This window comes from Staphylococcus arlettae, from assembly GCF_025560845.1.
Lineage (GTDB): Bacteria > Bacillota > Bacilli > Staphylococcales > Staphylococcaceae > Staphylococcus > Staphylococcus arlettae.
This window is the reverse complement of sequence record NZ_CP094803.1, coordinates 1960826-2191511: the sequence shown is the minus strand read 5'-3', so window position 1 is coordinate 2191511 and position 230686 is coordinate 1960826. Positions and strand designations below refer to the sequence as shown.

The following is a 230686-nucleotide window of genomic DNA, read 5'->3' as shown; positions in this document are numbered from 1 at the left end:
GCAGCAATTGCATCTCAAGGATCATTTGCAGTGTTGCATTATGAAGGATTTATCAAAATTATAATTGTATTATTAGTTTCACCAGTTATCGCATTTATGGTAGGTTTTATCATTTATTCGATAGTTAAAGTTGTTTTCAAGAATGCCAATTTAACAAAAACTAACCGTAATTTTAGATTTTTCCAAATTTTCACGGCATCATTACAATCATTCTCACATGGTACGAATGATGCGCAAAAATCTATGGGTATTATTACATTGGCGCTTATTGTAGCTAACGTTCAAACAAGTGGTGTAGAACCACAGTTATGGGTAAAAGTTTCTTGTGCGGCTGCAATGGGACTTGGTACAGCAGTAGGTGGTTGGAAAATTATAAAAACTGTTGGTGGTAACATTATGAAAATTCGCCCAGCGAATGGGGCAGCGGCTGACTTGTCTTCAGCACTTACAATTTTCGTAGCATCATCATTACATTTCCCACTATCTACAACACATGTTGTGTCTTCATCTATTTTAGGTGTCGGTTCTTCAAATCGTATTAAAGGTGTGAAGTGGAATACAGCACAACGTATGATTGTTACATGGGTAATTACATTACCGATTTCTGCATTACTAGCAGCATTAGTATATTTTGTATTAAATATTGTAATTTAGTTATTATGAGCTGAGGAATTTATTCCCCAGCTTTTTTAGATAAAAATAAGGTTGGACATAAATTTCCAAATTCAAAATAAGAGGACCAATCATTGATATGGATTGGTCCTCTTAGACTGTCGATAAAGTCTCTGATTTTGTTGGCAGTTTTTTTGTGCACGCTTTTCGCGAGTACTGCCTCAGCTAGCAGTCTTTAGCTAATGCTTTTCCCACAGGAATCGAAATAAACCACTGCCAATAGTATAATATATAAATTTAAATTATATGATTTTGACCGTGCATGCTTGTCTGGGGGATGGTTCGAGCCTGTAGTCTCTCAACCATACTATTACCCCGGGCGTCAGCACGTTACAAAACCGGTACAAATTATATTTTGTTATTCAAAATAAGGCTCTTTGAAAACAAATAGTAATCAAGAATTATAAATAGAAATATTTCAAAAAACTAATAAAACGTCAATTTCTATATCTTCTCAATAGAAATTGACGTTTTATTAGTTTTTTGTCAGAGATAGTTATGTCTCAGACTTATTTAGTTATTTTATGTTGAGCTTATTCTTAATGAATATAATTGTAACTTGAAACTTGTGAAGCTGGAATTGTACGATAATCCACTGTGCCTGGTGGTGTGTTATAATTCATTTCTGAAATTAACAAACTGCCATCAGGATTAATGCGTTCAACATAAGCCACATGTCCCATAGGACCTTCATAGTTTTGCATAATTGAACCAACAGCTGCAGTGTTGTTTACAGTGTATCCGTCAGCAGATGCTGCAGATGCCCAATTATTAGCGTTCCACCAATATGTACTAATTGGTTGTCCAGTTTCGGCACGACGATTAAAGACATGCCATGTACATTGTCCCCAGTCGTATAAATTTTGATCGCTTGAAGCTTGTGAAGTATTAGTTGGTGTAGATGTGCTTCCGCCACCCCCACCAGTGCCGTCTGAACCACCTGGAATTTGTAATGTTTGATTTGGATAAATAATATAACCATTTAAATTATTAGCAGAAACAATTTCATCAACAGAAACGCCGTACTTATTCGCAATGATTGCTAACGTTTCTCCAGATTGTACAGTATGGCTTGAGCCACCAGAAGCTTCCGAAGAAGTATTTGAACTTTGGCTACTATCACTGCTGCCACTTCCACCAATTTCAATAACTTGTCCTGGAAATACCATATTATTACTAATATTATTATTTTGTTTGATTTCGTCTACAGAAGTATTGTATTGTTGAGCGATTGTCCAAAGAGACTCACCAGATTTAACAGTATGCTGCGTAGATGCTTCTGCATCATGATTTGCTAAAACTGCGGCAGTCCCTGATGCAGCTGTAACTGCAAATGCTAATTTTTTCAAAAGTACTCCTCCTTTTATGTCGTTTAATGTCGACAGTTAATTGTGTTCATGTGTAAACACAAGATTCACATTTAAATATTTCATACCCCATACTAACAAAATTATTTATTTTTTTGGTAGTTGTTATAGAGTTGTAACATAGATGAAAGAGTATTATGTGAAGGGTATAGCTTGCTGAAAGCGAATTTAAAGGGAATTAAAAGTGAATTAAAAGTGATATACATATAAAGATTTATAAAAACTGTAATATTTAGTAATATTAGATAGAAACTTGATTCAACAAAAATTAGAAAATTTATTATGAGAACAGTAGTATTTATGTTAGATTATATTAATATAATAATTAGATGGAGGTATATTGCTATGGCTGAAGCAGCAACAAAATCAACACCGCATAAGTCACAACAATCAAAGAAAACACAAGCGACAGCATACGGTAAAGTATGGTTGTTCTTTATGTATTATTGGTTGCTATTTGGTGTAGGATGTTATTTTGGTCAATTTTTACCAATGTCTTGGCGTAAACCGTTATCTATCGTCTTGCTAGTATTAGTATTATTCACTTTAGTGTCAGGGAGAGCGCGGAAGTCTGGTTTAATCATCTCTCATATATACACTTTAGCTATAGGACTACTATCATACGCTACATTCACAATTTATTTACAAAACTTAGGAGCAGAAGTGTTTTACAAGAACGTTATTTTAGCCATTGCTGCTTTTATCGTTTTTGGACTTATTGGCTTCTTTATGATTAAAGATGCGTCTAGCATGGGCAAATACTTATTTGTTACGCTGATTGCACTTGTAGTGGCTAGTCTTATTGGGATGTTTATTCAAAACCCAATCTTTCATACAATTATTACTATAGTAGGGCTATTATTATTTTTACTTTATACATTGTACGATTTTAATAGGATGAAAAGAGGACGATTTTCACCAAGAGAAATGGGCTTCAAATTGTTCCTTAATCTGTTGCATATTATCAAATATGTTTTACGCCTTGCTAACAAAGCTAGAAAATAGAGTAGACGTTGTAATTGCCAGTACTGGTAGTTACAACGTTTTTTAATAGAATAATATAATTAAACGGGCAACTGTCAATTTTTTAAGTCGGATACGTATGTCCAACTATATAAAATTAATAATTTGCGCTATAATATTAACTGGTTATTAAGTGATATGAGAAAGTGAGATGAAATTATGGGTCGTAAATGGAATAATATTAAAGAAAAGAAAGCCCAAAAAGATAAAAATACTAGTCGAATATATGCAAAATTCGGTAAAGAAATTTATGTAGCAGCGAAGTCGGGTGAACCAGATCCAGAATCTAACCAAAATTTACGTTTAACGTTAGAACGTGCTAAGACTTACTCTGTACCTAACCACATTATTGAAAAAGCCATAGAAAAAGCTAAAGGTGCTGGAGAAGAAAACTATGATCATTTGAGATATGAAGGCTTCGGACCTAATGGTTCAATGCTAATTGTCGATGCATTAACAAATAATGTTAATCGTACTGCATCAGATGTACGTGCTGCCTTCGGTAAAAACGGTGGTAACATGGGTGTTTCAGGTTCAGTAGCTTATATGTTCGAACACACAGCTGTTTTTGGATTTGAAGGACATACAGCTGATGACATTTTAGAAGGTTTGATGGAACAAGATATTGACGTACGTGATGTACAAGAAGAAGGCGACATGGTTATCGTCTATGCAGAACCAGATCAATTTGCACAAGTGCAAGATGCATTAAAGGCTTTAGGTGTAACAACTTTTACTATTGCTGAGTTTGAAATGTTACCACAAAGTGATATTGCGTTATCTTCAGATGATCAAGTTGAGTTTGAAAAATTAGTAGAAGCACTTGAAGATTTAGAAGATGTTCAGAATGTGTTTCACAATGTGGATTTGTAATAAATGAACAATATTATTAAACAATGGATTGAACAATTACAGTTGCAACCACATCCTGAAGGTGGATTTTATAAGGAAATTATTACAGGTCAGCAAGCGTCAGCAGATTCACGAAATGCTTACTCCAGTATCTATTTCTTATTAACACATGACAATATTTCACATTTTCATCGTATTGATGCTGACGAAATATGGTATCACCATGCTGGACAAACATTGTTAATTCATATGATTTATCCTAGTGGTACATACGAGTGCATACGATTAGGCAAAGATGTTGCAAAGGGAGAAGTATTACAATATGTAGTACCCAAAGGGACAATATTTGCTTCATCGTTAGCAGAAGATACAGGTTATGCATTAGTAGGTTGTATGTGTCAGCCAGGATTTGATTTTAATCATTTCGAGTTGTTTTCAACACAACAATTAAATCAATTATATCCGCACTTACAACAAATAAATGAACGTTATGCTTTATCAGTAAACGACAAAAACTAATTACTAGTGCCAACATAAGGTGAAAAGTTTGATAATATGATATACCTATCACTTTTATAATTGAAGAGTAGAAAATCAGCTACAGTAGACATATCACTATGTCATTGTAGCTGATTTTTTACGTAGCTATATTAATGTGGAAAATGAAGCGGTTGTTTATGTTGCGAACTAAAAATACACCCCGCTAGCAATATGTACATTATTAAAGTGCATACTGCTAAATGGAGTGTATTAGTAATTAATTTATGTTTTATTTATTATTTTGCAGTGTCGAAAACTTCATTTGCAACTTCAACGACAAATGCCAGTTTTTGCCATTGTTCTTCTTCAGTTAATTTGTTGCCTTCTTCTGTTGATGCAAAACCACATTGAGGACTCAAACAAATTTGGTCTTCATTAATATATTGCTTTGCTTCTTCAATACGTTGTTTAATAGTAGCTTTATCTTCAAGTTCACCAGTTTTAGAAGTGAAAATACCAAGTACTGCTGAACTATTTTCTGGGAAATAACGTAAAGGCTCGAAATCACCTGAACGATGATCGTCATATTCTAAGAAAAAGCCGCCTAGGTTTTCTTTGAATAAATAAGGAGCGATTGGTTCATAGCCACCAGAAATTGCCCATGTTGATTGATAATTACCACGGCAAATGTGCGTTGTAATTAGTAAATCATCTGGTAAGCCTTGTATAGCTTCATTCACAACAACATATGCTAATTGACGAGCACGTTCTTTTTCCTCTTCGGAACGATCACGACCACGTGTTTTTTGCGTTCCGGAAGTTAAGTTAGCCCAATACACATCATCCAATTGGATGTAGCGTGCTCCTAAGTCATAAAAATGTTGTAACGTGTCATGATATGCTTTGGATACATCTTTTGCAAAGTCATTAATATCTGGATAAAGTGTTTCGTTTAAAATATTAGGATGGAACAATTGGTTTGGACTTGGAATTGACACTTTAGCAATTGCTCTATCGTCTACTTTATCGACTAAGAATTTGAAATGATCAAAATGTGGGTGGTTAGGATTAAATGCTACCTTATCACTTATCCGTACATTGTGACTACGTGTTTCAACGCCTTCAAAAGTTAAGCCATGCTCTGGCGTATAGCCTTCAACACCTTCTAAATTTTCTAAGAAGTCAAAATGCCACCAACTTCTGCGGAATTCTCCATCTGTAATACTATGTAAGCCTAATTCAAGTTGCTTTTCGATAATACGTTCAATCTCTGCATCTTCTACTTTTTTAAGTTCATCTGCATCAATTTCATTTTGTTCAAAAGCAGCTCTGGCTTCTTTTAGCTTTTGAGGGCGTAATAAACTCCCTACATGATCTGCTCTAAATGGTCTTGTTAATTTTGCCATTTTGCTACCTCCGTTATGTTTAGAATTTTCAGAAAATATATCTAAATATAACAAATTTAGTCGGAATTGTCAAAAAAGGCTTAAAAGTAAAAAATATAGTACAATGGGAATAAATTAAACTGGAATTATTACAAATTGGATAGATGACATTAAGCCACCATTTTTATATAATAAAAAGCAAGGAGTTGGTGACAGTGAAAGTAAAATATATCGATAAACGTCACTGGCGTCGAATCGTAGAAAGAGAATATGCTGAAGTAAAAGTAAACAATAACAAATTTAAAGGCATAATTGGCTTAGTTACTATGAAAAAAGTAAAAGAGCCATTAGAAGTTACGGTAGTTGGCAAAAATATAATAGTTGCAGACGATAATTACCAATGGCTACAAATATTACCTGAAAAGAAACGCTATAGTATTACGGTTATGGTAGATGATAAAGGTAATCCATTGGAATATTATTTTGACGTCAATATTAAAAACATTACACAAAAAGGTAATGCACGCACGCTAGATTTGTGTTTGGATGTTCTAGTATTGCCAAATGGTGAATATGAATTGGTAGATGAAGATGATTTAAAGCGTGCATTAGATCAAAAGCAGATTTCTCGTAAACAATATCATGAGGCATATGTTATTGCACATCAACTTATGTTGAAAATTGATGCAGATTTTCCCAAAATGCAGGAAAAAATTATGTATTGTTACCACAAAATCAAAAATAAGCCTAAATATAATAAAGGGCATAAGCAAGGGAAGCATCATGTTAAACAGCAACATACTAAGCAAAAAGTGCAGCGTGTATCACAGCAAAAGTCTGAATCTAATCACGACTTAAAAAAATGATTCAATAATATCCAGTTCGAATATAATAAATTGCGTGTAAACTAATGCATGATAAGTAGTAATGGCGTACAATTACACCTGTAGTTAAAAGTAATTGCATATATCAATAGGGGGATAAAATGAAGATCGAAGATTATCGCTTAATAACAACGTTAGACGAAACCAAAACGTTACGCAAAGCTGCAGAAATGTTATACATTTCACAACCAGCAGTGACACAACGACTAAAAGCGATAGAAAATGCTTTTGGTGTAGATATTTTTATACGGACAAAAAAGCAACTTATTACGACAACTGAAGGATCAATGATTATCGAACATGCCAAAGACATGTTAAATAGGGAACGATTGTTTTTAGATAAAATGCAAGCGCACATTGGCGAAGTAAACGGTACAATTTCAATCGGATGTTCTTCACTCATTGGTCAAACATTATTACCGGAAGTGTTGAATTTATATACTAGACAATTTCCTAATGTTGAAATACAAGTTCAAGTAGGATCAAGTGAACAAATTAAAGCAAATCATAGAGACTATCATGTCATGATTATTCGTGGCAATAAAATTATGAATTTAAGCAATACTCATTTATTCAACGATGAACATTATTTTATTCAGCCTCAAAATCGACGTGAGGAATCTAGTAAATTACCTTTTATCGAATTTCAAGCAGACCCAATTTATATTAATCAAATTAAAGAATGGTACAGTAATCAACTCGGTGAAGATTATCATGCAATGATTACCGTCGATCAAGTAGCGACGTGTAAAGAAATGTTGATGAACGGTGTTGGTGTAACTATTTTACCTGAGATAATGATGAGACACATTGATCGAGATCAGTTTGACTTTACACGAGTGAATATTGAAGACCAACCTTTAATTAGGTCTACTTATTTGAGTTACGATTCAAGTATGGTACAACTACCTCAAGTAGAGTCATTTATACAATTAGTGATGGAATATGTAAAATAGATTTTAAATAGGATAGAGGGATTTTCATGTTTGCAGAATTGTTGCATATTAAAAATTATAAATTATTTGTCACTAATATGATGCTACTTGGTATGGGTATATCTATCACAGTACCGTTTTTAGTGCTATTTGCTACAAATGAATTAGGAATGTCAACTGTGCAATTTGGCCTTTTGTTAGCACTAGCAGCTATTAGTCAATTTACAGTTAATACAATTGTGGCGAGGTTTTCAGACACACGTAATATAAATAGAAAATTTCTAATTATCACCGCCTTATTCATGGGTGCTATTAGTTTTTCTATTTATTTTTTTGTTAAGGAAATATGGATCTTTATGGCTATGTATGCCATATTCCAAGGTTTATTTGCTCCGGCAATGCCTCAAATGTATGCTTCAGCTAGGGAATCAATCAATGCTTCCACGTCACGTGATAGAGCTAAATTTGCCAATGCAGTGTTAAGGTCGATGTTTTCTTTTGGTTTTTTATTCGGCCCATTAATAGGTACAGGATTGTTAGCGCTAAACGGATATGCTGGGTTATTTGGAGGAACGATAGCAGTTATTTTATTTACTCTAACGTTACAGCTCGTATTCTTCAAAGATATTAAGACTGCTCCTAAAGCGTCAGATGTTACCCATGTCGAAAAATCGGCACCTAATATGTTAAAAGATTTAACGTTATTTATTCCGTTTATTGCATTTATTTTATTACATATCGGGCAATGGATGTACACATTGAATATGCCTCTATTTGTTACTAATTACTTACAAGAAGATGAAAAATATGTGGGCTATTTAGCGAGTTTGTGTGCTGGCTTAGAGGTTCCATTTATGGTTATATTAGGAATGCTTTCTGCTAAAATGCAGACACGCACGTTACTGATTTTAGGTGGACTATTTGGTGGCCTGTTTTACTTTAGTATTGGCGTTTTTGATAATGTTATTATGATGCTTATAGGACAAGTATTTTTGGCTATCTTCCTAGCTATTTTACTCGGTTTAGGTATTAGCTATTTCCAAGATATTTTGCCTGACTATCCAGGATATGCATCGACATTGTTTGCTAACGCTATGGTTATTGGACAACTTTGTGGTAACTTACTTGGAGGCTGGATGAGTAATGTTGTAGGATTAGGGAATGTGTTTTTTGTATCGGCAATAGCGATTTTTCTCGGTATGTTGCTGATTGCAATAACGAAAGAACATAAATATACGGACGAAGTACTGGAGTAGATAACATGACTTTAATTTTATGGTTACTAATAATTGCGTCATTTGTATTAGCATTTATAGGATTGATTAAACCAATTATCCCATCGGTACTTGTATTGTGGGTAGGATTTTTAATTTATCAGTTTGGATTTCATAATGGCAATTTATCATGGGTATTTTATGTCTCAATGGTATTGCTAACTATATTTATTTTATTAGCAGATTTTATAATGAATCAATATTTTGTGAATAAGTTTGGTGGATCCAAATTAAGTGAGTATGCAGCATTTATTGGTGTGATTATTGGTTGTTTTGTCTTTCCACCATTTGGTATTTTAATTATTCCTTTTTTAGCAGTTCTTATTGTAGAACTTATTCAAGAACCTAACTTTAAAAAAGCGCTACGTGCAAGCTATGGTTCTATCGTGGCATTTTTAGCGAGCTCACTTGCTCAAGCGTTAATTATGTTATTGATGGTTATTTGGTTCTTTGTAGATGCTTTACTTATCAATTAAAGTAGATAAGCGCATAAAGAATTTCAAGCAAACAGTTTACTGTTGCATGTAGAGAATTAGCACATAAGTGAACAAATTAGATTACCCTTTTAGGGTGAATCTAATTTGTTCTTTTTTTATTATTATGTAAACGCTAACGACTAACAGGGCGTTACAATTATGATATTTTTGCAATGAAAAGAATATGAAAAGATGTGAGCACGCCTCTTGTATGACTTTAGTTGATTTAGTATAATCGCACTCATGTGTAAAAAAAGAAATTGGAGGGATTATAGATGAAATATCCTGTAGCGATATGGATGCTGGCGATAGGTGCTTTCGCAATTGGCATGACCGAATTTGTTATTATGGGTTTGTTACCAAATATAGCTAGAGATTTTGATGTAACAGTGAGCCAAGCGGGACAACTTATTACAGGTTATGCATTAGGCGTAGCAATTGGTGGCCCAATTCTTGTGATGTTAACTATAAAATGGAACAGAAAATATTTATTACTTGTGCTGATGGGCATTTTTATTTTAGGTAATATTGCAGCCTCATTGAGTCCGACTTATGGATTTATGATGACAAGTCGTATTATTACTTCATTAGCGCACGGTTCATTTTTTGGTATTGGCTCAATATTAGCAGCTAGTATGGTAAAACCAGCATATAAAGCTAGTGCTATGGCGTTAATGTTTATGGGACTAAGCCTTAGTAATATTTTAGGAGTACCATTTGGTACATTAATTGGTCAAAACTTTGGATGGCCGATGACGTTTATTATCATATCCATAATTGGTGCAATGGCGTTGATCGGTATTATTTTCTTTGTGCCAATGACTAAAAAACAAGAGGCAACTTCTGTTAAAACAGAATTGAAAATCTTAAAAGAAAAACGTCTGTGGTTAACGTTAGCAGTAACGTTATTTGGTTTCAGTAGTGTTTTTGCATACTTTACTTACATTTCCTCGGTTCTTATCGAAGTGTCTCATATTCAAGAAAATTTAATTTCATATTTATTAATCATTTTTGGTGTGGGCGTTACGTTAGGTAATATTGTAGGTGGTAAACTTGCTGATTGGAATTTAAATAAAGCATTAAAAATTATTTTTATTATGTTTATTTTATACTTCATTTTATTATACTTCATTCAAATGAATGGAATTTTAATGGTTGCAGGTGTGTTCTTCTTTGGATTAATAGGATTTAGTATGAGTCCTTCATTACAATACAAGAGTACATTAATTTCACAAGAAGCACCGACCTTGGCAAGTACATTAAACCAATCCGCATTTAATTTAGGAAATGCTTTAGGCGCATTTCTTGGTGGTGTGGTAGTAACGAATCTACCAATAGCATCATTGAGTTTAATAGCACCAATATTAACATTGATTGGTCTAATTTTCTTAGTTATTAGTATTCGTGTAGAGAAAAAAGAAGGGACACTTGTTTAATTGAAAACAGCCTGAGTTAAGAAAGTTATAGTCTTTTTAACGACTATGCTAATACTTAACTCAGGCTATTTTTATAGGGAAGTATTTGAGTCTTTGTTCACTCGTCGATAATCGAAATAGGCAGCTATTGGTGTGATAACGAGTGAAATAATAATAAATGTCCAATTACTAATTAATAAATATGGGCCAAATGTCATATAAGATTGTGGCAGAAAAAATACATAAAAAATTGCACAGATTAATACAATAATACCACTGTAGTTTGCTAACCAAATCCAATTTGATTTGGTAAAACATTGGATTTGTACAGTTTTAAAAACCATCCATATAAATAAAAAGATAATAATAAAACCAATAATTAATGTAATTGGAAATGAATACAAATAAAATTTTTTAGCGCCGATAAAAAACCCAATAAACCCTTTTAAAAAGCAAAACAAACCAAAAAATAAGAAGAAATGTTCAACGATATATTTGAAAATATTTTTAACTGTTTCATTTGGCAGCTTTTTTAGCTCTTTTTTAGCATGTGCTTTCGGGTCGTGATCAAAGAAATCCAATGCATGTTCACCGTTATCTTCAGCCTTCAGCAACTCTTTTAAAATGCGATTAAGCATTTTTTCAGAATCATGAGGATTAACGCTCAAATCAGCTCGAACAAAAGTGGTATAATTGTCGAAAATATCTCTGTCAGTATTATTTAAACGCAGTGCCTTAACATTATTTTCACGCATCAATTTTTCAGTAGATTTCATTTGATTTTAACTATCCTTTTTATAAAATATTATAGTAAACACATTATGACTAATATTGAACAATAAATCAATATGAAGCGTAAAGAAAGGAATGACATGAAACAACTTACTACTAAAGATAAAAGTTTGATTAATCAAATGGCCAAAATTCAAGAAAGTGAACTTGCACAAGCTGCGAAACAACCAAGTCCATCAGCTTTTAAAATTGCACTCCGAGAAGAAATGATTATACATAGATTAAAATATTCTCGAGATATGATTTTATGTATAGCACATGAAGAACAAATGGCTGCATTTATATGGGGGCATTTTGATGAAGCAACAACGAGCGTGACGATAGAAATGATATACGTTGTCGAAACATATAGACACCAAGGCATTGCCACTAAATTAAAACAACAAATTGAACAATGGGCCATCTCAATGGGGGCACTTAGCATTCAAGGAACAGTAGATATAACAAATGAAGCGATGCAAAAGCTTAACGAACATTTGGGATATCATACACAAAAAGTTATCATGACCAAATCTTTACAATCCAAACATGAAGACAAGAAAGAATAATGATAAAATAACCTTAAGACAATAAGAACGAAGGAGCAATATGATGAAAAAATGGTTAGCGCTAATACTTGCTGCTACAATTACTTTATCAGCATGTGGCAAAAGTGACGAAAAAGTATCTTTAGAAAAAGATATTGATAAACTTGAAAAAGAACAAAAAAAGCTTAAAAAACAAAAAGAAGAAGTAACTAAAGAGCGTGATAAATTGAAAAAAGAAGCTGCTGATATTGAAAAAGAAATAGATGCAAAAGCTGACAGTGATAGTGAAGATTAAACGGCTAACACAGAAATCATGAAGATATTGCATCCTAAGTGAGCGAACGTAAATATCATTTTTGTATGATACATATGCGTAATTAATAGAAAAGTTATTTAATAATGATAACAAATTGTGTTACAATATTTTCATATTATGAATACACCACGTTTAATGAAGATAATAAAGGGTATTCAAGAGCATATATTAAAATATTTATGACACAAGACAGTTAATAATAACGATTATTTGGAAATTTATACTCTAAATTTTTCAAATCTATTAATAATGAATCAAATATAATGAAAACACAATTGAAATGCTATAGAAAGAAGGGAAAATCATGCATGAACAAGATTTTGATTTGTTAGAAGGTCGTGCGATTACTTTACCTGAATTGGGTAGAGAATTAGAAAATATTACTGGACGACAAATTAAAGATTCGACTGGAGAAATTAAACGTGTAATCGCGCATTTACCTAATTTTGAGTCAGATACGGATACTTTTGTAGCGACTTATCAGTTAAATCACCAAAATGATTTTATTGATGCTACGTTTACAGCACCAAAATCAGATAGAAATCGTTTGAAAGAGATTGCAGTTAATGTAGAATTAATTAGCTATATTACAAAAGCTTAAAATAAATGAGGACAATTTCACAACATTAGTAGCGCGATATGAATAAATCATAACGCGTTACTTTTATATAAACAGGAATAATTTAGACAAGTTTCGAGGTGTGAATGATGACAGTTTATATTGAGACAGAACGATTAATTTTAAGAGACTGGCGTGAGGCAGATGTTTTACCATTTCAACAAATGAATGCCAATCAACAAGTTAGAAGATTTTTCCCTAGCCTATTGAGTTATCGACGTTCAGAACTAGATCTAAAGAAAATGGATGATATCATTAAAGAAACTGGTGTAGGGTTGTTTGCGGTTGAGTTAAAAGAAACAAATGGATGGCTAGGATTTATAGGATTAAACTATGTTCCTAAAAATAGTAAATACAAGTTTACTGAGCTACCATTTTATGAAATAGGATGGCGATTAATTCCGGAAGTTTGGGATAATGGTATTGCGACAGAGGGTGCACAAGCAGTATTAAGTTATGCCAAGGAGCGAGGATTTGAGCATATATATGCGTTGGCAGCTGAGCAAAACGAGGCTTCTATTCGAGTGATGAAAAAAATTGGTATGGAGCAATTCGATTTCTTTGAGTATCCCGACTTAAGTAATTATCATCCGTTAAAGAGACATGTGAGATATCATATTCAACTTAAAGATATAACTAAATAAAACAAGGTACATGCACACATAGCGCGCGCTTGTACCTTGTTTTGTGCGCATTGATTAATCATACGTACGTACACCAAGAGCTTGATATTGATTGAGACATGTTAATAATTCTTCTTTTGTAGCACAAAGTGGTGCCAATGATTGATATTTTTGATCGATAAAACCTTCATCAATCATGTGTTGAATTAACTGTTGTAATGGATTGAAAAAACCATTGATGTTAAAAATTGCTATTGGTTTTTGATGGATGCCTATTTGAGACCAACTATATGTTTCAAAGAACTCTTCCAATGAACCAGCACCACCTGGAGCCATAATAAAAGCATCGGCTAACTCTGACATTTTAGCCTTACGTTCATGTAAAGAATCTACTAAAATGAGTTGGCTTACTTTTTGACTAGTAATTTCTTTCTCATCTAACGATTTAGGCATAACACCAATGGCTTTACCGCCTTGATCTAAAACACCTTGTTCAATAGCACCCATAATACCTACTGAACCAGCACCAAAAATTAGTTCATAACCTTGTTTAGCCATATATTTTCCTAGGGCATAGGCTTCTTTAACATAAATATCGTCATTACCTTTACTGGCCCCACAATATACTGCAATTCTTTTCATGCATTTACCTCCTGCTAATCAAATTGAGTTAACACAGCTTGGAAGGCTGCATTAAAATCAGCTTTATCTTGCGCTGTAAACTTAGATGGCCCTTTAGTTCTACCACCACTGCGGCGATATTGAGCATGTGCATGACGCGTAGCTAATAATCTATCGATGTTGTCATAAGTAAATTGTTTTCCACTATGATGTAAGACGACGGCGACTTTATCGAGCAATAAACTAGCAAGACCATAATCTTGAGTTATAACAATAGCATCCGAGTTAGCTAACTGCACAATTTTATAATCCACTGCTTCAGGTCCATCATCAACATAAACTATTTTTACATGTTGTGGCTGGATAACTGTAGAATAATGACTAAAGCTGCGGACAATTGTAACAAAAATGCCTGTCCCCTTAGTCAATTCAATTACTGAATCGGTAACAGGACAAGCATCTCCGTCGATAATGATTTGTATCATGCGTTATTGTTTCTCGCTATCGTTGCGTTGTTTAATAACGCTTTTAGCATCGTAATTTTTATACTTTTCGAACTCTGCTAAACGATCTTTTTTGTTGTTATCCAGCGCTTTTGCTTCGGCTTTATGACGTTTATCGATATTCTTTTGCAAACGTTTATCCAATTTTGAAATATCTTTGCTGTTGTCTTTTGCTAGTTTTTCACCTTTTTTCTCTGTTTTATCATCAAGTTTTCCAGGTGTTAACCCAACTTTTTCCATATGCTTATTGGATTTTTTCATATTTTTAATACGTTCTTTCTTATTATCTTCACGTGCTTTGGCTTCTTCTTTATGACGTTTGTCTATTTGTTTTTGTAAGATCTTATCTAGCTTTTCTGCTTCTTTATAATCTGATTTAACAGCTTTAGCTTCTTGTTTTTGAATATAAGCAGGATCATGTTCTTTAGCGATTTGTCTTAACTGACGCTTTTCATCCATATTATGTTTTTTGGTAACTACGTAGTCTTTAGCGTTACCAGATTTATCAACAACAACATCTTTAAATTGAATTGATTTTGTTGCGACATTTTTTGAAGCTTTAGCTGTTGCTTCAGAAGCCTTTTTCACATCTGGGTGTGATTTAATACGCTTACGCTCTAAAATTAGCGGAACTATTATAATTGGTACTACATTGATTAGTGTTTTCACTAATTGCTTTTTGTCCATACACGTTGCCTCCATATAAATATACTAAGTTATTATTACCCTATGATACCGTAAATTAAACGACATTTGTATTGAAAGCTATCTAAAATATAAATAGAAGAAATTTAAGGTTAACTGCAAGAGGGACAGGACGAGAGTGTTGTGTAATGCATGTATATAGGAGAGGGGACATAACGTAAAATAAGGTGGTCTATTGCCAATATGAAAAGAGGCTGGGACAATATTGATTGTCCCAGCCTCTGTCACACAATTTTTAATTAAAGGTATAATTTTGTAAAATAGTTATGCACCAGTAATGTTATGACCAATACCAAAACCAAAATACAAGATAGCAATAATAATTACTAAGATGATTCTATAAATTGCAAAAGGTAATAACTTAACTTTACTAATTAAGTGTAGGAATAATTTGATTGAAATTAAACCAAAAATAAATGCTGCTAAAAATCCTAAAATATAGAATGGAATTTGATTTGCATGAATAAATTCTATATTTTTAACTAGCGATAGACCACTAGCACCAAGCATGACAGGTACAGCCATCATAAATGTAAAGTCTGAAGCTGCTTTATGGTTCATTTTCATTAGCACACCTGTAGAAATTGTAGAACCAGATCTACTAAATCCTGGCCACATAGCAATAGCTTGGGACAAACCAATAATAAATGCTTGAACATAAGTGATTTGATCTACTGTTTTCGGATTTTTGACTTTTTTACTATACATGTCTGCTACAATCATATAAATTGCACCAACGAAAAGGCCAATCATAACTGTAGGTACGCTAAATAAGTATTTTTCAATGACATCATCAAATAGAAGACCTAAGATACCAGCAGGTATCATACCTACGACAATATGAATTAAATTTAGTCGTTTAGGCTTTTGGTCAACGCCGTCCAATGGTTCGGCTTTGTATTTACCAATATGTAACATTTCAAAATAGCGCTCACGGAAAACCCAAGCCGCGGCAAAAACGGAACCAAGTTGAATGACCACTTTGAAGGTGAAAGCAGATTCAGAACCTAAAAATTCTGTGGATTTCAACCACATATCGTCAATTAAAATCATGTGACCTGTAGAAGATACAGGCGCAAACTCTGTTAAACCTTCAACAATACCTAGAATGATACCTTTAATCAATTCAAGTATTACCATAATTTACCTACTTTCATCGTACTTATTAAATTTTATATACATTTTCCTTTTTCATAATAGCATAATGAATTTTAAAAATGTATTAGAATTATGCAATTTGGGACCAAAGTATGAGCAGTATACTTTATCATGTATCAAAGTTCCGTGATAGATAAACTAAGTACAGCTCAACTTTGTATTGACGTTGTTATCATAACATGTGCTTTGTATTGTGACAAAAATATGTATAGCAGTTACTTTTTTTGTGTAAATATAAAACGAATTAATTTAAAAATCGCTAAAACCATTTATAATATATTAAAGGTGATATTTGTGAAAAGATTAACAAAATTAGCGTTAGAATATAAAATTTTTCCGATTTTGATGTTTTTAGTCAGTATTTTACTCGCATTGACTGTAGTATTTCAAAATATAACGATAGGCGTAATTTTGGATAAAGTGCTGATTCAACAACAGTTTCAATTGACATCATTATTGATAATTATCTTTTTTGTATTAATTGCTCGAGCAGTGTTTAATATGTTGAATTTAGCAATTGGAGATACGATGGCTAATCGAATTAAAAATAATTTAAGGCAACAAGTTATTGAAAAAGCGTCTAAATCGCCTATAGGCAAGCAAATAAATGTGGTTACGGAAGGCATTGATGGCATAGCTCCGTTTTTTAGTAATTTTTTTCCGCAAGTATTTAAATCAATGATGATTCCAGTTTTTATTATTGGTGCTATGTTTTATATACATCTTAACACAGCACTTATAATGTTAGTGACTGCACCTTTTATCCCATTGTTTTATATCATTTTTGGGTTGGAAACACGCGATGAATCTAAAGATAAAATGACTTACTTAAATCAATTTAGCCAACAGTTTCTAAACAAAGTTAAAGGGTTAATTACATTAAAACTCTTTAATCAAACAGCTAGAACTGAGCAAGAATTGTATGAAGAAAGTACACATTTTAGAACTTTGACAATGCGTATTTTAAAAAGTGCATTCTTATCAGGCCTTATGCTGGAGTTTATTACGATGCTAGGCATAGGTTTAGTAGCTTTAGAAGCAGGATTAGGACTTATATTATTTAATAATATCGATTTTAAAACTGCAGCAATAGCTATTATTTTAGCTCCAGAATTTTACAATGCAATTAAGGATTTAGGACAATCGTTCCACAGCGGAAAACAAAGTGAGGGCTCAAGTGATGTAGTATTCGATTTTTTAGAAGAGCCGACGATAAATCCAGTTGCAAGACCACAACAACATGACATGTCAACATCATCGATTGTTAAACTGCATGATGTAAGTTTTAAGTATGAAGGTGCGCAATCGTATGCATTACAGCATATTAATTTGGAAATAACGAAAGGTGAAAAAATCGCGTTAGTTGGTCCTAGTGGCGCTGGAAAATCAACACTTGCGCAGATTATTACTCAGCAATTACCAGTTACTAATGGTGAGCTAACTGTGGCTTCTAGACAATTGCGTTTCGGCATATTGAGCCAAACACCTTATATTTTTAATACTTCAATTAAAAATAATATAACAATGTTTAATGATGAAATCACTGAGGCACAGGTTTATAAAATGTTGAATTTAGTAGGCTTGAAAGAGAAAGTTGCTGCTTTTAAACATGGTATTGATACACATATCGGTGAAGGTGGAGAAATGCTCTCAGGTGGAGAAATGAGACGTATTGAACTATCACGAGTTTTATTGTTACAGCCTGATATTGTCTTGTTTGATGAACCAACAACAGGGTTGGACTTACAGACTGAAACAATTATACAGGATGTCATTCATCGACAATTTCAAGCAGCAACGATAATTTATATTGCCCACCGTGATAGCACAATTCAATATGCAGACAGACGTGTTTATATTGAAAATGGTAGTGTGAAATTTATAGATCAGGTCATGTCAGTAGAAAATAAAAAGGGTGGTGAACCAGAGTGAAGCCACGAATTCATTTTAAAGCAGATAAAGATTTAATAAGTGCAATAGCAGTAGGCGTGTTAGGTAGTGTCGTTGCATTAGCTATGTTCTTTTTAAGTGGATACATGGTGACACAAAGTGCTTTAGGAGCACCATTATTTGCATTAATGATATTGATTGTATCAGTGAAATTATTTGGTTTTCTAAGAGCGATTTTTAGGTATGCTGAGAGACTGTTGTCACATCGTACAACATTTACCATGTTACGAGATGTGCGCGTGCAGTTTTTTAAAGGTTTAATTCCTGTGATACCAGATGTTTATAGAAGATTTAAATCGACTGAACTTTTATCTAATATGGTGAGTAGAATTGAAGCCCTACAAAATATTTATCTACGTGTATATTATCCTCCTGTAGTGATTGGGATAACGACGATTATATCTATAATTGTTATGTTTGCATTTTCATATACACATGCATTGATTATTTTTGTGAGTATGTTTATTACGTTAGGCATCGTGCCATGGTTAAGTGCTAAACGCGCAACCAAGATTAAAGCGTATAAAAATAAAAAGCAAAATGAATTTTTAAATCACTTTTATGACTATAAGGCAGGATATGCTGAATTACAACGTTTTGAACAACAGCATAATTATAAAATGATGTTAGATAACTCGCTAACAGCATATAGTAAGGCGCAATTGAAAGAACAACGTTTTTTAACACTATACGACTTTATCTTAAATATTATTTCAATGCTTGCATTATTTTTCACATTGTATCTTGGAGTGGTGCAAGTACAAGAGCAACAATTTGATGTCGTTTATTTAACAAGTATTGTGTTAATGATGCTAACGTTGTTTGAACAAGCAGTACCTATGAGCAATGTAGCATATTATAAAGCAGATACCGATGATGCACTGTCGAAAGTCAATGAAGTAATGGCGCATCCAATAACACAAGGTACAGAACGTTTTTCATATGATGCTTCTCACCCTATAAAACTATCTGTACAAAATGTAGATTTTAAATATTGGAATCAATCCGTACCTGTATTACGTAATATTAATTTAGAAGTGGTTGAAGGTGAACATGTAGCACTCATTGGTCCTTCTGGTTCGGGGAAAAGTACAATATTACAATTGATGTTAGGCTTATATCAAGCCGAAGCAGGAGAAATTAAACTTAATAATCAACAGTTGCATAACATCACAAATGAGGACAAATATAAGCTGCTCAACGGTATGTTACAAACGCAACAAGTGTTTGATGGTACATTAAAAGAAAATCTCTTTACGTCTCAACCTGATAGTGTAATAAAAGAAACATTAGTAAAACTTGGCTTGGATCATTTTGCATTAAATACACCACTAACTTTAGTTGGTGATACTGTTTCAGGAGGAGAATTACAACGTATCGGCATCGCTAGATTATTATTAAACAACAAACCAATCTGGATATTAGATGAGCCAACAACAGCTTTAGACATTTATCATACAGAACGTGTAATGGATTTAATTCATAAATATGCGCAAACTCTAGTAATAGCAACTCATGATTTAAGACTGTTACCACAGTTTGATAAAATTGTAGTCGTAGTTGATGGAGAGATTATAGAAGCAGGTTCTTATGAAGATTTACTAGCACAACGCGGTTATTTGTATCAAATAATGACCTTAAATAAGTCAGTATAAATATATAGAGAGATCAAACAAGATTGTTTGACCTCTCTATATAAATAACTATATTTAATGATTTAATTTACATATCTTCCACTTTTAAATTTAACATGGGCAAAAATTATTTTGTTTTAACGTCAGTAAATGCAGTTATAACTTTATCAAGTAATCTGTTGAGTTCAGCAGATTCTGTTTCGTCTAATGAAGACGCAACTGCAACATCTTGACAAGCTGTATCCAATTCAGGACGAATGGACTCACTCTTTTCAGTTAAATGAATAAAGACTTCACGTTGATCAATTTCAGATCGCTCACGTTTGATTAGATCAACTTGCTCCATTCTTTTTAGTAACGGTGATACTGTGCCAGTATCTAATGCTAATTCAGTAACGACTTTCTTAACATTTACAGGTGATTCATTCCACAATATTGTTAAAACTAAAAATTGTGGATATGTTAGTTTATATTTTTTAAAGACATTATTTGAGTAGTAGCGATTTACTTGTCTTTGTGCATTGTATAAACTAAAACAAAGTTGCTCCTTTAAATTAAGTTGCTCAGACATTAAGTTCTCCTCCAGACATTCTATCCGTAATTTTTCTCTGTGTATCGGATTGGATCCGTCTATGTTGTATAGAATTCATTTGCAAACATACTTTTGTACTGTGCCATGCTAAAATAAAAAGTATAATTAAAGTTTAGAAGATATCTAATATTTTATCAAGTAAAAGGTCAATTATATGTTTAATTTAACTTTTGTGCAAACATTTGTATAAGAAATGAGTGGATAGTTTGAAAAATAATATAAATCATAAAATATCATTATCGATTGTAACAGGATTTCTCGGAAGTGGCAAAACTACATTACTTTATAATTATACAAAAAGATTATTAAATAGTAATGAGAATGTTAAAATTATTATTAATGAGTATGGCAATACTGACTTTAATAGCCGGCTTGAGCAATCTAATGTGAATATATATTCTATTTTGAACGGTTGTGTATGTTGCGATTTAAAACAGGAATTATTAGCGAAACTAAAATATTTGATAAATCAAAATGATACGCAACATATTATTATTGAAGCAACAGGTATTGCCCATCCGATTGACATTATAGCAGCATGCCAAGATCCAGACATTGTAGATTATATTAAGCAACCAATGGTTATCGGTGTTGCTGATGCACCTAGATTTATACAACGAGCACAATATACTAATGAAACAATGGAACTTATGGAGGCGCAGTTATCTGTTTGTGATGTCATATTATTGAATAAAATGGATTTGGTCACTGAAGATAAAGCACAGCTCACAACGGCATTAAGCAGTATAAATGCTACAGCAAGTGTACATTTTACAGAGTATGCCAATATCGAGGAGTTAACGTTTGAATCAGTTGGACAACACTCGAATATGCACACATCATATCATGGTCATCATCATGGCATAGAAAGATTACATTATAAGTTTACATCACCTATAGATAGGCAATTGTTTTATCAATATATTTTACGGTTACCCGATAATGTTCTAAGATTAAAGGGATACGTGAAGTTTCGTGATGAGCCTGAAGTTACTTATGAATTTCAATATGCATATGGTTTGCCTGATTTTTTTGTTATTGAGGAAGATAAACCGTTAAATGTAGTCCTTATAGGAGAACAGTTGGATAAAGTAAGGCTGAGGAACGATTTGGAAATGCTACAATTTACGTAAAATATAAAATGTGAGATAAGGATGTGTCAAACGATGGATAAAGTCGAAATTAATCAATATGTTTCTTTTTCTAAAGTTATTCAAGGTTTTTGGCGAGCGCACGATTGGCAATGGACGCCGCAAGAGCTAAATCGTTATTTACACGAATTAGTAGAACGCGGTATAACGACGATGGACCATGCGGATATTTATGGAGATTATCGTTGCGAAGGTATTTTTGGTGAAGCATTGAAGTTGTCACCTGAATTACGAGATTCAATTGAAATTGTGTCGAAATGTGGTATTGTATTGCCTTCTGAACGGTTATCGTGGACGACAGGCCATCGATATGATCACAGTAGACAACATATAAAAAAGTCTGTTGACCGTTCATTGCAAGAACTAAATGTAGATTATTTGGATTCATTATTGATACACAGACCTTCTCCATTAATGGACCCGAATGAAATCACTGACGCTTTAATGGATTTGGTAAAAGCGGGTAAAGTGAAATCTTTTGGTGTATCTAACTTTAATAAATCACAATACGATTTATTAAATCAATGTTTAGTGTGCGATAAATTGCATATAACTGTGAATCAATTAGAAGTTTCACCATATACATTAGACATTATGACAGACGGGACATTAAATTATATGCAACAAGATAATGTTAAGGTTATGGCTTGGAGTCCTTTAGCGGGTGGGAAGCTATTTGATTTAGCAGATGACAAAGCAAAACGAATTATGGCAATTATTGGACCGTTAGCTCAAAAATATCAAACATCTACTTCAAGTATCATAATGGCATGGTTAAATAAACATCCCGCAGCAATTTTACCTGTTATAGGTACACATCAAATCTCTCGAGTTGATGAAGCTTTGGCAGGTTTTGATATTACACTGTCAGATCAAGAATGGTTTGATATTTATACTGCATCATTAGGTCACGATATACCGTAAAAAAGGAGTAAGTATTATGGCTAATAATCAAGAACAGCATTGGCAAAAGCAAAAGCAATTTGAACGAAATTTTATTCATTTCCCATTTCTGGGGTTTGCAGTAGTCATATTATTATTAAATATTGTTTATCCCGATATTAATATTATGATGGCGTTTTTTGGCTTGTTTTTCATATATAATGTTGGATTGTTATTTGTTTCATTTATTCGTCATTTTAAGCGCACTATGATTTTAACACTCATATTATCAATTATGGCTGGTAGTATATTTGGTTTACTTATGTATTTATATGCAGCTACTAATAATTTATTAGGGTAGTTAAATATCATATTATTGCAGAGACATCGCTGTGCAACCTTTTATGTGAGCGACTAATGCTTTACTAAATGCTTTCGAGCACAGTATTTTTGAATTACAACAAAATTGGAGAAGTGAGGTTAATACATGGAACAGTGGATTACACAGTTCATGGAACAATTTGGCTATTTTGGAATAGCATTGCTGATATTTTTAGAGAATATTTTTCCACCAATACCATCTGAAATCATATTAACATTTGGTGGCTTTATGACGACTAAATCATCGTTAGGTTTTATAGGAGTGACAGTGGCATCTACACTGGGATCAATCATCGGTGCAATCGTTCTATACGGCATCGGTTTATGGATTGGCGAAGACAAGTTATATCGACTTGTAAATCGGTATGGCAAAATTTTACGTGTAAAATCAACGGATTTAACTAAGACATTTGATTGGTTTGAAAAATATGGATACTGGACAATCTTTTTCTGTAGATTTGTACCACTTATTCGTAGTTTAATTTCTATTCCTGCTGGTATTACCAAGATGAATTTTTCTGTGTTTGTTATTTTTAGTACACTCGGAACAATTATTTGGAATATGGTATTGATTTATTTAGGAATGAAAGTAGGTGGCAATTGGCATCAAATCGTCTATTATATGGATATTTACTCTAAAGTTATCTATGTTATTTTGCTACTCATTGTTATTTACTTTATATGGAAATGGCTAAAACGTGTTCGTAAAAATAAGCAAAAGTAATCATTTAAATTAATATATTTGAATAGATACAACTACTAATTGTCCTCTGAATGTTACGACGCCAGTGTTATAATGAAGTGAATGAAGAGCAGAGTTATACACTGGAGGAGAGCATGGCATGACAAAACAGAAAGTTTCGATTATAGGTGCAGGTAATACAGGCGCAACATTAGCATTTATTACATCACAACAAGGACTAGCGGACGTAGTACTTATTGATCGACCAAAATCAGAAGGTCCGGTACAAGGAAAAGCATTAGATATTTTGGAAAGTAGCCCTATTTTTGGTTTTGATAGTAACGTCGAGGGAGCAGTTGACTATCAAGTTACGAAAGATTCAGATGTCGTAGTTATTACAGCAGGTGTTCCAAGGAAACCGGGGATGAGCAGAGATGATCTTGTTCAAACAAATGAAGCGGTTATGCGTGAGGTGACAGAGCAAATCGTCCAGTACTCACCACAATGTAAAATTATTGTCTTAACTAATCCAGTAGATGCTATGACATACACAGTTTATAAAGCATCAGGCCTACCGAAAAGTCATGTGATAGGGCAATCAGGTATTTTAGATACTGCACGTTATCAAACGTTTATTGCTGATGCATTAAATGTTTCCGTAAAAGATGTCAAAGGATTGGTATTAGGTGGACATGGAGATGACATGGTGCCATTAGTGCGTTCGACAAATGTGAATGGTGTGCCACTAGCTGAGTTGCTGGCACAAGACAAGATCGAAGCGATTGTTGAGCGTACGCGTAAAGGCGGAGCAGAAATTGTGGGATTATTGGGCACTGGCTCAGCATATTACGCACCTGCAGCTGCAATTTATAGTATGTTAGAAGCTATTATTAAAGATCAAAAAAGATTGTTGCCTAGTATTGCTTTATTAAAAGGTGAATACGGCTATCATGATATATGTTTAGGTGTACCAACAATTTTGGGTGCACAAGGTATAGAAAAAATTGTCACTTTATCACTGTCAGCAGATGAACAAGCTCAATTAGATACGTCTGCAAAAGCAGTAACAGACGTTAAAGCAGCATTACAACAATTTTAAATATGACATAAACGAGGCTGGTGCATTGATATGCACCAGCCTCGTTTAATATTGTACTGTATATACTTGTGTTTACACTTAGTACTCAAATGTACCAGAATTTTTTATTAAATTATAACAGTCGAGATAATGTAATATCTTAGTTATGTGATAACAACAATGCATACGTATAAAGCTACATATTCAAAGAAAGTTAGAATATACATATATTTTAATCTTAATTTAACGTTAAATGGTACAGCCCATTTAGAATAACGGCGTTCATAATACCATAATTGTAAGGCAAACAAACCGATACCTAATGGAAATAACATCAAAATAATGCTGTGAAGTAATGAAAAACCAACATCATGTAGTAAATGCCCAATAATTAATTGTAGCACCACAATAACAGCGATTAAGATAATTATATTCAATGTCATTTCGCTAATCGTACTCCTTTCATAAACACAATGATAAGTAATTGCAATACCATCATGAGTACAATAAAAGCAAGTGTGCTTGGGTTTATTGCTTGTGCGACATCTTGTAACACACTTAGAGGCTCGTTAATTAAATAAACAGAATGAAATCTTAAAAAGCGCCCCATATATACACCTAGACCATTTAAAAACATCATTAATACAATAATTGTGTTATTTAACCATCGATATTGAGTGAAGTGATTGATTTCGATATAGATGAGCGTTAAACAATAAGTAGCTAAAGCAACTCCAGCTAACAAATACGTAAAATAAATCCATTCAATAATAGTTAAACCAGCGTAAAAATTAAAGCGGAATTGATTTAAATGAATTAAGTCAGTGACCATATAAAAGGTATTAGGAACCATAAAAATAAAGATTAGACTAAATATAATGAATAATGGCCATTCGAAAACTTTTTTAGGTTTAAATAAGTTCAGCAAATAGCATAATTCAAGTGGAATATAAGCTAATATTAAATTTAACGTCATAAAACTATAAACATCATTACTAAACAAAGAAATCGTCAACAGTGCAATAAAAGCAATGCGGGCAATATAGCGGGATTTCATAGTACCACCTTTCTTTTATTTGAGCTGAACTCAAATTTCTATATTATATATTTAAAGTAATTAACTAATTTATAAATACGAGATTCAATAATACTAGTTTTACGACGTGGAATCAATAAAAAAACAAAGAGGTACATTTTGAAGTATTATAATATATTAGTACTTGTGTTAATGAAAATGCATAAGTAAGGTGACCGATTTCACTACGTAGTTGGTTGTAACTGTATGGAAATCAAGTCACCTAATTAACTGAGTTATTATGCATCTAATAGATTTAATCCAATGTTATCATTATGTTTACGGTTAATATCTAAATTAGTCATCGTGATCACAATTTCAGCCGTTGCAGATACAATTGCTTTTGACAGGTGACCACTTAAAGTTTGGTATTGGTTCGTACCAAAAGTAGCATGTAAATGTGCAAAAGGTGTATCATCGATGTGAGAAATATTACCTAATAAACTAATTAGTTCTAATGGTTCGTTAAATGTTTGTTTTTCATATGTTTTCGTGTCTAAATTGTAAAAATTTAATTCGACCCCTTCGCAAGCTCCAATACCGCTAACTGTACCAAATTTACCATTTTGTTCACGTGCAACATCTGTAACGGCTGAGATGATATCTTCGCCTTGTTCTAAAATTAAAACGATTGTATTTCCATCAACTTGATATACCATATTGACCCTCCATAAAAATGATTTCATTACTATTATACATATAGATAACTATCAATTGTAATTTTATGTTTTAAAGTTTAAATTAACTATTGTATTAGTTATGTTAGATGTAATAAAATATTGTAATATTATGTAATATTGAGTTGAATTTGGATACAATAAAAAGTGAGTTGCATTTCATATGCAAAAAGGAGGGTGAATAATGAATAGACAGTTTTATGTTTTATATTTTAATATCTTTTTAGTTTTCTTAGGTATAGGTTTAGTAGTCCCTGTTTTACCTGTATATTTAAAAGATCTAGGTTTAAAAGGTAGTGACTTAGGTATTTTAGTCGCTGTATTCGCGTTAGCACAAATGATTATTTCACCTTTTGGTGGTACATTAGCAGATAAGTTAGGAAAGAAACTTATAATTTGTATTGGGTTATTCTTATTTGCAATTTCTGAGTTTTTATTTGCAGTAAGTCATACATTTGAGTTGCTTATTATTTCAAGAGTGTTAGGTGGATTTAGTGCTGGTATGGTAATGCCAGGTGTTACAGGTATGATTGCGGATATCTCACCTTCTTCAGATAAAGCGAAAAACTTTGGTTACATGTCTGCGATTATCAATTCAGGTTTTATTTTAGGTCCAGGTATTGGTGGATTTTTGGCAGAATTTTCACATCGCTTACCGTTTTATGTAGCAGGTGTGAGCGGTTTAGTAGCTTTAATACTTTCTATAGTATTTATTCACAATCCGAAAAAAGCAACCACAGATGGTTTTACAAAATATCAGCCGGAGCTGTTGTCGAAAATTAATTGGAAAGTGTTCTTAACACCGATAATTCTTACTCTAGTATTGGCATTTGGGCTTTCATCTTTTGAAACGTTATTCCCATTATATACTGCAGATAAAGCACATTATTCGCCTTTAGATATTTCAATAGCTATTACTGGTGGTGGGATATTTGGTGCAGTATTCCAAGTCTTTTTCTTCGATAAATTTATGAAATACTTTAGTGAGTTAACTTTTATCACATATGCACTCATTTATTCAGCAATTATATTAGCTGCGCTAACACTAACAAATAGTTATTGGGCAATTATGGTAGTCAGCTTTGTAGTGTTTATTGGTTTTGATATGATACGACCTGCCATAACTAATTATTTTTCAAACATTGCAGGTGATCGGCAAGGTTTCGCTGGAGGATTGAACTCCACATTTACTAGTATGGGGAACTTTATCGGTCCATTAGTTGCAGGAACTTTGTATGATATTAATTTTGAATTTCCAATTTACATGGCTGTTTTAGTTATGATTATAGGCATTATTGTAATTCGAATAGAAAAAGTATTGAGAGTTAGACGTAATAGGAAAGCTAGTTAGAAAAGTAATATTATAAAAGGAACTAACAGATAAGGGATGCATTCTTAACTGTTAGCAAATTATATAGTAAAAACACTGTAGCAAATCGCTACAGTGTTTTTTTGATGTAGATAGCTGTGCTGTGAATTATCAGAATATTGGCCATTATAACTACTATGTGACAAAGATGTTAATCATAGCCAGTGAATTTATTAATATTGTTACAGAGATTACATTTATTTTAAGTTGCATTCTATATAACTTTTTAAATATCATTTTATGCTAATATAAATATAAATAAAACATACTAAAGAAAGGAGCGTTTATGAAAAATTTAATATTAAGCATTGTAGCTGTTATGCTTGCCTGTTTTCTAGCGTTCCTTCTTTTTATAGCTACTAACCAACAAGCGTTAGTAAAAGTTCACGAAACGATTTCGAACTTTTCAACATTTGATAATGTAGCGAAAGGTAAAACATTGATAAATACAGATGAAAACCATTCTGCGAAGGCTGCAATTACAGGTGACAAAGCTGAAGAAAAACCCTATAATGCTAAAGATTATGTACCTATTGCCGAAGAAAGTTCTCATGATGCTAGTAATAAAAAAGTGGCACAAGCTAACTTGCCGTCGTTTAATGTAGCATTAAAAGCTGCTCAAGAAAAAGTGAATAATAATAATAACTCACAAAACGAATACAATGATTACGCTATCGACAACACTTGTCAGGGGGCGTATTATTATATTTTTACATTCAAAAATGCTAAGAAACCACATAGTTTTTATAGAGTAACAGTTGATAAGCATGAAAATGCTGTAATATTTGATGATGCATATAAACCAGTGCCACAAGATGAAGCTCGAAAACCAAATGTGTCAGCACAAGAATCTGAGGTCATCGCGCAAAAATATGCAACAGATCATTTTACCCAAACACCACGATTAGAAAAAGTTAAAGAAGCTAAACAAGGAATGCTATATGTTTTTGTTGATGTACAAACTAAAAAAGAGCTGAAATTAGTAATTACTAAGTCTGGAAAAATTATTACACAACCAGCGCTAAAATAGTATAAACAAAATAAAAATGTTATGATTCACATAAGTTGTGTTAACGACTTATGTGAATTTTTTTGTTTTGTTTATAAATAACTAAAGCAGGTTATCATTATTATAATAATAGATGTAAATGAGTACTTTGATGAAAAGGATGAACGTTGTGAAACAGATAAAGAAAGCAATTATACCAGCAGCAGGTCTAGGCACTCGATTTTTGCCTGCAACTAAAGCAATGCCTAAAGAAATGTTACCTATATTAGATAAACCAACAATCCAATACATAGTTGAAGAAGCGGCACGTGCCGGCATTGAAGATATTATTATTGTTACCGGTAAACATAAACGTGCAATAGAAGATCATTTTGATAATCAAAAAGAACTAGAGATGATATTAGAATCAAAAGGAAAAAATGAATTGTTAGAGAAAGTTAAATATTCAACTGAACTTGCTAATATTTTCTATGTAAGACAAAAAGAACAAAAAGGACTTGGTCATGCCATATACTCCGCACGTCAATTTATTGGTGATGAACCCTTCGCAGTCTTATTAGGTGATGATATTGTTGAATCTGATACACCAGCAATAAAACAATTGATGGATATTTATGATGCTACAGGTAATTCTGTTATTGGAGTTCAAGAAGTGCCAGAAGATGAAACACATCGTTATGGTATTGTAAAACCATGCGCGCAACAACAACGTAGATATGAAGTTGAACAATTCGTTGAAAAGCCGAAAGCTGGCTCAGCACCTTCCAATTTAGCTATAATGGGACGTTATGTCTTAACAGCTGATATCTTTAGTTATTTAGAAACTCAAGGTGAAGGTGCCGGTGGTGAAATACAATTGACGGATGCGATTGAGCGTTTAAACAAAGATACACAAGTTTATGCTTATGATTTTGAGGGTGATCGTTACGATGTTGGTGAAAAACTAGGTTTTGTCAAAACGACAATCGAATTCGCGTTAAAAGATGCATCAATGCAAGATGATTTAAAGGCATTTTTAAAAACTTTAGAGCTTGAAAATTGAAAATGTGCTACATCGTAATTCTAGAAAAGTGACATTACTTACAATGTCAGACTTAATTACAAAAGAGGCGATACAATCAACGATATAGGTTGATTGTATCGCCTCTTTTTTAGTTAATAACATTCGTAAACGGCACATATGACTGAAAACGTTCAAAATTAAAGTTAAATTTGATTGTTTTTGAATGAAAATGATAAAAAATGATTGATTTAAGAAACCGTATACATTATAATATAGCGAAGATGAGGTGAAACGATGATTACAGAAAAGCGTCATGAATTAATTTTACGTGAACTTTCTAAACGAGAGTTTTTGTCATTACAAGAATTAGTCGAAAGAATTGGTTGTAGTACATCTACAATCCGCCGAGATTTATCAAAACTCCAAGCTATTGGTAAATTAACAAGGGTTCATGGAGGAGCAAAACTGAATCAATCCGTTGTATTAGAGCCGAATTTAACAGACAAAAGACGACAAAATTTGGAAGAAAAACAAGAAATTGGCAGATTTGCTGCTACTTTCATTCAAGATAACGATTGCGTGTTTTTAGATGCTGGATCGACAACGCTCGAAATGATTCCTTACATTGAAGCGTCTGATATAACAGTGGTGACTAATGGGTTAACACATATAGAAGAATTATTAAAACATGGAATTAACACATTGACACTAGGTGGTGAGGTGAAACCTACCACTTTTGCCACAGTAGGTCCTAATGCGTTAGCGTCTTTACAACGTTACCGTTTTGACAAAGCTTTTATAGGCATGAATGGTATTGATTTAAAGTATGGGCTGACAACACCAGATGAGCAAGAAGGTTTGATCAAACGAGAAGCTATGAATTATGGCTTGAATACATTTATTGTGGCCGATACTTCGAAATTCCATAAAGTGTACTTTGCACATGTTCCAATGGTAAATGAGGCAACAATTTTAACCTCACATGCAGTTTTACAATTAGAAACATACGAAATGTTTTCACAACATTACCGAATTTTAGGAGGCACAAGATGATTTATACAGTGACATTCAATCCTTCCATTGATTACATAATGTTTGCTGATGATTTTAATCTTAATCAATTGAATCGGACATCAGCGACTTATAAATTTGCGGGAGGTAAAGGTATTAATGTATCTAGAGTATTGAAAACACTAGATGTGCAATCAACAGCTTTAGGATTTGTTGGTGGGTTTCCTGGTGCCTTTATTACAAATACCTTACATCAGCAAAACATTGCTACAGACTTTGTTGAAATTGCTGATGATACACGTATTAACGTGAAATTAAAAACAGGTACTGAGACAGAAATTAATGCGCCTGGTCCCAATATTACGCAACAACAATTTCAAGATTTACTGACTAAAATAGGACAAACTACACCGCAAGATATAGTTGTAGTAGCAGGTAGTATACCTAAAAGTGTTCCTGCAGATGCATATCAACAAATCGCTGCATTGACACGAAAAACAGGAGCACAATTAGTGGTGGACGCTGAAAAAGATTTGGTGGAGTCAGTGTTATCTTATGAACCATTATTCATTAAACCGAACAAAGATGAATTAGAAGTGATGTTTAATACTACGATTAATTCAGATGAAGAAGTAGTGAAATATGGTAAAGAAATTTTAGTGCGTGGGGCACAATCAGTAATCATTTCACTTGGTGGTGCAGGAGCTATATACATTGATAAGTCACAAAGTTTAAAAGCAACTGTACCAAACGGTAATGTTATTAATACTGTTGGCTCGGGAGACAGCACAGTAGCAGGTATGGTTGCAGGATTAAATCAAGGATTGGCTATTGAATCGGCATTCAAACAAGCAGTTTCAGCAGGTACTGCAACAGCATTTACTGAGGATTTAGCACAACAACAAGCAATATTAGATATTAAGCAACAAGTCGTCATTAGTAAGATAGATGGGAGTGAATAATTATGAGAATCACCGAGTTATTAACATTAGATACAATAGCGATGGATGTCGAAGCAACAAATAAAAATGGGGTTATCGATGAACTAGTAAACCAATTAAATCAAGCAGGTAAATTGAATGATGTCGAAGCATATAAAGAAGCTATTCATCAACGTGAAGGTCAAAGTACAACAGGAATTGGTGAAGGGATAGCTATTCCGCACGCAAAGGTTGCGGCTGTTGAGACACCAGCAATCGCTTTTGGTAAATCTAAAGCAGGTATAGACTACCAAAGTTTAGATATGCAACCGGCACATCTCTTCTTTATGATTGCAGCACCAGAAGGTGGCGCGCAAACACATTTGGATGCTTTAGCTAAATTGTCTGGTATTTTAATGGATGAACAAGTTCGAGCAGATTTATTAGCTGCTGAAACACCCGAAGAAGTACAAGCAATTATTAATAAAGCTGATGATGAAGCTGTAGAAGATGAAGAAGAGAATGATAGTGCTGCAACAACTACCGATGAGGAAGTGGCTGAAGATACTCCATATATTTTGGCAGTAACAGCTTGTCCTACAGGTATAGCACATACTTATATGGCACGCGATGCTCTGAAAAAGCAAGCGAACCAAATGGGTGTGAAAATGAAAGTAGAAACGAATGGTTCTGGAGGTATCAAGAATCATTTAACAGATGAAGATATTAACAAAGCTACTGGTATTATTGTAGCAGCCGATGTTCATGTTGAAACAGATCGTTTTGCAGGCAAAAATGTAGTTGAAGTACCTGTAGCAGATGGTATAAAACGACCAGAAGAATTGATTAATATGGCACAAGATGATTCACGCCAACCATTTGTGGCTAAAAACACTAACAGTCAACAATCAACAGAGAAATCAACTGAAAAGCAAGGCGTTGGGAAAACAATTTATAAACACTTAATGAATGGTGTTTCTAATATGTTGCCATTAGTTATTTCTGGTGGTATTTTGATGGCAATTGTATTCCTATTTGGTGCGAATTCATTTGACCCGAAAAGTGGAGATCATAACGCTTTTGCAGAACAATTATGGAATATAGGTAAAAACAGTGCTTTTGCCTTAATTATCCCTATTTTATCTGGTTATATTGCACGTAGTATTGCTGATAAACCTGGTTTTGCGGCTGGTTTAGTAGGTGGTATGCTTGCTATTTCTGGTGATTCAGGGTTTATCGGTGGTATTTTAGCAGGTTTCTTAGCAGGTTATTTAACACAAGGTGTGAAAAAATTAGTAAGTGGTTTACCACAAGCATTAGAAGGTTTGAAACCGACATTAATTTATCCATTACTTTCAGTGACAGCTACAGGATTACTAATGATTTATGTTATTAATCCACCTGCATCTGGATTGAATAACTTATTGTTAAATGGATTAAACAGTCTTTCAGGAGCGAATATTGTATTACTTGGTTTAGTTATTGGTGCAATGATGGCCATTGATATGGGTGGACCATTCAATAAAGCAGCATATGTATTTGCAACTGCTGCATTAACAGAAGGTAATACTGCTCCAATAACTGCAGCTATGATTGGTGGAATGGTACCTCCTATGGCTATCGCAACAGCTATGCTCTTATTTAGAAAGAAATTTACGAAAGAACAAAAAGCTTCTATTGCGCCTAACTATATTATGGGCTTATCTTTTATTACTGAAGGTGCAATCCCATTTGCAGCTGCAGATCCGCTACGTGTAATACCTTCAATGATGGTAGGTTCTGGTGTTGCAGGAGCCATTTCACTTGGTCTAGGATCAGCAATTCAAGCGCCTCATGGAGGTATTATTGTTATGTTAGCTACAGACTTTGGTCATGTAGTGCAATCATTAATAGCTCTAATTATAGGTGCGCTTATAGGGGCAATAATGTATGGCTTGTTGAAAGCAAAACCAACTGAAAATGAATTAAATGCTTTACAAGAGACAAATGACTAATTGGCAGACGTAAGCTATTAAACTATTTTGTTCGAAGTAGCTCTGTTATATAAATAAGTTAAGTAAGGAATTAAAGAAGTAGGGAAATCAGGTAAGTTATTCTTGATTTTTAACCTACTTCTTTTTTATGCTTTAATAAATGTATATATTATTCACGGTGAACGATTTCATGTAGAATATAAGTGATAGTGAAAAAACAATAATAAACAAATAAAGAAGGTTTGAATGTTGGAAAATTACGTTATTACAAATGGGACAATTTATACAGAGACTGGTGTTATTGAACACGGACATATTGAAGTAGCACACGGCAAAATTAAGCATGTAAGTAAAGGGGACTATCAAGGACAACTACCGACTATTGATGCCCAATTTAATCATATATTACCAGGTTTTATTGATATTCATATTCATGGTGGATATGGAGAAGACGCAATGGATGCATCTGCAAAAGGTTTAACACATTTAGCAACTTCGTTATTAGCAGAAGGCACAACAAGCTTTCTAGCTACGACTATGACTCAGTCTGATGACAACGTGACTCAGGCTTTGAAAGTTATTGCACAATATATCGATAATCAAGACGATAACAGTGCTGCAGAGATTGTAGGTATCCATTTAGAAGGGCCATTTATTTCAGAAGATAAAGTGGGAGCACAAAATCCTAAATATGTACAACGACCATCAATCGACAAAATTAAATATTTTCAACAACTAGCACAACAAAATATAAAGATTATTACTTTTGCTCCAGAAGTTGCAGGTGCAAGTGACACACTTAGTGCATTACATGATGATATTATCTTCTCTATTGGACATACGACTGCGACATTTGATGAAGTCAATGAGGCACAACAACTAGGAGCACGACATGTGACACATCTTTATAATGCAGGGACGCCGTTTGAACATCGTCAACCGGGGCTGTTTGGAGCTGCTTGGACTAATGATCAGTTGCGTACTGAACTCATTGTAGATGGTATTCATGCACACCCTGCAGCTGTGAATATTGCGCTTAGACAAAAAGGAATAGAGCGTTTTTATCTTATTACTGACGCGATGCGAGCTAAAGGAATGCCTGACGGAACTTATGATCTCGGTGGTCAAGATGTCATCGTCCGAGGTTCAGAAGCACGTTTAGCTTCAGGAGCGTTGGCAGGAAGTATTTTAAAAATGAATGAAGGACTCAAAAATTTAATGTCATTCACACAGCGTACATTAAATGAATTATGGCGTGTTACGAGTTTAAATCAAGCGCTAGCTTTAAATCTTGCACACCGTAAAGGTAGTATTCAACATGGCAAGGACGCAGATTTAGTTATTGTAAATTCTAACATCGAAGTGCTTACAACTATTAAAAAAGGTACCGTCCACGAATTTAATAAGTAACTTACAATGTTAGATTGAATATGAATAAACTTAAATTGAAAATATATTGAATTCTAAGCTCATGATTACAATTGACACTTACCTTGTGATAAAATGTAGACTATACGTCAATTTTTAGGGAGGTGTCACAATGGGAAGGATCTAAAGTTATCTAAGAATGCATTACAACTATATTTAACATACACGGCCACCTATTGTGGCACGTAAAATTTGGAGGTGAATCCCTAGAAATAGGGAATTAATTGGAAACAGTACCCATAATGAACTTAATTATATTCTTTCTACTAATCGCATTAACTACAGTCTTCGTAGGTTCGGAGTTTGCATTGGTGAAAGTAAGAGCCACTCGAATAGAACAACTTGCATCAGAAGGTAATGGTGGCGCTAAAGTTGTTAAAAAAATGATTGAAAAACTAGATTATTATTTATCAGCTTGTCAACTTGGTATCACGGTAACTTCATTAGGACTTGGTTGGTTAGGTGAACCTACTTTTGATAAATTGTTACATCCGTTATTCGAACTAATGCAATTACCGGAAGCATTGACGACGACAATTTCATTTATCGTAGCATTTATTATTGTTACTTATTTACACGTAGTATTAGGGGAGTTAGCTCCAAAAACATTAGCGATACAACACACTGAAAAAATTGCATTAATTTATGCACGCCCATTATATTATTTTGGCGTTATCATGAAACCATTAATTTGGTTAATGAATGGTTCAGCTCGTGTCATTATTCGTATGTTTGGTGTAGATCCAGATGCGAACAATGATGCTATGTCAGAAGATGAAATTAAAATCATCATTAATAATTCTTATAATGGTGGTGAAATTAACCAGACTGAATTAGCATATATGCAAAATATTTTTTCTTTTGATGAAAGACACGCTAAAGATATTATGGTTCCACGTACACAGATGGTAACTTTAAATGAACCATTTAATTTGGATGAATTGTTAGAAACATTAAAAGAACATCAATTTACACGTTATCCAATAACTGAAGATGGTGATAAAGACCACGTTAAAGGCTTTATTAATGTTAAAGAGTTATTAACCGAATACGCATCAGGAAAAGCAATAAACGCAAGTGACTTTGTACATGAACTGCCTATGATTTCAGAAACAACACGCATTAGTGATGCATTGGTTCGTATGCAAAGAGAACATGTGCATATTAGTTTGATTATTGATGAATATGGTGGAACTGCTGGTATTTTAACAATGGAAGATATCTTGGAAGAAATTGTGGGTGAAATTCGCGACGAATTTGATGATGATGAAGTTAACGATATTGTGAAGAAAAATGACGAAACTTACCAAATTAATGGCCGCGTATTACTAGATGATTTAAACGAACAGTTCGATATTGAATTTGAAGATTCGGAAGATATAGATACAATAGGCGGTTGGCTACAAGCACACAATACTAACTTGCAACAAAATGATTATGTCGATACTGAATATGATCGATGGATTATCTCAGAAATTGAAAATCATCAAATTATTTCTGTAATTTTAAAAATAGAATATAATCAAGAGCGAAAAACACCTGAGGAATTAGAAGAAGAAACCGACGATTAATAGTTAACGTTTATTAAATCACATATTTAAGTGATTTAATAAACGTTTTTTTATTTGTAATTTATAGAAGATGGTTAAAATTTTAAAAATAAGGCAATAGAGAATTATTAACACTATTAAATATAGCAACATAACCATGAGAGGAGTTATACAATGGAGAATGATGTTTATTATTTAAACAATGGTTACCCAATGCCTAAAATTGGACTAGGTGTATATAAAATTACTGACAATGAAATGGCAACAGCAATTGAAAGTGCCTTAGAAGTTGGTTATCGTGCATTTGACACTGCCTACCTGTATGACAATGAAGTGGCGTTAGGACGCGTATTAAAGCAGTCAGAAATAGCAAGAGATTCCTTATTTATTACATCGAAACTATGGAATGATTATCAAGGTTTTGAAAGTACGTTAGAACAATTTAATCAATCATTAGAACGCTTAGGTACAGATTATTTAGACTTATATTTAATTCATTGGCCATGTGCTGAAGATGATTTATTTATAGAGAGCTATAAAGCTTTAGAACAATTATATGAAGAAGGTAAGGTACTTGCCATTGGTGTTTGTAATTTTACTAAAGAACATTTGGAGAAATTAATGGATGCAACTGACATTGTGCCAGCAGTGAATCAAGTAGAAGTGCACCCGTATTTTAATCAACAACAATTACAAGATTTTTGTGATGACAACGACATTGCTGTTACTGCATGGATGCCACTAATGCGTAATAGAGGGTTATTGGATGATCCAGTTATTGTAGAGATAGCGAAACGTTATAATAAAACCCCAGCACAAGTTGTTTTGCGTTGGCATTTAGCCCACAATAGATTGATTATCCCAAAATCTAAAACACCTGAACGTATTGAAGAAAATTTCAATATTTTTGATTTTAATTTAGAAGTTACTGATATTGCGGAAATTGACGCATTAAATCGCAATGATCGCCAAGGTCATGATCCTGATTCAGTTAAAATAGGTACATTACGTTAACTTAATGTCGCATCATACATTACTTGGAAGTGTGATATAAAGGTTTTTAGTTCATTTATTTAAGAATACTTGGTAATATAAAGTTACAAATTATATTTTAACGAAAAGTATATATCCCACTACTTAAAATAGTATTTTAAGCAGATACTAATTGCTTAATTATCCCCGTTATTAGTAATTAAATTAAATAACAAGTAATTTTATAAGCACTTTATTAACTAGGCATTAAGATTGTGTAAATTTAATTGTTTGTTATGGAATCATGCGATTTATTATTGATAAAGTGGAAGAGAAGTAATTGGAATGAAGGTGTTGATGAGATGAATATTAGAGTTATAGTACCTTGTTATAATGAAGGTGAAGTTATACTAAAAACATATCAACGATTAACTGAAGTGTTATTAAATGACAGTATACGTCATGATTATAAATATGATATTTTATTTGTCGATGATGGAAGTAAAGATGCAACAATCAATTATATTCAAGATGCGGCACAAAAAGATAATCATGTAAAATTTATTTCTTTTAGTAGAAATTTTGGTAAAGAATCTGCGATGATAGCAGGTTTTCAACATAGTAAATCGTGTGATGCAGTCATTATGATTGATGCAGATTTGCAACATCCACCAGAGCTTATCCCTCAAATGGTTGACGGTTATATGGATGGTTATGATCAAGTAGTTGCTAAGCGTAACAGAGAGGGTGAAAAGGAATCACGTAAGTTACTCACGCGCTGTTATTATAAAATGATCAACTACTTTGTTGAGGATATCAAATTAGAAGATGGTATTGGCGATTTTCGTTTGTTAAGCCAACGCGCAGTTAACTCCATGGCTTCATTGGAAGAATATAACCGTTTCTCTAAAGGTTTATATGAATGGATTGGTTATAATACTAAAGTCTTCACTTATGACAATGTAGAGCGTGAAGACGGTGAATCTAAGTGGTCTTTCAGTAAGTTACTCAATTATGGAATTGATGGCTTGATTTCGTTTAATAATAAGCCATTGCGTGCCATGATTTATTTAGGGCTGTTTATTTCTTTTGTGAGTGTATTATATATTCTATTTGTCTTCGCAGGTATTGTTTTAAATGGTATCGAAACACCAGGTTATTTCTCAACGATTGCAGCCATCTTATTATTAGGAGGTATTCAATTAATATCAATTGGCATTGTTGGGGAGTATATAGGGCGCATCTATTATGAAGTTAAACAACGTCCGAAATATATTGTATTAGCGACGAATATTGAAAGTGATGAAGCTGATAAAGCTGATGTCAAACATGCTAACCAAATGCATCATGAGGAATTGAACCAAAGCATAGAAGAAAAAACACAGCGGTCGTTACTAAAAAATAGATAATTAGTTTTCAGTGAGTAGATAAGATCTAGTATTTTAACTCAACACAAAAGCAGCTAACTCATAGTAAAACTATGGGCTAGCTGCTTTATCATGTTACAAACATAAAAAGATGATGTTAGGTGTTATCATCTTCCTATTAATTTATTTTTTACGTAGTTTACCAACGACAAATGATACGATTGCTACTAAAATGATTGTACCAATCAATGCAGGGAAAATGGCAATGCCGCCTAAATGCCAACCCCAGTCACCAAGTAACCAAGAACCAAGTGCTGAACCTACGATACCTGCAATGATATTACCTAAAATACCACCGGGTATATCTTTACCTACAATGCCACCAGCTATCCAGCCGATTAAACCACCGACGATTAACATTAGTATAAATCCCATGACTAAGAGCCTCCTTCTAACAAAATTTAACAGTCTATCTATACCACAAAAATAAATCAATTAATCATTTTGTTTAGAAAAAATATTTTGCCAAAATATAAATGCAATAAATACAATGTAAATAATTAAAAATGCATACCAGTATGGTGTTAATAAAGTCATTAAGATAAAGGACATTATGAGCATAAGGTTACCAATTAAAATTGGACGTTTAATTTTATTAATAAGTTTAAAGTGCATTTGTTCTTCTGGTTGAAATGTACTGTAAAATAAAAATATTGCACCTATAAGGGCTATGGCTGGTGCTAAATAAGGAATAGACATGTAGTAAGAATCATGACTAGTGCTATATGTAAGAATAGTTGATGTACTTAAAATAATAGTAAGTACCACCGCAATAAACTTTTGTTCTTTGATTACAAACACATCTACTACGCGATTAATATAAAGTTGCAATAATGTCCATGCTAAAAATAACAAAATTGTAAAAAAGGAAATATAATCATATTCGCCTACTATAAATAAATTAATAAGACCATTAATAGTGAGTGCAATGAGAACAGAGCTATACTTTAGTTGTTTGAAATTCTGGCGATAGAGGTCAATACCAAGAATGACAACTGTCGCAATAATGTTGATGATAATAGATATTAGCATTTTGGTCTCCTTACATTTTACTTCATTGCAACATTATACCAATTAATAATGTGTTAAGCATTTAATAACATTTGATATGTTAAAATTTTGTAAATTTCAGTGGCATTGAAGAAATAGGCAATAGCAAAGTTTCTGACATTATTGGCAGTTTTTGGTGCACGCTTTCCGCGGGCCCTGCCTCAGCCTGTAGTCTTCGACAAGTGCTATTCCCGCAGGAGTCGGCCCAAAGCACTGCCAATATAATAGAAATTGCTTAGGAGAAACTAATATCTAAAGTTTATTTATTGCCAATACGCCAAGAGCTATCGGTAATGACTCCAACTTTATTGGCGGTTTTTGGTGCACGCTTTCCGCGGGCCCTGCCTCAGCCTGTAGTCTTCGGCAAGTGCTATTCCCGCAGGAGTCGGCCCAAAGCACTGCCAATATAATAGAAATTGCTTAGGAGAACTAATATCTAAAGTTTATTTATTGTCAATACGCCAAGAGCTATCGGCAAATTCTTCAACTTTGTTGGCAGTTTTTGGTGCACGTTTAACATGAGCATAAAGGTTATTGTTTTTAGATAAAGTAGTTCATTTTGTACCTTTCTTTAAAAACGATACAACTTGATGTCTTAGTCATCTGAATATATTGAATTTGTACTAAAGTATTTAAACGCCTTTTTTATTACTCCAAAGTAACGTATGAAGTTGAGGTAAGACATAGACGTTATTCATATCAGCACTGCCCATTACACGATTGACCAGTGATTCATATAAAGATAATAGTTTGGAGGTGTGATCAGCTACCTGTTCACCGTCTAAATAAGGATTTCCAACTTGTAAATAGAAGGGAATGTTAGGATATCTGTGATGAATCATTTTTGCAAAGTCGTAATCTTCATCGGTAAAAATAACGACTTTAAGACTTAATGCCTCGTCGTGACATTGTTCAATAACATTGTCTAAGATGGGTAAATTTGGTTTCATTAGTGAACTTGGTGGCTTAGGGCTAATAGTTAAATCATCAATTTGTAGCATCCAAGGTTGGAATTTGCTGCCTTGAGTTTCTAAAGCACTTTGGATGTTTTTGCTATCAAATAGGTCTACTAGGTCTTGAATACCTTTGATTAAAGCTGGATTGCCCCCTGAAATAGTTACATGATTAAATAATTCGCCGCCGATTGCATACAATTCTTCGTAGATTTCTGCTGCAGTCATCATGCGAATGTCTTCTTTTGCACTACCATCCCATGTGAAGCTAGAGTCACACCAACTGCATCGATAATCGCAGCCAGCTGTTCTGACAAACATAGTTTTACGACCAATAACACTACCTTCACCTTGAATAGTAGGTCCAAATATTTCTAACACTGGAATTTTAGCCATTGCGATGCTCCTTTGGACGAAATACTACATAACTCGTTGGAGTTTCACGGACATACACTTGTAAACATTGTGGCTGATTAGTACGTTGGTTAAGGGCATTTTGTATTAATTCATAGATTGTATGTGCTACAACTTCAGTCGAAGGGCTTTTTCCTTGAAATTCAGGTAGCTCATTGAGTAACTGATGGTCAAATTTGCCATGTACTAATTGTTTTAAATCGCTAAAATTAACGAGAAATCCGTTATGATCCAATGTATCACCTGCAATAGTCAAATTCACAAAGTAAGTATGACCATGCGTTCGCATACATTTTCCAGCATCTTCACTAGGTATATAATGAGCGGCAGAAAAGTTAAAGTCTTTATTTAATTCATACATAAAATCATGTGCTACATTCGGATAATTTTGTTGAAACATTAAAGATTCTCTCCTTTAGTCGCTAAATATTGCGTGAGGCCACGTGTTCTCAAATGACAAGCTGGACATTCGCCACAACCTTGACCAATAATACCATTATAGCAAGTAAGTGTTTGGTCTTTAATGTAATCTAAGACACCAAGTTGGTCACTGAGTTCCCAAGTTTGTTTTTTATCTAACCACATTAATGGAGTATGTAAGACGAAATTTTTGTCCATTGCTAAATTCATTGTTACATTCATTGATTTTACAAAGCTATCGCGACAATCAGGATAACCTGAAAAGTCTGTTTCGCAGACACCAGTAATGATATTTTTAATATTTAATTGATAAGCTAAAGCACCAGCGAAAGATAAGAAAAGTAAGTTTCGTGCAGGTACAAAGGTGTTAGGGACACCATCCTCAGCTGTATCGATTGCGAGCTCATGATTAGTTAAAGCGTTTGGAGTGAGTTGTGATAACAACGACATATCTAATACATGATGTTGTAAATTTTGTTCATGTGCAATACGTTTTGCAACGTCAATTTCCGTCTGATGTCGCTGACCATAATCAAATGTTACTAAAGTCACCTCATCAAAGCGTGCCTTTGCCCAAAAAAGACAAGTCGTACTATCTTGTCCGCCACTGAAAACGACTAGCGCTTTACTGTGGTCTAATATATCTTGTGTCATAATTAAGTTTGCTCTCCTTTAAAAGGTAATAGCTAGCAATATTAGAAAAATAGACATAAAAAAACGTCTATCTCTATAAAAAGACAGACGAAAGTGTGTCTAGTTTTTTATAGAGGGTATCAGCTAGAAACCTCTGTTAATTAAATTATACGGAGAATAGAATAATATATTTAAGCTGTAAAAGCAAGTCGATATTTGAGATAATTAAAGTGTCTACAAACCAAAATGTTGTTATGAAAGAGGTAAAAGTTAACATGATAGTTATGATAGATAATAAAGATTCATTTACATATAATTTAGTAGACTATTTAAATAATATGAGTCAGCAACCGATTACTGTTATCGACGTTGATGACTTAAATATAGCTCAATTACAAGCAAGTAAACCAAGTGCCATTGTTATTTCACCAGGTCCTGGTCGTCCAGAAGACTATCCAATGTTATATCAATTAATTCAAACATTTGAACAACAAATACCGATATTAGGCGTGTGTTTAGGTTTCCAATTACTTGTCTCGTATTATGGTGGAGAAATTATACCGAATGTGCGACCAGTACACGGACATGTGGCTGCACTAACGCATACTAATCAGGGCATATTTTATGGTATCCCACAACAATTTAGTGTGATGCGCTATCATTCACTCATGGTCAATAGGCAAACGTTGCCCAAATCTTTAATAATAACTGCAGAAACGAGTGACCATATTATCATGGGCGTGCAGCACCGAGAGCATCCCATCTTTGGTGTACAGTACCATCCAGAGTCCATTTTAAGTCAATATGGGCATAAACAATTACGATTATTTCTTGAAAAGATAGGTGATACAAGTGCAAGTCCATTTTAATTATCGGTATTATTTAGATGATGTTGACTATCAAACTTATAATATGACATTGACTCAATATATTGATAAAGCTGTTGCTCGACAACTTTATCAAGTAGGAGATGTCGTGGCTTTTGCAGAACAGATGCAAGCAGCTGGCTATTACGTTGCGTTGTATTTACCTTACGAAGCGGCACCTTTTTATAATGAAGATATGGCTACTTGTACAGTGCCGTCTTCTTACATCTATGCGGCAGCATATGTATTTGCTGATGCAGTTCAAGGACATCAAATTGAGTCTATACAGCAGACGGAAAATAAACATCAATTTCAATTTATATTGCCAGATGATACGTTAACAACTCATATTAAAACAGTGCAACAAGAAATTGTTAATGGTAATACGTATCAAGTAAATTATACGACACGACTAAAAGCTCCTATACAAGAGCATATTTCTACATTGTATTATCAATTACGATGTCACAATAATGGAAATTATGGAGTGCTACTAGATACAGATGAAATTAAAGTTGCCTCGGCATCACCTGAATTATTCTTTCAACAAGGTGATTTTCAAGGGCATTCGAATATGATTGTAAGTAAGCCAATGAAAGGAACGATTGCACGTGGTGTTACACCAGCAGCAGATGCAGCAAACTATGAGCGTTTACGAAACTCGGCAAAGGATCAAGCTGAAAATGTTATGATCGTTGATTTATTGCGTAATGATATCGCTCGAATTGCTCAAACAGATACGGTTAAAGTGTATAATTTATTTGCTATTGAAATGTATCATACAGTATATCAAATGACATCTATGGTTAGTGGCAAACTACGACCTGCGTTAACATTGAATAATATAATGGCGGCATTGTTTCCATGTGGCTCGATTACAGGTGCGCCGAAATTAAATACAATGAAATATATTAAGCAATTAGAACAAGTGCCTAGAAATATATACTGTGGCACTATAGGTTTATTGTTGCCAGAACAGCGTGCGATTTTTAATGTTCCAATTAGAACATTACAGTATATTGAAAATGAAGCGGTCTATGGTGTGGGTGCAGGTATTACCATTGATTCTGATCCACAAGCAGAAATACAAGAATTTAAAGATAAATCCAAAATATTGGGGAGATTGTAATGATATTATTTGAAACTATGCAATTAGGTGAAGGTCAAATAAAGCGTTTAGCCTATCACAAAGCACGTATTAAACAATCGAGTAAACAGTTTGCATACCCATTTAACGACAAGTTGTGGGATGACACGATTACATCAATCGAAAAGCAATATCCAACACAAATGAAACGCATTAAATTGACATTGGATGAAAGTGGGAAAATGGACTATCAAATATTCCCACTTACAACTAAAAATCACTTTACTGCAAAATTACAGTGTGTGTCTCAACATGTACCTAAAGCATATGTCATTAATAAAACATCACAACGCGAGCATTTACGACACAATCATGAAACGGATTTAATTTTATTATATAATGAAGAAGGTAAAATATTAGAATTTGATATTGGCAATATTGTTATAAAAGAAGATGATCAATGGTATACACCGTCTTATAATGATGACTTCTTGCGTGGGACAATGCGTCAATATTTATTAGAACAGGAAAAAGTGAAAGTTAAAGATTACGATATAGCGTCATTTAAATATAAAGTACAACATGATTTAATTGAAGTAATGTTAATAAATAGTTTACGCGAGGTTGCTGATGTTGAAATTTATCTATAGAATAGGTGAAGTATTGAAGCAACGCGTTTTATAAAGACGCATAGTTATTTTATTAGTTCTTGACGCGTAATTAAGAATACAATGAAAATATAAAGACGTGAATTAGTATAGACTGGAGCTAACAAATGTTAATAATATGGTTAGTACTTATTATAGTGACAACGCTGCTAGTTAAATGGTTACTCACTACAAAACATGAACAGTATACTTGGGGCCTTTCATTTAGTATTCTCGTATTACTTTGTATTTTAGAAATGGTGTTTGTCTATTTTTTTATAGGTACAGTTGTAGATAAAATAATCCAAGGTTTAGAAGTATTTTATAATTAGAAACAAATTATGAGGTGAAGTTATGAAGATTTATAGTCAAGGGGATCAAGCAATTGTCGTTTCTATTGAAAAAGAAGTATCTCAAGATTTAACGGAGGACTTGTTAGCATTAAAAGATTATTTTGTTGCCCACGATTATCCATTTATTACGGAAATTGTACCAACAGAATCCGACATTATGATTTGTTATGATGCACGAGATATGATTAAACATCATAATATTAATTCTCCATTTAAATATATGAAAGATTTAATAGAATCTATCCAATTAGAAATTCGACATGTACCTTCATCTGAAAATGTGACTGAAATTCCAGTTGTTTATGGTGGTGCATATGGTCCCGATTTAGATGCTTTATTAAACTTCTATGATATGGATTTATCTTCATTTATAAAGTTACATACACAAAATAACTATTTTGTGTCGATGATGGGTTATTCACCAGGCTTTCCGTATTTAACTGGAATGGACAAACGCTTATTCGTTAACCATACAGGAAAGGAAAAGACATTTATTCCTGCAGGTGCAGTAATCATTGAAGGTAAAAAAACAGGTATTAATACTACAGATACATATGGTGATTGGTTAGTTATTGGTTATACACCTATAAAATTATTTGATCCACAACAAGAAGATTTCACAAAACTTAAACTCGGTGATAATGTTCAGTTTAAAGCTTATCAACCACATGAGTTAGATTTAGGGGGCTTTAATCCATGTCAATCATAATTGAAAATGCAGGTTTGTTTTCAAGCTTTCAAGACTTTGGACGTCAAGGGTACGAGCATTTAGGTGTTATTAGAGGTGGAGCTTTAGACCCTCTATCTCATGAAATTGCTAATCGTCTTGTGGCAAATGATAAGAATGAAGCAACGCTTGAAATGACTAATAAAATGGCGAGCATTAGGTTCACGGAACCAACGTTAATAGCATTAAGCGGTGGCACGTTTAAAGCAGCAACAGCAAATTTAACTATTTTGCCGAACAAATTATACTTAATGGAAAAAGGTGATGTTTTAACTTTCATTGAAACTAACCGTACTTCAAGAGTGTATTTAGCAGTCGGTGGTGGTTTCGAATTGGACGATTGGTTAGGTTCTACTTCTACGGATTTTAAATCACACATTGGCGGCTTTGAAGGTAGACAATTACAAACAGGTGATGAAATTAATATGAAGCGTGAGTACACTGAACGCCATCACAAACTGTTTGAAAATTTAGAAGAAACGCATCAAACGAATTGGGGCATAGATGGTTACGCACTATCATTTAATTATATGTCAGATGTTTTTCACGTAATAAAAAATAAAGGTACAGATGATTTTGACACTATGGTGTTAGAACGTTTTACTACAGGTGAATATAAAGTTACGAGTAAATCAAATCGTGTAGGAATGGTTGTAGAAGGACAATCTGTGAAAGCTTATTATGATGACATGCCTCCGCATCAATCTGTACAAAAAGGGACAATTCAAGTAAAACGTGATGGCACCCCAATCGTGCTGTTAAATGATCATTACACGTTAGGTAGTTATCCGCAAATTGGAACGATTGCTACGTATCACTTAACGAAGTTAGGGCAAAAACATCAAGGTGAAAAACTGAAGTTCCAATTTATCGATGTGGAAACAGCAGAAATGAATTTAGTAAAATATAGCAATTGGTTAAATCAACTGTTTCATGGTATTGAGTATAGAATGCAATTAGAAATGCTTAAATAGTAAATACGTAAGTTGTGGGCAGACTTTAATAAGTACTTGGCTTATTTGGACTTAAACACTACTTATTAAAATTAATGCGAGAATAATGAAAACACGAAGACATTGTTATAATGTTGCTTCGTGTTTTTATTTGTTAATAAGACTATAGTCCGATTAATTAATAGTAAAACCTACGTATAATTAAATAGCGACTTCAATTTTCGCAATAAAAGCCGAATAAATAATGTTAAAACAAACGGAAACGTTATGCTTTCACTTGAAATTTTGCTGGAATTGCTTTATATTTATTAATTGAACTATATACGTTTTGTTACAAAAAGATTACAAAGCACTCTTGATTGTAAATTGTTTATATAAACTACAAAGAAGATTTTAAATCTAATTTACAGTTGATGTTTAAACTATAAAATTTAAATATTGTGTTAAAATAGTTCACAATAAAATCATGATAATGACATTAATGACAAAATAAAAATGACATATGAGTTATGTTCTTAAATCGACTTTAGAAAATTAATTCAGAAAATATGACAAACTCATGAAGTAACTTCAGCCAAACGCACTATGCGTTGTCTGCGTTATATATTTAATGCAAACAATACATATATTAAATAAAAGTATTTTATTAACTTTTAGGGAATGGAAGATACGATGTCCATCCTATTAAAAAAATTAACGGGGGAAACAATCATGAGTATACACAAGAAAAAATTGACGCTATTTGCGTTTTTTATACTAACAGTGATTACGGTTACGTTAAAAACGTATTTTTCGTATTATGTTGATTTTTCTTTAGGTGTAAAAGGGTTAGTACAAAATTTAATCCTTTTAATGAATCCATACAGTTTAATAGCATTAGTATTGAGTTTATTTTTATTCTTTAAAGGTAAAAAAGCATTTTGGTTTATCTTTATTGGTGGCTTTTTACTTAGTTTCTTATTATATGCGAATGTTGTTTATTTCAGATTCTTTTCTGACTTTTTAACATTCAGTACATTAAATCAAGTAGGTAATGTAGATTCTATGGGTGGTGCCGTAACGGCTTCATTTAAATGGTACGATTTTATTTACTTTGTTGACACAATAATCTATTTGTTTGTTTTAATATTTAAACAAAAATGGTTAGATAAACGTGTGTTTAGTAAGAAATTTGTACCAGTCGTGATGGCAGCATCAATTGCATTATTCTTCTTGAACTTAGCGTTTGCTGAGTCTGATCGTCCGGAGTTATTAACTCGTACATTTGACCATAAATATTTAGTGAAATATTTAGGACCGTATAACTTCACAGTTTACGATGGTGTAAAAACAATTCAAAATAAACAACAAAAAGCTTTAGCAAATGAAGATGATTTAACTAAAGTGTTGAATTACACTAAACAAAAACGCGTAGAACCTAATAAAGAATATTATGGTGCTGCGAAGAAAAAGAATGTTATTAAAATTCATTTAGAAAGTTTCCAGACTTTCCTAATAAATAAAAAAGTTAATGGTGAAGAAGTGACACCATTCTTAAATAAGTTATCTACTGGTAATCAAGACTTTAGATATTATCCAAACTTCTTCCATCAAACAGGACAAGGTAAAACATCGGATTCAGAATTTACGATGGATAACAGTTTGTATGGTTTACCACAAGGTTCTGCCTTTTCATTAAAAGGTGACAATACATTCCAATCGTTACCAGCGATTATGGATCAGAAACAAGGTTACACATCTAATGTTATGCATGGTGACTACAAAACGTTCTGGAACCGAGATCAAATTTATAAACACTTTGGTATAGACAAGTTCTACGATGCGACTTATTATGATATGTCACAAGAGAACTTAGAAAATCTTGGGTTAAAAGATAAAGAATTCTTTAAGGAATCAGCAAATTATTTAGCCAAAGAAAAACAACCATTCTATAGTCACTTGATCACATTAACAAATCATTATCCATTTACGTTAGCTCCAGAGGATCAAACGATAGAATCACCACAAACAGGTGACTCTACAGTAGATGGTTATGTACAAACAGCGCGTTATTTAGATGAGTCTTTAGAAGCCTTTATTACAGATCTTAAGAAAAAAGGTCTCTATGACGATTCAGTAATTATGATTTATGGTGACCACTACGGTATATCAGAAAACCATAATAAAGCTATGGAAAAATTATTAGGTGAAGAGATTACGCCGGCTAAATTCACAGACCTTAACCGTACAGGATTCTGGCTTAAAATACCAGGTAAAGAAGGTACTGTAGATGAAACATACGCTGGACAAGCGGATGTTATGCCGACAATGTTACATTTATTAGGTATTGATACGAAAAATTATCTAATGATGGGTACAGATTTATTATCTAAAGAGCATAATGATATAGTGCCATTTAGAAATGGTGACTTTATCACAGAAGATTATAAATATGTAAATGGAAAAATTTACTCCAATAAAGATAATGAATTAATCACCGAGAAACCTAAAGACTTTGAAAAACATAAACAACAAGCTGAAAAAGACTTAGAAATGAGTGACAGCGTGTTAAATGGTGACTTATTCAGATTCTATGATAATCCTGATTTTGATAAGATAAAACCATCCGAATATAGTTATGAACCAGGCCCTAAAGGGCAAGAAAAACATTAATCATGTAAAAAGCTAAGGTGATGAATATTCGCCTTAGCTTTTTTGTGAATATAGTAATTTTAATAAAAAACTGAGTGTAGCAATCATTTACTTGCTACGCTCAGTTTTTACTGCCATTATTCAATTAATAGCTGTTCATCATAGCTATTAGTGGAAAGGATGATACGCTTATGACTTTTTAAATGTCAGTTATTACTATAGGCAAATTTAACCTAAAGCCACATCTAAAATCATCATAATGGTAAATCCTAACATAAGGCTAAGTGTGGCTAAATCTGTATTTTGGCCAGATTGAGAGTCGGGTATCAATTCTTCTACTACAACGAATATCATTGCACCAGCAGCAAACGCTAATGCATAAGGTAACATTGGTGTAATGATTAATACCGTAGCGGCTCCAATAGTGGCAAAAATAGGTTCTACAATAGCAGAAGCCTGACCATAATTGAAAGCTTTCCAACGTGAGGCACCAGCGGCACGTATAGGCATAGATAATGCTGCGCCTTCAGGGATATTTTGAATTCCGATACCGATGGCTAAACCTAGTGCACCTAAGAATGTCGCTTCACCATTTCCTGAGACAATACCACCAAAAGCAACCCCAATAGACAAACCTTCGGGGATATTATGCAATGTAATAGCCAATACAAGAAGAGTATTTTTGTTAAGTTTGTCTGTTTTAGGACCTTCTTGGTATTGCTGGGCATCTACTGCATTTTGGTGTATGTGCGGAATGATAATATCTAAAGCTCGAATAAAAAAACCGCCTAATAAAAAGCCTATTGCAACCGGTAACCATGATAAATTTGAATCCTCATTATAAGAGATAGCAGGTTGCAATAATGACCAAAAACTAGCTGCTATCATGATACCAGCAGCAAAACCTTGCATAGAATTCAGTATTTTCTCGTTAACGTTTTTGAACACGAAAACGGATGAAGCTCCTAAAGCTGTTAAGAGCCAGGTAATAATACCTGCAATAAGTGCTTGCAGATATGGAGGTAAATCTTGAAAAAATTCAACCATAAGCTAATCTCCTTTGTATCATTTGAACTCAAAAAGGTGTATAATATATGGAACTGAAAATAAGTTTAACAGAGATACTCAGAATTTTCGATATTTAAAGGATGTTGAGCATGGAAGCATATAAAATTGAACATTTACATAAATCGTATGCGGACAAAACTATTTTTGACGATTTACATTTATCTATTTCGGAAGGTGAAAAAATAGGTCTAGTTGGTATAAACGGTACAGGCAAAAGTACGTTACTTAAAGTCATTGCTAATTTAGATGAAGACTATGAGGCTGACATTAATCATCCTAATGCATATCGCATTCGTTATTCATCACAAAAGCAAGAATTTGATGATGATATGACTGTGTTTGAAGCAGTGTTGTCTTCGGAAACAGAAACATTAAAAACAATCCGAACGTATGAAAATGCAATTGCACAATACACTGAACAACAAACAGAAGCTAATTTTCAAATGATGATGCGTGCGCAAGAAGCAATGGACACGCAAGGCGCTTGGGATTATAGTGCAGAAATTAAAACTATTCTATCTAAGTTGGGTATTGTCGAGACGTCGAAAAATGTTAGCGAATTATCTGGTGGACAGCAAAAACGTGTTGGCTTGGCTAAAACTTTAATTGAGCAACCAGATTTATTATTATTAGATGAACCAACTAACCATCTAGATTTTGAATCTATCAATTGGTTAATTAACTTTGTGAAACAGTATCCACACACTGTCTTATTCGTAACTCATGATCGTTACTTTTTAAACGAAGTATCAACACGTATCATCGAACTGAACCAAGGCAAGTTAACTACGTATCCAGGTAACTATGAAAGTTACATTACAATGCGAGCAGAAAATGAAGTAATCGCTCAAAAACAACTACAAAAGCAACAGGCTTTGTATAAACAAGAACTTGCTTGGATGAGAGCAGGTGTGAAAGCACGTACAACGAAACAACAAGCACGTATCAACCGTTTTAATTCGTTGGAACAAGATGTGCAAAATCAACAACAGCAAGATAAAGGATCGCTAAACTTAGCTTATTCTCGCTTAGGTAAGCAAGTATTTGAATTAGACGAAGTGACAAAACAAATTAATAATAAAGTACTATTCGACAGTATTACTGAAGTTATTCAAAATGGTCAACAAATAGGTGTTGTAGGGCCGAATGGTGCAGGTAAAACAACGCTATTAAATATTTTAAGTGGTGAAGATGATAACTTTACTGGTGAGTTAAAAATAGGTCAAACTGTTAAAGTGGCATACTTTAAACAAACAGATGAACGCTTAGACAGAGATATACGTATGATTGATTATTTGAGAGAAGAAAGTGAGACTGCCAAAGAAAAAGATGGCACAACAGTTTCAGTAACACAATTATTGGAGCGGTTTTTATTTCCTAGTGCAACACACGGTAAAAAGTTATTCAAATTATCTGGGGGAGAACAAAAGCGACTTTATTTATTGAAATTGTTAGTACATCAACCTAATGTTTTATTACTAGATGAACCTACCAATGATTTAGATACTGAAACATTAACTATTTTAGAAGATTACATCGATTCATTTGGTGGAACAGTTATTACGGTAAGCCATGATCGCTACTTTTTAAACAAAGTTGCCCAAGAATATTGGTATATTCACGATGGTAAATTAGAACGTATTATAGGCTCTTTTGAAGATTATGAAGCAGTGAAACGAGAACAAGACAAAGCACAAGCAGCAACAGAAAAAGCTAATAATAAAACTCAGCAACAGAATGTAAAAAAGAAGAAAAAAGGGCTATCTTATAAAGAAAAACAAGAATTTGAAACAATACTAGCTAGAATTGATCAAACTGAGGACAGATTGACAACGATTGAGCAAGAAATGATAGAGGCAAGTTCTGATTATGCCAAAATCAAAGAATTAAATGAAGAGCAACAACAACTAGAAAATCAATATGAGAATGATATTGCACGATGGAGTGAACTAGAAGAATTAAATGAACAATGAGGGATTTTAAAACATGGAAACAACTTTATCACATTATTTTGGTTATGAGACTTTCCGTCCTGGCCAAAAGGAAATCATTAGTAAAATCATAGATCATCGCAATGTGTTGGGCGTTTTACCTACAGGTGGAGGTAAATCAATTTGTTATCAAGTTCCAGGTTTGATGCTTGGTGGGACAACAATTGTTATTAGTCCACTCATTTCTTTAATGAAAGACCAAGTAGATCAACTGAATGCTGCTGGGATTAATGCAGCTTATTTAAATAGTAGTATGACTCAAAAACAACAAAAAGCTGTAGAACAAGAGCTATTACGTGGTGAAGTACAATTTCTATATGTAGCACCTGAGCGTTTTGATAATGGGTATTTCGTCAACTTATTACAACAATTGACTATCCCTTTAGTTGCTTTTGATGAAGCACACTGTATTTCAAAATGGGGACACGATTTTAGACCAAGTTACCAAGAAGTTATTCATAAAGTCTTTGCGTTACCTCAAGATTTTGCGATTGTAGCTTTGACTGCTACTGCAACTACAGAAGTGCAAAAAGATATTATGCAACGTTTGAATATTAATAAAAATGATGAGATTAAAACAAGCACTAAACGTCGTAATTTGGTGTTTAAAGTTAATCCAACGTATCAACGGCAAAAATTTGTCCTAGATTATGTTAAAGAACACTCAGATGTTGCAGGGATCATTTATTGTTCGACACGTAAACAAGTGGAAGAGCTTCATGAAGCTTTTCAAGATCAAAATATTCAAAGTACGATTTATCATGCGGGTCTATCAAATAAAGAAAGAGAACAAGCACAAAATGACTTTGTATATGATCGTGTTCGTGTAGTCGTAGCTACAAATGCCTTTGGTATGGGAATTGATAAATCGAACGTGCGATATGTAATTCATTACAATATGCCAGGAGATCTAGAATCCTATTATCAAGAAGCAGGACGTGCAGGTCGTGATGGATTAAATAGTGATTGTATTCTCCTCTTCAGTGAACGAGATATTGGCTTACATCAATATTTTATTTCAGTGTCTAAAGCAGACGATGATTATAAAGATAAAATGGGTGAAAAGCTGACAAAAATGATTCAATACACAAAAACTAAAAAATGTTTAGAGGCCACACTCGTACATTATTTTGAACCTAATGAAAAACTAGAAGAATGTCAGCAATGTAGTAATTGTGTACATGAAAATAAAACTTACGATATGACAGATGAAGCTAAAATGATAATTAGTTGTATTGCCAGAATGAAACAACAAGAAAGTTACAGCGTGATTATTCAAGTATTAAGGGGCGAGACATCGGACTATATTAAATATTGTGATTATGATCAGTTATCAACTCATGGATTAATGAAAGATTATACAACATCAGACTTAAGTCATTTAATTGATGAACTTCGTTTTAAAGGCTATTTAAATGAGCATGATGAAATATTAACGTGCGATGCATCAGTGAAAAAATTATTAAATGCGAATGCAGCAGTCTTTACAACACCATTTAAACGTAAGTCTAAAGAGAAAGTTAGTATTAACACGGTAGAAGGTGTTGATAAAGCTTTATTTGATGAATTAAAATCAGTGCGACAACAACTAAGTGAACAATTAGAAATAGCGCCTGTAAGTATTTTTTCAGATTATACATTGGAAGAATTTGCCAAACGTAAACCTGAATCAAAACAAGATATGATTGCTATTGACGGTGTCGGAAGTTATAAATTAAAACATTATTGTCCTAAGTTTTTAGAAACAATTCAATCTTATAAAGCACAAATTTAGTGCATATATACCGTTAGTTGAAGTACTAAAGGTACAAACAGAAGTTTACAGCAAAACAAGCAGTACATGATCGTCTGCCCATGTGGTTTTGTGATGTAAACTTCTTTTTTTGAAAGAAACTAATAACTTTGACTTGTGTAAATAATTATATTTAAGATGTAAATGAATAGGGAATAGAGCAAACAATGAGGTATAACTACTATATTTCGAAATGAAAATGAAGGTGACAGTTATGATAGAATTTAAAAACGTAACAAAGCGTTATGGTGAGAAAACAGCAGTTGATGATGTGTCGTTTAACATTGAACAAGGGGAGTTCTTTGTGTTGATCGGCCCTTCAGGTTGTGGGAAGACTACCACTTTGAAAATGATTAATAGATTAATATCATTGACGAATGGTTATATATATTTTAATAGTAAACCGATTAGTGATTATCCAATATATGAAATGCGTTGGGATATTGGCTATGTTTTACAACAGATCGCTTTATTCCCACATATGACAATAAAAGAAAATATTGCTCAAGTGCCACAAATGAAAAAATGGTCAGAACAAGACATAGAACAGCGTGTGGATACATTACTTGATATGGTTGGTTTAACGCCAGAGCAATTTAAATACCGAAAGCCTGATGAGTTATCGGGTGGGCAAAGGCAACGTGTAGGTGTTATTAGAGCATTAGCAGCAGATCCACCCGTTATCTTAATGGATGAACCATTTAGTGCATTAGATCCTATTAGTCGTGAAAAACTGCAAGATGATTTAATCGAATTACAACGTAAAATTAAGAAGACAATTGTCTTTGTTACACATGACATTCAAGAGGCAATCAAATTAGGGGATCGTATTTGTTTATTAAATGAAGGACGAGTCGAGCAAATTGATACACCTGAAAACTTTATGAAACATCCCAAAAATGATTTTGTGAAACAATTCTTAGGTCAACATATACAGACATCACCTACAATAGCATCTATATTACCTTATTTAAGTGAAGCGGAAGTGTCACCAGCTACAAACGCTCCAACGTTAAAGAGTACGGCTAAAATAGAAGAAGCGTTTCAGTTATTAGCACAATATGACATGATAACCATTATTGAGGCAGAGTCTAAGAAGAATTACCAATTGCATCGTAAAGATATGTTTACTTACTTAAATAAGCAAAATAAAGGGGGAGTGTTACAATGAATGCTTTAATTGAGACATTCTCGGAACGTAAAGGCGAACTATTGACGACGATTGTTGAACATATACAGTTATCCTTTATTGCTTTGTTGATAGCAGCTTTAATAGGGGTACCATTAGGTATACTATTAACTAAAACGACTAAATTTGCAGAAGTGGTAATGAATATCGCAGCGATTTTACAAACGATACCGTCTTTAGCGTTGTTAGGATTAATGATCCCATTATTTGGTATCGGCAAAGTACCTGCTGTAATTGCGCTTGTTGTATATGCATTGTTACCTATTTTAAGAAATACATATACAGGGATAAATGAAGTAGATTCATCTCTCGTTGAAGCAGCAAAAGGGATTGGTATGAAACCGGGTAGAAGGTTAGCAAAGGTTGAATTGCCAATAGCAATGCCCGTGATTATGGCTGGTATTCGTACTGCTATGGTTTTAATTATCGGCACAGCGACCCTTGCCGCACTAATCGGCGCAGGTGGACTGGGTGATTTGATTTTACTAGGTATCGACCGCAATAATTCAGCATTGATTCTTATTGGTGCTATTCCAGCTGCATTATTAGCCATAATTTTTGATATTGTACTACGGTTTATGCAACATTTATCTTATAAAAAATTAGTGATGTCATTAGCTATTATCTCTGTTATTTTAATACTAGTAATTATTGCACCGTTACTTGCTAATAAGGGTGATAAGGTAACAATAGCAGGTAAATTAGGCTCAGAGCCATCTATAATTACAAATATGTACAAAATTTTAATTGAAGATAATACGGATGATACTGTCGAAATTAAAGATGGTATGGGCAAAACATCATTTTTATTTAATGCTTTAAAATCTGATGATATTGATGGATATTTAGAATTTACAGGTACAGTATTAGGTGAACTGACGAAAGAAGATTTACAATCTAAAGAAGAAAGTAAAGTTTATCAACAAGCAAAAACGAGTTTAGAGGACAAGTTTGATATGACGATGTTAAAGCCAATGTCATATAATAATACTTATGCGTTAGCAGTAAAACGTGATTTTGCTGAAAAGCATAACTTAAAATCAATTGCTGATCTTCAAAAAGTAGAAGACCAATTAAAACCTGGTTTTACGTTGGAATTTAATGACCGAAAAGATGGTTATCCAGCTGTTAAAAAAGCTTATGGTTTAAATTTAAATAATATTAAAACAATGGAACCTAAGTTAAGATATCAAGCCGTTGAAAACAATGATATTAATTTAATTGATGCGTATTCAACTGATGCTGAATTAAAACAATATGATATGGTTGTTTTAAAAGATACGAAAAAAGTATTCCCACCATATCAAGGTGCGCCAATGTTTAAAGAATCTTATTTGAAAGACCACCCAGAAATCAAAGACCCATTAAATAAACTAGCTGGTAAAATTACAGACGAAGAAATGCAAGAGATGAACTATCAAGTTACCGTTAAAAAGCAAGATCCTTATGAAGTGGCTAAAAACTATTTAGAAAAACATAACTTGGTTGACTAAAATTACAAGATTCAAATATTTTGCTGAGATTAGCTATATAAATTCTACTAGCAATGTTGCATGTAGAACGCTAGTCTCAGCATTTTTTAATTAATGAGAGTAGATTGCTTTTCAACAGATTAAAGCGTTATAATAGTGGATAAGTTTTGAAATTTTTGTAGTTAATATGAAGGAGGACCGATGCAACGATGAAAAAGCAAATCGAACAATTATCAGCGTATCAACCAGGTTTATCACCACGTGCATTGAAGGAAGAATATGGTATTGAAGGAGAATTGTATAAATTAGCATCTAATGAAAATTTATATGGTCCATCACCCAAAGCCAAAGAAGCAATTCAAGCCAATGTGGACGAATTATGTTATTATCCAGAAACTGGTTCTCCATTACTTAAAGAAGAAATCAGCAAAGCATTAGACGTAGCACCATCACGAATTTTATTTGGAGCAGGTTTGGATGAAGTTATTTTAATGATTTCACGAGCAGTATTAACACCAGGTGATAAAATTGTGACGAGTGAGATGACTTTTGGCCAATATTATCATAATGCTATTGTAGAATCGGCAAATGTAGTACAAGTACCATTACAAAATGGACACTTTGATTTAGACGGTATATTAGCACAAATTGATAATGAGACAAAATTAGTGTGGCTTTGTAATCCAAATAACCCTACAGGTACATACTTTACACATGAGGAATTAACACACTTTTTACAAAATGTACCAAGTCACGTTCCAGTTATTTTAGATGAAGCTTACGTTGAATTTGTTACGGCCAATGACTTTCCAGATGCCTTAGCGTTACAAAAAGAATTTGCTAATGCCTTTATTTTACGTACATTTTCTAAAGCATATGGACTCGCAGGTTTACGTGTAGGCTATGTTATTGCTTCAGAGGAAGCGATAGAACAATGGAATATTATTCGACCACCATTTAATGTAGGACGTTTATCAGAATATGCAGCTTTAGCAGCTTTTAAAGATCAAGCATATTTACAATCTATTCAAGAACGTAATGCAAATGAACGTGAGAAATTTTTTGAGCTACCACAAAGTAAACATTTTTATCCAAGTCAAACTAATTTTATCTTTGTTAAGACCGATAAACCGCATCAATTATATGAAGCGTTACTAAATGTAGGATGTATTACTCGTGAGTTTCCAAATGGTGTGAGAATTACTATTGGTTTCCCAGAACAAAATGAAAAAATGCGTGAAGTATTGCAACAGTTTGAGTTTTAAGAGAGTCTTAAGTATAGTTAAGGTAGTATAAAAGTTTGGTATTTTGAGTTAAATGAACGAAAAGGGAGAAGAAGAATAAGATGACGAGACAATCAATCGCTATTGATATGGATGAAGTGTTAGCAGACACTGTAGGAGCACTAATTAAACGTGTCAATGAACGTACAGATTTAGGTATCAGCTATGATATGTTAGACGGTAAAAAATTACGTCATGCTATGCCAGAACACGATGGTTTATTGACAGAAATTTTACGCGAACCAGGATTTTTTGGTCAGCTAGAGGTTATGGCTCAAGCACAAGAAGTAGTGAAGAAGCTAACTGCATATTATGATGTTTATATTGCAACAGCTGCGATGGACGTACCGACATCTTTCCATGATAAGTACGAATGGTTGCGAGAGTACTTTCCATTTTTAGATCCACAACATTTTGTGTTTTGTGGTAGAAAAAATATTGTGAATGCAGATTATTTAATTGATGATAATCCACGTCAACTTAGTATTTTCACTGGAGAACCAATAATGTACACTGCATCGCACAATATTAATGATGATAGATTTACTAGAGTAAATAACTGGCAAGATGTAGCAGATTATTTCCTTGGAAATAAATAAAAAGTAAGGACAGTGTAACTCGTAAAAGTTGCACTGTCCTTTTATGTTGTTAGTTGGCATCTGTATTAACTGTAGGTGAAGTTAATGTCAGTATACGTACTGCACTTGGGATAATTTCTATTTGTAGTGGTGTTGTTAAAGCAATCTCACCATCAATATCTACTTGATGTGTATCGTCAGTACTGATAGTAATTTGTTTTGCTGGGATATGTTGGATACCCTGAGAAATATTATTCCAGTTCATACTATCGCGTTGTTTAAAAACATCAGTAAAGACGCTGAATTTTTGGTTATCAAAAATAAAAACATTTAAATAGCCATCATTAGGCGATAGATCCGTCATAGGTATTCGATTGCCTCCGATAAAGGGGCCATTTGCTACGAGAATCATTGAAGATTCATCTTCAAGCTTTTTGCCATCTACATTAAGCGTATAGTTGACATATTCAGGATTCACTAATGTTTTGACTGTAGACCCTACATAACTCAATTTACCGAAGACATCTTTGTTGCCTTGTTGCACATTTAAAGCATTTTGAACTATTAAACCGAGACCTGCAAAATTTAAAGCATAACGATCGTTCACTTTCATCACATCATATGGTTGTGGAGTTGCATTTTGAAGTTGTTGACTCGCTATTTTATACCGTGGATCCAAGTTAAGCGTTTTGGTGAAATCATTAAACGTACCTCCTGGGATAATGGCAAGTGGCACATCTAAATTATGTTGTAAAACTCCATTGATGAGCTCATTGACTGTGCCATCTCCGCCTAAAATAAATAATATATCGACATCTGTACTATAGTCTCCAGTTTTTATTTGTGCGCAATATTTAATAATATCACCTTCATGCTCACTTAGCTGAATTGATAGATGTTTACAAAGAGGTGTTAGTGATTTAACGACTTCACCTAAGCCTTCATGGATAGCTTTAAGACCGGAACCTTTGTGGTAAAATAGAACACCGTGATTATATTGAGTTGTCATGCATGAGCCTCCCTAGAAATCATAGTTATCGTTACTATTGTACAGTACATTGTGAATAACACAAAAATAAAACACTGCAAAGTATAGATACTTGCAGTGTTTTAATATATTACAATAATTTTATCAGTTATAAGAGCGTTATCTAATACCTCTCATCGCTTTTACAATTTTAGGCACAAAGGCTAAAACAATAAGGCTGATGATAATGGAAATAGCTCCTAAGAATAAAAAGTAATTTTTATAACCAAGTGGTTCAATTAACTTAACTAATGTTCCGTTTATGGCTTGAGCAGTAGCATTAGTTAATAACCATAAACTCATCATTTGTGAATTGAATGCTTTTGGTGCTAATTTCACAGCAGCACTATTACCTGTAGGTGATAGACATAGTTCACCAATAACACAAATGATATAAGATAAAATAATCCAGTTAACACTAAATGTAGCGCCGGCAGTATAACTTACTAAGGCAATCATTATGTAAGAAAGACCAGCTAATATAGCGCCTAATACAAATTTTGTTACCAAACTAGGTTGATTTCTAGCCATTTTCCTCCAAATTAATGAAATCACAGGTGCTAGTAACACGATAAACAATGGATTAATTGATTGGAAAATGGCTGGTCCGAATCCAGTTTGCCAGCCAAAGATATTTAAAGTCATATCACTTTGTTTTAATGCGAAAATATTTAAAACATTCGCACCTTGTTCTTGAATAGACCAGAAAAGCACACCTAAAATGAACAATGGTATAAATGCTTTGACACGAGAACGTTCGTCATCTGTAACGTCTTTACTACGAATCATAATTGTGAAGTAACAAATTGGTAACACAATACCAAGAACTAACACTGCTGTACTAATAATGTTAAATGATAGTGTTCCTGTAAGTCCTGTGATAAGTAAGACTAGTGCAATAATAAGTCCAATTGCAACAAACAAGATTGTATATTTTTTCTTCTCACTCGCTGATAAAGGATTAGTAGCTTTAACACCAATATCACCTAAATTTTTACGGTTGAACAATACATACCATACTAAAGCTAAAGCCATACCAAATGCGGCGATTAAAAAGCCTGTGTGGAATTTCCCGCTGTCAACAAATTGGTTTAAGATTAATGGTGAAATAAGTGCACCCATGTTGACCGACATATAAAAAATAACGAACCCAGCATCAATACGTTTATCATTTACTGGATAAAGTCGTCCAACAATGTTAGAAATATTAGGTTTCATTAAACCAGAACCAACTATGATGAAGAACATAGATGTAAATAGACCAGTCATGCCGATCGGTAAACTTAAACAGACATGCCCGATAATAATAAAGACAGCACCATATAAGTTAGCAGCACGTGTCCCAGTAATACGGTCTGCAACCCAGCCACCTAGAACGGATGTCATATAGATTAATGAGCCGTATACGGCCATGATTGATTGAGCAGTACCTTCATCAATGCCTAAACCGCCATCTTTGATTGAAAAGTACATATAAAATAGTAATAACGCACGCATGCCGTAATAGCTGAATCTCTCCCAAAATTCAACGAAAAATAATACACCAAGACCACGTGGATGTCCAAAGAACCCGTGTTGAGGAACATTCGGAACGTCTTGATTTTGGGTGTTATCGTAAGCCAAGTAACATCCCTTCCTTTCTCCCTAAAAAAATGTATAAAAGAAATTTTACGCTTAAACAAAATTAATTTCAACAATATTCTAAAAATAAAAATATTCAAAATATTCAGTTTTTTAATGCGTATAATTAATATATGTTTTTATTTAATTTTAAACAATATGTGATTACGCCTAAGTAAAAACGAAACAATATAGTTACTAGAATGTATGAGTGAATATCATAATAATGGCAGTGGCAATCTGTGGGGAAAATCACTAGTTGGAGACTAAATAGGTTAAGGGAGTGCCCGCGGAAAACTTGCATAAAAAAACTGCCAACAAAGTCAGAGACTTTGTTGGCAGTAAGAACTGACTAACATAAATTAGTCAGTTGTATTAATTAGTGACTAGTAGACACCTTTCATACCACGTTTTACAATTGGCGAAATGAATAATAATAAAATACCAATCACAATCGCAACGATGCCTGAGTACATGAAGTAATCACTTTGATTTATTTTTGTATAAACTACAACGAGTTGTGCATTTAAACCTTGCGCCGTAGCATTACTTAACATCCATAAGCTCATCATACGAGCAGTAAATGTTAATGGTGCAAGTTTAGTAGATGTTGATAAACCTACTGGAGAAATACATAATTCACCGATGGTAATAAGTAAGAAACTTAATACTAACCACAATGGATTAACTAACTCCACACCACTTTGTAGCGGAATAATCATAACAATATAAGATAGACCGGCGATGATTGTACCATAAGCAAACTTATTTACTGTTGGTGGATTGTGTTTACCAAGCTTAACCCATAATGTTGCAAAGACAGGTGCAAGTAAGACGATGAAAATTGGATTTAATGATTGTGCCCATGAAGCTGGGATTGAAAAATCAATTAACCCACCTGTTAATTCAGACATTTCTAATTGTGTTTTTTTATCTGCGAAAGAGGCTAGGATAGTAGATCCTTGCTCTTGAATCATCCAGAATGCTACAGATGCTATGTATAATGGAACATAACTCCATACACGAGATTTTTCGTCTTTCGTTACTTGTTTACTCACTAACATATTCACAACAATATATATTGGTAATACAATGCCTAGGAACGTAATAAGTACACTGAAATTACCTAGTGTTAATGCGTTGTTTAAATGTAAAATAAATAGATAGAGACCAAATAAAATTAATACTATAACAGTGATAAGTGCTACACGTTTAATTTCTGGTTTAGTAAGTGGATTAGGTACGTTTAATCCCGCTAAACCTAAATTCTTTTTACGTTTAACTGCGTACAAAATTAACCCACAAAGCATACCAATAGCAGCAATTAAAAAGCCACCGTGGAAGCCAAAGCGTGTTTGGACGTAACCAGTAAGTAATGGTGAAATCAGAGCCCCTAAATTGATTCCCATATAAAATAATGTAAATGCTGCGTCTCTTCTAACATCATTGCGGTCATATAACTCTCCGACCGTTGTTGAAATATTAGGTTTTAATAATCCTGTTCCAGCGATGATAAAGAGTAATGCAATCATTACAAGTGTGAGATTATTCGGAAGCGATAGTAATATATGTCCAATCATGATGAGGAACCCACCATAGAAAACTGCATGTTGAGTGCCGGTAATACGGTCAGCAATCCAACCTCCAATAATACCAGACATATAAATTAAAGTTCCATAAAGTGCAACAATTTGTAATGCAACAGCTTCATCTAAACCAAAGCCGCCATCAGCAACACTATAGTATAAGTAATAAACTAATATTGCTTTCATACCATAGTAACTGAATCTCTCCCAAAACTCAGTAAAGAATAAAGTGCTTAGTCCTTTAGGATGACCGAAGAAACCAGTCCGCGGTGTGCTTTCCATAATTTCTTCGTGACTATAATTATTTTTTTTCATAATTTCCCTCCCCATAAATGGTTGAATTTATTCTATACTTTTAATAACGAAAAGACAAGAAAAATTTAAAGCGATAACATTTTATAATGAAGGAATTGTAAATTATAAAAAAAGTTGGGATAGAAATATCTCTGTGGGAAAAGCATTAGCCGAAGACTACAGGCTGAGTCAGTGCCCACGGAAAGCACGCACAGTTAAAAATAAAGAGGACTAATCCAAATTAAGGATTAGTCCTCTTATTTTGAGAATGGGATTCATGTCCCAGTCGCTTTCGGGTTAGTTTAACGATTATCTATTTTTTCTGGATAAAGGTCATGATTCATTAGGCGATGTTCTGCCATTGTTGCATATTTAGTATCAGGTCGACCGTAGTTCGTATATGGGTCGATGGAAATACCTCCACGTGGAGTGAATTTGCCCCATACTTCAATATAATGTGGGTCCATTAAATCAATTAAATCATTCATTATAATATTCATACAATCCTCATGGAAATCTCCATGATTTCTAAAGCTAAATAAATATAATTTTAGAGATTTTGATTCTACCATTTTAATGTTAGGTATATAAGAAATATAGATCGTCGCAAAATCAGGCTGTCCTGTAATAGGGCAAAGTGACGTGAATTCCGGACAATTAAATTTAACAAAATAGTCACGTCCAGGGTGTTTATTGTCAAATGATTCTAATACGTCTGGTCTGTAATCAAAGTCATACTTATTATTTTGGTTACCTAATAAGGTAATATCTTGTAATTCATCAGATTTGCGTCCTTCAGTCATAAAAATGTCTCCTTTGTATAACATTTATTTCGTCGTTTGTGATTGATTTTCTTGCGTTGCTTCTATTGGTTGTCGTCTTGCTTTTTCAAACATATAATAACTTGCTGCAATAATTATGACATAACCTAGAGTAGCGTACATATCAGGTGATTCTCCGAATAATACGAAGCCGAAAAAGGCAGTAAAGATGATTGATGCATATGTGAAAATAGATATATCTTTGGCAGGGGCATAACTATAAGCTAGTGTTATACCAATTTGACCAACTGCAGCAGCTAAACCTGCACCGATAAGGTACAATACTTGTAACCAAGACATAGGCTCATAGGTAAACAGTGTGAAAGGTATTAAGGCAACAACAGAGAAGAGTGAAAAATAAAATACAATCGTATAGGGTGCTTCTCTACTACTTAATGCACGTACACACGTGTAAGCACTGGCTGCAAATATGCCAGAGAATAAACCACCTAGTGCAGGGATCATTGCAGAAGAAAATTCAGGTTTTACTACAAATAACATACCAACAATTGCCACAATCATAGCAATGACTTGATATCTTCGTACTTTTTCGTGTAAGAATATTAAACTAAGTAATATCGTCCAAAAAGGGTTTAACTTCATTAATGTATCTGCATCACTTAACAGCATATGATCGATGGCATAAATATTAAGCAAGACACCGATTAGTCCTAAAGTAGAACGGATAATTAATAAAGGTTGACTGCTTAATTTGCCAAAAAGTGGTTGTTTGTATTTATAAATAAAAAATAACGGAATAAATAATGATGCTAAGTTTCGAGCAAGAGATTTTTGAAAGACTGGTAAATCTCCAGCTAAACGAAAGAAGACTGACATAAAACTGAAGCCTATAGCGGAAATTAATATCGCTATAATACCTTTTACTTTGGGATTCAATTATATCGCCTCATTTGCAAAATTTTAACGTATTCATATTAGCACAATTTTAATGATAATGTACATAAGTAGTTGCGTTTAATCAAAGAATGTATTATCCTTTAATCGAACACATGTTCTTGTTTTTGAGGGTAAATCTGAAAATAAATTATGTTGTGATTTAATCTGCGTGAAATTCATTAATTTTATTATTGAGCGACGAGGTATGAGAAAACGCACAGTATCAAGAGATTAACATTGTTTCGAAAAAGCAATTAAAAAGCCTTAAAATTTAATAAAAAAATCTTTTCTCAGAAAAAAGGCAATTTAAACTTGGAATGGTGCCATTTGTTAGTAGTTCGGTGAAATTTTACAAAAGCATTGCCCTTTAAAAGTGACAATTTATTATGTATAATTAAACACATAATATAGTATTAAGAATTACAGACAAACACAATATGTTGTGTTTTTGGTTTGTATATCGCATATATAAAAGCACCACAATTAAGTAATTTAACACCCAGACATATGGTGAAAACATGACAAATTAAGCATTATTACTATTTAAATGTTGATTTACATACAGTGCGATAGCTACTAACAAACACTATATGTTGTGCTTACCTATGGATAGAAGCAAGCGAACATTTATAATTGAATTACAGCTTAGCAATGATTTTAGAAAGTAGGTGGTCCAATGAAGGTCGTGTATTTTTCATTTTCAGGTAATGTGAGACGCTTTATCAAAAAAGCAGAACTTGAAAATACAATGGAATTAACACAGTTAAATTGTTCTGAACGCATAAACGAACCGTATATATTGGTCACTGGGACGATTGGTTTTGGGGAAGTGCCTCAACCAGTACAATCATTTTTAGACACAAATAGTGATTTATTAAAAGCAGTTGCTGCAAGTGGCAACCGCAACTGGGGACAAAATTTTGCGAAAGCAGGCCGTTCTATTGCAGAACGTTTCCAGGTACCGCTTTTGATGAAGTTTGAAGTACAAGGTACATCTAATGATGTGACCGAATTTAAAGATAAGGTGGGGCAATTCTATGAAGACTATGGACGAGAAGAAATACAATCACATTGAATTAAATAATGAAGTTACAAAACGTAAAGATAATGGTTTTTTCAATTTAGAAAAGGATCAAGAGGCTTTAGCCGTTTATTTAGAAGAAATTCACGACAAAACAATATATTTTGATACAGAGCTTGAACGTTTACATTATCTTGTAGATAATGATTTTTATTTTGACGTCTTTGCAAAATATTCAGAAGCAGATTTAATCGAAATTACTGAATTTGCTAAAAGTATCAATTTTACTTTTGCAAGTTACATGTCAGCAAGTAAGTTCTATAAGGATTATGCCTTGAAGACCAATGACAAATCACAGTATTTAGAAGATTATAATCAGCACGTAGCAATTGTGGCTTTATATTTAGCTAATGGTCATAAAGCTACAGCAAAACAATTTATTTCAGCGATGATTGAACAACGCTATCAACCAGCGACTCCAACTTTCTTAAATGCTGGTCGTGCGCGTCGTGGTGAGTTAGTATCATGTTTTTTATTAGAAGTAGATGATAGTTTGAATTCAATTAATTTCATTGATTCCACAGCTAAACAATTAAGTAAAATTGGTGGTGGTGTGGCTATCAACTTATCTAAACTACGTGCACGTGGTGAAGCAATCAAAGGTATTAAAGGTGTAGCTAAAGGTGTCTTACCAGTTGCTAAATCATTAGAAGGTGGATTTGGTTACGCAGACCAACTTGGACAACGTCCAGGCGCAGGTGCTGTATATTTAAATATTTTCCACTATGATGTTGAAGAATTCTTGGATACGAAAAAAGTTAACGCTGATGAAGACTTACGTTTATCAACAATTTCAACTGGTTTAATCGTACCTTCTAAGTTCTTTGACTTGGCTAAAGAAGGTAAAGACTTTTATATGTTTGCACCACACACAATTTACAATGAATACGGTGTGACATTAGATGACATTAACTTAGATGAATATTACGACGATTTAGTAGCGAACCCTAATGTCGATAAAAAGAAAAAAGATGCGCGTGAAATGTTAAATATGATTGCACAAACACAATTACAATCTGGTTATCCGTATTTAATGTTTAAAGATAATGCTAATAAAGTACATGCTAACTCTGATATTGGTCAAATCAAAATGAGTAACCTATGTACTGAAATTTTCCAATTACAAGAAACATCTATTATTAATGATTACGGTACAGAAGATGACATCAAACGTGACATCTCTTGTAATTTAGGTTCCTTAAATATTGTGAACGTAATGGAATCAGGTAAATTTAAAGATTCAGTGCATACAGGTATGGATGCTTTAACTGTAGTTAGTGATGAAGCGGATATTCAAAACGCACCAGGCGTTAAAAAAGCAAATAGTGAGCTACATTCAGTTGGCTTAGGTGTTATGAACCTACACGGCTATTTAGCTAAAAACAAAATTGGTTATGAATCTGAAGAAGCTAAAGATTTTGCAAATATATTCTTTATGATGATGAATTATTATTCTATTGAACGCTCAATGGAAATTGCTAAAGAACGTGGGGAAACTTATAAAGACTTTGAACAGTCAGATTATGCAAATGGTAAATATTTTGAGTTTTATACTTCTCAAACATTTGAGCCACAATACGAAAAAGTTCGTAAGTTATTTGCAGATTTAACTATTCCAACAGCAGAAGACTGGAAAGCTTTACAACAACAAGTTGAAACACACGGTCTATTCCATGCTTATCGTCTTGCGATTGCACCAACACAAAGCATTTCATACGTTCAAAATGCAACTAGCTCAGTAATGCCAATTGTTGATCAAATCGAACGTCGTACGTACGGCAATGCTGAAACGTTTTATCCAATGCCTTTCTTATCACCAGAAACTATGTGGTATTACAAATCAGCATTTAATACAGACCAAATGAAATTGATTGATTTAATTTCTACAATTCAAACTCACGTTGACCAAGGTATTTCGACAATTCTTTATGTTAACTCAGAGATCTCTACACGTGAGTTATCTAGATTATATGTATATGCACATCATAAAGGATTAAAATCACTATATTATACACGTAATAAGTTATTAAGTGTCGAAGAATGTACGAGCTGTGCAATTTAATCGTTAAACGATAAGTCTGTGTGATATAGCAGAGGTTGGTCTAGTACTGACCTCTGCATCTCATTGCATAAATTAAAAATATACACTGGATTGGAGCATCAAATACATGAAAGCAGTCAATTGGAATACACAAGAAGATATGACGAACATGTTTTGGCGACAAAATATTTCACAAATGTGGGTAGAAACGGAATTTAAAGTATCAAAAGATATAGCGAGTTGGAAAACTTTATCAGAAGCAGAAAAAGAAGCCTTTAAGAAAGCTTTAGCTGGTTTAACTGGGCTAGATACACATCAAGCGGATGATGGTATGCCTTTGATTATGTTACATACGACTGATTTACGTAAAAAAGCAGTGTATTCATTTATGGGCATGATGGAGCAAATTCATGCTAAAAGTTATTCACACATCTTTACAACATTGCTACCATCTAGTGAAACAAACTATTTACTAGACCAATGGGTGATTGAAGAACCCCATTTAAAATTTAAATCTGAAAAAATTGTGAGTACTTATCATAAATTATGGGGTAAAGAAGCTTCTATCTATGATCAATATATGGCACGTGTAGCTAGTGTGTTTTTAGAAACATTTCTATTTTATTCTGGTTTCTATTTCCCACTTTATTTAGCAGGACAAGGTAGAATGACAACTTCTGGAGAAATCATTCGTAAAATTTTATTAGATGAATCTATTCATGGTGTGTTCACTGGTATGGATGCGCAAAGTTTACGTAATGAGTTGTCAGAAAGTGAAAAGCAACAAGCAGATTTAGAAATGTATAAATTGTTAGATGAATTATATAAAAATGAAGTAGCTTATACGCATTCTTTATATGATGAAGTCGGTATCAGTGAAGATGTTTTAAACTATGTCAGATATAACGGCAATAAAGCATTGTCTAACTTAGGATTTGAACCATATTTTGAAGAACGTGAGTTCAATCCAATCATTGAAAATGCACTAGATACATCAACGAAAAATCATGACTTTTTCTCTGTAAAAGGTGATGGCTATACATTGGCACTTAACGTTGAAGCGCTACGAGATGAAGATTTTATTTTTGAAGATTAATAGGTCTAATTAATTAAACTATTTGAGCGTTCATTTATGTTAAAGACGCCAAACTTATACTAAAAATATAAAGAGGTTGGGACAATATTGATTTGTCCCAACCTCTTTTCATATTGGTAGTAGCTGACTACATTGGAAATGCGCTTTAAACCAAGCTTTTTCAACGCTAGTCATCCTTGCCGGGGTGGGACGACGAAATCATTTTTTCAAAATCAGATTTCTGTCCCACTTCATGATTTATTCGAAATCTTTTTTCATATGGGCAGTAGCTGACTGCATTGAAAATGCGCTTCAAACCAAGCTTGTTTCAACGCTAGTCATCCTTGCCGGGGTGGGACGACGAAATCATTTTTTCAAAATCAGATTTCTGTCCCACTTCATGATTTATTCGAAACTTTTTTCATATGGGCAGTAGCTGACTGCATTGAAAATGCGCTTCAAACCAAGCTTGTTTCAACGCTAGTCATCCTTGCCGGGGTGGGAGGACGAAATCATTTTTTCAAAATCAGATTTCTGTCCCACTCCCTTTATCGATATTATTGAGCGATATAAAGAAATTATTTAAAAAAATTAGTGACAATTTCCAGATACAGGTACTTTGTAAATACTGTAAAAAATACATCTACTCTAAAATTATGTTATAAGCTATTGAAATTATTGATAAAGATGATAAAATTTTAAATATACATATGATAATGATTATCAACATCATTGATTGCAATTATCATTAGATTTTGGGGGAAGAGGTACCATGATATGAAATTTTTACTAAATGGTATGAGCTTAGCGATTATGTTGATATTACTAACAATATTGTCATTGTTTGTTGGTGTTAGTAAAGTTTCCATTACTGATATTTTTCATTTAACGCAAGAACAACGTAATATCATCATCTCTAGTAGAATACCTAGGACAGTCAGCATTATCATCTCAGGAAGTACACTGGCATTATCTGGACTTATTATGCAACAAATGATGCAAAATAAGTTTGTAAGTCCCACAACAGCGGGAACAATGGACTGGGCCAAATTAGGTATCTTAATCTCACTTATTTGGTTCCCACAAGAAAATATTATGATTAAATTGGCATTTGCAGTGCTTCTAAGTGTAGGAGGTACATTTTTATTTGTTAAATTAGTCCAACTGATTCGCTTTAAAGATGTAATTTTTATTCCGTTATTAGGGATTATGTTAGGTGGAATTGTATCCAGTTTTGCTACATTTATTGCCTTGAAAACGAACACCGTACAGAGCATAGGCAACTGGTTAACAGGCAACTTTGCCATTATTACAAGTGGACGCTATGAAATTTTATACTTAAGTATACCTTTGTTAATACTTACATATATATTTGCTAACCATTTTACTATTGCAGGCATGGGCAAAGATTTTAGCAATAATCTAGGTGTCAATTATGACAGAATTATCAATCTAGGACTATTCATTTCAGCTACAATTACAGCTTTAGTAGTTGTAACTGTAGGCACATTACCGTTCTTAGGTTTAATCGTACCTAATATTATCTCTATCTTTCGTGGTGATCATTTAAAAAATGCTTTACCACATACAGCAATGTTAGGCGCTATATTTGTCATGTTTTCAGATATCATTGGTAGATTAATTGTGTATCCTTATGAAATTAATATTGGTTTAACGATAGGGGTCTTTGGCACAATTATCTTTTTAACTCTACTTATGAAAGGAAGACATCATTATGCAAATTAGTGCGAATAAAAAAATAATGATTATGCTTGGTGTGACAGTACTAATTGGTGCATTATATCTAGTTGCAGGCATTGATTTCGAAATATTTCGATATCAATTGTCGAGTAAATTACGAAAATTAGTTTTAATGTTGATTGTAGGTGCTGCCATTGGCGCGTCAGTCGTAGTCTTTCAAGCAGTGACTACTAATAGATTATTAACACCATCAATTATGGGGTTAGATGCAGTTTATCTATTTATCAAAGTATTGCTAGTTTTTGCATTTGGTGTGCAATCTTTCTTAGTGACAAATTTATATGTGAACTTCTTTATTACATTAATTGTTATGATTATATTTTCATTATTGCTATTTCAAGGTGTATTTCGAATTGGCAATGTTTCGGTATATTTTATTTTGCTCATTGGTGTAATATTAGGAACTTTCTTTAGAAGTATTACTAGCTTTTTAGAATTGATTATTAATCCAGAAGACTTTTTAGCAGTCCAAAGTTCAATGTTTGCTAACTTTGATGCTTCTAATGAAAAACTAGTAACAGTAAGTGGTATTTTATTAATCATTTTAATTATTATTGTTGTGATGTTGATACCGTATTTAGATGTTTTACTGTTAGGTAGATCCCAAGCCATTAATTTAGGTGTTTCTTATGAAACGATGACACGTATCCTTATGATTTTAGTAGCTGTATTAGTATCCGTGTCTACAGCATTAGTTGGTCCGATAACATTCTTAGGGTTATTAACTGTGAACTTAGCACATGAGATTATGAAAACTTATGAACACAAGTATATTTTACCGGCAACGATTTGTTTAAGTTGGATTAGTTTATTTTTAGCACAAGGCATAGTCGAAAATTTATTTGAAGCAACGACGCAAGTGAGTATTATCATTGATTTAGTAGGTGGAAGTTACTTTATTTACTTACTAATTAAAAGGAGAAATGCAAATTGATTAGTGTACATAACGTTAATAAAACAATTCAAGATAAACAAATACTAAGCGATATTTCTGTAGATATACAACCAGGACGTTTAACAACTATGATTGGACCCAATGGGGCAGGGAAAAGTACATTGTTATCGGCAATAACACGTATGATTGAACATGATGGTGGCGATATTGCTATTGAAGGTCGTGATATTCATAGTTATAAAAGTAACGATTTAGCAAAAAAACTGTCCATTTTAAAACAAACGAATCATACAGAATTGAATATAACGGTAGAACAACTTGTTAATTTTGGGCGTTTTCCTTATTCGAAAGGGCATTTAAAACAAGAAGATAAAGATCAAGTAGAATATGCCTTAGATTTATTGAAATTACAAGATATACGACATCAATCAATAAAAACACTTTCTGGAGGTCAACGTCAACGCGCATATGTTGCTATGACCATTGCACAAGATACAGAATATATCTTATTAGATGAACCATTAAACAATTTAGATATGAATCACTCTGTTCAAATTATGCAGACGTTACGTCGTTTAACACGTGATTTAAATAAAACGATAGTAGTTGTCATTCATGATATTAACTTTGCTTCATGTTATTCCGACGATATTATTGCCTTAAAAGATGGTGAGTTAGTCAAAGCTGGTACAAAAGATGAAGTTATTCAAGAAGAAGTGTTAAGCACATTATATGATATGGACTTGAGTATAGAAAATATTAGAGGTCAACGTATTTGTATCTATTTCGATGAACTGACAACAGTGAAAGAATATGAAATGGCCTTGTAACAGTTTTTAATTCTTTGAAGGGAGTGATGTAACCATTAAAGCAACAAAGTTTTTTTGGTGTATAAAAGGAAGGAATAATTATTTAATAGGAGGATTTAAGTAACATGAAAAAAATCGCTTTAGTAATCTTAGTAGGTTTAATGTTTTTATTAGTAGCTTGTAGTAATTCAGAAGATCAAAAGAGTTCGGACAGTAAGTCTGATGATAAATCATCAGATAAAACAGTAACTGTTAAAAATAGTTATGAAGCAAGTGGTGAAGAACGCGATGGTAGTGATGCAGAAAAAGTAAATGATACAGTGAAAGTGCCAGTAAATCCGAAAAATGCTGTAGTCTTTGATTACGGTGCATTAGATACTATGAAAGAACTAGGACTAAAAGATAAAGTTAAAGCTGTACCAAAAGGTGAAGATGGAGAATCATTACCTGATTTCTTAAGTGATTTTAAAGATAAAAAATATCTTAATACTGGAAGTTTGAAAGAAGTTAATTTTGATAAAGTTGCAGCAGCAAAACCTGAAGTAGTCTTTATTTCTGGTAGAACAGCTAATCAAAAAATTCTAGATGAACTTGAAAAAGCAGCTCCAGATGCAAAAGTAGTTTACATAGGTGCTGATGAAGAAAATTCAGCAAAATCAATGAAGAAAAACACTGAAATCTTAGGTAAAATATACGAAAAAGAAGATAAAGCCAAAGAATTGAACAAAGAATTCGATGATAAAGTTGCAAGCATTAAAGATAAAACAAAAGAATTCAAAGATCAAACAGCAGCATTCTTGTTAGTGAATGAAGGAGAATTATCAACTTTTGGTGCTAATGAACGTTTCGGTTCAATGATCTTTAATACTATGGGCTTTAAACCAGTCGATGAAAGTATTAAAAATAGTCAACATGGTCAAAACATTACAAATGAATATCTTGTAGAGAAAAACCCTGATATGATTTTTGCCATGGATAGAGGACAAGCTATTGGTGGTAAATCAACAGCGAAAAAAGCACTAGGTAATGATGTCATTAAAGATGTCGATGCAGTTAAAAATGACAAAGTTTATGAATTAGACCCTAAATTGTGGTATTTTGCTAGTGGTTCAACAACAACTTCTGTAAAACAAATTGAAGAAGTAGAAAAAGCTATAGATAAAAATTAATTACTCTACCGTGGGGGTTCAATAATTAATGATTAAACTAAACCGAATGACTTATGGCGTTGAAACGTTCATAAGGCATTCGTTTTTTTAATTTCGATTGAAGGTAAAGTGCCATTGACTGATAGAACTAAAAGTGGAAAAGTGAATAAGCCGTTGTTTAATAGAGACTAAATGAATTTTATAGTTATGGTTCAATATTATAAACGTTCATTCATATACTACTCCCAGTTGGCTAGCACGTGACTAAAATGTTATCAATGATTCAAATAAACTACAAAGGTCTATATAAACAAAGAAAACGTCAATTTCTATTTGAATAAAATAGAAATTGACGCTTTTATTTAACTAAAGTTATTTATATCTCAATTCGTTAAATTAATTAAACTGAAAAATAGTGATGATAATGAAATTTACATCTATTATTAAAATGTGCATCACAAGAAGGACAAGTTTCGGTCATCATATATTCGTTAATAGTCAACTCGTGGTGACAGACACCACAAAGTATAGCCCGCTCATTAAACTGATCTGTTGACCATCGTTGAATATTATGAGATTCATGTTCATTGTGACATTTGAAGCACGGATAGTATTTATTGCAACATTTAAACTTGATGGCAATAATGTCTAATGTTGTTTGGTAATGCGTACAACGTGATTCGTCGTCAACGAGTGAACCGTATAGTTTAGTCATATTAAATACTCCTATTGTTTTGAAGGATACTCTCCGATAATGCGAACTTCAGGATGTAAATCAATTTCAAATTTGTCTTTTACTACTTGTTGGACATAGTGTATTAGATCTTCATAATCTGTTGCTGTTCCGTTATCAACATTTACCATAAAACCAGCATGCTTTGTAGAGACTTCTACACCGCCAATACGATGGCCTTGTAACTCACTATCTTGGATTAATTTACCAGCAAAGTGACCTGGTGGTCTTTGGAAAACACTACCACAAGAAGGGTACTCTAAAGGTTGCTTAGTTTCACGACGTTCTGTTAAATCATCCATTTTAGTTTGGATTTCGTGCTGATTACCAGGCGTTAATGAAAATGAAGCTTCGAGAACTACTAAATGTTGTTTCTGAACAATACTATTTCGGTAATCTAATTCTAATTCTTGGTTAGTTAATTGGATTAAGTCACCTTGTTCGTTAACACATAGGGCATAGTCGATACAATCTTTGACTTCGCCACCATAAGCGCCAGCGTTCATAAAAACAGCGCCACCAATTGAGCCGGGAATGCCACAAGCAAATTCTAAGCCAGTCAAGGCATAATCTCTAGCTTTACGTGAGACATCGATGATTGCAGCACCGCTACCAGTAATAATGACGTTGTCGGAAACTTCAATATGATCGAGTGATAATAAACTAATGACGATACCTCTAATACCACCTTCACGGATAATTATATTAGAGCCATTGCCTAAATAAGTAATCGGAATTTCATGGTGATTGGCAAATTTTACAATAGCTTGAACGTGTTCATATTTTGTCGGTGATAGATAATAGTCAGCTTGTCCGCCAGTTTCAGTGTAAGTATAACGTTTAAGAGGTTCATCCACTTTGATAATATTTGATGGAACAATTGCTTCTAACGCTTTTAAGATGTCTTCTTTATGCAAGTGTAGTACATCCTTTCTTCTTGAATTCATTTTTTATTATATCAAGTATTTCCATAATTTGCTAAATAGTCTAATACAAATATACAATGATTTATAATAGCGCATAGCATTGTATTAGTATAGGTATATTTATAATTGTTGATATAAGTGTGCAAATATTTGTTGTTTACCATTTTCATAATCTCGAATGGTATGAGTTGTTTGAGTTAATTCTAATTTCTGTTGCTCAAACTGTTGGATAATATATTGATTATGTTCGAGTGCATCATCCATAGCTAAGTATTGATTGTATAGGTCGCTATCTCTTTGGATAATGTGTAGTCTAGTCTGTTGTTTTAAATCAATTAAATTATTGAATTGGGCCATGACTACTTTTTTCTTATAATGATGATGAAGGCGATAAAAATTTTCATAATTTAAACGTTTTTCATCTAAAGCAGTAATATCATGCAAATTATTAACACCTACGAGAATATCTAATATTGGTTCTGTTTGATAGTTGAAATGACGTGTACCACCAATGTGATAAGTCGTTTTTACTGGGGTGTCTAATAGTTGTTTCAGTGTACGTGCAATATGATTATAACATTGGTGATAAGTTGCTTCACTATCGGAAATAATAAAGGGTTGGACTGTACTGTACATACTACATCTATGCTCCTTAAAATAATTGTGATTTAAAAAGTCTGAATTAATATATCATATATCATTTTCAATATAAATATCTTTATGTATAATACGTTATGATAAGGAGTGCAGAAATGAAAAAAATATTATATCTTGTATTATTATGCTGCATTGTTTTTTCCTTAGCGGCATGTGGCAATAAAGAAGATTCAAGCATTAAAGATTTTGAATCAACCTTAAAGCTATCACAAAATAAAGGCCATGCATTAAAAACAACGGTTGATGAACTGAACATTGAACAATTAGATGAGTTAAGTAATAAAGAAACAACTGATAAAAATAAACGTGAAATTAATCAACTACAAAATGATATTAATAATAAACTTGTGCCGAAAATGACTGCTTATGAAGATTCTATTAAAAATATCAAAGCTTCATCTGAACAGGCAAAATCATTAAAAAAATCATATCGTAAAACGGTTGAACAACAAATAAATGCGTTAAAAGAGTTACAAACTTTTGTTAGTCTATGTAATCAATCTATTAAAGCAAATGAAGATATTTTAGATTATACAAGGTTATTTGAAAAAAATCGTTCTAAAGTAGAAAAAAATATGGATAATGCCTCCGCTGCTGGAAGTACTACTGAGGTACATATTCTCACTAAAAAATTGGAATCAAATAGTCGTGAGCTGAAAGCAACAGCTCAAAAAAATGTTGATACAAATAATGATAAAGAAGCTAAAGCACAAATTGAAAATGACATTATGCCTTTGATAGAAAGTCAAATTAAAGATTTAAATCAAACAACAATTAGCGATAGTAATGTGAATGCAGCACGTAAAAATACTATAGAAATGTATTATAGTTTGCAAAATTATTATGAAACACGAAAAGAAACGATTACTATAGGTGAGAAACTCGACAAAATTGACTATAACAAATTACCTAAAAATGGGAAGGATTTAGAACAATACGAAAAACCATTTGAGCAAGAGCTTAAAGAAGTTGAGTAGGGTGCAATTAAATAATTCCCCAAGATTAATAAAACAATTTTCGAATAAGTGGTTAACAATAAAAAGTTATTTGTGTATAATGGGAACCATTGATAAGAATATTATCGAGTCGCTTACACCTAGAAATTAACTAGGGTGTGTGTTAAATACTTTTAGAGGTGAATAGAATGGCTATAAAGCTGAGTTCGATTGACCAGTTTGAACAAGTTTTAAATGAAAATAAATATGTATTTGTATTTAAACATAGTGAAACATGTCCAATTTCGGCAAATGCATATGATCAATTCAACAAATTTTTATATGAGAGGGACATGGATGGTTATTATTTAGTAGTTCAACAAGAACGCAAACTATCCGATTATATTGAAGACAAAACTAATATAAAACATGAATCACCACAAGCATTTTATTTTGTGGACGGTAAAGCAATATGGAATGCAAGTCATAATGATATTAATGTTTCATCATTAGCGACAGCAGAAGAATAACAATTAAATAGATAACAGGGCGCTGGTTATGTACACAAAAAGATTTGTCGATAACAAGCGCCCTTTTAATGTGAAATATTTCTGTAAGCCATGTATAATGTAACAATGAATGTTAATGTAGAATGCTACATAAAATCTAAACGCTTAAATATTGCGATACATGTATGATTGTGGAATGTAAGATGTTTTGGGAATGTTTGAAGGTAATAATAATCATACTGCATATTTAAATGAGTATTAATTTATGAGGTGACAAGAAATGAAAGTATTAGTTGCTATGGATGAATTTAATGGAATAATCTCTAGTTATCAAGCTAATAGATATGTTGAAGAAGCTGTCGCAAGTAAAATACAATCCGCAGACATAGTTCAAGTGCCGTTATTTAATGGTCGCCATGAGTTGATGGATTCGGTATTTTTATGGCAGTCAGGTACTAAATATAAAGTGATGGCACATGATGCGGTAATGAATCCAGTTGAAGCAATATATGGTATTACAGAAAGTAATATGACCGTCATCGAAGGAAATTTGTTTTTAAAAGGTGAAGGTGATATCACGCATTGCTCAAGTTATGGTTTGGGAGAAGTAATGTACGATGCATTAGAAAACCAAGCAGAACATCTAGTCATATCATTAGGTGGTATTGATAGTTTCGACGGCGGTGCAGGTATGCTACAAGCTTTAGGAGCTAAGTTTTATGATGATGAAGGTGAAGAAGTTGATACAAGACAAGGAAGTCGTGTATTAAAATTTATACGAACTGTTGATTTCAAAGGCTTGCATCCGCGTTTACAAGAAGTGCGATTACAATTGATGTCAGATTTTGATAGTAAACTTTATGGTAAGCATAGTGAAATTATGCAAATTTATAAAAATAAACAAGTGACATATACAGAAGCGGTGGAGATTGATAACCTCATTTGGTATTTTAGTGAAATTGTGAAAAATGAAGTTCAACAATCTTTAGGACTCATTGAACGTGGAGGTGCTGGGGGTGGCATAGCCGCAGTCCTACATCAATTATATCAAGCAGAAATTTTAACTAGTCATGAACTTGTCGATCAAATAACCCATTTGGAATCATTAATTCAACAAGCAGATTTAATCATCTTTGGTGAAGGGGTAAATGAAGAGGATCAAATTTTAGAAACAACTACGATACGTATAGCTGAATTAAGCACAAAATATGATAAACCAGCAATTGCTATTTGTGCTACAAGTGATAAATTTGACCAATTTGAATCCTTAGGTGTTACCGCTATGTTTAACACATTTATTGAAATGCCAGAAAGCTTTACTGACTTTAAAATGGGCATTCAAATTAGACATTATACTGTCCAAGCGCTTAAACTATTACAGCGAGCATTTGATTAAATTTATATAAAGCAATCGCCAATGTCAGTGTTCTAAGAACCTCGGCATTGGCGATTTTTATGTTAGTTATTAATTTTCTTCATAATAGTTAACGACTTCTTGAGCGATATTAACGACTACATGTACAGCTTGTTCCATAACATCAATTGAAGCGTATTCGAAAGGTCCATGGAAATTTGCACAACCTGTAAAAATATTTGGCGTAGGTAAACCTTTGAAGGATAGTTGAGATCCGTCTGTGCCGCCTCGAATAGGGTCTGTATTTGGTACTATGTCTAAGTTGTTAAAAGCACGTTTAGCGATCTCTATTACATGTGGATTTTGGTTTATTTGCTCGCCCATATTATAATATTGATCATTAATAGTGACCGTAATCGGATCATCTTCATAATGGTCATTAATCGTCTCTTTAAGTTCAATCATATGTTTTTTTCGCACATCGAAATTTTTACTATCATGGTCACGAATAATATAATGTAAAGATGCTTTTTCAACATCACCATTAAATTGCATTAAATGATAAAAGCCTTCATAACCCTCTGTGCGTTCTGGCACTTCATTTTGCGGTAATAGCGAATGATATTGGTGTCCAAGAGACAGTGCATTAATCATCGCATTTTTAGCTGAACCAGGGTGGACATTAACGCCGTATGCAGTGACAATCGCTTCAGCTGCATTAAAGCTTTCATATTGTAATTCTCCTAATTCGCTACCGTCCATAGTAAAAGCAAATGCCGCATTAAAACGATCGACATCAAATTTGTGTGGGCCACGGCCAATTTCTTCGTCCGGCGTAAATCCTACACGAATAGGGCCATGTTTAATCTCTGGATGGTCAATTAAATACTTGAGTGCTTCCATAATTTCTACTACGCCAGCTTTGTCATCTGCACCTAATAACGATGTACCGTCAGTAATCATTAATGTATGACCTTCAACATTTTTCATAGCAGGGAAGGTTTCTTGGCTTAATACCCGATTTGTATCTCCCAATTTAATCGGTGTACTATCATATTCTTGGATAATTTGAGGATTAACATTTGTGGCATTGAAATCTGGTGACGTATCGACATGTGCTAAGAAACCGACAGTAGGTAACTCATATGAAACATTGCTGTCGAGTGTTGCAAATAAGTAACCATTGTCATCTACATCTGTAGTTAAGCCAAACGCTTGTAATTCGCTTTCCAGCACGCGCAATAAGTCCCATTGTTTTGCTGTTGACGGTGTTGTTGTGGACTCTGGGTCTGACTGTGTGTCTATTGTGACATATCGCGTTAATCGTTCAATAATTTGTGATTTCATGTAAAACACCCCTTAAGCTCTGTTGTTTATATCATAAGATTTCTTATATGTTTTGCCTTTCATTTTACCATAATATTGTTTAATACGCGTATAGAGAAAATACGATATTTCAGCACATAAAATTCCAAAAGCGATAGCTCCTGATATTAAAGTAACTTCTAAAAAGGTATTTACAGCATGTGTATATTGATTGGTAACGAGTAGGCGTGTTGCTTCATACGCAAGACCTCCGGGGACCAAAGGGATAATACCTGGAACGATAAAGATAATAACCGGTCGTTTATAGTGACGACTCATAGTGTGACTCATAATACCTAAGATGAGGCTACCAAGAAATGCAGCCATAACTTTACCTAAATCCATATCTACTGTAAATTTATAAATTGTCCAGCCCATCGCACCTACAAAACCACAGGCAAATAGGAGACGTCGAGGTGCATTGAAAATAATAGAAAATAGTGTGGTAGCAATAAAACTAATAGCAAATTGTGCTAAGTAATATAGCAATATCATGACTGTCACCTCCTAAAATAAAAGTAAGACTATAGCAACACCAGCTCCGATGGCGAAAGCTGTAATTGCTGCTTCGACACCACGTGACATACCTGCAAGCAATTCACCAGCAAGTAAATCACGTATTGCGTTGGTGATTAATATACCAGGTACTAAAGGCATAACACCGGCAATAGTTATAGTATCCTGATTGATTGCTAATCCGAGTTTAGTACTAATAGCTGCAATACTTATTACCACTGCAGCACTAATAAATTCTGAAAAGAACTTGATTTGTATAAAACGTTGGACAAAATCAAAAGTTAAAAAGGCGCCGGCTCCTGCTAAAACTGCAAAGATAAAGTCATGTGCAACGCCACCGAACATGAATAAGAAAAAACCACAGGCAACCATCGCAGCAATAAATTGTGTTACAAATGAGTATTGTAACGAGGCGTGGTGTAGTTGAAACAATTCCTCTTTGGCTTCATCTATTGTAAGTTCATTATTCGAAATTTTTCGAGATAAACTATTAGTTAAAGCAATTTTTTCTAAATCTGTCGTACGTTCTCGAATACGTATTAAGCGAGTATTGGTACGATCGTTTAAAGAAAAGATAATTGCTGTTGAAGTTACAAAACTATATGTATCATCTAGGCCATAACTTGCTGCCATACGATTCATTGTATCTTCAACACGATATGTTTCAGCACCACTTTCAAGTAAAATTCTACCTGCAATGAGTACTAAATCAATCACTTTATTTTCATCAATAATTGTGATTGAGTCAGACATTGTCGCCACCTCCAAATAATGTGTTGAACAATTGAAAGTTTACAGTCTCTTTGTACAACTTTCAATAGTTAATGTGGTTAGTCATATAGATTTAATATTATATTTGACAATATATAAAAACAATCCGTAAATTTTATAATTACGGATTGTTTATACATTAAATAATTAAAGTTTAATGATTGGGTTGAACATAACTTGATTTCGGCCTTCTTGTTTAGCTACATGCAACATGTCATCTGCATCTTTAAAGACTTTACGTTGTGACTTATAATCATCTTGTGTTAAGAAACCAACACCAATAGATACAGATAATTTTATTACTTCTTTATTTGGCAAGTGGAATGATGATTGCTCTACACCATTGCGTATAGCTTCACTTAACTTAACGCATTGATCTAAACTATAATCTCTCAGTACGATTGAAAATTCTTCGCCACCATTGCGGTAAATATTGAAATGTGTTGGAACGTAATTAATAAGTAACTGTGACATTTGTCTTAACACTGCATCGCCAGCTTGATGAGAGTATTGGTCATTCACATCTTTAAACCCATCAATATCAATAAGTAACAGTCCCAAGCTTTCTTGATGTTGCTCCGCTTCACGTGAAACTTTATTCAGATGACGATCAAATTCTTTTACGTTTCCAAGTCCGGTTAGATAATCGATACTGTCTTCATTTTCATAGCGGTTAACTAACGAAAAGAAATGCCAAATATCAACAAAGGTAACTGATGAAGTAATAGTTAATACAAAGGATATAGGAATTAAGAATAAGACTTCCATCCAATCGACATATGGGCTTATAAGTGCTAACATTGCATAAATGATTAGACTAATTGTGTTTAATATCTGGATAGAAACAATGTCGCTTTGTTTTAAAAATGGGCCGATCATACTGACAATAATTGCAATTACAAGTAAGATAACCCCATTTATAATAGAGTGGTCAAATATAAAAATGCTTACTAAGGAAACAATAATTGCAGCTAGTACAGTATATATTAAGTTGGTATACCTACCTATGAAGAGTAACGGTATAAACGTTAATTCAATGATATATGCATCAAATAATGGGATAGGGTAGGCAGACAGTAATAAAGCAACAATTGTCATTAATACTGTAACGTAAGCTTTGGAAAATATCATGATTCTATTTTCTGAGTATTGTAAACGGTGAAATAAATAGATACCGGCTACAGTAACAGAAATATTATATATTATTGCTTCAAACATTTTATTAAACGCTCCTTTAAAATAACACTTTGTCATTGTAAGTGAAAACTTACAATTTGTCATCATCATTTCTATACAAATTCACAAAAAACCCGTTTTTTAATGTTAAAATGAACTAGCGAATGATATTATAATAAAATGAATAAACATTCGAGAAATCTGATAAAAAGGTTTTGTTAATATTATACTTATTTCGATTTGTAATCTTAAATAGTTTTAAGGTATGATTACTAAAGTAAATATTAAACGTAAATTAAATGTATACACTTGTTATGTATATTAAATTATTATACAGTAATAAGCATTATACAACTGTTATAAATAGGACATACAGATGTTGGATTCAGAGTGAAATTACAACATTTAGAATTAAATTAATGAAGGTGAACTGATGTATACATTATTATTAATCATTTTTTCAATGATAGTCAGTTTAATACTTACACCAATAATAATCAAAATTTCACATAAAATGGGGATTGTTGATAAACCAAACTTCAGAAAAGTGCACACGAAACCTGTTTCTGTGTTAGGTGGTACTGTCATATTGTTTTCGTTTTTACTTGGCATATGGTTGGGTCACCCAATTGAAACTGAAGTTAAGCCTCTAGTGATTGGCGCTGTAATAATGTATCTTGTTGGATTAGTCGATGATATTTATGACTTGAAACCCGTAATTAAATTACTTGGTCAAATTATTGCAGCATTAGTCGTTGTTTATTATGGTATAACTATTGATTTTATATCGCTACCCATAGGTCCTACAATTCATTTTGGTGTTTTAGGTATTCCTATTACTGTAATTTGGATTGTAGCTATTACAAATGCAATTAATTTAATAGATGGTTTGGACGGTTTAGCATCAGGCGTATCTGCCATAGCATTAGCAACAATCGGTTTTATAGCTATACTTCAAGCGAATGTGTTAATTATTATGATATGTAGCGTCCTGATAGGTGCTTTATTAGGCTTTTTATGCTTTAATTTTCACCCTGCTAAAATATTTTTAGGTGACAGTGGTGCACTTTTAATTGGCTTTATTGTTGGCTTTTTATCATTACTTGGGTTTAAAAATATTACATTCGTTTCGTTATTCTTCCCAATTGTTATTTTAGCGGTACCGTTTATCGATACGCTATTTGCAATGATACGTCGTGTGAAAAAAGGTCAACATATTATGCAAGCAGATAAGTCGCACCTACATCACAAACTGCTAGAACTAGGTTATTCACATAGACAAACTGTAACCTTAATTTATTCCATCGCACTATTATTTAGTTTATCCAGTATTATTTTGTATTTATCACAACCATGGGGCGTTGTAATGATGTTAATCTTAATAGTTGTTACGATTGAACTAATTGTGGAATTTACTGGCTTAATTGATGATGACTATAGACCGATATTGAAACTGATTGAAAAGAAAGATCACAACGAAAAATAGCATAATAAAAAGAGTTCTGAGACTAAATGATTGCTCGACCTATGTATTCTTACTTAGTTTAGATTACGTAGCCCAAGTTAATGATTTAATCTCAGAATTTTTTAGTTATGTGGTTATATCAAATGGTAGGTGTTTAACCTCACCTTCGATTAAATCGAATTTGCCAGCAGTCGTGCGATTTAAGAATGCTAAAAATGCGTCATATTCTGTGGCAACAACGTCAATGCTATAACTTACTTTATCAGTATATTGCGTATCACGTAACAGAAATGAAGTAGAAGCTAGTTCATATTCAAATTTACCAGTTAAATCATAATTAATCGCAACTGTAACAGGGACTGCCTCTTTTAGCGCTACGCGGCCGATATCATAAATTACATCTCGTACTGCGCCACTATATGCACGAATCAGTCCGCCTCCACCTAATTTGATACCTCCAAAATAACGTGTTACTACGACACAGACATTATGAGTCTCTAATTTTTTAAGTATATCCAACATAGGAACACCAGCCGTACCACTTGGTTCACCATCATCATTTGCTTTTTGGATATTCATTTGATTACCTATCGTATAAGCTGAACAATTATGAGTTGCCTCTTTATGTTCTTGTTTAACCTCAGCTATGAATGACTTTGCTTCGTCTTCATCCGCTACTGGTTTAATATGGGCTATAAATCTAGATTTATTTATAACATTTTCGATTTGATGTTCAGCTTTTATCGTAATAATTGGTTCTTCCATGTATGATTCCACCTCTATTTTTGACGCTCTAAATTTGGAAATTCTAATCTTTATACCACTAGAATGCTATAAAGGTAGTAGAATTACAAAAGCTAAATGTGTTACTTTCTATTATACTATAATACAAACAACAATTATAATTACATAAAGGAATTTTCTTTTGTTAGAAATTACGGTATGATAAATGTGAGTATAATTGAGGAGGATTATGATGAAGATTGCTGTCTTGACAGATTCCACAAGCTATCTATCTCAATCAATGATTGATAAATATAATATTAAAGTAGCTCCGTTAAGTGTAACTTTTGATAATGGTGATAATTTTATTGAAAACGAAACTATTTTTGCACCTGAATTTTATGAACGAATGAAAACATCTAAAACGATACCAACAACGAGTCAACCTGCGATAGGTGTCTATTTAGAATTGTATGAAGCCTTGCGTGAAGAAGGGTATACTGATGTTGTTGCTGTAATGATGTCATCAGGAATTAGTGGTAGTTATCAAACTGCAACACAAGCCGCTGAAATGGTTGAAGGTATTAAGGTGCATACGTTTGATTCCAAATTAGCTGCAATGGTTGAAGGTGCTTATGTATTAAGAGCAATAGAATTAATTAAGCTAGATTATAAACCTGAAGCTATTATTGCTGATTTAGAAAATATGCGTGAGCAAACTGGAGCAGTTTTAATGGTAGATGATTTAAAAAATTTACAAAAAAGTGGACGTATCACGGGTGCTCAAGCATGGATTGGTACAATGTTAAAAATGAAGCCTGTACTAAAATTCGAAGATGGTAAAATTTTACCAGAAGAGAAAGTACGTACCAAAAAGCGTGCTTTAAAGGCGTTAGAACAAAAAGTATTGGACCAAGTTAATGGACTTGAAGAATTTACACTATTTATTATTGGTGGAGATAAAAAAGAAGATTCAAAATGGCTTTACGAAGATTTAAAAGCGGCGCATCCAGATTATAATATTATTTTTTCTGAATTTGGGCCGGTAATCGCAGCGCATTTAGGTTCTGGCGGTATAGGTTTAGGATATACTTGCCGTACAATTACAGAAAAATAAATATAAGACGTTATTAGAGACTAGAACAATATGAGGGTGTTACAGTAGTTAACATTTAATATGGCTCTAGTCTTTTTTGAGGTGATGAACAATCAAACTATATGGTAGGTTAGTTACCAATCATGCTTTGCTGACAACTGAAAAGGTGATTTATTGTGGGCCAGGCATTACGCAAGAACGAAGTGTAACGACTTGTTTGCAGTGCGGTTCTATCTATAGACGTCACATTCACAGTTATTACTCACCACTATTACAACGTGATATATTATATTGTCGCTATTGCCTCCAATTAGGACGTATGGATAGTCTGTCGGATGTTTATATAACACAAACATATAATGTAGCTACATCTGCAGAATTTAATATACCTTTTAAGTTATCTCCACAACAACATTATGGTGCAACAGCGTTATTAGAAGCTGTTAAGTCAAGGCAAGATCAACTGTTACACGCTGTGACTGGAGCGGGTAAAACAGAAATGATGTTTCCAGCATTGCAATATGCAAGGCAACAAGGACTAAATGTTGCAGTAGTATCACCACGCACTGACGTAGTTATAGAGCTTACTCTGAGGTTACGAGCAGCATTTCAACAAGAATGCATAGATGTACTGTATCGAGGGCAACCTCAACGATTTAATGGTCATTTTGTTATTGCTACTGTGCATCAATTGCTACGTTTTAAACAGCATTTTCAACTAGTTATTGTAGATGAGGTAGATGCGTTTCCACTAGCAATGGATAGAGTATTGCAACATTCAATAACGTTAGCATCGACACACGACCGATGTCATATTTATATGACTGCAACGCCTCCCAAATCACTTTTAAGACAATTTAAAGCTTCGAATATAATTACATTACCTGCACGTTTTCATCGACAACCATTACCGATACCACAATTTCAATATTTTAAATTGACACCACAACGACCGCAAACCAACCTTGTACGACTACTATGTCGACAACAAGCAGCGGGGAGAATAACACTTGTATTTGTTCATAGTATTAAGCTATTAAGACAGTTAGAGCATACGTATCAAAAGGTGCTAGTACAGTCAGCATTTGTGTCGAGTGACGATGCACTACGCATGACCAAAGTACAAGAATTGAGAGCAGGGAAATATGTTAGCGTGTTTACTACTACTATCTTAGAAAGAGGGTTTACACTAGCTAAGTTAGACGTTGTTGTATTAAATAGCCACACTTTTACACAGCATGTATTAATTCAAATGTCAGGACGTGTAGGACGTAAAACTGAAGCTCCTACAGGTAATGTTTGGTTTTATCATCAAGGAATATCTACACAGATGTTAAAAGCAAAGCACGCGCTAAAACGAATGAATCGCATAGCACAACAACGTGGATGGATTGATGGTTAATTGTCTATGGTGTGATGCGCAAATTAATGAGGCGTTAACGATTACAAATTTTTACGCCCGTCCTGTACTAATATGTGAGGCGTGTGACGATGCTTTGCAACAATGTAAAATTCAGACAAAAGCGTGTTGTACTACTTGTTTAAAACCAATATCAGATAATCAAAGCCAATGTATGGATTGTGCTATGTTGGCTAAGCGCTATCAACGCATCAATCAACTATATTGTAATTTTCAGTACAAAGGAATGATGAAAGCAGTGTTACAACAATACAAATTCAACAGAGATTACGTACTTTGTACATTGATAGCACGATATATACAGTTACCGCGTATGCATTATGACTATATTATCCCGATTCCTTCTCATAGCTCTAGAGATCGTTGGCGGACATTTAATCCAGTGACTGCAGTGTTAGCATGTATGCATGTTAAATATACTAACTGTTTAACAATGCAGTATGATCGTAAACAATCATCTTTAACCAAACGTCAACGTTTAAGTCAGCCTAATCCATTTATAATTACAGCAGATTTGGACTTTACTAATAAAAATATTTTGTTAGTAGATGACATCTATACTACTGGAATTACTGTTCATCAAGCAGCATGTAAATTTTTTGTAAGAAAAATCAGAAAATTCGATGTCTTTACATTTGCACGCTAACGTAAACGTGGTATTATGAGAGTAAGCAACATTACCAATATAGAGGTTTTAAAGGAGTCGATTACTATGTTTAGATTTGAAATTCACGGAGAGAACCTCACTATTACAGATGCAATCCGTAACTATATTGAGGATAAAATTGGTAAACTCGAACGTTACTTTAACAATGTTCCAAACGCTATCGCACATGTTAAAGTCAAAACGTATCAAAACTCAGCTACTAAAATTGAAGTAACAATTCCATTAAAAAATGTAACATTAAGAGCTGAAGAAAGACATGACGACTTATATGCGGGTATAGATTTAATTAATAATAAACTTGAACGTCAAGTAAGAAAATATAAAACTCGTGTGAATCGTAAAAGTAGAGACAAAGGGGATCAAGAAGTTTTTGCTGAAATTGTAGAAGATAATAAAGCAGATGCTTTAGATGATACAAGTCAGGAAAATGACTTCGAAATTATTCGTTCTAAACAATTTAGCTTAAAGCCAATGGATTCTGAAGAAGCGGTGTTGCAGATGGATTTATTGGGTCATGATTTCTTTATTTTTACAGATCGTGAAACTGACGGAACAAGTATTGTTTATAAACGTAAAGATGGAAAATATGGTTTAATAGAAACAACAGAACAATAACTAACTATAAGTGTTGAAGCGTTCATGATTAAGTTAAATCGTGGACGCTTCTTTTATGTTATGTTAGTATGAAATAATTTGATAGCACAAAGACTAAGTTGTGCTAGGATAAGCGAGTTATTATATAGAACAGTATGAAATGTAAAGTATATTAACAACAGCAAAGGAAATGTAAATATAAATATAGTTATAACAATAATCCTATAAGTGTAATTTTAAGCTAATTAATGGTATTATAAATTGTTGTAAGTAATAGAGTTATTAAGCTAAAGGAGCGAACAGAATGGGTTTTTTATCAAAGATAGCTGATGGTAATACTAAAGAAGTAAAGCGCCTTGGTAAATTAGCAGACAAAGTTCTCAAGTTAGAAGAGGACATGTCTATATTAACTGATGAAGAAATAAAAGAAAAAACAAAATCGTTTCAAGATAAAGTACAGGCAGAAGAAGATGTACAGAAGCAAAATAAAATATTAGACGAGATTTTACCAGAAGCTTTTGCCTTAGTAAGAGAAGGTTCAAAACGTGTCTATAATATGATACCGTACCGTGTTCAAATTATGGGTGGTTTAGCAATCCATAAAGGTGATATTGCTGAAATGCGTACAGGTGAAGGTAAAACGTTAACCGCTACAATGCCGACATATTTAAATGCCTTAGCAGGTCGTGGTGTTCATGTTATTACAGTCAATGAATACTTAGCGAGCAGTCAAAGTGAAGAAATGGCAGAACTATATAATTTCTTAGGGTTGTCAGTAGGCGTAAATTTAAACAGCAAAACAACAGCTGAAAAACGAGAAGCATACGCATGTGATATCACTTATAGTACGAATAATGAATTAGGATTTGACTATTTGCGTGATAATATGGTGAATTATGCTGAAGAACGCGTTATGCGTCCACTACATTACGCTATTATTGACGAAGTCGATTCTATTTTAATTGATGAAGCACGTACACCATTGATTATTTCAGGAGAAGCTGAAAAATCAACGTCATTATATACACAAACAAACGTCTTTGCGAAGATGTTAAAAAGTGAAGATGACTTTAATTATGATGAAAAAACTAAAGCAGTGCAATTAACAGAACAAGGTATTGATAAAGCAGAACGTATGTTTAAAATCGATAACCTTTATGACGTTAAGAATGTTGATATTATTAGTCACATTAATACTGCTTTACGTGCACACGTGACACTTCAACGCGATGTTGATTATATGGTCAATAATGGAGAAGTATTAATTGTCGACCAATTTACTGGTCGTACGATGCCTGGACGTAGATTCTCTGAAGGCTTACATCAAGCGATTGAAGCTAAAGAAGGCGTTAAAATTCAAAATGAATCTAAAACTATGGCGTCAATTACTTTCCAAAACTACTTCCGTATGTATAATAAATTAGCTGGTATGACCGGAACAGCTAAAACGGAAGAAGAAGAATTTCGTAACATTTACAATATGACAGTGACACAAATTCCAACGAATAAACCTGTACAACGTGTCGATAAACCTGACTTAATTTACATTAGTCAAAAAGGTAAGTTTGATGCAGTTGTAGATGATGTCATTGACAAACATAAACAAGGACAACCTGTATTGCTAGGTACAGTTGCAGTTGAAACAAGTGAATATATTTCTAACTTACTAAAAAAACATGGTATTCGTCATGATGTGTTAAACGCCAAAAACCATGAACGCGAAGCCGATATAGTTGCAGGTGCTGGTCAAAAAGGTGCAATTACTATTGCGACAAATATGGCTGGACGTGGTACAGATATCAAGCTTGGTGATGGCGTAGAAGAATTAGGTGGTTTAGCAGTCATTGGTACGGAACGACATGAATCACGTCGTATTGATGATCAATTACGTGGTCGTTCTGGTCGTCAAGGTGACAAAGGTGATAGTCGATTTTATTTATCGCTACAAGATGAATTGATGGTCCGCTTCGGTTCAGAAAGATTGCAAAAAATGATGAATCGCTTAGGTATGGATGACTCTACTCCTATTGAATCCAAAATGGTATCACGTGCTGTAGAATCTGCACAAAAACGAGTAGAAGGTAATAACTTTGATACTCGTAAACGTATTCTTGAATATGATGATGTACTACGTAAACAACGTGAAATTATTTATGGCGAACGTAATAATATCATTGATAACGAGAATAGTTCAGAATTAGTCAATGCCATGTTGCAATCAACATTACAACGTAGCGTGACATACTATATTAATGATGATGAGGAAGAACCAGATTATGAACCATTTATCAACTACATTGATGATGTGTTCCTTAATGAAGGTGAACTTAAAGTATCTGATGTTAAAGGAAAAGACAGTGAAGATATTTATAATCTTGTTTGGCAAAAAGTTGAAGCTGCATTGGTAGAACAAAAAACAGAGATTGGCGATCAATTCCCTGAGTTTGAACGTATGATTTTATTACGTTCAATTGATACGCACTGGACTGATCATATAGATACTATGGATCAATTAAGACAAGGTATTCACTTACGTTCCTATGGTCAACAAAACCCATTACGTGACTATCAAAACGAAGGTCATCAATTGTTTGATAGCATGATGGAAAATATTGAAGAAGATGTGAGTAAATACATCTTGAAATCTGTAGTATCGGTTGAAGATGATATTGAAAGAGATAAAACAACAGACTTCGGTAAAGCTGAGCATGTTTCAGCAGAAGATGGTAAAGAAAAAGCTAAGGCACAACCATTTGTGAAAGATGAACATATTGGTCGTAATGACCCTTGTCCATGTGGTAGTGGTAAAAAATATAAAAATTGTCACGGTGCTTAATGCTGTCGTGTAGAGCCTGGAGCATATTATTGTTCTAGGTTCTTTTGTATCGTTGAAAGTTATCACTAAACAAGAAATTGATGACACAGAGTGTCATGCACAAGCAACGTTAGAGGCATCATCAATGCTAATTACAGTAATAATTTATTGACTGAGGGACTAGGAGAATAAACTTACACAATGTAGACTATAATTAGAAGTGACAATTTATGTTAAAATATTAATAAAACGTTATTTAGGAGCGATGACTATGGAATTATCAGAAATAAAACGTAATATAGAGCACAATGCTGACAAGTTAGAACAACTTAGGGGGTCTCTTTGACTTAGAAGAAAAAGAGACAAATATTCAAGAATATGAAGAAATGATGACTGACCCTAACTTTTGGGATGACCAAAATACGGCGCAGAGCGTCATTGATAAAAATAATGCTCTAAAATCTGTAGTAACCGAATTTAGAAAGTTAGAATCACAGCTAGAGGATATGGATGCTACACGCGAATTACTTGCAGAAGAACAAGATGAAGATATGCAAGCAGACCTAGTAACGCAAGTTCAAGCATTTAAAGGTGATTTAGATCAATTTGAATTACAATTATTATTAGATGGACCTTATGACGCAAATAATGCAATCTTAGAATTACATCCAGGTGCTGGTGGTACTGAATCACAAGATTGGACGAGTATGCTATTAAGAATGTACCAACGTTATTGTGAACAAAAAGGCTTTAAAGTTGAAACTGCCGATTATTTACCCGGTGATGAAGCGGGCGTGAAAAGTGTAACAATAGTCGTTAAAGGTCATAATGCTTACGGCTATTTGAAAGCAGAAAAAGGCGTTCACCGACTCGTTCGTATATCACCGTTTGATTCTTCAGGTAGACGTCATACGTCATTTGCATCGTGTGATGTAATTCCAGAATTTAATAATACAGAAATTGAAATTGATATTAATCCAGATGATATTACCGTAGATACGTTCCGTGCATCAGGAGCTGGTGGTCAGCACATTAACAAAACTGAATCAGCGATACGTATTACTCATCACCCTACAGGTATAGTAGTAAATAACCAAAATGAACGTTCACAAATTAAAAACCGTGAAGCTGCTATGAAGATGTTAAAATCTAAATTATATCAACTTAAATTAGAAGAACAAGAACAAGAAATGGCAGCAATTCGAGGAGAACAAAAAGAAATAGGCTGGGGCAGTCAAATTCGTTCTTATGTTTTCCATCCATATTCTATGGTTAAAGACCATCGTACAAATAAAGAAACAGGTAAAGTAGATGCTGTGATGGATGGTGACATAGGGCCATTTATCGAAGCATACCTAAGAAGTCAAATGGATCAAGCTGAAGAGTAATACATTAATAGCTCCAGCAGTAGACTTTGAAATATAGGATTAACAATTTACCTTATAGCGATAAATGACTATGTAAGTGTAATACTTTGCGATGACATACGTGATGATGGATTTAATAATTAAATAAGCAATATATTGCTTGCTATGACTTTTCCACTTTTAAATTTTTGAAATATCAATGAATAGAAGGCATAATTTAAGTAACTTTAATAATTAAGTTGGTATGAAAATTGATTTTCTTGTTTGTTATAATAAAAGCAAGTATAATCATTGTTTAAATAAGGAGGCGTATGTCATGGGTGTACATCAATATTTTAAACGCTTATCCGATTTGGAAAAGTTAATCAGACTACCAGGAAAATTTAAATATTTTGAGCATAATGTAGCTGCGCATTCATTTAAAGTTACAAAAATCGCGCAATATTTAGCAACTGTGGAAGAGTATAACGGCAACGAAGTGGATTGGAAAAGCTTATATGAAAAAGCACTAAACCATGACTTTGCTGAAATTTTCACCGGGGATATCAAAACTCCAGTGAAATACGCGAGTGGTGAATTGAAAAAATTGTTTTCTCAAGTTGAAGAAGAAATGGTAGACACTTTTATTAGTGAAGAAATACCTACACCTTATCAAGATGTTTATCGAGAACGATTACAGGAAGGTAAGGATGATTCATTAGAAGGACAAATATTATCAGTTGCTGATAAAATTGACTTATTATATGAAACTTTCGGAGAAATTCAAAAACGTAACCCGGAACAGCTCTTCTTTGAAATTTATGAAATGTCTTTAGAAACAATTATGCAATTTGACCATTTAAGTTCGGTACAAGATTTCATAGACAACGTAATTCCTGAAATGTTAACTGAGAAATTTATTCCAAAATCTGAATTGCGTGAAACAACAATGGCAATTTTAAATAAAAGAAATGAGTGACATATATGATTTGGTATATACTCGCATCATTCTTCCCGTGTATACTTGTCATTTTATTTAGTGTGGTGACTAGAAGTAAATGGGTTGGTACAATTTTAGTACTCGTCTTAATCGGTGCATCGATTCAAAAAGGTTTTTTTCATAATGAATGGATTATCTTTATTGATGTAGTATCCATACTTGCAGGGTACGTGATTATTGACCAATTACAATTGCATAAAAAAGAAGATGAAGATTGACGGGTATATACAATGTATAAACAGTTCGATTGCAATGCGTGCTGTTTTATACGTATACTTATATAACTCAATTACAAACAAGACAAAACAAGCATAGTGTGAACTGTGTTTGTTTTTTTTCTATGTGTGGTGAGTAATCACTTTTAAACGAACAAATGTTTGTATATTTCGAACAGAATCTGTTAAAATAGTATGCAAGTGAAATAGATTTTAAACAATTGATATAATTAATAATCTACAGTATGAGCAATGAATTAACTAACGTTAAACGTAATATATAGGAGGAATGTGTCACTATGGAACATTATCCATTCAAATTAGTTTCCGACTTTGAACCAGAAGGTGACCAACCGGAAGCAATTCGAAAAATTGTCAATGGTGTGAATGCAGGAGAACGACATCAAACCTTACTAGGTGCTACAGGTACAGGAAAAACATTTACGATGAGTAATGTAATTAAGGAAGTGGGCAAACCGACCTTGATTATTGCCCATAATAAAACCTTAGCAGGACAATTATACAGTGAATTTAAAGAATTTTTTCCAGAAAATAGAGTAGAGTATTTTGTAAGTTATTACGATTATTATCAACCAGAAGCATATGTACCTTCTACCGATACATTTATTGAAAAAGATGCTTCAATCAATGATGAAATAGACCAATTGCGACATTCTGCAACAAGTGCCTTATTTGAACGTGATGACGTTATAATTATTGCCAGTGTTAGTTGTATTTATGGTTTAGGTAATCCAGATGAATATCGTGATTTAGTTGTGAGTGTACGTGTTGGTATGGAAATGGATCGTAGTGAACTATTGCGCAAATTAGTAGATGTACAATATACGAGAAATGATATTGATTTTAGACGTGGAACATTTAGAGTGAGAGGCGATGTTGTAGAAATTTTCCCAGCCTCACGTGAAGAAATGTGTATCCGCGTTGAGTTTTTTGGAGATGAAATAGATCGCATTCGTGAAGTGAATTATTTAACAGGTGAAGTATTGAGAGAACGAGATCATTTTGCGATTTTCCCAGCTTCTCACTTCGTTACACGTGAAGAAAAAATGAAATCAGCAATACAACGTATCGAAAATGAATTAGCTGAGCAATTAGAAAAACTACGTAGTGAAAATAAATTGTTGGAAGCGCAGCGTTTAGAACAACGTACTAATTATGATTTAGAAATGATGCGAGAAATGGGCTTTTGTTCAGGTATTGAAAACTATTCGGTACATTTAACACTCAGACCATTAGGCTCTACACCGTACACATTAATGGATTATTTTGGAGACGACTGGTTAGTTATGATAGATGAATCTCATGTTACCTTGCCCCAAATAAGAGGTATGTATAATGGTGACCGTGCGCGTAAGCAAGTTTTGGTGGATCATGGATTTAGACTACCAAGTGCACTTGATAACAGACCTCTCCAATTTGAGGAGTTTGAGTCTAAAACACGTCAACTCGTTTATGTTTCTGCTACGCCAGGGCCATATGAATTAGAACATACCGATGAAATGGTCGAACAAATTATTAGGCCTACCGGTTTATTAGATCCCAAAATTGATGTACGTCCGACCGAAAATCAAATTGATGATTTATTAGGTGAAATTCAAGGTCGTATTGAGAATGATGAACGTGTATTAATTACGACATTGACTAAAAAGATGAGTGAAGATTTAACGACTTACCTTAAAGAAGCAGGTATTAAAGTTAACTATTTACATTCAGAAATTAAAACATTAGAACGTATTGAGATCATACGAGATTTACGTATGGGTACGTATGATGTAGTTGTGGGTATTAACTTGTTGAGAGAAGGTATAGATATACCAGAAGTATCTTTAGTAGTTATATTAGATGCTGATAAAGAAGGATTCCTGCGTTCCGAACGTTCCCTTGTACAAACAATTGGACGTGCAGCACGTAATAGTAAAGGTGAAGTAATCATGTATGGCGATAAGATAACAGATTCTATGCGATATGCTTTAGATGAAACAGAGCGTAGACGTCAAATACAAATGGCTTACAATGAAAAACATAATATTACACCGACGACTATCAATAAGAAAATCCATGATGTTATTAGTGCTACGGTAGATTCAGATGAAACAAATGAACAGCAACAAACCGAAGTACCGAAAAAATTAACGAAAAAAGAACGAGAAAAAACAATTCAAAATATCGAAAAAGAAATGAAACAAGCAGCTAAAGACTTAGACTTTGAAAGAGCAACAGAATTACGTGACATGTTATTCGAATTAAAAGCAGAAGGGTGACATAAAGTATGAAAGAGCCATCAATAGTAGTAAAAGGGGCGAGAGCCCACAACTTGAAAGATGTCGATATAGAAATACCTAAAAATAAATTGATAGTTATGACAGGACTTTCAGGATCAGGTAAATCATCAATAGCGTTTGATACAATTTATGCAGAAGGGCAAAGACGCTATGTAGAATCATTGAGTGCATATGCACGTCAATTTTTAGGACAGATGGATAAACCGGATGTAGATACGATTGAAGGTTTGTCTCCAGCAATTTCAATTGATCAAAAAACAACAAGTAAAAATCCTAGATCTATCGTAGCGACTGTGACTGAGATTTATGATTATATTCGTTTACTCTATGCACGCGTAGGAAAGGCATACTGTCCAAATCATCATATCGAAATTGAATCACAAACTGTACAGCAAATGGTCGATCGTATTTTAGAATTGGAAGAACGTACAAAAATTCAAATACTGGCCCCCATTGTCAATCATCGCAAAGGATCACATGAAAAATTAATTGAAGATATAAGTAAAAAAGGTTATGTACGTGTGCGTGTTGATGGGGACATTATAGATGTAAATGATGTTCCTCAATTAGATAAAAATAAAAATCACACAATAGAAGTGGTCATTGACAGATTAGTAGTCAAATCAGGTATAGAAACACGTCTTGCCGATTCAATTGAGACAGCATTAAATTTAGCAGAAGGTAATTTAGTTGTAGATATTATTGATGGTGATGAACTGAAGTTTTCAGAAAACCATGCTTGTCCTATTTGTGGATTCTCTATCGGTGAATTAGAACCACGTATGTTTAGCTTTAACAGTCCTTTTGGTGCTTGTCCTACGTGTGATGGCTTAGGGCAAAAACTGATGGTGGATTTAGATTTAGTAGTTCCAGATAAAAATGCCACATTAAATGATGGTGCAATTTTACCGTGGGAACCTACGAGTTCTGATTATTATCCAACATTGTTAAAACGCGTATGTGAAGTTTATAAAATAAATATGGATAAACCATATAAAAAATTAACTGATAGACAAAAAGATATTATAATGTATGGTTCGAAAGGTAAGGAAATTGAATTTACTTTTGAACAACGTAACGGTCAGAAGCGTACACGTACGATGGAGTTTGAAGGTGTCGTTAACAACATCAATCGCCGTTACCATGAATCACCTTCAGAATATGTGAGAGAAATGATGAGTAAGTACATGACTGAACTACCGTGTGAAACGTGTCATGGACAACGTCTAAGCAAAGAAGCATTAGCAGTCTATGTCGCTGATGTTAATATAGGTCAAGTTATCAATAAATCAATTAAAGACGCACTGCATTTTTATGAAACGATAGAATTGTCAGCGCAAGATCGTACAATTGCCGATCAAATACTCAAAGAGATTATTTCAAGGTTGAAGTTTTTATTTAATGTTGGCTTGGAATATTTAACGCTAAATCGTTCTTCAGGCACTTTATCAGGTGGTGAAGCCCAACGTATTAGATTAGCGACTCAAATCGGCTCCAGACTCTCTGGTGTATTATACGTATTAGACGAACCATCTATAGGTTTGCATCAACGAGACAATGATCGATTAATTGAAACATTGAAAGAAATGCGTGATTTAGGTAATACTTTAATCGTGGTAGAACATGATGATGATACGATGCGCGCAGCGGATTATTTGGTGGATGTTGGCCCGGGTGCTGGTGAACATGGTGGCCAAATTGTTGCGAGCGGTACTCCGAAACAAGTTATGCAAGAAACACAATCATTAACTGGTCAATATTTAAGTGGCAAAAAACAAATCGATGTACCTGAACATCGTCGAGAGGTTACGCAACGACAAATTCACGTTACTGGTGCACGAAGTAATAATTTAAAAAATGTGGATGTTTCATTCCCATTATCAACAATGACAGTTGTCACAGGTGTTTCTGGCTCTGGTAAGAGTTCACTAGTAAATCAAGTACTGTATAAATCTTTAGCAAAAGAAATTAATAAGTCGAAAGTTAAACCAGGTGACTGTGATGCGGTGACTGGTATTGATGAATTAGACCGTATTATTGATATAGATCAATCGCCAATTGGACGTACACCGCGTTCAAATCCTGCAACTTATACAGGCGTCTTTGATAATATTCGTGATATTTTTGCGCAAACCAATGAAGCTAAAATACGAGGTTATAATAAAGGGCGTTTCAGTTTTAATGTTAAAGGTGGACGTTGCGAAGCATGTAAAGGCGACGGTATTATAAAAATTGAGATGCACTTTTTACCGGATGTTTATGTACCATGCGAAGTATGTGATGGATCACGATACAATCGTGAAACATTAGAAGTAACATATAAAGGGAAAAATATCGCAGATGTATTGAAAATGACAGCTGAAGAAGCGACTTATTTCTTTGAAAATGTACCTAAAATTCATCGTAAATTAAAGACGTTAGTAGATGTTGGTTTAGGATACGTAACGCTGGGTCAACCAGCAACAACGTTATCTGGTGGTGAAGCCCAACGTGTGAAACTCGCTTCAGAGTTGCATAAACGTTCTACTGGTCGTTCAATTTATATTTTAGATGAACCAACGACAGGATTGCATGTAGATGACATTAGTCGTTTGTTAACTGTACTTAATAAGTTGGTTGAAAATGGTGATACGGTAGTCATTATTGAACATAACTTAGATGTCATCAAAACTGCTGATTACGTGATTGATTTAGGACCTGAAGGTGGAGATGGTGGTGGTACAATCATTGCTACAGGTGCACCTGAAACAATAGCGGAAGTTCCAGAAAGCTATACTGGACGCTATTTGAAAACAGTATTAGCACGTGATAAAGCTAACCAAAAATCATAATAATTGTAGTTTAGAGGCTAGGACGTCATTAATTCGTCCTAGCCTCATTTTCTATTGTTAGTAGATGTTTGAATTAATAATCAGCTTTAAATCAAGATTTTTTTGAAAATTAAATAAACATTTAAAGGGGACTGAAATCTTTTTCAGACAATTAGATTTCAGTCCCCCTCTCTTTGTATATGCCAGGACAGGGTTTATGAGACAACATCACAATGATGTACAACATAGGAACTATTAATTGTGATTAATCCATGTACCACCGTTGGTTGAATTATGATAAGTTGAATTTAACCAATAAAGGGGGGATAAAAATTATAGAAACAGAAAATTATAAAATTATTCTTCAAATTGTCAAGAACCCCGCAATTAAAAGTAAAACCTTAGAAACGCAATTTAATTTGTCACGTCGGCAATTAAGTTACAGAATTGACAAAATTAATCAATGGCTTAGTAAAGCTTCATATGAACAAATAACACGGACGAAGCAAGGTCATTTTATCGTTGATCCTACTGTTAAGGAAGCGCTCAACATTGATGATGTCGATATATCTGTAAATGACAAAGAATTTTACAATGTAGAGCAACGTCAGTACATTATTTTATTAATGTTATTTAACTCTACACCTTATTTATCATTAGATCATTTTGCGTTAGATCTTAAAGTAAGTAAAAATACTGTGCTTAATGATATAAAAAAAGTGAAAACACAGTTAGCTCAATACAATTTAACGTTACGTTATTCTCGAAAACAAGGATATGCCTTAATGGGTGATGAATTACAAACACGTAAATTGGCGATCAAACTTATTATTAACAGTACACATACACAATTGTCTAGTCACGAGATGAGACATTTTCTAGGTGTAACTGAAGATGATATGACGATAATTAATAAGCAAATGACCAAGATTGAAAGTTTTTTACGGAAAAAGTATGTAGATCATAGTTTAAATCTGTTCCCATATTTACTGAATATATTTTTTAATCGTATTGAACAAGGTTACATCATTAACCATTTTAAAATAGATTATAGTGCTTTGTCAGATACACAAGAATACAAAGCTACAGAAATTTTATTGGAGCCATTTTCTGATGTACCTATGGAAGAAAGGTTATATGTTACTTTGCACTTACTATCAACGAGCATGCAATGGTCAGAACAGCCAGAAACTACTGCTTTTCCACAATTGAAGTCAGTGCTTATTACTACACTACAACGATTTGAACAAATCACCTGTATTCAATTTGAGAATAAAGATCAACTTTTGAAACAATTACTATGGCATATGAAACCCGCATTTTATCGTATTAAATATCAATTATCTGATATCCAAGAGTTAGAAAATCCATTACATGGAGAATATCGAGAGCTGTTTCATTTAGTAAAGCAATCGATCCAACCGCTTGAACATTATTTAGGTCAAACATTGCCTGATAATGAAATTGCATATTTAACAATGCTTATCGGTGGCAGTCTGAGACGACAAGATATTGATATTGAACAAAGCTTAAAAGCAGTTGTAGTGTGCACGCAAGGCCATTCTGTATCACAGATGATGTTGCAAGAACTTAGAGGCCTATTTCCAGAAATTATCTTTTTAGATGCTTTGTCATTATCAGCATTTAATAATTATTCTTTAGATTATGATATCGTCTTTGCGCCCATGCATGTGATGACTACAAAAACATTATTTATTACAAAATCGTTTTTAAATGCGCAGGAGAAAAAATTATTGAGACAAGAAGTGTTGAAAACGTTTGGAGATTCTACGGAAAATACAATGAATGTTGAAGCCTTTATGGAAACGATTAAAGCACATGCCAATGTGTTTGATGAGGAAGGATTATACGAACGTATTAAAGATCATTTAGCTTATCTCCAACCAATAAGTACGATTAATTCAGCAACATTATCTTTAAATAATGAATTGAATTTAAAAGATTTATTACCTACAACACATATAAAGCAATGTAATGAAGTTAAAACGATGGACGAAGCGATTGCATTAGCAAGTGAGCCATTATTAAGCGCACAATATATAGAACCTCAATATGTAAAAGCAATGCAACAACATTTTGATGATACTTATATGGTAATTCAAAATAACATCGCTATTCCACATGCCATGAGTGACGGTGGTGTAAAACGTACAGCTATGAGTATGCTCGTATTACAAGAGCCACTCATTATTAATAAGCAACATCCAATTCATATTATTGTTGTGATTGCTGCAACGGATAAGGTAAAACACTTGAGACCTTTGTTACAGCTAAGAGATTTGGCACAAAGCAACCAAGATATCAACTGTATTCAAGAAGCACAAACAATACAAGAAATCGTTCAAATTATTGAACAGTATTCCAAAATTGAATAAAAGAGGTGCGCTTAGATGACAAAAATAAGTATTGAATCAACGAATGTTTTATTAGATGTACATGCAGAATCAGCGTCTGAAGCTTTGACGCAATTATCGCAAACACTCTATCGAAATGGTTTTGTCAAAGCAAGTTATGAGTCAGCTGTCATTACACGAGAACAAGAATTTCCAACAGGATTACCAACAAATTACTGCGGCGTTGCTATTCCGCATACAGATCCACAACATGTAAATGATAAAGCAATCGGTATTGCTGTATTGGCAGAAGCAGTTCCTTTCGTAATGATGGGGGAAACTGAAGCAACAACACCAGTAAAAATAATTTTTATGTTAGCTATGGACAAAGGTGATGCACAACTAACATTATTACAAAAACTCATGTCCCTTTTGCAAAATGATGAAACATTAGCAACGTTAGCCGAAGCAACAAATAAGGAAACGATTGTCAGAGTGATAGAACAACAATTAGCAGAATAATTTATTATGTTCTGGTGATACAACACCAGAAAAATATTCGAATATTCTGAAATTAAATTATCAATAAATAGTTAATATTAGGAGGAGTTATTTATGAAACAAGTATTAGTAGCATGTGGTGCAGGTATTGCAACTTCAACGGTGGTAAATAATGCAATTGAGGAAATGGCAAAAGAACACAATATCAAGGTGGATTTGAAGCAAATTAAAATTACCGAAGTTGGACCTTATGAAGATACAGCAGATTTATTAGTTACTACTGCAATGACGAAAAAAGAATACCATTTCCCAGTAATTAATGCACGTAATTTCTTAACAGGTATTGGTGTTGAAGATACTAAAAAAGAAATTTTAGAAGTGTTAAAACAATAACAACTCAATAAATTAGTAAAAAGGATCATTCAAAAATCATACTAGATAAACATAACGCATTATATTGTGATACAACCTAGTAAAAATGATCCTTTTTTATAAAGGGATGGAGCGATTATATGGATACTTTTGTAGATTTTATTAAAGGGTTTTTAGATTTAGGAGCAACAGTAATTTTGCCTATCGTTATATTTTTATTGGGGCTCTTCTTTAGACAAAAGGTTGGCGCAGCATTTCGTTCAGGTTTGACGATTGGTGTAGCATTTGTCGGTATCTTTTTAGTAATTGATTTACTTGTGAAAAATTTAGGTCCTGCAGCACAAGCGATGGTTAAGAATTTAGGTGTTAGCTTAAATGTAATTGATGTAGGTTGGCCTGCCACTTCATCTATAGCATGGGCATCTAGTATTGCAGCTTTTATTATACCTTTAGGTATTTTAATCAATGTGGCTATGTTACTTACGAAAACAACTAAAACAATGAACGTTGATATTTGGAACTTTTGGCATTATACATTTTGTGGTGCCATGGTGTATGCAGTGTCGGGTAGTATTTGGCAAGCCTTAGTGGCAGCTGTAATTTTCCAAATTGTCTGCTTAAAAGTAGCAGATTGGACAGCGCCAATGATGAGTGAATTCTTTGATTTACCGGGAGTGTCATTAGCTACTGGTAGTACAATTTCATACGCTCCAGGAATCTTCTTAGTTAAAGGGCTTCAAAAAATACCTGGCTTAAAAAAATTAGAAGCAGACCCGGATACAATTCAAAAACGTTTTGGTGCTTTTGGTGAATCTATTTTTGTTGGACTGGTATTAGGTCTAGCTATTGGTATTTTGGCCGGTTATGATCCAGGTAAAGTTATTAATTTAGGGATGTCAATGGCAGCAGTAATGGTATTAATGCCACGTATGGTAAAAATTTTAATGGAAGGTTTAATGCCTGTCTCGGAATCTGCACGTACTTGGTTGAATAAGCGATTTGGAGAACGTGAAATATATATCGGACTAGATGCGGCAGTAGCACTCGGTCATCCAGCAGTCATTTCTACAGCATTAATTTTAGTGCCAGTTACAGTATTACTAGCAGTTATATTACCTGGTAACCAAGTATTACCTTTTGGTGACTTAGCAACGATACCTTTTGTTGTAGCGTTTATCGTAGGAGCTGCACGTGGAAATATTATACATTCAGTTATTGTAGGTGCAATTATGATTGCAATCTCTTTATATATTGCTACAGATGTTGCTCCGATATTTACAGAAATGGCAAGTGGCACAAATGTTGAAATGCCTAAGGGTAGTTCGCAAATTTCAAGTATTGACCAAGGCGGTAACATACTAAATTGGATTATTTATAAATTCTTCAATTTATTTAACTAGTGGAGGAGTGAGACATAATGAAAGGTTTAGTAAAAACGCAAGCTGGGTTTGGACATTTAGCATTACAAGAGCAAACAATTGCTGCTCTAGGTGACGACGAGATTAAAATAAAAGTACATTATGCGGGTGTATGTGGTACAGATATTCATACGTATGAGGGACACTACAACGTAAATTATCCAGTGACATTAGGTCATGAATTTGCTGGTGAAATTGTGGAATTAGGCAACAATGTAGAAGGCTTTAACATTGGTGACCGTGTGACATCAGAGACAACGTATTATATTTGTGGACAATGCCAATATTGTGCTACAGGTGACTATAATTTATGCAGTAAAAGAAGGGGACTAGGAACGCAACAAGACGGTGCATTTGCTCCGTTTGTTATTGCACGAGCGGCAAGTGTACATCGATTACCAGACAACGTCACTTATCAAGCTGCTGCAATGACTGAACCACTAGCTTGTGCACATCATGCCGTTGCTAAAATTGATGTTAAAAAAGGTGATAAAGCGGTAATTATGGGGCCCGGACCGATTGGATTATTAGTTGCTCAAGTTGTGAAAAGCAAAGGTGCAGAGATTATTATTACTGGCTTAGACAATGATCAAGCGCGATTAGATAAAGCAGCTGCGTTACAACTAGACCATGTTGTAAATTTGCAACATACCAATTTGCAACAATACACTGACGATCTAACTTCAGGTTATGGTGTTGACATAGTTATTGAATGTTCAGGTGCGGTTCCAGCAGCTAACCAAGGATTATCCTTATTAAGAAAAAAAGGTAGTTTTGTACAATTAGGTATATTTAAAGACGATAAAATTGAATTTGATATGGATAAAGTAATTCAAAAAGAGATTACGGTGGTAGGTAGTCGAAGTCAAAAGCCAGCGGATTGGGAGCCATCATTACAATTACTTAGCGATGGTTCGGTCAACGCTGAGCCTTTAGTTACTAAAATTTTGAACATTAGTGAATGGGATACCGCATACCAACATATAAAAAGTGGAGAAGGAATTAAAGTTTTACTCAAACCAGTGGAATAATACGTTAAGAGGGAGACGATACTATGGTCGAAGCTATGTTAGATTTTATGATTGGACCGATGAGACAGCTTACAGACGTCTATATGGAACATCAATTGATATGTAATACTGCTGTGATTGCGAGTTATTTTGCAGCTATATTTGTGAAAAAACAAAGGGTAAAGCAAGATAATAGTTAAAATAAGATAGCACCGGTGTGTTTTAAGCTACCTTTTAGGAAAAGAGGGATGATATGAAGGCTTTGAATTTATATGGTGTTGAGGATATCAGATGCGAAGAGACAGTAATGCCAACGATTGTTAATCCAGATGATATACTGATAGAGGTTAAAGCAACGGGTATTTGCGGTTCTGATAGTTCAAGATATAAAAAATTAGGACCTTATATTAAAGGTATGACGTTTGGTCATGAATTTTCAGGGGTTGTCGCTGCTGTAGGGGCAGATGTGTCAACGGTGAATAAAGGTGATGCAGTCGTTGGTTGTCCTGCCATCGTTTGTTATGAGTGTGAATACTGTGAAAGAGGTGAGTATGCACGCTGTAACAATTTATTTGTGACAGGCTCATATCGACCAGGATCATTTGCTCAATATATTTGCTTGCCAGAAAGTAATGTCTTACCTATGGATGAAGCTATTGGATTTGAGCAAGGTGCTATGATAGAGCCGTCCGCAGTGGTGGCACATGGTTTTTATCAGTCACAAATTAAACCTGGAGATACAGTTGCGATAATAGGTTGTGGTAGCATTGGCTTACTTGCAGTACAATGGGCAAAAATATTTGGTGCAGCACAAATCATTGCCATAGATATTGATGATAATAAATTGACGCTTGCACAACAATTCGGTGCCGATATTTTAATTAATTCACACACACAATCATTGGCACAACAAAAAGAGCAATTGTTTCCCTCTGGTGTTGATTTAGCTGTTGAATCTGCTGGGGCGCCACAAACGATAAACGATGCCTTGATGTTGCCCCAAAAAGGTGGCGAAGTAATCTTAATAGGTATTCCTTATGCTGATATGGTTATTGAACGTCAATACTTTGAAAAAATATTACGCAATGAATTAAATGTTATAGGTTCTTGGAATGGTATATCTAGTCCGTTTCCAGGTAAAGAATGGAAAGCCACATTACATTATATGGCTACAGGTGACTTAAATGTAAAACCAATGATTACCACAAGAGTGGCTTTAGATGAAGGACCAGAAATATTTGATAAACTCGTAAATCATAAAGAAAAGTACAATAAAATTATGTTTATTCCATAACTAACAAAAAACCAGTGCTATATTTTATCATTATAAAATGTGGCGCTGTTTTTTATTGTTATAAAGAGGATGATTGCTAAATCTTAAAAAATTTTATAATTTAGAAGTTAGTTTGTATAAAGCATATTTTTTTATGTATAATGAAGTGTCTAATAACATTACCATTTACGATGCACATTGATTTATAATAAATAGAAAATTTTAAAGATAGTTTTTTATATGGATAATCGCATCTTTTTGATATGATATTAACATGATAAGAATAGGAAAAACATTATTGAGGTGAACCTATGTTAACGACTAAAAATTTAGTGGAACGGTTTGATTTGGAATTAATTGCAGGGGAAGCGGGTTTAGAAAATCAGATTAAAAACACTGATATTTCCAGACCAGGATTAGAAATGGCAGGTTATTTCTCTCACTATGCATCAGATCGTATTCAATTATTAGGAACAACTGAATTGTCATTTTATAATCTATTGCCCGATGAGGAACGTAAAGGCAGAATGCGCAAATTGTGCCGTCCAGAAACACCAGCAATTATTATAACACGTGACTTAGAACCACCAGAGGAATTAGTAGAAGCAGCGAAAGAATTAGATACGCCGTTAATTACATCAAAAGATGCGACAACACAATTGATGAGCCGTCTAACGACTTATTTGGAGCATGAATTAGCACGTACAACATCACTACATGGCGTGCTTGTTGATGTTTATGGTGTAGGAGTTTTAATTACAGGTGATTCTGGTATTGGGAAAAGTGAAACTGCATTAGAGCTTGTGAAGCGCGGTCACCGTTTAGTAGCAGACGATAATGTTGAAATTAGAGAAATTAGTAAAGATGAATTAATAGGAAAGCCACCGAAATTAATCGAACATTTATTAGAAATCCGAGGTTTAGGTATTATTAATGTTATGACATTGTTTGGTGCAGGTGCCATTTTAACGGAAAAACGTATTCGTTTAAATATTCATTTGGAAAATTGGCATGAAGATAAATTGTATGATCGTGTTGGTTTGAATGAAGAAAAATTACAAATTTTAGATAACGAAATTACTAAAAAGACGATACCAGTTCGACCGGGCCGAAATGTCGCTGTTATTTTAGAAGTTGCAGCTATGAACTATCGTTTGAATATTATGGGGATTAATACTGCTGAAGAATTTAACGACCGTTTAAATGCAGAGATTTTACGAAATGGTAATCAGAATGAGAGGGACTCAAAAGAATGATGTTAAGCTATATAGATCCCATTGCATTTGAACTAGGGCCATTAGCTGTACGATGGTATGGTGTGATAATTGCTGTAGGCATATTACTAGGCTATTTTATTGCACAGGCAAGTGTGCAACGTGTTGGCCATGATAAAGATACACTTGTAGATATAATCTTTTGGAGTGCTATTTTTGGATTTATAGTAGCACGTTTATACTTTGTTATATTCCAATGGCCGTATTATATACAAAACCCTATAGAAATACCGATGATTTGGCATGGTGGTATTGCAATACACGGTGGATTAATAGGTGGTTTTGTTACCGGTATTATTTTATGTAAAATTAAAAATTTAAATCCTTTTCAAATTGGTGATGTTATAGCGCCAAGTATGATTTTAGGTCAAGGTATAGGTAGATGGGGAAACTTTGTAAACCATGAAGCACACGGTGGTCCAGTGTCACGTACATTTTTAGAAAATTTACATATACCGGATTTTATAATCAACAACATGTATATTGATGGTAAATATTACCATCCTACATTCTTATATGAATCTGTATGGGATATTTTAGGTTTCATAGTATTAATTGTATTACGCAAACATTTAAGAGTTGGAGATACATTCTGTCTATACCTTATCTGGTATTCAATTGGACGATTCTTTGTAGAAGGTATGAGAACGGATAGTCTGATGTTGACAGAAGGTATACGTGTAGCGCAATTGATGTCTGTTATATTAATTATTGTTGGCATTGCAATCATGATTATCAGACGTGTGAAATACGACTCACCGCGTTATCGTGAAGCGGGAGCACTAAGTTGGCCAACTAAAAAGGCGAAGTGAGATAAAACATGAGAAATGTTAAAAAAATAGCTGTATTAGGGAAAAATCCACTATGGCACATGTATCGATATGTTAAAAAAGTTAAGATCTTTAAACAAACTATAGTCATTGAACTATGTCGCTTTGTACCAAGTGTACGTTTGAAACATTTTCTTTATCGACATGTCTTGCATATGAAAGTAGGTGCTAATACTGCATTTGCTTATAAAGTGATACCGGATATTTTGTACCCAGAATACATTACAATTGGAAAAAATTGTGTTGTCGGTTACAATACTACAATTTTAACGCATGAATTTTTAGTAGATGAGTTTAGAACAGGTAAAGTAATTATCGGGAACGATACTTTAATTGGTGCGAATTGTACGATATTGCCTGGTGTGGTCATAGGTTCAAATGTTAAGGTGGGTGCTGGAGCTGTTGTAAGTAAAGACATACCTGACAATGCATTTGCCTATGGAAATCCATTGCATATTGTGAAACAATAAAAAGAACTTGCTAAAGGAGGTGAGCATGGATGGCACATAACGACAAAATTATATCAATGAAGTTAGACGCTGATTTTTATAAACGCAGAGGCGAATCAAAATTTGAACAACAGGATTATAATAAAGCGGCAACGTTTTTTAGAAAAGTGCTTGAAATGTCACCTCAAGATTTTGATGTTAAAGTCAGTTATGCCACGTGTTTAGTGAAATTAGGTCAAGGCCAAAGAGCTGAAAGACTGTTTTATGAAAGTGTTGCACAAAATGAATTTGTTGCCGAAAGTTTCTATCAATTAAGTCAGTTAAACATTGAGTTAAATGAACCAAACAAGGCTTTCTTGTTTGGTATTAATTATGTATTAGTTTCAAATGATGACGAATACCAAACGCAACTAGATGAAATGTTTGAAGTGTCGTATAGTTCAGAGCACGATATTGAACAAGAAAGTCAACTCTTTGCAATACAACTAATTTTTCAATATTTATTTTCACAAGGACGTTTACCAGAAGCGAAAGCATATATTCTACGTCAGAATGCAGTGATTCAACAACATAAAATTATTCGTAATTTATTAGCAATGTGTTATTTGTATTTAAACGAATATGATATAGCTAAGACTATGTTTGAACAATTATTATCTGAAGATGCTACAGATATGCACGCGTTGTGTCATTACACGTTGTTACTATACAACACTAAAGAAAAAGAAAAATATCAACAATATTTAAAGTTACTAGGAAAAGTAGTGCCAATGAATGAAGATGAAGCTTTTAAATTAGGCATCGTCTTAAGTTATTTGAAAGAATATCAAGCTTCGCAAAACCTCTTATTGCCTCTTTATAAAAAAGGTAAGTTTCTGTCGATTCAAATGTATAATGCTTTAAGTTTTAATCATTATTATTTAGATCAGTTAGAGGATAGTAAATTCTTTTGGTCAAAACTTCAAGAAATATCAAAAGTAGACATGGGCTATGCCCCGTGGAAAATTGAAGAAAGTAAAGATTATTTTAACAATCAAATTCTACCTTTATTGTTGAATGATGATAGTCATCATCGATTATATGGCATATTTTTACTAAATCAATTAAAGGGCAGAGAAGTATTGCTCACGGAAGAAATATGGTCGATTTTAGAAACAATGAATGATTATGAAAAATTGTATCTCACATATTTAATCCAAGGATTGAAATTAACAAAATTAGATTTTATTCACCGTGGATTGTTAAAACTATATGAAACACAACACTTGAAACAAGATGAAGAATTGTTTATTGTATGGATTGATCAAGCCGATGCAATAATCGCAGACAATAAAGATTTAACACATGTTGAATGGTATCTTGCAGCATTTGCATATATACATTATCAACATAAAAATAAAAAATTAACGAAACAACAAGTTATGGATTGGTTCGAAGTGACACGCTATCGCTTAGATCAAACCATTCAATATCTCATGAGCATATAAGTTTAAGAAATGCAAGAAATAATATATAATGCGCATAATGAATATAAATAGGAGGCAATGAAATGACTGAACAAGTAGACTTTGATGTTGCTATAATTGGTGCAGGACCAGCTGGTATGACTGCAGCTGTATATGCATCACGTGCGAATTTAAGTACAGTAATGATAGAAAGAGGTATGCCAGGCGGTCAAATGGCAAATACAGAAGAAGTAGAAAATTTCCCAGGTTTTGAAATGGTTACGGGACCAGATTTATCTACTAAAATGTTTGAACATGCGAAAAAGTTTGGTGCTAAATACCAATATGGTGATATTAAATCAGTCGAAGACAAAGGTGACTATAAAGTTGTAGATTTAGGCAATAGCCAAATTACAGCACACGTAGTTATCATCACTACTGGTGCCGAATACAAAAAAATTGGAGTACCAGGTGAACAAGAGCTTGGAGGTCGTGGTGTCAGCTATTGTGCAGTATGTGACGGAGCATTCTTTAAAGGTAAAAAACTATTCGTTATCGGTGGCGGAGATTCAGCAGTTGAAGAAGGTACATTCTTAACTAAATTTGCTGATAGTGTTACTATCGTACACAGAAGAGATGAATTACGTGCACAAAAAATATTGCAAGATCGTGCATTCAAAAATGATAAAATTGATTTCATTTGGAGTCATACGCTAAAAACAATTAATGAAAAAGATGGCAAAGTAGGTTCAGTTACGTTAGCATCAACTGTAGATGGAACTGAACAAACATTAGATGCTGACGGTGTATTTGTTTATATCGGCATGAAGCCACTAACTGCACCTTTCCAAAATCTTGGTATTACCAATGATGTAGGATATATCTTAACAGACGAAGAAATGCAAACATCTATACCAGGTATTTACGCGGCTGGCGATGTACGAGAAAAAGGTTTACGTCAAATCGTAACTGCGACTGGTGACGGTAGTATTGCTGCACAAAATGCGCAAGCATATATTGAAGAATTAAAAGATCGAATTGAAGCGTAATTAGCAACTAAGAAATAGCTAGTGTGAGGACTTACAGTTAAAGTAACGTAAACTTGCACTAGCTTTTTTATGTTTTGCTGTCCATCATGTAGTAAAATTACTATCGTGCAATTGAAATTTGTTGTAAAATATATTACGATAGTATGATTGTGTCCAAATAACATATTAAACAATGGATGGTGTATAACAAATGCAACATAAAGAAAAGGAAATCGTAAAAAGTGAATTATTAGTGATTACTGGCTTATCCGGAGCTGGAAAGTCTTTAGTAATTCAAAGTTTAGAAGATATTGGTTATTTTTGTGTCGATAATTTACCGCCGATATTATTGCCTAAATTTGTAGAATTAATGGAACAAGGTAATCCATCACTACAAAAGGTTGCCATCGCCATTGATTTAAGAGGAAAAGAACTGTTCAAATCATTAGTGCAGGAAATGGACCAAATTAAAAGTCGTGGAGACGTTATTGTTGATTTAATGTTTTTAGAAGCTACTACGGAAAAGTTAGTATCTCGTTATAAAGAAACCCGTAGAGCGCATCCACTTAATGATAACGGTCAACGCCCACTTATGGAATCTATTGAGGAAGAACGCTATCTGCTTACTGAAATTCGCAGCTTAGCGAATTACATTATTGATACATCAAATATTAAACCTAAAGAACTTAAAAGTCGTGTGAATGATTATTTTAATAATGATAATTTTGAAACGTTTAGTATTAATGTAACGAGTTTCGGTTTTAAACACGGTATGCAAATCGATGCTGATTTAGTGTTTGATGTTCGCTTTTTACCTAATCCGTACTATGTAGAATCTTTAAGACCACTAACAGGTGAAGATGAGGCAGTTTATAAATATGTTATGAAATGGAAAGAAACAACTATTTTTTATGAGAAATTGATGGACTTATTAAAATTTATGATTCCAGGATATAAAAAAGAAGGGAAGACACAGCTTGTGATTGCTTTAGGTTGTACAGGCGGACAGCATCGCTCCGTCGCTTTAGCGAAACGTATTGGAGAATCGCTAAGAGAAAGTTTTGACTATAACGTTTATGTTCATCATAGAGATGCACATATTGAAAGTGGCGAACAAAATGGAAAAAATTAAGCTCGTACTCATCGGTGGCGGTACAGGACTTTCTGTCTTAGCACGTGGACTTAGAGATTACAATATAGATATCACAACTATTGTAACTGTGGCAGATGATGGGGGAAGCACTGGTAAAATTCGTAATGAAATGAATATTCCTGCACCCGGTGACATCCGAAATGTAATTTCAGCGTTAAGTGAAGCAGAACCTATGATTGATGCTTTATTTAAATACCGTTTCCAAGAAAATCAAATAGAAGGTCATGCACTAGGAAATTTACTTATTGCTGCCTTGACAAATATAACGGATGACTTTGGTCATGCGGTTAAAGAATTGAGTAAAATTTTAAATATTAAAGGTCAGGTTATCCCATCAACTAACGAAAGTGTGCGTTTAAATGCAGTGATGGAAGATGGCGAAATTGTCCATGGAGAGTCTAATATACCAAAGAAAAATAAGAAAATTAAACAAGTTTTTCTTGAACCTCAAGATGTAAAACCTATGGCAGAAGCAACTCAAGCATTAAAAGATGCTGATTTAATTGTATTAGGACCTGGTTCACTTTACACCAGTGTGATATCTAATTTGTGTGTTGAGGGAATTGCGCAAACATTGGTGGAAAGCGAAGCGCCAAAACTTTATGTTACTAATGTGATGACGCAAGCTGGTGAAACGAATGATTACACGGCGTATGATCATATTAAAGCTATACATGATCATGTTGGACAGGCATTTATTGATAGTACGATTTGTGGACCGCAAACATACAATAAAGAAGTATTAAAACGATATATCCAAGAGAATGCAACGCCGGTAATATGTGATTATGAAGTATTAGAGAATGAAAATATTGCAGTCTACACACATCCCGACTTAGTGCAAATTTCATCTGAGTATTATGTTAGGCATAATACTAAAGTATTGTCGAAAATGATTTATGAAATTGCCTTAGATACAACAAGAACGATTAAATTTAATCCCAAAAAAGAAGACGATGAATTGTAATATGTAATATAAGAAAAGGAATGGATAGCTATGAGCTTTGCATCAGACATGAAAAATGAATTAACAAGAATTGAAGTTGATATAGACAACGCAAAAGCAGAGCTCAGTGCTTTGATCCGAATGAATGGTGCGTTGAGTCTAGCAAATCAACAGTTTGTAATAAATGTGCAAACTGAGAATGCTACAACTGCAAGACGTATATATTCATTAATAAAAAAAGTATTCCAAGTAGAGGTTGAAATCCTTGTAAGAAAGAAAATGAAATTAAAGAAAAATAATATTTATATTTGTCGAATAAAAATGCAATCACGTAAAATATTGGCAGACTTAGGTATATTGAAAGATGGTGTCTTTACCCACGAAATAGATGAATCTATGATAGCAGATGATGAAATGCGTCGTAGTTATTTGCGAGGAGCATTTTTAGCAGGTGGTTCGGTAAATAATCCTGAAACATCATCGTATCATTTAGAAATATTTTCATTATATGAAAGCCATTCAGAAGGATTAACGAAATTAATGAATGAATATGACCTTAATGGTAAACATTTAGAACGTAAAAAAGGAAGTATCGTTTATCTGAAGGAAGCTGAAAAAATATCTGATTTTCTTAGTTTAATTGGTGGTTACCAAGCGCTACTTAAGTTTGAAGATGTTAGAATTGTGCGTGATATGAGAAATTCAGTAAATAGGCTTGTGAACTGTGAAACTGCGAACTTAAATAAAACCGTAAGTGCTGCAATGAAACAAGTTGAAAGTATTCAATTGATAGACAAGGAAGTCGGTTTAGATAATTTACCTGATCGCCTAAGAGAAATAGCTAAATTACGTGTTGAGCATCAAGATGTGTCGTTAAAAGAATTAGGTGAAATGATGTCTACTGGTGCCATTTCAAAATCTGGAGTTAACCATCGTTTAAGAAAATTAAACGAAATGGCTGATAAAATACGCAGTGGCGAACAGATTGATTAAATAATAGTGCAATAGAGAAATCTACAGAGAGAGTAATAATATGGCTAATTTACTAATGTATCTAGCTTTCGTGTTATTTTTCGTATTAATCATACTTATTGTTTTGAGTGAGATATTTACCATGACACCCGCCGGGAAAATTTTCGTAACTATGTTAATGATAGTATTAATTATTGGCATAGTCGTTTCCTATCAAAAGGGTTCAGATATGAGGAAACATGAAATCGATCCAATAGAATATCACAAAGTTTAATAGTTTAAATATAAACAAAGATACTTCCATAAAATGAAGATATCTTTCAGACTGTCGACAAAATTTCTGACTTTGTTGGCAGTTTTTTTATGCACGCTTTCCGCGGGCACTGCCTTAGCCTGTAGTCTTCGGCAAGTGCTCTTCCCGTAGGAGTTGGCATAAATCGTTAGCCAATATAATACTAAAATATTACTTATTCAATGATTGTTTGTCATCAAGTCAATGAGACAAACAATCAAAGAAATAAAAACATCTATTCCTTTAGTATAAAAATTAATTGTCATAGTAAAACATAAAATATATCAATTATAGGTATACATGTTAGAATTGATATTAAGTTATTATAAAAGGAATTAGTTGTATAAGGAGCGTTAACGTAGTGAAAATTTTAGCTTATTTAAGACTTATCGCGATGGTGCTCATCATTTTTTGGGTTGTACGCGGCGTCATCATGATGATAGGTGATTTTATGGGAGTTGTTGCTTATAATCAACAACTTGTCATCGTAGGTTTAGCAACAATATTATTAAGTGAGTTTTATAGAGGGCGAAAGGCTTCGACTGCATTATTTGCAGTTGGCTTTTTATTAATCATTTTTGGTTAAGTAAAATATAAGAACGAAAAAGCAGAAACAAACATGTAATCAATTATGTGTTTGTTTTTTATTTATATGTCGCAGTTATATTGTATTTATAAAAAACAGTACAATCGGTACTTTTAAATATGTCTATTTAGCGCACTTACAGCATTTGTCAGAATGAGTGCAGAGTGGTTTCTAGCTATGAATTTAGTACCTGTAGCTTATCTTTAGTGAAATATTATATGCCGTATTGAAAAGTAAAAAGAAAGTTAATTTGGTATATAACTTATAAGCTACATGCTATAATCACTTTTATAAGGTATAGTAGTTGTGTTATATAAATAATAAAATGGATTAAACTACTTTTTAAGTTAATGTTATTAATAAAAAAACTACCTAAAAAATAGGTAGAAATTAAATGTTTTGATAGCATCTCAAATGTATAAATATATAAAGTGCCCAACGACGATTAATAAAACTTCTTAAAGCTTGTGGTAGCAAGAAGTAACGTTGAACACTAACTTAGCCCCCTCGAAGGGAATCGAACCCCTATTGTAAGAACCGGAATCTTAAGTGTTATCCATTACACTACGAGGGGTAAAATAAACAATACTTTAAGTTTACAAATCTTCAAAGTAATGGTCAATACACTTTTTAAAAAGAATAAAAAACATGAGTTTATTTTTTGACCATTTTTGACTTTTAGGTTAAAATAAATTCAACAGTTATAAATAAGGAGGAAATATAATGAATTTAATTCCTACAGTAATCGAAACAACAAATCGTGGTGAACGTGCTTATGACATTTACTCACGTTTATTAAAAGACCGCATAATTATGTTAGGTTCACAAATTGATGACAATGTTGCAAACTCAATTGTTTCTCAATTATTATTCTTACAAGCACAAGATGCTGAAAAAGATATTTACTTATATATCAATTCACCTGGTGGTAGTGTAACAGCTGGTTTTGCGATTTATGATACAATTCAACATATTAAACCAGATGTACAAACAATTTGTATTGGTATGGCTGCATCAATGGGTTCATTCTTATTATCAGCTGGTGCTAAAGGTAAACGTTTTGCGTTACCTAATGCTGAAGTTATGATTCACCAACCATTAGGTGGTGCCCAAGGTCAAGCGACAGAAATAGAAATTGCTGCGAACCATATCTTAAAAACAAGAGCTAAATTAAATAAAATTTTAGCTGAACGTACAGGTCAATCAATTGAAAAAATTGAAAAAGACACAGACCGTGATAATTTCTTATCTGCTGACGAAGCAAAAGAATATGGTTTAATTGATCATGTTATGGAACCAGAAGCATAAATAATTAAAACCAGTCCTATATAGGACTGGTTTCAGACTGTCGACAAAGTCTCCGACTTTGTTGGCAGTTTTTTTATGCACGCTTTCCGCGGGCACTGCCTTAGCCTGTAGTCTTCGGCTAGTGATATTCCCGCAGGAGTCGGCATAAATTACTGCCAATATTACACAAAAACATTATAATATATGTAAATTAAACAGTGGTGGTGTTTATTATGTTGAATAAATCAATTGATAAAAGAGATCAATATGAAATGATTTCTATCTCTGAATTAGTCCCTAATAATCATTTATTACGTAAAGTCGATGCGATATTAGATTTAAATTTTGTGTATGAACTTGTCGAAGACAAATATTGCCTTGATAATGGTAGACCATCTATAGATCCTGTTATTTTAGTAAAAATATTACTCATACAAAGGTTGTTTGGCATTAAATCAATGAGACAAACAATTAAAGAAATAGAAACAAATGTAGCTTACCGTTGGTATTTAGGATATAGCTTTTTAGATAAAGTACCTCATTACGGAACTTTTAGTAAGAACTATACACGTCGTTTTCATGATACAGATTTATTTGAACAAATATTTGAGAAAATACTAGAAATAGCTATCAAAAATAACTTAATAGATCACTCATCTTTATTCATTGATTCTACACATATTAAAGCAAATGCAAATAAGAATAAATACATCAAAAAAATTGTAAAAAAAGATACACTTCACTTCCAAGAAGAATTGGATAATGAAATAAATGAACAAAGGCGAGCACAAGGAAAAAAGCCAATAAAAAATAAAAGCAAGGAGGAATATAAAACCAAAAAAGTAAGTACGACTGATCCAGAAGCTGGGTACTACGTTAAAGGTGAACGAGAAAAGCAATTTGCTTATAGTTTACACGCATGTGTAGATAAAAATGGTTATATTATTGATAAGCACGTGACACCTGGTAATATTCACGACAGTACACAACTCAAACCAATGATTGAAAGATTGGAAACCAAGCAGATGTTGCCTATCACATTAGCAATTGATTCAGGTTATAAAACACCTTTTAATGCACACTTTTTGCTTGAAAAAGCAATTGTACCAGCAATGCCATATACGAGACCTAAAGGAAAACCTGGTTTTTTCAGAACAAAAGATTTCATCTACGATGAACATTATGATACTTATATTTGTCCTAATGATGAAACTTTACTATATAAAAGAACAATGCCAACAGGACACAGATTATATGTATCAGATGCTTCAATATGTCGAGACTGTCCACTACTAAATAAATGTACTGAAAGTAAAGATGCCATAAAACAAATTAGAAGACATGTTTGGCAAGATGATTTAGATATAGTTGAAGATTTAAGGTTTGTGGATACAATTAAAAAACAATATAAAATGCGAAGTCAAACAATAGAGAGAAAATTTGGCGATGCAAAAGAACAGCATGGTATGAGATGGACGAGATATAGAGGACATGACAAAGTTTCCATGGATACCACGCTAATTTGTGCTGCCATGAATCTTAAAAAAATCGCAATGTGGCTAATAAAAGGCCCAGTAATGGTCTGAAAGACCACTGCAATTTTGAAAAAAACTATAAAAAAAGAAAATAAATAAACCCTTCGCATTAACTTGCGAAGGGTTTGTCCACGTTCTGAAACCAGTCCTATATAGGACTGGTTTTTTAATGTTTTATTCAATGATAATTAACTATTTAAATTAACTCTTCCACAGCTAATTTTAAATTTGGATAATTAAATTCAAAACCTAAAGCTTCTAATTTTGTTGGAATTACTTTTTGAGTATCTAAAGCGATTGTTGACATTTGACCTAACATGAGACGTATTAATGGTGATGGCACCCAAGTCCAATGTGGCTTATGACTAATTCTTGCTATCGTATAACCAAAAAGATTTTGACGTTCAACAACTGGTGCGGTTAAATTGAATGGTCCGCTTGCTCGTTCGTTATTAATGAGATATAAAATCGCACGTGTTAAGTCGTTAATATGAATCCATGAATACCATTGTTGGCCGGAACCTAACTTACCACCAACATTTAAATCATATGGTAATTTCATAAGTGGGAATGCACCACCTTGATTAGATAACACCATTCCAAAACGACCAATAACGACACGTGTACCAAACGACTCAAACTGTTTAGCTATACGTTCCCATTGATATACTACTTCTGATAAAAAATCAAAAGGTAATGACTGATATAATTCAGTGTAAGTTTGGTAAGCGTCAGGGCGGTAATAACCGACGGCACTCGCATTGAAGAATATCTCTGGTTTATGAGATCTATTACTAAATAAATTTACTAATGCTTGTGTTGATTGAATTCTACTTAGCATAATCGTTCTTTTGTATGATGGCGTCCAACGTTTATTTAACGTTGCGCCAGCTAAATTGATAACAATATCAATATCAGGCACGTTATTTTCCCAATTAGATTTAGACCAATTAACATAACGGATGTTAGAGTGAGTTGCACGTTGATCATGGCGAGTGAGGATAGTTATGTGTGCATCACTTTCGACGATTGCGTTCACGAGTTGGGTACCGATCATACCAGTACCACCTGTGATTAAATAGTGTTTCATAATATCACCTCTTATGTAGTTTGACGCTAATATTTCACTATTACAAGAATCACATAATATTTTGAATGAAAATTAGGTATATTTCAAATTGCTTAATTAATAAATATTGTAAAAGCGATGATTTTTATTAAAGTCATCGTGAAATTACTTGATTGTTTTAGTATACATTATATTTTTAAAGATAAGTTAAAGATTTGTTTTATAAGATATGATATTTGTAGATTTATGTAAATTACGTCAAAATTAAAATAATACCAATTATAAAGAAAACAATAAAAATAAATAGTATAAGTGTAATGACGAATTTAACAGTTGACGATTTGTGATTATCATTTGCCTCATTTTCAAGCATCATAGTTTTTACATTATTATGTTTTTTATTTGTATGTTGTGAATCATTGAAAGGATCTATTTGTTTCAAAATAAGCACCTCGCATTTAGATTAATGAATGACATAGTGAAAAATATTTAAATTTAGTTGTGTAGTCTTTGTATTATTAACAGTACTTCAACTCGTTTGTTAATTTATTTTACTACAAAATGTTTTGAAAATAAGCCAGGAGGTAATTTTAAATTAAAGAGTTTAATAAAATCCCTGAATAGTGTAAAATATAGTTTCGTACTTCAATAATCAAATACGCATAAAATGCATAGCATAAACGCAATATAATACTGAAAAGTGAGGGGGAAATAAATGCACATCAAAAATTAATTTTGATGATAAGCATAAAAAAATATGAGTAATTTGTCGAAAATTATAAGTGGAATAATTGTATTGTTATTACTTGGTGGCCTGATTTTTGCAATTTTTGCTTTTGTAGATCATTCTAATAAAGCTAATGAACGCTTATCTGATCAAAAACAAGAACAACAAGACAAAGATAAGAAAAAAGATAAAGATAAAGAAAAAAAGAAAAAAGATACTGAAGAGTCTACTCAAGAAACGCAACAAACACAACAAACACAGCAAACACAACAAGTTCCTCAAACTACAGAAGAGACGAGACAGCCAGCGACAACAGAAGAACGTACGTCTGAGCCAAAAACAAAAGAACCAAAGACCGAAGAACCAAAGACCAAAGAGCCATCTACAGAAGAGCCAAAGACCAAAGAGCCGTCTACTGAAGAACCAAAGACAGAGGAACCAAAGACCGAAGAACCTGAAACAGAAGAACCATCTACAGAAGAGCCGTCTACTGAAGAACCGTCTACCGAAGAACCGTCTACCGAAGAACCAAAGACCGAAGAACCGAAAACTCAAGATAAACCATCAACAAATAATAGTTCCCAAAACAGCGAAGGTTCATCACAACAAAGTAATCAGTCTAGCTCATCAGAAGATGATTAATAATAAACGCCTTAAGCAATCTGCTTAGGCGTTTTTTTGAATTAAAATATCCAATTTAAAATATAACTTACTAATGATGAAATTAGGAATAAGAGAAAAATGAGTGTGAAACAGCCGCAACCAATTGGACCACAACCACAATTAAAAGTTTTAATATAACCTCTTGATTGATAGTGACCGTTTTGGTTATTAAAATAATCATCATTTCGATATCGTTGATCACCTGGTTCAATAACTTCATTTTGTTTTTCTTTGGACAAATTATGCCCCTCCACTTCACAAGAATAAAAATTTAATTATACTTAAATTATGACGGACAGTGTCTCTGTGGGTCAATTTATTTCATTGCAAATTTGTAGTTTAGTGATGATTAGATTTAAGTAATAAGGGTATTATTGATAACGTAAGACCTTATAGCAATGATGTAAGCACATTCATTTTAAAGGGGTAGTTCTTATGCTTGCAATTCTCTAGATATAGTAGTAGTATTGCAATTGTAAATGGTTATATTTTTTTGTCCCACTAGGGACGGAAAAAGTCAACCTATGGTTGTAAGATGACCCTTTATTTTGGAATTGGAGGAGGATAGTAGTGAAAGACTTGATAAATATTCAACAGAAGTTAGTGCCTGAAATTGTTGAAAAAATGTATCGTCGTTTTTCTATATTAACTACTATCGCTAAAAATCAACCTGTAGGTAGACGAAGTTTAAGTGAGTATATGGATTTAACAGAGCGGGTATTGCGTTCCGAAACAGATATGTTAAAGAAGCAAGAACTTATCAAAGTTAAACCAACAGGAATGGAAATTACAGCTGAAGGTGAACTGACAATACAACAATTAAATAGTTATTTTAATGTGTATTCAGATAGTCATCATTTAGCACAAGGCATTAAAGAGCAATATGGTATTCGCGATGTTTATGTGATACCTGGTGATACAGATAATGAGCGTTCCGTTAAAATTGAGTTAGCAAGACAAGCTGGTCAATTATTGGAAAATAGTCTGTATGAAAATTCAGTTGTATCAGTTACGGGTGGTTCCACAATGGCTTATGTCAGTGAAGCTATGCATCAACAACCATACAATGTCTTTTTTGTTCCAGCTCGAGGTGGTCTCGGTGAAAATGTTGTGTATCAGGCAAACACCATTGCTGCAAGCATGGCTCAGCAAACAAATGGTGAATATACCACACTTTATGTACCGGATAATGTAAGTGAAACAACGTATAATACATTATTAAATGAACCATCAGTAATTCATACACTTGAAAAAATTAGAGAATCAAATATTACAATTCACGGTATTGGTGATGCGCTGAAAATGGCTAAAAGACGCCAGTCTCCGCAAGAAATTGTGGATAAACTTCAACATCATAATGCCGTCGGAGAAGCATTTGGTTATTACTTCGATGATCGAGGCGATGTAGTGCATAGAGTTAAAACAATTGGACTACAGTTAGAAGACCTTGAGTCAAAAAGGTTTATTTTTGCCGTCGCTGGGGGTAAGTCAAAAGGAGAAGCAATTAAAGCTTACCTATCAATTGCCCCTGCCAACACTGTATTAATTACAGATGAAGGTGCGGCAGAAGTTATTTCAGATTATAGTAATAAAAAGTGATTTCACTTTTTAAATATCATTTTTAAAGGAGGCCATTATAATGGCAGTTAAAGTAGCAATTAATGGTTTTGGTAGAATCGGTCGTTTAGCATTTAGAAGAATTCAAAACGTTGATGGAATCGACGTTGTAGCAGTAAACGACTTAACAGATGATGAAATGTTAGCACACTTATTAAAATATGACACTATGCAAGGACGTTTCACAGGAGAAGTTGAAGTAGAAAATGACGGTTTCCGTGTAAATGGTCAAGAAGTTAAATCATTCTCAGAACCAGATCCAAATAAATTACCATGGGGCGACTTAGATATCGATGTTGTTTTAGAATGTACTGGTTTATTCGCAGACAAAGATAAAGCATCAGCTCATATCGACGCAGGTGCGAAAAAAGTATTAATCTCTGCTCCAGCATCAGGTGATTTAAAAACAATCGTATTCAACACTAACCACAATGAATTAGATGGTTCTGAAACAGTTGTATCAGGTGCTTCATGTACTACTAACTCATTAGCTCCAGTTGCTAAAGTATTAAACGATGACTTCGGTTTAGTAGAAGGTTTAATGACTACTATCCATGCTTACACTGGTGACCAAAGCACACAAGACGCTCCTCACAGAAAAGGTGACAAACGTCGTGCGCGTGCAGCTGCTGAAAACATTATTCCTAACTCAACAGGTGCTGCTAAAGCAATCGGTTTAGTTATTCCTGAAATCGATGGTAAATTAGATGGTGGCGCTCAACGTGTACCAGTAGCTACTGGTTCATTAACTGAATTAACAGTTGTATTAGACAAAGAAGTAACTGTTGAAGACGTTAATAGTGCAATGAAAAATGCTTCAAACGAATCATTTGGTTACACTGAAGACGAAATCGTTTCTTCTGATGTAATCGGTATGACTTACGGTTCATTATTCGATGCTACACAAACTCGTGTAATGACTGTTGGTAACCAACAAATGGTTAAAGTAGCAGCTTGGTATGACAATGAAATGTCTTACACTGCACAATTAGTTCGTACTTTAGAACAATTAGCATCACAAGCTAAATAATTTTAGTTTAAATATTAATTTAGCAAGCTTGTTGTGCTGTTAAATTTTAACTATAAGCTTAGGAGTAAGCGGGGAGCACAAACGCTTCTCCGCTTATTTTACTGTATTGTCCCATTAAAAGGAGGTAGTTTAAATGGCTAAAAAAATCGTTTCTGATATAGAATTAAAAGGTAAAACTGTACTTGTTCGTGCTGACTTTAATGTTCCTATGAAAGATGGAGAAATTACTGACGATAACCGTATCGTTCAAGCCTTACCGACAATTAATTACATTGTTGAACAAGGTGGTAAAATCGTCTTATTCTCACACTTAGGAAAAGTAAAAGAAGAAAGTGATAAACAAGAATTAACATTAAAACCTGTAGCCGAAGCATTATCAACAAAATTAAATAAAAACGTGGTTTTTGTTCCTGAAACACGTGGAGAACAATTAGAACAAGCTATTCAAGAATTAAATGAAGGCGATGTACTATTAGTCGAAAATACTCGTTTTGAAGATGTTGATGGTAAAAAAGAATCAAAAAATGATGCTGAATTAGGTAAATATTGGGCTTCATTAGGCGATGTTTTTGTAAATGATGCGTTTGGTACAGCACATCGTGAACATGCATCTAACGTAGGTATTGCAGCTAATTTAGAAACAGTAGCAGGTTTCTTAATGGAAAAAGAAATTAGATATATCGGTGGCGTTGTAGAAAACCCTGATAAGCCTGTAGTGGCTATCCTTGGTGGTGCGAAAGTTTCAGACAAAATAGGTGTGATTACTAACCTATTGAAAATCGCTGATAAAGTACTTATTGGTGGTGGCATGTCTTATACGTTCTTTAAAGCACAAGGTAAAGAAATTGGCTTATCATTATTAGAAGAAGATAAAGTCGATTTTGCTAAAGAATTACTTGAGCGTGCTGGTGACCAAATCGTTTTACCAGTTGATTGTAAAATCGCTAAAGAATTTTCAAATGATGCTGAGATTACGGTAGTATCAACAGATGACATTCCTGCTGATCAAGAAGCGATGGATGTTGGTCCTAAAACTGTCGACTTATTTAAAGAACAACTACAAGGTGCTCATACTGTAGTATGGAATGGACCTATGGGTGTCTTCGAATTGAGTAACTTTGCTAAAGGTACAATTGGTGTCTGTGAAGCAATCGCTGAATTAAAAGATGCAAATACTATTATTGGTGGCGGCGATTCAGCAGCTGCAGCAATTTCATTAGGCTATGCAGATGATTTCAGTCACATTTCAACAGGTGGCGGAGCATCTCTAGAGTATCTTGAAGGTAAAGAATTACCTGGCGTTGTAGCAATTGCCAATAAATAAATTCCGCACTAAGTATGACTGATAGTTATATTAAAGGATAATTATAAATCAATTAATAGGAGTGTATTGTAATGAGAAAACCAATTATTGCTGGTAACTGGAAAATGAACAAAACAGTTCAAGAAGCTAAAGATTTTATCAATGAATTACCAACATTACCAGATACTAATGAAGTTGAATCAGTAATCTGTGCACCAACAATTCAATTAGATGCTTTAGTATCATTAGTAAATGAAGGGAAAGCACAAGGATTACAAATCGGTGCGCAAAATGCATATTTTGAAGATAATGGTGCATTTACTGGCGAAACATCACCAGTAGCATTAGCAAATTTAGGTGTGAAATTTGTTGTTATTGGACATTCAGAACGTCGTGACATTTTCCACGAAACTGATGAAGAAATTAACAAAAAAGCACATGCAGTATTTAACCACGGCATGACTCCAATCATTTGTGTAGGTGAAACAGATGAAGAACGTGAAAGTGGTAAAGCAAATGAAGTTGTAGGTAATCAAGTGAAAAAAGCTATTGAAGGTTTATCAGACGAACAATTGAAACAAGTTGTAATTGCTTATGAACCAGTATGGGCAATTGGAACAGGTAAATCATCTACAGCTAAAGATGCAAATGAAATGTGTGCATTTGTAAGAACAACAATCGCTGATGCTACAAGCCAAGACGTAGCAGACGCAACTCGTATTCAATATGGTGGTAGTGTGAAACCTAACAACATTAAAGAATACATGGCTGAAACAGATATCGACGGCGCATTAGTAGGTGGAGCATCTCTTAAAGTCGACGATTTTGTACAATTGTTAGAAGGTGCTAAATAATATGGCTAAACAACCAACTGCATTAATCATTTTGGATGGTTTTGCAAATCGTGAAAGTGAACATGGAAATGCTGTCAAACTAGCTAACAAACCGAACTTTGATCGTTATTTTGACCAATATCCAACGACACAAATCGAAGCAAGTGGTTTGGATGTAGGACTTCCAGAAGGCCAAATGGGTAATTCAGAAGTTGGTCATATGAATATTGGTGCTGGACGTATTGTCTATCAAAGCTTAACTCGTATTAACAAGTCTATTGAAGACGGTGACTTTTTTGACAATGAAGTGTTAAATAATGCGATAACACACGTACAAGATAATAATTCTGCGCTACATGTCTTTGGATTATTGTCAGATGGTGGTGTGCACAGTCATTACAAACACTTATTTGCAATATTGGAATTAGCTAAAAAACAAGGTCTCGATAAAGTATATGTTCATGCATTTTTAGATGGACGTGACGTTGATCAAAAATCAGCATTAAAATTTATCGAAGACACAGAAGCTAAATTTGCAGAAATTGGTATCGGTCAATTCGCATCTATTTCAGGTCGTTATTATGCAATGGATAGAGACAAGCGTTGGGACCGTGAAGAAAAAGCATATAATGCGATTCGCAACATTGATGGACCAACATTTGCTACTGCAAAAGAAGGTGTCGAAGCAAACTATGCTAAAGACCTTACTGATGAATTCGTAGAACCATTTATTATTGCTGACCAAAACAATGGTGTGAATGATGGAGATTCAGTGATTTTCTTCAATTTCCGTCCAGACAGAGCTGCACAGCTTTCTGAAGTATTCACAAATAAAGTATTTGATGGTTTTAAAGTAGAACAAGTGAAAGACTTATACTATGCTACTTTTACAAAATACAATGATAATGTTGCGGCAGAAATTGTCTTTGAAAAAGTAGATTTAACAAATACTATCGGTGAAGTAGCACAAGATAACGGTTTAAAACAATTACGTATTGCTGAAACTGAAAAATTCCCACACGTGACTTACTTTATGAGTGGTGGACGTAATGACGAATTTGAAGGGGAACGTCGACGCTTAATCGATTCACCTAAAGTTGCAACGTATGATTTAAAACCTGAGATGAGTGCTTATGAAGTAAAAGACGCTTTAATCGAAGAGTTAAACCAAGGTGATTTAGATTTAATTCTATTGAACTTTGCGAATCCAGATATGGTTGGACATAGTGGAATGTTAGAACCTACAATCAAAGCAATTGAAGCTGTAGATGAATGTCTAGGAGAAGTCGTAGATAAAATTATCGACATGGGTGGTCATGCGATTATTACAGCAGATCATGGTAACTCAGACATGGTACTAACTGACAACGATGAACCTATGACAACACATACAACTAACCCAGTACCAGTTATTGTTACTAAAGAAGGTGTCACATTACGTGAAACAGGTCGCTTAGGTGACTTAGCACCAACATTATTAGATTTATTAAATGTTCAACAACCAGAAGATATGACTGGTGAAACGTTAATCAATCATTCTAAATAACAGTAAGAAAACAACCAAGATTTAAGAATAATAAGTTATGACTATCTTCTTAGATAAGGTAGTCATATGACTTGTTTTCATAATCACAGTTTGTTTCAATAATTAAATTATTTTATATTTACGTTGAATCAAGCTATAATGAAAGTGCAAAAATAAAAACTCTAAACTACTTAGGAAAAAGGAGATTAACAAACATGCCAATTATTACAGATGTTTATGCTCGCGAAGTCTTAGACTCACGTGGTAATCCAACAGTTGAAGTTGAAGTATTAACTGAAAGTGGTGCATTCGGACGTGCATTAGTACCTTCAGGTGCTTCTACAGGTGAACACGAAGCAGTTGAATTACGTGATGGAGATAAATCACGTTATTTAGGTAAAGGTGTTACTAAAGCTGTAGAAAATGTAAATGAAATTATTGCACCAGAAATCGTTGAAGGTGAATTCTCAGCTTTAGATCAAGTATCTATTGATAAAATGATGATTCAATTAGACGGTACTGAAAACAAAGGTAAATTAGGAGCAAACGCTATTTTAGGTGTATCTATCGCTGTAGCGCGTGCAGCTGCTGATTTATTAGGACAACCACTTTATAAATATTTAGGTGGATTTAACGGTACAGAATTACCAGTTCCAATGATGAATATCGTAAATGGTGGTTCTCACTCAGACGCACCAATCGCATTCCAAGAATTTATGATTTTACCAGTAGGCGCTGCTACATTTAAAGAATCATTACGTTGGGGCGCAGAAATCTTCCACAACTTGAAATCAATCCTTAAAAACCGTGGTTTAGAAACTGCAGTAGGTGACGAAGGTGGCTTTGCACCTAAATTCGAAGGTACTGAAGATGCAGTAGAAACTATTTTAGAAGCAATTAAAGCAGTAGGCTTAGAGCCAGGTAAAGATGTATTCTTAGGCTTTGACTGTGCTTCATCAGAATTCTTTGAAGATGGCGTATATAATTATGCTAAATTCGAAGGTGAAAACGGTTCGAAACTTACTGCTGAACAGCAAGTTGATTACTTAGAAGAATTAGTTAATAAATATCCAATCATTACTATTGAAGACGGTATGGATGAAAACGATTGGGACGGCTGGAAAGTTCTAACTGATCGTATTGGTGACCGTGTACAATTAGTAGGTGACGATTTATTCGTTACAAATACTGTTAAATTAGAAGAAGGTATCGAAAAAGGAATTGGTAACTCAATCCTTATCAAAGTTAACCAAATCGGTACATTGACTGAAACATTTGAAGCTATTGAAATGGCTCAAAAAGCTGGATACACAGCTGTAGTTTCTCACCGCTCTGGTGAAACAGAAGATACAACAATTTCTGATATTGCAGTTGCTACAAATGCAGGTCAAATCAAAACTGGTTCATTATCAAGAACAGACCGTATTGCGAAATACAACCAATTATTACGTATCGAAGATGAATTATTCGAAACAGCTAAGTTCAAAGGACTTAAAGCATTCTATAATTTATCTAAATAATATAGCTTAAATTAAATGAGTTCACGCGGATAAACACGTAGGTCAATCGACTTACGTGTTTATTTTTGCATCAATATGGAAAGTTTCTATCAGAATAATTCATCTTTAACTTTGAAACTGATATAATAAAGTATGGAAATATCTTAAGGAGTACTTGGAAATGGATGAAAATCAAAAGTCTAGAGTAACAAAGACAGCACACTTTATCGCATATAGTTCGCTAATATTGGCAATACTTTCTGCTATTCACAATTTCATAGTTTTAGATGATAGTGTAGTGCGACAATTGTTGACAAATAGTGGGCAAAAAGCGACTGACAATGCAATTGGTACTATCCGTAATAGTTTTCAATACACAGGTGTTATGTATGTCTTAGCATATTTAGCAGGTATTATAGCTATTTGGAATCGTCACACGTATTTATGGTGGTTTATGTTTGCGGCATTCACGACTAATGTTTTATATAATTTGATTAATGTTTCTGTAGTCTTACAAGCTATCAGTGATGCTAAGTCAGTATTAAGTACTTTACCACTGATTATTGTGTTAGTTGCTTCTACGCTTATCGCAATATATATGTTAGTAGTATCAATCAAACGAAAAAGTACGTTTAATCGATAGGTATTTGATAAAATAGACGAACGTGTGATATAATGCGTTTCGTATATAATGAATGGAGGACAATGTTTATGCACTCGTTAATAATAGTTCTATTAATTATAGATTGTATTGCATTAGTAACTGTTGTATTACTCCAAGAAGGAAAAAGTAATGGACTTTCTGGCGCAATTAGTGGTGGTGCAGAGCAGTTATTTGGTAAACAAAAGCAACGCGGTGTCGATTTATTCTTGCATAGATTAACAATTGTATTGTCTATCATTTTCTTCTTGTTAATGTTAGGCATAACATATTTGGGTATATAAGGTCCGACAATGTTAAAGTCGGGCTTTTTTATTTATAATAGTACTTGAGAAGCTAAACAGCTCATCATGATGATAAAACATAAAGTGCCAAGGTGGCAAAACTATGTGACATGACAGTGAAAGGATTGAACAAAATGCAAATTAAACTTCCAGAACCTTTCTTATTTGAAGAAAGTAATCGTGCTGTTTTATTATTACATGGCTTTACTGGTAACTCTGCAGATGTTAGACAGATGGGGCGTTTTTTACAAAAACAAGGTTATACTTGTTATGCACCTCAATATGAAGGACATGCAGCTCCCCCAGAAGAAATTTTAAAGTCCAGCCCACATGTTTGGTATAAGGATGCCTTGGATGCATACGATTATTTAGTCGATAAAGGCTATGATGAAATTGCGGTAGCAGGTATATCACTAGGTGGGTGTTATGCATTAAAAATAAGCTTAAATCGAGATGTAAAGGGTATTGTAACCATGTGTTCGCCTATGTACATTAAGACTGAAGGTTCTATGTTTGAAGGTGTATTAGATTATGCACGTACCTTTAAAAAGTATGAAGGTAAAGATGCTTCAACGATAGAAGCTGAAATGTCCGCTTTCAAACCAACTGAGACATTGAAAGAATTACAAGGACAAATTCAAGATGTACGCGATCATGTTGATGAAGTGATGGATCCAATCTTTGTAGCACAAGGCGAATTGGATCAAATGATTAATACTGATTCAGCTAATATTATATACAATGAAAGCGAATCGGATGATAAAACAATAAAATGGTATGCCAACTCTGGTCATGTCATTACTATTGATAAAGAAAAAGAACAACTTTTTGAAGATGTTCTCAAGTTTTTAGAATCGTTAGATTGGTCTGAATAATTATTTTAAAATTAAAATATAGAAAGGAGGGGCATGATGAATTTAAAGCAATCTATTGAAACAATCATTAAACAACCTGACTATGAACCAATGTCAGTGTCAGATTTCCAAGATGCATTAGGTTTAAGCAGTGCCGACTCATTTAGAGATTTAATAAAGGTGCTAGTTGAACTAGAACAAACTGATTTAATAGAAAGAACTAAAACAGATAGATACCAAAGAAAAGTAGCTTCGAAACAAAAAACGAAGGCATTAGTAAAAGGTAAGCTAAGCCAAAATAAAAAAGGATTTGCCTTTCTACGCCCAGAAGATAGTGAAATGGATGATATCTTTATTCCACCTACTAAGATTAACAGAGCGATGGATGGTGACACGGTCCTTGTAGAAGTACAAAACTCACGTGGTGAACATAAAGGGAAAACTGAAGGTGAAGTAAAATCTATAGAAACACATTCAGTTACACAAGTAGTAGGTACTTACAGTGAAGCACGTCACTTCGGCTTTGTGCTACCAGATGATAAACGTATTATGCAAGATATCTTTATTCCTAAAGGTCAAAATTTAGGTGCTATTGATGGTCATAAGGTGTTAGTACAAATTACTAAATACGCCGATGACAATTCTAATCCAGAAGGTCATATTTCTGCTATTTTAGGACACAAGAATGATCCAGGTGTAGATATTTTATCTATTATTTATCAACATGGTATAGAAATTGAATTTCCTGATAAAGTGTTAGAAGAGGCAGAAGCAGTACCAGATGAAATTAAACCGTCAGAAATTACTGGTAGACGTGATTTACGAGATGAACTCACTATAACGATTGACGGTGCAGATGCAAAAGACTTAGATGATGCGATTAGTGTGCAGCAATTATCTAATGGTAATACTCAATTAACGGTTAGTATTGCGGATGTTAGTTACTATGTCACTGAAAATTCCGCATTAGATAAAGAAGCATATGATCGTGCTACAAGTGTCTATTTAGTAGATAGAGTAATACCGATGATTCCACATCGTTTAAGTAATGGTATTTGTTCATTGAATCCAGATGTAGACCGCTTAACATTAAGCTGTCGTATGGAAATAGATGAGCATGGAGATATCGTTAATCATGAAATATTCGATAGTGTTATCCATTCTGATTACCGTATGACCTATGATGCAGTAAACGAAATAATAACAGATAAAAATGAAGCTACACGTAACAAATATAGCGAAGTAACACCAATGCTAGATTTGGCTCAAGATTTGTCACAACGTTTTATCCAAATGCGTAAACGTCGTGGTGAAATTGATTTTGATATAAATGAAGCTAAAGTGTTAGTTAATGAGGAAGGTCTACCTACCGATATTCAAGTGCGTAATCGTGGAGAAGGTGAACGATTAATTGAATCATTTATGTTAGCTGCTAACGAAACTGTAGCAGAACACTTTGATAAATTAGATGTACCATTTATTTATCGTGTACATGAGCAACCAAAATCAGATAGATTACGCCAATTCTTCGATTTTATTACGAATTTCGGCTTGATGATTAAAGGTACAGGAGAAGACATCCATCCTTCAACATTACAAAAAATTCAACAAGAAGTAGATGGTTTACCAGAACAAATGGTTATCTCTACCATGATGTTAAGATCAATGCAACAAGCACATTATGATGACACCAATTTAGGTCATTTTGGTTTGTCAGCAGAATATTATACACATTTCACGTCACCTATACGTCGTTATCCAGATTTAACTGTACACCGTCTCATTCGTAAGTATTTAATCGATAATGCAATGGACGAAAAAGAGTTAAGAAAATGGGAAGATAGCTTACCAGAAATTGCAGAACATACATCTCAAAGAGAACGTCGTGCGATTGAAGCCGAACGTGACACAGATGAACTGAAGAAAGCAGAATTTATGGTACAGCATATTGGTGATGAATTTGAAGGTATTATTAGTTCTGTTGCTAACTTTGGTATGTTCATTGAATTACCAAATACCATTGAAGGTATGGTTCACGTAGCTAACTTAACGGATGACTATTATCACTTCGATGAGCGCCAAATGGCGATGATTGGTGAACGCCAAGCAAAAGTGTTCCGTATTGGTGATGCAGTGAAAATTAAAGTTATCCATGTTGATGTGGATGAACGCATGATTGATTTCCAAATCGTAGGTATGCCATTACCTAAAAATGAACGTAGTCAAAGACCAGCACGTGGTAAAACAATTCAAGCTAAAACACGTGGTAAGTCATTAGATAAGTCAAAAGATGATCGTCAGCAAGGTAAAGGTAATAAAAAGAAAAAATCACGTAAAGGTAAAAACCAGCGTAATCGTGATAGCCAAAAAAGTGGTAACACTAAACACAAACCGTTTTACAAAGATAAAAAAGTCAAAAACAAAGCACGTAAAAAGAAAAAATAAATCAGCGAAGAGGTGAAACTCAATGCCAAAGAAAAAATCACCAGGTACATTAGCAGAAAATCGTAAAGCCAGACATGATTATAATATCGAAGATACGATTGAAGCGGGCATTGTGTTACAAGGAACTGAGATTAAATCTATACGTCGTGGCAGTGCCAATTTAAAGGATAGCTATGCACAGGTGAAACGTGGAGAAATTTATCTCCAAAATATGCATATTGCTCCTTACGAAGAGGGTAATCGCTTTAATCACGATCCACGACGTTCACGCAAATTACTATTACACAAACGTGAAATTATTAAATTAGGTGAACGTACACGTGAAATTGGTTATTCTATAGTTCCATTAAAACTTTATTTAAAACACGGTAATTGCAAAGTCTTATTAGGTATTGCACGCGGTAAGAAAAAATATGATAAGCGTCAAGCATTAAAAGAAAAAGCAGTTAAACGTGACGTAGATAGAGCAATGAAAGCCCGTTATTAAGCTAATCTATTGCTAAAGTAAGCAATTTTTGTTAATATTAAATGTACTTTCTGTAAAACATAAGGTATTAGTGAGATGCAGGAAGTACATTCATTCATCGAGGGGACGTTTATGGATTCGACAGGGGTCCCCAGAGCTCATTAAGCGTGTCGGAGGGTTGTCTCCGCAACAACACACACAGTTTATAATAACTGGCAAAGAAAACAATAATTTCGCAGTAGCTGCCTAATCGCACTCTGCATCGCCTAACAGTGTCGCCTATGCACTGTTAACGCGATTCAACCTTAGTAGGCTACGCTAAACACTGCCGTTTGAAGTCTGTTTAGAAGAGATCTAATCAAACTAGCGTAATGTTGGTTGTCTATTACCTCTCATTACGCGAAATTGACTAATAGACTACACACGTAGAAAGATGTGTATCAGGACCTTTGGACGCGGGTTCAACTCCCGCCGTCTCCACTATATAGCTCTCAACCATAAAGGTTGAGAGCTTTTTTGATTTTAAATAAGGAAAGCAATGACAAATAATAGATTTTCTAAAAATAGTTAAGGTGGAAACTTCACAAATATCTAGTTTAGGGAAAGAGTTTTAGGGATGAGATAATTTAAAGCTAACGGCAGTAACAAGCCATTTAAGACGATTGATAAGTTACAAGAAGTACTTCATCATAAGCGATTAGAGCGTAATAAGCAGCATGAAAAAGAGAACGAAGTCACATTTCAAAACTTTGTAGTAGAAGTTAAAAAATCATTAAATAACGAACGTGAGGAGCTAATTGTATAATTGGAAATTTAAACAATGTGGATTTTCCTATATTAGAACGTTATATGCGCAATTATATGGTATGTCTTACTCTATCGTCCTAAAATTAGGTAACAGGTATTATCACAATATAACTATTAGTCACAGCTAAAAGTATGACTTAACAATCGAATTGAATTGAAAGTTATTCGGTAGTGTTTATGTACAAATGAGGTTTAGTAAGTTCGCACAGGTGTATTATAAAAATGGTGACAACCATTACAACGTGGAAAATAACTCACTTTAATAAGTGGAGTGTTTTTCGTTCTGTGAGAGCGTCTTTGTTGCGTTGAGAAGTGGTTAATTGGATAATCGTAACTATAATGTTTACATGGGGTGAGTGTAATTGAAGGAAATTTTTGTTTTTATAATAGAAATGAATGACGGTAATATTTTTCGTGAGTATGTAGAAAATGTTTGGAAAATAGATGAAAGTATAGCTTTAAAACGTTTTGAAAAAGCGATTAAAAAACATCATTACTTTTATTTAAAAGAAAGTGATAGATATATTAAGGTTAGTAATATAAGCACAATAAAAATAGAAATTATAAGGAATTCTTAGGATAATGTATTTAAGATAACCATCAATAAACAAATTTTTAACTTTTACCTTTAAACCATATTGAGAAACAAATGAATCAGCAGATGATTTCAAAGTAAAAAATAAAACACCTTATATGATAAGTGTAATAAAGTTCCAAGCGCTTTTTAACATCTTCTAAAATTTCATCCAAAAAACAAAAGTTATAATTCGTATCTGTATTTTTGTTCTTAAATAATTGTACTATTAAAATACACAAAAAGTTGCTAATTTCTGATTTAATCAAAATCAGGTTTTCACAACTAATCATCGTAGTGATTTATTTTAAGTAACAAAAATGGAAGTGTATCCGATTGATTAAGGGTAAAGACTTATGTGCTTGCCTTATTTATTATGATATTGTGTAAGTAAATTATTCTGATCTTAACGTCAATAAAGAAATTGAAATAGAGTGAAATTAAATTATAAAAATGGAGGAGATTTATTGAATTTTCAAGATTATAATTTTAGCACTGATCGTTTGATTATAAGACCATTAGACTTTTCGGATTATGATTCTTGGCTTTTAAGTTTTTCTGAAAGGGAAGAGTCAAAGTATAGACATGATAAAGGCAAAATAGATTTAACTGATAGAAATAAAAAGTGGTTTAATAATTTCGTGGACAATCATAGAAAATTATTTGAAAACGATGAGATGTATATTTTTTCTATTTTCGATAAAAAAGGGAAGCATCTAGGAATGATTGATATAGTTACTATTGAGCGTGAAAACTTTCAATGGGGTGAATGTGGTTTTTATATACATAATCAATTTTGGAACAATGGTTTTGCCTACGAATCGATGTTAAAAGTTTTGGAAATTGCTAATAAAGAATTAGGGTTTCATAGGCTTGAAGCACATGTGAATTTAGATAATAAACCTTCCTCAAATTTGTTAAAAAAACTAGGATTTGAGTTTGAATGTACTAGAAAAGGCTTTATATATGAATTTGGAGAATGGACAGATAATCATATATATTTTATGAATTTACATGATGAAGAACTTTGATTTTGAAACAATTGGAAAAGTGACCTATTACAAAAGTTAAATGACTCATTAATTAATCAATGAGTCATTTAGTAAACCCTATATTAAAAATACGAGACTTATATTTACAAATTTGATTCATAGTCACAAAATTTATATTTGATATGAAGAAAATGCAATAGTTAAATTGGGTTTGAAAGATATTGTGGAGATAAAATAATCATATTTTTAATAAGCAGGTATATTTGGATAAATTTAGGTTACTCATTTTTCTATATAGCAGATATTATTTATATGCATTTATGTTAGAATATTCTGTGAATTATAGATTTGAATTAGAGTAATTTGTTGGCTATAGAGAAATGGAGGTATAACTATGAACATTAGAAAAATTCATGCGGTTGATTATAATGATTGTGCTAAAAATTTAGTCGCAGCATATGCTGGTCCGCCATGGAATAATAAATGGACTGAAAATGAAGCATTACTTAGAATTGAAGCAACAATGAGTGGGTTTAACTCAAGAGGATACGTTGTTGAAGAAAAGGGGAAAATAATAGCTATGTGTCTAGGTAGAATTGATTATTATTTTAGTGGTTTAAATCAATTTTGTATAGATGAATTCAATGTAATACCTTCCCAACAAAAATTGGGTATTGGGAAACAATTAATAAGCTATGTCTCCGATGCAATGAAACGGGAAAATATAAATACTATTTTCTTAATTACAGGTGGAGAACTATCGTCAAAATTTTATGAAAAAAATGGATTCATAAAAACAACTGATGGGATTATGATGGAACTTGTATTATGATATAGAAAGAAAACATTATTATTGAAGTTATGTATTAAGTAAAATATATAGGGCACAGTAGTGTGCCCTTAAATTCAATGTATTATTCAGGTGAAATTTCTTTCTTTATAATAAATTCAGTCAACTTCTCTTCTGTAAATTCAACATTTTTATATTCTACCAATAATTTTTCGGTTTGTTTGATTAGTCGATTCGTTTCTTTTTCGACAGAAATATTAAAAGTTTCAAAATTTTCTAATTCTGTACCTTCATGTACTAAGTCGATGATATCTTGTCGAACATTGTATTTTTTTAGCTCTCCCATAATATATGGGCTGAAAAACATGCGTTCAGCATTTTCTATACTTATTAACCCTAGATTTACTTGCTTAAATAATCCATATATTGTAATTAGTGAAAATTTTTCAATTTCTAATTTGTTTTCAAATGCAATCATTAAAATTGACTCCATCTATTTTTAGTTTTTACATCAAATACATAGCCATTTTGTATACTTTAACTCATCTACCAGATTCGATTTTCCGCAAATCTCTAAGCAACGGTTTATTGTTTACAGTAGTATGTTTGGTTCCATTTTGAACTGGTTTAAATCCTGATGGGTATTTTGGAGCATATTTTATATTATTATTGTATATATAAGGTTTAGATACACATTACCAACACTCGTGAAAAGGGAGTGTTAAAGTAGATGAAATAATAAAAGCTCTAGTGATTTTATTAACATACAAATCACCAGAAGCTTTTAAAACAACTTAGATTGTGGCACATCATTGTCCTAGACCGAAAGCGAAACAACAAAGAAGATAAGTAATTCACTTTTCAAAGTCCGTTAATTCGATCTACCCTTAAATTCAAAGTATTATTCCGGTGGATTTTTTTTCATTATAATAAATTCAGTCAACATTTTTTCTGTAAATTCAATATTCTTATATTGTAATAATAATGCTTCGGTTTGTTTGATTAATCGATCCGTTTCTATTTCGACAGAAATATTAAAAGTTTCAAAATTTTCTAATTCTGTACCTTCATGTACTAAATCTATGATTTCTTGTCGAACATTGTAATTTTCTAATTCTTCCATGATATAAGGTGTAAAGAATATACACTCCGCATCATCTATACTAATTAACCCTAGATTTACTTGCTTAAATAATCCATATATCGTTATGAGTGAAAATTTTTCAATTTCTAATTTGTTTTCAAACGCAATCATTAAAATTGACTCCATCTATTTTTAGTTTTTACATCAAATACATAGCCAGATTTACTTTGAAAGTAATGAACAGAAACCTTTTTTCCTTTTACATAGCCATTTTTGTATACTTTAACCCATCTACCAGATTCGATTTTCCGCAAATCTTTGAGCAACGGTTTATTGTTTACAGTGGAATGTTTTGTTCCATTTTGAACTGGTTTAAATCCTGCTGGGTATTTTGGAGCATATTTTATACTTTTATACGCCTTCATCCCATGTTTAATAATGAACCTAACTATCGCATTTCGATTTTCATAGTGTTGTGTCGATTTTACAGGAACATAATCTGGTAAATTATCCTGTTCAGCTTGATTTATACTTTCGTCTAAAGTTCCAATCGAATCAACATCTTCATATTCATTTCCAAGCACTGAAATGGGGGAAGAAATAAATGTAATTAATAGTATTAAAACTAAAAAAGATATAAATTTATTTCTCAATTTATAGAAACACCTCCTAATATATAATTGTTTATATATTAGCGTGGTAATAAATCAAAATTGAAGTCTAATGTGCAATAAGGTAAAAAATAATAACTTAAGAAGTAAAAAAGAGTTTGTTCTAGTCTTGATACTACTAAAATAACCACACATGTTAATGTATGGCTGTTTTAGTAGTATATATACAAATGGAGTATTATATTTATGAGCAAATAAATTGAAAGACTGTATAAGTAAATATTGACGAAATAGCAATCGTTATATAACATGTGCTTTAATATAAGCGTTTTACATAAATAGAAAACCTATTGGTATATTGCAGCTTCAAATAGACGCAGACATAGAGTTAAATAAAATTTAAAAACTAGTCGTAAATATTAAATTAAGACTAGGAGGCGAAAATATGAATCTATCAAAAATAAAACTTCAGGAAAAAGACTATCAAAAAGCATTAGAAATATGGGAAAGCTCTGTTACTGCAACCCATGATTTTTTAAAAGAAAAAGATAGATTGGAATTTAAATCTGAAATTCCAAAGTATTTTAAACGTGTCGAAGTCTATTTATGGTTTGAAAATGATGAACCAATTGGTATTTCAAGTACAAACGAACAAAACTTAGATATGTTATTTATAGATCCTAAATATTTTAAAAAAGGATACGGTACAAAAATACTTCAATATCATATTCAAGAAAATAAAGTTCAATACGTCGATGTATATAAAGATAATCATAACGCAGTAAATATTTATATCAAAAATGGATTTAAAAAATATAAAGAATCACAAACCGACGAACATGGTAAAGACTATCCTATATTACACCTTAAATTATAAATTATTACATGATGATACTAATATAAAACCCACCTAAATGATGAACTGACCCCAATTAGTGGGAATAAAATAAAAACACTTTATATAATGCCTTGTTAATGGGGTTTTTATGATGTCAGATTTTATGATAATGTATATATATAAAATAAAGTTGACCAAAATATAAGAGGGCGATTGTTATGAGTATAAAAGAAATGTGGCATTATTTATTAAATAAAAAGTGGGAATCTAATGATATTTGGTTGTTAATTTTATATGTGCTAATTGCAAGTTGTTTTGTAACACCTTTGTTAGGTATACCAATTGGTATGATTGCATTCTTAATACTAAATGAAAATGTCTTGAAAAAATAATCGGTTAATATGGTGTAGAGAAATAAATAAGCAATACCCTATTGAGAAAGGTAGTGTTTTTATATGGCTAAGTATTTTACTACTAAAAAATAGCTAAATACTTGTTTGCTATATTAATAATTTTACGCCCAATAGTGATTAATATCTTTGATTTGGATAGGTCACTTACGGTTCAAATTACAATTGATAGTATATTTATAATCATTGGTCTCATAATTCTTTTCTTAAATTATTATTTCCATAAAAGAGGAAACAACAACTAATACAAATGAATTTAAAATTGCACATAGTAAAGCAAACATTGAAGGTGTAATTAATGTTTTAAATGTTAATACTTAAATATAAAATACTTTATGCAAACTAAAATAAAAGAGCAATGAATTTTAAGATTCATTGCTCTTTTTATTTATTAATGGTCTAGAAATTTAATAGTTAGTTTATTATTTGGATCCTTTTCAATAACTTTTTGGGCAATTGATTTGAGATCCTGCTTATTAATAATATCGAAGTCTGGTTCGTCTATAATTTTTAAAAACTCAACTAAAAGGTTGTAATCTTCAAAATTAGAAAGTTCTAATGATTGCCAATAATGATAATATGCTAAATCATAAGCATGATCTATATAATTAAAGTGGAAATGATAAATACTGGCAACCATTTCATGGTATTCAATAGTATTAACTTGGTTAGCAAGCGTTGATAAATAAAGTGCTATTTTTTCATCAGAAATATCATTTGACATAAAATATATCAAAACTTCATCAATATCATTATTTTCTAATATATTTTGAAGTTCACTTGGTAATAAATTTATTAATATATTAATGCTTTTCATAAGGCTCACTCAACCTTTCGATATATACTTGAGAAAAAAATGACTTGTACAATTAAGTATAGAACGTAATTTTCGAAAGGAAAGTGACTCTTTTATCTATGTAATTAAAAAGTAAAGAAAAACTATAAATTAGTATAATACAGCGATTGCTTTTGTTAATGAATTATTAAATAATATTAACAAGTAGAATAAGTAAATGTGAGAAACTTGCAACATTCAAGGGTTCAATATCTAAATGGATATTTCAAAGAGCTATTGCAAGTCATGGGTGAATTGATGGAAATTAAAAAATGCTTATGGAGAAATTAAAGTAGCTTTAGATAAAACGGAGGAAAAAATGATTCAATTACCTATTTAAAAAAAGGAGTTTTTTCGAGATAAGTTAACATTTGATGTAGATCTTACTGAAGGGCTTTATCAATTTGTAGAGAGACCTGAACATATTAGCGTCGATTTTTTTTCAGAATATAATCCTTTGTATTTTGAAACAGTAAATAGAAATGCTATTGATATATTTAATTATTTGTTTTCAAATTATAAAAAATTAATCTTCGTTACAGCCATTATGTCTTTTGACAACATACCAAAAGAGCGAACTAATTTTATGTCGAAATACATTAGAAATCATCATAAATGAAAGTATCGTTTACATAGATAAGCATTTAAAAATGATATGAGTATTGATGAGGATTTTGTAAATTGTGAATATTATGTTGTAGAGATAGATAAAAAAGATTTACGTCACCAATATTTAATTCAAAGTATCGCTAATCTTGATTTTCCGGGGAGAACACCAAATATCAATAAAAGGTGGAAATGGCTAGATTTTTTTATTATAAGTGAAGACCAGAATATTACATTTTTCATGCACGATGATACAGGTATAGGTGTTCAATTTAAAAATAAACATGATTATGAAAATTTTAAAAATAAATTCGGTTATTTAAAATATGAAGTATGATAGAAAACTAAGTTACTTTTGGCAATTGATAGTTTTTAGTTTAATAGTCATTAGACAGTTGAATAGGTAAGAAAAGATATAGTTAAGACAAGCACATCAGTGTTTGTCTTTTTTAATACACCTTGAATTTAGTTGACTTATTGCAATATAGATGTAACATTTCAATTGAGTCGAGTATGATTCAAAATTCATACAGGGAGTGTTTAATATGAATAATGTGTCAAAGGTTTTGTTATCGTGCGGCTTCGTATTTAGTACAGCTATAGGTGCAGCAGCCATTTATTCACATCAACCACATGCCCAAGCAGCAGAAACGCCTCATTATAACTTTACTGGTTATACGTCTGCTAACAGTGAATTTATTTTGGATGAAGATTTTATTAACGCAATTAAACATGACAATTTAACTATGAATGGTTACAGCATCACTAAAGGAACTACAGATACAGTACAATTGGTAGATATTTACGATCAACAATTCCGTGAAAGAGGAGAAAATAACGCGGATTTTGTTCTTTTTGAGTTAGATGGTAAAACAGTGTCACAAAATGATTTATTAGAAGTATATGGTCCATCTGATGTTTATGAAACACCAGATGGGAATATGTATGAACGTGATTATAATGGAACATTGATTCAATTTTACGAAAATGATGGATATATAACTAAAGTAAAAATCCAGGCATATGAATAATTCAGGAATTCTAAATAGCTCATTAAAATTTAACTAGGGTAGGCACGACAATGCTTACCTTAGTTTTTTGTTGGGGATAATATTAAGATTCAATGGTAGTTATGGTTGAAAATAATTGTTATATATTGATAAAAAACCAAATAATTTTATATTGTTCAAAATACAATTTTAATGATAGGCTATTGGTAACAACGTTGTACGCATTATAGTTATTAATGAGGTTTTAAGTTCAGTGATACAGAAAGGGGATAACTATGAAAAAAGTAAAATTAGTGGTAGGAACAAGTATTATAGCAGGAGCATTATTATTTAGTAATAATGTGGCTGATGGGTCACTTAATAAAGAAAAATTAACAGACGCTGCAGTTAAGACAGTTATTGAAAATACCAGTTATAAAGAAGGTGGCATAAATCATACTGAGAAAATAACAGATAAAGGTGATTTTTATGAGATTCCAGTTTACCAAACTAATGGTGTTGGTGGATTAAAAATTATAAAAATTAATAAAGAAAATGGTGCTATTCAATATGGAGATAATGATCTTAAAGATTTTGAATCAGCAGGTTCGTTAAATCTAGATAACTATGAAGATTAAAGGTGTTATGAGATTGATAAGGTAGAGGATTAAGTGTTAACTCTATTATTGTATGAGATAAATTTAATGAAACACCCTTAAACTTTGACATATTAAAAAGGGGTAGATTTGTGTGTTTGAAAAATTGAAATCTATAGATGATGCGCCATTTAATCTTTTATTATTAGCCGATCCATCTATGGATATGGTTTTAGAAAAGCTCAATAAAGGAGAATGTTTTCTTTATAAAGTGGAATCAGAAGTTATAGGTTGTTATGTATTGAATAGAGTTACAAGGAATAGAGTTGAACTTGTTAATATCGCTGTTAGTGAGAAAAACCAAGGATGTGGAATGGGTAAACAATTAATATTACATGCTTTCGACTATGCTAAAGAAAGTGGTTATAGTGAAATTGTGGTTGGTACAGGCAATTCTAGTATTGGACAAATCGCTTTTTATCAAAAAGCAGGGTTTAGAATGCTTGAGATAAATAAAGGTTTTTTTGAAAGACATTACAAGGAAAAAATTTATGAGAATGGAATTTTATGTAGAGATATGATTATGTTTTTGAAACAATTGTGAACGGATTTTAAGTTGTTAAATATAATACTGTTCGGGTTAGTAAACCAAATTGGTTTGATTAACTGGTGTGAGTCATCGTGTTACAATGAACTAAAAGTAATGTGAAGGGTGTTTTTAGAATGAAAATGGTATTTCGGTTGTTATATTCTTTGCTACTTATAATTGCAGGCATAGGGCACTTTACTAAAAAAGACGGCTTTGTAAGAACGGTTCCAGATATTTTGCCAGCTAAATCTTTTATCGTACAATTTACTGGAGTTCTCGAAGTTTTATTTAGTGTATTCTTGTGGATTAAAAAAGGTCAGGCAGTCACAAGTAAATTGTTAGCTACATTTATGATTGCGGTATTTCCTGCAAACGTCAATATGGCTATTAAAGAAATTCCATTTCAACCAGGTGCAAGTCCTAATAAAATAATTTTATGGTTAAGATTACCATTACAAATCCCATTAATAGTAGGTGCACTTAAATTAGGTAGAAAGTAAATTTCTGCAAAAATGCGATGGTTAATTAAAAATAGATGCTTGATAAAATAAACTGCAGCTCTCGACTTATATAGTTGAGAGCTGTTTATTGATGTTAGAGGTAAATTACCTTACTAAAAATGTAACTGATGTCAGTTTTACTGATAGCGTTTTAAACAAAATTGAAACTATAAAATATTATATAAAAAAGTGAAAATTTAACGTGTTATTATCATTTTGTTTGTGTAACAATAATATTTATTATATATTAGCAGTTCAGACATTAATTCTATCTATTTTCGGGGTAAGTATTACAGGTGCTTGCCCTTGTTTCAGGAACAATTTAATGTTGACTTACATATAATTCATTTTAAATAGAAAATTATAGTTTGAATTAATTAAAAATAATGTAAATTAGTGTTTTTATTTTACTATTCTGAATTTTATGATATTATACAGTTATATTTAGCTGATACATAGCAACTAAATAGACAATAATTTTTTGATTTTGTGCAGACGCCATTCTTATATTTAGAGTGGCGTTTTTATGATGATTTTCATGTATGGCTAAGAACTTCAATACATAATTTTGTACGTATTTATTAGCGGGTAAAAATGCTTAGCTTTCAATATAAAATAAGTAATGTTTTTATTAGTATAAATATGTAAAAAAATCAATAGATATTTTTAACAGACACTAAAATGTCAAAATTTAACATAGTTGTAATCAATTCAGAATTGCCAAAAATGTATTTATTATGATAAATTTAATTGATGTTAAAAACTGAGGGATGTATATTTATTGCATCTTTTGGTTTTTTCATTTTGTTTGTTATTTGTAAGCAAGAAAAAGGGGGTTAAATAGTGCGACTATTTAAGAAAATAAGTTTACCAATGCAAATAGTTATTGCTTTGGTACTTGGGGTTATTCTTGGCAGTATATTACATGGAAATAAGGACGTAATTAATTACATACAACCTATCGGAGATGTATTTATAAATTTAATTAAAATGATCGTTGTGCCGATTGTATTTTGTTCATTAGCATTATCTATTTCTAATGTTGGTGATACAAAAACGATTGGACGTTATGGTGGAAAGACTTTACTATATTTTGTTATTATGACAAGTTTTGCTATATTTATGGGACTTGTGTTTGGTAATTTATTTAAACCTGGTACAGGACTAAATCCAGATTTGTTACCTAAAGGTGATATTTCTAAATATGAAGAAACTGCGAAAGGTGCAGAAGAAACTACATATGGAAACCATCTAATCGATACAATTGTAAACATTATACCTACGAATATTTTTGATGCGCTTGCAACAGGAGAGTTATTACCTATAATTTTCTTCTCAGTATTCTTTGGTCTTGCTTTAGCTGCAATTGGCGAAAAAGCAGCTCCTGTAAAAGACTTTTTAGGCGGTGTATTAGAGGCAGTATTCTGGATGATTGGTAAAGTATTATTATTAGCGCCATTAGCTGTATTTGCATTTATTACAACAACAATCATTACATTTGGCTTATCAGCGCTAATTCCTTTATTCAAATTATGCCTAACTGTAGTAGTAGCTATGTTCTTCTTTATATTTGTAGTATTAGGCATTGTGTCTAGAATTTGTGGTGTTAAAATCACACAAATTATTAAATTATTGAAAAATGATTTAATGTTAGCATTTTCAACTGCAAGTTCTGAAGCTGTACTACCTACAGTTATGAGAAAAATGGAACGTTTCGGTGTGCCAAGAGATATCGCATCATTTGTATTGCCTACAGGTTATTCCTTTAACCTAGATGGTGCTGCTATGTATCAATCAATTGCAGCTCTATTCGTAGCGCAATTATATGGTGTAGATTTAAGCATACCAGAACAAATTATTTTAATGGTTACGTTAATGTTAACTTCAAAAGGTATGGCAGGTGTGCCTGGAGCTTCAATCGTTGTATTATTAACAACATTGGGTTCAGTAGGATTAAATCCTCAAGGCCTTGCACTAATTATTGGCGTAGACCGTATTTTAGAAATGTTACGTACTTGTGTAAATGTATTAGGTAACTCTGTAGCGTCTATCTATATTGCTAAGACTGAAGGCGTTTACGATAAAAAAGAAGGTCAAGAATATTTGAAAACGATTTAATTTAAGCTGTGAAAAAGACGACGAAAATGTCGTCTTTTTTTGTGTTAAACAGTTGATAATTGCTACTTTTTATAGTAAATTTATGTGCTGATATTTCTTTAAAAAAGGAGCAATTTAAAATGGAGATGAGAATCGCAAATAAAAATGATATAGAAACAATTATTGAATTAAGAAAAGCTCAATTATTAGATCAAGGTATGTTACCAACGGTCAATATTGATGATAATATGAAACAATATTTCGAAGAAGTGTTTGAGAAGGAACATATATATCAAATATTTTTAATAGATAATGGAGAAATTGTATCTACAGGCGCTGTGGTTATTCAACAAATTCCACCAGCATATGATAATTACACTGGTCAAGAAGGTTATATAACAAATGTATATACGAAACAAGCATATAGAGGTTTAGGACTAGGAAAGCAAGTTATCGACCAATTAATAAAGCAATGTAAGATGTTAGATGTTAACGTAGTGAACTTAAAAGCATCAAGTGATGGTGCGCATTTATATTCAAAAATTGGCTTTTTCAACAATCCTACGTCTATGACGCTAGAATTAGCTGAAGATGATCAACAAGCAAATTAAACGTAATAAATAACAAAGCATGTATCCGTAAATCAACAGTGCAGTTACGAATACATGCTTTTTCTCTTTTTTATATTTAATGTTATTCATGTAATGGTTTGATATAGAACAATAGGTGGTATGTGATTAACAACACCTATAGAGTAATAATAATAATTTATGATTCAATTTGCAGCGCCACTTAACTGTGGCTTTTTTATGTTGTTAGACCTATTATGGTACGAACAAAAACTGGTGTAACACTTTCGTACAACGAGTTACACCAGTTAAAATGATACGTGATTTATTAGACTAAAATTGATCATCTGAGCGATCTTCATCTGCCTCTTCGTGATCTACTCCTTCAAATTCGTCAAATTCTGTTGATGGATTAGCAACTAAAAAGCGAAATCCTAAAAAACTTAATATTGAGACAATACCAATTAATACGTACTTTTTCATAATTTTCCACCTTTGTTTTTAACAATAACTTATACAAAAGCTTTTAGCTCTATATCAATGTGAGGTTTTATTAATATATAAGACAATTTAGTAATGACTTGTTATAGAGTGTTATTTACAATATAACTTTTGGATAATTTATTATTTTATAATTTGTATTATACATTTGAGCTAGATATCGAACAATTATTTTAATGATTTATGTAAGCGATATAAATATGTATCGTAAGTACTATTATTCCACTGTGAAAGTAACATAAACATAATTCAGAATAATTCTCTATAAAAAACAGCTATTTTTATTAATAATTAAAATAGTAATTGTATTGTACCGTATATTTATTGATGTTGCTAGTGGATTTTGTAATTTTGTATTGCTGTAATGATCTTTACAATACTGTAATAAAGGAAGCTTAAAAATTAGTGGCACAAAGAATATAACTTGGGTGAGTTATAACATAATATTAAAATTATTTTACAGTAGGGTTATAATGCGACTGAATTATATGCAAATGCTATAATGCATCCATGAAAGATTTATTATTAAGTTATTAAAATGGGATGTAACAACTATAAAGGATGATTATAAAATGAAAGTAGTATTAATAACTGGTGCAAGTAGTGGTATAGGATTTGAAACTGCCAAATTACTTGCGCAAAAGGGGTATAAAGTTTATGGTGCTGCGCGTCGTGTCGAAGCGATGAAAGTATTAGAAAAATTCGGCGTCACACCAATTAAATTAGATGTTACAAATAATGACTCGATACACAATACGATTGATACATTAATTGAAAAAGAACATCGTATAGATGTGTTAATTAATAACGCAGGGTATGGTTCGTTTGGAGCAATTGAAGATGTAGAGGAAGAGGAAGCAAAAAGACAATTTGAAGTGAATCTATTTGCTGTTGCTAAGCTGATTAAATTAGTACTACCATATATGCGCCAACAACGTTACGGAAAGATTATCAATATTTCTTCAATGTCCGGAAAGATTCCAGCTTATTTAGGTGGTTGGTATAGTGCTACAAAGTATGCTTTAGAAGGATTTAGTGGTAGTTTACGGTTAGAAGTTTCTGATTTTGGAATAGACGTTGTACTTATAGAACCAGGTTCTGTTAAAACAGATTGGGCACTCATCTCTGCAGATAATTTAGAGCGTTCAGCACGTGGTGGCGCTTATGAAGTGACTGCGACAAAAATTGCTCAAGGTTTACGAAAACGATATGAGAAAGATATGATGTCTGATCCGGCAGTTATTGCAAAGTATATAGTGAAGTCAATTGAAAGTAAAAAAAGCAAAGCGCATTATCTAGTTGGATTTGCAGCAAAACCATTAGTTTTTTTACATGCTGTTTTACCAACTAAAATATTTGATGTGTTATTGAAAAAATTTAGTTAATTTTTCGAAAAGGTAAACAGTTGTTTGACATGTCCTACAAATACTGTATACTAAAGATAAGTAATTCGAGTTCGTTATATATGTATGTAGTTTTATTCGTAAGAATTTTACTCCTATGTGTTATTGAACGATTACAAATATTTTGTGCAAAAGCACAAGGAGGTATTTTTTATGAATAAAGGTACAGTAAAATGGTTTAACGCAGAAAAAGGATTTGGCTTCATCGAAAGAGAAGATGGTAACGATGTATTCGTACATTTCTCAGCTATTTCTGAAGAAGGTTACAAATCATTAGAAGAAGGACAAGCAGTAGAATTCGAAATCGTTAATGGCGACAGAGGCGACCAAGCTGCTAACGTTATTAAATTATAATTTAATAGCTTTTAAAACACTTATCTCCGGATAAGTGTTTTTTTGTGTTATGAGCTGGGTAAGTTATTTAACAGGATGACCATAAAACAAGAAAATTACATCATCCTTAATAGCAACATATTATGTATTTAAGTTAATAAAAATTTAATTCTATAGCTCTGGAGGACATTAATATGAGTTCATTAATACCGTATTTAACATTTGATAACACTAAAGAAGCCTTAGCATATTACGAAGCAGTTTTTGGTGCTACAGATATCCAACGTCTACCTGTAGATGCTAATCAAGCGAGCAATTTTGGTCTTGCAGAAACAGAAGCAGAAAATGCAACTATGCATGCTGAATTTAAAATTGCTGGTACTACTGTCTTAGCTTCAGATGCGTTTGGAGGGAATTCAAAGATTAATGATAGTATTGCTTTATTAATTGATTATGATCTTAATAATGAAGCGGATACGAGAGAAGTAGAAGCCTTATATGAACGTGTAAGTCAACATGAATCTATTGAGGTAGCCATGCCATTAGCAGAACAATTTTGGGGTGGTAAAATGGCTGTTTTTACTGACAAATACAATGTGAAATGGATGTTACATGGTCAACACTAATGCTACATTTGTATGTTGAATATGAAAAATATAATAAATAGTACATTTTAAATTTAAGTTAATAACAGAATAGAACAATCCTCGCAAAATAAAATTGCGAGGATTGTTCTATTCTGTTATTAGTCATTTTCTAAGTGAAACAGCATTGATTGAAGATTTAATCCGATTATTAGATAAATATGAGGGCACACGCTCAAATGATGCAATATGGTCAAAATTTACCATTCAAATTACGCACTTATTTGCTGCATATAATCTTAACCAACGTAATTACAGCAAGACAAAGATAATGTCATTGTACAGTTGGGATAGACTAGTGATAATAATGAACAAGATTTTGCTAAAACAATGAAATCAAACATGGAAAACTGCTAAACTTATATTAAGTTACCGCATGTTAAATTAACGAGATAGGGGAATAATGATGGAATTGCATGTAAAATCATATGAGATGTTATCAAAAGATGAACTATTTAATATTATATGTGAACGAATTAATGTTTTTGTAGTCGAACAACAATGCAGTTATCAAGAAGTAGATAGTATTGATAAACAAGCACTACATGTTTTTTATAAAAATGGGGAAACAATTGTTGCATATACACGAATATATAAACAAGATGACGCTGTACATTTTGGCCGTGTTTTGGTAAACCAACAATATCGAGGACAAGATATTGGTCGACAAATCGTCAGCCAAACAATCAATGAAATTAATATAAGGTATCCACAAGAAATAATTAAAATAGCGGGGCAAACTTATTTGAAAGCATTTTATACTTCGTTTGGTTTTCAAATCGTTTCAGAAGAATATTTAGAAGATGGTATACCACACTACGATATGGAATTAAAGCTATAATATGGCGTGGTTATTATGTCAATTATAACTAATACTGCGCTGTGCTATCTTAGTAAGTGACAAAGGTATACAACATTAACAAAGCATGTTTTCAATGCAAATTTTAAATGACATAAGCGTGGTATATAACATTAAAGCTATATGCCACGCTTATTTTAATGATCTATAATGACGTTAGTTAATCACTTTAGGGAACACTCGAATATAAACTAATTCGCCAATAAGTTCAATTATCGTCTGGGTAATGATAACCGTTGAGGTAATGAGCGCTATTTCACTCGGTAATGCTAAGGCAAGCGGTAATACTACAAGTGAATTTCGGGTACTCGTACTAAATGTCAAAGTACGTTGTTCAATAATAGATAAGCCAAAAAGTTTTCCAGTCAATAGTGCTAAAATAGGTGCGCATAATAAAAAACAGACGTAAATCGGAATTACTGTGAATACTATTTCTGCGGAAGCTAAAACTTTATTGATTTGAGAGCTGATAACTGCAATTAAAACCAATGACATCATAGGTACTGGAAGCCATGATGTTAGTTGTTGCGTACGAAGTATTAACGGTTGCCACTTACTAAAATATTGTAATAATATCGCTAAGCATAACGGTACCACTATGATGACTACGAAAGATGTGACAAAAGGTTCAAATACGATTAGCTCTTGCAAGGGGTAATCTAACATCAGTGTTAAGTATATAGGCAGTAATAACATTTGAACAATTAATAATATCGGCGTTGCTATAGTTATGAGTGAAGCATCTCCCTTACCAAGATGAGTAAATACAATGACATAATCAATACAAGGTGTAAGCAATACTAAATAAATACCTAGCTCTAGTGGTTTAGTTTCTATTTGAAATAGCTGGATTAAGATGAAAACTAGAATTGGAATTGCTACAAAATTAGTAAGTAGTAACACGCCAATGAATTTTGTATGGTTTAACGCTTGCTTTAATTTTGTAAAAGGAATTTGTGTAAACATAGAAAACATTAAAATGGCGAGCAATAACGTAATCCATGACTCCAATAGCTGGCCAATTTCGACAGAGCTTAAACCTAAAATAATTGCGATAATAATAGAAATAAAATAAATATAAATTTGGTTGTTTTCTAGTGAACCTTTAATGTGGTGCATAACTTTTCTGCTCCTCAATTTACTTAAATTAATCGTATCATACAAAGAAGTGCATAGCACAATTAATGTGCTATGCGCTTAAACCGTTCCAAAGTAAATATAGATTGATTAGGAGGCTAAAATAGTTCTATTTTTTGGCTTCAATATTGACTTTATTTTCGATTTTCCCTTCATTTTGTTCGTTTACATTTAACAACAGTGCGCGTACTACGATGAGACCAGTGACAATTAGTAGAATATGTTTTAAATATTTCATTGTTTTCACGTCCCTAATATAGTTATAACTGGATTTTATTCGTTAGTTAACTGTACCCGTTTCACTCAAGTTAAATGTCAAAGAAATAAAAAAGGTGAAGTAAGCAATTTAAGCTTACTTCACCAATGTTAATACTTAGATTAATTATGCAAATGCATCTACAATAGCTTTCACAACTTGGATAACACCATTAACAATTTCTGCCCAATTCATTTGTACAACCTCCTTTGTGTAACAATGTACTTATAGTATATGTGGAAGTTATACATTTTTGTGTTGCAGTCCCTATATTATAAAAAACAATGCTTAATTGTACGAAATTTAAAATTAGACAACAGTTAGGATGCGTAATTGAATGATGCACAACTTATTATTGGCATTATGCATCATTAATGGTGATCGTACGTTGTGCCAAATCATATGAGATATGTAATTCTGTACTATTATTTTCGAGTGTTATTTGTTGAATCTCGTTATTTTCTGTTGTGAAATGCAATTGATTTAATATACCAAATGCATACTCATTTATAGGGCTAACAATAGATAAAGAAGTTTTATCTTCTTGAATCATAAAGTGCTTGTTACTATTATTGATCACTTGCCATAAAGGATAATTTTGTAAATACATTTAGGTACAACCTTTCATTTTTTAGTGAATTATCATCAGTATAAAACATAATAATATAGAAGTGTGTAGTGTAAAAGTGCTAGTGACTGAAAAGTAGATATTTAGAACATGGTAGGTATTAAAATATTCAAAAAGGGAATAACACTATTAAACTATAGATTGCATTGAAAGGATGAAATCATGAATTTGGTAATTATATTTGTTTTAAGTTTGGTGTTTGCCATTTTGGCTACGTTACCATTTTTATTTGTTAATACACAGTTATATGAACATAAAAATCAATCTTCAGCTGATAGAAAAACAGAAAAGCGAAGTGCGGTTAAACGTTTTTGTTATCATTTTATATTAGCATTTATAATGTTAGTAATTTATCACTTTCTTACTGATTAATAGTTCTATTTACACTAGTACTTACAATATCGCTAAAACGTTATATTGATTGTGTAAAGACACTTTCTGACTAAGTTGTTGTTAGTGTCTTTACATTGTTATAGTTACTTACTAATGCTTTAAAATATAGTTAAAACAACACTGACTAAGATGCCTGCAATCCCTAAAAAGATTAGCATGACAGTTAAACCTAATAATGATTCTTGATATGCTTTCTTTTTTTTATAAAGAAATAAAGAAAGAATGCCGGATAATAAAAATATACAAGATAACCAAAATACTATTGCGAAATGTAAATTCAAGAGTGTCACCCCCCCTTAATTTTCCTTAAACTTTAAATAATTGTTAATTATAAGAATGATGATAATTGTATTATATTGATTTTAGCATTTATTTAGTAAGAGCAATAGATATTTTTACGATTAACTCTTGTCTACGTTTTAATTTACTAATAAAGGTGAATAATATAAGAAGCGGTGAATGGGGGAATGTCTATGCATAATACAATATCTGCCATCGAACATGATATTGAGCAGCTTGAATCAGCAAATTCTAATATATCTGATGAGGCGTTACAAGACATAGAACGACGTATTGTAGACCAAAAAACAAAAATTAGAGAATCACTGTCACCTAGCAAATCACGTGAAGCGGAGCGTTTGAATGAAATTGCAGGTAAAGTAAACAGCAATATTAGTAGTGCATTTGATAGATTTGATTCAGTAAAGCAATTAAAAGATTATTTGGAACCAATTTTTCAACGAGGAAAAATTGATACGACTTATGGTCGTGCGTTAGTATTGATTGAAGAAACTAAATTGATTGAATATGTAAAAGATTATTTTAATAAACCCGAAGATGATTATGAACTATGTCACTATATTGTATCTAAAGCAATAGAGTTGAGTGACAAGATTATGACAGATCAATATACGGCACTTTTAAAATTAGAATTACGCTTTTTTGATCAAAAGTTTGCTGGATTAAAATAATCTTTAAAAAGGAGGAAACGAAATAATGAATGAAGTTAACAAAGTGATTTATATTGTTTTAGCCTTATTTTTAGGCGGTTTTGGTGTTCATAAATTTTATGCTCGTAAAACGGGTATGGGGCTATTATATCTTGTGTTTTGTTGGACAGGGATTCCTCAAATTATAGCAATTATTGGCGGCATTTTAGCAATTTTCAAACCTGCTGACCAGCATGGCAATATTTTAGTATAAATTAAATATTGTAAATAAAAAAGATGGCAAACTTAGGAATTTTAAAAGTTTGTCATCTTTTTTATTTACAAAAAGTTAAAAAAATTATAAAAATTTAACATTTGTTGTTAAACATTGACATAGCTCGAATTCCAAGCTATATAGACGTTGTATAAATCAAAGTGACGTGTAGACAAAACTTTGAAATTTGATATGATTAAAAAAAAGGCATTACACACATAATGAAAGCGCTATTAAAATATATAAAGTCGAGGTTGATGCTTATGACATTTTATGATTTTGTTATTAGTTTTATTGAAGATGATACACCATTAGGTAGTCTAGCCAATAATGTACGACGTGACAAAGACTTTCCTAAAAATGAAACGTGCCATGCGACTTTACGTACTTACTTCCATAATCACTACATTGATCATGAGATGTTAGAGTCTGCAAACAGAGCATTAAGTTTATATCGCTTAAATTATAAGTGATTATTCTAACTTGTGTAATACCAATTCTGTGTTTTTAATGCATCCAAAATATCTTTAGTTTTGAAATTAATTTCATTATTTCTAATTGAAAAAGGTTCAATAATATCTTGAGCCAACCACGTTTGTATTAGTTCATGTGGTAATCCATCCAATTGCATTTCGCTTTCACTTACAATAAAACATTCCCAATCAAGTGAAAGTTGTGAAGGATTAACATAATTACATCCATTAAGTTGATTCATTTCCAAACACTCCTTAATATTGTAAATCCGACGTTAAGTTTTACCCACAATGTAAGAGTATAAAACGAAATTTTGCTCAATTTGTTGAAATTATACAAGATAAATATGTGTGATAGTAGCCACAAATTATTGTTTATATGCATAAAAATATGACGTAATATCATGTCGATACTACGTCATATTTTTGTTTTTAAAAATCAAACGTTGTTACCAAGGTATAATTCCGAATAGACAAGCTATTAAAATCATGAAGAGGCTAGAGCCAATAGCCCACTTAATAACAATACGTTGGTTAGTTCCATATTCTATGTCTAACATACCAACTAGTAAATAACCAGCTGCATATAATGGACTTAAAACGTGTAATGGCTGACCTAAAACAGATGCTCTGGCCATTGCTACTTTTGAAATACCGAATTGTTCTGCTGATTCTGCAAGAATTGGCAAAATACCATAATAGAATGGATCATTAGCCATAAAGTAAGTAAATGGACCACTTAAAATTGCAGTTATCAATGCGAAATGATTACCCATTGCATCTGGAATAATATGTACTAAGGCAGTTGCCATTTCATCTACCATTTTAGTTCCATCCATGATACCTGTAAAAATACCAGAAGCAAATACTAAACTAATAACAGCTAATACGTCACCCGCGTGTTTTTTCACTACAGAATTTTGAATGCTTAAGTTAGGATAGTTAATTAAAATTGCAACACCAAACCAGACCATGAAAAGTGCTGGTATAGGTAGTAATTCCATTACTAAACAAACGATTAATGACACTGTTAAAAAGGCATTAGGTATAAGCATTTTAGGTCGTTTAAGTAAACTTTCTTCTTTAGTTTCTTCTTTTTTAACATCTTCTATATCTATATCAGTTGCAGTAGTAATATGTCTTTTTGATCGTTTACCTAAAATATAAGCTACTACAAAAGCAAAAAGAATACCCGCTGCCATAGCTGGCATAATAGGAATAAAGACGTCTTCAGTACTTAAATGTAATGCGGAAATTGCACGTGCAGTTGGACCACCCCAAGGTAACATGTTCATTACACCAATTGACAGTAACGCTAGCGTGGATAAAACATATAAACTCATGCCAATTTTTTTATAAAGTGGCATCATCGCTGTAACTGTAATGATGAATGTAGTTGTACCGTCACCATCTAATGCTACTAGTGAGGCTAGTATAACTGTACCAATTGCTATTTTGACTGGGTCTCCTTTAACTATTTTTATAATTTGATTGATGACCGGTTCGAATAATCCAGCGTCAATCATGACACCAAAGTATAAAATTGCAAATGTTAACATAATTCCTGTCGGTGCAACTGTTTCTATCCCCTCTAACATATATTTCCCTAAACCGGCGTAAAATCCACCGATTAAAGCGAAAACAGTTGGCACGATAATTAATGCTATTAATGCTGACATTTTTCTTGTCATTATTAATACCATAAAGACAATAATCATAATGAATCCTAATAATGCTAAATTCATAGTATTAAATTCCCCCCCTTATTCAAATAATTATAGCGCTTTCAATTCATTAAAGACAATAAATACATAAATTTCATAATAAAATTTTATTATGAATCAATATAAGAAAAAACAATAGTTTTATTGATGTTAAAGTCGTCAATAAAACTATTGTTTATGTAAGGATTAAATAAAATTAAGTACGAACGTTTTAATTACGGGAATCCCAGATAAAATTATAGCAATACAAGTCACTATAAGTGCAAAGATATTGGCAATACGATCTCCTTGTAATAGGGCGTAAATATTAAATAGTAAAACCCCGACTAAAAATAGTCCGGCAGCAATTACAATTGCTGTGCTGTCATAAATAGTGCTTAAAATGATAATTGGTATAGTTAATGTGATAAGTGACAACAATAAAGAGAATAGAGTTGTTGTGAATTTCAAATTATGCCACCTCCCAGAATGTTAGGTATTTATAGTATATTAATTTACCACTTAGTACGTAATAAAAATAATATGTTGTTATTTTATGTATTGCAAGTCATTTTTATTATTAAAATAAAAAGTATGAACCACAAGGCATGTGCTGTCCATACTTACCATAAAAATATTTTTATAACATTGTGCCATCTAAGTAGTATATGAGCCAATGTTGATCGATATATTTGTCATGATATTTACGTGCATGTTGTTCAACTGCTAACACATCAAAGTCTAAATCACTAAAGAATACCTTAGCTGTAATATTATTAGAAGCAACTGAAGCAATAACTATCTCTATATTTTTTTCTTCACAAGTATTAAAAATATAGTTTATGAGGAGTGCGGCATTTTCTTTACGTTCTTCTGCATTAATACCTGTAACGCACATGTTTTCCAAATAAGCTTTATGTGCGAGACCATGTATTGGGAAGTGTGCCATTGTACTGACTGCTATTAAAGATTGATTTGAAAACAATCCAAATACGATATAGTTTTTATTTTGAGGTGATAACGTTGTTTTTAAATAGGGGGCTGTAACAATTTCATTATCATAAATGCCCCAAATAAATGCATTGCTCTTATTGTGCAAAGCTTGCAATAAAAATTGTTGATATAAATCAATATCGTTAATAGATAAAATGCGTGTATGCAACATTGAATTCCTCCTTTAATAAAACTTTGTGAACAATCGTAATTTTTTGAAGATATTACATTAATAGTAAATGATTGTGTAAGCGTTGGCAATATTATTTATAAATAAATATAAAAAATAAATAAGTGTGTTTATTATAATTTTTCAATATAAAAAAATTATCTACTTATTTATATTGAAAAAATTGTATAAATAAATAGACTTTGTATTTTAATGTTGTAATCATTATATTGCTTTTGGAGAAAGGATATTTTAGCTATTATCAAGCAAAAAAAGTCGAGAGCAGAAGCAAAGTAAATACTTCGCCTTCATGCTCTCGACTATTAGTAAAACCAATTGAATTAGTCAGCAACTTCAACATTTAAGTTAACATCAATGTTGCCTTTTGTTGCTTTAGAATATGGACAAAACTCATGTGCGTCTTGTAAATATTTTTCAGCATCAGCTTGAGATAAAACATTTTTAACTTTTGCATCAATGTCAACGCTTAGCTTAGGACTTTCTGCCTCTGGATCATCTTCTAAACGTACAGTTAAGGTAACTTCTGTTTCGGCATCTCTAACTTTGTTTTGTTTTAAAATTAAATCAAAAGCACCATTAAAACAAGATGCATAACCTGCAGCAAATAGCTGTTCAGGATTTGTACCTTTTTCAGCATCAGCTTGAGCTGGTGGAATGACTGCTACATCAATTGCTTTATCATCTGTGTGGACATGTCCATTACGTCCACCTGTATTCGTTGCTTTTGTTTCATAATTAACTGCCATATTTATTACCTCCTAAATTAAATCATATAATTTGCATACCCTTTAATATAAAAACTAATCATCAATTTCAAAATGATAAAATAGTAATTCATTAAAGTTATTGTTTTCATGGAATTGATTAAGATACAATAAATGCTAAATAGAATAACTAAAATAGAGGTGTGAATAATGGCACAAGTGAAAATAGCGGTAACCATTGCTCCGGAAAATGAATTATTACCAGCTACAATTGAAGACTTAAAACGATATCAATCGGACTTCGATATAATTGAATTACGTATAGATCAATGGCAACAAATAGAAACAACAACAGTACGTGCAGTATTACAACAGCTAAAAGACTTAGCGTTAAATAAACAAATATTAGTGACATATCGTACGGCCAACCAAGGTGGTTTAGGAACGTTAGCGTCAAAAGAATATCTTGAATATTTAACCACATTAATAACACAAGAAACATTTGACGTTATTGATCTTGAATTTGATAAAAAGCAAAATCCTGAGGAATTAACAACAGTAATCAATCTAGCGCAAAATAATAATAAAGAAGTAGTATTGTCCTATCATGACTTTGATCAAACCCCACAATTAGATGAGTTAAAGCATTTGTATTATAAAATGCATTTGTTGGCTCCAGATTACTTGAAGGTAGCAGTAATGCCTAAAGGGAAAGAAGATGTCACTAATTTATTAAATGCTATGTCTGTAACAGCAGATTCAGTAAATGAACGTGTTGTAGGCATTGCTATGGGTAAAATAGGGATTGTTTCACGTACTGCGCAAGGTGTGTTTGGTGGAACAATTTCATATGGCTGTATAGACACTCCAAAAGCACCTGGACAAATTCACGTAGCAACGTTGCGTCAACAGTTAGATTTTTATAACTAGTTTGAAAATTCCCTGATAGTATTTTATAATTGAAAATAATTATCAATAAGAAAGGGCGTTGTTTCATGGAATTACAAGATGCAATCGCGAATAGAAGAAGTATTAAAATGTTTAAAAGAGATATGGTGATTGATGATCAAGCATTATACCAAGCGATTGAACAATCTACGTATGCGCCTAATCATGGTATGAGACAGCCATGGCGTGTTGTGCATATCGCTAAAAATAGATTAGGTGAAATGAGTAAGCAAGTATCGCGTATTGCTTTTCATCACCAACCCGATAAACAGCAAGATCACTATAATGCTGTGACAAATTTAGGTGGTATGTTGGCATTAATTGTACAAGAAGATCCACGCCAAAAAGAAAATTTGGAAAATTATTTGGCTTTTGGTGCCTTTGCTCAAAATTTAATGCTTTTACTACATGAAGCGCAAATAGGTACGTGTTGGAAGACACCTCAATATATCTTTTTACCACAAATAAGAAACGTTTTCGGCGTGAAAGATAATGAAAGTTTAGTCGGTTTTATGTATTTAACAGATATGGAAGATGAAATGCATCATCCACCACGTCAAACTCAAAATATAATGACACAATTTTAATTTATAAAGGGGAGTGGGACAGAAATCTGATTTTGAAAAAATGATTTCGTCGTCCCACCCCGGCAAGGCTGACTAGCGTTGAAAAAAGCTTGGTTTGAAGCGCATTTTCAATGCAGACAGCTACTGCCAATATGAAAAGAGATTTCGAATAACACATGGAGTGGGACAGAAATCTGATTTTGAAAAAATGATTTCGTCGTCCCACCCCGGCAAGGCTGACTAGCGTTGAAAAAAGCTTGGTTTGAAGCGCATTTTCAATGCAGACAGCTACTGCCAATATGAAAAGAGATTTCGAATAACACATGGAGTGGGACAGAAATCTGATTTTGAAAAAATGATTTCGTCGTCCCACCCCGGCAAGGCTGACTAGCGTTGAAAAAAGCTTGGTTTGAAGCGCATTTTCAATGCAGACAGCTACTGCCAATATGAAAAGAGACTAGAACAAATCAATATTGTCCTAGCCTCACCAGACTGCCGACAAAGCTACTGAGTTTGTTGGCAGTTTTTTTATGCACGCTTTCCGCGGGCACTGTCTTAGCCTATAGTCTTGGCAAGTGCTATTCCCGCAGGAGTCGGCATAAATCATTACTATTTTGAAAAACTATATAAATAAAACGTAAACAAGCCCTTCGCAAATTGAACTGCACCCAGTCAAGTAGACAAGTAAATAATTAAAAAATTGGTTAGTCTCGTTTTATGCGAGATTAGCCATTTTTAATGTAATTCTTTCATTATTAAAAAACTTTATATATTTATTTATAACTTGAAATGCTTCTTCTATACTTTCGAATTTAAACCGTTTAGAACCTCTATAAATCTCAGATTTAATAATTCCCCAAACACCTTCCATAGGACCATTATCAATACACTTTCCAACACGAGACATACTTTGTATCATCTTATGGTGATTTAACTTATTTTTAAATAATCGGGAAGTATACTGAAAACCACGATCGCTATGAAATATAATACCTTCGGTACTAGTTACAGTCTTGACTGCCTTATCAAATGTTTTAAATACGAGTTGATTGTTATTTGAATTTCCCAAATAATGACTTACGATTTTACCTGTTCCCAAATCATATATTGCACTAAGATATATTTTACTTCCATTTTCAAGTTGGAACTCAGTTACATCTGTTAGCCATTTTTTATTAGCCTCTCTTTCTTGAAACTCACGATTTAATTCGTTTTCGGCTATCGTTTGAGGAGTACAAGGCTTATAGCGCTTGCGTTTACGGCGGATAACTGCTTTTAAATTTAGTTGATTCATTAACCGATAAACACGTTTATGATTTACTTTTTTATGCAAATATAGGCGAATATAAATATAAATTCGTCTATATCCATAAATGCCTTTATATTTTTCATAAATGTGTTTGATTTCTTTTATTAATATTTTATTTTCAAATTCTTTTTGTGTGGGCTTTCGATGTAACCATTTATAATAACTTGCGCGTGAAATATTTAAAGTTTGGCATAAATGTTTAATTGGAAATTCATTTCTTAGCGCTTCAATCGTTTCATATGCTGCGATTTTTTTGCTTGTTGATTTATCATCTCTCTTTCTATTTCTTGATATTTTTTTAAGACTTTATTTTCCATTTCTAATATTTTATTTCGATCTTTTAGTTCTTGGATTTCAGCTTCTCTCTGTTCTTCTGGTGTTAATATAGATTTAGGTTTGCCTTTGCCTCTACCGTCTTGGAGGCCATCACGGCCATGTGATTTATACTTTTGTACCCATTGGTACAACTGACCGTAACTAACATCATATTTTTTAGCACAATCTTTATAACTAATTTCATTATCTAAATAGTATTCTACAATTATAAGACGTTCTTTGAATGTTGTTGTTTTACCTTTCATCGTATACACCTCTTGTTTTGGAGAATAATTGGTATTCTCTTTTCTTCCAGTATAACGATTTACCCATTTGCGTACAGTTTCATGGGCAGGAATATTATATTTAATGGCCAATTTTTTATAAGATATATCATTATCCAAATATTCCTGAACTACATTCATTTTAAATTGAAATGAATACTTATTATTTTGTGAGTTACGTATTAAAGAATATAAGCCGTTTGTTAAATACCTATTGTACATATAACGGAGATATTCTGGAGATAGATTAACATCAACTATTTCTACAATGCTTTCGAAACTCATACCATTTTCATAATTATTAAAAACTGATTGTAATAAATCTAAGTCAATTAATTTTCTAGACATAAAAATACTCCCTTCAAAGTTTTCATTTTTTTAATGTCTACTTTGAAGGGAGCATATCAAATTACTGTGAAGGGCTTGTTTACGTTTTGAAGCTAGCATATCAAATTAATGTGCTAGTTTTTGTATTACTGAAATGTTTCAGCTAAGAATGACTCAACTTGTTCTGGTGATTTAGCATTTGCTGAATGTAGGTGAGCAAGTTTTTCACCATTTTTGAAGACTAAAAGACTTGGAATACCCATAACGTCATTATTTGCTGCAACATCTTCTAGTTCGTCTCTATTGACTGTATACCAATTATAATTATTGTATTTTTCTACAATAGGATCAATCCACATATCCATTGCTTTACAATCTGGACACCATCCTGCTTCGAATTTTACAATGACAGGTTGATCACTATTTATAGTTGAATCAAAATTACTTGTTGAGTTAATTGTTTCCATATTAACGCTCCTTTGATTATTAATTGATTACATTATAACTAAAAAAACTAGGGAAATAAAAATTTTAGCTTAAAAATTGAAGCGTTTTGATCGTAATTCTGCTATATTAGTGATAACAACGTATAGGAGGTACAGTACATGATTAAATTTTACCAATATCCTAATTGTACGACATGTAAAAAAGCTGCTAAATTTTTACAATCGTACGGTGTGAGTTATGAACCTATCGACATCGTTCAACATACACCAACTAAAAATGAGTTTAAAGATATTTTAGAACGTACTGGCATTGAAATTAACAAAATGTTTAATACACATGGTGCCAAATATCGCGAATTAGGTTTAAAAGATAAAATAGGGACGCTTTCTGATGATGAAAAGCTAGATTTACTTGCTTCTGATGGTATGTTAGTAAAACGACCACTAGCTGTGCTAGGCGATAAAGCAACTGTTGGTTTCAAAGAAGAAGAGTATAAAGCGACATGGTTATAAAGATTTTCACTTTATAACGATCGCTAAAGTTTTCAAAAATGCAGTCAAAATCAATTTATGAAAACGCTTAATGATGCTGTGTAAAAGTAACATAAATTTTTGATTATTAAAGGCAAACAGTTGCCAGTCATACATTCATATGGCATCATAAATATGTAAAATCATATAGGAGGGGATTCTCGTGGCAGTACCAAGTGAATTAAAATACTCAAAAGAACATGAATGGATAAAAGTTGAAGGAAATACGGTTACAATTGGTATCACTGAATATGCGCAAAGTGAATTAGGTGATATTGTATTTGTTGAATTACCAGAAGTTGATGATGACATCCAAGAGGGGGATACTTTTGGCAGTGTTGAATCTGTAAAAACTGTCTCTGAATTGTATGCACCTGTTACTGGTAAAGTAGTAGAAGCAAATGAAGAATTAGAAGATAGCCCTGAATTTGTAAATGAATCACCATATGAAAAAGCTTGGATGGTGAAAGTTGAAGTTAGTGATTTAGATCAATTGAATGAACTACTTTCAGCTGAACAATATTCTGAAATGATTGGTGAATAGAATAAGTGATTTTAAACTCCATGATATTTACTGTCTTGGAGTTTTTAACTTATCTATGGCGCTAAAGTTTACCAAAATTTAATAAACCCTCAAAATCATGGAAAATTAATGCTGTAACAATGAATTTGACAAGTAAAGACGCCATTTTTACAATATTGATACAAAATTATAATATGTTTATAACCTCGTGTCTTTGTGAAAAACCAAATATAGTATAAGTTTATTATCAACTTTTAGAAGGTGGATGTCATGACGATTCTTAATAAAGTTATCATTGTTGAAGGCAAATCTGATAAAAAGAGAGTTAAACAAGTAATTGATGAACCAATTGAAATTATTTGTACTCATGGAACTATGGGTATTGATAAAATTGATGAAATGGTGGAATCTTTGTACGATAAACAAGTTACAATTTTAGTTGATTCAGACGATGAGGGAGAAAAGATTCGTAGATGGTTTAAACACTATTTAAGCGAAAGTAAACATGTTAGAGTGGATAAACAGTATTGTGAAATTGCGAGATGTCCAAAACGATATTTAGCTAAAGTATTGAAAAAAAACGGCTTTGTAGTTAAAGACGAAGAGCATATCAATAAAGCTAAACTAGATTATATAGCTGAAAGGGTAAGTTTATTAACATGAATGCAACGACAAAACAACACGTAGCAAATGTACGTGAACATTTTGATAAAGATAAACATTTAGTTTTTGGTTATACACCAACTTGCGGTACATGTAAAATATCTGAAAGAATGTTAGATATCGCAAATGAAATCTTAAAATTACCAATTACTAAAATTGATTTGAATTTTCACCCTGAGTATTCACAGGACAATGAAATACAATCGGTTCCTGTGTTACAACTAATGTCTAAAGATAAGGAAATAAAGCGTATTTACGCTTTTCAATCTGTGCCATATCTTTTAGAAAATTTGCAATAATATATTGACGAATCATTAGTGCAGTGGTAGGATTAAAAATAATTAAATAATGTAACTCTTATCGAGAGAGGTGGAGGGATGTGCCCTATGAAGCCCGGCAACCGTCTAAGTATAGAAATGGTGCCAATTCACATAAAGTCGACCGAACTTTAAAAGATGAGAGAGGGTGTTATTGCTTTCTCTATCTTTTAAGATGAGAAAGCATTTTTTTAATTTATAAGCAATACAAGGAGGACAAACAATGATTGAGTTAAATCAAATCGTCAAGCGTTATAAGACGAAAAAGCAAGATGTGCTTGCGGTAGATCATGTTGATTTAAGTATTCAATCAGGCTCAATTTTTGGAGTTATTGGTTTTTCAGGTGCGGGCAAAAGTACATTAGTTCGACTGTTTAACAATTTAGAACAACCAACTTCAGGTGACGTAACAATCGATGGTGACAATATAGGACAATTGTCTAAAAAAGATTTAAGAAAAAAACGTCAAAAAGTGAGTATGATATTTCAACACTTCAACTTATTATGGTCACGTACTGTATTAAATAATATAACATTCCCATTAGAAATTGCTGGGGTACCGAAGCAAGAAGCAAAACAACGGGCTGCAGAACTTGTTGAGTTAGTAGGATTAAAAGGACGAGAAGACGCATACCCATCTGAATTATCTGGTGGTCAAAAACAACGTGTTGGTATTGCACGTGCTTTAGCAAACGAACCGACTGTGTTGTTATGTGATGAAGCGACAAGTGCACTAGATCCACAGACTACAGATGAAATTTTAGATTTATTACTTAAAATTAAAGAACAGCGAAATTTAACTATTGTGATTATCACTCATGAAATGCATGTTATACGTCGTATTTGTGATGAAGTCGCAGTAATGGAAAATGGCAGTGTTATAGAACAAGGATCTGTGACGAATGTATTTGAAAATCCAAAACATGAAGTAACGAAACGCTTTGTTAAAGAAGACTTAAATGATGATTTTGAAGATGCATTTGCAGACATAGAGCATTTTGGCAAAGATGATTACATAGTAAGATTGAATTTTACTGGTAATAACACTACTGAACCTATCGTGTCATACATTACGCGGGCGCATCAAATAGACGTAAATATTTTAGAAGCAAATATAAAAAATACTAAAAGTGGGTCAATTGGCTTTTTAGTGTTACATCTTCCGAATATAAATTCTGAAAAATTCGAAGATTTCAACAGTGATTTAGCAAAACAACAAGTATCAGTGGAGGTGTTACGTCATGACTAGTTCATTTAGTGAAATCCTCCAAGAAATGATTACGATGCCCAATGTACAATGGTCACAAGTGTGGGTAGCAACTTATGAAACGTTATATATGACAGTGATAGCAACTATTTTTGCTTTTATTTTTGGTATTATTTTAGGAGTGTTGCTCTTTTTATCAGCTAAAAGTGACGCTAAAGCAGCTAGAATTTTTTATAGCATTGTCTCTTTTGTCGTTAATTTATTCAGAGCAATTCCTTTCATCATTTTAATATTATTACTTATACCGTTCACTAGTTTAATTTTAGGTACAATAAGTGGACCAACAGGTGCCTTACCAGCATTAATTATTGGTTCTGCTCCATTTTATGCTAGATTAGTTGAAATCGCATTTAAAGAAATTGATAAAGGTGTAATTGAAGCGGCGTGGTCAATGGGTGCCAATACATGGACAGTAGTAAGAAAAGTATTGTTACCTGAAGCTATGCCAGCGTTAGTATCAGGAATTACAGTTACAGCAATCGCCTTAGTAGGTTCTACGGCAATTGCAGGTGTTATAGGTGCAGGTGGATTAGGGAACCTTGCATATTTAACTGGTTTTACACGAAATCAAAATGATGTCATTTTAGTTTCGACAATTTTAATTTTAATTATTGTGTTCATTATTCAATTCATTGGTGATTGGGCTACAAATAAATTAGACAAACGATAACATGAAATGGGGAGAAAAACATGAAAAAAATACTTAGTTTAGCTTTTGTATTAGTTTTATCTGTAGTATTGGCAGCTTGTGGTAATAGTGAAGGTAAAGATAAAAAAATAACTGTTGGTGCGTCACCGTCACCACATGCTGAAATCTTGGAACAGGCAAAACCATTGTTAGAAGATAAAGGTTATGATTTAGAAATTAAAACTATCAATGATTACACAACACCTAATAAATTATTAGATAAAGGCGAATTGGACGCTAACTATTTCCAACATACACCATATTTAGAAACTGAGAAAAAATCTAAGAAATATAAAATTGAGTCAGCAGGTGATGTACATTTAGAACCAATGGCTGTATATTCTAAAAAGTATAAGAATTTGAAAGATTTACCGAAGGGCGCAACAGTATATGTATCTAACAACCCTGCAGAAGAAGGTCGTTTCTTAAAATTCTTTGTAGATGCTGGATTAGTTAAAATTAAAGACGGTGTTAAAATTGAAGATGCTAAATTTGATGATATCGTAGAAAACAAAAAAGATATTAAATTTAATAATAAACAATCAGCTGAGTATCTACCGAAAATTTATCAAAATGAAAAAGCAGATGCCGTTATTATCAATTCTAACTTTGCAATTGATCAAAAGTTAGATCCTAAAAAAGATTCAATTGTTTTAGAAAAACCTGAGGATAATCCATACACGAATTTAATTGCGGTCAAAGAAGGTCACAAAGATGATGAGAAAATTAAAGCGTTAATGGATGCTTTAAATTCTAAAGATATTAAAGACTATATTAAGAAAGAATATAATGGTTCAGTTGAACCTGCAAAATAATTTTAAAAACCGCCTCTTAACGTAATAAGTTAAGAGGCAGTTTTTATGTAGTAACATTATATTTTTTGAAACACAATATTTGAAATTTAAACTTGGTGCTCTGTATAATAATGGTAGCACTGAGCAGTGCTGAAATGGGAGAACAATATAGGGTTTCTTTAATTCTGTGTTGTCTTATTAATCACGAAAACCCTAACGCTAAGGGTGAATCTTGTAAATTCTTATATTTATATATAATAAAACTCGGATAACACAGAATACTTATAGTGTAAGTTAAACTATCAAGTACCTGGCTACCCGAGCTTTATTAATGTTGGTCGTGTTCGTCTTGAATATCGCCAACTATATTTTCTAATATATTTTCCATAGTAATAATGCCATGAATTTGGTTTGATGATTTAACTAAGGCAATGTGGACATGGAGTTGTTTCATTTGTTCTAGCACAGTATGACATTTGGTAGATAGGTCTACTGTTAAAATATCATGAGTGATTTCTGATAATGACTCCACAGATTCGTTTAATAAATCTTTAGCATGCACATAGCCAATAATATTATCAGGTTGATTGACATAGACAGGATATCTTGAATAATGAGAGTCGTTAATGATTGCTTTTGCCTCGCTCAATGGTGTATCTGAAGAGAACGTTGCTGTTTGTGACAAAGGTATATAGCCGTCTTGTACGATCATATTGTCAAAGTCAAATGCTCTATTTATATGTGTCAATTCACCTTTTGTTATTTCTCCGCCATCGTGACTTTCTTTTAATAATAGTTTTAATTCTTCTTCAGAATGGTAAATTTCACTTTCTTTCGCAGGTTGCATTCCGAATAATCGCAAAATAATACGTGCAGAACCGTTAAGAATATATATGAATGGATAAAATAATTTGTAAAACATGATAATTGGTTTTGCAATATATAATGTGATTTGTTCAGCTTTTTGAATTGCGATAGTTTTTGGTGCCATTTCACCGATAACTACGTGTAAATAAGTAGCTATAACAAAGGCACTAATTAAAGTGAAGACATGAATCAATGTATCAGACATACCAAACAAACTGAAAAATGGATGTAGGATAAATTCAAAAGTAGATTCACCAACCATACCGATTCCTAGTGCAGTAATTGTAATTCCTAATTGACAGGCTGCTAAGTATTCATCGAGATGAGTTACAACTTTTTTGGCAGCTATCGCTTGACGATGATTAGCTTCAGCCAATTGATTGATTCTTGATGTGCGTACTTTAACAATTGCAAATTCTGTAGCTACAAAGAATGCCGTAAGTGCTAACAGTAAAATAAACGTAAGTAAACTAAATAAGGTTCCCAAAGGTTAATAAATTCCTCCAATATAATAATAAATCAATCTTTTTATAGATTGATTTACTATTATATAAAAAAATAAGACACAATTCTAATAAAAAGCATAATTTTATTTGTTGCAAAATAAACAATTAAAACCCCTGTTAAAGATTACCTTAAAGCAAACTTGAACAGAGGATAGATTAATATTATTCTGAGCTTAGTTTTTGACTAATAAACACTCCGATACATAATACGATTAATGAAATTAGCCATTCTAAACCATGAGTAGGTATGCCAGGAAATACCGCATACAATGAACCAATCACTAAACCGATAATTAATGCGTAAGTCGTGATCGTATGTTGAGAGAGTAAATACTGAATAAGTTTACTACTGAACATAAAGCCAAAAATGACACCACAACCTACTGTAATTAAGAGTGGAATAGCAGCAAAATTGAATGAAACAAACTCAGAAATAGCAAACATAATAGTACCATAAACGCCGAATACTAATAACATAAAAGAACCTGAAATTCCTGGTAACAGCATGGCGCTAGAGGCACACATTCCGGCAAGAAAATATTTAATAATAAGACCAAAATCTAATGTGAAATGTGAATTGTTAACAGATTCTTCACCACTTAATGACGATATAATAAGTATAATTGCTATTCCTAATATTAATAGTAAGTAATGTTTTATTGAAAAAGTAGCTTTAAAGTTTGCTGATTTCAATAAGAAAGGAATAATACCAATGATTAAGCCAGTGAAAAAGAACATTGTAGGTATATGAAATTCACTTAATAGGTAATTAATCAATTTACTTAAACTACCAATGGCTAAAACCATACCTAATCCAATCGGAATTAAAAAGCGAATACTAGCTACAAAATGTTTGGAAAACAAACCACTTATTGCACGGATAAAATCATTATATATTCCTAAGAGTAAAGCAATAGTACCACCACTAATACCGGGGACTAAATCAGAAGTACCCATTGCGAACCCCTTAAAAATATTAGACCATTTAATATTTGACATATTTCGTTCCCTTCTTTATACAAAATATGTTATTAGCATAGCAAAAATTAGTATAGAGTTAAAATGAACTAAAGTAATTTGCATCATTATTAGAAAATTCAATAAATAAAAGAGATTGAGAACCAAGCACAATTTATTATCAGTTGCTATAAAAACATAACCGATCATAAAAATTATTGTATTATAATAATTATTATAAATAAGCACCTGAAAAGGTTTATATTACCTAGTATTTAAGTTATAATAAATCGGTGTAATGCGTTTGCAGTTTTTTGACTGCAGATTAAAATTATTATAAACTAGTAAAGAAAACATATTATTTATGACGGAGGGAATATGTATGCCATCAACATTAGAAATTAAAGACCTACATGTGTCTATTGAAGATAAAGAAATATTAAAAGGTGTGAATTTAACAATTAACACTGGTGAAGTTCATGCTGTAATGGGGCCAAATGGTACTGGGAAATCAACATTATCATCTGCGATTATGGGACATCCAAGCTACGAAGTAACACAAGGTGAAGTATTATTAGACGGTGTGAACGTATTAGAATTAGAAGTTGATGAACGTGCAAAAGCAGGTTTATTCCTAGCAATGCAATACCCATCAGAAATTACTGGCGTTACAAACGCTGACTTTATGCGTTCTGCTATTAATGCTAAACGTGAAGAAGGCCAAGAAATCAACTTAATGCAATTTATTAAAAAATTAGATAAAGAAATGGAATTCTTAGACATCGACCAAGATATGGCTCAACGTTATTTAAACGAAGGCTTTTCAGGCGGTGAAAAGAAACGTAACGAAATTTTACAATTAATGATGTTAGAACCAAAATTTGCAATTTTAGATGAAATTGACTCTGGTCTTGATATTGACGCATTAAAAGTTGTATCAAAAGGTATTAATGAAATGCGTGGTGATCAATTTGGCTCATTAATTATTACGCACTATCAAAGATTATTAAATTATATTACTCCTGATCACGTACATGTTATGTATGGTGGCGTTATTGTTAAATCCGGTGGACCTGAATTAGCTAAACGTTTAGAAGAAGAAGGTTATGAGTGGGTTAAAGAAGAATACGGTGCGACAGAATAAATCTCAATTAGGTAAAAAGATATACTAGTTTGAGAGCTAAGGTTTTAATTGATACCTAAAATGAAATCAATGAATCATCAAATGGGAGGAAAATAGTATGACAACTGAAACTTTAAACATTTCTGAAGCACAACTTGTTGAATATTCACAAGCCCATAATGAACCTTCATGGATGACAGAGTTACGTAGAGAAGCGTTAAAATTAACAGAAACTTTAGAAATGCCAAAACCAGATAAAACTAAAATTAACAGATGGGACTTTGATTCATTTAAGCAACATGAGACAACAGGAGAAGTCTACAGTAGCTTAGATCAATTACCTGAAGAAGTTAAAAACATTATTGATGTTGAAAAATCAGAAAACTTGATCATCCAACATAATAATACACTTGCTTTTTCACGTGTATCGGATTCTGCTAGTAATGACGGTGTCATTGTTGAAGGCTTATCAGAAGCATTAGTTAATCATCCGGAATTAGTACAACAATACTTTATGACTGAAGCGGTAACAGTAGACGAACATCGTTTAACTGCTTTACACACAGCATTAGTTAACGGTGGGGTCTTTGTATACGTACCAAAAAATGTTGTTGTTGAGCATCCTATTCAATATGTAGTACTACATGATGATGAAAATGCTAGCTTCTACAACCATGTTATTATTGTTGCAGAACAAAGTGCAGAAGTAACATATGTAGAAAACTATCTATCTGGTGTTAGTGGCGAAGGAAATCAAATTAATATTATTTCCGAAGTAATCGCAAGCGCAAATGCTAATATTACTTATGGCTCAGTTGATTATATGGATAAAGGTTTCACTGGCCACATTATCCATAGAGGTACAACTGAAGCAGATGCTTCAATTAATTGGGCATTAGGTCTAATGAATGAAGGAAGTCAAATTATCGACAATACTACAAACTTAATGGGTGATCGTTCAACGAGCGCCTTAAAATCTGTAGTTGTAGGTACTGGCGATCAAAAGATTAATTTAACTTCAAAAATTGTTCAATATGGTAAAGAAACAGATGGTTATATTTTAAAACACGGCGTTATGCGTGAAAATGCTTCATCTGTCTTTAATGGTATTGGTTATATTAAACATGGTGGCACGAAATCAATGGCTAACCAAGAATCTCGTGTATTAATGTTATCTGAAAATGCACGTGGAGATGCCAACCCAATCTTATTAATTGATGAAGATGACGTAGAAGCTGGACACGCTGCATCTGTTGGTCGAGTTGACCCAGAACAGCTATATTACTTAATGAGTCGTGGTATTTCACAAACAGAAGCAGAACGTTTAGTAATACATGGCTTCCTTGATCCAGTAGTAAGAGAATTACCTATTGAAGATGTTAAGCGTCAATTACGTGAAGTAATTGAACTTAAAGTAAATAAATAACCTTAGATGCTAATCAACGTAACTGTCTCTTTACATGAGTTCAATGAGGCAGTTTCGTCTTAATAGAGTATTCAATTTAGTTATTGTTATGTAAGACTCAACTAAGGTCGAATCAGAAATTCTTAACTAAGAAAGGTCTGTGAATAAAGTGACCGAATCATTAAATGTACAAGAAATTATTAAAGACTTTCCTATTTTAAATCAAAAAGTTAATGGAAAACGTCTTGCATATTTAGATACGACTGCAACAAGTCAGACACCAATACAAGTCATCAATGTACTAGAAGACTATTATAAAAGATATAATTCTAATGTTCACCGAGGTGTGCACACATTAGGTTCTTTAGCTACAGATGCCTATGAAAGTGCACGTGAGTCAGTACGAAGATTTATCAATGCCCAATACTTTGAAGAAATTATTTTCACGCGTGGTACTACTGCTTCTATAAATTTAGTGGCACGTAGTTATGGAGATGCTAACCTGACAGAAGGCGATGAAATAGTAGTCACTGAAATGGAACATCATGCGAACATCGTACCGTGGCAACAATTGGCGAAAAGAACTAAAGCAGAATTGAAATTTATCCCGATGACTCCAGACGGTGAATTAGATATTGAAGATGTAAAAGCGACGATCAATGATAAAACTAAAATTGTAGCAATTGCACATGTTTCTAACGTCTTAGGTACGATCAATGATGTTAAAGCTATAGCTGAAGTTGCGCATCAACACGGTGCTATTATTAGCGTTGATGGTGCACAATCTGCACCACATCTTGCATTAGATATGCAAGATTTAGACGTGGATTTCTTTAGTTTTAGTGGTCATAAGATGTTAGGACCAACTGGTATAGGCGTATTATATGGTAAACGTGAATTGCTGCAAAATATGGAACCTATTGAATATGGTGGCGATATGATAGATTTTGTCAGTAAGTATGATGCTACATGGGCTGACTTACCAACAAAATTCGAAGCAGGCACACCACTAATTGCACAAGCTATCGGTTTAGGTGAAGCTATTAAATATCTTGAAAACATAGGTTTTGAAGCCATTCATAACTATGAAAAAGAGTTAACAGCGTATGCCTTTGATCAATTATCTAATATAGAAGGTCTTGAAATTTTTGGCCCTCCAAAAGAACGTAGAGCTGGTGTTATTACATTTAATTTAACGGACATTCACCCACATGATGTCGCTACAGCAGTTGACACTGAAGGCGTTGCGGTAAGAGCAGGGCATCATTGTGCTCAACCATTAATGAAATGGGTGGACCAATCATCAACTGCTCGTGCAAGTCTTTATATCTATAATACAAAAGAAGATATAGATCAATTGGTTAACGCGTTGAAACAAACGAAGGAGTTTTTCTCATATGAATTTTAACAATTTAAATCAATTATATCGTTCTGTAATTATGGATCATTATAAAAACCCTAGAAATAAAGGGAAATTAGATAATGGCACTATGACTGTAGATATGAATAATCCTACATGTGGGGATCGTATCCATTTAACGTTTGATATTGAAGATAGTGTTATAAAAGATGCCAAATTTGATGGAGAAGGCTGTTCTATATCTATGTCTAGCGCATCTATGATGACCGAATCTATAAAAGGTCATACGCTAGCAGATGCGATGCAAATGAGCCAAGAATTTACTAAAATGATGTTAGGTGAAGATTATAAAATCACTGAAGATATGGGAGATATTGAAGCGTTACAAGGTGTTTCGCAATTCCCAGCGCGCATTAAATGTGCAACATTAGCGTGGAAAGCGTTAGAAAAAGGCACAGTAGAAAAAGAAGGCAAAACTGAAGATTAAAGTAATCTAATGCGTTGACAAAGTGTAATATTCCATTCAGACTGTAACTAACAGCAGTTGTAATATAGAAATTATTATTTTCTATAATTAGTTGATCATAGTCTTAGCTAGTTCAACTCAGACAATCATCCGATGGAATACAAAATAAAATATTGCGCGTATAGCAGTTTTAAATATATATAAGGAGTGATTGAAATGGCTAAAAAAGCACCTGATTTAGGAGATTATAAATATGGTTTCCATGATGAAGACGTGTCCATTTTTAGATCAGAACGTGGTTTAACAGAAAATATTGTTAAAGAAATTTCAAACATGAAAGAAGAACCAGAATGGATGCTTAATTTCAGATTAAAAGCATTGAAACTATTCTATAAAATGCCAATGCCACAATGGGGTGGAGATTTATCAGAATTAGACTTTGATGATATTACGTATTACGTAAAACCATCAGAAAATACTGAACGTTCTTGGGACGAAGTACCTGAAGAAATCAAACGTACATTTGATAAACTAGGTATCCCAGAAGCAGAACAAAAATATTTAGCTGGTGTTTCTGCTCAATATGAATCTGAAGTAGTATACCACAATATGGAAAAAGAATTAGAAGATAAAGGCATTATCTTTAAAGATACAGACAGCGCATTAAGAGAAAATGAAGAGTTATTTAAAGAGTACTTTGCATCTGTAGTTCCAGCAGCAGATAATAAGTTCGCAGCGTTAAACTCAGCTGTATGGTCAGGTGGCTCATTTATTTATGTTCCTAAAAACATTAAATTAGATACGCCATTACAAGCTTATTTCCGTATTAACTCTGAAAACATGGGACAATTCGAACGTACATTGATCATTGCAGATGAAGGTGCATCAGTAAACTATGTTGAAGGTTGTACTGCGCCAGTGTACTCAACAAGTTCATTACACTCAGCTGTAGTTGAAATTATTGTACACAAAGACGCACACGTACGTTATACAACAATTCAAAACTGGGCGAATAACGTATATAACTTAGTTACAAAACGTACTTTAGTGCACGAAAATGGTAACATGGAATGGGTTGACGGTAACTTAGGATCTAAGTTAACTATGAAATATCCAAACTGTGTCTTAATGGGTGAAGGTGCTAAAGGTAGTACTTTATCTATTGCATTCGCAGGTAAAGGACAAGTCCAAGATGCTGGTGCGAAAATGATTCATAAAGCGCCAAATACATCATCAACGATTGTATCTAAATCAATTTCAAAAGATGGTGGTAAAGTTGTATACCGTGGTATTGTACACTTCGGTAGAAAAGCAAAAGGCGCACGTTCAAACATTGAATGTGACACTTTAATTTTAGATAACGAATCAACATCAGATACAATTCCATATAACGAAGTATTTAATGACAACATTTCATTAGAACATGAAGCAAAAGTTTCAAAAGTTTCTGAAGAGCAATTGTTCTACTTAATGAGTCGTGGTATTTCTGAAGAAGAAGCGACTGAAATGATTGTTATGGGCTTCATTGAGCCATTTACAAAAGAGCTACCAATGGAATATGCGGTAGAAATGAATCGTCTAATCAAATTCGAAATGGAAGGTAGTATCGGATAATAACTATCACCATGCCAATATGATTTTGATTTGACTACAAGCACGAGTGATACCATGTTGATACCATTTACTGTTAAATGATATCGAATATGTGTATGAACTCGTGCTTTTTTAATTAATATACAACGATATATTATTAACTATGTTGCGTTTCATGTTTTATAAACATGGGAATATTAATTTTAATATGACATTAACAATAAGGGGATATGCAGTGTGATTATAGCAATAACCATAGCCATTCTATTAATTATATCTTTCTTTTTTTCGAGTAGTGAAACAGCGCTCTCCGCAATTAATAGAATTAGATTAACTGAAGAAGCAAAGCAAGGGGATAAGCAAGCTCAAAAATTATTAGACTTACTACAAAAGCCAAGTAATTTTATTACCACAACTTTAATAGGCAATACTATAGCGAATATATTAATTCCGATATTAGCGACAATCTATGCAGAAAAGCACGATATACATATTGTGTGGGCAATTATCATTGCTATCGTAATCGTGTTGTTTATAGGTGAAGTTATTCCTAAGTCAATTGCAGCGTCAATTCCATATCAAATTGCTAAATTAAGTTATATACCATTACAAATATGTATTTTTATTTTTAAACCATTAACAATGATTTTAAACGGGATAACAGATAGTATTCATCATGCATTAACTAAAAATGAAGAAAGTTCTCAACGTTATTCAAAAGGAGAAATTAGACAAATGGTAACAATTGCAGGTAGTGAAGGCGCATTTAACGAAATGGAAAGTAAACGATTGCAAGGCGTAATGGATTTTGAACAATTAAAAATTAATGATGTTAACACCACACCGCGTATTAACGTCACAGCATTTTCTAAAGAAACTACATATCAAGAAGCATACGAAACAGTTATCTCTAATCCATTTACTCGGTATCCGGTGTATGATGAAGATATTGATAACATTATAGGTATTTTCCATTCAAAATATTTATTAGCTTGGAGCCAAGAACAACAGAAACAAATTACAGATTATATTTCTGTTCCACTGTTTGTCAATGAACATAACAAAGCAGAATGGGCATTAAGAAAAATGACAGTGACACGTAAACACTTAGCTGTTGTTTTAGACGAATACGGTGGGACTGATGGTATCGTCTCACATGAAGATTTAATTGAAGAAATGTTAGGAATGGATATTGAAGATGAAATGGATGAAGAAGAAGAGGAAAAGGTGTCATTAAATAGAAAGCAATCCTCTCATAATTCCAATACATAAGAGGTGTTGAAAATGAATTTAACTTCAAGTGTAACGAATCAATTAAAGATAAAATATCCAATTTTCCAAGCAGGTATGGCTGGCAGCACATCACCTGAGCTTGTAGCTGCAGTTAGTAACTCAGGTGGTTTAGGAATCATTGGTGCAGGTTATTTTAACGCTGAACAATTAGAACAACACATCCAAGAAGTTAAAATGCTAACTTCAAGACCTTTTGCTGTAAATCTTTTTGTACCCGGAAATCAAGAAGTCGTCACTGAACAAGTTATGCATATGAATGCGTGGCTAAAGCCGTATCGTAGAGCATTTAATTTAGAAGAACCAGTACTGAACATTCAAGAACAAACACAATTTGAATCAGCAATCGAAATTGTAATTGCGCAATCGGTACCTATTGTGACGTTTACGTTTGGCGTGCCAGAAAAAGATCTTATCGATAAACTACATCGTCATAATATAACTGTGGTAGGTACTGCGACGTCTGTAGAAGAAGCAATCGAAAATGAACGTGCGGGTCTTGATATGGTAGTAGCTCAAGGCAGTGAGGCAGGAGGGCATAGAGGTTCGTTCTTGCAAACGTCTGGCCAATATGGTGCTTTAGTAGGTACCATGTCACTTGTGCCTCAAATTGTAGACAATGTGACTATTCCGGTTATCGCTGCAGGTGGTATCATGGATGCGCGAGGAGTTGTAGCAAGTTTGATATTAGGTGCAGAAGCGGTACAGATGGGAACAGCATTTTTAACTTGTATTGAAAGTAATGCCAATGATTTGTTGAAAAATGCTATATTTAACAGTGCTGAAACTGACACTGTCATTACTAAAGCATTTAGTGGAAAACCGGCACGAGGTATTGATAATGAATTTATTCATAATATGCAACGTTATGATGATGAAATACCAGCATATCCAATTCAAAATGAATTAACCAATGCTATACGAAAAAAGGCGGCTCAATTAGGTGATGCAGAAATGACACATCTATGGAGTGGACAAACTCCACGGTTAGCACAATCTATTGCAGCTTCACAACTGATGTCGCAAATTATTACTGATACACAAAATATATTACAAAATGAATAAATTATATATTAGCACTAGTTAACTCACCTCTAAATATAGTAAATAGTAATGAGCGTGTTGCACTTAACTAGTGCTTTCACTTTATCTATGAAAATTCAAACATACTATTATAATCTAAACATGTGAATCCCTTAAATAATATATGGTATTATGAAGTCGGTGATAATAATGATAAATATAGGGCTAACGGGTTGGGGCGATCATGATTCATTGTACGAAGATTTACAGAGGAAAACTGACAAATTACAAGTCTATGCTAGTCATTTTCCAATTGTTGAACTTGATGCATCTTACTATGCCATTCAACCTGAAAGAAATATACTAAAATGGATTAAAGAAACACCTAAACGCTTTAAATTCATTGTTAAAATCCATCAAGCGCTAACGTTACACGCAGACGTATTAGATTTTGCGTCATCAAGACAAGCGTTAATCGATGAATTTAATAAGATGTTAGAACCATTAATAGCGGCTGATAAATTAGCGATGGTATTAATTCAATTTCCACCTTGGTTTGATTGTACTACACAACATATTACATATATTCGTTACTTAAAAACGAAGTTATCTGATGTACCTATATGTGTTGAGTTTAGACATCAATCTTGGTTTAACAGCACTTATAAAGAACAGACACTAGAGTTTTTGACAGCCCAGAAAATCATTCATGCTGTGTGTGATGAACCTCAAGCTGGTCAAGGTTCCATTCCATTAGTAAATCGAATCACGCATGACGTTGCTTTTGTAAGGTACCACGGGCGTAATGTGCATGGTTGGACTAAAAAAGATATGACCGATGACAAATGGAGAGAAGTACGCTATTTATATGATTATACAGAAGAAGAATTGATGGACTTAGTTAACAAAGTTAAAGTGTTGGAACATAAAGCCAAAACGATTTATGTTGTGTTTAATAATAATTCAGGCGGTCACGCAGCAGCAAATGCGAAAATGTACCAACGCCTACTTGGAATTGATTATGATGGCTTAGCGCCACAACAATTGAAGTTATTTTAAAGTTATAAGCGTCAATTCATTAATTTTAGAGGAGAGATTGTGATGAAACTAACCATTTATCATACTAATGATATACATAGTCATCTGCAAGAATATGCAAATATTTCAGCATATTTAGCAGAGGAAAGACCCAAATTAAATCATCCCTCTCTTTATCTTGATATTGGTGATCATGTAGATTTATCAACACCAATTACACAAGCCACAATGGGAAAACATAATGTAGAGCTACTAAACAGTGCACGTTGTGATATAGCAACGATTGGTAATAATGAAGGTATGACTATTTCACATGCAGCATTAAACCAACTATATGATAAAGCACATTTTGATATTACGTGTGCCAATGTATTTGATGAAGCTGGTAATTTGCCTAACCATCTAACATCTTCAGTTATTAAAGTTATCGAAGGTACTAGAATATTATTTGTAGCAGCAACAGCACCATTTACACCTTTTTATCGTGCATTAGATTGGGTTGTTACTGATCCGCTTGAAGCAATTAAAGATGAAGTCAAAGCACATGAAGGTCAATATGATGTCTTAATTATAATGAGTCATGTTGGTGTATTTTTTGATGAGAAATTGTGCCAAGAATTACCTGAAATTGATATTATTTTAGGTAGTCATACACATCATTTTTTCAAACATGGTGAAGTGAACAATGGCGTATTAATGGCGGCGGCTGGTAAATATGGTTACTACTTAGGTGAAGTAACGATGGAAATTCAAAATCATAGTGTAGTATCTAAAAAGGCTGAGCTTTATGCTAATGCTGACTTACCCCAAGTTGCAACAGACTTTGAACTTGAAGGTAAGCGATTATTAAGTACACCGGTTATTAATCATGAAATGAACTTACCAAGGAAAACAAATGTGATTTCAAAAACATCTTATTTATTAGCTGAAAGTATATATGAATTTACACATGCAGATTGCACTATTATTAATGCAGGTCTAATAGTACGTGCGATAGAAGGTAAAGAAGTCACAGAATACGATGTGCATCAAATGTTACCCCATCCTATAAATACGGTTAGAATCAAAATCACAGGACAAGAACTAAAATATGTTATAATAAAAAGTCAAAAGCAAGAATATATTAATGAATATGCACAAGGTTTAGGCTTTAGGGGGGATATATTTGGGGGATATATATTATATAACCTTGGATTTATAGAATCTGAATCTCGTTATTTTATCAATGGTGAAGAAATAGATGATGACAAAATTTATACATTAGGTACAGTGGATATGTACACATTTGGCCGGTATTTTCCAACACTGAAAGACCAAGCAACTGAGTACTTAATGCCTGAATTTTTAAGAGATATTTTTAAAGAAAAATTGTTAGAATATTAATTTCTAACCCAATTACGTTTTAATTTAGTGTGAAGTTAGTTATAATGATGGAAGATATTAATACAGGAGGTCGTGCGTGGTTATGGCTACTAAAAATGAAGAAATACTACGAAAACCAGATTGGTTGAAAATAAAGCTTAATACTAATGAAAATTACACAGGGCTCAAGAAGATGATGCGTGAGAAGAATTTACATACGGTCTGTGAAGAGGCAAAATGTCCGAATATTCATGAATGTTGGGGTGAACGTCGTACTGCTACATTTATGATACTAGGTGCTGTATGTACACGTGCTTGTAGATTCTGTGCTGTTAAAACTGGATTGCCTAACGAGTTAGACTTAGATGAACCAGAACGTGTAGCAGAATCTGTAGAATTAATGAACTTAAAACATGTAGTAATTACAGCAGTAGCTAGAGATGACTTAAGAGATGCTGGTTCAAATGTTTATGCAGAAACAGTACGTAAAGTACGTGAACGTAACCCATTTACAACAATTGAAATCTTACCTTCAGATATGGGCGGAGATTTTGAAGCATTAGAAACTTTAATGGCATCAAAACCGGATATTTTAAACCACAATATTGAAACAGTACGCCGTTTAACACCAAGAGTAAGAGCGCGTGCTACTTATGATCGTACATTAGAATTTTTACGTCGATCTAAAGAATTGCAGCCGGAAATTCCAACTAAATCAAGCTTTATGGTTGGTTTAGGCGAAACATATGACGAAATTTACGAAACTATGGATGATTTACGTGCCAATGATGTTGATATCTTAACAATTGGACAATATTTACAACCTTCACGTAAGCATTTAAAAGTTGAAAAATACTATACTCCATTAGAGTTTGGTAAATTAAGAAAAGTTGCTATGGACAAAGGATTTAAACATTGCCAAGCAGGACCACTTGTGCGTAGTTCATATCATGCAGATGAACAAGTTAACGAAGCAGCTAAAGAAAAACATCGTCTTGGTGAAGAGCAATTAAAAGCAGAACAATAATAATATAATGTAGTAACTTTATAGACTTAGTTCTCCAATGCAGACGTTTTCAAATGAGTTGTATGAGGGCTAAGTCTTTATTCACGTTATATTAGCCAACAAGATAGCTTTATAAATATAGTAATAGTTCGGGTGAATGACATGATAAAAGTGAATGGGCAGTTTTTTGAAATAATAGAAGATTACAGGGAACATTTCGATGAGGAAGTATTTGCTAATCGTTATTCAGATATTTTAGATAAGTATGATTACATTGTTGGTGATATAGGATACGAACAATTACGCTTAAAAGGTTTTTATAGCGATTCAAATAAAAAAGCAGAATTGAGTAAACGATTTTCAACAATTCAAGATTATTTATTAGAATACTGTAACTTTGGCTGTCCTTACTTCATTTTGAAAAATGTTACTACTGAAAATCAAAACAAATTGAAGCAAGAAAAACAGGTCGTCTTAGAAGAAGATAAATTGAAAGATGTTAAAATTCAACCATCGATTCAACATAGTGAAAGCTAAGCTAGCTTACAACTCATTATATGCATTGTGATACTATTAGTTCCAACAAATGAATAGATGTCTATGTGTACAATAAACTTCATAAATGAAGCAACTATATAGGGGTGGATTTGGAATTCGAATGTTACTAATTTGAAATTCCTTCCACCCCTATATTTTTATTGGATTTTTTCAGCTAAAAACGCATTAAGTTCTTCACCTTCTGCTTCATTGACACCTAAAATATAAGCGGTATAACCTTCTTCAGCTAAATCATCTGTACCGATAATACCGAACTTATTTGTCTGCATGTTAAGCACAATCGTTTTACCGAAATGACGATTCGTTTGAACTAGCATCAAATCATAGCGGCTCTCTTCGCCGACAAAACCAACGAATTGTACTTGAGCAGCTTCATCATCGTCGTATAAAAACATGTCTATCATTATGTAACCTTCTTTCTTTTGATAGTTAGAATAGCAATTTATTTTAATACTAATGTTGTTAGAACTATTTTGTTATAAATCCTTAGTTTTCAGTATAACTTCAAATGAATTTAACTGCAAAATTGTGATATGATGAATATATTAAGGGGTGACGGAAATGTACTTTGTAAACAAAGACCAATTAAATGCCAAATTAAAATATATTCAACAATTAACAGAACAATATGAAGAAAACAAACATAACCATTTTGCCTTTGAACGTATAGCACAGATGCTTATTGAATCATCGGTTGATATTGGAAATATGATTATTGACGGATTTATATTACGAGATCCTGGAAATTATAAAGACGTAATAGATATTTTAGCATTAGAGCAAGTTATCTCAAAGGAAACACAACAAAATATTAACCAAACGGTAGATGTTAGAAAGCAATTTGTACATTATTATGACGAATTAGACACAGCAAATTTGATGACCTTGTTTGATAACGCGCTACCTTTTTATCGCCAGTTTATTCAAGAGGTAATACAATTTGTAGAAAGTGAAAATGTACCGATTACTGCGTTTGGTAAAAAAGGAGACTAACATAAAATGAAGCAATATAAAGCGTACTTACTCGATTTGGATGGAACAATGTATAAGGGTGACGAACCTATTGATGGGGCATCTCAATTTATTGAATATTTAAAAGCACAAAATATCCCTTATTTATTTGTAACAAATAATTCTTCAAAGCAACCAGAAACAGTAGCTGAAAAATTACAAACTATGGGCATATCAGCAACAGGCAATGAAGTCGTAACATCTGCTTTAGCTACAGCAGATTATATTGCAGAAGAACATCCAGGTGCATCTGTGTACATGCTTGGAGGTACAGGGTTACAAACAGCGCTCGTAGATAAAGGCCTAACAATAAAAAATGATGAATTCGTTGATTATGTTGTTGTAGGTTTAGACGAAGCGGTTACATATGAAAAGCTTGCGGTCGCTACGTTAGGCGTACGAAATGGAGCGAAGTTTATTTCTACAAATAAAGATGTTTCGATACCTAAAGAACGAGGATTTATGCCTGGGAATGGGGCTATTACAAGTGTAGTTAGTGTATCAACAGGCGTACAGCCTACTTTTATTGGAAAGCCAGAACCAGTAATTATGAATAAAGCATTAGATATTCTTAACTTACCTAAATCTGAAGTAGCGATGATAGGCGATTTGTATGATACTGACATACTTTCAGGAATTAATGTTTCCATTGATACAATTCATGTGCAAACTGGGGTGTCAACACTTGCAGATGTCGAAGCTAAAGACATTCCACCAACATACTCTTACGAAGATTTAAACGCTGTAATTAAATCATTAAAAGGTGAGGTTGATTAAATGGATAAAGTAGTAGTGACTAGACAAGTACCTGATGAATTCATTAAACAATTAGAAACAATAGCTCAAGTAGAAGTGTGGAATGAAGCTTTTACCCCAATGCCACGAGAACAATTTTTGAACGCTATTAAAGATGCGACTGCATGTTTTATCACACTAACGGAAACGATTGATGAAGAAGCCATTAATGCAGCACCACACTTAAAAGTAATTGCTAATATGGCAGTTGGCTATGATAACATCGATGTACAACTTGCAAATGATTATAAAATTGTCGTAACAAATACGCCAGATGTATTAACAGAAACGACTGCAGAATTAGGCTTATCATTGATGTTGAGTGTCGCGCGTCGTATAGTCGAAGCAGAACGTTATGTACAAGATGGTCAATGGCAAAGTTGGAGTCCTTATTTGTTGGCAGGCAAAGATTTATACCGTTCTAAAGTAGGTATTTTTGGTATGGGTGATATTGGTAAAGCATTTGCTAAACGTTTAAAAGGTTTTGAAGCGAACATTATGTATCATAATAGAAGTCGTAACGAAGAGGCAGAAGAAGCACTAGGAGCATTGTACGTTTCCTTTGACACATTGCTAAAACATAGTGATTTTATAATTTGTACTGCTCCATTAACTGCCGAAACAGAAAACAAATTTGACAGTGAAGCTTTTGCCAAAATGAAAAATGATGCCATTTTCATTAATATCGGTAGAGGTGCTGTAGTAGATGAGTCTGCACTTGTTTCAGCTCTGGAAAACAATCAAATTTTAGCATGTGGCTTAGATGTATTAAGAGAAGAACCAATACAAATGGATCATCCTTTATTAGGAATGAAAAATGCTGTTGTTGTACCACATATCGGTAGTGCGTCGGTAGTCACTCGTAACAAAATGATTCAATTATGTGTAGATAATATTAAATTAGTACTAAATGGTAATACTGCAAAAACAGCTGTTAAAGCTTAGCATTAGTGCATCAAACTTATGAGTAATAATTAACTTGGGTAATTTACACAGTAATCGTGATTGAGTATCACGCAAATAATAAAAAAGTAGTAACTGACAACCACCGTCAGTTACTACTTTTTTTATTGAATTGATTGCTATCAAAATCATAATGAAAAAACATATAAGAAAATAGTTATAGTAAAATGTAGTTCATACATAAAAATATTAATATATTGTAAAGTTGTTTGATGTTATGTATAATAAGTTGTAGTAAATTTAAAAGTGTATAGATACAAAAAATCTGAATCGTTGTATTTTCAAGAGGTGAATAATGAATAAGAATAATCATAGATTTATAGTGGTTAAAAGTATTGGATTGGTATTGTTGTATTTAATTATTTTCATTGCTTTGTATTTACTATATGGTGCTGGAGATACACATAACGATTTTATTTATAATGAATTTTAATGAGGAGAACATCATGAAAGATATTTTACAGACAATAAACCGGTATAGCGTCATTTACCCTAATAAGATTGCTATTCGTTACAACGATCATTCATTAACTTATAAACAATTGGATACATACGCTAATGCATTAGCCTGTTATATAATGTCATCGCGTACTCCGTTAATACTATATGGTCATATGTCTCCCTACATGATTGTAGGGATGTTAGCCAGCTTAAAAGCAGGTTGTGGTTATATACCATTAGATATTTCTATGCCAACTGCACGTTTGCAACACATAATCAATAAGGTAGAACCTAATTTTGTACTAAATACAACGAGTGATGAAATAGAGTTGACTAATGGAGAAATAATAACGATTGATGATTTACAGCAGATGTCAGTAACGACAAGGGAATTTAATAATATACAAGAAGTTGATATAGCTTATACTATTTTTACTTCGGGTACTACCGGAGAACCTAAGGGTGTTCAAATTTCATATGGCAGCTTGAATGAATTTGTTAAATGGATAAGTGATATTAATCAATTGGGATTATATCAGCATTGGTTAAACCAAGCGCCGTTCTCATTCGATTTATCTGTAATGGCTATTTATCCTTGTTTAACAACTGCTGGTACGCTACATCTAGTTGATAAACATATGGTGGCTAAGCCTCAGTTGCTCGATGATTTATTAAGAAGCAATAACATTAATATTTGGGTTTCTACACCATCATTTATGGAGTTAGCTTTATTATTACCTGTATTTACTCAAGAAAAATATGAAAGTTTAGGGCAATTTATTTTTTGTGGGGAAGTACTATCCCATAAACTTGCTGAAAAATTGTTACATCACTTCAATAAAGCAGTGGTTTATAACACATATGGCCCGACAGAAGCAACGGTTGCAGTTACTGGAATACAAATAACTCAGTCCATTATACAACACTACAATCCGCTTCCAGTAGGCAAACCTAGAGCAGGTGTAACGTTAGCTGTTAATGACCATGCAGAATTAATTATTATGGGGAGATGTTTGAGTCAAGGATATTTAAATGATGCTATTAAGACAGCACAAGTATTTAAAGAGTATCAAGGTAAACAAGCATATTATACGGGAGACTCAGCGTACTATTTAGATGATATGTGGTTTATAAAAGGGCGTATGGGTAATCAAATCAAATACAATGGCTATCGTATAGAACTAGAAGATATAGAGTTTCGGTTACGACAAATTCACTTTATTCAAGAAGCGATAGTAGTACCTAAAGTTAAACAAGGAAAGGTAGTTCAACTTATCGCTGCAATCACATTGACTAAAGCAGTATCCCCAGAAGAAGTAAAAGTATTGAAAAGCGAAATTACACCACTATTAGCTGAAAATTTACCTACTTATATGCTACCCACTAAATATGAAATATTAGAAAAGTTACCGATAAATGGCAATGGCAAAGTAGATAGAAAAGCTATAAATGAGGTTATATTACGATGATACCTTATGGAACGTTCACTTTTTTTGCGATAGCGATAGTCGTATTGCTACCAGTTGTTTGTTTAGGTTTTATGGGTAAGCGTAGTTATACATATAATTTTTTAAGTAGCTTACTAATGGTAGTACTTATTTTTGCATCGCAAAAATATAATATTTACAACAATCCGTATTTGAGTTTTCAACTATTTAGCTTTTTCGGTTATATTGTTTGGCAAGTGAGTATCATTATGTTTTATCTCAATATTAGACGTCGACATAATTATACGAGTTTATTTAGCAGTGTAATATTTTTAGCAATCTTGCCCTTGCTATGTGTGAAATTATTACAAAGCTCATGGTTAGGTGACTATCAAATTGTCTTCCATGAATACAAAGTGGTGAACTTAATTGCATTTTTAGGTATTTCCTATGTGACCTTTAAAAGTGTGCAATTACTAATGGAAATTAGAGATGGTTCAATTAAAGAAGTTGATGTTTGGAAAGTAATTCAATTCATTTCATTTTTTCCAACTATTTCATCAGGTCCAATAGATCGCTATAAGCGTTTTATCAAAGATGACAAAGTAGTGCCCGACGGTACTGTATACAGTACATTATTTGCGAAAGCGCTCCATTTTGTGATGCTTGGATTTTTATATAAATACATTATTGCTTATTTGATTCAAAATTATGTCATACAACCATTGCTTGAAACACCACATAATGTTGTCGATACGTGGTTATATATGTATGCTTATAGCTTTTATTTGTTTTTTGATTTTGCAGGATATAGTTTATTTGCTTTAGCTTTTAGTTATTTATATGGCATCCAAACGCCACCGAATTTTAACCAACCATTCAAAGCGCAAAATATTAAAGCGTTTTGGCAACGTTGGCATATGACTTTATCTTTTTGGTTCAGAGACTGTATATATATGAGATGTTTATTTTTTATGTCGAAGAAAAAATTATTAAAAAGTCAATTTGCTATGTCGAACATTGCATTTATAATTAATTTCTTCTTAATGGGTTTATGGCATGGTTTAGAGCTACATTACATAGTATACGGTTTGTATCACGCAGCTTTGTTTATTGGCTTTAGTTATGTTGAACGCTTAAGTAAATACTTCGGCTGGCAGTGGCAAAATAAATTTACTGCTTGTATTAGTACAGTTATTACTTTTCATTGTGTGACTTTTGGCTTTCTCATATTTTCAGGACAGTTAATTTAGGAGGAAATTAGTATGGACATTAAAAACCAAATTTTAAATATTTTAGCAGACATTGCAGGTGATTCTATTGTAAAAGATAATTTAGACATCGCAATATTTGAGGAAGGTATTATCGATTCTTTTAAAACGATAGAATTATTATTAGCCATTGAAAATCAGTTAGGTATCGACGTATCGATAACAGATTTTGATCGTGAAGCGTGGGCGACTCCAAATAAAATTATTGCGTTATTATCTGCGAAACAATAAAATGAAACAATTCTATCCATTTATCATTAGTTTAGTTTTATTTGGAATTTTTGTAGCTTTGCCCGCAAATTGGTTTAAAGGATTAATTTCTAATCAAACATTATCTGAACAACGCAACTTGCTTAGCGAACAAGTGTTAAAAGGTACTTTACTACAAAATAAATTATATGAAACTAATAACTACTATCCTATTTATGGTTCTAGTGAATTAGGCAAACAAGATCCTTTTCACCCAGCTGTTATGTTAACACATAGAGTTAAGAAACCACCTTTTTTAGTAGGAACAGGAGGTTCTACCGACTTGATTAATGCTGTGACACTTGCAGCAAACTTTGATCAACTTAACGGCAAAAAATTAACATTTATCATCTCACCGCAATGGTTCACGCAACGCGGTTTAACACGAGAAAATTTTAATGCACGTATATCAGAAACTCAAATTGCTCAGTTATTTAAACAACAGCAAATGAGCAAGCACTTAAAAGAACGTTATGCTCAGCGCTTATTACAATTTAAAGACGTTAAAAACAAGCCTTTCTTACATGATATGAGTCGAAATAAACAACAGTCTTCACATGCTTATGTCTCATCGTTCAAAGAAAATCAATTATTAAAAATTGAAGCAATTAAAGCTGCATTTCCACTTAATAAGCAAGCGTTTAAGCATGTTGGAGAGGACACGTCACATCGATCGTGGACATCTTTAAAAGCAGAAGCCGAACTTTACGGACAACAACATAGTATGTCGAATCAATATAATATACAGGATAAATATTGGCAGTTAATTCAAGCGAAACAACGTAAATTTAAACGCAATCATGAATTTAAAGTACATTCACCGGAATTTGAAGATTTAGCATTACTCGTTGATACGTTGAAAGCTGCAGGAGCAGATGTTCAATATATAGTAATACCGACAAATGGCAAATGGTATGATCATATTGGAATAAAATCTAAGCAACGTCAAATGATTTATCAAAAAATTAAAGATACCATTACTGCTAAAGATGGTAAGCTTTATGATATGACATCTAAAGACTATGAACCATACGTTATTAGTGATGCTGTACATATTGGATGGAAGGGCTGGGTTTACGTAAACGAACAAATTGTGTTGCATCAGAATCAATAAAAGAGGTTCCTGCGAGAAGTGTACTAGACGAAGACTATATGCTTAGGCAGTGCCCGAGGAAAGCGTGCACAAAAAAACTGCCAACAAAATCGGGGACTTCGTCGACAGACTACGGAGTGTGACAGAAATCTGTACTGTGACCACAACGTGTATCTTTTGTAACTGAAAAGTTCCAAAATGAGGTGCTTTTTCTAAAAAATATAACTCATGTCTACATGGTAACCCACATTAACTTCTATTTCTGTGATAGCAAATAGGCTTTGAATAAATAATATTGGCAGTGATTTGGGCTGACTCCTGCGGGAAAAGCACTAGCCGAAGACTACAGGCTGAGGCAGTGCCCGAGGAAAGCGTGCACAAAAAAAACTGCCAACAAAGTCGGAGAACTTTGTCGACAGTCTGAGACTTTCTTACATAGAAGGTCTCTAAAATTTTATTTGAAGTAATTCGTTAGAATACTTGTTCTACTTCGATAACACCTGGCACTTCTTCATGCAATGCACGTTCAATACCTGCTTTTAATGTAATAGTAGAACTTGGGCATGTTCCGCAAGCACCGTGTAATTGCAATTTAACTATTCCATCTTCTACATCGATTAGTGAACAATCACCACCATCACGTAGTAAGAACGGGCGTAGTCGCTCGATAACTTCAGCTACTTGATCAAACATCGTTGCGTTTTCAGTTGGCATAAATATGCCTCCTTTCAAGTAAATAAATTCTACATATCCGTATTTATTTATTATAATAGATATGTAGAGAAAAATCTATGATTCGAAATAAGGGGGATTTGATTTATGACAAAAATAAGTGTTGTAGTATATGGTGCAGACGTAATATGTGCAAGCTGTGTAAATGCACCGACGTCACAAAATACATTTGAATGGCTAAAACCATTATTACAAAGAAAATATCCAGATGTAAAATTTGAATTTACCTATATAGATTTTCAAAAAGATACTGAAAATCTATCGGATCATGACCAACATTTTATTGAGCAAATACAAGAAGATGAATTATTTTATCCTTTAATTACTATGAATGACGAATATGTGGCAGATGGTTACATTCAACTAAAAGATATAACACGTTTTATGGACAGACAATTACAATAACATGTTATATAAAAATGAGCCTAGAATATTTATATTCTAGGCTCATTAACTGTGTATTGTAATGCTAATATATTTTTATCCGTTATGATATTTGTACATCCAAAGTACACCTGATTTAAGAATAGAAGCAAGACGACCTGTAACCGTTCTATCCATAATGTAAGCAAATCCTTTTTTGTCTCCTAATGAACCTAAGAAACCTTGGATTTTTATTTCAGGCATTTTTTCAGGTAATGCTTTATTTTGCCAAATTAATTTCATGACATCAGCTATTTGGTCACCTTGATATTCTGCTAATTGTGCACTTGGTGCAAATGGTAAGTCAGCACAATCTCCAACTACATATACATTTTTATATGTAGGTACTTGGTGATACTGGTTTAAAATAACACGTCCACTTTTACTAATATCGATAGGTAAGTTACGTACTATTTCCACTGGTTGGATACCAGCTGTCCATACAATTAAATCTAAATCTTCTGGAACATCATTGTTGTATATACGACCAGGTTCAACACGATTAATGTCTGAGTTAGGAATAACATGAACTGAGTTCTTTTCAAACCAATTTTCGATATAATTACTTAATTTTTCAGGGAAACGACTTAAAATACGTTCACCACGATCATAAAGGTAAATATCTAAATCTTCTCGGCTTTCACGTAATTCACTTGCTAATTCGATACCGCTTAATCCAGCGCCGACAATTCCAACTCTAGCACCATTGGGTAATTCACTTATATGATGGAACGTTTCGCGTGATTTTGAAAGTGTTTGTATACTGTGCGTGTATTCTTCAGCACCTGGAACATTGTGATATTTATCTTCACAACCTAAACCAATAACTAATTCATCATAATCAACTTTAGTATTGCCCACAGATACAATTTGATCATCTAAATTAATATCATTAATTTCTCCATATACCACGTTAATGCGTTCAGAGTCTGGAAAATTCATACGAACGTCTTTGTCTGATTTAGTTCCAGCTGCCAACTCATAAAATTCTGGTTTTAAACTGTGATATGGCATTCTATCTACAAGTGTCAGTGAATAATTTTCAGGTAAAGCACTTGGTAAAATATGCGACATGATACGCATATTACCATAGCCGCCACCTAATAGGACTAAATTCTTCATTTTGATACCCCTCTAGTAATAATTATATTTTTAGATTAAATTAAAGCACGTGTTCCCGTAAAACATAGGCTTTTCTAATCTGAATAAAATAAGGAAAATAAACATTGAAAGTAATACAACTAACAGTGACATATCAATTTCCTAAAAATTAGCTTTCTTATACCCATTATATGCTTTTTTAGTTTTTTCTACAAATAACTGTGATGGTTATGTGAATTTCATTGTGGCGGTTACTTTAATTTATGCTATAAATATTATGTAAATGTAAGGCTAAATAAATTAGTCAGTTTGGATGATGTATAATAGTTCTAAAATAAGTTATAATTAACTATACGAATAGCATATACGAGTTCAGCAATGAAGCACGTAGTTAGTCATTATTTTTAAAAGTTGTTATAATATCATAATCGATAAATTTGAAGAGGGTGTATTATGAATCCAATAGTAGAGTTCTGCATTTCAAACATGGCGAAAGGTGGAGACTATGTATATAATCAACTAGAAAATGATCCAGAAGTTGACGTGCTCGAATATGGTTGCTTGCAAAATTGTGGGCTGTGTTCTAGTGGCTTGTATGCACTTGTGAATGGTGATATCGTGGAAGGTGAGTCACCTGACGATTTATTACAAAATATTTATGCACATATAGAAGAAACATGGATTTTTTAGGAGGTAATTAGTATGACAACAATTAATGTAACTGAAGCAGCGGCATATGAAGTTAAAGACATGTTGAACCAAAATGACATGTCAGATGGCTATTTAAAATTAAAAGTTAATGGTGGCGGGTGCACAGGTTTAACTTATGGTATGTCTGCAGAATCACAACCAGCTGACAATGATCAAACATTCGAGTTTTATGGCTTGAAAGTACTTGTAGACAAAGATGATTTACCATTATTAGATGGTACAACTGTTGATTTTAAACAGTCACTAATGGGTGGTGGCTTCCAAATTGACAATCCAAATGCGATTGCATCATGTGGTTGTGGTAGCTCATTTAGAACAGCTAAAGTAGCTGGCTCACCAGAAAATTGCTAAATTAATACATGAATAAATTGGTGTTTAGTAGTGCTAAATGCCAATTTGTTATATTTAATGTGAAATAATAAACAATATATTGGTAAGTGCTTGAAAATATAACTTAAAAACTATAAAATTATCATTGGATGAAAAATGTCTTTTTTATGAATTTTCGTAACTCTTCCAGGGTATTAAGAAAGACGTATGCAATAAAATTATTATGAAAGCTTAGGTGAATAAAATGGCACAAGATCGTAAAAAGGTATTAGTTTTAGGTGCTGGCTATGCTGGTTTACAAACTATTACGAAATTGCAAAAACAAATTTCGGCAGATCAAGCTGAAATCACTTTAATTAACAAAAATGACTATCACTATGAAGCGACATGGTTACATGAAGCATCTGCAGGTACAATCAGCTATGAAGATTTATTATATCCTGTTGAAAGTGTAGTTAATCAAGATAAAGTAAACTTCGTAAAAGCTGAAGTTACTAAAATCGATCGTAATGCTAGAAAAGTAGAAACTGATGCAGGAATTTTTGACTTTGATGTGTTAGTTGTTGCACTAGGTTTCGAAAGTGAAACATTTGGTATCGAAGGTATGAAAGACTATGCGTTCCAAATCGAAAATGTATTAACTGCACGTAAATTATCTCGTCATATTGAAGATAAATTTGCTAATTATGCAGCATCTAAACAAAAAGATGATAAAGATTTAGCTATTTTAGTTGGTGGCGCTGGTTTCACTGGTGTAGAATTCTTAGGTGAATTAGCTGACCGTATTCCAGAATTATGTAACAAATATGGTGTAGATCAAAGCAAAGTTAAATTAACTTGTGTTGAAGCTGCTCCAAAAATGTTACCTATGTTCTCAGATGAATTAGTAAACCACGCTGTAAGCTATTTAGAAGCTAAAGGTGTAGAATTTAAAATTGGTACGCCAATCGTTGCAGCAAATGAAAAAGGCTTCGTAGTTAAAGTTAACGATGAAGAGCAACAATTAGAAGCAAACACTTCTGTATGGGCTGCTGGTGTACGTGGTAGCAAATTAATGGAAGAATCATTTGAAGGCGTTAAACGTGGCCGTATTGTTACTAATCAAGATTTAACTATTTCTGGTTATGACAATATTTTTGTCATTGGTGACTGTTCTGCGTTCATTCCTGCTGGTGAAGAACGTCCATTACCAACAACTGCTCAAATCGCTATGCAACAAGGTGAACATACAGCTAAAAGTATCCAAAATATTTTAGAAGGTCAACCAACTTCTGAATTTGAATATGTAGATAGAGGTACTGTTTGTTCATTAGGTGCTAACGATGGTGTTGGTGTTGTATACGGTAAAGACATCCAAGGCAAAAAAGCTGCTTTCATGAAGAAAGTTATTGATACACGTGCTGTATTTAAATTAGGCGGAATTGGCTTAGCATTCAAAAAAGGTAAATTTTAATAAATTCGTGTAACACGCAGCTACATAATATTATGTAACACTGCATTAATCCAAGACCTGTCTTAATATAAGATGGGTCTTTTTTATAAGAAAAAGGTGATAATATGAATATTAGTGTAAATTCAACAAATCAATCTGTTCAGCAGACTTTAATAGTTGGAGTGCCGGAACATTTGAATCAATTTGAAACACTCAGTGTCAATGGCGTCGATATTAGAGAAAATATCGGATTCTTGAAACAGAATCATCTCATAGGTAGCAGTTTAGGTAAGGTATACCAAACTCATTTTCAATTACAAGATGAACACTATCGATTAATATCAGTCGGGTTAGGCAATTTAAAACAATTAGACTATACGCAGTTATTACAAGTCTTTGGCAAACTCTTTCAATTTCTAAAAAGTGAGCATATTTTGTCTGCATCATTGTTATTTGAAAGTTTTATATCTAAAAAAGTAAGTAGAAAAGATGTTGCTGAAGTACTTGGTCAACAAAGTGTTCGTGCAATTTATCAATTTGATAACTATAAATCAAATAAAAGTGCACTTTATTCACCTACTATCTTTGTACATAGTGACGCAGAAAATATTGCAGATGCTATTACACAAGGTAAAGTATTAGGTGAATCGATTAATACAGCACGTACATATAGTAATATGCCACCAAATATATTGACTCCGGGTTATTATGCGGAATTGATTGATGATCATTTTAAAGATAGTCAGGTTGAAGTTGATATAAAAGATGGTGAGCAGTTACAAGATGAAGGATTTGGACTCATTCACGCAGTAGGTAAAGGTTCAGCACACTCACCACGAGTAATTACAATAACGTATAACGGTGGGCCACAAAACGTAGCACCAATCGCTTTAGTAGGCAAAGGTATTACGTATGATTCTGGAGGCTATTCAATTAAACCAAAAGTCGGAATGCAGACTATGAAGTTTGATATGTGTGGCTCCGCAAATGTTATTGGCATGATTGAAGCAGCTGCTAGATTGCAATTGCCAGTAAATATTGTTGGTGTCATTGCGGCAGCAGAAAATATGGTCAACGAAGCAGCAATGAAGCCCGATGATATTTTTACAGCATTAAGTGGAGAATCAGTAGAAGTACTTAATACTGATGCTGAAGGACGATTAGTATTAGGCGATGCAGTATTTTATGCTAACCAATTCCAACCTAATGTCATCTTAGATTTTGCTACGCTAACAGGAGCCGCAGTAGCAGCATTAGGGGAAGATAAAGCAGCTGTCTTTAAAAATAATACTAACGCACCAATAAATGAAATTTTAACTACAGCACGTAAAATGGATGAATTTGTCTTCGAATTACCAATAACTAGTACTGAACAACAACTCATTCGTCAAACTGATGTAGCTGATTTAGTTAATCATACAAATGGTCATGGTAAAGCGTTATTTGCAGCTACGTTTATTAGTCATTTTGCTGGCGACACACCACATTTGCATTTCGATATAGCAGGTCCAGCTACAACGACAAAGGCTTCTTATTTAGGACCTAAAGGACCAACAGGTTACATGATACCGACAATCGTTGAATGGTTGCGACAACAATAAATTAGCATGCAAGAGGTTGGGACAATATTGATTCGTCCCAGCCTCTTTTTCATATGGGCAGTAGCTGACTGCATTGAAAATGCGCTTTAAACCAAGCTTTTTTCAACGCTAGTCATCCTTGCCGTGGTGGGACGACGAAATTATTTTTTCAAAATCAGATTTCTGTCCCACTCCCTATATCATATCTGATAAGTTATAATGCAAAAAGTGATTGACAATATTGCTAGGGATTGCTATTATGAATCTCGTAACGCTTTAGTTCGATAATGTAATAAAGGAGTTTTTGATGTGATAAATGCAGTTGTAATAGCGGTTTTACTTATGATCATTTTGTGTTTATGTCGATTAAATGTAGTTATCAGTTTATTCGTAAGTGCATTAGTAGGCGGCATAATCGCTGGAATGAGCGTAACAGATGTTATCACGGTATTTGGTAAAAATATAGTAGATGGCGCAGAAGTAGCACTAAGCTATGCGTTATTAGGTGGTTTTGCTGCTTTAATATCATATAGTGGCATTACTGATTATTTAGTTAATAAAATTATCAAAGGCATTAGAGCTGAAAACTCTAAAATGTCCCGTCTGAAAGTTAAAGTTATAATTGTGGTAGCTTTATTGGTATTAAGTGTAATGAGTCAAAATATTATTCCTGTACATATTGCATTTATTCCAATTGTCATTCCTCCTTTAATTAGTATATTTAATGAATTAAACTTTGATCGTAGACAAATAGCTTTAATCATTGGTTTTGGTTTATGTTGGCCATATATTTTAATTCCATTTGGTTTTGGTCAAATATTTCATCAAATTATAATGAACGGCTTTAACAAAGCTGGACATCCGATAGAAATAAATATGATTTGGAAAGCTATGGTTATCCCATCATTAGGTTATATTGTAGGGTTAATTGCTGGTTTATTTTATTATAGAAAAGCAAGAAAATATATTGATCATAAACAAGATAAAGATCTAGCAAATGTAGAGTTAAAACCATATGTGTTAGTTGTGACAATCATTGCGATTATTGCGACATTTACAGTTCAAATGCTGACTGACTCTATGATCTTTGGTGCATTAGCAGGGGTATTAGTATTTTTTATTTCTGGTATGCAAAATTGGAAAGATATGGACAAGCAATTTGTTGAAGGTATTCAAATTATGGCATATATCGGTGTAGTAATCTTGACTGCTAATGGTTTTGCTGGTGTCATGAATAAAACCGGTGATATTGAGCAATTAGTACATAGTATTAGTGGAATTACTGGTGACAACAAGTTAATTAGCATACTACTCATGTATATCATTGGATTAATAGTCACATTAGGTATTGGTTCTTCATTTGCCACAATCCCTATTATAGCTACATTATTTGTGCCGTTAGGTGAATCGTTTGGTTTAAGTACAATGGCTTTAATTGCCTTAATTGGCACGGCAAGTGCCTTAGGTGATTCAGGTTCTCCAGCGAGTGATTCAACACTTGGTCCGACGGCAGGATTAAATGTTGATGGGCAACATGATCATATAAGAGATACGTGTATTCCGAACTTTATTTTCTATAATATCCCGTTGATTATTTTTGGTACTATCGCTGCTATGATATTATAAGAGTGATATAAATAAAGGGGTGGCAATTATGACAAATATGTTAGATGCGCTAGATATGAAAGTTGAAAAAGAGGGAGAAGGCATTTTGGTTATGTCTATGCCTGTAACAGATAAGGTGAAACAACCCTTTGGATTTCTACACGGTGGTGCTAGTTTAGCTTTAGGAGAAACCGCATGCTCAATGGGAGCAGCGAGCCTAATTGATACTGAGCAATATATTCCACTAGGATTAGAAATGAATGCAAATCACATTAGTTCAACGACAGAGGGTACTGTCTATGCTTCCGCAACAGTTATTCATCAAGGCAAAACGACACAAGTATGGAATATTGAGATAACTGATGATAGCGGCAAATTAATAAGTATTATGCGAGGTACCATCGCAATCAAATCACGACATAGATCTTGATAGACTAGTATTTTAAACATATTAAAGTACGTCATTTTAGCTGATAGCTAATGACAAAGCGTAGTCATTTATAAATAACTAAAAATTAATAAATCATTTAGGGAATGCAAAAGTTACTTTTATGCATTCCCTTTTTTTAATGTGATATAAAATTTTGAGCGAAGTAAGCTTGAGCAATTCGTTTTGCTGCTTCTCTACCTCCTGCAATATTGCGTGCGAAAGGTCCTAATTTTAAATCAGCTAGTCCGCCAGATACAAATAGCTGTGGTAACCATTCCAATGTATCAGACAATTGTGGATAGCCACAAGAGGTCATAGGTGCGGCATGTTCTAAAATTAACGATTTTATAATTGGTTGCTGTAATATCGAATTTTTGAAGCCTGTAGCAAGTAAAATATGATTATAATTATATCGTTCATCCTTCGTATGTATTTGCTTGTTTTTTATTGTGGTAATAGGTGTTTGGTGAATTGTCAAACGACCTTGCTGTTGATATTTTTTGAGATGTAGATATAACTCTTGAGGCACAGAGCCTTTGTGTCTCTCATCTTCAATAAAAGAAAGTATTTCGGCAGAATCCGTAAAAGTTGTTAACTTAGTCATGTTTTTAGGGCCAAGCCATGCTGGATCTGCATCAAAATCATGTACTGCTATAGTTTTATTAAGCCATAAGTGCACATGCTTTTGATAATTATAAAGTAATTTATGTACTAAATGTGCTGCAGAAACACCACTTCCTACTACATGATTGCATTTGTGAAATTGTAGAGCTGTATTGTCGAAAATATGTTGCACATTATGCTGTTGATGAAAAATCTCAGGTACGTTTAAATCATGATGGCTACCCATAGCGATAATTAAGTTATCAGTAGTAATGGTACGCTTATTATCCAAAGTGAGTACCCATTGCTGTTTAGTATGTGTGTGTTGTTTAATATGGTTTACACTACCAATGACATGTCGATTATGTAACTGGTAATGATGTATAAGTGTATGTACATGATCGATAAACATATCTCTTTGAGGACGTTGATATTTTCCTAGTGTTGCTTGCATATATTGATGTGCTTTAGCGAATTGTTTTAAATGAAATGGATCAGGATGTACATGATGCACGCAAGGTGAGCGAAGAAAGGGCATATTAATACGTTTAGTGCGTTCGTCGAATTGTGCGCATAAATTACTGTGTGGATCAATGAGAGTCAGTTTGGACGTTGGAAGACCAGCGTGAATTAATTTTAAAGCAATTGTTAATGCTTGAATACCGCCACCGATAATTGTCCAAGTATGCATAAAGTTACCTTCTTTCAAATAGTAATGATTACGATTTAAAAATAACATAATGCATGTGTTATTGCAATATAAAAAGCGATAAGTATAATTACTAAAATAACGAAGAACTGTAATTTTGTGCTCTTGTTATTAAGTAACTACTTATCGCTTAACTATTGTTATAATTTTTTATCGTGTAATGTTTCGTTAAAATCGTCTTGTTGTGTTCTATTAGAAGAAGGTGTGTTTAAATTATATGCTGCTTTCATAATTAAATGACTGGCTAAAGGCCCCGTAATAAATACAAATATGATCCCTATAATGATTTGCATATTGATTATACCTTTCTCACCTATAAAGAAAAGGAATACACCAAATAATAGTAACATAGAACCAAGTGTTGTTGCTTTACCAGCGGCATGGGCACGAGAATAAACATCGTCTAATCTTAACAACCCAATAGCTGCAAAAGCACTGATTAATGCACCTAAGATAACCAATATAAGAGAAATACTAATGATGATCGTTGTTATCATGTTCAATCACCTTACCTTTGTCCATATATTTAGCAAACACTGCAGTGCCTAGAAAGGCAAGTATACCTATTAATAAAATAGCTACAATCATATATGTTGTACCTAGAAAGATACTAAATAATGCTACAATTGCCATTAATTGAATTCCCATAGCATCTAAGGCTACGACACGGTCAGCAAGAGATGGACCAAGGATGACACGAACTAACATTGCCAACATAGATAATGATACTATTACTAATGCGATAATTATAATGATTGAGTAGTTCATTGTGTATCACCAACCTCTCTTACAACTTTTTCAAGTGACGATTTAATGCTCGCAATTTCTTCGTCTTTTGTACTGAAGTCAATACAATGTATATATATCTTCGTACGATCATCACTAATACCTAACACTACAGTTCCTGGAGTTAAAGTAATTAATGTTGATAATAATACGAGTTGCCAATCTGTTGTTAATTCGGTGTCATAAGTAAAAAATGCTGGCTCATTTTTAATTGTAGGTTGTAATACAATACGTATTACATCGATATTAGCTTTTATGAGCTCGATTAAAAATACCGCTATTAATTTAAGTACTTTGTACACTGTAACCATATAAAATCTACCAGGGAATAACCCGCGTAATGTAAGTACCAACAATAGACCGAAAATGTAACCTAAAATAAAATTATTTAATGAGTAACTACCTGTGACAAAAACCCATAAGATACTTAATAATAAGTTAATTAAAATTTGAATCGCCATCTTATTTACCTCCTAGTACACTGTCTACATATCCACTAGGGTTATAGAAAGTAGAGGCAGCATCTTTAATAATAGGTTGTAAAAAGTCCGCTGATAAACCGAAAATTACTGTAATTACAACTGCAATAATCGCTACTATTAATGGGCCGCGGTGTTGTAATTTAGGCTTTGGAGTATACCCAGTCGCATCACCAAAGAAGCCTTGTAAAAATATGCGAATAACCGAATATAGTACGACTAAACTAGACAGTAATACGACAATACCAGTGAGATAGAACCCTTTTTCGAATGTAGCTTGGACAATGTAGTACTTGCCATAGAAGCCACTGAAAGGGGGGATACCCGCTAAACTCAAGGCCGCTATAAAGAATGTCCATCCTAGTACTGGATAGTGTTTAATTAAGCCACTAAAATTGCGCAAATCATATGATTTAGTAATTTGATAAATTACGCCAACTAAAAAGAATAAAGCGGCCTTGATTAACATATCGTGTAAGGTATAGTAAATTGCACCCATCATTCCTGCTTGGTTCATCATGGCTACACCAATCAAAATAACGCCAACAGCTATCATAATATTGTAGATAATAATTTTTTTGATGTCGAAATAGCTCACTGCTCCGACACAACCAAAAATAATAGTTAGTAGCGCTAAAAAGATGATTAAATAATATGTTAAGTCTGATGTGTCAGGGAAGAATAGACTAGTAGTTCTAGCTAATGAATAGATCCCAACTTTTGTTAATAAGGCTCCGAAAAAGGCGATAATCGCTACTGGTGGTGCATAATAAGCGCCTGGTAACCATACATACATAGGGAAAATCCCAGCTTTTGTTCCAAAAACAAAAATAAAGACAATAAATACTATAGTCACTACGCCACTTTCTTGTGGTGATAGTTGGTTCAGCTTTTGACTAATATCAGCTAAGTTTAATGTACCGACAACGGAATACAGCATACCAACTGCAATAACAAAAAACGCTGATGAAGTCACATTCACTAGGACATATTTAATTGTTTCGCTTAATTGCACTTCAGTACCACCGATAACAAGTAAAATATAAGAAGCCATTAAAAATACTTCAAAGAATACAAACAGGTTGAAAATATCTCCTGTCATAAAGGCACCATTGACACCTATAAGCATAAACATTACAGCAAAATAGTAATAATAGGTTTCACGTTCTATACCAACTGTTTGATAAGAATATAAAATTATCAGTAGGGTAATGAGTACACTCGTTGTAATTAATAAGCCACTAAATAAGTCTAAAACAAAAACTATACTATATGGCGCTTTCCACGAACCTAATTCTAAAACAATAGGACCATGTTTCGCCACATTAAATAGATTAATGATACTAAAAATAAATGTAATCATAGTACCTGTTAATGCTACATAACGCTTAATAATAGGGCGTTTACCTAGAAAAATCAAAATGATAACGGTCAATAATGGAATGATTAACGTAGATACTAATAAATTACTTTCTATCATCATCAAGCACTCCTCTCATACTTTCTACATTATCAGTACCTAGTTCTTTATAACTTCTAAAAGCAAGAACTAAAAAGAATGATGTTACTGAAAATGAAATAACAATAGCAGTTAGGATTAATGCTTGAGGGATAGGGTCAACGTATTGTGAAATACCTTTTTCATAAATAGGTACTTCTCCACCTTTTAAACCACCCATTGTTAGTATAAATAAGTTTGCTGTATGTGTTTGCAAAGTAGTCCCAATAATGATACGTATTAAACTTTTAGAGAGGATTAAATAAACGCTCATTGTAGTGAGAAAACCACAAACAATTATCATAACTATTTCCATTAGTCGCTCTCTCCAATCGTTAAAATAATAGTCATTACTGTACCGACTACTGCAAACATGACACCTAAGTCAAAAAATGTTGCAGTATGCATTTCCATTGGTTTTAAAATACCTAATGGAATTTCAAAAGGTGTATGTGTAAAGAAGTTCTTGTGGTAAAACCAGCTTGCTATAGGCGTTGCACCACAGAAAAACAAACCAATGCCAATTAATATTTTAAAGTCCCAAGGAAAGATTTTGCGCATTGTTTTGATGTCAAATGCTACAGTGATAATTACAAGCGCGCTTGACATCAATAAACCTCCAACGAAACCGCCACCAGGTGTATAGTGACCTGCAAGGAAAAGTGATAACCCAAACATAACGATTAAGAAGAAGATTAGAATAGCAGTGTACTGAAAAATCAGATTATTGTGTTGTCTATTCATAGTCAGATCCTCCTTCGTTATTTGTTTTACGATTTGAACGTAATTTAATCATAGTATATACACCTAGTCCTGCAATTCCAAGTACTGCAGATTCGAATAAGGTATCGGTACCACGGAAGTCAACCAAAATCACATTAACCATGTTAGTACCATGGGCTAAATCATACACATGCTCTTTATAATATGCTGCAATAGATCCAAAGTGACGGTTGCCATAAGCAATTAATCCGATAATTGTAACTACTAATCCAGCTGCGATAGCAATTAACATATTACTCCACTTAAAGTTACGAGTTTCATTATGTCGATTTAAATTCGGCAAATGATAGAAACAAAGTAAAAATAACGCTGTTGATATAGTTTCGACGACAAATTGTGTTAATGCTAAATCTGGTGCACCGAAGAAGATAAAGAATACAGCAACGGCGTAGCCAACAGCACTGGCCATTATAATACTAAATAGTCGTGAACGAGCGCAGACAATCATTATAGATGACAACAAGATGATCACTACAATAATTAACTCAAAAGGTCGAATATTACTGACATTGTTAAACTCTATGTTAAATGGCGTTAATGATGTGGCGATAATGGCCAAAATAATGAATGATGCGAATATAATAACTAAATTATTGCGAGTAAAACCCGTTACGTATGAGTCAGTAAACTTACTTGAAACGTAAGATGAATATTTACCTGTTGTGTCATACCAGTAGTTTAATTGCAGTTTATGTGGTTGCATACGCAACAAACGTACCCAGTAATTAAACGTTAAAATGAGTAAAATACCTATAACATAAATCAACAGTGTTGCAAAAAATGCTGGTGTAAAGCCATGGAATAAATGGAATGATGATGGCTTACTTTCAGCTTGACTTATGGCTGCTGTGGCTGGATCAATTAACGTACTCGTTAATATGGCAGGGAACAAGCCAAAGACAATTACTAATAGTGCTAAGATTGTTGGTGCTATTAACATAAGTTTTGAAGCTTCATGCGCTGATTTAGGTAATGCCTGAGGTCGATATGAACCTAAGAAAATTTGGCCGATAAAACGCACAGCATAAACAAAAGTGAAAATACTACCTATAATAGCAACAATCGGTATTAAAATACCAAAAGTATCTAAACTCAATATATCTGCGTGAGTTACTTCAATCATACTTTCTAAAAATGACTCTTTTGAAAGGAAGCCATTAAATGGTGGTATACCTGCCATACTTAATGAAGTGATAATCGTTAAAGTAAAGGAAATAGGCATAACTGTCATTAAGCCACCTAACTTTTTGACATCACGTGTACCAGTAGCATGGTCTATCGCACCTGTTATCATAAATAATGCGCCTTTAAACGTTGCATGATTAATTAAATGAAAAATAGCTGCGGTAAATGCTGCAATATAAAGTTGACTTTCTGAACCTGCAAAGTGATAACTTACAGCACCGATGCCTAGCATAGACATAATCATACCTAATTGGGACACAGTAGAAAATGCGAGTATACCTTTAAGGTCTTGTTGTTTTGTTGCATTTAATGAAGCCCAAATTAACGTGATAAGCCCAACAATGGTAACAGTCCACACCCAACCTTGAGAAACAGCATAGATAGGTGTCATACGGGCAACTAAGTATAAGCCAGCTTTAACCATTGTTGCCGAATGTAGATAAGCACTAACGGGTGTAGGTGCTTCCATGGCATCTGGTAACCAGATATAAAATGGAAATTGTGCTGATTTAGTCATAGCGCCAATTAACACCAAGACCATTGAAAGGATAAAGAATGTACTAGTTTGGATATCTCCAACGTGATCAATCATTGTACGAATACTTGTAGTATTAGCTGAAATCGAAAGTAAAATCAGCCCACCTAATAAGGAGAGACCACCAAATACAGTAACTAGCATAGATTTTTGGGCACCATAAATGGATCTTTGATTAGTACGCCAAAATGAAATTAATAAAAAGCTTGAAAATGATGTTAGTTCCCAAAATAAATATAGAACAATGATGTTATCTGATAACACCACGCCTAACATTGCACCCATGAATAATAATAAATAACAATAAAAATTCCCTAGTTGTTCTTTTCGACTTAAATAACTGATTGAATATAAGACAATTAAACTCCCAATTCCAGTTATGAGTAAACTAAATAATAAACCTAAACCATCTATGTATAAGTCAAAATTCATGCCAAATTTTGGCATCCAGTTTACTTCTTGCATAACGGTATTACCTGACATCGTTGTCTTAATATATGATAAGAAATAAATAAATAAGACAATAGGAAGCGGTAAGACAAACCAACCTAAATGAATCCGTTTATACAGTCGATATATACAAGGAATAATGAGCGCAAATATAAGCGGTAATAATACCATTAGGTGTAACCAACTCATTATGTTGTCCCCCTTTAAAATGAAATATGGTTTCATTATACATGATTCATACAGTTCTGAAAAACCTCTACAAGTGTATAACTAGTGGTTTTTTACTGTATTATTAAATAAGAAGAAACGCGTCATTTTTTAGGTGAAATTTTTTTTATACTGCACAGAATAATCTTCTTTTAACTGTTGTAAATTAGTAAGTGATTTTTGTGCATGTTCAGTATCTTCTTTTTGTAACTTCTTTTCCAAAGTACTAAGTGCTTGTTGTAAAGATTCAGTATAGGGAAGTTCTGTGACATCGAATGGTCGCAGTTGTGACTTGGTAGTATAGCGTTTTTCATATTGACTCAAAGCTTTACGTTCATGGAAAAACACATCTTCTACGGCAGTAGGATTATGTAAATCTCCTTGCTTAGGGTGTTTGATGACTTGTTCTACTTTGACTAAAATACCTTGGGCATTTTCTTCTACAATAGAAACACCATAGACACCAGTTTTATGAGCAAATCTATATAACATGATTAATACATCCTTTCTTTTATGTTAAAATACTATTATCATCTTAACATGAAATGGAGAATGAAAATGACGAACTATCCTCAATTAGATACAGAAGTAAAAGATAATGAAATAAAACTTGTAATGCATACAAATAAAGGAGATATGACATTTAAGTTATTACCAGATGTTGCACCTAAAACAGTAGAAAATTTTGTAACACATGCTAAAAATGGTTATTACAATGGTATTTCTTTCCACCGTGTAATTAATGATTTTATGGTACAAGGTGGCGACCCAACTGCAACAGGTATGGGTGGCGAAAGTATTTACGGCGCACCATTTGCAGACGAATTTTCATTAGAAGCATTTAATATTTATGGTGCATTATCAATGGCCAATTCAGGACCTAATACAAACGGCTCACAATTTTTCATTGTACAAATGAAAGAAGTACCGGAATCAATGATTAACCAACTTGCAGATGGTGGATGGCCACAACCAATAGTTGAAGCTTACCGTACACAAGGTGGTACACCATGGTTAGACCAAAAACATACAGTATTCGGCCAACTTATTGAAGGTCAAAGCGTGCTAGAAGATATTGCAAGTACGAAAGTAGGTCCACAAGATAAGCCTTTACATGACATCACTATTGATTCAATTGATGTAGAGGATAAATAAAAGTAAGATCGAAATAAATGGATGAGCTTGTTACATTCTATTATGTGAGATGCGGAAGTTTATTACATGATAGTATTGTGCATTAATAGAAAATACAATGTGAAAGAACCATGTTCAGAACAAAATCTGAACATGGCTCTTTTTATTATAAGGGTTTAATTGTTTTGATGACTATTATATCAACAATTTATAGTAATTTTTCTATCGTAATATTAGTCTAGTTTAGTAATTTATGCTATTATATTATTGTTAAGTAAAACGAAATAAGGGGTTCTCACGTTGAATAATCACTACAAAGTAGGTCAACATCTTAAAGTACGTGTGACTGGTATTCAGCCTTATGGCGCATTTGTTGAAACCCCAGATAATACTGAAGGTCTGATTCATATTTCTGAAATTATGGATGATTACGTCCATAATTTAAAAAAGTTTTTATCCGAAGGACAAGTTGTCCGGGCAAAAGTTATTTCCATCGATAAAGAAGGTAAGCTTAATTTGTCATTAAAAGATAATGATTATTTTAAAAATTATGAACGTAAGAAAGAAAAGCAATCAGTATTGGATGAAATTAAAGAAACCGAAAAATACGGGTTTCAAACAATTAAAGAACGTATGCCAGGTTGGATTAAACAGTCCAAAGACACTATGAAGCAAGAGTAATACTCTTGTACTACTAACATTTCTGCATGAAATGTTAGTTTTTTGATTTTATTTTATATATAAACATGTATGCGCAAGCATATTATTATGTGAAGTGAATTTTTTACGGTAAAATGAACAAGCATTAAAATAGTGCAAGCATAATAACAATGTTATAGTGTTGAAATCATTAATTAGGAGGAAGTAAGTAATGAATGAAAAATTTGCAACTTTATTTGAAACAGTAGAGTTACCTAATAAAGTACAATTAAAAAATAAATTTGTGTTAGCTCCATTAACACACGTAACATCGCATGATGATGGGACGGTATCCGAAGACGAAATAAACTATATGGAACAACGTTCACAAGATGTTGGTTTGTCAATATCTGCAGCGAGTAATGTTACAGATTTAGGTAAAGCATTTCCAGGTCAACCGTCAGTAGCACACGATACTGATATAGAAGGTTTAAAAAAATTAGCTAACGTGATGAAAAAGAATGGCGCTAAAGCCGTAGTACAAATTCATCATGGTGGAGCGCAATCATTACCAAACTGGACACCAAATGGAGACGTGGCTGCACCAAGTCCAATTAGTATGAAAAGTTTTGGTGAGACAGAAGAACACCATGCACGTGAAATTACACATGACGAAATTTTAGAAACGATAAAAGCATTCGGCGAAGCTACACGTAGAGTAATAGAAGCAGGCTTCGATGGTGTTGAAATTCACGGTGCGAACCATTATTTAATTCATCAATTTGTCTCTCCATATTATAACCGTCGTACAGATGAATGGGGCACGGATAAATTCAAATTTGCTCGCGAAGTCGTTGATGAAGTGGTTAATGTTAAAAAACAATATGCCGATGACTCATTTATTATTGGTTATAGATTTTCTCCAGAAGAAGCAGAATCTCCAGGAATTAGTATGGAAATCACTGAATCATTAGTTAAAACTTTAGTTGAAAAACCATTAGACTATTTACATGTATCTTTAATGGATGTGCACTCTAAAACTAGAGAAGGCAAATATGCGGAAGAAACACGTATAGAATTATTACATCGATGGATTGATGGCCGTATGCCATTAATTGGTATAGGTTCTATATTTACTGCTGAACAAGCATTAGAAGCAATTAACACTAAACAAATCGAACTATTGGCATTAGGTAGAGGAATATTATTGGATTATCAATTTGTTAGTAAAATTGAAGAAGGTAAAGAAGATGAAATCATTTCATACTTTGATCCAAATAGAGAAGATAAACACCATTTACCACCAAAATTATGGGAACAATTCAACCAAGGCTTTTACCCATTACCAAGAAAAGATGGTAAATAGCATTACTACAATAACTATATAGAACATTAATGATGTATGATTATATTATCGGAAGCGACTTTCAATATGAAGGTCATTCGATAAAATTCATGCATTGTTAATGTTCTTTTTTATTTGTCGACAATATCCCATTTTAAAATAGTAAATAATCATATATAAAACATAAAAATATATCTTGAAAAGCAAAGATAGATAAAACTTAGTTAGATTGTTTTGCCTTTTAAAGACGATTAACTAGCGTCATAACCGGATCAATACATATTTTGTAGTGCACTGTTTTATCCTAAAAAGAGTATTTTAGGGATTTTTTAGGAAAATAGTTTCAGTAACACGGTAAATACGTTATGCTAATGTTATGAATTATCGAGGCAATATTGCCATAAATTTTTTAAAGGGGAGATATCATGACAAAATCAGAAGAAATCATTGAGCTTACAAATCATTACGGAGCGCACAATTATGTTCCTCTACCAATTGTAATCTCTGAGGCTGAAGGGGTATGGGTAACAGACCCAGAAGGTAACAAATATATGGATATGTTAGCTGCATATTCAGCAGTTAACCAAGGTCACCGTCATCCTAAAGTCATCCAAGCATTAAAAGATCAAGCAGATAAAGTTACGCTTGTATCACGTGCTTTTCATAGTGATAACTTAGGAGCATGGTATGAAAAAATTTGTAAATTAGCAGGTAAAGATAAAGCATTACCAATGAATACAGGAGCTGAAGCAGTAGAAACGGCATTAAAAGCTGCAAGACGTTGGGCATATGATGTGAAAAAAATAGAGCCTGATCAAGCAGAAATCATTGCTTTTAATGGTAATTTCCATGGCCGTACAATGGCACCTGTATCTTTATCATCAGAAGCAGAATATCAACGTGGATATGGCCCATTATTAGATGGTTTCCGTAAAATTGATTTTGGAGATATCGAAGCTGTAAAAGCAGCAATCAATGATAATACTGCAGCAATCTTAATTGAACCTATCCAAGGTGAAGCGGGAATAAATGTACCGCCAGAAGGATACTTAAAAGAAATTAGAGAGTTATGTGACGAACATAATGTATTATTTATAGCTGATGAAATTCAAGCAGGTTTAGGACGCTCAGGTAAAATGTTTGCAACAGACTGGGATAATGTTAAGCCAGACGTTTATATTTTAGGAAAAGCTTTAGGCGGAGGCGTTTTCCCAATTTCAGTTGTGCTAGCAGATGAAGAAGTTTTAGGCGTATTTACACCAGGTTCACACGGTTCAACATTTGGTGGTAACCCATTAGCTTGTGCAGCTTCATTAGCAGCATTAGATGTAATTGTCGATGAAGATTTACCAGGTCGCTCATTAGAGCTAGGGGAATACTTTAAAGCGGAATTACAAAAGATTGAACACCCAGCGATTAAAGAAGTTAGAGGTCGTGGTTTATTTATTGGCATTGAATTACATGAAAATGCCAGACCTTATTGTGAAGCATTAAAAGAGCAAGGCATTTTATGTAAAGAAACACATGATACTGTAATTAGATTTGCACCACCATTAGTCATCACAAAAGAAGAATTAGACCTAGCATTAGACAAAGTGAAAAACGTTTTTGAATAATAAAAAAATTTGATATATAACTTTTTTTAATCCCTTTAAAAAGGCAAAAGTTATGTTACAATTAGCAATGAAAGCGAAATCATTAGTTACGAAAAAGAGGCGAAATGAATCATGACTGAGAATAATAATTTGGTGACTTCTACGCAAGGTATTATTAAAGAGGCTTTAAACAAATTGGGATTTGATGATGGTATGTATGATTTAGTCAAAGAACCACTTAGATTCCTACAAGTACGAATTCCAGTACGAATGGATGATGGGACTGTTAAAACATTTACTGGTTATCGTGCACAACATAATGACGCAGTTGGTCCAACAAAAGGTGGCGTAAGATTCCACCCTGATGTGGATGAAGAAGAAGTTAAAGCGTTATCTATGTGGATGACACTAAAATGTGGCATTGTTGATTTACCTTATGGTGGAGGTAAAGGTGGAATCATATGTGACCCACGTCAAATGAGTATCCATGAAGTAGAGAGATTATCACGTGGTTATGTACGCGCAATTTCACAATTCGTTGGTCCAACAAAAGATATACCAGCGCCAGATGTGTTTACAAACTCACAAATTATGGCTTGGATGATGGACGAGTATAGCTCACTTGATAAATTTAATTCACCAGGTTTTATTACAGGTAAACCAATTGTACTTGGTGGTTCACAAGGACGCGATCGTTCTACAGCTTTAGGTGTTGTTATTGCAATTGAACAAGCAGCCAAAAGAAGAGGCATGGATGTTAAAGGTGCACGAGTTGTTATACAAGGATTTGGTAATGCTGGTAGTTTCTTAGCTAAATTCTTATATGACTTAGGTGCTAAAATTGTAGGTATTTCCGATGCTTATGGTGCATTACATGATCCAGAAGGTTTAGATATTGATTATTTATTAGATAGAAGAGACAGTTTTGGTACTGTGACAAATTTATTCGAAGATACAATTTCTAATAAAGAGTTATTTGAAATTGATTGTGATATCTTAGTTCCTGCAGCAATTGCTAATCAAATTACAGGCGATAATGCAAATGATATTAAAGCTGATGTAGTTGTTGAAGCAGCTAACGGACCTACAACACCAGAAGGTACTAAGATTTTAACTGAACGCGGTATTTTACTTGTACCTGACGTACTAGCGAGTGCGGGTGGCGTAACAGTTTCATACTTTGAATGGGTACAAAATAACCAAGGTTATTATTGGCCAGAAGACGAAGTTAATGAAAAATTACGTGAAAAATTAATTACAGCATTTGATACGATTTATGAGTTATCACAAAATCGTAAAATTGATATGCGCTTAGCAGCGTACATTGTCGGACTTAAGCGTACAGCAGAAGCGGCACGTTATCGTGGATGGGCTTAAGCCTTATACTTATAAATAATTAAGAGGGTAGAACAAAATATGTTCTACCCTCTCAGACTGTCGACAAAGTCTCCGACTTTGTTGGCAGTTTTTTTATGCACGCTTTCCGCGGGCACTGCCTTAGCCTGTAGTCTTCGGCTAGTGATATTCCCGCAGGAGTCGGCATAAATTACTGCCAATATTACACAAAAACATTATAATATATGTAAATTAAACAGTGGTGGTGTTTATTATGTTGAATAAATCAATTGATAAAAGAGATCAATATGAAATGATTTCTATCTCTGAATTAGTCCCTAATAATCATTTATTACGTAAAGTCGATGCGATATTAGATTTAAATTTTGTGTATGAACTTGTCGAAGACAAATATTGCCTTGATAATGGTAGACCATCTATAGATCCTGTTATTTTAGTAAAAATATTACTCATACAAAGGTTGTTTGGCATTAAATCAATGAGACAAACAATTAAAGAAATAGAAACAAATGTAGCTTACCGTTGGTATTTAGGATATAGCTTTTTAGATAAAGTACCTCATTACGGAACTTTTAGTAAGAACTATACACGTCGTTTTCATGATACAGATTTATTTGAACAAATATTTGAGAAAATACTAGAAATAGCTATCAAAAATAACTTAATAGATCACTCATCTTTATTCATTGATTCTACACATATTAAAGCAAATGCAAATAAGAATAAATACATCAAAAAAATTGTAAAAAAAGATACACTTCACTTCCAAGAAGAATTGGATAATGAAATAAATGAACAAAGGCGAGCACAAGGAAAAAAGCCAATAAAAAATAAAAGCAAGGAGGAATATAAAACCAAAAAAGTAAGTACGACTGATCCAGAAGCTGGGTACTACGTTAAAGGTGAACGAGAAAAGCAATTTGCTTATAGTTTACACGCATGTGTAGATAAAAATGGTTATATTATTGATAAGCACGTGACACCTGGTAATATTCACGACAGTACACAACTCAAACCAATGATTGAAAGATTGGAAACCAAGCAGATGTTGCCTATCACATTAGCAATTGATTCAGGTTATAAAACACCTTTTAATGCACACTTTTTGCTTGAAAAAGCAATTGTACCAGCAATGCCATATACGAGACCTAAAGGAAAACCTGGTTTTTTCAGAACAAAAGATTTCATCTACGATGAACATTATGATACTTATATTTGTCCTAATGATGAAACTTTACTATATAAAAGAACAATGCCAACAGGACACAGATTATATGTATCAGATGCTTCAATATGTCGAGACTGTCCACTACTAAATAAATGTACTGAAAGTAAAGATGCCATAAAACAAATTAGAAGACATGTTTGGCAAGATGATTTAGATATAGTTGAAGATTTAAGGTTTGTGGATACAATTAAAAAACAATATAAAATGCGAAGTCAAACAATAGAGAGAAAATTTGGCGATGCAAAAGAACAGCATGGTATGAGATGGACGAGATATAGAGGACATGACAAAGTTTCCATGGATACCACGCTAATTTGTGCTGCCATGAATCTTAAAAAAATCGCAATGTGGCTAATAAAAGGCCCAGTAATGGTCTGAAAGACCACTGCAATTTTGAAAAAAACTATAAAAAAAGAAAATAAATAAACCCTTCGCATTAACTTGCGAAGGGTTTGTCCACGTTCTGAGAGGGTAGAACAAAATATGTTCTACCCTCTTTTTGCTATCGTAAGTTGATAGTATACTATTTCGCTTGTTCAAAAAATGATGACTTCGCTATTTATGAAGGCACAAGTATTGTTATAAATTTATATTATTATAGTGCAAGTATCGTTATTTATCATTAGCAATAACTTGTTCGTAGACATCAGGATAATTTGTGAATACGCCATTAACACCGTATTTATTTAATCTTTCCATATCTGCTTTAGTATTGACTGTAAATGGATGGACGAGTAGTCCTGCTTTTTTTAAGTTTTTCACATTGTCTTTAGTTAAATCTGTATATTCAGGTCCTACACCTATGGCGTAACTTCTAATTGCATTTAAATTTGCTTGAGTTAAGTTAGGTAATTCACCTTTATCAAGTAAGCGGATTAAAGGGATATTAGCATTTTGCGCTTGGACTTTTTGTAAACTTGCTTGTGAAAATGATTGAATTAATACATGGCCGTTTGATAAAGAATTTTGTGTCAGTAAATGATGCTTATCTAATGAAGCTAATAATTTTTCTTCCATACCCGGATAAACATCTGGTGATTTAGTTTCAATATAATAATTAGCATTACTGCCATATCGTTCTAACACTTCGTCTAGTGTTGGAACTTTTTGGCCTTCATATGAAGGGTCGGCATATTGTGGATTATTGGCATTAAATTTACTTCCAGCATCAAGTTCTTTAATTTCTTTTAAAGTATGTTCATCGACCCTACCAGTTCCGTTAGTAGTACGATCCAATGTTTCATCATGCATAACTACTAAATGATCGTCTTTTGTCATTTGTAAATCTAATTCTATATATGATGCACCCATTTCATTATGACTTTTGTCATAAGCTGCAAAAGTATGTTCAGGGGCATAGCCACTCGCACCACGATGTGCAATTGTTGTGTATTTTTCACCTGTTGGATTATGTATAGCACGATATGCTTTGTTTTGAGTTGCTTGTGATGATTGGTTAACTTGTTGTGTAGCTTGCTGATTCGCATTGTTACTATTTGCTTGGATATCTGGGGTTGTAAAACTTGATAGAGCTAAAATTGAAAAACCACTGACAAATAATCGTTTTGTATATTTCATACCTTCACTCCTCATAATAAACTGTATATTAACCATACAAAAAACAGATTAAAAAATAAATATATTTTACACCTTTTTAATTTAAGTTAAATAAAAACAATTAATAAATTAAAGAAGGTTAAAAAAGTATAAAAATGTTTACAATAAGTAAATAGATACGAAGTATTGTTAATAATGTAATGTCAGCTTAAAGAATGTTATTACAAAGATGATAATTATCGGTCATTACCGATAACTGCATTATAAATAACTAGATAAGTTGTACATATGTCATTAACACCTAACTTAGCATTTTTAATTTGTGAGGACTTTTAAGGATAGGGGTGTTGAGAGGTGCGAGCGTTATTTACTAGAGAAATAGCTAATACTTAAAATTGCTAAACTACATGCGATAAGACGTTGTGCTGTATTCATAATAGCACTCCTACATTAGCTGTTAAGTTATAAATATTAAACTAAAATAATAAAAGCATAAAAACCATTTCAATAAATGATTTTTATGCTTTTATATAATTATTTCAGTTGTGCTTTAATTTGTTTAATTTGCTGTTTAACTGCTTCTTGACCTGTAGAACCGTAACTAATTCTGCGACTCACGCAGTTTGCAGGTGTTAAGAATGTAAAAATATCATCTTCTATTAATGGATGTTCCTCTTGATATTTTGACAAAGGGACATCAAGTAAATATTTATTATTTTGAATACACCATAATACTAATTTTCCTACGATTTCGTGTGCAGTTCTAAATGGTACATCTTTAGTTACTAAATAATCTGCGAGTTCAGTGGCGTTAGAAAAGTCATTATTCACAGTTTGTTGTAAATGTTCAACGTTAACAGTCATTGAATCGACCATTCCTTCAAAAATACGCAGTGAACCTTTTAATGTATGAAGGGCATCAAACAAACCTTCTTTATCTTCTTGCATATCTTTGTTATAAGCGAGTGGTAATCCTTTCAATGTCATCAACATACTCATTAAATGACCAGTTGTTCTACCAACTTTACCTCTTATAAGCTCTGCCATATCAGGGTTTTTCTTTTGAGGCATAATTGATGAACCAGTTGAAAAAGCATCGGATAACGTCACGAAGTTTGCTTCCGCAGAAGACCAAAAAATAATTTCTTCCGCAAAACGAGACAAGTGAACCATCGTTAATGATATATTATGCAACGTTTCGACAATATAATCACGATCACTTACAGCATCCATACTATTTTCATATAGCGAACTAAACCCTAATAATGATTGAGTTTCATGTCTATCTATTGGATAGGTCGTACCACTTAAAGCAGCAGCACCTAAAGGAGATATGTCTATACGTTTTAAACTATCTTCAAATCGAGATTTATCACGGCTTAACATCCAATAGTAAGTTAATATATGATGTGCAAATGATATAGGCTGCGCTCTTTGTAAATGAGTGTAACCAGGCATGATAGTATCAATATGATTTTCTGCCACTGTTAAAATACTTGTTTGAAAGGAAGTAATCAGTTCAATTAGCTGTTCTACTTCAGCTTTTGTATATAAATGCATATCTGTTGCTACTTGATCATTACGACTACGCCCTGTATGAAGTTTACCTCCAGTGTCACCAATACGCTTAATTAATTCGTGTTCAATGTTTAAATGTATATCTTCTAATGATACATCGAAAGTAATTTGGTTATTTAAATAATCTTGAAGAATGTCATTTAAGCCTTCAATAATTTGTTTGCTTTCATCAGCAGTAATAATTTCTTGGTTTGCCAACATTGTCGCATGTGCAATGCTACCTTGTATATCTTGCTTAATAAGTGTTTTGTCAAAATGAATGGAAGCATTGAATTCATCGACCCAATCTTCTGGTTGTTCGCTGAATCTACCACCCCAGGCTTTCTCACTCATTGTGGTAACCTCCGTGTAGCATAGAGTTGACTTGTGTCGGTAAACCAAAGATTTCAATGAAACCTACTGCTGAATCTTGATTGAAAGCATCTTCTTTTGTATAAGTTGCTAATTTTTCGTTGTATAATGTGTAAGGTGATTTTCTGCCATTGACTATAGCATTACCTTTATAAAGTTTGATTCTTACTTCACCTGTAACATGTTGTTGTGTACTATCGACAAATACTTTTAAGCTGTCTGTTAATGGAGAGAACCATAAAGCATTATACACTTGCTCAGAAAATTGTTTCTCAATAACTGGTTTAAAATGTGCTACATCTTTCGTTAAAGTGATTGTTTCTAACGCTTTATGGGCTTTGATAATTACTTCTGCTCCTGGTGTTTCATATACTTCTCTAGATTTAATACCTACTAATCTATTTTCAACATGGTCGATTCTGCCAATACCATGTTTACCAGCAATTTTGTTTAATTTTAAAATTAATTTACTTAATGACAAGTTTTCACCATTTAAAGCAGTCGGTAATCCTTGTTCAAAAGATAAAATAATTTCTTCTGATTGATTTGGTGTATCTTCTAATTCATTTGTTAAATCAAATGCATCTGTTGGTGGTGCCGCATATGGATCTTCTAAAATACCACATTCGTTACTTCTACCCCATAAATTTTGGTCAATTGAATAGGGAGAGTCTTGTTGGATAGGTACTGGAATATTATGTTTAAGAGCATAATCGATTTCTTCTTCACGGCTCCAAGCCCATTCTCTTACCGGAGCAAAGACTTTTAATTCAGGATTTAGAGCTTTGATTGCTACTTCAAAACGTACTTGGTCATTACCTTTACCTGTACAGCCGTGAGCGATACCAACTGAATTCGTTTTATCTGCAATTTCTACTAATTTTTTAGAAATTAAAGGTCTTGATAATGCAGATACTAAAGGATATGTACCTTCATACATTAAGTTACCTTTGATTGCATATGCTACATACTCATCACTAAATTCTTCAGTAGCATCTATGATATGACATTCAACTGCACCCATATCTAAAGCTTTTTGATAGACGATGTCTAAATCTTTTCCTTCACCAACATCTAAACAACAAGCTACAACATCGTAACCTTTATCTATTAACCATTTTACTGCCACACTTGTATCTAATCCTCCGGAATATGCTAAAACTATTTTTTGTTTCATATTGCCACCTCATTTGTAATTTTTAATCTGTAATTTAATATAACTAAGAATAACAGATAACTAGTGAAAATAAAACCATTTTTTTACATAAATATGCAAAAAGTTGTGAAAGTCGCTCTATTTGCAATTTTGTTGTGATTATTACCATTTTTGTTAGTATTATGTATATATACGTTAAAATTTATGTATAATAAACTGCATATAGCGCAACAATTAATGATATAAAATAATTTTGTTCATTATTAGTATAAGTAACAATGATAGGCTAGTTGTTTGAATAGTCATACTAAACTTAGTAAAATAATAGTGAATTAAAAATTACAGGAGGCAATTTACATGACTCATATTCAGTTAGATTATGGTAAAACTTTAGAATTTTTTGGCAAGCATGAACTTGAGCAACAAAAAGATATCGTAAAATCAATTCATAAAACAATCCATGAGGGTACTGGTGCTGGTAGTGATTTCTTAGGTTGGATCGATCTTCCTGTTGATTATGACAAAGAAGAGTTTTCTCGTATTTTAGAAGCAGCTAAACGTGTTAAAGCACATTCAGACGTATTTGTAGTTATTGGTATTGGTGGTTCATATTTAGGTGCACGTGCAGCTATTGAAATGCTAACACCAGCATTTAGAAATAGTGATGAATATCCTGAAATTGTATTTGTAGGTAATCATTTATCTTCAACATACACTCAAGAGTTAATCCAATATTTAGATGGTAAAGATTTCTCAGTCAATGTGATATCAAAATCTGGAACAACTACTGAACCAGCAGTTGCATTTAGATTATTTAAACAGTTAGTAGAAGATAAATATGGTAAAGAAGAAGCAAAACAACGTATTTTTGCTACAACTGATAAAGAAAAGGGTGCGCTTAAACAATTAGCTACTAATGAAGGCTATGAAACATTTGTAGTACCAGATGATGTTGGTGGCAGATACTCAGTATTAACTGCAGTAGGTTTATTACCAATAGCAGTTGCAGGTATTGATATCGAAGCGATGATGCAAGGTGCAGCAAAAGCACGTGAAGAATTGTCTTCTGATAATTTAGATGAAAATATTGCGTATCAATATGCAACAATCCGTAATATTTTATACTCAAAAGGTTACACAACAGAAATGTTAATTAACTTTGAGCCTTCTATGCAGTATTTCAATGAATGGTGGAAACAACTTTTCGGTGAATCAGAAGGTAAAGATTATAAAGGCATTTATCCATCAAGTGCAAACTATACAACAGACTTGCATTCATTAGGTCAGTACGTACAAGAAGGTCGTCGTTTCTTATTTGAAACAGTTGTGAAAGTTAACAATCCAAAACATAATATTACTATTGAAGAAGATAGTGATGACTTAGATGGTTTGAACTATTTAGCTGGTAAAACAATTGATGAGGTAAATACGAAAGCATTTGAAGGTACGTTATTAGCACATACAGATGGTGGCGTTCCTAATGTCGTTGTAAATATTCCTAAGCTAGATGAGGAAACATTTGGTTACGTTGTATACTTCTTCGAGTTAGCTTGTGCGATGAGTGGTTATCAATTAGGTGTTAATCCATTTAACCAACCAGGTGTTGAAGCTTATAAACAAAATATGTTTGCGCTATTAGGCAAACCTGGTTTCGAAGACAAAAAACAAGAATTAGAAAACAGACTATAAGTGAAATAACAATTCACGATTAAATAATGTGATGTTATTTTTGATGCAGAGGTTGGGACAAAATGAATTCGTCTCAGCCTCTTTTCATTTTGGCAGTAGCTGACTGTATTGAAAATGCGCTTCAAAGCAAGCTTTTTTCAATACTAGTCATCCTTGCCGGGGTGGGACGACGAAATCATTTTTTCAAAATCAGATTTCTGTCCCACTCCCTTTTCATTATAAGACTATATTAGGATAACGTTCTACTACTTAAGCATGAATTATGAAGAGAAGATTTCATTATTGTTTTAATTGTTGTTAAGAAGATTTATAATTAAGCATATTAGTAAGAATGGGGATTGATGCAATGACAGTTGAACAGGTACAACAATGGTTTGCGCTATTTGGTGATTTAGGTTATATCGTAGGTTTTTTATTACCATTTATCGAGGCCTTTTTACCTATTTTACCTATAATTGTCTTTGTAATAGTAAATGTTAATGCTTATGGATTAATCATTGGTACCATACTTGCATGGCTAGGAACAGTTTGTGGAAGTTTTATAGTGTTTTGGTCACTTCGCCAACTTGCGCATTTAAAATATATACAACGGGTGAAAGCACGCAAAACGACGCAACGTTTAATTTCTTTTGTTGATCGGCGAGGTGTTATACCTATTTTTATTTTACTCTGTTTCCCTTTCACGCCTAGTGCAGTTGTTAATATAGTAGCAAGCGTTTCACACATTAAGCCACTACATTACTTTTGGGTGTTATTAACATCTAAATTTATTATGATTGGTATGATAGGTTGGCTTGGCAATGATATAACTACATTGTTTACAAATCCAACTAAGATGATTATCGTTATTTGTGTAATTATTATTGTTTGGTTACTTGGTCGAAAGTTAGAACAACATTTTATGCATAATTCTAAGGAGTGACCACGTGAAAAAGTTAGTGAAAAATTTGATTTCTATTATAATAGCGATTATTATAGTTTTATTGATTCAAGCATTCGTTATTACTGGTATAGTCGTTCATAAACAAGGTATGTCGCCTACATTGTCGACGGGAGACCGTCTTATTGTAAATAAAGTAGCACCATTAATAAAGCAATTAGATAATGGTGATATTGTGATGTATCGTCAAAATGATAAGGTAAACGTAAGCAGAATTATTGGAGTACCAGGAGATTCTATCGCTTATAAGAAGGGAACGCTTTATAAAGATGATAGACAAATAAAGGAACCTTATGCTAATAATAGAATAGACGCATTAACCTTACGTAAAATCAAAGGTTCTGAAAGTGATATTGTACCCCCAAATTCATATTTTGTGTTGAATGATCAGCGCCAGCATGATGCTGATTCTCGAAATTATGGTTTTATTCAACAAAAAGACATAGTGGGCAAAGTCGCCTTGAAGTATTATCCTTTAGATGAGTTTACAGTAAACTTTAAATAAATATATGAGGTGTGAAGAGTGAGAAAAGAAATAACAGAATGGATTATATCAATTGTTGTTGCAGTAGCATTAGTGCTATTAATTATTAACTTTGTAGCCAAACCTTACACTGTAAAAGGTGACTCAATGGATCCCACGTTAAAAGATGGAGAACGTGTTATCGTCAACCTATTTGGTTATAAATTTGGTGATATTAAAAAAGGCAATGTAATTGTCTTCCATGCCAACAAAACAGATGATTATGTTAAGCGTGTAATTGGTACACCTGGTGATAAAATTGAATATAAAAAAGATCAATTATATGTAAATGACAAAAAAGTAGATGAACCATATTTAGATTACAATGAGAAACATAAAATGTATGAATATATTACAGGTACGTATAAACCTGAAGACTTTGTCAGAGATGGTAATAAAACAACGATTCCTAAAGGTAAATTACTTGTTTTAGGAGACAATCGTGAAGTGAGTAAAGATAGCCGTTCATTTGGACTTATTGATAATGACCAAGTTGTAGGGAAAGTAGCATTTAGTTTCTGGCCACTAGATGAGTTTAAATTTGGTTTTGATCCTGATACAAAGTATGAATAATAATTGATGATAAATAGGTTAAAAACATAAGAAGAATTGCTAACTAACACAGACGAAGTTTTAGCAATTCTTCTTTCTTTATCTCATAAAATATCAAGAGTAACAGAATAAAAATCTCCTAGTTATGTGTTAAGATATAAGTCAAAAGGAGTGGAGACGAGCGATGGAATTAAATGCTTATGTAGGTAGGGCTGGTACTGGGAAATCATATGCAATGATAGAACAGATAAAAACAGCCATGAAACAAGATCCATTAGGTGATCCTATAATTTTAATTGCTCCTACGCAAAGTACATTTCAATTAGAGCAAACCTTTGTAAAAGACCCAGCATTAAACGGTAGCTTAAGAACTGAAGTTTTACATTTTGAACGTTTGAGCCACCGCGTGTTTCAAGAAGTAGGCGGATTAATGGAACAACAATTATCAAAAGCAGCTACTGAAATGATGATTTATGATATATTACAACAATTTAAGGACGAATTAAGCTTATATAAATCACAAGTTAAATATTATGGTTTTAGCGAAAAATTACACGAACAAATTAAAGATTTTAAAAAGTATAACGTTTCGCCGCAACAGTTAGAAACATACATAGCAGATAATGAATTACAAACACGGACAAAACATAAATTAGAAGATATTGCATTAGTATATAAGCAATTAGAGCAACGCATTGCTGGAGATTACGTCTCTACTGAAGATAGTTTGAATCGTTTTATAGAAGTGATGGGACAGTCACAATGGCTAAAAAGAGCACAAATCTACATTGATGGGTTTCACAACTTTTCAACGTTAGAATATGCAATTATCAAAGCACTTGTTCAACATAGTAAAAGTGTCACTATTCTATTAACTACAGATGGAGATAAAGATCCATTTAGTTTATTCCGCAAGCCTTCGGAAGCACTGACTCATATTGAAACTATTGCACAAGAATTGAATATACCGTTACATAAATCAAATTTCCAAACACAGTACCGGTACCAAAATGCTGATTTAAAAACGTTGGAACACAATTTTAATGCATTACAATATGAACCAACTACGCATCAAGCAGGAGTTCAGATACTTGAAGCATCCAGTATGCGAGAAGAAATTAATGAAGTAGCAAGACAAATTATTAAAGAAAACCGCGATAAAGGTCGTCGTTATCAAGATATTGCAATTCTTTATCGTGATGAAACATATGCATATTTAATGGAATCTATTTTACCACAGTATGATATTCCATTTAATATAGATACGAAAGCGCCCATGACACATCACCCAGTTATGGAAATGATTCGCTCATTAATTGAAGTATTACAAACTCAATGGAATTTTGAGCCTTTGATGCGAGTATTTAAGTCAGGGGTACTAACACAACAATTCAAAGATAGTAATTATTTAATTCATATTTTAGAAAATTTTGTATTAGAACGAGGCATTTACGGTAAACGTTGGATCGATCCACACTATTTTCAAATTGAACAATTTAATAAAATGGGCTTAAAACGCCAACCGTTAACTGACGAAACACGTGAAGCCTATGAGCGTGTGATTAAATTAAAAGATAGCGTAATAAATAAAATATTACAATTTGAACAACATATGAATAATGCTACAACTGCGAGAGCATTTGCGACTGCTTTTTATGAAGCAATGGAAGATTTTCAGTTGCCAAGTCAGTTAATGGCTGAAAGAGACGCCCTAGATTTAGCAGAGCAACATGAAGATGCTGAAACATTAGATCAAGTATGGCAAGGGTTCATTCAAACTTTAGATGATTTAGTCACAGTGTTCGATAATCAAGAAATGTCACAACAGCGATTTTTAGAATTGTTAGACATTGGACTGGATCAGTTAGAGTTTAATATGATTCCACAAACATTAGATCAAGTCAGTATCGGTACAATGGATTTGGCCAAAGTAGATAACAAACAACATGTTTACTTAGTTGGTGTGAACGATGGTGTGTTGCCACAGGCAGTATCGGCATCTAGTTTAATAACGGATGAAGAGAAAAAATACTTCCAAGCAAACGCCGATATAGAATTGAGTCCTACAGCTGACATATTACAAATGGATGAAGCATTTGTATGTTATATAGCAATGACTCGTAGTACCGAAGCAGTTACTTTTTCATATAGTTTAATGGGTGTTAAAGGGGACGAAAAAGAAGCAAGTCCTTTTATTCAACAAATACAGTCACTATTTTCAAACTTAGAAATTGAAAATATTTCACATTTACATCAAGCGCAACCATTGACGTTAATGCAACATCCACACCAAACTAAAATTGCCTTATTCGAAGCATTAAAATCATGGCTCAATGAAGAAATAGTAGCAGAAACATGGCTTGATACGTATCAAGTTATGTATCGAGATGAACGTTTAAATGAAGGTTTGGATTATTTATTAACTGCACTTACTTACGATAATGAAACAGCTCAATTAGATAATGAATTGGCACAGTCATTGTATGGCAAATCTATAAATGCTAGTGTATCTAGATTTGAAGGCTATCTAGCTTGTCCATTTAAACATTTTGCTTCACATGGTTTGAGGTTAAATGAGCGTACAAAATATAAATTGCAAAATTTTGACTTGGGGGATATTTTCCACCAAGTGCTAAAATATATTTCTGACAAAGTACAAGGCGAGTTTAAACAGTTAACGCAGCAACAAATTCAACGATTAACTACGCAAGCGTTACAAGTGATACTGCCAGAGGTACAATTCAATGTATTAAATTCAACAGCATATTACCGTTATTTATCACAACGTATTGGAGCAATCGTTGAAACAACATTAACGGCTTTACAATATCAAGGGAGCCATACAAAGTTTCTTCCACAACGATTTGAAGCGGGATTCCGTAAAAATCCACGTAGTAATGACGAATTGTATGCAGAACCATTAATTACTAAGCAAGGTATTCCAATTAATATTAGAGGACAAATTGACCGTATCGATACTTACACAGAAGGTGCGGAAAGTTTTGTTAATATTATTGATTATAAGTCTTCGAAGTATAGTGGAACATTAGATTTAACAAAAGTATACTATGGTATGCAAATGCAAATGATGACATATATGGATATTGTTTTACAAAATAAAAATCGTTTAGGTTTAGCTAATGCAACAAAACCTGGTGGATTGCTTTACTTCCATGTGCATGAACCACGTATTAAGTTAGCTTGGAAAGAGTTAACTGAGGATAAAAGAAATAGTGAATTTATAAACTCATTTAAATTAAATGGGTTATTAAATAGTGACAGTACTGCTTTACATGCCTTTGATACACGACTAGAACCAAGTTTTGTCTCTGACATCGTACCAGTGGCTTTAAAGAAAGATGGTGGCATTAGAAGTAATAGTAAAGTTGCTGATGAAGACACTATTTATAAATTTATTGCACGGAATAAACGTAATTTTATCGAAACGGCTTCGAATATTATGGACGGTCATACAGAAATTGCACCTTTAAAATATGATCAAACCTTACCATGTCAATATTGTAACTATAAATCAGTGTGTCATGTAGATGGCATGATTGATCAAAAACGTTATCGTCACGTTGATGAATCGATAAATCCACTTAATGCAATACATGCTGATGATATAGAAGATGAAGGAGATATCACTAATGAATCAGATTCCGAATAAACCTACTGATGCACAATGGACCGATAATCAGTGGAAAAGTATCTATGCTAAAGGGCAAGATATACTAGTGGCAGCAGCAGCTGGCTCTGGTAAAACTGCTGTATTAGTAGAGCGTATTATTCAACGTATTATTACGGATGGTATCGATGTAGACAGATTATTAGTAGTAACCTTTACTAATGCCAGTGCTCGTGAAATGAAAGCACGTGTGGAACAGCGTATCAAAGAGGCGTCATATGATGATCCAAATAATACACATTTAAAAAATCAACGTATTAAAATTCATCAAGCACAAATATCGACGCTACATAGTTTTTGTTTGAAGTTAATTCAGCAACATTATGATGTGTTAGATATAGATCCTAATTTTAGAACGAGTAGCGAAGCGGAAAACATACTACTGCTAGAACAAACTATAGATGAAGTGTTAGAAACACATTATGATCAATTGGATCCACATTTTGTAGATTTAACAGAACAACTGTCGTCAGATCGTAATGATGAAGCATTTAGAAACATGATTAAACAAATGTACTACTTTAGTATTGCTAATCCTAGCCCACGTACATGGTTGCAATCATTATCATATCCTTATGAAAATGATGACGCACAACAACAATATTTAACGTTACTTAATGACTTAGCAATGATTTTTATCACTTCAGCGCAAGAAGCATTAAATAAAAGTTATGATCTATTTATGATGCTCGAAGCTGTAGATAAACAAGTCGCAGTTATAGATCAAGAAAGACGTTTTATGGCGGAAGTTATAGAAGGTGGGCAACTGAATACAGAACAATTAGTTAATCATCAATTTGAAGCACGCTTTCCTGCCAAAAATAAGGCAATTAAAGAAGCAAACGAGATGATGATTGACGTTTATGATGACGCCAAAAAGTATTATGATCAATACAAAGCATTTGTTACTAAGGTTAAAGAAGATTATTTTGCGCGTTCCGCAAGTGATTTAACGGCTGAAATGAAAAAATTAGCACCACGTGTAGAATATTTGGCAACAATTACGACTGATGTAATAGAGCAATTCAATCATAAAAAGCGAAGTAGAAACTTGGTAGACTTTTCAGATTATGAACATTTTGCATTGCAAATTCTAATGAATGAAGATGGAACTATATCTGAAATTGCACAGAACTTAAGTGATCAAATAGACGAAATTCTTGTGGATGAATATCAAGATACTAATAGAGTGCAAGAAAAAATTCTATCGTGTATCAAAAAAGGTGATGCGCATAATGGAAACCTCTTTATGGTAGGAGACGTTAAACAGTCTATCTATAAATTCAGACAAGCAGATCCTAGTCTTTTTATTGAAAAATATAATGATTTTTCGTTAGACGGTAGTAGCAGTGGTTTACGTATAGATTTATCGCAAAATTTTAGATCTCGTCCAGGCGTTTTGCACACTACAAACTATCTGTTTGATCATATGATGGATGAAGCAGTGGGTGAAATTGTTTATGATCAAGCTGCTCGTTTATATAATGGTGCACCGTATGATGATCAGCCGATGCCACTTCAGTTAAATACATTAGTAGAGGATGCACAATCAGGATTAACAGGAACGGAACAAGAAGCTGAATATATCGTGCAACAAGTTCAAACTATTATGAATGAACGCGAAGTGTATGATATGAAAACACAAAGTTATCGTAAACCATCATATAAAGATATCGTCATTTTAGAGCGGACATATGGTCAAGCAAGACGATTACAACAAGCATTTAAAGATCATGACATACCTTTTCATGTGAATAGTAAGGAAGGTTATTTTGAGCAAACAGAAGTGCGCCTTATATTGTCATTTTTACGAACAGTTGATAATCCATTACAAGATATTTATCTAGTAGGACTAATGCGTTCTGTCATTTACCAATTTACAGAGGTGGAGCTCTCTAATATTCGTGTCTTTAGCCCGAATGATGATTACTTTTACCAATCAATCGAACAGTATATGAAGCACGAATTGGCTAACAAAACGCTCGTTAAAAAATTGCAACGTTTTATGGATGATATTGCGGCATATCAAATATATAGTCAACATCATCCTGTGTATCAATTGATTGATAAATTTTATAATGATCATTTTGTTATTCAGTATTTTAGTGGGTTAATTGGTGGTAAAGGGCGACGCGCTAATTTATATGGTTTATTTAATAAAGCAGTCGAATTTGAAAATACAAGTTTTCGTGGATTATACCAATTTATCCGTTTCATTGATGAATTAATTGAACGTGGAAAAGATTTCGGTGAGGAAAATGTTATTGGTCCGAATGATGATGTCGTTCGAATGATGACTGTCCATAGTAGTAAAGGATTAGAATTTCCATTTGTTATCTATTCAGGACTATCGAAACAATTTCGAAAAAATGATTTAACTAAACAAATTATTTTAAATCAACAATATGGTATTGGAATGCAATATTTTGATGTAGCTACTAATATTACATTTCCATCACTCGCGTCTGTGACTATAAAAGCTATAGCGGAAAAAGAATTGATCTCTGAAGAAATGCGATTGATTTATGTAGCATTGACACGTGCCAAAGAGCAATTATTTTTAATAGGTAGAGTTAAAGATGAAGCTGATTTAGATAAACTCATCCAAACTGTAGTTTCTGACAATCATTTACCTGTTAGTTATAGGTTAACTGCCCAAAGGCCAATTGAATTAATTTATCCTATATTAGCGAAATATCAATCTTCTGAGTTACCTAGGGAATTGAGATTTGAAAATCAGATAACTGACTTACCTGTAGAATTGCAACCACGTGTGACATTGAATGTTGACCATTACGAAGATATTGCTAATGAAACGGAGCATAGTACTAATAGCGCACGTTCGGTTACTGATATTGTAAACAGTGAAGCTAACCAAGAACAACAGCAACAAATATATCATCAGTTAGCTTATGAATATCCTTATCCAAAAGATATTGTTAAAGCGTCTAAACAATCAGTATCTGAATTAAAGAGACAATTAGAAACAGAAGAAGCAGGCACAAATTATGATCGTGTTAGACAGTATAGCATTGGTTCTGCTGCGTATGAGCGTCCAGCATTTTTAGCACAAAATGTAAAACGACGAGCAAACGAAATCGGAACACTAATGCATACAGTGATGCAACATTTACCATTTCAAGAAGGTGGTTTAACTGAAAGCGAGTTAGACCAATATTTAGATCAATTAGTTGCTAAAAATATTATAGCTGAAGCAGATAAAAATGATGTCAATATTGGTGAAATTATCCAATTTACACACAGTGAATTATATAACACAATAACACATAGTGATTATATTTTTAGGGAACTACCATTTATTGTCAATCAAAGTAAAGTAGATCAAAACTTTGATGAAGATGAAGATATTTCAATTATTCAAGGTATGATTGATCTTATTTTTGTCAAAGATAATCAATATTATTTTGTAGATTATAAGACAGATGCATTTAATAGGAGACGAGGCATGACTGACCAAGAAATAGGTGAGCAATTACGGCAACGTTATAAAATACAAATGACCTATTACCAAAAAACACTAGAAACCATATTAGACAAACAAGTAAAAGGCTATTTGTATTTCTTTAAATATGGTCAACTTTCGATAGAGGATTAAGGAGGATTGTCATGAATCGTCCACAGCGATTATTTGAGTTAGACGCACTACGTGGTATGAGTTTGCTAGGTATTGTGCTTATGAATATTTTGATTTTCAGTTTTCCATATGACAATATTGATTTAACGAAACATTTATCTGGTTTTGATGTAGCTATCATTAGAGGCGTTAAATTAATTGTTATTAGTTCGTTTTATCCGATTTTTACATTTTTATTTGGTTATGGCTTAGCAATTATGTATCAAAATACGCAGCGTAAACAATTGAGATTTTATCCTATTATTTATCGTCGCTTATCTTTTTTACTCATAGTTGGTTTAATTCACGGCTATTTTATATTCAGTGGAGATATCTTATTTACTTATGCAGTAACAGGAATGGTTGCGGTGTTATTAATTAAGTTGTCTAAAAACACACTGACAAGTATCGCATTAATTTTATTTATGCTAAAAATCATTATAATAATTATACCAGTAGTTGTTTTACACGCTATGTATGGTGCTGACAACTCATTCAACATGTTAAGTCATAGTGTACAAGACCTTATTAATAGTCGTCAAAGTAGTAGTTATTTAGATTTCTTACCAATTAACATGGAAGAGAATACTTACTCTATTTTGGATACCATAACAATATCTGCACTATTTGAATTTTTACCATACATTTTAATTGGTATAGCAGCACAAAAATTTGATTTAATATCACACATCAGAGCAATTCCCCATACATATTTAAAATGGGGGCTATTGGCTATTGTAGTTGGCTATATTTATAAACTACCAAGTGTAATTTATTATGCTGATGAGACGTATAAATTAGTATCATCATTATTAGCAGGTCCAATTGTAGCTACTGGTTACATTTTAGTATTTTGTTATTTATGTCAAACAGTCAAAGGAAAAAACTGGCTGTCTTTGTTCGCTTTTCCAGGAAAACTGAGTATGAGTGTATATTTAACACAAAGTATTATCTTTTTATATATTTATACAGGTGCTGGTTTCGGTTTATACAATAAATTAACCTTAGCTCAATCTTATACACTCGCAATTTTAGTGTATATGGTTCAACTGGTAGTAAGTTATTTATATTTAAAACGTTATAAACAAGGATCGTTTGAATGGATTTGGCGTAAATTTACCTACTTGAAATAAGGTAATGATTAGTATAGCGCTCTTAGGAACATTTTTGTAAGAACTTAATGATTCTGAAAGAAAGACAAGTTGGCATGCCATCAAATTTTTTAAAAAAAATGAATATTTAGATTATTCCTTATTCATTTATTTGTTATTTAAGCGTAAATTTAGTTATAATATGAAGTAAGATACAGATGAGGAGCTGATATTGAATGAAATTTCTATCATTCAGACATGAAGGACATACATCTTTCGGTGTTAAGGTAAAACGTGAAGAAGCCGCATGGAATTTGAAACACGTCTTTGCAGACTTCGCGGAAGGTGAGTTTAATCCCAAAACATTATTACAAGGTTTACAACAAAACCAAACAGTAGATTTTCAAGAACAAGTGAGAAAAGCAGTTGTTGCTGCTGAAGACAGTGGACAAGCTGAGCAATATAAAGTGCCATTTTCTGAACTTGAATTTTTACCGCCTGTAACACCGACAAATAATGTGATTGCTTTTGGACGTAACTATAAAAAGCATGCAGATGAGTTGAATAATGAAGTACAACGTTTATATGTATTTACTAAAGCCGCATCATCTTTAGCTGGTGATAATAGTACGATACCTAACCATCAAGATATTACTTCAGAATTAGATTACGAAGGTGAATTAGGTATTGTCACTGGAAAAGCTGGAGAAAAAATCCCTAAAGGTCTTGCTTTAGATTATGTATATGGTTATACCATCATTAATGATATTACTGATCGTACGGCTCAAAATAAGCATGCACAAGCCTTTCTATCTAAAAGTTTGACTGGTGGTTGTCCAATTGGTCCTTATATTGTTACCAAAGATGAATTACCGACACCAGAAGATGTTAATATCGTGACTAAAGTAAACAATGAAATTCGTCAAGATGGTAATACATCTGAAATGATTTTAAAAATTGATGAATTAATTGAAGAAATTTCTAAATATGTAGCATTGCACCCAGGAGATATTATTGCTACTGGTACGCCAGCAGGTGTTGGCGCGGGCATGAACCCTCCTCAATTTTTACAGCCTGGTGACGAAGTCAAAGTGACAATCGATAACATAGGTACATTAACTAACTTTATTGAAAAATAAGAATTAAAAAAGAGACAAAGTTTTTAGGTAATAAATTTCACCTAAAAACTTTGTCTTTTTTTATTTGATATGATGACAGTTCAACGATTGTGTATTAATTAATGTATGATAAAATAAATATGAAATTATAAAATTGTGTGGAGGGATAGCATGATACACATGCATATATTAAGTTGGGTAGTTGCAATTATTTTATTTTTTGCAGCGTACTTCAACTTTTCAGAAAAGCAAGGTGCAACACCATATTTTAAACCTATTCATATGTTATTAAGAGTTTTTATGGTCTTAGTTTTATTTAGTGGTTTATGGTTACTTATTCAAGAGTTTTCTTCGGGTTCACAAGGTGGCGGCCACATGTTACTAACGTTAAAAATGGTAGGTGGTATTGCTTCAGTAGCATTAATGGAAACTGCATTAATTAAGCGTAAAAAAGGGCAAGCCAGTCATGGCATTTTATGGGCTACAATTATTGTAATTATCATTACTATGTTATTAGGCATCATCTTACCTTGGGGACCAATTTCTCAACTATTTGGTATGTAGTAATGGATAGCAATGACCAAAGAAGCTGAGTTTTATATTTTTAAACACAACTCAATTAAATAAAATTAGTTTCAGACTGTCTACAGAGTCTCTGGCTTTGTTGGCAGTTTTTTTATGCACGCTTTCCGCGGGCACTGCCTCAGCCCGTAGTCTTCGGCTAGTGCTCTTCCCGCAGGAGTCGGCATAAACTACTGCCTATCTATAGAAAAAACTCTTGGGAAAACTAATATTTAAGGTCTGTTTACTTACAATAAAGCAAGAGTCTAAAGACAAAATTTCTGGCTTTGTTGGCAGTTTTTTATGCACGCTTTCCGTGGCACTGACTAAGCCTGTAGTCTGCGACGAGTGCTCTTCCCGCAGGAGTCGGCATAAACTACTGCTAATATTCCATAAAAATAATATCTAACTAGAACATAAATAAACCCTTCGCAAATTAATGCGAAGGGTCTATCTACGTTCTGAAATACCTCAAGTATCAATAATGTTTGCGATGTATTTATTATTTATTGCGTGCTTTATAACCAATCATATTGATTAAGTCTTTAGGATGGCTATATGGTGGCGCATAAGCTACTTCAATATCTGTTAAATCATCTACTGTCATCTGATTAGCCATTGCTACGGATAAAG

230 protein-coding genes, 1 tRNA gene, 1 other RNA gene, 1 pseudogene and 1 riboswitch (2 of these 234 cut by a window edge) are annotated in these 230686 nt (G+C 33.1%); of the genes and pseudogenes, 165 read left to right on the top strand and 68 right to left on the bottom strand.

Going from position 1 to position 230686, the window contains the following annotated elements:
* Positions 1-654, top strand: partial view of an inorganic phosphate transporter gene (locus MUA37_RS10735; protein ID WP_002508950.1) — the 3' portion only. The gene continues 351 nt to the left of window position 1, outside the view; only the last 654 of its 1005 coding nucleotides appear in the window; its start codon lies beyond the left edge, outside the window; the stop codon is at positions 652-654.
* A 557-nt stretch (positions 655-1211) separates the two neighbouring features.
* On the opposite strand, the gene MUA37_RS10730 is transcribed toward MUA37_RS10735, so the two are convergent.
* Entirely contained in the window at positions 1212-2021 is an 810-nt protein-coding gene (locus tag MUA37_RS10730) for a LysM peptidoglycan-binding domain-containing protein (protein ID WP_002508949.1), read from the bottom strand.
* A 363-nt stretch (positions 2022-2384) separates the two neighbouring features.
* Between MUA37_RS10730 and MUA37_RS10725 the strand changes: the two genes are divergently transcribed.
* The 3 genes from MUA37_RS10725 to MUA37_RS10715 all read left to right on the top strand — a co-directional run bounded on the left by MUA37_RS10725 (position 2385) and on the right by MUA37_RS10715 (position 4433).
* Entirely contained in the window at positions 2385-3044 is a 660-nt protein-coding gene (locus MUA37_RS10725; RefSeq protein ID WP_002508948.1) for a Bax inhibitor-1/YccA family protein, read from the top strand.
* Positions 3045-3221: 177 nt separating this feature from the next.
* On the top strand, positions 3222-3935 hold the full coding sequence (locus MUA37_RS10720) for a YebC/PmpR family DNA-binding transcriptional regulator (protein WP_002508947.1): 714 nt from the start codon (positions 3222-3224) through the stop codon (positions 3933-3935).
* A 3-nt stretch (positions 3936-3938) separates the two neighbouring features.
* On the top strand, positions 3939-4433 hold the full coding sequence (locus MUA37_RS10715) for a cupin domain-containing protein (protein WP_142019823.1): 495 nt from the start codon (positions 3939-3941) through the stop codon (positions 4431-4433).
* A 257-nt stretch (positions 4434-4690) separates the two neighbouring features.
* On the opposite strand, the gene MUA37_RS10710 is transcribed toward MUA37_RS10715, so the two are convergent.
* Entirely contained in the window at positions 4691-5800 is a 1110-nt protein-coding gene (locus tag MUA37_RS10710; protein ID WP_002508944.1) for a 5-methyltetrahydropteroyltriglutamate--homocysteine S-methyltransferase, read from the bottom strand.
* A gap of 194 nt (positions 5801-5994) precedes the next feature.
* Between MUA37_RS10710 and MUA37_RS10705 the strand changes: the two genes are divergently transcribed.
* From MUA37_RS10705 to MUA37_RS10685, 5 genes are all read left to right on the top strand, one after another.
* Complete coding sequence (locus MUA37_RS10705; RefSeq protein WP_002508943.1) at positions 5995-6645, top strand: ribonuclease FAU-1 family protein; 651 nt, start codon at positions 5995-5997, stop codon at positions 6643-6645.
* 119 nt (positions 6646-6764) lie between these two features.
* Positions 6765-7619, top strand: a complete 855-nt coding sequence (locus tag MUA37_RS10700; RefSeq protein WP_002508942.1) for a LysR family transcriptional regulator — start codon at positions 6765-6767, stop codon at positions 7617-7619.
* A gap of 26 nt (positions 7620-7645) precedes the next feature.
* Positions 7646-8854 carry a sugar efflux transporter gene (locus MUA37_RS10695; protein WP_002508941.1) on the top strand — a complete coding sequence of 403 codons (1209 nt, stop codon included), beginning with the start codon at positions 7646-7648 and terminating at the stop codon, positions 8852-8854.
* 5 nt (positions 8855-8859) lie between these two features.
* Positions 8860-9348, top strand: coding sequence for a DUF456 domain-containing protein (locus tag MUA37_RS10690; protein WP_002508940.1), 489 nt, complete (start codon positions 8860-8862; stop codon positions 9346-9348).
* A gap of 275 nt (positions 9349-9623) precedes the next feature.
* Entirely contained in the window at positions 9624-10784 is a 1161-nt protein-coding gene (locus MUA37_RS10685) for an MFS transporter (protein ID WP_021459166.1), read from the top strand.
* 71 nt (positions 10785-10855) lie between these two features.
* Here MUA37_RS10685 and MUA37_RS10680 read toward each other — a convergent pair whose 3' ends face one another.
* Positions 10856-11539 (bottom strand): DUF1129 family protein, encoded by a 684-nt coding sequence (locus MUA37_RS10680; RefSeq protein WP_002508939.1) that lies wholly within the window; start codon positions 11537-11539, stop codon positions 10856-10858.
* 96 nt (positions 11540-11635) lie between these two features.
* On the opposite strand from MUA37_RS10680, the gene MUA37_RS10675 reads away from it, so the two are divergent.
* From MUA37_RS10675 to MUA37_RS10660, 4 genes are all read left to right on the top strand, one after another.
* On the top strand, positions 11636-12103 hold the full coding sequence (locus MUA37_RS10675) for a GNAT family N-acetyltransferase (RefSeq protein ID WP_002508938.1): 468 nt from the start codon (positions 11636-11638) through the stop codon (positions 12101-12103).
* Positions 12104-12143: 40 nt separating this feature from the next.
* Positions 12144-12377 carry an SA0632 family lipoprotein gene (locus tag MUA37_RS10670; RefSeq protein WP_225975808.1) on the top strand — a complete coding sequence of 78 codons (234 nt, stop codon included), beginning with the start codon at positions 12144-12146 and terminating at the stop codon, positions 12375-12377.
* 325 nt (positions 12378-12702) lie between these two features.
* Positions 12703-12999: a hypothetical protein gene (locus MUA37_RS10665; RefSeq protein WP_002508936.1), complete on the top strand. Its 297-nt coding sequence runs from the start codon at positions 12703-12705 to the stop codon at positions 12997-12999.
* A 107-nt stretch (positions 13000-13106) separates the two neighbouring features.
* A complete protein-coding gene (locus MUA37_RS10660; protein ID WP_002508935.1) occupies positions 13107-13661 on the top strand; it encodes a GNAT family N-acetyltransferase in 555 nt (184 codons plus the stop codon).
* Between the two features lie 54 nt (positions 13662-13715).
* Here the strand turns inward: MUA37_RS10660 and MUA37_RS10655 are convergent, their stop codons facing one another.
* From MUA37_RS10655 to MUA37_RS10640, 4 genes are all read right to left on the bottom strand, one after another.
* Complete coding sequence (locus MUA37_RS10655; protein WP_002508934.1) at positions 13716-14282, bottom strand: LOG family protein; 567 nt, start codon at positions 14280-14282, stop codon at positions 13716-13718.
* Positions 14283-14296: 14 nt separating this feature from the next.
* Positions 14297-14746: a YaiI/YqxD family protein gene (locus MUA37_RS10650; protein WP_002508933.1), complete on the bottom strand. Its 450-nt coding sequence runs from the start codon at positions 14744-14746 to the stop codon at positions 14297-14299.
* A gap of 3 nt (positions 14747-14749) precedes the next feature.
* Positions 14750-15451, bottom strand: coding sequence for a hypothetical protein (locus MUA37_RS10645; RefSeq protein WP_002508932.1), 702 nt, complete (start codon positions 15449-15451; stop codon positions 14750-14752).
* Positions 15452-15733: 282 nt separating this feature from the next.
* Positions 15734-16609 carry an undecaprenyl-diphosphate phosphatase gene (locus MUA37_RS10640; protein WP_002508931.1) on the bottom strand — a complete coding sequence of 292 codons (876 nt, stop codon included), beginning with the start codon at positions 16607-16609 and terminating at the stop codon, positions 15734-15736.
* A 312-nt stretch (positions 16610-16921) separates the two neighbouring features.
* Here MUA37_RS10640 and MUA37_RS10635 point away from each other — a divergent pair, with 312 nt between their 5' ends.
* The gene (locus MUA37_RS10635) at positions 16922-18559 is read left to right on the top strand and encodes an ABC transporter ATP-binding protein/permease (protein WP_002508930.1); all 1638 of its coding nucleotides are present in this window, start codon (positions 16922-16924) and stop codon (positions 18557-18559) included.
* Positions 18556-20232 carry an amino acid ABC transporter ATP-binding/permease protein gene (locus MUA37_RS10630; RefSeq protein WP_262615080.1) on the top strand — a complete coding sequence of 559 codons (1677 nt, stop codon included), beginning with the start codon at positions 18556-18558 and terminating at the stop codon, positions 20230-20232. Before MUA37_RS10635 ends, MUA37_RS10630 begins: the two co-directional genes overlap by 4 nt.
* 106 nt (positions 20233-20338) lie before the next feature.
* On the opposite strand, the gene MUA37_RS10625 is transcribed toward MUA37_RS10630, so the two are convergent.
* Positions 20339-20782 carry a global transcriptional regulator MgrA gene (locus MUA37_RS10625; protein WP_002508928.1) on the bottom strand — a complete coding sequence of 148 codons (444 nt, stop codon included), beginning with the start codon at positions 20780-20782 and terminating at the stop codon, positions 20339-20341.
* A gap of 227 nt (positions 20783-21009) precedes the next feature.
* Here MUA37_RS10625 and MUA37_RS10620 point away from each other — a divergent pair, with 227 nt between their 5' ends.
* From MUA37_RS10620 to mdh, 5 genes are all read left to right on the top strand, one after another.
* Entirely contained in the window at positions 21010-21936 is a 927-nt protein-coding gene (locus tag MUA37_RS10620; RefSeq protein ID WP_262624583.1) for a CobW family GTP-binding protein, read from the top strand.
* 33 nt (positions 21937-21969) lie between these two features.
* A complete protein-coding gene (locus MUA37_RS10615; RefSeq protein WP_262624582.1) occupies positions 21970-22878 on the top strand; it encodes an aldo/keto reductase in 909 nt (302 codons plus the stop codon).
* Between the two features lie 16 nt (positions 22879-22894).
* The gene (locus tag MUA37_RS10610; protein ID WP_021459159.1) at positions 22895-23197 is read left to right on the top strand and encodes a hypothetical protein; all 303 of its coding nucleotides are present in this window, start codon (positions 22895-22897) and stop codon (positions 23195-23197) included.
* A gap of 126 nt (positions 23198-23323) precedes the next feature.
* Positions 23324-23941 carry a DedA family protein gene (locus MUA37_RS10605; protein ID WP_021459158.1) on the top strand — a complete coding sequence of 206 codons (618 nt, stop codon included), beginning with the start codon at positions 23324-23326 and terminating at the stop codon, positions 23939-23941.
* Between the two features lie 118 nt (positions 23942-24059).
* Positions 24060-24998 (top strand): malate dehydrogenase, encoded by a 939-nt coding sequence (mdh, locus tag MUA37_RS10600; RefSeq protein WP_262624581.1) that lies wholly within the window; start codon positions 24060-24062, stop codon positions 24996-24998.
* A 143-nt stretch (positions 24999-25141) separates the two neighbouring features.
* On the opposite strand, the gene MUA37_RS10595 is transcribed toward mdh, so the two are convergent.
* The 3 genes from MUA37_RS10595 to MUA37_RS10585 all read right to left on the bottom strand — a co-directional run bounded on the left by MUA37_RS10595 (position 25142) and on the right by MUA37_RS10585 (position 26711).
* A complete protein-coding gene (locus MUA37_RS10595; protein ID WP_142019817.1) occupies positions 25142-25420 on the bottom strand; it encodes a hypothetical protein in 279 nt (92 codons plus the stop codon).
* On the bottom strand, positions 25417-26034 hold the full coding sequence (locus MUA37_RS10590; RefSeq protein ID WP_002508921.1) for a DUF1361 domain-containing protein: 618 nt from the start codon (positions 26032-26034) through the stop codon (positions 25417-25419). The genes MUA37_RS10595 and MUA37_RS10590 overlap by 4 nt, the downstream gene beginning before the upstream one ends.
* 257 nt (positions 26035-26291) lie before the next feature.
* A complete protein-coding gene (locus MUA37_RS10585; RefSeq protein ID WP_002508920.1) occupies positions 26292-26711 on the bottom strand; it encodes a PPC domain-containing DNA-binding protein in 420 nt (139 codons plus the stop codon).
* Positions 26712-26913: 202 nt separating this feature from the next.
* On the opposite strand from MUA37_RS10585, the gene norA reads away from it, so the two are divergent.
* From norA to MUA37_RS10535, 10 genes are all read left to right on the top strand, one after another.
* On the top strand, positions 26914-28080 hold the full coding sequence (gene norA / locus MUA37_RS10580; RefSeq protein ID WP_107377706.1) for a multidrug efflux MFS transporter NorA: 1167 nt from the start codon (positions 26914-26916) through the stop codon (positions 28078-28080).
* 304 nt (positions 28081-28384) lie between these two features.
* Positions 28385-29128 (top strand): hypothetical protein, encoded by a 744-nt coding sequence (locus tag MUA37_RS10575; RefSeq protein WP_002508918.1) that lies wholly within the window; start codon positions 28385-28387, stop codon positions 29126-29128.
* A 148-nt stretch (positions 29129-29276) separates the two neighbouring features.
* Positions 29277-30149 carry a UTP--glucose-1-phosphate uridylyltransferase GalU gene (gene galU / locus MUA37_RS10570; RefSeq protein WP_002508917.1) on the top strand — a complete coding sequence of 291 codons (873 nt, stop codon included), beginning with the start codon at positions 29277-29279 and terminating at the stop codon, positions 30147-30149.
* A gap of 255 nt (positions 30150-30404) precedes the next feature.
* Positions 30405-31163, top strand: coding sequence for a DeoR/GlpR family DNA-binding transcription regulator (locus MUA37_RS10565; protein ID WP_262624580.1), 759 nt, complete (start codon positions 30405-30407; stop codon positions 31161-31163).
* Entirely contained in the window at positions 31160-32083 is a 924-nt protein-coding gene (gene pfkB / locus MUA37_RS10560) for a 1-phosphofructokinase (RefSeq protein ID WP_262624579.1), read from the top strand. Before MUA37_RS10565 ends, pfkB begins: the two co-directional genes overlap by 4 nt.
* A 2-nt stretch (positions 32084-32085) precedes the next feature.
* The gene (locus tag MUA37_RS10555) at positions 32086-34035 is read left to right on the top strand and encodes a PTS fructose transporter subunit IIABC (RefSeq protein WP_002508914.1); all 1950 of its coding nucleotides are present in this window, start codon (positions 32086-32088) and stop codon (positions 34033-34035) included.
* Positions 34036-34263: 228 nt separating this feature from the next.
* Positions 34264-35424: an N-acetylglucosamine-6-phosphate deacetylase gene (gene nagA, locus MUA37_RS10550; protein ID WP_002508913.1), complete on the top strand. Its 1161-nt coding sequence runs from the start codon at positions 34264-34266 to the stop codon at positions 35422-35424.
* Positions 35425-35666: 242 nt separating this feature from the next.
* Positions 35667-37013 carry a hemolysin family protein gene (locus MUA37_RS10545; protein WP_002508912.1) on the top strand — a complete coding sequence of 449 codons (1347 nt, stop codon included), beginning with the start codon at positions 35667-35669 and terminating at the stop codon, positions 37011-37013.
* Positions 37014-37166: 153 nt separating this feature from the next.
* Positions 37167-38006 (top strand): aldo/keto reductase, encoded by an 840-nt coding sequence (locus MUA37_RS10540; RefSeq protein WP_262624578.1) that lies wholly within the window; start codon positions 37167-37169, stop codon positions 38004-38006.
* A gap of 320 nt (positions 38007-38326) precedes the next feature.
* Complete coding sequence (locus tag MUA37_RS10535; protein ID WP_262624577.1) at positions 38327-39373, top strand: glycosyltransferase family 2 protein; 1047 nt, start codon at positions 38327-38329, stop codon at positions 39371-39373.
* Between the two features lie 141 nt (positions 39374-39514).
* Here MUA37_RS10535 and MUA37_RS10530 read toward each other — a convergent pair whose 3' ends face one another.
* The 5 genes from MUA37_RS10530 to queC all read right to left on the bottom strand — a co-directional run bounded on the left by MUA37_RS10530 (position 39515) and on the right by queC (position 42882).
* Complete coding sequence (locus MUA37_RS10530) at positions 39515-39766, bottom strand: GlsB/YeaQ/YmgE family stress response membrane protein (RefSeq protein ID WP_002508909.1); 252 nt, start codon at positions 39764-39766, stop codon at positions 39515-39517.
* A 60-nt stretch (positions 39767-39826) separates the two neighbouring features.
* Positions 39827-40423, bottom strand: a complete 597-nt coding sequence (locus tag MUA37_RS10525; RefSeq protein WP_002508908.1) for a hypothetical protein — start codon at positions 40421-40423, stop codon at positions 39827-39829.
* 650 nt (positions 40424-41073) lie between these two features.
* Positions 41074-41790: a 7-carboxy-7-deazaguanine synthase QueE gene (gene queE / locus MUA37_RS10520; RefSeq protein WP_021459151.1), complete on the bottom strand. Its 717-nt coding sequence runs from the start codon at positions 41788-41790 to the stop codon at positions 41074-41076.
* Positions 41783-42208: a 6-carboxytetrahydropterin synthase QueD gene (queD, locus tag MUA37_RS10515; RefSeq protein WP_002508906.1), complete on the bottom strand. Its 426-nt coding sequence runs from the start codon at positions 42206-42208 to the stop codon at positions 41783-41785. Before queD ends, queE begins: the two co-directional genes overlap by 8 nt.
* Positions 42208-42882, bottom strand: coding sequence for a 7-cyano-7-deazaguanine synthase QueC (gene queC, locus MUA37_RS10510; RefSeq protein ID WP_002508905.1), 675 nt, complete (start codon positions 42880-42882; stop codon positions 42208-42210). The genes queD and queC overlap by 1 nt, the downstream gene beginning before the upstream one ends.
* 254 nt (positions 42883-43136) lie before the next feature.
* Here queC and MUA37_RS10505 point away from each other — a divergent pair, with 254 nt between their 5' ends.
* The 7 genes from MUA37_RS10505 to ltaS all read left to right on the top strand — a co-directional run bounded on the left by MUA37_RS10505 (position 43137) and on the right by ltaS (position 50146).
* Positions 43137-43730, top strand: coding sequence for an anthranilate synthase component II (locus tag MUA37_RS10505; protein WP_002508904.1), 594 nt, complete (start codon positions 43137-43139; stop codon positions 43728-43730).
* Positions 43714-44856, top strand: coding sequence for a chorismate-binding protein (locus tag MUA37_RS10500; protein WP_142019812.1), 1143 nt, complete (start codon positions 43714-43716; stop codon positions 44854-44856). Before MUA37_RS10505 ends, MUA37_RS10500 begins: the two co-directional genes overlap by 17 nt.
* Positions 44856-45464 carry an aminotransferase class IV gene (locus MUA37_RS10495; protein WP_142019811.1) on the top strand — a complete coding sequence of 203 codons (609 nt, stop codon included), beginning with the start codon at positions 44856-44858 and terminating at the stop codon, positions 45462-45464. Before MUA37_RS10500 ends, MUA37_RS10495 begins: the two co-directional genes overlap by 1 nt.
* A gap of 125 nt (positions 45465-45589) precedes the next feature.
* The gene (locus MUA37_RS10490; RefSeq protein WP_002508901.1) at positions 45590-45793 is read left to right on the top strand and encodes a hypothetical protein; all 204 of its coding nucleotides are present in this window, start codon (positions 45590-45592) and stop codon (positions 45791-45793) included.
* A 22-nt stretch (positions 45794-45815) separates the two neighbouring features.
* The gene (locus MUA37_RS10485; protein WP_002508900.1) at positions 45816-46523 is read left to right on the top strand and encodes a 5-oxoprolinase subunit B family protein; all 708 of its coding nucleotides are present in this window, start codon (positions 45816-45818) and stop codon (positions 46521-46523) included.
* The gene (locus MUA37_RS10480; protein ID WP_142019810.1) at positions 46511-47515 is read left to right on the top strand and encodes a 5-oxoprolinase subunit C family protein; all 1005 of its coding nucleotides are present in this window, start codon (positions 46511-46513) and stop codon (positions 47513-47515) included. The genes MUA37_RS10485 and MUA37_RS10480 overlap by 13 nt, the downstream gene beginning before the upstream one ends.
* A gap of 690 nt (positions 47516-48205) precedes the next feature.
* Positions 48206-50146, top strand: coding sequence for a polyglycerol-phosphate lipoteichoic acid synthase LtaS (gene ltaS, locus MUA37_RS10475; protein ID WP_151507955.1), 1941 nt, complete (start codon positions 48206-48208; stop codon positions 50144-50146).
* 207 nt (positions 50147-50353) lie between these two features.
* On the opposite strand, the gene MUA37_RS10470 is transcribed toward ltaS, so the two are convergent.
* A complete protein-coding gene (locus MUA37_RS10470) occupies positions 50354-51172 on the bottom strand; it encodes a ZIP family metal transporter (protein WP_103388056.1) in 819 nt (272 codons plus the stop codon).
* 104 nt (positions 51173-51276) lie between these two features.
* Between MUA37_RS10470 and MUA37_RS10465 the strand changes: the two genes are divergently transcribed.
* The 6 genes from MUA37_RS10465 (at position 51277) to MUA37_RS10440 (ending at position 59519) form a co-directional block, all read left to right on the top strand.
* Entirely contained in the window at positions 51277-53166 is a 1890-nt protein-coding gene (locus MUA37_RS10465; protein WP_232197670.1) for an ABC-F family ATP-binding cassette domain-containing protein, read from the top strand.
* Between the two features lie 13 nt (positions 53167-53179).
* Positions 53180-54958, top strand: coding sequence for a DNA helicase RecQ (gene recQ / locus MUA37_RS10460; RefSeq protein WP_002508895.1), 1779 nt, complete (start codon positions 53180-53182; stop codon positions 54956-54958).
* A 232-nt stretch (positions 54959-55190) separates the two neighbouring features.
* Positions 55191-56147, top strand: a complete 957-nt coding sequence (locus tag MUA37_RS10455) for an ABC transporter ATP-binding protein (RefSeq protein WP_142019807.1) — start codon at positions 55191-55193, stop codon at positions 56145-56147.
* Positions 56144-57658 carry an ABC transporter permease/substrate-binding protein gene (locus tag MUA37_RS10450; protein ID WP_232192362.1) on the top strand — a complete coding sequence of 505 codons (1515 nt, stop codon included), beginning with the start codon at positions 56144-56146 and terminating at the stop codon, positions 57656-57658. Before MUA37_RS10455 ends, MUA37_RS10450 begins: the two co-directional genes overlap by 4 nt.
* Before the next feature lie 188 nt (positions 57659-57846).
* The gene (hisC, locus tag MUA37_RS10445) at positions 57847-58902 is read left to right on the top strand and encodes a histidinol-phosphate transaminase (RefSeq protein ID WP_002508892.1); all 1056 of its coding nucleotides are present in this window, start codon (positions 57847-57849) and stop codon (positions 58900-58902) included.
* A gap of 80 nt (positions 58903-58982) precedes the next feature.
* The gene (locus tag MUA37_RS10440; protein WP_002508891.1) at positions 58983-59519 is read left to right on the top strand and encodes a 5' nucleotidase, NT5C type; all 537 of its coding nucleotides are present in this window, start codon (positions 58983-58985) and stop codon (positions 59517-59519) included.
* Positions 59520-59568: 49 nt separating this feature from the next.
* On the opposite strand, the gene MUA37_RS10435 is transcribed toward MUA37_RS10440, so the two are convergent.
* The 5 genes from MUA37_RS10435 to MUA37_RS10415 form a co-directional block, all read right to left on the bottom strand.
* Positions 59569-60507, bottom strand: coding sequence for a diacylglycerol/lipid kinase family protein (locus MUA37_RS10435; protein WP_002508890.1), 939 nt, complete (start codon positions 60505-60507; stop codon positions 59569-59571).
* 138 nt (positions 60508-60645) lie between these two features.
* Positions 60646-62148 (bottom strand): peptide MFS transporter, encoded by a 1503-nt coding sequence (locus MUA37_RS10430; RefSeq protein WP_262624576.1) that lies wholly within the window; start codon positions 62146-62148, stop codon positions 60646-60648.
* Positions 62149-62531: 383 nt separating this feature from the next.
* Complete coding sequence (locus MUA37_RS10425; protein WP_103388062.1) at positions 62532-64046, bottom strand: peptide MFS transporter; 1515 nt, start codon at positions 64044-64046, stop codon at positions 62532-62534.
* A gap of 281 nt (positions 64047-64327) precedes the next feature.
* Positions 64328-64828: a preQ(1) synthase gene (gene queF, locus MUA37_RS10420; protein WP_002508887.1), complete on the bottom strand. Its 501-nt coding sequence runs from the start codon at positions 64826-64828 to the stop codon at positions 64328-64330.
* A 24-nt stretch (positions 64829-64852) separates the two neighbouring features.
* Positions 64853-65743: a DMT family transporter gene (locus MUA37_RS10415; RefSeq protein ID WP_262624575.1), complete on the bottom strand. Its 891-nt coding sequence runs from the start codon at positions 65741-65743 to the stop codon at positions 64853-64855.
* Between the two features lie 676 nt (positions 65744-66419).
* Between MUA37_RS10415 and nrdI the strand changes: the two genes are divergently transcribed.
* The 7 genes from nrdI (at position 66420) to MUA37_RS10380 (ending at position 74574) form a co-directional block, all read left to right on the top strand.
* Complete coding sequence (gene nrdI / locus MUA37_RS10410) at positions 66420-66818, top strand: class Ib ribonucleoside-diphosphate reductase assembly flavoprotein NrdI (protein WP_002508885.1); 399 nt, start codon at positions 66420-66422, stop codon at positions 66816-66818.
* A complete protein-coding gene (gene nrdE, locus MUA37_RS10405; RefSeq protein WP_002508884.1) occupies positions 66781-68886 on the top strand; it encodes a class 1b ribonucleoside-diphosphate reductase subunit alpha in 2106 nt (701 codons plus the stop codon). The genes nrdI and nrdE overlap by 38 nt, the downstream gene beginning before the upstream one ends.
* Before the next feature lie 106 nt (positions 68887-68992).
* Entirely contained in the window at positions 68993-69961 is a 969-nt protein-coding gene (gene nrdF, locus MUA37_RS10400; protein WP_002508883.1) for a class 1b ribonucleoside-diphosphate reductase subunit beta, read from the top strand.
* 756 nt (positions 69962-70717) lie between these two features.
* The gene (locus MUA37_RS10395) at positions 70718-71686 is read left to right on the top strand and encodes an ABC transporter permease (protein ID WP_002509864.1); all 969 of its coding nucleotides are present in this window, start codon (positions 70718-70720) and stop codon (positions 71684-71686) included.
* Entirely contained in the window at positions 71676-72635 is a 960-nt protein-coding gene (locus MUA37_RS10390) for an iron chelate uptake ABC transporter family permease subunit (RefSeq protein ID WP_002509863.1), read from the top strand. The genes MUA37_RS10395 and MUA37_RS10390 overlap by 11 nt, the downstream gene beginning before the upstream one ends.
* Complete coding sequence (locus MUA37_RS10385) at positions 72632-73426, top strand: iron ABC transporter ATP-binding protein (RefSeq protein ID WP_021459141.1); 795 nt, start codon at positions 72632-72634, stop codon at positions 73424-73426. The genes MUA37_RS10390 and MUA37_RS10385 overlap by 4 nt, the downstream gene beginning before the upstream one ends.
* Before the next feature lie 104 nt (positions 73427-73530).
* On the top strand, positions 73531-74574 hold the full coding sequence (locus tag MUA37_RS10380; protein WP_002509862.1) for a ferrated catecholamine ABC transporter substrate-binding lipoprotein SstD: 1044 nt from the start codon (positions 73531-73533) through the stop codon (positions 74572-74574).
* Between the two features lie 379 nt (positions 74575-74953).
* Here the strand turns inward: MUA37_RS10380 and MUA37_RS10375 are convergent, their stop codons facing one another.
* The 3 genes from MUA37_RS10375 to MUA37_RS10365 form a co-directional block, all read right to left on the bottom strand.
* The gene (locus MUA37_RS10375) at positions 74954-75268 is read right to left on the bottom strand and encodes a CHY zinc finger protein (protein ID WP_262624574.1); all 315 of its coding nucleotides are present in this window, start codon (positions 75266-75268) and stop codon (positions 74954-74956) included.
* Between the two features lie 11 nt (positions 75269-75279).
* Positions 75280-76233, bottom strand: a complete 954-nt coding sequence (gene murB / locus MUA37_RS10370) for a UDP-N-acetylmuramate dehydrogenase (protein ID WP_369946239.1) — start codon at positions 76231-76233, stop codon at positions 75280-75282.
* Positions 76234-76332: 99 nt separating this feature from the next.
* Positions 76333-76848 carry a GrpB family protein gene (locus MUA37_RS10365; protein WP_002509858.1) on the bottom strand — a complete coding sequence of 172 codons (516 nt, stop codon included), beginning with the start codon at positions 76846-76848 and terminating at the stop codon, positions 76333-76335.
* A gap of 116 nt (positions 76849-76964) precedes the next feature.
* On the opposite strand from MUA37_RS10365, the gene MUA37_RS10360 reads away from it, so the two are divergent.
* The 3 genes from MUA37_RS10360 to MUA37_RS10350 all read left to right on the top strand — a co-directional run bounded on the left by MUA37_RS10360 (position 76965) and on the right by MUA37_RS10350 (position 79709).
* Entirely contained in the window at positions 76965-77846 is an 882-nt protein-coding gene (locus MUA37_RS10360; protein ID WP_103388065.1) for an EMYY motif lipoprotein, read from the top strand.
* 167 nt (positions 77847-78013) lie between these two features.
* Positions 78014-78334, top strand: a complete 321-nt coding sequence (gene ytxJ / locus MUA37_RS10355; RefSeq protein ID WP_002509856.1) for a bacillithiol system redox-active protein YtxJ — start codon at positions 78014-78016, stop codon at positions 78332-78334.
* Between the two features lie 259 nt (positions 78335-78593).
* A complete protein-coding gene (locus MUA37_RS10350; protein WP_021459139.1) occupies positions 78594-79709 on the top strand; it encodes a glycerate kinase in 1116 nt (371 codons plus the stop codon).
* Between the two features lie 69 nt (positions 79710-79778).
* Here the strand turns inward: MUA37_RS10350 and pepT are convergent, their stop codons facing one another.
* The 4 genes from pepT to gdpS all read right to left on the bottom strand — a co-directional run bounded on the left by pepT (position 79779) and on the right by gdpS (position 83537).
* Positions 79779-81014, bottom strand: coding sequence for a peptidase T (pepT, locus tag MUA37_RS10345; protein ID WP_262624573.1), 1236 nt, complete (start codon positions 81012-81014; stop codon positions 79779-79781).
* Positions 81015-81026: 12 nt separating this feature from the next.
* On the bottom strand, positions 81027-81521 hold the full coding sequence (locus tag MUA37_RS10340; protein ID WP_002509853.1) for a threonine/serine exporter family protein: 495 nt from the start codon (positions 81519-81521) through the stop codon (positions 81027-81029).
* Between the two features lie 18 nt (positions 81522-81539).
* Positions 81540-82301, bottom strand: a complete 762-nt coding sequence (locus MUA37_RS10335) for a threonine/serine exporter family protein (protein ID WP_002509852.1) — start codon at positions 82299-82301, stop codon at positions 81540-81542.
* 165 nt (positions 82302-82466) lie between these two features.
* Positions 82467-83537, bottom strand: a complete 1071-nt coding sequence (gene gdpS, locus MUA37_RS10330) for a GGDEF domain-containing protein GdpS (protein ID WP_002509851.1) — start codon at positions 83535-83537, stop codon at positions 82467-82469.
* Positions 83538-83928: 391 nt separating this feature from the next.
* Between gdpS and MUA37_RS10325 the strand changes: the two genes are divergently transcribed.
* Positions 83929-84981 (top strand): glycosyltransferase family 4 protein, encoded by a 1053-nt coding sequence (locus MUA37_RS10325; RefSeq protein ID WP_002509850.1) that lies wholly within the window; start codon positions 83929-83931, stop codon positions 84979-84981.
* A gap of 105 nt (positions 84982-85086) precedes the next feature.
* Here MUA37_RS10325 and MUA37_RS10320 read toward each other — a convergent pair whose 3' ends face one another.
* Complete coding sequence (locus MUA37_RS10320; protein WP_002509849.1) at positions 85087-85725, bottom strand: YigZ family protein; 639 nt, start codon at positions 85723-85725, stop codon at positions 85087-85089.
* A 211-nt stretch (positions 85726-85936) separates the two neighbouring features.
* Here MUA37_RS10320 and fakB1 point away from each other — a divergent pair, with 211 nt between their 5' ends.
* The 26 genes from fakB1 to MUA37_RS10190 all read left to right on the top strand — a co-directional run bounded on the left by fakB1 (position 85937) and on the right by MUA37_RS10190 (position 115852).
* A complete protein-coding gene (gene fakB1, locus MUA37_RS10315; RefSeq protein ID WP_002509848.1) occupies positions 85937-86800 on the top strand; it encodes a fatty acid kinase binding subunit FakB1 in 864 nt (287 codons plus the stop codon).
* Between the two features lie 298 nt (positions 86801-87098).
* Positions 87099-88181 (top strand): DEAD/DEAH box helicase family protein, encoded by a 1083-nt coding sequence (locus tag MUA37_RS10310; protein ID WP_103388068.1) that lies wholly within the window; start codon positions 87099-87101, stop codon positions 88179-88181.
* Positions 88174-88845, top strand: coding sequence for a ComF family protein (locus MUA37_RS10305; protein ID WP_103388069.1), 672 nt, complete (start codon positions 88174-88176; stop codon positions 88843-88845). Before MUA37_RS10310 ends, MUA37_RS10305 begins: the two co-directional genes overlap by 8 nt.
* A gap of 66 nt (positions 88846-88911) precedes the next feature.
* Positions 88912-89481 (top strand): ribosome hibernation-promoting factor, HPF/YfiA family, encoded by a 570-nt coding sequence (gene hpf / locus MUA37_RS10300; protein ID WP_002509845.1) that lies wholly within the window; start codon positions 88912-88914, stop codon positions 89479-89481.
* Between the two features lie 283 nt (positions 89482-89764).
* Positions 89765-92296, top strand: coding sequence for a preprotein translocase subunit SecA (gene secA / locus MUA37_RS10295; RefSeq protein WP_002509844.1), 2532 nt, complete (start codon positions 89765-89767; stop codon positions 92294-92296).
* 250 nt (positions 92297-92546) lie between these two features.
* Positions 92547-93663 (top strand): peptide chain release factor 2 gene (gene prfB, locus MUA37_RS10290; protein ID WP_100218104.1). Its coding sequence is split into 2 segments (ribosomal slippage): positions 92547-92618 and positions 92620-93663, totalling 1116 coding nucleotides; the frame shifts between segments, so codons are not numbered across the junction.
* Positions 93664-93958: 295 nt separating this feature from the next.
* The gene (locus MUA37_RS10285) at positions 93959-94600 is read left to right on the top strand and encodes a YfbR-like 5'-deoxynucleotidase (RefSeq protein ID WP_002509842.1); all 642 of its coding nucleotides are present in this window, start codon (positions 93959-93961) and stop codon (positions 94598-94600) included.
* Between the two features lie 5 nt (positions 94601-94605).
* Positions 94606-94839: a CsbA family protein gene (locus MUA37_RS10280; RefSeq protein WP_002509841.1), complete on the top strand. Its 234-nt coding sequence runs from the start codon at positions 94606-94608 to the stop codon at positions 94837-94839.
* Positions 94840-95135: 296 nt separating this feature from the next.
* Positions 95136-97118 carry an excinuclease ABC subunit UvrB gene (gene uvrB, locus MUA37_RS10275; RefSeq protein ID WP_262624572.1) on the top strand — a complete coding sequence of 661 codons (1983 nt, stop codon included), beginning with the start codon at positions 95136-95138 and terminating at the stop codon, positions 97116-97118.
* 8 nt (positions 97119-97126) lie between these two features.
* Complete coding sequence (gene uvrA, locus MUA37_RS10270) at positions 97127-99970, top strand: excinuclease ABC subunit UvrA (protein ID WP_262624571.1); 2844 nt, start codon at positions 97127-97129, stop codon at positions 99968-99970.
* A 251-nt stretch (positions 99971-100221) separates the two neighbouring features.
* On the top strand, positions 100222-102345 hold the full coding sequence (locus MUA37_RS10265; RefSeq protein ID WP_193325104.1) for a BglG family transcription antiterminator: 2124 nt from the start codon (positions 100222-100224) through the stop codon (positions 102343-102345).
* A gap of 15 nt (positions 102346-102360) precedes the next feature.
* Complete coding sequence (locus tag MUA37_RS10260) at positions 102361-102825, top strand: PTS sugar transporter subunit IIA (RefSeq protein WP_193325105.1); 465 nt, start codon at positions 102361-102363, stop codon at positions 102823-102825.
* Positions 102826-102918: 93 nt separating this feature from the next.
* Positions 102919-103197, top strand: a complete 279-nt coding sequence (locus MUA37_RS10255) for a PTS sugar transporter subunit IIB (protein ID WP_002509836.1) — start codon at positions 102919-102921, stop codon at positions 103195-103197.
* 119 nt (positions 103198-103316) lie between these two features.
* Positions 103317-104576 (top strand): PTS galactitol transporter subunit IIC, encoded by a 1260-nt coding sequence (locus tag MUA37_RS10250; RefSeq protein ID WP_002509835.1) that lies wholly within the window; start codon positions 103317-103319, stop codon positions 104574-104576.
* Between the two features lie 17 nt (positions 104577-104593).
* Positions 104594-105625: a zinc-binding dehydrogenase gene (locus MUA37_RS10245; RefSeq protein WP_262624570.1), complete on the top strand. Its 1032-nt coding sequence runs from the start codon at positions 104594-104596 to the stop codon at positions 105623-105625.
* Between the two features lie 23 nt (positions 105626-105648).
* Positions 105649-105804, top strand: coding sequence for a hypothetical protein (locus tag MUA37_RS10240; protein ID WP_002509833.1), 156 nt, complete (start codon positions 105649-105651; stop codon positions 105802-105804).
* A 53-nt stretch (positions 105805-105857) separates the two neighbouring features.
* Positions 105858-106898, top strand: coding sequence for a galactitol-1-phosphate 5-dehydrogenase (locus tag MUA37_RS10235; RefSeq protein ID WP_002509832.1), 1041 nt, complete (start codon positions 105858-105860; stop codon positions 106896-106898).
* A gap of 290 nt (positions 106899-107188) precedes the next feature.
* Entirely contained in the window at positions 107189-108133 is a 945-nt protein-coding gene (hprK, locus tag MUA37_RS10230) for an HPr(Ser) kinase/phosphatase (protein ID WP_021459130.1), read from the top strand.
* Positions 108130-108963, top strand: a complete 834-nt coding sequence (lgt, locus tag MUA37_RS10225) for a prolipoprotein diacylglyceryl transferase (protein WP_002509830.1) — start codon at positions 108130-108132, stop codon at positions 108961-108963. Before hprK ends, lgt begins: the two co-directional genes overlap by 4 nt.
* 8 nt (positions 108964-108971) lie before the next feature.
* Positions 108972-109451 carry an acyltransferase gene (locus MUA37_RS10220; RefSeq protein WP_002509829.1) on the top strand — a complete coding sequence of 160 codons (480 nt, stop codon included), beginning with the start codon at positions 108972-108974 and terminating at the stop codon, positions 109449-109451.
* A 29-nt stretch (positions 109452-109480) separates the two neighbouring features.
* The gene (locus MUA37_RS10215; protein WP_262624569.1) at positions 109481-110917 is read left to right on the top strand and encodes a tetratricopeptide repeat protein; all 1437 of its coding nucleotides are present in this window, start codon (positions 109481-109483) and stop codon (positions 110915-110917) included.
* A 62-nt stretch (positions 110918-110979) separates the two neighbouring features.
* Positions 110980-111924, top strand: a complete 945-nt coding sequence (gene trxB, locus MUA37_RS10210; RefSeq protein ID WP_002509827.1) for a thioredoxin-disulfide reductase — start codon at positions 110980-110982, stop codon at positions 111922-111924.
* Between the two features lie 190 nt (positions 111925-112114).
* Positions 112115-113035 (top strand): RNase adapter RapZ, encoded by a 921-nt coding sequence (gene rapZ / locus MUA37_RS10205; protein WP_002509826.1) that lies wholly within the window; start codon positions 112115-112117, stop codon positions 113033-113035.
* The gene (locus tag MUA37_RS10200; RefSeq protein WP_021459128.1) at positions 113022-114023 is read left to right on the top strand and encodes a gluconeogenesis factor YvcK family protein; all 1002 of its coding nucleotides are present in this window, start codon (positions 113022-113024) and stop codon (positions 114021-114023) included. The genes rapZ and MUA37_RS10200 overlap by 14 nt, the downstream gene beginning before the upstream one ends.
* Before the next feature lie 30 nt (positions 114024-114053).
* Complete coding sequence (whiA, locus tag MUA37_RS10195) at positions 114054-114995, top strand: DNA-binding protein WhiA (protein WP_002509824.1); 942 nt, start codon at positions 114054-114056, stop codon at positions 114993-114995.
* A 632-nt stretch (positions 114996-115627) separates the two neighbouring features.
* The gene (locus tag MUA37_RS10190) at positions 115628-115852 is read left to right on the top strand and encodes a hypothetical protein (protein ID WP_002509822.1); all 225 of its coding nucleotides are present in this window, start codon (positions 115628-115630) and stop codon (positions 115850-115852) included.
* A gap of 502 nt (positions 115853-116354) precedes the next feature.
* Here MUA37_RS10190 and MUA37_RS10185 read toward each other — a convergent pair.
* Positions 116355-116426 (bottom strand) — tRNA-Arg (locus MUA37_RS10185).
* Between the two features lie 149 nt (positions 116427-116575).
* Here MUA37_RS10185 and clpP point away from each other — a divergent pair.
* Both clpP and MUA37_RS10175 read left to right on the top strand, forming a co-directional pair.
* Positions 116576-117160, top strand: a complete 585-nt coding sequence (clpP, locus tag MUA37_RS10180) for an ATP-dependent Clp endopeptidase proteolytic subunit ClpP (RefSeq protein WP_002509821.1) — start codon at positions 116576-116578, stop codon at positions 117158-117160.
* A 212-nt stretch (positions 117161-117372) separates the two neighbouring features.
* Positions 117373-118725: an IS1182 family transposase gene (locus MUA37_RS10175; protein WP_021459431.1), complete on the top strand. Its 1353-nt coding sequence runs from the start codon at positions 117373-117375 to the stop codon at positions 118723-118725.
* A 145-nt stretch (positions 118726-118870) separates the two neighbouring features.
* On the opposite strand, the gene MUA37_RS10170 is transcribed toward MUA37_RS10175, so the two are convergent.
* Both MUA37_RS10170 and MUA37_RS10165 read right to left on the bottom strand, forming a co-directional pair.
* Positions 118871-119764, bottom strand: a complete 894-nt coding sequence (locus MUA37_RS10170; RefSeq protein WP_002509820.1) for a TIGR01777 family oxidoreductase — start codon at positions 119762-119764, stop codon at positions 118871-118873.
* Between the two features lie 232 nt (positions 119765-119996).
* Entirely contained in the window at positions 119997-120185 is a 189-nt protein-coding gene (locus MUA37_RS10165; protein ID WP_002510692.1) for a hypothetical protein, read from the bottom strand.
* Positions 120186-120500: 315 nt separating this feature from the next.
* Here MUA37_RS10165 and MUA37_RS10160 point away from each other — a divergent pair, with 315 nt between their 5' ends.
* Positions 120501-121112, top strand: coding sequence for a DUF4887 domain-containing protein (locus tag MUA37_RS10160; protein WP_193325107.1), 612 nt, complete (start codon positions 120501-120503; stop codon positions 121110-121112).
* A gap of 41 nt (positions 121113-121153) precedes the next feature.
* Here the strand turns inward: MUA37_RS10160 and MUA37_RS10155 are convergent, their stop codons facing one another.
* The gene (locus MUA37_RS10155) at positions 121154-121372 is read right to left on the bottom strand and encodes a hypothetical protein (RefSeq protein ID WP_002510535.1); all 219 of its coding nucleotides are present in this window, start codon (positions 121370-121372) and stop codon (positions 121154-121156) included.
* A gap of 331 nt (positions 121373-121703) precedes the next feature.
* Here MUA37_RS10155 and MUA37_RS10150 point away from each other — a divergent pair, with 331 nt between their 5' ends.
* The 15 genes from MUA37_RS10150 (at position 121704) to MUA37_RS10080 (ending at position 136855) form a co-directional block, all read left to right on the top strand.
* Complete coding sequence (locus MUA37_RS10150; RefSeq protein WP_002510534.1) at positions 121704-122732, top strand: sugar-binding transcriptional regulator; 1029 nt, start codon at positions 121704-121706, stop codon at positions 122730-122732.
* A gap of 40 nt (positions 122733-122772) precedes the next feature.
* Complete coding sequence (gene gap, locus MUA37_RS10145; protein ID WP_002510533.1) at positions 122773-123780, top strand: type I glyceraldehyde-3-phosphate dehydrogenase; 1008 nt, start codon at positions 122773-122775, stop codon at positions 123778-123780.
* A gap of 133 nt (positions 123781-123913) precedes the next feature.
* Positions 123914-125104: a phosphoglycerate kinase gene (locus MUA37_RS10140; protein WP_002510532.1), complete on the top strand. Its 1191-nt coding sequence runs from the start codon at positions 123914-123916 to the stop codon at positions 125102-125104.
* Between the two features lie 71 nt (positions 125105-125175).
* On the top strand, positions 125176-125937 hold the full coding sequence (gene tpiA, locus MUA37_RS10135) for a triose-phosphate isomerase (protein WP_193325108.1): 762 nt from the start codon (positions 125176-125178) through the stop codon (positions 125935-125937).
* Between the two features lies 1 nt (position 125938).
* Positions 125939-127462, top strand: coding sequence for a 2,3-bisphosphoglycerate-independent phosphoglycerate mutase (gene gpmI, locus MUA37_RS10130; RefSeq protein ID WP_002510530.1), 1524 nt, complete (start codon positions 125939-125941; stop codon positions 127460-127462).
* 194 nt (positions 127463-127656) lie between these two features.
* Positions 127657-128961, top strand: a complete 1305-nt coding sequence (gene eno / locus MUA37_RS10125) for a surface-displayed alpha-enolase (RefSeq protein ID WP_002510529.1) — start codon at positions 127657-127659, stop codon at positions 128959-128961.
* A 160-nt stretch (positions 128962-129121) separates the two neighbouring features.
* Complete coding sequence (locus MUA37_RS10120) at positions 129122-129583, top strand: hypothetical protein (RefSeq protein WP_002510528.1); 462 nt, start codon at positions 129122-129124, stop codon at positions 129581-129583.
* A gap of 68 nt (positions 129584-129651) precedes the next feature.
* Positions 129652-129885 (top strand): preprotein translocase subunit SecG, encoded by a 234-nt coding sequence (gene secG, locus MUA37_RS10115; protein WP_002510527.1) that lies wholly within the window; start codon positions 129652-129654, stop codon positions 129883-129885.
* A gap of 134 nt (positions 129886-130019) precedes the next feature.
* Positions 130020-130760 carry an alpha/beta hydrolase gene (locus tag MUA37_RS10110; protein WP_031266601.1) on the top strand — a complete coding sequence of 247 codons (741 nt, stop codon included), beginning with the start codon at positions 130020-130022 and terminating at the stop codon, positions 130758-130760.
* Between the two features lie 36 nt (positions 130761-130796).
* On the top strand, positions 130797-133184 hold the full coding sequence (gene rnr / locus MUA37_RS10105) for a ribonuclease R (protein ID WP_262624568.1): 2388 nt from the start codon (positions 130797-130799) through the stop codon (positions 133182-133184).
* Positions 133185-133206: 22 nt separating this feature from the next.
* Entirely contained in the window at positions 133207-133671 is a 465-nt protein-coding gene (smpB, locus tag MUA37_RS10100) for an SsrA-binding protein SmpB (RefSeq protein ID WP_002510524.1), read from the top strand.
* A gap of 101 nt (positions 133672-133772) precedes the next feature.
* Positions 133773-134133, top strand: a transfer-messenger RNA (tmRNA) gene (gene ssrA, locus MUA37_RS10095).
* Between the two features lie 686 nt (positions 134134-134819).
* The gene (locus tag MUA37_RS10090) at positions 134820-135035 is read left to right on the top strand and encodes a hypothetical protein (protein WP_021459120.1); all 216 of its coding nucleotides are present in this window, start codon (positions 134820-134822) and stop codon (positions 135033-135035) included.
* A gap of 463 nt (positions 135036-135498) precedes the next feature.
* Entirely contained in the window at positions 135499-136062 is a 564-nt protein-coding gene (locus MUA37_RS10085; protein WP_002510522.1) for a GNAT family N-acetyltransferase, read from the top strand.
* A gap of 355 nt (positions 136063-136417) precedes the next feature.
* Positions 136418-136855, top strand: a complete 438-nt coding sequence (locus tag MUA37_RS10080; RefSeq protein WP_021459119.1) for a GNAT family N-acetyltransferase — start codon at positions 136418-136420, stop codon at positions 136853-136855.
* A gap of 82 nt (positions 136856-136937) precedes the next feature.
* Here MUA37_RS10080 and MUA37_RS10075 read toward each other — a convergent pair whose 3' ends face one another.
* The 3 genes from MUA37_RS10075 to MUA37_RS10065 all read right to left on the bottom strand — a co-directional run bounded on the left by MUA37_RS10075 (position 136938) and on the right by MUA37_RS10065 (position 138550).
* Complete coding sequence (locus MUA37_RS10075; protein ID WP_002510520.1) at positions 136938-137291, bottom strand: DUF3969 family protein; 354 nt, start codon at positions 137289-137291, stop codon at positions 136938-136940.
* Between the two features lie 423 nt (positions 137292-137714).
* The gene (locus tag MUA37_RS10070) at positions 137715-138068 is read right to left on the bottom strand and encodes a DUF3969 family protein (protein ID WP_002510519.1); all 354 of its coding nucleotides are present in this window, start codon (positions 138066-138068) and stop codon (positions 137715-137717) included.
* The gene (locus MUA37_RS10065; RefSeq protein ID WP_193325110.1) at positions 138068-138550 is read right to left on the bottom strand and encodes a hypothetical protein; all 483 of its coding nucleotides are present in this window, start codon (positions 138548-138550) and stop codon (positions 138068-138070) included. The genes MUA37_RS10070 and MUA37_RS10065 overlap by 1 nt, the downstream gene beginning before the upstream one ends.
* A 403-nt stretch (positions 138551-138953) precedes the next feature.
* Here MUA37_RS10065 and MUA37_RS10060 point away from each other — a divergent pair, with 403 nt between their 5' ends.
* Positions 138954-139385, top strand: coding sequence for a GNAT family N-acetyltransferase (locus tag MUA37_RS10060; RefSeq protein ID WP_021459117.1), 432 nt, complete (start codon positions 138954-138956; stop codon positions 139383-139385).
* A gap of 179 nt (positions 139386-139564) precedes the next feature.
* Positions 139565-139738 (top strand): VraH family peptide resistance protein, encoded by a 174-nt coding sequence (locus tag MUA37_RS10055; RefSeq protein ID WP_002510399.1) that lies wholly within the window; start codon positions 139565-139567, stop codon positions 139736-139738.
* A gap of 409 nt (positions 139739-140147) precedes the next feature.
* On the opposite strand, the gene MUA37_RS10050 is transcribed toward MUA37_RS10055, so the two are convergent.
* Positions 140148-140573: a hypothetical protein gene (locus MUA37_RS10050; RefSeq protein ID WP_002510400.1), complete on the bottom strand. Its 426-nt coding sequence runs from the start codon at positions 140571-140573 to the stop codon at positions 140148-140150.
* A 673-nt stretch (positions 140574-141246) separates the two neighbouring features.
* Here MUA37_RS10050 and MUA37_RS10045 point away from each other — a divergent pair.
* The 7 genes from MUA37_RS10045 to MUA37_RS10015 all read left to right on the top strand — a co-directional run bounded on the left by MUA37_RS10045 (position 141247) and on the right by MUA37_RS10015 (position 146579).
* Positions 141247-141534, top strand: a complete 288-nt coding sequence (locus MUA37_RS10045; protein WP_002510402.1) for a DUF3885 domain-containing protein — start codon at positions 141247-141249, stop codon at positions 141532-141534.
* 208 nt (positions 141535-141742) lie between these two features.
* Positions 141743-142228: an immunodominant staphylococcal antigen IsaB family protein gene (gene isaB / locus MUA37_RS10040; RefSeq protein ID WP_002510403.1), complete on the top strand. Its 486-nt coding sequence runs from the start codon at positions 141743-141745 to the stop codon at positions 142226-142228.
* A gap of 254 nt (positions 142229-142482) precedes the next feature.
* Positions 142483-142824: a hypothetical protein gene (locus MUA37_RS10035; protein WP_103388086.1), complete on the top strand. Its 342-nt coding sequence runs from the start codon at positions 142483-142485 to the stop codon at positions 142822-142824.
* A gap of 112 nt (positions 142825-142936) precedes the next feature.
* The gene (locus MUA37_RS10030) at positions 142937-143386 is read left to right on the top strand and encodes a GNAT family N-acetyltransferase (RefSeq protein ID WP_002510405.1); all 450 of its coding nucleotides are present in this window, start codon (positions 142937-142939) and stop codon (positions 143384-143386) included.
* Between the two features lie 119 nt (positions 143387-143505).
* Positions 143506-143871: a DoxX family protein gene (locus tag MUA37_RS10025; protein ID WP_002510406.1), complete on the top strand. Its 366-nt coding sequence runs from the start codon at positions 143506-143508 to the stop codon at positions 143869-143871.
* An 843-nt stretch (positions 143872-144714) separates the two neighbouring features.
* Positions 144715-145989, top strand: a complete 1275-nt coding sequence (locus MUA37_RS10020) for a cation:dicarboxylate symporter family transporter (protein ID WP_002510407.1) — start codon at positions 144715-144717, stop codon at positions 145987-145989.
* A gap of 119 nt (positions 145990-146108) precedes the next feature.
* On the top strand, positions 146109-146579 hold the full coding sequence (locus MUA37_RS10015) for a GNAT family N-acetyltransferase (RefSeq protein ID WP_002510408.1): 471 nt from the start codon (positions 146109-146111) through the stop codon (positions 146577-146579).
* A gap of 291 nt (positions 146580-146870) precedes the next feature.
* On the opposite strand, the gene MUA37_RS10010 is transcribed toward MUA37_RS10015, so the two are convergent.
* Positions 146871-147020 carry a hypothetical protein gene (locus MUA37_RS10010; RefSeq protein WP_021459112.1) on the bottom strand — a complete coding sequence of 50 codons (150 nt, stop codon included), beginning with the start codon at positions 147018-147020 and terminating at the stop codon, positions 146871-146873.
* A gap of 590 nt (positions 147021-147610) precedes the next feature.
* Here MUA37_RS10010 and MUA37_RS10005 point away from each other — a divergent pair.
* The 4 genes from MUA37_RS10005 to MUA37_RS09990 all read left to right on the top strand — a co-directional run bounded on the left by MUA37_RS10005 (position 147611) and on the right by MUA37_RS09990 (position 150259).
* Entirely contained in the window at positions 147611-148423 is an 813-nt protein-coding gene (locus MUA37_RS10005; RefSeq protein ID WP_002510409.1) for an oxidoreductase, read from the top strand.
* A gap of 171 nt (positions 148424-148594) precedes the next feature.
* Positions 148595-148795, top strand: a complete 201-nt coding sequence (locus MUA37_RS10000; RefSeq protein WP_002510410.1) for a cold-shock protein — start codon at positions 148595-148597, stop codon at positions 148793-148795.
* Between the two features lie 173 nt (positions 148796-148968).
* Positions 148969-149400 carry a VOC family protein gene (locus MUA37_RS09995; protein WP_002510411.1) on the top strand — a complete coding sequence of 144 codons (432 nt, stop codon included), beginning with the start codon at positions 148969-148971 and terminating at the stop codon, positions 149398-149400.
* 424 nt (positions 149401-149824) lie between these two features.
* Positions 149825-150259, top strand: a complete 435-nt coding sequence (locus tag MUA37_RS09990) for a GNAT family N-acetyltransferase (protein WP_103388093.1) — start codon at positions 149825-149827, stop codon at positions 150257-150259.
* 174 nt (positions 150260-150433) lie between these two features.
* Here MUA37_RS09990 and MUA37_RS09985 read toward each other — a convergent pair whose 3' ends face one another.
* The 3 genes from MUA37_RS09985 to MUA37_RS09975 form a co-directional block, all read right to left on the bottom strand.
* Complete coding sequence (locus MUA37_RS09985) at positions 150434-151396, bottom strand: arsenic resistance protein (protein ID WP_142019779.1); 963 nt, start codon at positions 151394-151396, stop codon at positions 150434-150436.
* 127 nt (positions 151397-151523) lie between these two features.
* Entirely contained in the window at positions 151524-151652 is a 129-nt protein-coding gene (locus MUA37_RS09980; protein ID WP_021459111.1) for a hypothetical protein, read from the bottom strand.
* A gap of 379 nt (positions 151653-152031) precedes the next feature.
* Positions 152032-152280, bottom strand: coding sequence for a hypothetical protein (locus MUA37_RS09975; protein WP_002510414.1), 249 nt, complete (start codon positions 152278-152280; stop codon positions 152032-152034).
* Positions 152281-152460: 180 nt separating this feature from the next.
* Here MUA37_RS09975 and MUA37_RS09970 point away from each other — a divergent pair, with 180 nt between their 5' ends.
* On the top strand, positions 152461-152670 hold the full coding sequence (locus MUA37_RS09970; RefSeq protein ID WP_002510415.1) for a hypothetical protein: 210 nt from the start codon (positions 152461-152463) through the stop codon (positions 152668-152670).
* 119 nt (positions 152671-152789) lie between these two features.
* Here MUA37_RS09970 and tsaT read toward each other — a convergent pair whose 3' ends face one another.
* Complete coding sequence (gene tsaT, locus MUA37_RS09965; protein ID WP_369946162.1) at positions 152790-152981, bottom strand: type II toxin-antitoxin system toxin TsaT; 192 nt, start codon at positions 152979-152981, stop codon at positions 152790-152792.
* 183 nt (positions 152982-153164) lie between these two features.
* On the opposite strand from tsaT, the gene MUA37_RS09960 reads away from it, so the two are divergent.
* The 3 genes from MUA37_RS09960 (at position 153165) to MUA37_RS09950 (ending at position 154367) form a co-directional block, all read left to right on the top strand.
* Positions 153165-153662 carry a hypothetical protein gene (locus MUA37_RS09960; protein ID WP_142019777.1) on the top strand — a complete coding sequence of 166 codons (498 nt, stop codon included), beginning with the start codon at positions 153165-153167 and terminating at the stop codon, positions 153660-153662.
* Positions 153663-153687: 25 nt separating this feature from the next.
* Positions 153688-153894, top strand: coding sequence for a TM2 domain-containing protein (locus MUA37_RS09955; protein WP_002510418.1), 207 nt, complete (start codon positions 153688-153690; stop codon positions 153892-153894).
* A gap of 263 nt (positions 153895-154157) precedes the next feature.
* Positions 154158-154367, top strand: coding sequence for a YozE family protein (locus MUA37_RS09950; protein WP_002510419.1), 210 nt, complete (start codon positions 154158-154160; stop codon positions 154365-154367).
* Between the two features lie 5 nt (positions 154368-154372).
* Here the strand turns inward: MUA37_RS09950 and MUA37_RS09945 are convergent, their stop codons facing one another.
* The 5 genes from MUA37_RS09945 to MUA37_RS09925 form a co-directional block, all read right to left on the bottom strand.
* Positions 154373-154609 carry a hypothetical protein gene (locus MUA37_RS09945; protein ID WP_021459109.1) on the bottom strand — a complete coding sequence of 79 codons (237 nt, stop codon included), beginning with the start codon at positions 154607-154609 and terminating at the stop codon, positions 154373-154375.
* 207 nt (positions 154610-154816) lie between these two features.
* Positions 154817-156112, bottom strand: coding sequence for a CitMHS family transporter (locus tag MUA37_RS09940; RefSeq protein ID WP_002510421.1), 1296 nt, complete (start codon positions 156110-156112; stop codon positions 154817-154819).
* A gap of 165 nt (positions 156113-156277) precedes the next feature.
* A complete protein-coding gene (locus tag MUA37_RS09935; protein WP_002510422.1) occupies positions 156278-156541 on the bottom strand; it encodes a hypothetical protein in 264 nt (87 codons plus the stop codon).
* 169 nt (positions 156542-156710) lie between these two features.
* The gene (locus MUA37_RS09930; protein ID WP_107373879.1) at positions 156711-157235 is read right to left on the bottom strand and encodes a GNAT family N-acetyltransferase; all 525 of its coding nucleotides are present in this window, start codon (positions 157233-157235) and stop codon (positions 156711-156713) included.
* A gap of 338 nt (positions 157236-157573) precedes the next feature.
* Entirely contained in the window at positions 157574-157999 is a 426-nt protein-coding gene (locus MUA37_RS09925) for an organic hydroperoxide resistance protein (RefSeq protein WP_262624567.1), read from the bottom strand.
* 168 nt (positions 158000-158167) lie between these two features.
* Between MUA37_RS09925 and aroD the strand changes: the two genes are divergently transcribed.
* The gene (gene aroD / locus MUA37_RS09920) at positions 158168-158887 is read left to right on the top strand and encodes a type I 3-dehydroquinate dehydratase (RefSeq protein ID WP_002510425.1); all 720 of its coding nucleotides are present in this window, start codon (positions 158168-158170) and stop codon (positions 158885-158887) included.
* Between the two features lie 65 nt (positions 158888-158952).
* On the top strand, positions 158953-159492 hold the full coding sequence (locus tag MUA37_RS09915) for a nitroreductase family protein (RefSeq protein WP_002510426.1): 540 nt from the start codon (positions 158953-158955) through the stop codon (positions 159490-159492).
* A 694-nt stretch (positions 159493-160186) separates the two neighbouring features.
* Here MUA37_RS09915 and MUA37_RS09910 read toward each other — a convergent pair.
* Both MUA37_RS09910 and MUA37_RS09905 read right to left on the bottom strand, forming a co-directional pair.
* Positions 160187-161753, bottom strand: a pseudogene (locus tag MUA37_RS09910) (IS3 family transposase).
* A 99-nt stretch (positions 161754-161852) separates the two neighbouring features.
* Complete coding sequence (locus MUA37_RS09905) at positions 161853-162173, bottom strand: thioredoxin family protein (RefSeq protein WP_002509393.1); 321 nt, start codon at positions 162171-162173, stop codon at positions 161853-161855.
* 138 nt (positions 162174-162311) lie between these two features.
* On the opposite strand from MUA37_RS09905, the gene MUA37_RS09900 reads away from it, so the two are divergent.
* The 7 genes from MUA37_RS09900 (at position 162312) to MUA37_RS09870 (ending at position 166956) form a co-directional block, all read left to right on the top strand.
* Entirely contained in the window at positions 162312-162665 is a 354-nt protein-coding gene (locus MUA37_RS09900; protein ID WP_002509392.1) for an arsenate reductase family protein, read from the top strand.
* 181 nt (positions 162666-162846) lie between these two features.
* A complete protein-coding gene (gene gcvH, locus MUA37_RS09895) occupies positions 162847-163227 on the top strand; it encodes a glycine cleavage system protein GcvH (RefSeq protein ID WP_002509391.1) in 381 nt (126 codons plus the stop codon).
* Positions 163228-163476: 249 nt separating this feature from the next.
* Positions 163477-163869, top strand: coding sequence for a toprim domain-containing protein (locus tag MUA37_RS09890; protein ID WP_002509390.1), 393 nt, complete (start codon positions 163477-163479; stop codon positions 163867-163869).
* Entirely contained in the window at positions 163866-164168 is a 303-nt protein-coding gene (locus MUA37_RS09885; protein WP_002509389.1) for a thioredoxin family protein, read from the top strand. Before MUA37_RS09890 ends, MUA37_RS09885 begins: the two co-directional genes overlap by 4 nt.
* 55 nt (positions 164169-164223) lie before the next feature.
* Positions 164224-164331, top strand: a riboswitch (SAM riboswitch).
* 78 nt (positions 164332-164409) lie between these two features.
* Positions 164410-165435: a methionine ABC transporter ATP-binding protein gene (locus MUA37_RS09880; RefSeq protein ID WP_002509388.1), complete on the top strand. Its 1026-nt coding sequence runs from the start codon at positions 164410-164412 to the stop codon at positions 165433-165435.
* On the top strand, positions 165428-166123 hold the full coding sequence (locus tag MUA37_RS09875) for a methionine ABC transporter permease (protein WP_002509387.1): 696 nt from the start codon (positions 165428-165430) through the stop codon (positions 166121-166123). The genes MUA37_RS09880 and MUA37_RS09875 overlap by 8 nt, the downstream gene beginning before the upstream one ends.
* 20 nt (positions 166124-166143) lie before the next feature.
* Complete coding sequence (locus MUA37_RS09870) at positions 166144-166956, top strand: MetQ/NlpA family ABC transporter substrate-binding protein (protein WP_002509386.1); 813 nt, start codon at positions 166144-166146, stop codon at positions 166954-166956.
* A gap of 307 nt (positions 166957-167263) precedes the next feature.
* On the opposite strand, the gene MUA37_RS09865 is transcribed toward MUA37_RS09870, so the two are convergent.
* On the bottom strand, positions 167264-168289 hold the full coding sequence (locus tag MUA37_RS09865; RefSeq protein WP_002509385.1) for a hemolysin family protein: 1026 nt from the start codon (positions 168287-168289) through the stop codon (positions 167264-167266).
* A gap of 181 nt (positions 168290-168470) precedes the next feature.
* Entirely contained in the window at positions 168471-169307 is an 837-nt protein-coding gene (locus tag MUA37_RS09860; RefSeq protein WP_031266508.1) for a polyprenyl-phosphate transporter PopT, read from the bottom strand.
* Positions 169308-169647: 340 nt separating this feature from the next.
* Here MUA37_RS09860 and sufC point away from each other — a divergent pair, with 340 nt between their 5' ends.
* The 11 genes from sufC to MUA37_RS09805 all read left to right on the top strand — a co-directional run bounded on the left by sufC (position 169648) and on the right by MUA37_RS09805 (position 181468).
* Positions 169648-170409 (top strand): Fe-S cluster assembly ATPase SufC, encoded by a 762-nt coding sequence (sufC, locus tag MUA37_RS09855; RefSeq protein ID WP_002509383.1) that lies wholly within the window; start codon positions 169648-169650, stop codon positions 170407-170409.
* Between the two features lie 97 nt (positions 170410-170506).
* Positions 170507-171814, top strand: coding sequence for a Fe-S cluster assembly protein SufD (gene sufD, locus MUA37_RS09850; protein WP_262624566.1), 1308 nt, complete (start codon positions 170507-170509; stop codon positions 171812-171814).
* 139 nt (positions 171815-171953) lie between these two features.
* On the top strand, positions 171954-173201 hold the full coding sequence (locus MUA37_RS09845) for a cysteine desulfurase (RefSeq protein ID WP_021458896.1): 1248 nt from the start codon (positions 171954-171956) through the stop codon (positions 173199-173201).
* Entirely contained in the window at positions 173191-173640 is a 450-nt protein-coding gene (gene sufU, locus MUA37_RS09840; protein WP_002509380.1) for a Fe-S cluster assembly sulfur transfer protein SufU, read from the top strand. Before MUA37_RS09845 ends, sufU begins: the two co-directional genes overlap by 11 nt.
* A 195-nt stretch (positions 173641-173835) precedes the next feature.
* Complete coding sequence (sufB, locus tag MUA37_RS09835) at positions 173836-175233, top strand: Fe-S cluster assembly protein SufB (protein WP_002509379.1); 1398 nt, start codon at positions 173836-173838, stop codon at positions 175231-175233.
* Positions 175234-175455: 222 nt separating this feature from the next.
* Positions 175456-176484 carry a hemolysin family protein gene (locus MUA37_RS09830; protein WP_262624927.1) on the top strand — a complete coding sequence of 343 codons (1029 nt, stop codon included), beginning with the start codon at positions 175456-175458 and terminating at the stop codon, positions 176482-176484.
* A gap of 12 nt (positions 176485-176496) precedes the next feature.
* Complete coding sequence (locus MUA37_RS09825; RefSeq protein ID WP_002509377.1) at positions 176497-177567, top strand: NAD(P)H-dependent flavin oxidoreductase; 1071 nt, start codon at positions 176497-176499, stop codon at positions 177565-177567.
* A 168-nt stretch (positions 177568-177735) separates the two neighbouring features.
* Positions 177736-178584 carry a DUF72 domain-containing protein gene (locus MUA37_RS09820; protein WP_262624565.1) on the top strand — a complete coding sequence of 283 codons (849 nt, stop codon included), beginning with the start codon at positions 177736-177738 and terminating at the stop codon, positions 178582-178584.
* Between the two features lie 42 nt (positions 178585-178626).
* Positions 178627-179946 carry a bifunctional metallophosphatase/5'-nucleotidase gene (locus MUA37_RS09815; RefSeq protein WP_002509375.1) on the top strand — a complete coding sequence of 440 codons (1320 nt, stop codon included), beginning with the start codon at positions 178627-178629 and terminating at the stop codon, positions 179944-179946.
* A gap of 82 nt (positions 179947-180028) precedes the next feature.
* Entirely contained in the window at positions 180029-180952 is a 924-nt protein-coding gene (gene lipA / locus MUA37_RS09810; RefSeq protein ID WP_002509374.1) for a lipoyl synthase, read from the top strand.
* Positions 180953-181093: 141 nt separating this feature from the next.
* The gene (locus MUA37_RS09805; protein WP_002509373.1) at positions 181094-181468 is read left to right on the top strand and encodes a YutD family protein; all 375 of its coding nucleotides are present in this window, start codon (positions 181094-181096) and stop codon (positions 181466-181468) included.
* Positions 181469-181626: 158 nt separating this feature from the next.
* On the opposite strand, the gene MUA37_RS09800 is transcribed toward MUA37_RS09805, so the two are convergent.
* Positions 181627-181893, bottom strand: coding sequence for a DUF3055 domain-containing protein (locus tag MUA37_RS09800; protein ID WP_103388101.1), 267 nt, complete (start codon positions 181891-181893; stop codon positions 181627-181629).
* A 157-nt stretch (positions 181894-182050) separates the two neighbouring features.
* On the opposite strand from MUA37_RS09800, the gene MUA37_RS09795 reads away from it, so the two are divergent.
* From MUA37_RS09795 to dltD, 8 genes are all read left to right on the top strand, one after another.
* A complete protein-coding gene (locus tag MUA37_RS09795) occupies positions 182051-182482 on the top strand; it encodes a DUF86 domain-containing protein (RefSeq protein WP_002509371.1) in 432 nt (143 codons plus the stop codon).
* A 6-nt stretch (positions 182483-182488) separates the two neighbouring features.
* Positions 182489-183277, top strand: coding sequence for a TIGR01457 family HAD-type hydrolase (locus tag MUA37_RS09790; protein ID WP_107376656.1), 789 nt, complete (start codon positions 182489-182491; stop codon positions 183275-183277).
* Entirely contained in the window at positions 183278-184240 is a 963-nt protein-coding gene (locus MUA37_RS09785) for a 2-hydroxyacid dehydrogenase (protein ID WP_262624564.1), read from the top strand.
* A gap of 313 nt (positions 184241-184553) precedes the next feature.
* A complete protein-coding gene (locus MUA37_RS09780) occupies positions 184554-184691 on the top strand; it encodes a teichoic acid D-Ala incorporation-associated protein DltX (protein WP_002509369.1) in 138 nt (45 codons plus the stop codon).
* Positions 184692-184704: 13 nt separating this feature from the next.
* Complete coding sequence (dltA, locus tag MUA37_RS09775) at positions 184705-186168, top strand: D-alanine--poly(phosphoribitol) ligase subunit DltA (protein ID WP_262624563.1); 1464 nt, start codon at positions 184705-184707, stop codon at positions 186166-186168.
* Complete coding sequence (dltB, locus tag MUA37_RS09770) at positions 186165-187379, top strand: D-alanyl-lipoteichoic acid biosynthesis protein DltB (protein ID WP_002509367.1); 1215 nt, start codon at positions 186165-186167, stop codon at positions 187377-187379. Before dltA ends, dltB begins: the two co-directional genes overlap by 4 nt.
* A 12-nt stretch (positions 187380-187391) precedes the next feature.
* Positions 187392-187628, top strand: coding sequence for a D-alanine--poly(phosphoribitol) ligase subunit 2 (dltC, locus tag MUA37_RS09765; RefSeq protein ID WP_002509366.1), 237 nt, complete (start codon positions 187392-187394; stop codon positions 187626-187628).
* 1 nt (position 187629) lies between these two features.
* The gene (dltD, locus tag MUA37_RS09760) at positions 187630-188760 is read left to right on the top strand and encodes a D-alanyl-lipoteichoic acid biosynthesis protein DltD (RefSeq protein WP_107377873.1); all 1131 of its coding nucleotides are present in this window, start codon (positions 187630-187632) and stop codon (positions 188758-188760) included.
* Between the two features lie 450 nt (positions 188761-189210).
* On the opposite strand, the gene MUA37_RS09755 is transcribed toward dltD, so the two are convergent.
* Positions 189211-189453 (bottom strand): NifU family protein, encoded by a 243-nt coding sequence (locus tag MUA37_RS09755; protein ID WP_002464399.1) that lies wholly within the window; start codon positions 189451-189453, stop codon positions 189211-189213.
* Positions 189454-189558: 105 nt separating this feature from the next.
* On the opposite strand from MUA37_RS09755, the gene MUA37_RS09750 reads away from it, so the two are divergent.
* Positions 189559-189876, top strand: coding sequence for a YuzD family protein (locus MUA37_RS09750; protein ID WP_002509364.1), 318 nt, complete (start codon positions 189559-189561; stop codon positions 189874-189876).
* A gap of 75 nt (positions 189877-189951) precedes the next feature.
* Here the strand turns inward: MUA37_RS09750 and MUA37_RS09745 are convergent, their stop codons facing one another.
* Positions 189952-191016: an NAD(P)/FAD-dependent oxidoreductase gene (locus MUA37_RS09745; RefSeq protein ID WP_002509363.1), complete on the bottom strand. Its 1065-nt coding sequence runs from the start codon at positions 191014-191016 to the stop codon at positions 189952-189954.
* Between the two features lie 432 nt (positions 191017-191448).
* Between MUA37_RS09745 and MUA37_RS09740 the strand changes: the two genes are divergently transcribed.
* From MUA37_RS09740 to MUA37_RS09715, 6 genes are all read left to right on the top strand, one after another.
* Positions 191449-191685: a YuzB family protein gene (locus tag MUA37_RS09740; RefSeq protein ID WP_002509362.1), complete on the top strand. Its 237-nt coding sequence runs from the start codon at positions 191449-191451 to the stop codon at positions 191683-191685.
* A 12-nt stretch (positions 191686-191697) separates the two neighbouring features.
* On the top strand, positions 191698-192057 hold the full coding sequence (locus MUA37_RS09735; protein ID WP_002509361.1) for a HesB/IscA family protein: 360 nt from the start codon (positions 191698-191700) through the stop codon (positions 192055-192057).
* Positions 192058-192280: 223 nt separating this feature from the next.
* On the top strand, positions 192281-193489 hold the full coding sequence (locus MUA37_RS09730) for an NAD(P)/FAD-dependent oxidoreductase (protein WP_002509360.1): 1209 nt from the start codon (positions 192281-192283) through the stop codon (positions 193487-193489).
* Positions 193490-193593: 104 nt separating this feature from the next.
* Positions 193594-195069: a leucyl aminopeptidase family protein gene (locus MUA37_RS09725; RefSeq protein ID WP_262624562.1), complete on the top strand. Its 1476-nt coding sequence runs from the start codon at positions 193594-193596 to the stop codon at positions 195067-195069.
* A gap of 288 nt (positions 195070-195357) precedes the next feature.
* On the top strand, positions 195358-196674 hold the full coding sequence (locus tag MUA37_RS09720) for a Na+/H+ antiporter family protein (protein WP_002509358.1): 1317 nt from the start codon (positions 195358-195360) through the stop codon (positions 196672-196674).
* Positions 196675-196702: 28 nt separating this feature from the next.
* Entirely contained in the window at positions 196703-197083 is a 381-nt protein-coding gene (locus tag MUA37_RS09715) for a PaaI family thioesterase (RefSeq protein ID WP_002509357.1), read from the top strand.
* Positions 197084-197219: 136 nt separating this feature from the next.
* On the opposite strand, the gene MUA37_RS09710 is transcribed toward MUA37_RS09715, so the two are convergent.
* From MUA37_RS09710 to kapB, 9 genes are all read right to left on the bottom strand, one after another.
* Positions 197220-198377 (bottom strand): FAD-dependent oxidoreductase, encoded by a 1158-nt coding sequence (locus MUA37_RS09710; protein WP_021458890.1) that lies wholly within the window; start codon positions 198375-198377, stop codon positions 197220-197222.
* 158 nt (positions 198378-198535) lie between these two features.
* The gene (locus MUA37_RS09705; protein ID WP_021458889.1) at positions 198536-198892 is read right to left on the bottom strand and encodes a Na+/H+ antiporter subunit G1; all 357 of its coding nucleotides are present in this window, start codon (positions 198890-198892) and stop codon (positions 198536-198538) included.
* Positions 198870-199163, bottom strand: coding sequence for a Na+/H+ antiporter Mnh1 subunit F (gene mnhF1, locus MUA37_RS09700; protein ID WP_021458888.1), 294 nt, complete (start codon positions 199161-199163; stop codon positions 198870-198872). Before mnhF1 ends, MUA37_RS09705 begins: the two co-directional genes overlap by 23 nt.
* A complete protein-coding gene (locus MUA37_RS09695) occupies positions 199160-199642 on the bottom strand; it encodes a Na+/H+ antiporter subunit E (protein ID WP_262624561.1) in 483 nt (160 codons plus the stop codon). The genes mnhF1 and MUA37_RS09695 overlap by 4 nt, the downstream gene beginning before the upstream one ends.
* A gap of 1 nt (position 199643) precedes the next feature.
* Complete coding sequence (locus MUA37_RS09690; RefSeq protein ID WP_262624560.1) at positions 199644-201140, bottom strand: Na+/H+ antiporter subunit D; 1497 nt, start codon at positions 201138-201140, stop codon at positions 199644-199646.
* Positions 201127-201474, bottom strand: coding sequence for a Na+/H+ antiporter Mnh1 subunit C (mnhC1, locus tag MUA37_RS09685; protein ID WP_002509351.1), 348 nt, complete (start codon positions 201472-201474; stop codon positions 201127-201129). The genes MUA37_RS09690 and mnhC1 overlap by 14 nt, the downstream gene beginning before the upstream one ends.
* Positions 201474-201902, bottom strand: a complete 429-nt coding sequence (locus MUA37_RS09680; RefSeq protein ID WP_262624559.1) for a Na(+)/H(+) antiporter subunit B — start codon at positions 201900-201902, stop codon at positions 201474-201476. The genes mnhC1 and MUA37_RS09680 overlap by 1 nt, the downstream gene beginning before the upstream one ends.
* The gene (locus MUA37_RS09675; protein WP_262624558.1) at positions 201895-204300 is read right to left on the bottom strand and encodes a Na+/H+ antiporter subunit A; all 2406 of its coding nucleotides are present in this window, start codon (positions 204298-204300) and stop codon (positions 201895-201897) included. Before MUA37_RS09675 ends, MUA37_RS09680 begins: the two co-directional genes overlap by 8 nt.
* A gap of 129 nt (positions 204301-204429) precedes the next feature.
* The gene (gene kapB / locus MUA37_RS09670; RefSeq protein ID WP_261353896.1) at positions 204430-204813 is read right to left on the bottom strand and encodes a sporulation phosphorelay system protein KapB; all 384 of its coding nucleotides are present in this window, start codon (positions 204811-204813) and stop codon (positions 204430-204432) included.
* Positions 204814-204876: 63 nt separating this feature from the next.
* Here kapB and MUA37_RS09665 point away from each other — a divergent pair, with 63 nt between their 5' ends.
* The 6 genes from MUA37_RS09665 (at position 204877) to MUA37_RS09640 (ending at position 211993) form a co-directional block, all read left to right on the top strand.
* On the top strand, positions 204877-205473 hold the full coding sequence (locus tag MUA37_RS09665) for a peptidylprolyl isomerase (protein ID WP_002509347.1): 597 nt from the start codon (positions 204877-204879) through the stop codon (positions 205471-205473).
* A 279-nt stretch (positions 205474-205752) separates the two neighbouring features.
* Positions 205753-206133 carry a S1 domain-containing post-transcriptional regulator Ygs gene (gene ygs / locus MUA37_RS09660; RefSeq protein WP_002509346.1) on the top strand — a complete coding sequence of 127 codons (381 nt, stop codon included), beginning with the start codon at positions 205753-205755 and terminating at the stop codon, positions 206131-206133.
* Between the two features lie 190 nt (positions 206134-206323).
* Positions 206324-207457 carry an NADH-dependent flavin oxidoreductase gene (locus MUA37_RS09655; RefSeq protein WP_002509345.1) on the top strand — a complete coding sequence of 378 codons (1134 nt, stop codon included), beginning with the start codon at positions 206324-206326 and terminating at the stop codon, positions 207455-207457.
* A gap of 404 nt (positions 207458-207861) precedes the next feature.
* Positions 207862-209052 (top strand): ornithine--oxo-acid transaminase, encoded by a 1191-nt coding sequence (locus MUA37_RS09650; protein WP_193325293.1) that lies wholly within the window; start codon positions 207862-207864, stop codon positions 209050-209052.
* Positions 209053-209163: 111 nt separating this feature from the next.
* Positions 209164-210408, top strand: a complete 1245-nt coding sequence (locus tag MUA37_RS09645) for a Glu/Leu/Phe/Val family dehydrogenase (RefSeq protein ID WP_002509343.1) — start codon at positions 209164-209166, stop codon at positions 210406-210408.
* A 232-nt stretch (positions 210409-210640) separates the two neighbouring features.
* Positions 210641-211993 (top strand): IS1182 family transposase, encoded by a 1353-nt coding sequence (locus tag MUA37_RS09640; RefSeq protein WP_021459431.1) that lies wholly within the window; start codon positions 210641-210643, stop codon positions 211991-211993.
* Between the two features lie 234 nt (positions 211994-212227).
* On the opposite strand, the gene MUA37_RS09635 is transcribed toward MUA37_RS09640, so the two are convergent.
* The 3 genes from MUA37_RS09635 to MUA37_RS09625 form a co-directional block, all read right to left on the bottom strand.
* Positions 212228-213193 (bottom strand): glycerophosphodiester phosphodiesterase, encoded by a 966-nt coding sequence (locus tag MUA37_RS09635; RefSeq protein ID WP_262624557.1) that lies wholly within the window; start codon positions 213191-213193, stop codon positions 212228-212230.
* A 513-nt stretch (positions 213194-213706) separates the two neighbouring features.
* On the bottom strand, positions 213707-215083 hold the full coding sequence (gene argH / locus MUA37_RS09630) for an argininosuccinate lyase (RefSeq protein WP_262624556.1): 1377 nt from the start codon (positions 215081-215083) through the stop codon (positions 213707-213709).
* A complete protein-coding gene (locus MUA37_RS09625; protein WP_002509340.1) occupies positions 215076-216278 on the bottom strand; it encodes an argininosuccinate synthase in 1203 nt (400 codons plus the stop codon). Before MUA37_RS09625 ends, argH begins: the two co-directional genes overlap by 8 nt.
* Positions 216279-216614: 336 nt before the next feature.
* On the opposite strand from MUA37_RS09625, the gene MUA37_RS09620 reads away from it, so the two are divergent.
* The 9 genes from MUA37_RS09620 (at position 216615) to MUA37_RS09580 (ending at position 230056) form a co-directional block, all read left to right on the top strand.
* Positions 216615-217946 (top strand): glucose-6-phosphate isomerase, encoded by a 1332-nt coding sequence (locus tag MUA37_RS09620; RefSeq protein ID WP_002509339.1) that lies wholly within the window; start codon positions 216615-216617, stop codon positions 217944-217946.
* Positions 217947-218292: 346 nt separating this feature from the next.
* Positions 218293-218868, top strand: coding sequence for a TVP38/TMEM64 family protein (locus MUA37_RS09615; protein ID WP_002509338.1), 576 nt, complete (start codon positions 218293-218295; stop codon positions 218866-218868).
* A gap of 4 nt (positions 218869-218872) precedes the next feature.
* On the top strand, positions 218873-219391 hold the full coding sequence (gene lepB / locus MUA37_RS09610; RefSeq protein WP_002509337.1) for a signal peptidase I: 519 nt from the start codon (positions 218873-218875) through the stop codon (positions 219389-219391).
* Positions 219392-219409: 18 nt separating this feature from the next.
* Positions 219410-219982 (top strand): signal peptidase I, encoded by a 573-nt coding sequence (lepB, locus tag MUA37_RS09605; protein WP_002509336.1) that lies wholly within the window; start codon positions 219410-219412, stop codon positions 219980-219982.
* 163 nt (positions 219983-220145) lie between these two features.
* Complete coding sequence (gene addB, locus MUA37_RS09600) at positions 220146-223631, top strand: helicase-exonuclease AddAB subunit AddB (protein ID WP_262615028.1); 3486 nt, start codon at positions 220146-220148, stop codon at positions 223629-223631.
* The gene (gene addA, locus MUA37_RS09595) at positions 223612-227265 is read left to right on the top strand and encodes a helicase-exonuclease AddAB subunit AddA (RefSeq protein WP_107376663.1); all 3654 of its coding nucleotides are present in this window, start codon (positions 223612-223614) and stop codon (positions 227263-227265) included. The genes addB and addA overlap by 20 nt, the downstream gene beginning before the upstream one ends.
* 11 nt (positions 227266-227276) lie before the next feature.
* Entirely contained in the window at positions 227277-228416 is a 1140-nt protein-coding gene (locus tag MUA37_RS09590) for a DUF418 domain-containing protein (RefSeq protein ID WP_262624555.1), read from the top strand.
* Positions 228417-228610: 194 nt separating this feature from the next.
* A complete protein-coding gene (locus tag MUA37_RS09585) occupies positions 228611-229513 on the top strand; it encodes a fumarylacetoacetate hydrolase family protein (RefSeq protein WP_262624554.1) in 903 nt (300 codons plus the stop codon).
* Positions 229514-229663: 150 nt separating this feature from the next.
* On the top strand, positions 229664-230056 hold the full coding sequence (locus tag MUA37_RS09580) for a YisL family protein (RefSeq protein ID WP_002509332.1): 393 nt from the start codon (positions 229664-229666) through the stop codon (positions 230054-230056).
* Between the two features lie 499 nt (positions 230057-230555).
* Here the strand turns inward: MUA37_RS09580 and MUA37_RS09575 are convergent, their stop codons facing one another.
* A protein-coding gene (locus tag MUA37_RS09575; protein WP_107379883.1) for a CoA-disulfide reductase crosses the window boundary here: on the bottom strand, positions 230556-230686 show its end. The gene runs 1192 nt beyond the window's last position; 131 of the gene's 1323 nt are visible here — the last part of the coding sequence; its start codon lies off the right edge, out of view — the gene reads right to left on this strand; the stop codon is at positions 230556-230558.

What these genes read in the sequence shown, in the direction of transcription:
- eno (WP_002510529.1), top strand. Translation starts at nt 127,657, where the DNA reads ATGCCAATTATTACAGATGTTTATGCTCGCGAAGTCTTAGACTCACGT.
- gap (WP_002510533.1), top strand. Translation starts at nt 122,773, where the DNA reads ATGGCAGTTAAAGTAGCAATTAATGGTTTTGGTAGAATCGGTCGTTTA.
- MUA37_RS09665 (WP_002509347.1), top strand. Translation starts at nt 204,877, where the DNA reads ATGACGAACTATCCTCAATTAGATACAGAAGTAAAAGATAATGAAATA.
- MUA37_RS10660 (WP_002508935.1), top strand. Translation starts at nt 13,107, where the DNA reads ATGACAGTTTATATTGAGACAGAACGATTAATTTTAAGAGACTGGCGT.
- MUA37_RS09880 (WP_002509388.1), top strand. Translation starts at nt 164,410, where the DNA reads ATGATTGAGTTAAATCAAATCGTCAAGCGTTATAAGACGAAAAAGCAA.
- MUA37_RS10000 (WP_002510410.1), top strand. Translation starts at nt 148,595, where the DNA reads ATGAATAAAGGTACAGTAAAATGGTTTAACGCAGAAAAAGGATTTGGC.
- mnhC1 (WP_002509351.1), bottom strand. Translation starts at nt 201,474, where the DNA reads ATGGAAATAGTTATGATAATTGTTTGTGGTTTTCTCACTACAATGAGC.
- pepT (WP_262624573.1), bottom strand. Translation starts at nt 81,014, where the DNA reads ATGAAATCACAAATTATTGAACGATTAACGCGATATGTCACAATAGAC.
- smpB (WP_002510524.1), top strand. Translation starts at nt 133,207, where the DNA reads ATGCCAAAGAAAAAATCACCAGGTACATTAGCAGAAAATCGTAAAGCC.
- MUA37_RS10075 (WP_002510520.1), bottom strand. Translation starts at nt 137,291, where the DNA reads ATGATTGCATTTGAAAACAAATTAGAAATTGAAAAATTTTCACTAATT.
- MUA37_RS10080 (WP_021459119.1), top strand. Translation starts at nt 136,418, where the DNA reads ATGAACATTAGAAAAATTCATGCGGTTGATTATAATGATTGTGCTAAA.
- trxB (WP_002509827.1), top strand. Translation starts at nt 110,980, where the DNA reads ATGACTGAACAAGTAGACTTTGATGTTGCTATAATTGGTGCAGGACCA.
- MUA37_RS09735 (WP_002509361.1), top strand. Translation starts at nt 191,698, where the DNA reads ATGACAACAATTAATGTAACTGAAGCAGCGGCATATGAAGTTAAAGAC.
- MUA37_RS10495 (WP_142019811.1), top strand. Translation starts at nt 44,856, where the DNA reads ATGATATTATTTGAAACTATGCAATTAGGTGAAGGTCAAATAAAGCGT.
- queD (WP_002508906.1), bottom strand. Translation starts at nt 42,208, where the DNA reads ATGTTTCAACAAAATTATCCGAATGTAGCACATGATTTTATGTATGAA.
- MUA37_RS10490 (WP_002508901.1), top strand. Translation starts at nt 45,590, where the DNA reads ATGTTAATAATATGGTTAGTACTTATTATAGTGACAACGCTGCTAGTT.
- MUA37_RS10605 (WP_021459158.1), top strand. Translation starts at nt 23,324, where the DNA reads ATGGAACAGTGGATTACACAGTTCATGGAACAATTTGGCTATTTTGGA.
- MUA37_RS09990 (WP_103388093.1), top strand. Translation starts at nt 149,825, where the DNA reads ATGGAATTGCATGTAAAATCATATGAGATGTTATCAAAAGATGAACTA.
- MUA37_RS10025 (WP_002510406.1), top strand. Translation starts at nt 143,506, where the DNA reads ATGAAAATGGTATTTCGGTTGTTATATTCTTTGCTACTTATAATTGCA.
- MUA37_RS10380 (WP_002509862.1), top strand. Translation starts at nt 73,531, where the DNA reads ATGAAAAAAATCGCTTTAGTAATCTTAGTAGGTTTAATGTTTTTATTA.
- MUA37_RS09805 (WP_002509373.1), top strand. Translation starts at nt 181,094, where the DNA reads ATGATAAAAGTGAATGGGCAGTTTTTTGAAATAATAGAAGATTACAGG.
- MUA37_RS10685 (WP_021459166.1), top strand. Translation starts at nt 9,624, where the DNA reads ATGAAATATCCTGTAGCGATATGGATGCTGGCGATAGGTGCTTTCGCA.
- MUA37_RS09955 (WP_002510418.1), top strand. Translation starts at nt 153,688, where the DNA reads ATGAATGAAGTTAACAAAGTGATTTATATTGTTTTAGCCTTATTTTTA.
- MUA37_RS10395 (WP_002509864.1), top strand. Translation starts at nt 70,718, where the DNA reads ATGAAATTTTTACTAAATGGTATGAGCTTAGCGATTATGTTGATATTA.
- queE (WP_021459151.1), bottom strand. Translation starts at nt 41,790, where the DNA reads ATGGCTAAAATTCCAGTGTTAGAAATATTTGGACCTACTATTCAAGGT.
- argH (WP_262624556.1), bottom strand. Translation starts at nt 215,083, where the DNA reads ATGAGTGAGAAAGCCTGGGGTGGTAGATTCAGCGAACAACCAGAAGAT.
- MUA37_RS10535 (WP_262624577.1), top strand. Translation starts at nt 38,327, where the DNA reads ATGAATATTAGAGTTATAGTACCTTGTTATAATGAAGGTGAAGTTATA.
- MUA37_RS09970 (WP_002510415.1), top strand. Translation starts at nt 152,461, where the DNA reads ATGAATTTGGTAATTATATTTGTTTTAAGTTTGGTGTTTGCCATTTTG.
- MUA37_RS09635 (WP_262624557.1), bottom strand. Translation starts at nt 213,193, where the DNA reads ATGAAATATACAAAACGATTATTTGTCAGTGGTTTTTCAATTTTAGCT.
- MUA37_RS10390 (WP_002509863.1), top strand. Translation starts at nt 71,676, where the DNA reads ATGCAAATTAGTGCGAATAAAAAAATAATGATTATGCTTGGTGTGACA.
- gdpS (WP_002509851.1), bottom strand. Translation starts at nt 83,537, where the DNA reads ATGTTTGAAGCAATAATATATAATATTTCTGTTACTGTAGCCGGTATC.
- MUA37_RS09875 (WP_002509387.1), top strand. Translation starts at nt 165,428, where the DNA reads ATGACTAGTTCATTTAGTGAAATCCTCCAAGAAATGATTACGATGCCC.
- MUA37_RS09950 (WP_002510419.1), top strand. Translation starts at nt 154,158, where the DNA reads ATGACATTTTATGATTTTGTTATTAGTTTTATTGAAGATGATACACCA.
- MUA37_RS10235 (WP_002509832.1), top strand. Translation starts at nt 105,858, where the DNA reads ATGAAGGCTTTGAATTTATATGGTGTTGAGGATATCAGATGCGAAGAG.
- MUA37_RS10615 (WP_262624582.1), top strand. Translation starts at nt 21,970, where the DNA reads ATGGATAAAGTCGAAATTAATCAATATGTTTCTTTTTCTAAAGTTATT.
- lipA (WP_002509374.1), top strand. Translation starts at nt 180,029, where the DNA reads ATGGCTACTAAAAATGAAGAAATACTACGAAAACCAGATTGGTTGAAA.
- mnhF1 (WP_021458888.1), bottom strand. Translation starts at nt 199,163, where the DNA reads ATGAACTACTCAATCATTATAATTATCGCATTAGTAATAGTATCATTA.
- MUA37_RS09945 (WP_021459109.1), bottom strand. Translation starts at nt 154,609, where the DNA reads ATGAATCAACTTAATGGATGTAATTATGTTAATCCTTCACAACTTTCA.
- MUA37_RS10670 (WP_225975808.1), top strand. Translation starts at nt 12,144, where the DNA reads ATGATGAAAAAATGGTTAGCGCTAATACTTGCTGCTACAATTACTTTA.
- dltD (WP_107377873.1), top strand. Translation starts at nt 187,630, where the DNA reads ATGAAACAATTCTATCCATTTATCATTAGTTTAGTTTTATTTGGAATT.
- MUA37_RS10255 (WP_002509836.1), top strand. Translation starts at nt 102,919, where the DNA reads ATGAAACAAGTATTAGTAGCATGTGGTGCAGGTATTGCAACTTCAACG.
- ltaS (WP_151507955.1), top strand. Translation starts at nt 48,206, where the DNA reads ATGAGTATACACAAGAAAAAATTGACGCTATTTGCGTTTTTTATACTA.
- sufC (WP_002509383.1), top strand. Translation starts at nt 169,648, where the DNA reads ATGCCATCAACATTAGAAATTAAAGACCTACATGTGTCTATTGAAGAT.
- MUA37_RS09640 (WP_021459431.1), top strand. Translation starts at nt 210,641, where the DNA reads ATGTTGAATAAATCAATTGATAAAAGAGATCAATATGAAATGATTTCT.
- secG (WP_002510527.1), top strand. Translation starts at nt 129,652, where the DNA reads ATGCACTCGTTAATAATAGTTCTATTAATTATAGATTGTATTGCATTA.
- MUA37_RS10010 (WP_021459112.1), bottom strand. Translation starts at nt 147,020, where the DNA reads ATGAAAAAGTACGTATTAATTGGTATTGTCTCAATATTAAGTTTTTTA.
- MUA37_RS10320 (WP_002509849.1), bottom strand. Translation starts at nt 85,725, where the DNA reads ATGGAAGAACCAATTATTACGATAAAAGCTGAACATCAAATCGAAAAT.
- MUA37_RS10610 (WP_021459159.1), top strand. Translation starts at nt 22,895, where the DNA reads ATGGCTAATAATCAAGAACAGCATTGGCAAAAGCAAAAGCAATTTGAA.
- MUA37_RS10655 (WP_002508934.1), bottom strand. Translation starts at nt 14,282, where the DNA reads ATGAAAAGAATTGCAGTATATTGTGGGGCCAGTAAAGGTAATGACGAT.
- uvrB (WP_262624572.1), top strand. Translation starts at nt 95,136, where the DNA reads ATGGAACATTATCCATTCAAATTAGTTTCCGACTTTGAACCAGAAGGT.
- MUA37_RS09985 (WP_142019779.1), bottom strand. Translation starts at nt 151,396, where the DNA reads ATGCACCACATTAAAGGTTCACTAGAAAACAACCAAATTTATATTTAT.
- MUA37_RS10665 (WP_002508936.1), top strand. Translation starts at nt 12,703, where the DNA reads ATGCATGAACAAGATTTTGATTTGTTAGAAGGTCGTGCGATTACTTTA.
- MUA37_RS10060 (WP_021459117.1), top strand. Translation starts at nt 138,954, where the DNA reads ATGAATCTATCAAAAATAAAACTTCAGGAAAAAGACTATCAAAAAGCA.
- MUA37_RS10470 (WP_103388056.1), bottom strand. Translation starts at nt 51,172, where the DNA reads ATGGTTGAATTTTTTCAAGATTTACCTCCATATCTGCAAGCACTTATT.
- MUA37_RS09995 (WP_002510411.1), top strand. Translation starts at nt 148,969, where the DNA reads ATGAGTTCATTAATACCGTATTTAACATTTGATAACACTAAAGAAGCC.
- MUA37_RS10245 (WP_262624570.1), top strand. Translation starts at nt 104,594, where the DNA reads ATGAAAGGTTTAGTAAAAACGCAAGCTGGGTTTGGACATTTAGCATTA.
- MUA37_RS09820 (WP_262624565.1), top strand. Translation starts at nt 177,736, where the DNA reads ATGATAAATATAGGGCTAACGGGTTGGGGCGATCATGATTCATTGTAC.
- MUA37_RS09710 (WP_021458890.1), bottom strand. Translation starts at nt 198,377, where the DNA reads ATGCATACTTGGACAATTATCGGTGGCGGTATTCAAGCATTAACAATT.
- MUA37_RS10690 (WP_002508940.1), top strand. Translation starts at nt 8,860, where the DNA reads ATGACTTTAATTTTATGGTTACTAATAATTGCGTCATTTGTATTAGCA.
- MUA37_RS10005 (WP_002510409.1), top strand. Translation starts at nt 147,611, where the DNA reads ATGAAAGTAGTATTAATAACTGGTGCAAGTAGTGGTATAGGATTTGAA.
- MUA37_RS09870 (WP_002509386.1), top strand. Translation starts at nt 166,144, where the DNA reads ATGAAAAAAATACTTAGTTTAGCTTTTGTATTAGTTTTATCTGTAGTA.
- MUA37_RS10645 (WP_002508932.1), bottom strand. Translation starts at nt 15,451, where the DNA reads ATGGACAAAAAGCAATTAGTGAAAACACTAATCAATGTAGTACCAATT.
- MUA37_RS10070 (WP_002510519.1), bottom strand. Translation starts at nt 138,068, where the DNA reads ATGATTGCGTTTGAAAACAAATTAGAAATTGAAAAATTTTCACTCATA.
- mdh (WP_262624581.1), top strand. Translation starts at nt 24,060, where the DNA reads ATGACAAAACAGAAAGTTTCGATTATAGGTGCAGGTAATACAGGCGCA.
- MUA37_RS09790 (WP_107376656.1), top strand. Translation starts at nt 182,489, where the DNA reads ATGAAGCAATATAAAGCGTACTTACTCGATTTGGATGGAACAATGTAT.
- MUA37_RS09785 (WP_262624564.1), top strand. Translation starts at nt 183,278, where the DNA reads ATGGATAAAGTAGTAGTGACTAGACAAGTACCTGATGAATTCATTAAA.
- MUA37_RS10590 (WP_002508921.1), bottom strand. Translation starts at nt 26,034, where the DNA reads ATGAAATCCCGCTATATTGCCCGCATTGCTTTTATTGCACTGTTGACG.
- hpf (WP_002509845.1), top strand. Translation starts at nt 88,912, where the DNA reads ATGTTTAGATTTGAAATTCACGGAGAGAACCTCACTATTACAGATGCA.
- MUA37_RS09860 (WP_031266508.1), bottom strand. Translation starts at nt 169,307, where the DNA reads ATGTCAAATATTAAATGGTCTAATATTTTTAAGGGGTTCGCAATGGGT.
- MUA37_RS09980 (WP_021459111.1), bottom strand. Translation starts at nt 151,652, where the DNA reads ATGAAATATTTAAAACATATTCTACTAATTGTCACTGGTCTCATCGTA.
- MUA37_RS09690 (WP_262624560.1), bottom strand. Translation starts at nt 201,140, where the DNA reads ATGATAGAAAGTAATTTATTAGTATCTACGTTAATCATTCCATTATTG.
- MUA37_RS09645 (WP_002509343.1), top strand. Translation starts at nt 209,164, where the DNA reads ATGACTGAGAATAATAATTTGGTGACTTCTACGCAAGGTATTATTAAA.
- queF (WP_002508887.1), bottom strand. Translation starts at nt 64,828, where the DNA reads ATGACTGAAGGACGCAAATCTGATGAATTACAAGATATTACCTTATTA.
- MUA37_RS09940 (WP_002510421.1), bottom strand. Translation starts at nt 156,112, where the DNA reads ATGAATTTAGCATTATTAGGATTCATTATGATTATTGTCTTTATGGTA.
- MUA37_RS10640 (WP_002508931.1), bottom strand. Translation starts at nt 16,609, where the DNA reads ATGGTAATACTTGAATTGATTAAAGGTATCATTCTAGGTATTGTTGAA.
- MUA37_RS10170 (WP_002509820.1), bottom strand. Translation starts at nt 119,764, where the DNA reads ATGAAACACTATTTAATCACAGGTGGTACTGGTATGATCGGTACCCAA.
- MUA37_RS10160 (WP_193325107.1), top strand. Translation starts at nt 120,501, where the DNA reads ATGAGTAATTTGTCGAAAATTATAAGTGGAATAATTGTATTGTTATTA.
- nrdI (WP_002508885.1), top strand. Translation starts at nt 66,420, where the DNA reads ATGAAGGTCGTGTATTTTTCATTTTCAGGTAATGTGAGACGCTTTATC.
- MUA37_RS10045 (WP_002510402.1), top strand. Translation starts at nt 141,247, where the DNA reads ATGAGTATTGATGAGGATTTTGTAAATTGTGAATATTATGTTGTAGAG.
- MUA37_RS10435 (WP_002508890.1), bottom strand. Translation starts at nt 60,507, where the DNA reads ATGACAACTCAATATAATCACGGTGTTCTATTTTACCACAAAGGTTCC.
- MUA37_RS10360 (WP_103388065.1), top strand. Translation starts at nt 76,965, where the DNA reads ATGAAAAAAATATTATATCTTGTATTATTATGCTGCATTGTTTTTTCC.
- MUA37_RS09705 (WP_021458889.1), bottom strand. Translation starts at nt 198,892, where the DNA reads ATGATAACAACGATCATCATTAGTATTTCTCTTATATTGGTTATCTTA.
- nrdE (WP_002508884.1), top strand. Translation starts at nt 66,781, where the DNA reads ATGAAGACTATGGACGAGAAGAAATACAATCACATTGAATTAAATAAT.
- rapZ (WP_002509826.1), top strand. Translation starts at nt 112,115, where the DNA reads ATGCAACATAAAGAAAAGGAAATCGTAAAAAGTGAATTATTAGTGATT.
- hprK (WP_021459130.1), top strand. Translation starts at nt 107,189, where the DNA reads ATGTTAACGACTAAAAATTTAGTGGAACGGTTTGATTTGGAATTAATT.
- MUA37_RS10715 (WP_142019823.1), top strand. Translation starts at nt 3,939, where the DNA reads ATGAACAATATTATTAAACAATGGATTGAACAATTACAGTTGCAACCA.
- tpiA (WP_193325108.1), top strand. Translation starts at nt 125,176, where the DNA reads ATGAGAAAACCAATTATTGCTGGTAACTGGAAAATGAACAAAACAGTT.
- aroD (WP_002510425.1), top strand. Translation starts at nt 158,168, where the DNA reads ATGGCACAAGTGAAAATAGCGGTAACCATTGCTCCGGAAAATGAATTA.
- MUA37_RS09885 (WP_002509389.1), top strand. Translation starts at nt 163,866, where the DNA reads ATGAATGCAACGACAAAACAACACGTAGCAAATGTACGTGAACATTTT.
- MUA37_RS09625 (WP_002509340.1), bottom strand. Translation starts at nt 216,278, where the DNA reads ATGAAACAAAAAATAGTTTTAGCATATTCCGGAGGATTAGATACAAGT.
- MUA37_RS09580 (WP_002509332.1), top strand. Translation starts at nt 229,664, where the DNA reads ATGATACACATGCATATATTAAGTTGGGTAGTTGCAATTATTTTATTT.
- sufB (WP_002509379.1), top strand. Translation starts at nt 173,836, where the DNA reads ATGGCTAAAAAAGCACCTGATTTAGGAGATTATAAATATGGTTTCCAT.
- MUA37_RS10175 (WP_021459431.1), top strand. Translation starts at nt 117,373, where the DNA reads ATGTTGAATAAATCAATTGATAAAAGAGATCAATATGAAATGATTTCT.
- MUA37_RS10250 (WP_002509835.1), top strand. Translation starts at nt 103,317, where the DNA reads ATGGATACTTTTGTAGATTTTATTAAAGGGTTTTTAGATTTAGGAGCA.
- MUA37_RS09680 (WP_262624559.1), bottom strand. Translation starts at nt 201,902, where the DNA reads ATGAATAGACAACACAATAATCTGATTTTTCAGTACACTGCTATTCTA.
- MUA37_RS10015 (WP_002510408.1), top strand. Translation starts at nt 146,109, where the DNA reads ATGGAGATGAGAATCGCAAATAAAAATGATATAGAAACAATTATTGAA.
- MUA37_RS09900 (WP_002509392.1), top strand. Translation starts at nt 162,312, where the DNA reads ATGATTAAATTTTACCAATATCCTAATTGTACGACATGTAAAAAAGCT.
- lgt (WP_002509830.1), top strand. Translation starts at nt 108,130, where the DNA reads ATGATGTTAAGCTATATAGATCCCATTGCATTTGAACTAGGGCCATTA.
- norA (WP_107377706.1), top strand. Translation starts at nt 26,914, where the DNA reads ATGAATAGACAGTTTTATGTTTTATATTTTAATATCTTTTTAGTTTTC.
- MUA37_RS10425 (WP_103388062.1), bottom strand. Translation starts at nt 64,046, where the DNA reads ATGAAAAAAAATAATTATAGTCACGAAGAAATTATGGAAAGCACACCG.
- MUA37_RS09795 (WP_002509371.1), top strand. Translation starts at nt 182,051, where the DNA reads ATGTACTTTGTAAACAAAGACCAATTAAATGCCAAATTAAAATATATT.
- MUA37_RS10675 (WP_002508938.1), top strand. Translation starts at nt 11,636, where the DNA reads ATGAAACAACTTACTACTAAAGATAAAAGTTTGATTAATCAAATGGCC.
- MUA37_RS10310 (WP_103388068.1), top strand. Translation starts at nt 87,099, where the DNA reads ATGGATAGTCTGTCGGATGTTTATATAACACAAACATATAATGTAGCT.
- MUA37_RS10335 (WP_002509852.1), bottom strand. Translation starts at nt 82,301, where the DNA reads ATGTCTGACTCAATCACAATTATTGATGAAAATAAAGTGATTGATTTA.
- MUA37_RS10575 (WP_002508918.1), top strand. Translation starts at nt 28,385, where the DNA reads ATGAAAAATTTAATATTAAGCATTGTAGCTGTTATGCTTGCCTGTTTT.
- whiA (WP_002509824.1), top strand. Translation starts at nt 114,054, where the DNA reads ATGAGCTTTGCATCAGACATGAAAAATGAATTAACAAGAATTGAAGTT.
- MUA37_RS10710 (WP_002508944.1), bottom strand. Translation starts at nt 5,800, where the DNA reads ATGGCAAAATTAACAAGACCATTTAGAGCAGATCATGTAGGGAGTTTA.
- MUA37_RS09725 (WP_262624562.1), top strand. Translation starts at nt 193,594, where the DNA reads ATGAATATTAGTGTAAATTCAACAAATCAATCTGTTCAGCAGACTTTA.
- MUA37_RS09620 (WP_002509339.1), top strand. Translation starts at nt 216,615, where the DNA reads ATGACTCATATTCAGTTAGATTATGGTAAAACTTTAGAATTTTTTGGC.
- MUA37_RS09925 (WP_262624567.1), bottom strand. Translation starts at nt 157,999, where the DNA reads ATGGCAGTTAATTATGAAACAAAAGCAACGAATACAGGTGGACGTAAT.
- queC (WP_002508905.1), bottom strand. Translation starts at nt 42,882, where the DNA reads ATGACACAAGATATATTAGACCACAGTAAAGCGCTAGTCGTTTTCAGT.
- MUA37_RS09585 (WP_262624554.1), top strand. Translation starts at nt 228,611, where the DNA reads ATGAAATTTCTATCATTCAGACATGAAGGACATACATCTTTCGGTGTT.
- hisC (WP_002508892.1), top strand. Translation starts at nt 57,847, where the DNA reads ATGAAAAAGCAAATCGAACAATTATCAGCGTATCAACCAGGTTTATCA.
- MUA37_RS10720 (WP_002508947.1), top strand. Translation starts at nt 3,222, where the DNA reads ATGGGTCGTAAATGGAATAATATTAAAGAAAAGAAAGCCCAAAAAGAT.
- MUA37_RS09695 (WP_262624561.1), bottom strand. Translation starts at nt 199,642, where the DNA reads ATGGCGATTCAAATTTTAATTAACTTATTATTAAGTATCTTATGGGTT.
- dltA (WP_262624563.1), top strand. Translation starts at nt 184,705, where the DNA reads ATGAAAGATATTTTACAGACAATAAACCGGTATAGCGTCATTTACCCT.
- MUA37_RS10505 (WP_002508904.1), top strand. Translation starts at nt 43,137, where the DNA reads ATGATAGTTATGATAGATAATAAAGATTCATTTACATATAATTTAGTA.
- addB (WP_262615028.1), top strand. Translation starts at nt 220,146, where the DNA reads ATGGAATTAAATGCTTATGTAGGTAGGGCTGGTACTGGGAAATCATAT.
- dltC (WP_002509366.1), top strand. Translation starts at nt 187,392, where the DNA reads ATGGACATTAAAAACCAAATTTTAAATATTTTAGCAGACATTGCAGGT.
- MUA37_RS10260 (WP_193325105.1), top strand. Translation starts at nt 102,361, where the DNA reads ATGACAAAAATAAGTATTGAATCAACGAATGTTTTATTAGATGTACAT.
- MUA37_RS10455 (WP_142019807.1), top strand. Translation starts at nt 55,191, where the DNA reads ATGATAGAATTTAAAAACGTAACAAAGCGTTATGGTGAGAAAACAGCA.
- recQ (WP_002508895.1), top strand. Translation starts at nt 53,180, where the DNA reads ATGGAAACAACTTTATCACATTATTTTGGTTATGAGACTTTCCGTCCT.
- MUA37_RS10265 (WP_193325104.1), top strand. Translation starts at nt 100,222, where the DNA reads ATGTACCACCGTTGGTTGAATTATGATAAGTTGAATTTAACCAATAAA.
- uvrA (WP_262624571.1), top strand. Translation starts at nt 97,127, where the DNA reads ATGAAAGAGCCATCAATAGTAGTAAAAGGGGCGAGAGCCCACAACTTG.
- MUA37_RS10120 (WP_002510528.1), top strand. Translation starts at nt 129,122, where the DNA reads ATGGATGAAAATCAAAAGTCTAGAGTAACAAAGACAGCACACTTTATC.
- MUA37_RS10325 (WP_002509850.1), top strand. Translation starts at nt 83,929, where the DNA reads ATGTATACATTATTATTAATCATTTTTTCAATGATAGTCAGTTTAATA.
- fakB1 (WP_002509848.1), top strand. Translation starts at nt 85,937, where the DNA reads ATGAAGATTGCTGTCTTGACAGATTCCACAAGCTATCTATCTCAATCA.
- MUA37_RS09590 (WP_262624555.1), top strand. Translation starts at nt 227,277, where the DNA reads ATGAATCGTCCACAGCGATTATTTGAGTTAGACGCACTACGTGGTATG.
- MUA37_RS09740 (WP_002509362.1), top strand. Translation starts at nt 191,449, where the DNA reads ATGAATCCAATAGTAGAGTTCTGCATTTCAAACATGGCGAAAGGTGGA.
- MUA37_RS10440 (WP_002508891.1), top strand. Translation starts at nt 58,983, where the DNA reads ATGACGAGACAATCAATCGCTATTGATATGGATGAAGTGTTAGCAGAC.
- MUA37_RS10350 (WP_021459139.1), top strand. Translation starts at nt 78,594, where the DNA reads ATGAAAGTATTAGTTGCTATGGATGAATTTAATGGAATAATCTCTAGT.
- dltB (WP_002509367.1), top strand. Translation starts at nt 186,165, where the DNA reads ATGATACCTTATGGAACGTTCACTTTTTTTGCGATAGCGATAGTCGTA.
- MUA37_RS09915 (WP_002510426.1), top strand. Translation starts at nt 158,953, where the DNA reads ATGGAATTACAAGATGCAATCGCGAATAGAAGAAGTATTAAAATGTTT.
- MUA37_RS09930 (WP_107373879.1), bottom strand. Translation starts at nt 157,235, where the DNA reads ATGTTGCATACACGCATTTTATCTATTAACGATATTGATTTATATCAA.
- MUA37_RS09730 (WP_002509360.1), top strand. Translation starts at nt 192,281, where the DNA reads ATGGCACAAGATCGTAAAAAGGTATTAGTTTTAGGTGCTGGCTATGCT.
- MUA37_RS09755 (WP_002464399.1), bottom strand. Translation starts at nt 189,453, where the DNA reads ATGCCAACTGAAAACGCAACGATGTTTGATCAAGTAGCTGAAGTTATC.
- MUA37_RS10050 (WP_002510400.1), bottom strand. Translation starts at nt 140,573, where the DNA reads ATGAAAAGCATTAATATATTAATAAATTTATTACCAAGTGAACTTCAA.
- sufU (WP_002509380.1), top strand. Translation starts at nt 173,191, where the DNA reads ATGAATTTTAACAATTTAAATCAATTATATCGTTCTGTAATTATGGAT.
- MUA37_RS10725 (WP_002508948.1), top strand. Translation starts at nt 2,385, where the DNA reads ATGGCTGAAGCAGCAACAAAATCAACACCGCATAAGTCACAACAATCA.
- MUA37_RS09905 (WP_002509393.1), bottom strand. Translation starts at nt 162,173, where the DNA reads ATGGAAACAATTAACTCAACAAGTAATTTTGATTCAACTATAAATAGT.
- MUA37_RS10540 (WP_262624578.1), top strand. Translation starts at nt 37,167, where the DNA reads ATGGAGAATGATGTTTATTATTTAAACAATGGTTACCCAATGCCTAAA.
- addA (WP_107376663.1), top strand. Translation starts at nt 223,612, where the DNA reads ATGAATCAGATTCCGAATAAACCTACTGATGCACAATGGACCGATAAT.
- MUA37_RS09825 (WP_002509377.1), top strand. Translation starts at nt 176,497, where the DNA reads ATGAATTTAACTTCAAGTGTAACGAATCAATTAAAGATAAAATATCCA.
- MUA37_RS10055 (WP_002510399.1), top strand. Translation starts at nt 139,565, where the DNA reads ATGAGTATAAAAGAAATGTGGCATTATTTATTAAATAAAAAGTGGGAA.
- MUA37_RS10695 (WP_002508941.1), top strand. Translation starts at nt 7,646, where the DNA reads ATGTTTGCAGAATTGTTGCATATTAAAAATTATAAATTATTTGTCACT.
- MUA37_RS10700 (WP_002508942.1), top strand. Translation starts at nt 6,765, where the DNA reads ATGAAGATCGAAGATTATCGCTTAATAACAACGTTAGACGAAACCAAA.
- pfkB (WP_262624579.1), top strand. Translation starts at nt 31,160, where the DNA reads ATGATTTATACAGTGACATTCAATCCTTCCATTGATTACATAATGTTT.
- MUA37_RS10585 (WP_002508920.1), bottom strand. Translation starts at nt 26,711, where the DNA reads ATGGTATATCAAGTTGATGGAAATACAATCGTTTTAATTTTAGAACAA.
- clpP (WP_002509821.1), top strand. Translation starts at nt 116,576, where the DNA reads ATGAATTTAATTCCTACAGTAATCGAAACAACAAATCGTGGTGAACGT.
- MUA37_RS10285 (WP_002509842.1), top strand. Translation starts at nt 93,959, where the DNA reads ATGGGTGTACATCAATATTTTAAACGCTTATCCGATTTGGAAAAGTTA.
- MUA37_RS10565 (WP_262624580.1), top strand. Translation starts at nt 30,405, where the DNA reads ATGATTACAGAAAAGCGTCATGAATTAATTTTACGTGAACTTTCTAAA.
- MUA37_RS10035 (WP_103388086.1), top strand. Translation starts at nt 142,483, where the DNA reads ATGAAAAAAGTAAAATTAGTGGTAGGAACAAGTATTATAGCAGGAGCA.
- MUA37_RS09615 (WP_002509338.1), top strand. Translation starts at nt 218,293, where the DNA reads ATGACAGTTGAACAGGTACAACAATGGTTTGCGCTATTTGGTGATTTA.
- MUA37_RS10110 (WP_031266601.1), top strand. Translation starts at nt 130,020, where the DNA reads ATGCAAATTAAACTTCCAGAACCTTTCTTATTTGAAGAAAGTAATCGT.
- MUA37_RS10375 (WP_262624574.1), bottom strand. Translation starts at nt 75,268, where the DNA reads ATGACTAAACTATACGGTTCACTCGTTGACGACGAATCACGTTGTACG.
- MUA37_RS09750 (WP_002509364.1), top strand. Translation starts at nt 189,559, where the DNA reads ATGACAAAAATAAGTGTTGTAGTATATGGTGCAGACGTAATATGTGCA.
- MUA37_RS09960 (WP_142019777.1), top strand. Translation starts at nt 153,165, where the DNA reads ATGCATAATACAATATCTGCCATCGAACATGATATTGAGCAGCTTGAA.
- MUA37_RS09780 (WP_002509369.1), top strand. Translation starts at nt 184,554, where the DNA reads ATGAATAAGAATAATCATAGATTTATAGTGGTTAAAAGTATTGGATTG.
- MUA37_RS10555 (WP_002508914.1), top strand. Translation starts at nt 32,086, where the DNA reads ATGAGAATCACCGAGTTATTAACATTAGATACAATAGCGATGGATGTC.
- MUA37_RS10200 (WP_021459128.1), top strand. Translation starts at nt 113,022, where the DNA reads ATGGAAAAAATTAAGCTCGTACTCATCGGTGGCGGTACAGGACTTTCT.
- MUA37_RS09975 (WP_002510414.1), bottom strand. Translation starts at nt 152,280, where the DNA reads ATGTATTTACAAAATTATCCTTTATGGCAAGTGATCAATAATAGTAAC.
- MUA37_RS10480 (WP_142019810.1), top strand. Translation starts at nt 46,511, where the DNA reads ATGTCAATCATAATTGAAAATGCAGGTTTGTTTTCAAGCTTTCAAGAC.
- MUA37_RS10240 (WP_002509833.1), top strand. Translation starts at nt 105,649, where the DNA reads ATGGTCGAAGCTATGTTAGATTTTATGATTGGACCGATGAGACAGCTT.
- MUA37_RS10140 (WP_002510532.1), top strand. Translation starts at nt 123,914, where the DNA reads ATGGCTAAAAAAATCGTTTCTGATATAGAATTAAAAGGTAAAACTGTA.
- MUA37_RS10680 (WP_002508939.1), bottom strand. Translation starts at nt 11,539, where the DNA reads ATGAAATCTACTGAAAAATTGATGCGTGAAAATAATGTTAAGGCACTG.
- MUA37_RS09800 (WP_103388101.1), bottom strand. Translation starts at nt 181,893, where the DNA reads ATGATAGACATGTTTTTATACGACGATGATGAAGCTGCTCAAGTACAA.
- MUA37_RS09890 (WP_002509390.1), top strand. Translation starts at nt 163,477, where the DNA reads ATGACGATTCTTAATAAAGTTATCATTGTTGAAGGCAAATCTGATAAA.
- MUA37_RS10215 (WP_262624569.1), top strand. Translation starts at nt 109,481, where the DNA reads ATGGCACATAACGACAAAATTATATCAATGAAGTTAGACGCTGATTTT.
- rnr (WP_262624568.1), top strand. Translation starts at nt 130,797, where the DNA reads ATGAATTTAAAGCAATCTATTGAAACAATCATTAAACAACCTGACTAT.
- MUA37_RS09815 (WP_002509375.1), top strand. Translation starts at nt 178,627, where the DNA reads ATGAAACTAACCATTTATCATACTAATGATATACATAGTCATCTGCAA.
- MUA37_RS10280 (WP_002509841.1), top strand. Translation starts at nt 94,606, where the DNA reads ATGATTTGGTATATACTCGCATCATTCTTCCCGTGTATACTTGTCATT.
- MUA37_RS10305 (WP_103388069.1), top strand. Translation starts at nt 88,174, where the DNA reads ATGGTTAATTGTCTATGGTGTGATGCGCAAATTAATGAGGCGTTAACG.
- sufD (WP_262624566.1), top strand. Translation starts at nt 170,507, where the DNA reads ATGACAACTGAAACTTTAAACATTTCTGAAGCACAACTTGTTGAATAT.
- MUA37_RS09715 (WP_002509357.1), top strand. Translation starts at nt 196,703, where the DNA reads ATGACAAATATGTTAGATGCGCTAGATATGAAAGTTGAAAAAGAGGGA.
- MUA37_RS10525 (WP_002508908.1), bottom strand. Translation starts at nt 40,423, where the DNA reads ATGCTAATATCTATTATCATCAACATTATTGCGACAGTTGTCATTCTT.
- MUA37_RS10485 (WP_002508900.1), top strand. Translation starts at nt 45,816, where the DNA reads ATGAAGATTTATAGTCAAGGGGATCAAGCAATTGTCGTTTCTATTGAA.
- MUA37_RS10530 (WP_002508909.1), bottom strand. Translation starts at nt 39,766, where the DNA reads ATGGGATTTATACTAATGTTAATCGTCGGTGGTTTAATCGGCTGGATA.
- gpmI (WP_002510530.1), top strand. Translation starts at nt 125,939, where the DNA reads ATGGCTAAACAACCAACTGCATTAATCATTTTGGATGGTTTTGCAAAT.
- murB (WP_369946239.1), bottom strand. Translation starts at nt 76,233, where the DNA reads ATGAATTCAAGAAGAAAGGATGTACTACACTTGCATAAAGAAGACATC.
- ytxJ (WP_002509856.1), top strand. Translation starts at nt 78,014, where the DNA reads ATGGCTATAAAGCTGAGTTCGATTGACCAGTTTGAACAAGTTTTAAAT.
- nrdF (WP_002508883.1), top strand. Translation starts at nt 68,993, where the DNA reads ATGAAAGCAGTCAATTGGAATACACAAGAAGATATGACGAACATGTTT.
- MUA37_RS09745 (WP_002509363.1), bottom strand. Translation starts at nt 191,016, where the DNA reads ATGAAGAATTTAGTCCTATTAGGTGGCGGCTATGGTAATATGCGTATC.
- MUA37_RS10365 (WP_002509858.1), bottom strand. Translation starts at nt 76,848, where the DNA reads ATGTACAGTACAGTCCAACCCTTTATTATTTCCGATAGTGAAGCAACT.
- MUA37_RS10625 (WP_002508928.1), bottom strand. Translation starts at nt 20,782, where the DNA reads ATGTCTGAGCAACTTAATTTAAAGGAGCAACTTTGTTTTAGTTTATAC.
- MUA37_RS10650 (WP_002508933.1), bottom strand. Translation starts at nt 14,746, where the DNA reads ATGATACAAATCATTATCGACGGAGATGCTTGTCCTGTTACCGATTCA.
- MUA37_RS10450 (WP_232192362.1), top strand. Translation starts at nt 56,144, where the DNA reads ATGAATGCTTTAATTGAGACATTCTCGGAACGTAAAGGCGAACTATTG.
- MUA37_RS10595 (WP_142019817.1), bottom strand. Translation starts at nt 25,420, where the DNA reads ATGACATTGAATATAATTATCTTAATCGCTGTTATTGTGGTGCTACAA.
- MUA37_RS09655 (WP_002509345.1), top strand. Translation starts at nt 206,324, where the DNA reads ATGAATGAAAAATTTGCAACTTTATTTGAAACAGTAGAGTTACCTAAT.
- MUA37_RS10220 (WP_002509829.1), top strand. Translation starts at nt 108,972, where the DNA reads ATGAGAAATGTTAAAAAAATAGCTGTATTAGGGAAAAATCCACTATGG.
- MUA37_RS09650 (WP_193325293.1), top strand. Translation starts at nt 207,862, where the DNA reads ATGACAAAATCAGAAGAAATCATTGAGCTTACAAATCATTACGGAGCG.
- MUA37_RS09675 (WP_262624558.1), bottom strand. Translation starts at nt 204,300, where the DNA reads ATGAGTTGGTTACACCTAATGGTATTATTACCGCTTATATTTGCGCTC.
- isaB (WP_002510403.1), top strand. Translation starts at nt 141,743, where the DNA reads ATGAATAATGTGTCAAAGGTTTTGTTATCGTGCGGCTTCGTATTTAGT.
- secA (WP_002509844.1), top strand. Translation starts at nt 89,765, where the DNA reads ATGGGTTTTTTATCAAAGATAGCTGATGGTAATACTAAAGAAGTAAAG.